The organism is Streptomyces sp. NPDC032126, from assembly GCF_055580085.1.
The window spans coordinates 479,025-647,103 of sequence record NZ_JBVIMA010000001.1 but is presented as its reverse complement, the minus strand read 5'-3'; the positions used below and the strand labels follow the sequence as shown (position 1 = coordinate 647,103).

The 168,079-nt window shown below is 72.7% G+C and carries 151 protein-coding genes and 2 pseudogenes (1 of these 153 running past the window's edge); 58 read left to right on the top strand and 95 right to left on the bottom strand.

Annotation, left to right across the window (positions count from 1 at the left end; genetic code table 11):
- Window positions 1-258 precede the first annotated feature (258 nt).
- Complete coding sequence (locus ACZ5NW_RS02755) at window positions 259-1,962, top strand: cellulose binding domain-containing protein (protein ID WP_468741888.1); 1,704 nt, start codon at window positions 259-261, stop codon at window positions 1,960-1,962.
- A 15-nt stretch (window positions 1,963-1,977) separates the two neighbouring features.
- On the opposite strand, the gene ACZ5NW_RS02750 is transcribed toward ACZ5NW_RS02755, so the two are convergent.
- Window positions 1,978-2,922 (bottom strand): helix-turn-helix transcriptional regulator, encoded by a 945-nt coding sequence (locus ACZ5NW_RS02750; RefSeq protein WP_468741887.1) that lies wholly within the window; start codon window positions 2,920-2,922, stop codon window positions 1,978-1,980.
- A 39-nt stretch (window positions 2,923-2,961) separates the two neighbouring features.
- Here ACZ5NW_RS02750 and ACZ5NW_RS02745 point away from each other — a divergent pair, with 39 nt between their 5' ends.
- Window positions 2,962-3,441, top strand: a complete 480-nt coding sequence (locus tag ACZ5NW_RS02745; protein WP_468741886.1) for a hypothetical protein — start codon at window positions 2,962-2,964, stop codon at window positions 3,439-3,441.
- Window positions 3,438-3,917, top strand: coding sequence for a hypothetical protein (locus ACZ5NW_RS02740; protein ID WP_468741885.1), 480 nt, complete (start codon window positions 3,438-3,440; stop codon window positions 3,915-3,917). Before ACZ5NW_RS02745 ends, ACZ5NW_RS02740 begins: the two co-directional genes overlap by 4 nt.
- On the opposite strand, the gene ACZ5NW_RS02735 is transcribed toward ACZ5NW_RS02740, so the two are convergent.
- From ACZ5NW_RS02735 to ACZ5NW_RS02725, 3 genes are all read right to left on the bottom strand, one after another.
- On the bottom strand, window positions 3,874-4,644 hold the full coding sequence (locus ACZ5NW_RS02735) for a class I SAM-dependent methyltransferase (RefSeq protein ID WP_468741884.1): 771 nt from the start codon (window positions 4,642-4,644) through the stop codon (window positions 3,874-3,876). The two genes, ACZ5NW_RS02740 and ACZ5NW_RS02735, sit on opposite strands and share 44 nt — an antisense overlap.
- A 34-nt stretch (window positions 4,645-4,678) precedes the next feature.
- Entirely contained in the window at window positions 4,679-4,984 is a 306-nt protein-coding gene (locus ACZ5NW_RS02730) for a 4a-hydroxytetrahydrobiopterin dehydratase (RefSeq protein ID WP_468741883.1), read from the bottom strand.
- 158 nt (window positions 4,985-5,142) lie between these two features.
- Window positions 5,143-6,264, bottom strand: a complete 1,122-nt coding sequence (locus ACZ5NW_RS02725) for an ADP-ribosylglycohydrolase family protein (protein WP_468741882.1) — start codon at window positions 6,262-6,264, stop codon at window positions 5,143-5,145.
- A gap of 46 nt (window positions 6,265-6,310) precedes the next feature.
- On the opposite strand from ACZ5NW_RS02725, the gene ACZ5NW_RS02720 reads away from it, so the two are divergent.
- The 3 genes from ACZ5NW_RS02720 to narJ all read left to right on the top strand — a co-directional run bounded on the left by ACZ5NW_RS02720 (window position 6,311) and on the right by narJ (window position 8,706).
- Window positions 6,311-7,141, top strand: coding sequence for a helix-turn-helix domain-containing protein (locus ACZ5NW_RS02720; RefSeq protein WP_468741881.1), 831 nt, complete (start codon window positions 6,311-6,313; stop codon window positions 7,139-7,141).
- A 53-nt stretch (window positions 7,142-7,194) separates the two neighbouring features.
- The gene (locus ACZ5NW_RS02715) at window positions 7,195-8,058 is read left to right on the top strand and encodes a helix-turn-helix domain-containing protein (RefSeq protein WP_468741880.1); all 864 of its coding nucleotides are present in this window, start codon (window positions 7,195-7,197) and stop codon (window positions 8,056-8,058) included.
- A gap of 120 nt (window positions 8,059-8,178) precedes the next feature.
- Complete coding sequence (gene narJ / locus ACZ5NW_RS02710; RefSeq protein WP_468741879.1) at window positions 8,179-8,706, top strand: nitrate reductase molybdenum cofactor assembly chaperone; 528 nt, start codon at window positions 8,179-8,181, stop codon at window positions 8,704-8,706.
- Here the strand turns inward: narJ and dnaK are convergent.
- The 6 genes from dnaK to ACZ5NW_RS02680 all read right to left on the bottom strand — a co-directional run bounded on the left by dnaK (window position 8,703) and on the right by ACZ5NW_RS02680 (window position 16,900).
- Window positions 8,703-10,574 carry a molecular chaperone DnaK gene (gene dnaK / locus ACZ5NW_RS02705; protein ID WP_468741878.1) on the bottom strand — a complete coding sequence of 624 codons (1,872 nt, stop codon included), beginning with the start codon at window positions 10,572-10,574 and terminating at the stop codon, window positions 8,703-8,705. The genes narJ and dnaK overlap by 4 nt on opposite strands.
- A gap of 223 nt (window positions 10,575-10,797) precedes the next feature.
- Entirely contained in the window at window positions 10,798-11,223 is a 426-nt protein-coding gene (locus ACZ5NW_RS02700) for an OsmC family protein (RefSeq protein WP_468741877.1), read from the bottom strand.
- A 52-nt stretch (window positions 11,224-11,275) separates the two neighbouring features.
- Window positions 11,276-13,009 (bottom strand): vWA domain-containing protein, encoded by a 1,734-nt coding sequence (locus ACZ5NW_RS02695; protein WP_468742966.1) that lies wholly within the window; start codon window positions 13,007-13,009, stop codon window positions 11,276-11,278.
- 65 nt (window positions 13,010-13,074) lie between these two features.
- On the bottom strand, window positions 13,075-14,136 hold the full coding sequence (locus ACZ5NW_RS02690; RefSeq protein ID WP_468741876.1) for an ATP-binding protein: 1,062 nt from the start codon (window positions 14,134-14,136) through the stop codon (window positions 13,075-13,077).
- Window positions 14,137-14,237: 101 nt separating this feature from the next.
- A complete protein-coding gene (locus ACZ5NW_RS02685) occupies window positions 14,238-16,313 on the bottom strand; it encodes a phage holin family protein (RefSeq protein WP_468741875.1) in 2,076 nt (691 codons plus the stop codon).
- Window positions 16,314-16,498: 185 nt separating this feature from the next.
- Complete coding sequence (locus ACZ5NW_RS02680) at window positions 16,499-16,900, bottom strand: hypothetical protein (RefSeq protein ID WP_468741874.1); 402 nt, start codon at window positions 16,898-16,900, stop codon at window positions 16,499-16,501.
- A gap of 84 nt (window positions 16,901-16,984) precedes the next feature.
- Here ACZ5NW_RS02680 and ACZ5NW_RS02675 point away from each other — a divergent pair, with 84 nt between their 5' ends.
- Together ACZ5NW_RS02675 and ACZ5NW_RS02670 are read left to right on the top strand one after the other, a co-directional pair.
- A complete protein-coding gene (locus tag ACZ5NW_RS02675; RefSeq protein WP_468741873.1) occupies window positions 16,985-17,758 on the top strand; it encodes an MBL fold metallo-hydrolase in 774 nt (257 codons plus the stop codon).
- On the top strand, window positions 17,755-18,387 hold the full coding sequence (locus ACZ5NW_RS02670) for a DedA family protein (RefSeq protein WP_468741872.1): 633 nt from the start codon (window positions 17,755-17,757) through the stop codon (window positions 18,385-18,387). The genes ACZ5NW_RS02675 and ACZ5NW_RS02670 overlap by 4 nt, the downstream gene beginning before the upstream one ends.
- A gap of 50 nt (window positions 18,388-18,437) precedes the next feature.
- On the opposite strand, the gene ACZ5NW_RS02665 is transcribed toward ACZ5NW_RS02670, so the two are convergent.
- The 4 genes from ACZ5NW_RS02665 to ACZ5NW_RS02650 all read right to left on the bottom strand — a co-directional run bounded on the left by ACZ5NW_RS02665 (window position 18,438) and on the right by ACZ5NW_RS02650 (window position 22,807).
- Complete coding sequence (locus tag ACZ5NW_RS02665) at window positions 18,438-19,679, bottom strand: MBL fold metallo-hydrolase (RefSeq protein ID WP_468741871.1); 1,242 nt, start codon at window positions 19,677-19,679, stop codon at window positions 18,438-18,440.
- The gene (locus ACZ5NW_RS02660; protein WP_468741870.1) at window positions 19,676-20,923 is read right to left on the bottom strand and encodes an aminotransferase class I/II-fold pyridoxal phosphate-dependent enzyme; all 1,248 of its coding nucleotides are present in this window, start codon (window positions 20,921-20,923) and stop codon (window positions 19,676-19,678) included. The genes ACZ5NW_RS02665 and ACZ5NW_RS02660 overlap by 4 nt, the downstream gene beginning before the upstream one ends.
- A 253-nt stretch (window positions 20,924-21,176) precedes the next feature.
- The gene (locus ACZ5NW_RS02655) at window positions 21,177-21,809 is read right to left on the bottom strand and encodes a hypothetical protein (RefSeq protein WP_468741869.1); all 633 of its coding nucleotides are present in this window, start codon (window positions 21,807-21,809) and stop codon (window positions 21,177-21,179) included.
- Between the two features lie 182 nt (window positions 21,810-21,991).
- Window positions 21,992-22,807 carry a SigB/SigF/SigG family RNA polymerase sigma factor gene (locus ACZ5NW_RS02650; protein ID WP_468741868.1) on the bottom strand — a complete coding sequence of 272 codons (816 nt, stop codon included), beginning with the start codon at window positions 22,805-22,807 and terminating at the stop codon, window positions 21,992-21,994.
- 269 nt (window positions 22,808-23,076) lie between these two features.
- Here ACZ5NW_RS02650 and ACZ5NW_RS02645 point away from each other — a divergent pair, with 269 nt between their 5' ends.
- The 3 genes from ACZ5NW_RS02645 to ACZ5NW_RS02635 all read left to right on the top strand — a co-directional run bounded on the left by ACZ5NW_RS02645 (window position 23,077) and on the right by ACZ5NW_RS02635 (window position 26,144).
- Window positions 23,077-24,870: a thiamine pyrophosphate-requiring protein gene (locus ACZ5NW_RS02645; RefSeq protein WP_468741867.1), complete on the top strand. Its 1,794-nt coding sequence runs from the start codon at window positions 23,077-23,079 to the stop codon at window positions 24,868-24,870.
- A 267-nt stretch (window positions 24,871-25,137) separates the two neighbouring features.
- A complete protein-coding gene (locus ACZ5NW_RS02640; RefSeq protein ID WP_468741866.1) occupies window positions 25,138-25,518 on the top strand; it encodes a DUF2795 domain-containing protein in 381 nt (126 codons plus the stop codon).
- Between the two features lie 74 nt (window positions 25,519-25,592).
- Window positions 25,593-26,144 carry a type 1 glutamine amidotransferase domain-containing protein gene (locus ACZ5NW_RS02635; RefSeq protein WP_468741865.1) on the top strand — a complete coding sequence of 184 codons (552 nt, stop codon included), beginning with the start codon at window positions 25,593-25,595 and terminating at the stop codon, window positions 26,142-26,144.
- Window positions 26,145-26,283: 139 nt separating this feature from the next.
- Here ACZ5NW_RS02635 and ACZ5NW_RS02630 read toward each other — a convergent pair.
- A pseudogene (locus ACZ5NW_RS02630) lies at window positions 26,284-26,541 on the bottom strand (DUF6158 family protein); the annotation flags it as partial.
- Between the two features lie 55 nt (window positions 26,542-26,596).
- On the opposite strand from ACZ5NW_RS02630, the gene ACZ5NW_RS02625 reads away from it, so the two are divergent.
- A complete protein-coding gene (locus ACZ5NW_RS02625) occupies window positions 26,597-27,715 on the top strand; it encodes a baeRF2 domain-containing protein (protein ID WP_468742965.1) in 1,119 nt (372 codons plus the stop codon).
- A 221-nt stretch (window positions 27,716-27,936) separates the two neighbouring features.
- Here the strand turns inward: ACZ5NW_RS02625 and ACZ5NW_RS02620 are convergent, their stop codons facing one another.
- Both ACZ5NW_RS02620 and ACZ5NW_RS02615 read right to left on the bottom strand, forming a co-directional pair.
- Entirely contained in the window at window positions 27,937-29,556 is a 1,620-nt protein-coding gene (locus ACZ5NW_RS02620) for an ABC-F family ATP-binding cassette domain-containing protein (protein ID WP_468741864.1), read from the bottom strand.
- A gap of 71 nt (window positions 29,557-29,627) precedes the next feature.
- Entirely contained in the window at window positions 29,628-30,284 is a 657-nt protein-coding gene (locus ACZ5NW_RS02615; RefSeq protein WP_468741863.1) for a histidine phosphatase family protein, read from the bottom strand.
- A 194-nt stretch (window positions 30,285-30,478) separates the two neighbouring features.
- Between ACZ5NW_RS02615 and ACZ5NW_RS02610 the strand changes: the two genes are divergently transcribed.
- Together ACZ5NW_RS02610 and ACZ5NW_RS02605 are read left to right on the top strand one after the other, a co-directional pair.
- Window positions 30,479-31,303 (top strand): class I SAM-dependent methyltransferase, encoded by an 825-nt coding sequence (locus ACZ5NW_RS02610; RefSeq protein WP_468741862.1) that lies wholly within the window; start codon window positions 30,479-30,481, stop codon window positions 31,301-31,303.
- A gap of 51 nt (window positions 31,304-31,354) precedes the next feature.
- Entirely contained in the window at window positions 31,355-31,525 is a 171-nt protein-coding gene (locus tag ACZ5NW_RS02605; protein WP_468741861.1) for a hydrophobic protein, read from the top strand.
- Window positions 31,526-31,541: 16 nt separating this feature from the next.
- On the opposite strand, the gene ACZ5NW_RS02600 is transcribed toward ACZ5NW_RS02605, so the two are convergent.
- The 5 genes from ACZ5NW_RS02600 to ACZ5NW_RS02580 form a co-directional block, all read right to left on the bottom strand.
- Entirely contained in the window at window positions 31,542-32,255 is a 714-nt protein-coding gene (locus ACZ5NW_RS02600) for a GvpL/GvpF family gas vesicle protein (RefSeq protein ID WP_468741860.1), read from the bottom strand.
- A 152-nt stretch (window positions 32,256-32,407) separates the two neighbouring features.
- The gene (locus ACZ5NW_RS02595) at window positions 32,408-33,187 is read right to left on the bottom strand and encodes a GvpL/GvpF family gas vesicle protein (RefSeq protein WP_468741859.1); all 780 of its coding nucleotides are present in this window, start codon (window positions 33,185-33,187) and stop codon (window positions 32,408-32,410) included.
- A gap of 158 nt (window positions 33,188-33,345) precedes the next feature.
- Window positions 33,346-34,281, bottom strand: coding sequence for a non-homologous end-joining DNA ligase (ligD, locus tag ACZ5NW_RS02590; RefSeq protein ID WP_468741858.1), 936 nt, complete (start codon window positions 34,279-34,281; stop codon window positions 33,346-33,348).
- Complete coding sequence (locus tag ACZ5NW_RS02585) at window positions 34,278-36,134, bottom strand: transketolase (protein WP_468741857.1); 1,857 nt, start codon at window positions 36,132-36,134, stop codon at window positions 34,278-34,280. The genes ligD and ACZ5NW_RS02585 overlap by 4 nt, the downstream gene beginning before the upstream one ends.
- Before the next feature lie 3 nt (window positions 36,135-36,137).
- Window positions 36,138-37,829, bottom strand: coding sequence for an NAD(P)/FAD-dependent oxidoreductase (locus ACZ5NW_RS02580; protein ID WP_468741856.1), 1,692 nt, complete (start codon window positions 37,827-37,829; stop codon window positions 36,138-36,140).
- Window positions 37,830-37,997: 168 nt separating this feature from the next.
- Here ACZ5NW_RS02580 and ACZ5NW_RS02575 point away from each other — a divergent pair, with 168 nt between their 5' ends.
- Window positions 37,998-38,951: an LLM class F420-dependent oxidoreductase gene (locus ACZ5NW_RS02575; RefSeq protein ID WP_468741855.1), complete on the top strand. Its 954-nt coding sequence runs from the start codon at window positions 37,998-38,000 to the stop codon at window positions 38,949-38,951.
- Between the two features lie 16 nt (window positions 38,952-38,967).
- Complete coding sequence (locus ACZ5NW_RS02570; protein WP_468741854.1) at window positions 38,968-40,071, top strand: enolase C-terminal domain-like protein; 1,104 nt, start codon at window positions 38,968-38,970, stop codon at window positions 40,069-40,071.
- Between the two features lie 16 nt (window positions 40,072-40,087).
- On the opposite strand, the gene ACZ5NW_RS02565 is transcribed toward ACZ5NW_RS02570, so the two are convergent.
- Complete coding sequence (locus tag ACZ5NW_RS02565; RefSeq protein WP_468741853.1) at window positions 40,088-41,152, bottom strand: SDR family oxidoreductase; 1,065 nt, start codon at window positions 41,150-41,152, stop codon at window positions 40,088-40,090.
- A 6-nt stretch (window positions 41,153-41,158) separates the two neighbouring features.
- A complete protein-coding gene (locus ACZ5NW_RS02560) occupies window positions 41,159-41,674 on the bottom strand; it encodes a phage holin family protein (protein WP_468741852.1) in 516 nt (171 codons plus the stop codon).
- 126 nt (window positions 41,675-41,800) lie between these two features.
- Here ACZ5NW_RS02560 and ACZ5NW_RS02555 point away from each other — a divergent pair, with 126 nt between their 5' ends.
- Both ACZ5NW_RS02555 and ACZ5NW_RS02550 read left to right on the top strand, forming a co-directional pair.
- On the top strand, window positions 41,801-42,151 hold the full coding sequence (locus ACZ5NW_RS02555; protein ID WP_468741851.1) for a VOC family protein: 351 nt from the start codon (window positions 41,801-41,803) through the stop codon (window positions 42,149-42,151).
- A 99-nt stretch (window positions 42,152-42,250) separates the two neighbouring features.
- Window positions 42,251-42,598: a DUF6204 family protein gene (locus tag ACZ5NW_RS02550; RefSeq protein ID WP_468741850.1), complete on the top strand. Its 348-nt coding sequence runs from the start codon at window positions 42,251-42,253 to the stop codon at window positions 42,596-42,598.
- Here the strand turns inward: ACZ5NW_RS02550 and ACZ5NW_RS02545 are convergent.
- The 10 genes from ACZ5NW_RS02545 to ACZ5NW_RS02500 form a co-directional block, all read right to left on the bottom strand.
- Window positions 42,576-43,121 (bottom strand): GNAT family N-acetyltransferase, encoded by a 546-nt coding sequence (locus tag ACZ5NW_RS02545; protein ID WP_468741849.1) that lies wholly within the window; start codon window positions 43,119-43,121, stop codon window positions 42,576-42,578. The genes ACZ5NW_RS02550 and ACZ5NW_RS02545 overlap by 23 nt on opposite strands.
- Before the next feature lie 20 nt (window positions 43,122-43,141).
- Window positions 43,142-43,381, bottom strand: a complete 240-nt coding sequence (locus tag ACZ5NW_RS02540; protein WP_468741848.1) for a LapA family protein — start codon at window positions 43,379-43,381, stop codon at window positions 43,142-43,144.
- A gap of 137 nt (window positions 43,382-43,518) precedes the next feature.
- Entirely contained in the window at window positions 43,519-44,442 is a 924-nt protein-coding gene (locus ACZ5NW_RS02535; protein WP_468741847.1) for a S66 peptidase family protein, read from the bottom strand.
- Window positions 44,439-46,391: a prolyl oligopeptidase family serine peptidase gene (locus ACZ5NW_RS02530; RefSeq protein ID WP_468741846.1), complete on the bottom strand. Its 1,953-nt coding sequence runs from the start codon at window positions 46,389-46,391 to the stop codon at window positions 44,439-44,441. Before ACZ5NW_RS02530 ends, ACZ5NW_RS02535 begins: the two co-directional genes overlap by 4 nt.
- Before the next feature lie 17 nt (window positions 46,392-46,408).
- The gene (locus ACZ5NW_RS02525) at window positions 46,409-47,713 is read right to left on the bottom strand and encodes a M20/M25/M40 family metallo-hydrolase (protein WP_468741845.1); all 1,305 of its coding nucleotides are present in this window, start codon (window positions 47,711-47,713) and stop codon (window positions 46,409-46,411) included.
- Window positions 47,706-48,539, bottom strand: coding sequence for a M55 family metallopeptidase (locus ACZ5NW_RS02520; RefSeq protein WP_468741844.1), 834 nt, complete (start codon window positions 48,537-48,539; stop codon window positions 47,706-47,708). Before ACZ5NW_RS02520 ends, ACZ5NW_RS02525 begins: the two co-directional genes overlap by 8 nt.
- 101 nt (window positions 48,540-48,640) lie before the next feature.
- On the bottom strand, window positions 48,641-49,366 hold the full coding sequence (locus ACZ5NW_RS02515) for a class I SAM-dependent methyltransferase (RefSeq protein WP_468741843.1): 726 nt from the start codon (window positions 49,364-49,366) through the stop codon (window positions 48,641-48,643).
- A gap of 157 nt (window positions 49,367-49,523) precedes the next feature.
- Complete coding sequence (locus ACZ5NW_RS02510) at window positions 49,524-52,004, bottom strand: ATP-binding SpoIIE family protein phosphatase (RefSeq protein ID WP_468741842.1); 2,481 nt, start codon at window positions 52,002-52,004, stop codon at window positions 49,524-49,526.
- Window positions 52,005-52,137: 133 nt separating this feature from the next.
- Window positions 52,138-54,528 carry an MFS transporter gene (locus ACZ5NW_RS02505; protein ID WP_468741841.1) on the bottom strand — a complete coding sequence of 797 codons (2,391 nt, stop codon included), beginning with the start codon at window positions 54,526-54,528 and terminating at the stop codon, window positions 52,138-52,140.
- A 161-nt stretch (window positions 54,529-54,689) separates the two neighbouring features.
- The gene (locus ACZ5NW_RS02500; RefSeq protein ID WP_468741840.1) at window positions 54,690-55,133 is read right to left on the bottom strand and encodes an SRPBCC family protein; all 444 of its coding nucleotides are present in this window, start codon (window positions 55,131-55,133) and stop codon (window positions 54,690-54,692) included.
- A gap of 159 nt (window positions 55,134-55,292) precedes the next feature.
- On the opposite strand from ACZ5NW_RS02500, the gene ACZ5NW_RS02495 reads away from it, so the two are divergent.
- The 3 genes from ACZ5NW_RS02495 to ACZ5NW_RS02485 all read left to right on the top strand — a co-directional run bounded on the left by ACZ5NW_RS02495 (window position 55,293) and on the right by ACZ5NW_RS02485 (window position 58,536).
- Window positions 55,293-56,339, top strand: coding sequence for an Rv2578c family radical SAM protein (locus ACZ5NW_RS02495; RefSeq protein WP_468741839.1), 1,047 nt, complete (start codon window positions 55,293-55,295; stop codon window positions 56,337-56,339).
- Between the two features lie 163 nt (window positions 56,340-56,502).
- Window positions 56,503-58,083 carry an alpha/beta hydrolase gene (locus tag ACZ5NW_RS02490; protein ID WP_468741838.1) on the top strand — a complete coding sequence of 527 codons (1,581 nt, stop codon included), beginning with the start codon at window positions 56,503-56,505 and terminating at the stop codon, window positions 58,081-58,083.
- A 57-nt stretch (window positions 58,084-58,140) separates the two neighbouring features.
- On the top strand, window positions 58,141-58,536 hold the full coding sequence (locus ACZ5NW_RS02485) for a RidA family protein (protein WP_468741837.1): 396 nt from the start codon (window positions 58,141-58,143) through the stop codon (window positions 58,534-58,536).
- Window positions 58,537-58,545: 9 nt separating this feature from the next.
- On the opposite strand, the gene ACZ5NW_RS02480 is transcribed toward ACZ5NW_RS02485, so the two are convergent.
- Window positions 58,546-59,121, bottom strand: coding sequence for an adenylosuccinate lyase (locus ACZ5NW_RS02480; protein ID WP_468741836.1), 576 nt, complete (start codon window positions 59,119-59,121; stop codon window positions 58,546-58,548).
- 401 nt (window positions 59,122-59,522) lie between these two features.
- Here ACZ5NW_RS02480 and ACZ5NW_RS02475 point away from each other — a divergent pair, with 401 nt between their 5' ends.
- The 11 genes from ACZ5NW_RS02475 to ACZ5NW_RS02425 all read left to right on the top strand — a co-directional run bounded on the left by ACZ5NW_RS02475 (window position 59,523) and on the right by ACZ5NW_RS02425 (window position 71,887).
- A complete protein-coding gene (locus ACZ5NW_RS02475; RefSeq protein ID WP_468741835.1) occupies window positions 59,523-61,328 on the top strand; it encodes a 3-hydroxyacyl-CoA dehydrogenase family protein in 1,806 nt (601 codons plus the stop codon).
- Between the two features lie 136 nt (window positions 61,329-61,464).
- Window positions 61,465-62,274 carry a TetR family transcriptional regulator gene (locus ACZ5NW_RS02470; protein WP_468741834.1) on the top strand — a complete coding sequence of 270 codons (810 nt, stop codon included), beginning with the start codon at window positions 61,465-61,467 and terminating at the stop codon, window positions 62,272-62,274.
- 417 nt (window positions 62,275-62,691) lie between these two features.
- Window positions 62,692-64,029, top strand: a complete 1,338-nt coding sequence (ccrA, locus tag ACZ5NW_RS02465) for a crotonyl-CoA carboxylase/reductase (protein WP_468742964.1) — start codon at window positions 62,692-62,694, stop codon at window positions 64,027-64,029.
- Window positions 64,030-64,046: 17 nt separating this feature from the next.
- Complete coding sequence (locus ACZ5NW_RS02460) at window positions 64,047-66,095, top strand: protein meaA (protein WP_468741833.1); 2,049 nt, start codon at window positions 64,047-64,049, stop codon at window positions 66,093-66,095.
- On the top strand, window positions 66,092-67,054 hold the full coding sequence (locus tag ACZ5NW_RS02455; RefSeq protein WP_468741832.1) for an HpcH/HpaI aldolase/citrate lyase family protein: 963 nt from the start codon (window positions 66,092-66,094) through the stop codon (window positions 67,052-67,054). Before ACZ5NW_RS02460 ends, ACZ5NW_RS02455 begins: the two co-directional genes overlap by 4 nt.
- 2 nt (window positions 67,055-67,056) lie before the next feature.
- Window positions 67,057-67,569 carry a MaoC family dehydratase gene (locus ACZ5NW_RS02450; RefSeq protein ID WP_030346774.1) on the top strand — a complete coding sequence of 171 codons (513 nt, stop codon included), beginning with the start codon at window positions 67,057-67,059 and terminating at the stop codon, window positions 67,567-67,569.
- Window positions 67,570-67,571: 2 nt separating this feature from the next.
- Window positions 67,572-68,777: an acyl-CoA dehydrogenase family protein gene (locus ACZ5NW_RS02445; RefSeq protein WP_367319905.1), complete on the top strand. Its 1,206-nt coding sequence runs from the start codon at window positions 67,572-67,574 to the stop codon at window positions 68,775-68,777.
- 171 nt (window positions 68,778-68,948) lie between these two features.
- Complete coding sequence (locus ACZ5NW_RS02440; RefSeq protein WP_468741831.1) at window positions 68,949-69,605, top strand: phosphatidylserine decarboxylase; 657 nt, start codon at window positions 68,949-68,951, stop codon at window positions 69,603-69,605.
- 22 nt (window positions 69,606-69,627) lie between these two features.
- On the top strand, window positions 69,628-70,446 hold the full coding sequence (gene pssA, locus ACZ5NW_RS02435; RefSeq protein WP_468742963.1) for a CDP-diacylglycerol--serine O-phosphatidyltransferase: 819 nt from the start codon (window positions 69,628-69,630) through the stop codon (window positions 70,444-70,446).
- A 200-nt stretch (window positions 70,447-70,646) separates the two neighbouring features.
- Window positions 70,647-71,339 carry an alpha/beta fold hydrolase gene (locus ACZ5NW_RS02430; RefSeq protein ID WP_468741830.1) on the top strand — a complete coding sequence of 231 codons (693 nt, stop codon included), beginning with the start codon at window positions 70,647-70,649 and terminating at the stop codon, window positions 71,337-71,339.
- Window positions 71,336-71,887, top strand: a complete 552-nt coding sequence (locus ACZ5NW_RS02425; RefSeq protein ID WP_468741829.1) for an alpha/beta fold hydrolase — start codon at window positions 71,336-71,338, stop codon at window positions 71,885-71,887. Before ACZ5NW_RS02430 ends, ACZ5NW_RS02425 begins: the two co-directional genes overlap by 4 nt.
- A 36-nt stretch (window positions 71,888-71,923) precedes the next feature.
- Here ACZ5NW_RS02425 and ACZ5NW_RS02420 read toward each other — a convergent pair whose 3' ends face one another.
- Entirely contained in the window at window positions 71,924-73,042 is a 1,119-nt protein-coding gene (locus tag ACZ5NW_RS02420) for a glycerate kinase (protein WP_468742962.1), read from the bottom strand.
- A gap of 163 nt (window positions 73,043-73,205) precedes the next feature.
- Between ACZ5NW_RS02420 and ACZ5NW_RS02415 the strand changes: the two genes are divergently transcribed.
- Together ACZ5NW_RS02415 and ACZ5NW_RS02410 are read left to right on the top strand one after the other, a co-directional pair.
- On the top strand, window positions 73,206-74,279 hold the full coding sequence (locus ACZ5NW_RS02415; protein WP_468741828.1) for an ADP-ribosylglycohydrolase family protein: 1,074 nt from the start codon (window positions 73,206-73,208) through the stop codon (window positions 74,277-74,279).
- An 88-nt stretch (window positions 74,280-74,367) separates the two neighbouring features.
- Entirely contained in the window at window positions 74,368-74,859 is a 492-nt protein-coding gene (locus ACZ5NW_RS02410) for an NUDIX domain-containing protein (RefSeq protein ID WP_468741827.1), read from the top strand.
- Window positions 74,860-74,892: 33 nt separating this feature from the next.
- Here ACZ5NW_RS02410 and ACZ5NW_RS02405 read toward each other — a convergent pair whose 3' ends face one another.
- On the bottom strand, window positions 74,893-75,093 hold the full coding sequence (locus ACZ5NW_RS02405) for a type II toxin-antitoxin system VapB family antitoxin (RefSeq protein WP_468741826.1): 201 nt from the start codon (window positions 75,091-75,093) through the stop codon (window positions 74,893-74,895).
- 77 nt (window positions 75,094-75,170) lie between these two features.
- Here ACZ5NW_RS02405 and ACZ5NW_RS02400 point away from each other — a divergent pair, with 77 nt between their 5' ends.
- The gene (locus ACZ5NW_RS02400; RefSeq protein WP_468741825.1) at window positions 75,171-75,917 is read left to right on the top strand and encodes an SIR2 family NAD-dependent protein deacylase; all 747 of its coding nucleotides are present in this window, start codon (window positions 75,171-75,173) and stop codon (window positions 75,915-75,917) included.
- Here the strand turns inward: ACZ5NW_RS02400 and ACZ5NW_RS02395 are convergent.
- The 18 genes from ACZ5NW_RS02395 to ACZ5NW_RS02310 form a co-directional block, all read right to left on the bottom strand.
- Complete coding sequence (locus ACZ5NW_RS02395; RefSeq protein ID WP_468741824.1) at window positions 75,914-76,219, bottom strand: SHOCT domain-containing protein; 306 nt, start codon at window positions 76,217-76,219, stop codon at window positions 75,914-75,916. The two genes, ACZ5NW_RS02400 and ACZ5NW_RS02395, sit on opposite strands and share 4 nt — an antisense overlap.
- A 21-nt stretch (window positions 76,220-76,240) precedes the next feature.
- A complete protein-coding gene (locus ACZ5NW_RS02390) occupies window positions 76,241-76,678 on the bottom strand; it encodes a DUF6325 family protein (RefSeq protein WP_468741823.1) in 438 nt (145 codons plus the stop codon).
- Between the two features lie 99 nt (window positions 76,679-76,777).
- The gene (locus tag ACZ5NW_RS02385) at window positions 76,778-77,260 is read right to left on the bottom strand and encodes a methylated-DNA--[protein]-cysteine S-methyltransferase (protein ID WP_468741822.1); all 483 of its coding nucleotides are present in this window, start codon (window positions 77,258-77,260) and stop codon (window positions 76,778-76,780) included.
- A 9-nt stretch (window positions 77,261-77,269) separates the two neighbouring features.
- Window positions 77,270-78,742 carry an AlkA N-terminal domain-containing protein gene (locus ACZ5NW_RS02380; protein WP_468742961.1) on the bottom strand — a complete coding sequence of 491 codons (1,473 nt, stop codon included), beginning with the start codon at window positions 78,740-78,742 and terminating at the stop codon, window positions 77,270-77,272.
- A 77-nt stretch (window positions 78,743-78,819) separates the two neighbouring features.
- Window positions 78,820-79,272, bottom strand: coding sequence for a DUF7144 family membrane protein (locus tag ACZ5NW_RS02375; protein WP_468741821.1), 453 nt, complete (start codon window positions 79,270-79,272; stop codon window positions 78,820-78,822).
- Window positions 79,273-79,384: 112 nt separating this feature from the next.
- On the bottom strand, window positions 79,385-80,797 hold the full coding sequence (gene lpdA, locus ACZ5NW_RS02370; protein ID WP_468741820.1) for a dihydrolipoyl dehydrogenase: 1,413 nt from the start codon (window positions 80,795-80,797) through the stop codon (window positions 79,385-79,387).
- A gap of 126 nt (window positions 80,798-80,923) precedes the next feature.
- A complete protein-coding gene (locus ACZ5NW_RS02365) occupies window positions 80,924-84,862 on the bottom strand; it encodes a glycoside hydrolase family 2 TIM barrel-domain containing protein (RefSeq protein WP_468741819.1) in 3,939 nt (1,312 codons plus the stop codon).
- Between the two features lie 148 nt (window positions 84,863-85,010).
- On the bottom strand, window positions 85,011-85,520 hold the full coding sequence (locus ACZ5NW_RS02360; protein ID WP_468741818.1) for an O-acetyl-ADP-ribose deacetylase: 510 nt from the start codon (window positions 85,518-85,520) through the stop codon (window positions 85,011-85,013).
- A 56-nt stretch (window positions 85,521-85,576) separates the two neighbouring features.
- Window positions 85,577-86,758, bottom strand: coding sequence for a cytochrome P450 (locus ACZ5NW_RS02355; protein WP_468741817.1), 1,182 nt, complete (start codon window positions 86,756-86,758; stop codon window positions 85,577-85,579).
- On the bottom strand, window positions 86,755-88,146 hold the full coding sequence (locus ACZ5NW_RS02350; protein WP_468741816.1) for an alkaline phosphatase family protein: 1,392 nt from the start codon (window positions 88,144-88,146) through the stop codon (window positions 86,755-86,757). The genes ACZ5NW_RS02355 and ACZ5NW_RS02350 overlap by 4 nt, the downstream gene beginning before the upstream one ends.
- Window positions 88,143-89,294: a metabolite traffic protein EboE gene (gene eboE, locus ACZ5NW_RS02345; RefSeq protein WP_468741815.1), complete on the bottom strand. Its 1,152-nt coding sequence runs from the start codon at window positions 89,292-89,294 to the stop codon at window positions 88,143-88,145. Before eboE ends, ACZ5NW_RS02350 begins: the two co-directional genes overlap by 4 nt.
- Window positions 89,295-89,300: 6 nt before the next feature.
- On the bottom strand, window positions 89,301-90,155 hold the full coding sequence (locus ACZ5NW_RS02340; RefSeq protein ID WP_468741814.1) for a TatD family hydrolase: 855 nt from the start codon (window positions 90,153-90,155) through the stop codon (window positions 89,301-89,303).
- Window positions 90,156-90,158: 3 nt separating this feature from the next.
- Window positions 90,159-90,980 carry an EboA domain-containing protein gene (locus tag ACZ5NW_RS02335; RefSeq protein ID WP_468741813.1) on the bottom strand — a complete coding sequence of 274 codons (822 nt, stop codon included), beginning with the start codon at window positions 90,978-90,980 and terminating at the stop codon, window positions 90,159-90,161.
- A 95-nt stretch (window positions 90,981-91,075) separates the two neighbouring features.
- The gene (locus ACZ5NW_RS02330) at window positions 91,076-91,921 is read right to left on the bottom strand and encodes a sugar phosphate isomerase/epimerase family protein (protein ID WP_468741812.1); all 846 of its coding nucleotides are present in this window, start codon (window positions 91,919-91,921) and stop codon (window positions 91,076-91,078) included.
- A 24-nt stretch (window positions 91,922-91,945) separates the two neighbouring features.
- The gene (locus ACZ5NW_RS02325; protein WP_468741811.1) at window positions 91,946-93,043 is read right to left on the bottom strand and encodes an SCO3242 family prenyltransferase; all 1,098 of its coding nucleotides are present in this window, start codon (window positions 93,041-93,043) and stop codon (window positions 91,946-91,948) included.
- Between the two features lie 142 nt (window positions 93,044-93,185).
- Entirely contained in the window at window positions 93,186-94,598 is a 1,413-nt protein-coding gene (locus ACZ5NW_RS02320; protein ID WP_468741810.1) for a phytoene desaturase family protein, read from the bottom strand.
- Between the two features lie 203 nt (window positions 94,599-94,801).
- A complete protein-coding gene (locus ACZ5NW_RS02315) occupies window positions 94,802-95,647 on the bottom strand; it encodes an inositol monophosphatase family protein (RefSeq protein ID WP_468741809.1) in 846 nt (281 codons plus the stop codon).
- Between the two features lie 109 nt (window positions 95,648-95,756).
- Window positions 95,757-97,586, bottom strand: a complete 1,830-nt coding sequence (locus tag ACZ5NW_RS02310) for a gamma-glutamyltransferase family protein (protein WP_468741808.1) — start codon at window positions 97,584-97,586, stop codon at window positions 95,757-95,759.
- 241 nt (window positions 97,587-97,827) lie between these two features.
- Here ACZ5NW_RS02310 and ACZ5NW_RS02305 point away from each other — a divergent pair.
- Window positions 97,828-98,481 (top strand): annotated as a pseudogene (locus tag ACZ5NW_RS02305) (hypothetical protein); the annotation flags it as partial.
- A gap of 182 nt (window positions 98,482-98,663) precedes the next feature.
- Here the strand turns inward: ACZ5NW_RS02305 and ACZ5NW_RS02300 are convergent.
- From ACZ5NW_RS02300 to ACZ5NW_RS02260, 9 genes are all read right to left on the bottom strand, one after another.
- Window positions 98,664-100,190, bottom strand: coding sequence for an NCS1 family nucleobase:cation symporter-1 (locus ACZ5NW_RS02300; RefSeq protein WP_468741807.1), 1,527 nt, complete (start codon window positions 100,188-100,190; stop codon window positions 98,664-98,666).
- Window positions 100,191-100,304: 114 nt separating this feature from the next.
- Window positions 100,305-101,327 (bottom strand): TIGR03842 family LLM class F420-dependent oxidoreductase, encoded by a 1,023-nt coding sequence (locus ACZ5NW_RS02295; protein WP_468741806.1) that lies wholly within the window; start codon window positions 101,325-101,327, stop codon window positions 100,305-100,307.
- 11 nt (window positions 101,328-101,338) lie between these two features.
- Window positions 101,339-102,742: a dihydropyrimidinase gene (gene hydA, locus ACZ5NW_RS02290; protein WP_468741805.1), complete on the bottom strand. Its 1,404-nt coding sequence runs from the start codon at window positions 102,740-102,742 to the stop codon at window positions 101,339-101,341.
- A gap of 94 nt (window positions 102,743-102,836) precedes the next feature.
- Window positions 102,837-103,679: a nitrilase-related carbon-nitrogen hydrolase gene (locus tag ACZ5NW_RS02285; RefSeq protein ID WP_468741804.1), complete on the bottom strand. Its 843-nt coding sequence runs from the start codon at window positions 103,677-103,679 to the stop codon at window positions 102,837-102,839.
- A gap of 155 nt (window positions 103,680-103,834) precedes the next feature.
- Entirely contained in the window at window positions 103,835-105,400 is a 1,566-nt protein-coding gene (locus ACZ5NW_RS02280; RefSeq protein WP_468741803.1) for a PucR family transcriptional regulator, read from the bottom strand.
- A 23-nt stretch (window positions 105,401-105,423) separates the two neighbouring features.
- Window positions 105,424-106,710 (bottom strand): aspartate aminotransferase family protein, encoded by a 1,287-nt coding sequence (locus ACZ5NW_RS02275; protein WP_468741802.1) that lies wholly within the window; start codon window positions 106,708-106,710, stop codon window positions 105,424-105,426.
- Window positions 106,707-107,549: a nitrilase-related carbon-nitrogen hydrolase gene (locus tag ACZ5NW_RS02270; RefSeq protein ID WP_468741801.1), complete on the bottom strand. Its 843-nt coding sequence runs from the start codon at window positions 107,547-107,549 to the stop codon at window positions 106,707-106,709. Before ACZ5NW_RS02270 ends, ACZ5NW_RS02275 begins: the two co-directional genes overlap by 4 nt.
- Before the next feature lie 176 nt (window positions 107,550-107,725).
- Window positions 107,726-109,174, bottom strand: a complete 1,449-nt coding sequence (locus tag ACZ5NW_RS02265; RefSeq protein ID WP_468741800.1) for a hypothetical protein — start codon at window positions 109,172-109,174, stop codon at window positions 107,726-107,728.
- Window positions 109,175-109,322: 148 nt separating this feature from the next.
- Window positions 109,323-109,574: a helix-turn-helix domain-containing protein gene (locus ACZ5NW_RS02260; protein WP_468741799.1), complete on the bottom strand. Its 252-nt coding sequence runs from the start codon at window positions 109,572-109,574 to the stop codon at window positions 109,323-109,325.
- A gap of 32 nt (window positions 109,575-109,606) precedes the next feature.
- On the opposite strand from ACZ5NW_RS02260, the gene map reads away from it, so the two are divergent.
- Both map and ACZ5NW_RS02250 read left to right on the top strand, forming a co-directional pair.
- Window positions 109,607-110,374, top strand: a complete 768-nt coding sequence (map, locus tag ACZ5NW_RS02255) for a type I methionyl aminopeptidase (RefSeq protein WP_468741798.1) — start codon at window positions 109,607-109,609, stop codon at window positions 110,372-110,374.
- A gap of 205 nt (window positions 110,375-110,579) precedes the next feature.
- On the top strand, window positions 110,580-113,198 hold the full coding sequence (locus ACZ5NW_RS02250; protein WP_468741797.1) for an ATP-dependent Clp protease ATP-binding subunit: 2,619 nt from the start codon (window positions 110,580-110,582) through the stop codon (window positions 113,196-113,198).
- On the opposite strand, the gene ggt is transcribed toward ACZ5NW_RS02250, so the two are convergent.
- Window positions 113,193-114,992: a gamma-glutamyltransferase gene (gene ggt / locus ACZ5NW_RS02245; protein WP_468741796.1), complete on the bottom strand. Its 1,800-nt coding sequence runs from the start codon at window positions 114,990-114,992 to the stop codon at window positions 113,193-113,195. The genes ACZ5NW_RS02250 and ggt overlap by 6 nt on opposite strands.
- Window positions 114,993-115,135: 143 nt before the next feature.
- Between ggt and ACZ5NW_RS02240 the strand changes: the two genes are divergently transcribed.
- Together ACZ5NW_RS02240 and ACZ5NW_RS02235 are read left to right on the top strand one after the other, a co-directional pair.
- Window positions 115,136-115,888 carry a hypothetical protein gene (locus ACZ5NW_RS02240; RefSeq protein ID WP_468741795.1) on the top strand — a complete coding sequence of 251 codons (753 nt, stop codon included), beginning with the start codon at window positions 115,136-115,138 and terminating at the stop codon, window positions 115,886-115,888.
- Window positions 115,889-116,028: 140 nt separating this feature from the next.
- On the top strand, window positions 116,029-117,594 hold the full coding sequence (locus ACZ5NW_RS02235) for an alpha/beta fold hydrolase (protein ID WP_468741794.1): 1,566 nt from the start codon (window positions 116,029-116,031) through the stop codon (window positions 117,592-117,594).
- Window positions 117,595-117,950: 356 nt separating this feature from the next.
- Here ACZ5NW_RS02235 and ACZ5NW_RS02230 read toward each other — a convergent pair whose 3' ends face one another.
- The 6 genes from ACZ5NW_RS02230 to ACZ5NW_RS02205 form a co-directional block, all read right to left on the bottom strand.
- The gene (locus ACZ5NW_RS02230; protein ID WP_468741793.1) at window positions 117,951-118,694 is read right to left on the bottom strand and encodes an amino acid ABC transporter ATP-binding protein; all 744 of its coding nucleotides are present in this window, start codon (window positions 118,692-118,694) and stop codon (window positions 117,951-117,953) included.
- Window positions 118,695-118,819: 125 nt separating this feature from the next.
- Window positions 118,820-119,254, bottom strand: coding sequence for a DUF6278 family protein (locus tag ACZ5NW_RS02225; protein WP_468741792.1), 435 nt, complete (start codon window positions 119,252-119,254; stop codon window positions 118,820-118,822).
- Between the two features lie 91 nt (window positions 119,255-119,345).
- The gene (locus tag ACZ5NW_RS02220; RefSeq protein ID WP_468741791.1) at window positions 119,346-120,125 is read right to left on the bottom strand and encodes an exodeoxyribonuclease III; all 780 of its coding nucleotides are present in this window, start codon (window positions 120,123-120,125) and stop codon (window positions 119,346-119,348) included.
- A 30-nt stretch (window positions 120,126-120,155) separates the two neighbouring features.
- Window positions 120,156-120,791 (bottom strand): MBL fold metallo-hydrolase, encoded by a 636-nt coding sequence (locus ACZ5NW_RS02215; RefSeq protein ID WP_468741790.1) that lies wholly within the window; start codon window positions 120,789-120,791, stop codon window positions 120,156-120,158.
- Window positions 120,792-120,856: 65 nt separating this feature from the next.
- Entirely contained in the window at window positions 120,857-122,170 is a 1,314-nt protein-coding gene (gene pcaDC / locus ACZ5NW_RS02210; protein ID WP_468741789.1) for a bifunctional 3-oxoadipate enol-lactonase/4-carboxymuconolactone decarboxylase PcaDC, read from the bottom strand.
- Between the two features lie 538 nt (window positions 122,171-122,708).
- Window positions 122,709-123,848 carry a PucR family transcriptional regulator gene (locus tag ACZ5NW_RS02205; protein WP_468741788.1) on the bottom strand — a complete coding sequence of 380 codons (1,140 nt, stop codon included), beginning with the start codon at window positions 123,846-123,848 and terminating at the stop codon, window positions 122,709-122,711.
- A gap of 131 nt (window positions 123,849-123,979) precedes the next feature.
- Between ACZ5NW_RS02205 and ACZ5NW_RS02200 the strand changes: the two genes are divergently transcribed.
- Together ACZ5NW_RS02200 and ACZ5NW_RS02195 are read left to right on the top strand one after the other, a co-directional pair.
- Window positions 123,980-124,990, top strand: coding sequence for a ferredoxin reductase (locus ACZ5NW_RS02200; protein ID WP_468742960.1), 1,011 nt, complete (start codon window positions 123,980-123,982; stop codon window positions 124,988-124,990).
- Between the two features lie 7 nt (window positions 124,991-124,997).
- A complete protein-coding gene (locus tag ACZ5NW_RS02195) occupies window positions 124,998-126,116 on the top strand; it encodes a fatty acid desaturase family protein (protein WP_468741787.1) in 1,119 nt (372 codons plus the stop codon).
- Window positions 126,117-126,822: 706 nt separating this feature from the next.
- Here ACZ5NW_RS02195 and ACZ5NW_RS02190 read toward each other — a convergent pair.
- From ACZ5NW_RS02190 to ACZ5NW_RS02150, 9 genes are all read right to left on the bottom strand, one after another.
- Window positions 126,823-127,311 carry a GNAT family N-acetyltransferase gene (locus ACZ5NW_RS02190; protein WP_468741786.1) on the bottom strand — a complete coding sequence of 163 codons (489 nt, stop codon included), beginning with the start codon at window positions 127,309-127,311 and terminating at the stop codon, window positions 126,823-126,825.
- Window positions 127,312-127,468: 157 nt separating this feature from the next.
- Window positions 127,469-129,352, bottom strand: coding sequence for an SWIM zinc finger family protein (locus tag ACZ5NW_RS02185; RefSeq protein WP_468742959.1), 1,884 nt, complete (start codon window positions 129,350-129,352; stop codon window positions 127,469-127,471).
- A 275-nt stretch (window positions 129,353-129,627) separates the two neighbouring features.
- Complete coding sequence (locus ACZ5NW_RS02180; RefSeq protein ID WP_468741785.1) at window positions 129,628-132,456, bottom strand: DEAD/DEAH box helicase; 2,829 nt, start codon at window positions 132,454-132,456, stop codon at window positions 129,628-129,630.
- A 118-nt stretch (window positions 132,457-132,574) separates the two neighbouring features.
- Entirely contained in the window at window positions 132,575-133,168 is a 594-nt protein-coding gene (locus ACZ5NW_RS02175) for a sugar kinase (protein ID WP_468741784.1), read from the bottom strand.
- Complete coding sequence (locus ACZ5NW_RS02170) at window positions 133,165-134,310, bottom strand: ROK family glucokinase (RefSeq protein ID WP_468741783.1); 1,146 nt, start codon at window positions 134,308-134,310, stop codon at window positions 133,165-133,167. Before ACZ5NW_RS02170 ends, ACZ5NW_RS02175 begins: the two co-directional genes overlap by 4 nt.
- Window positions 134,311-134,379: 69 nt before the next feature.
- A complete protein-coding gene (locus ACZ5NW_RS02165) occupies window positions 134,380-135,150 on the bottom strand; it encodes an ATP-binding cassette domain-containing protein (RefSeq protein ID WP_468741782.1) in 771 nt (256 codons plus the stop codon).
- A complete protein-coding gene (locus tag ACZ5NW_RS02160; protein WP_468741781.1) occupies window positions 135,147-136,175 on the bottom strand; it encodes an ABC transporter permease in 1,029 nt (342 codons plus the stop codon). The genes ACZ5NW_RS02165 and ACZ5NW_RS02160 overlap by 4 nt, the downstream gene beginning before the upstream one ends.
- Entirely contained in the window at window positions 136,172-137,176 is a 1,005-nt protein-coding gene (locus tag ACZ5NW_RS02155) for a sugar ABC transporter substrate-binding protein (RefSeq protein WP_468741780.1), read from the bottom strand. Before ACZ5NW_RS02155 ends, ACZ5NW_RS02160 begins: the two co-directional genes overlap by 4 nt.
- 242 nt (window positions 137,177-137,418) lie before the next feature.
- The gene (locus ACZ5NW_RS02150) at window positions 137,419-138,156 is read right to left on the bottom strand and encodes a GntR family transcriptional regulator (RefSeq protein ID WP_468742958.1); all 738 of its coding nucleotides are present in this window, start codon (window positions 138,154-138,156) and stop codon (window positions 137,419-137,421) included.
- A gap of 130 nt (window positions 138,157-138,286) precedes the next feature.
- Here ACZ5NW_RS02150 and ACZ5NW_RS02145 point away from each other — a divergent pair, with 130 nt between their 5' ends.
- Complete coding sequence (locus ACZ5NW_RS02145) at window positions 138,287-139,309, top strand: Gfo/Idh/MocA family protein (RefSeq protein WP_468741779.1); 1,023 nt, start codon at window positions 138,287-138,289, stop codon at window positions 139,307-139,309.
- A gap of 259 nt (window positions 139,310-139,568) precedes the next feature.
- Here ACZ5NW_RS02145 and ACZ5NW_RS02140 read toward each other — a convergent pair whose 3' ends face one another.
- The 3 genes from ACZ5NW_RS02140 to ACZ5NW_RS02130 all read right to left on the bottom strand — a co-directional run bounded on the left by ACZ5NW_RS02140 (window position 139,569) and on the right by ACZ5NW_RS02130 (window position 142,852).
- Window positions 139,569-140,753 carry a cytochrome P450 family protein gene (locus ACZ5NW_RS02140; protein WP_468741778.1) on the bottom strand — a complete coding sequence of 395 codons (1,185 nt, stop codon included), beginning with the start codon at window positions 140,751-140,753 and terminating at the stop codon, window positions 139,569-139,571.
- 43 nt (window positions 140,754-140,796) lie between these two features.
- Entirely contained in the window at window positions 140,797-141,498 is a 702-nt protein-coding gene (locus ACZ5NW_RS02135; protein ID WP_468741777.1) for a response regulator transcription factor, read from the bottom strand.
- A gap of 103 nt (window positions 141,499-141,601) precedes the next feature.
- Complete coding sequence (locus ACZ5NW_RS02130; RefSeq protein WP_468741776.1) at window positions 141,602-142,852, bottom strand: sensor histidine kinase; 1,251 nt, start codon at window positions 142,850-142,852, stop codon at window positions 141,602-141,604.
- 180 nt (window positions 142,853-143,032) lie between these two features.
- On the opposite strand from ACZ5NW_RS02130, the gene ACZ5NW_RS02125 reads away from it, so the two are divergent.
- Window positions 143,033-143,233: a hypothetical protein gene (locus ACZ5NW_RS02125; protein WP_468741775.1), complete on the top strand. Its 201-nt coding sequence runs from the start codon at window positions 143,033-143,035 to the stop codon at window positions 143,231-143,233.
- Between the two features lie 104 nt (window positions 143,234-143,337).
- Here ACZ5NW_RS02125 and ACZ5NW_RS02120 read toward each other — a convergent pair whose 3' ends face one another.
- The 3 genes from ACZ5NW_RS02120 to ACZ5NW_RS02110 form a co-directional block, all read right to left on the bottom strand.
- A complete protein-coding gene (locus tag ACZ5NW_RS02120; protein ID WP_468741774.1) occupies window positions 143,338-143,724 on the bottom strand; it encodes a guanyl-specific ribonuclease in 387 nt (128 codons plus the stop codon).
- 96 nt (window positions 143,725-143,820) lie between these two features.
- A complete protein-coding gene (locus tag ACZ5NW_RS02115) occupies window positions 143,821-144,447 on the bottom strand; it encodes a dihydrofolate reductase family protein (RefSeq protein ID WP_468741773.1) in 627 nt (208 codons plus the stop codon).
- A 130-nt stretch (window positions 144,448-144,577) separates the two neighbouring features.
- Window positions 144,578-145,402 carry an AIM24 family protein gene (locus ACZ5NW_RS02110; RefSeq protein WP_468741772.1) on the bottom strand — a complete coding sequence of 275 codons (825 nt, stop codon included), beginning with the start codon at window positions 145,400-145,402 and terminating at the stop codon, window positions 144,578-144,580.
- A 129-nt stretch (window positions 145,403-145,531) separates the two neighbouring features.
- Between ACZ5NW_RS02110 and ACZ5NW_RS02105 the strand changes: the two genes are divergently transcribed.
- Window positions 145,532-146,287, top strand: coding sequence for an SDR family oxidoreductase (locus ACZ5NW_RS02105; protein ID WP_468741771.1), 756 nt, complete (start codon window positions 145,532-145,534; stop codon window positions 146,285-146,287).
- 45 nt (window positions 146,288-146,332) lie between these two features.
- On the opposite strand, the gene alc is transcribed toward ACZ5NW_RS02105, so the two are convergent.
- Both alc and allB read right to left on the bottom strand, forming a co-directional pair.
- The gene (alc, locus tag ACZ5NW_RS02100) at window positions 146,333-147,448 is read right to left on the bottom strand and encodes an allantoicase (RefSeq protein ID WP_468741770.1); all 1,116 of its coding nucleotides are present in this window, start codon (window positions 147,446-147,448) and stop codon (window positions 146,333-146,335) included.
- A 40-nt stretch (window positions 147,449-147,488) separates the two neighbouring features.
- Window positions 147,489-148,829 (bottom strand): allantoinase AllB, encoded by a 1,341-nt coding sequence (gene allB, locus ACZ5NW_RS02095; RefSeq protein ID WP_468741769.1) that lies wholly within the window; start codon window positions 148,827-148,829, stop codon window positions 147,489-147,491.
- A 283-nt stretch (window positions 148,830-149,112) separates the two neighbouring features.
- Between allB and ACZ5NW_RS02090 the strand changes: the two genes are divergently transcribed.
- Window positions 149,113-149,910, top strand: coding sequence for an IclR family transcriptional regulator (locus ACZ5NW_RS02090; RefSeq protein ID WP_468741768.1), 798 nt, complete (start codon window positions 149,113-149,115; stop codon window positions 149,908-149,910).
- Window positions 149,911-149,960: 50 nt separating this feature from the next.
- Window positions 149,961-150,269 (top strand): antibiotic biosynthesis monooxygenase family protein, encoded by a 309-nt coding sequence (locus ACZ5NW_RS02085; RefSeq protein ID WP_468741767.1) that lies wholly within the window; start codon window positions 149,961-149,963, stop codon window positions 150,267-150,269.
- 19 nt (window positions 150,270-150,288) lie between these two features.
- Here ACZ5NW_RS02085 and ACZ5NW_RS02080 read toward each other — a convergent pair whose 3' ends face one another.
- Complete coding sequence (locus ACZ5NW_RS02080; protein WP_468741766.1) at window positions 150,289-150,603, bottom strand: DUF5955 family protein; 315 nt, start codon at window positions 150,601-150,603, stop codon at window positions 150,289-150,291.
- A gap of 214 nt (window positions 150,604-150,817) precedes the next feature.
- On the opposite strand from ACZ5NW_RS02080, the gene ACZ5NW_RS02075 reads away from it, so the two are divergent.
- On the top strand, window positions 150,818-151,417 hold the full coding sequence (locus ACZ5NW_RS02075) for a nucleotidyltransferase family protein (protein ID WP_468741765.1): 600 nt from the start codon (window positions 150,818-150,820) through the stop codon (window positions 151,415-151,417).
- A gap of 184 nt (window positions 151,418-151,601) precedes the next feature.
- Window positions 151,602-153,227: a malate synthase A gene (aceB, locus tag ACZ5NW_RS02070; RefSeq protein WP_468741764.1), complete on the top strand. Its 1,626-nt coding sequence runs from the start codon at window positions 151,602-151,604 to the stop codon at window positions 153,225-153,227.
- A 115-nt stretch (window positions 153,228-153,342) separates the two neighbouring features.
- Here aceB and ACZ5NW_RS02065 read toward each other — a convergent pair whose 3' ends face one another.
- Both ACZ5NW_RS02065 and ACZ5NW_RS02060 read right to left on the bottom strand, forming a co-directional pair.
- Entirely contained in the window at window positions 153,343-154,248 is a 906-nt protein-coding gene (locus tag ACZ5NW_RS02065; protein ID WP_468741763.1) for a HipA family kinase, read from the bottom strand.
- A 43-nt stretch (window positions 154,249-154,291) separates the two neighbouring features.
- Entirely contained in the window at window positions 154,292-155,056 is a 765-nt protein-coding gene (locus ACZ5NW_RS02060) for a CGNR zinc finger domain-containing protein (RefSeq protein WP_468741762.1), read from the bottom strand.
- A 96-nt stretch (window positions 155,057-155,152) separates the two neighbouring features.
- On the opposite strand from ACZ5NW_RS02060, the gene ACZ5NW_RS02055 reads away from it, so the two are divergent.
- The gene (locus tag ACZ5NW_RS02055) at window positions 155,153-156,064 is read left to right on the top strand and encodes an arginase family protein (protein WP_468741761.1); all 912 of its coding nucleotides are present in this window, start codon (window positions 155,153-155,155) and stop codon (window positions 156,062-156,064) included.
- Window positions 156,061-156,570 (top strand): hypothetical protein, encoded by a 510-nt coding sequence (locus tag ACZ5NW_RS02050; protein ID WP_468741760.1) that lies wholly within the window; start codon window positions 156,061-156,063, stop codon window positions 156,568-156,570. Before ACZ5NW_RS02055 ends, ACZ5NW_RS02050 begins: the two co-directional genes overlap by 4 nt.
- A gap of 23 nt (window positions 156,571-156,593) precedes the next feature.
- Here ACZ5NW_RS02050 and ACZ5NW_RS02045 read toward each other — a convergent pair whose 3' ends face one another.
- Entirely contained in the window at window positions 156,594-158,192 is a 1,599-nt protein-coding gene (locus tag ACZ5NW_RS02045) for an IucA/IucC family protein (protein ID WP_468741759.1), read from the bottom strand.
- A 92-nt stretch (window positions 158,193-158,284) separates the two neighbouring features.
- Between ACZ5NW_RS02045 and ACZ5NW_RS02040 the strand changes: the two genes are divergently transcribed.
- The 3 genes from ACZ5NW_RS02040 (at window position 158,285) to ACZ5NW_RS02030 (ending at window position 161,950) form a co-directional block, all read left to right on the top strand.
- Window positions 158,285-159,793: an IucA/IucC family protein gene (locus tag ACZ5NW_RS02040; protein WP_468741758.1), complete on the top strand. Its 1,509-nt coding sequence runs from the start codon at window positions 158,285-158,287 to the stop codon at window positions 159,791-159,793.
- 88 nt (window positions 159,794-159,881) lie between these two features.
- Window positions 159,882-161,144, top strand: coding sequence for a VWA domain-containing protein (locus tag ACZ5NW_RS02035; RefSeq protein WP_468741757.1), 1,263 nt, complete (start codon window positions 159,882-159,884; stop codon window positions 161,142-161,144).
- Window positions 161,144-161,950, top strand: coding sequence for a hypothetical protein (locus ACZ5NW_RS02030; protein ID WP_468741756.1), 807 nt, complete (start codon window positions 161,144-161,146; stop codon window positions 161,948-161,950). Before ACZ5NW_RS02035 ends, ACZ5NW_RS02030 begins: the two co-directional genes overlap by 1 nt.
- Window positions 161,951-162,008: 58 nt before the next feature.
- On the opposite strand, the gene ACZ5NW_RS02025 is transcribed toward ACZ5NW_RS02030, so the two are convergent.
- A complete protein-coding gene (locus ACZ5NW_RS02025) occupies window positions 162,009-162,635 on the bottom strand; it encodes a winged helix-turn-helix transcriptional regulator (RefSeq protein WP_468741755.1) in 627 nt (208 codons plus the stop codon).
- Window positions 162,636-162,716: 81 nt separating this feature from the next.
- Between ACZ5NW_RS02025 and ACZ5NW_RS02020 the strand changes: the two genes are divergently transcribed.
- From ACZ5NW_RS02020 to ACZ5NW_RS02010, 3 genes are all read left to right on the top strand, one after another.
- A complete protein-coding gene (locus ACZ5NW_RS02020) occupies window positions 162,717-163,925 on the top strand; it encodes a pyridoxal phosphate-dependent aminotransferase (RefSeq protein ID WP_468741754.1) in 1,209 nt (402 codons plus the stop codon).
- An 86-nt stretch (window positions 163,926-164,011) separates the two neighbouring features.
- A complete protein-coding gene (locus ACZ5NW_RS02015) occupies window positions 164,012-165,169 on the top strand; it encodes a serine hydrolase domain-containing protein (protein WP_468741753.1) in 1,158 nt (385 codons plus the stop codon).
- Between the two features lie 98 nt (window positions 165,170-165,267).
- Window positions 165,268-165,909, top strand: a complete 642-nt coding sequence (locus tag ACZ5NW_RS02010) for a hypothetical protein (protein WP_468741752.1) — start codon at window positions 165,268-165,270, stop codon at window positions 165,907-165,909.
- A 96-nt stretch (window positions 165,910-166,005) separates the two neighbouring features.
- On the opposite strand, the gene ACZ5NW_RS02005 is transcribed toward ACZ5NW_RS02010, so the two are convergent.
- Entirely contained in the window at window positions 166,006-166,857 is an 852-nt protein-coding gene (locus tag ACZ5NW_RS02005; RefSeq protein ID WP_468741751.1) for an SDR family oxidoreductase, read from the bottom strand.
- Window positions 166,858-166,953: 96 nt separating this feature from the next.
- Between ACZ5NW_RS02005 and ACZ5NW_RS02000 the strand changes: the two genes are divergently transcribed.
- On the top strand, window positions 166,954-167,760 hold the full coding sequence (locus tag ACZ5NW_RS02000) for an AraC family transcriptional regulator (RefSeq protein ID WP_468741750.1): 807 nt from the start codon (window positions 166,954-166,956) through the stop codon (window positions 167,758-167,760).
- A 30-nt stretch (window positions 167,761-167,790) separates the two neighbouring features.
- On the opposite strand, the gene ACZ5NW_RS01995 is transcribed toward ACZ5NW_RS02000, so the two are convergent.
- On the bottom strand, window positions 167,791-168,079 hold the 3' end of the coding sequence (locus tag ACZ5NW_RS01995) for a TMEM175 family protein (RefSeq protein WP_468741749.1). 329 nt of this gene lie beyond the right edge of the window; only the last 289 of its 618 coding nucleotides appear in the window; the start codon falls outside the window, past its right edge; it ends in the stop codon at window positions 167,791-167,793.

The window sequence follows — 168,079 nt, the reverse complement described above, 5'->3', positions numbered from 1 at the left end:
TCCGAAAGCACCACAAGGACGCTTTATGTTGGGGTCGGGAAAAGGGAAAGTGGGGTGTGCGGGTAGGGGGAGGGGGGTGCAACGGGGACCGGGCTGGCCGGCCACCCGACGGGCTACCTCGCCCACAAGGGTGTACTGGATACCGTCAACGGCTATCTGTACATCGCATACAGCGACAAGGGCGGCCCGTACGACGGTGGCAAGGGCCAACTGTGGCGCTACGCCACGGCGACCGGGACCTGGACGAACATCAGCCCGGTGGCCGAGGCCGACACCTCCTACGGCTTCAGCGGACTGACGGTCGACCGCAAGCACCCCGGCACGGTCATGGCGACCGGCTACAGCTCCTGGTGGCCGGACACCCAGATCTTCCGCTCCACCGACAGCGGCGGCACCTGGACGAAGGCGTGGGACTACACGTCGTATCCCACCCGCGACAACCGCTACACCATGGACGTCTCGTCCTCGCCCTGGCTCACCTGGGGCGCCAGTCCCCAGCCGCCCGAGCAGACACCCAAACTGGGCTGGATGACCGAGGCGTTGGAGATCGACCCGTTCAACTCCGCCCGCATGATGTACGGAACGGGCGCGACGATCTACGGCACCGAGAATCTCACCAACTGGGACAGCGGCGCCAAGTTCACCGTCAAGCCGATGGTGCAGGGACTGGAGGAGACCGCGGTCAACGACCTCGCCTCGCCCCCGACCGGCGCCCCGCTGCTCAGCGCGCTCGGTGACGTCGGCGGCTTCCGCCACACGGACCTGACGAAGGTCCCGTCGATGATGTACACCTCGCCGAACTTCACCACGACCACCAGTCTGGACTTCGCCGAGACCAACCCCGACACCGTGGTCCGGGTCGGCGATCTGGACTCGGGCCCGCATGTGGCGTTCTCCACCGACAACGGTGCCAACTGGTTCGCCGGCACGGACCCGTCCGGCGTCAGCGGCGGCGGGACGGTGGCCGCGGCCGCGGACGGCAGCCGGTTCGTGTGGAGCCCCAAGGGCGCGGGCGTGCAGTACACGACGGGGTTCGGATCGTCGTGGTCGGCGTCGAGCGGCATCCCGGCGGGCGCGGTCGTGGAGTCGGACCGGGTCGACGCCAAGACCTTCTACGGGTTCAAGTCGGGCAAGTTCTACGTCAGTTCGGACGGGGGCGCCACGTTCACCGCGTCGGCCGCGACCGGGCTGCCCGGCGGCGACAGCGTCCGCTTCAAGGCGCTGCCCGGCACGAAGGGCGACATCTGGCTGGCCGGCGGGGAGAGCGGCGGCGCGTACGGGCTGTGGCACTCCACCGACTCGGGCGCGACCTTCACCAAGCTGGCGAACGTCGATCAGGCCGACACCGTGGGGTTCGGCAAGGCGGCGACCGGCGCGTCGTACCAGACGCTGTACACCAGCGCGAAGATCGGCGGGGTGCGCGGCATCTTCCGGTCGACGGACAAGGGCGCGACCTGGACGCGGATCAACGACGACGCCCACCAGTGGGGCTTCACCGGCGCGGCGATCACCGGTGACCCGCGGGTGTACGGCCGGGTCTATGTGTCGACGAACGGGCGCGGTGTCATCTACGGCGACACGTCCGACACCAGCGGGGGTGGCGGCGGCGGGGGTGGCGGCACCGATCCGACGCCGCCCACCGGTGCCTGCGCCGTGACGTACAAGATCACCAACCAGTGGTCGGGCGGTTTCCAGGCCGATGTGCGGCTCAGCAACACGAGCTCACGTGCCTGGAACGGCTGGTCGCTCGGCTGGTCCTTCGCCAACGGCCAGACGATCTCTCAGCTGTGGAACGCCGACTACACCCAGTCGGGTGCGGCGGTGACCGCGAAGAACGTGAGCTGGAACGGCACGGTGGCGGCCGGTTCGTCCGTGAGCTTCGGCTTCACGGGCAGTTGGTCGGGGACGAACACCAGACCGACGGCGTTCAAGCTCGGCGATCAGAGCTGCACGGTGAGCTGAGCCCGGGTCGGCGCCTCACCTCGGCGATCCACCGTAGCGCGCGGCCAGTTCGGTCACCGTGGCGGCGATCCTCTCGCGCAGTTCGGCCGGTTCGAGCACCTCGACCGCGGTGCCCAGCCGGAGGAACTCCGCGTGGGCGCGGTCCACGGACTCGATGGGGACGGTGACCCGGGTCCAGCCGTCCTCCTCGGGGCGCGCCGCGCCGGTGACCGGGCCGGGGAGCGGGACGCCCGGCGCCAGCCGGACCACCGCCTCGGCCCGGTGCAGCCGCTCGTGGAAGTCGCGCTGGTACGCCGTCCAGTATCCGGCCAGGTCGAAGTCGCCGGGGCGGGTGAACTCCTCGTCGGAGGGGGTGAGTCGGAGGATCTGGTCGACCCGGTAGGTGCGGGGTCCGGGGCCCGCGACGACGTACCAGCGGCCCGCCTTGAGGACGAGGCCGTACGGCTCCAGGCGGCGCTCGACGTCGGTGGGCTCGCGCCAGCGACGGTAGGCGATGTGCAGGACACGGTTGTTCCACACCGCGTCGGCGACCGCCGGCAAATACGGCACCTCGTCGGCGTCCGCGTACCAGCCCGGCGCGTCCAGATGGAAGCGGCCACTGATCCGGTCGGCGTGGGCGCGCAGCTCCGGCGGCAGGGCGGCGCGGACCTTGAGCTGGGCGGCGGCCAGGACGGAGCCGAGGCCGAGCTGGGCGGCCGGGCCGGGGGCGCCGGCGAGGAAGAGGGCCTCGGCCTCGCCCGCGGTGAGGCCGGTCAGCCGGGTGCGATAGCCGTCGAGGAGCCGATAGCCGCCGGCGTGGCCCGCGTCGCCGTACAGCGGGACGCCGGCCGCGCTCAGCGCCTCGACGTCCCGGTAGACCGTGCGGACGGACACCTCCAGCTCCTCGGCGAGCTGGGCCGCGGTCATGCGTCCACGGGTCTGGAGCAGCAGCAGGATCGAGACGAGACGGCTGGACTTCACTGACACAGGATGGCAGTGAAGCGGTCCTAACGTCGCGTCATGGCCTTCACGGAGAAGCTGCTGACCGTTCCGCCGCCGATCGAGGTCGGGGGACGGCGGGTCAAGCGCTACCACGTCACCGCCGACCCGGCGGGCATCGCATCCGAGATCCAGGATGCCGCATACAGAATCCTGCCGACCCTCTTCCCGGATCCCGACGACACCCCACCGGCGACCTTCGTCGTCCTGCACCGCGGCGGCGACGACGGCGCCTACCTCAACGCCTACAGCTGGGTCTGGGACAACGTGCTGCACTTCCGGGGCGCGGCCGCCGGCCAGCCGGTGCTGGGCTGCCCGGACCGTGACCCCACCCACTTCGTCCCCGTCGAGCGGCCGTGGATCGGCTGCGTCTGGGAACTGCCGCCCGTCCTGCACGAGCGCGACGCCTGGGTCCGGCACCTGCTCGCGCCCGACGTGCCCGACCTCGACGCCTATATGACCGACAGCCTGCCCGAGGGAACCACCGGAGACCGCCGATGAGCAGCCCGCACGACTTCGACTTCCTCCACGGCGAGTGGCACGTGCTCAACCGCCGCCGCACCGACTTCCTCGATCCCGGCAGCGACTGGGAGGAGTTCCCGGCCACGACCCAGTGCCGGCCGCTGTTCGACGGGGCCGCCAACATCGACGAGATCGACATGCCGCACCTGGGGGCCAGGGGCGCGACCCTGCGCCTGTTCGCCCCCGACGCCGGACAGTGGTCCCTGCACTGGGCGGCGAGCCGCACCGGCACGCTCTTCCCGCCGGTCGTCGGCCGCTTCCACGACGGCCGGGGCGAGTTCTACGGCGACGACACGCACGACGGCCAGGCCGTGCGGGTGCGGTTCGTGTGGTCGGGGCTCTCCCCGGCCGCCGCCCGCTGGGAGCAGGCGTTCTCGGTGGACGGCGGGGACACCTGGCTCACCAACTGGATCATGGAGTTCGCGCGGCCGGGATCCCGGGCTGCGGCTTCCTGAACGCCCTCAGGGTGAACAACGGGTCCGGGCGCGGCCGGTCCTGATCGGGCAGGGCGGCCAGACGCTCGGCGAATCCGTCGGCCGCCGGATGCCCCGGCGGCAGCGTGACGAACCAGCCGCGGCGCAGGTCTACGACGGTGCGCCGGGGGCTGCGGCCCTGCCCGCGGCCGGTGAACCGGCCCTCGCCCGCCGGGCGCAGCCCGGCCCGGGCGGCGTGGGACTCGACGAGCGCGGCGGCGTCCCGGGCGGGCGTGCGGGGCCGGGCGGCGAGGACGACATCGATGTCGCTGCCCACGTTGTGCGCGGCGGCCTTGTCGACCGTCGTCACATACACGCCGCCGGGCCGCAGCACCCGCGCGCACTCGGCGACGATACGGCGGACCTGCTCGTCGTCGTCGAGGAGGTGCAGCAGCCAGACGCTGGTGACGGCGTCGAACACGGCGTCCGGGAAGGGCAGCCGCCGGCTGTCGGCGACGACGACCGCGCCGGGCAGCCGGGCCGCGGCCATCCGGGCCATGCCGTGGGCCAGGTCCACGCCGGTGACCCGGGTCCCGGGCCGTGCGGCGGCGATCCTGCGGGTCACGATGCCGGTGCCGCAGGCCACGTCGAGCAGGCGGGGCGTGTCGGGCGGCACCAGGCGCAGAACGGCCTCGGCGGCGGCCTCGGCGCGGGCCTCACCGCCGCGCAGGACGTCGTAGGCGGCGGCTTCCTTGTCGTAGTCGAGCATGTGGCTCCCCCCGTCCCTGGGCCATCACCCCTGTTCAGCTTGCCCCATGGGCGGGGGCCAGGGCGGCCACTTTTCGAGCGAGCTCGAAGTCCCGTTCCGTCACGGCGTCCCCGGCGCTGTGCGTGTTCACCGCCAGGGCGACCGTGTTGTAGCCGAGGGTGAGGTCGGAGTGGTGGTTCAGCTCCTCCTGGACCTGGGCGATGTGGACGACCAGGGCGGCGGCGGCCGGGTGGGAGGGGAGGCGGTAGGTGCGGGTGAGGCGGTCGTCGGCGACGGACCAGCCGGGCAGTTCGGCGAGCCGGTCCTCGATCTCCTTCTGGGACAGCGGTTCGTCGGCCATGGCCCGGCTCCCTTCCTCGACGGGGCGTACCCGTCCAGCCTGACACAGGAGGGCCGTCGCGGCCCTGGTCAGGAGGGTTCCCGGTGCTCGGAGCGGTTACGCCTGCCCGGCCCCGCGCGGCGCGTCGCGCGCCGGCGGTCGGGTCGTGCGTACGCCGGTCACCGCCGTACGCACTCCGCCGCGAGGTCGTCGGCGACCGCCGTGATGGTCCCGCGGCCCTCCACCCGCTCCACCCACGGGTGGGGCAGGCCCGGGTCGCCGTGCAGGACGCCGAGCAGGTTGCCGCAGACCGAGCCGGTGGAGTCGCTGTCGCCCGAATGGTTGACGGACAGCAGAAGGGCCTGGTCGACGCGGGGTTCGACGAGGGCGGCGTAGACGCCGATGGCGAGGGCCTCCTCGGCGATCCAGCCGGCGCCCAGCTTCTCCACCTTGCCGGCGTCGGGGCTGCCCTCGGCGGCCAGGTCGAGGGCGGCTTCGAGGGCGGCGGTGGTCTCCTCGTGGCCGGGGTGCCGGGCCAGCAGCCGCAGGGTGCGCAGGACCGCGCCCTCCAGGGAGTCCCCCGCGACGAGGTGGGCGACGATCGCGGCGAAGGCGCCGGCCGCGTAGTAGCCGGTGGGGTGGCCGTGGGTCATCTGGGCGCAGCGGGCGGCGAGGTCGAAGGCGTGCTCGGCGGGGGCGCCGGTGAGACCGAAGGGCGCCGAGCGCATGACCGTGCCGCACCCCTTGGAGTCGGGGTTGACCGGGCCGGGCGGACCGAGCTCGCCCAGCATCGTCGGGACGTGGTCGCGCTGCTCCAGGCCGGAGAGGCAGGCGTTGCCGGGGGCGCGGCGGGAGTACAGCCAGGGCTCGTCGATCAGTCCGCCCCTCGGGCCGTCGTAGGCGGGGCCGCCGGGTCCGGCGACGACGGTGGGGCCGCCGTCGGGGGCGGAGACGCGCTGGGTGTGCAGCCAGCGCTCGTAGGCCCAGCGGACCAGGCGGGGCGCGGCGCCGCCGATGCCCTTGTGGCGCTCCCGCTCGTGCGCCTGGCGCAGCGCCTCCGCGGTGAACAGGGTCATCTGGGTGTCGTCGCTGATCCGGCCCGTCGCGCCACGCGCGTCGGCGACCAGACCGGTGACGCCGCGCGCGCCGTGCGTGGCGCGGATGGAGCCGAGGGAGTCGAACTCCACGGCGTAGCCGAGGGCGTCGCCGAGCGCTCCGCCCAGCAGACAGCCGCGCACTCTGGCCCGGTACACCGCCTCCGCCTCGAAGGACAGTGCGCGGGGGGTCCACGGCTCGGTCATCGGCACACCTCTCGGTCCGGGGGTCGTCTCGACTACGGTCGTCGGTATGACCATTGTCGCGACCGGTGCCACCGCCTCCCCGACCGCCCCCGCCGACCGGGGCGTGGGCCCGCTGCTGCGGGCCTGGCGCGAGCAGCGCAGGGTCAGCCAGCTGGAGCTGGCGCTGCGCGCGGACTCCTCGGCCCGGCACATCAGCTTCATCGAGACGGGCCGCTCCCGGCCCAGCGAGGAGATGGTGCTGCGGCTGGCCGAGCACCTCGACGTGCCCGTACGGGAGCGCAACGCGCTGCTGCTGGCGGCGGGTTACGCCCCGCACTACCCGGAGACGTCGCTGGACGACCCGACGCTGGACGCGCTGCGGGAGGGCCTGCAGCGGCTGATCCTCGGCTACGAGCCGTATCCGGCGCTGGTGGTGGACGGGCTGTACACGGTCGTGGCCGCGAACCGCGGTATCACCATGCTGCTGGACGGGGTCGACCCCGCCCTGCTGGAACCCCCGCTCAACGCGATGCGGCTGACGCTGCACCCCGGCGGGCTGGCGCCGCGCATCCGCAACCTGCCGGAGTGGCGGGGGCATCTGCTGCACCAGATGGAGCGTCAGATCGCGCTGCACCGCTCGCCCGAACTGCGGGAGCTGTACGACGAGGTGGCCGCGTATCCGGTGCCGGAGTCCGGGTCCGGGGGTGAACCGGCCGAGCCGGTGCCGTACTTCGCGCTGCCGATGGTGATCGAGCACGAGGGGCGGACGCTGTCGTTCGTGTCGTCGATCTCCACGTTCAACACGCCGATGGACGTGACCGTCGCCGAGCTGGCCATCGAGACGTTCCTCCCGGCCGACCCGGCGACGGTCAAGTACCTTCACTCGCTCACTTCCTGACGCACGAACATGACACACTGATCACAGGTCTCGACACGTAGGGGAGACGTGGCGTGAGTGAACGGCGGCCCGCCCCCACCGTGGGTCAGGTGGTCCTCGGCAGACGGCTGCAGGAGCTGCGGGAGGCGGCCGGGCTGGGCCGCGAGGAGGCCGCCCGGGCGCTGCGCGTGGCCCCCGCGACGGTACGGCGGATGGAGACCGCCGACGTCGCGCTGAAGATCCCCTACGTGCAGGTCCTGCTGGAGACCTACGGGGTGCCCGAGGAGGAGGCCGCGGCGTTCGTGCAGCTGGCCGAGGAGGCGAACCGGCCGGGCTGGTGGCAGCGCTTCCACGACGTGCTGCCGGAGTGGTTCAGCCTGTACGTGAGCCTGGAGGGCGCCGCGCGCCTGATCCGCTCGTACGAGCCGCACTTCGTCCCCGGCCTGCTGCAGACGGAGGAGTACGCGCGGGCCGTCCTGGAGGCCGGCACGGTCGGCCGGACCACCCCGCAGAACATCGACCGGCATGTGTCGCTGCGCATGGCCCGCCAGCGGCTCCTGGAGGGCGCGCAGCCGCCGCATCTGTGGGTGGTCATGGATGAAACGGTCCTGCGGCGCCCGGTGAGCGAGGACGGCGCGGTGATGCGCGAGCAGCTGGACAAGCTGCTGGAGTTCGCCGAGCGCGACCGGGTCACGCTGCAGATCGCGCGGTTCACGGACGGCCCTCACCCGGGCACGTACGCGCCGTTCTCCCTCTTCCGTTTCGCCGAGCCCGAGCTGCCCGACATGGTCGTCACCGAGTATCTGACGGGCGCCCTGTACCTGGACTCGCGCAAGGAGGTCTCCGCCCATCTGGAGGTCCTCGACCACATGACGACGCACGCCGCGTCGGCGCGGGACACCAAGGAGATGCTGCGCGCCCGCCGCGCCGACTGCTGAGGCCGCCGACCCGTACGGGTGCCGTGAACAGGTGCGTCCCGGCTCTCACCCCTAGCGTCGAGCTACGGGGGTGAACCGCACCGGCTCCTGCCGGTGGAAGGTGGACGCCAAGGAGGTCTGATGCCCTCGGACGCCGTGCTGTACCAGGCCGCCGCGCTCTGTCTGACCTACCCCGGCGACGACTTCCACGCCCGGCTGCCGCTGCTGCGCGAAGCGGCCCCGCAGCTGCGGGCGTTCACCGATCACGCGGCCGTGACCCCGCCGCGGGAGCTGGCCGCGCACTATGTGCGGGTCTTCGACCTCACCCACCGGCACAGCCTCTACCTGAGCCGGTGGGCGGGCGGCGACACCCGGCGGCGCGGCAGGTCGCTGGTCCGCTTCAGGGAGATCTACCGGGCGCACGGGCTGGAGTTCAGTGACGGGGAACTGCCGGACTTCCTGCCGGCGGTGCTGGAGTTCACGGCCCGGACGGGCGACACGGCGCTGCTCGCGGAACACCGGGACGCGCTGCGGCAGCTCCGTACCCGGTTGACCGCATACGGCACACCGTATGCGACGGTCCTGGACGCCGTATGCGCCACACTGCCGACCGCATCCACCACCCAGCGCACGCGCCACCCAGGCCTGCCCTCGCAGAGCCCGTTCTAGGCGGCCCCGCCCCTGGTGTCCCGGTCGTCGTCCACGATCTCCGCGTCGACCACCGACTCGTCGTCCTCGGGCGCGGTGGCCGTCTGCTCGCTGCCCTGGCCGGCGGTGGGCGGCTGCTCGGCCTGCGCGTACATCGCCTGGCCCATGCGCTGACTGACCGCGGCGAGCTTGTCGACGCCCGCCCGCAGCTCGCTCGTCCCGGCGTCGCGCTCCAGCAGGTCCTTCAGCTCGGTCACCGCCGAGCGGACCTCCGCCTTGGTGTCGGCCGGCACCCGGTCCTCGTTGTCGCGCAGGAACTTATCGGTCTGGTAGACGAGCTGCTCGGCCTGGTTGCGGGTCTCGGCGGCCTCCCGGCGCTCCCGGTCCTCCTCGGCGTACTGCTCGGCCTCCCGCATCATGCGGTCGATGTCGTCCTTCGGGAGCGCCGACCCGCCCGTCACCGTCATCTTCTGCTCCCGGCCCGTGGCGAGGTCCTTGGCCGAGACATGCATGATGCCGTTGGCGTCGATGTCGAAGGCGACCTCGATCTGCGGGACGCCGCGCGGCGCGGGCGGCAGACCGGTCAGGTCGAAGACGCCCAGCTTCTTGTTGTACGCGGCGATCTCCCGCTCGCCCTGGTAGACCTGGATGCCGACCGAGGGCTGGTTGTCGGCGGCGGTGGTGAAGATCTCCGAACGGCGGGTCGGGATGGTGGTGTTGCGCTCGATCAGCTTGGTCATGATGCCGCCCTTGGTCTCGATGCCGAGGGACAGCGGGGTGACGTCGAGCAGCAGGACGTCCTTCACGTCGCCGCGGATCACGCCCGCCTGGAGCGCCGCGCCGACGGCCACGACCTCGTCGGGGTTGACGCCCTTGTGCGGGTCCTTGCCGGTCAGCTCCCGGACCAGTTCGGTGACCGCGGGCATCCGGGTGGAGCCGCCGACGAGGATGACGTGGTCGATGGCGGACAGGTTCACCTTCGCGTCCTTGACCGCCTGGTGGAAGGGCTTCTTGCAGCGGTCGAGCAGGTCGGCGGTCAGCTCCTGGAACTGAGCGCGCGTCAGCTTCTCGTCGAGGTGGAGGGGGCCCTCGGCGGAGGCGGTGATGTAGGGCAGGTTGACGGTGGTCTCGGAGGACGAGGACAGCTCGATCTTGGCCTTCTCGGCGGCCTCGCGCAGCCGCTGGGTGGCCATCCGGTCGCCGGTGAGATCGATGCCGTACTGGCCCTTGAACCGCTTGACGAGATGCTCGACGATCCGCTGGTCCCAGTCGTCGCCGCCGAGATGGGTGTCGCCGTTGGTGGCCTTCACCTCGATGACGCCGTCGCCGATCTCCAGGAGGGAGACGTCGAAGGTGCCGCCGCCGAGGTCGAAGACGAGGACGGTCTGTTCCTCGCCGCGGTCGAGGCCGTAGGCGAGGGCGGCGGCGGTGGGCTCGTTGATGATCCTGAGCACCTTCAGGCCGGCGACCTCGCCGGCCTCCTTGGTGGCCTGCCGCTGGGCGTCGTCGAAGTAGGCGGGGACGGTGATCACGGCGTCGGTGACGTCCTCGCCGAGATAGGACTCGGCGTCCCGCTTCAGCTTCTGCAGGACGCGCGCGGACAGCTCCTGGGCGCGGTAGCGGGTGCCGTCGACGGAACCCTGTTCGGGGAAGCGCCAGTCCGCGTCGCCCATGTGGCGTTTGACGGAGCGGGCGGTGCGGTCCACGTTGGTGACGGCCTGCCGCTTGGCGACCTCACCGACGAGCACCTCGCCGTTCTTGGCGAAGGCCACCACCGAGGGGGTCGTCCTGGCGCCCTCCGCGTTGGCGATGACGGTGGGTTCCCCGCCCTCCAGCACGGCCACCACGGAATTGGTGGTCCCGAGATCGATCCCGACCGGACGTCCCATCGCTGTCCCCTTCCACCAGGGCCCGCCAGGGCCCGCCACCGGGCGGCCTCCACCTCCAGCACAAAACTTGAGTGGGCTGTTGTCAATGGGGCGCGGGGCTCACAGGGGCGGGGGAACCCGCGCCCCCGCATCGGGCGAAGCCCGAAAGGGGCGCGGGGAACTGCGCGACAAGCCACGACGAGGCCGCACACGAAAACCGACCCCGTCGCGGCATCCAGCGGAGCTAGGACAGCTTGGCGGACAGCGTGATCGGAACCGCCTTCAGCGCCTGGCTGACCGGGCAATTGGCCTTCGCGCCCTCCGCCGCGGCGACGAACCCGGCCTCGTCGAGGTCCGGCACCGTGCCCTCCACGGTGAGGTGGATGCCCGTGATGCCCTCACCCGGCTGGAAGGTGACGTCCGCCGAGGTGATCAGCTTGGTGGGCGGGGTGCCGGCGCCGGCCAGACCGTGCGACAGGGCCATGGAGAAGCAGCTGGAGTGGGCGGCGGCGATCAGCTCCTCCGGGCTGGTCTTGCCGTTCGCCTGCTCGGCGCGCGAGGGCCACGACACCGGCTGCTCGCCGATGCCGGAGGAGTCGAAGGTGACGACTCCGTTGCCCTGGAGCAGGTCGCCTTCCCAGACGGTGTGAGCGGAGCGTGTGGTAGCCACGTGTCTTCCTTTCGCATGGACGTGCCGTACCCCCATCCGATCACATTCCGGCTCACCGTACGCGGAACACGGGACCACGCGCGGTGAACGGCAGGCGGGCGCCCTGGGGAATCAGGTAGGCGTGCTCGCGCCGCACCCGCAGGACGTCGCACCAGCCGTCGGTGATCACCAGGACGGGCGCCCCGGGCGGGAAGTCGTCCGCGCGCTGCAACAGGTCGATCCCGGGCTGCAGGACCGTGCCGCCGCGCCCGTGCACCCGGACCCGCCCGGCGATCTCGGTGACCGGAAGGTAGCCCGCGTCGTGCGGGGCGGCGTCGCAGAAGACGACCCGCGCGGCCGGTACGTCCCGGGACTCGGCGTAGGAGGCGATGGCGCCGAGCGCCTTGCCGAGCAGGACGCGGTCCATCGAGCCGGAGGTGTCGAGAACCACGCCGAAGGTGCAGCGGGCGATCTCCTGCGGCGGGAAGAAGCGGCCCGCGCGGGGGATGTCGGGGGTGGACGCCTGACGGCGCGCGGGACGGGCGTACGACCGTACGGGCTCGGGGCGGGGCACGAACTCGTCGAACCAGCGGGCCAGTCGGGCGTCCCACGGCAGCGGGGGCTGGCTGAGCGCCCGGATCTCCTCGACCAGGCCGCCCGGGAGGAACCCGCGCTCCTGGCGCTGGTGCAGATCGAGGCCGTGGGCGAGGCCGCGGCGGTAGAACTCGTCGAGGTCGACGTAGTCGGCGGGCGGGCCGAGCGGGCCGCCGAGCAGGTCGCCGACGCCCTTGCCGCGCAGGGTGGCGAGGCGGCGCGCCCGGCGCAGGTCGCCGGCGATGCGGTCGTACACCTCCTCGGCGGAAAGAGAGCTCAGCTCCGGGTCGTACAGCAGCCCCTCGGGCATCGTGCCGACGTCCATCTCGCGCAGCCAGCCGTTGACGACGTAGTCGCAGGCGACGTTGAACAGCTGCGGGTCGCGGGGGCCGCAGCGGTCGCCGTGGCGCAGGGCGGCGTGCAGCATCTCGTGGGCGAGGACGAACCGCCACTCCTCGTCGTCGAAGCGACGTACGGGGTTGACGTAGATCTCCCCGGCCTCCGTGTTCACGGCGGCGATCGCGATGCCGTGCGCGCGGGCCAGTTCGGCGTCGGCGACCAGGGTGATGCCGGAGGCGATGCCGCCGAGCAGCGGGTAGGAGGAGATGAACCAGCTCAACGCCCGTTCCCAGGGCCGCTGTTCGGTCAGCTCCCCGGTCAGGTGGTCGCGTCGGCCGCCCGCCATGTCCATCGCGGCGGACACCGTGCGGGTCAGGGCGGTGGCGAACGCCAGCGGCCAGTCGGGCATCTGCCGGCCGAACCAGCCCCAGGGGACCAGGAGTTGGTCGGGCTCCGGGCCGGCGGTGCCGCAGTGCCCGTAGACGGCCGGGAGGCCGGTGCGGCGCCAGCGGGCGGCGAGCTGTTCCTCGTCGCCGTCCGGGTACGACAGCGGCAGGTGGTCCGGCGCCCTGCCGACGGGGAAGGTGAGCAGAAAACGGTTGACGACCACGCAGCGCGCTGCGAGCTCGTGGCGGTCGGGCTGGGCCCGCTCGTCCTTGTGCGCCGGGACGTGCCCGAAGCCGAGGTGCAGGGCCGCGTGGGCGATCGACCAGGCCCACAGGGCGGGGTCGGCGACGCGGGCCGGGTGGGCGTGCAGGACGCCGTTGGAGTCGACGCGGATCAGGCCGTTCCGGGGCGCCGAGGCGCACTCCTCCTGGCGGCAGGTGTCGAAGTCGAGGGCGGCCAGCGCCGGGTTGGCGCGCACCAGCCGCATGCCCTCGGCGAACGCCTCCCCCGCGACGTCCCGCTGCTTCTTCCCCTTGCCGCCGCTCCCGCGGCTCACCGGCGCGCCTCCACCAGGCGCGGCATGTCCCGGGCCGCCTCGACGAGGAACCAGGCGGGCAGGACGGGATTGCCGTCGGCGTCGGAGGCGATGACGGTCTGGGCGACCTCGACGGAGATCTCGGCGAGCTGCACCAGCAGCGACTTCGCGCGGTACGCCGTCTGGCGGCCGTTCGGCGACATGTGCTCCTTGCTCGCGGGCAGTTCCTTGATCAGCCGGCCCCGGAAGGAGTCCGCGAGGTAGTACAGCAGGTCCCGGTCCTCCAGGCGGTTCGGCCAGCGGGCGTCGCCGGTGAGGATCGCCTCGATGCCGAAGCGGCTGCGCACGATCTTGACGTAGCCGCAGAAGGCGGTGGCGTGCGCGGGCGTCAGCGTGCCGTGCGCGAGGATCTTCAGCGTCTCCTCGTCCAGCCCGGTCCCGAAGGAGTGCAGGGCGTCGGAGAGCATGTGCCAGGAGCGGGGCGTGGAGAAGGGTTCCTCGGTCTTGGGCGGCGTCGACCACAGATGGTCGGGCCGGTCGGTGAGGTGGTCCAGGATCCACGGGTGGATGCCGTTCTGAGCGGCCCACACCAGCCAGTCCTTCGCGGACGCCGAGAGGTGGACGTGGGTGAGGCGGTTGACGAGGGCGGAGGCGATCGGGCGGGCGAGCGCGTTGTCGGTGGCCCGGTTTCCGGCGCCGATCACGATCGATCCCCGGGGCAGTTCGTAGTTTCCGATCCGGCGGTCGAGGATCAGCGAGTAGAACGCCTTCTGCACATCCGGGGAGGCCGCGTTCAGCTCGTCCAGGAACAGGCAGTACGGCTCGTCGCGGGCGATGCTCTCCGGCGGGCAGAACACCGACCGGCCGTCGCGGATCTGCGGTACGCCGATGAGGTCCTCCGGCGCCAGCTGGGTGCCGAGCAGGCTCACGCACTCCAGTCCCAGCGACTCGGCGAACTGCCGTACCAGGGAGGACTTTCCGATGCCGGGGGCGCCCCAGACGAAGACGGGGCGCACGGTGGCGAGGCCGAGGAGGAGTTCGGGCATCCGGGAGGGCGTGACGGTGACGGCGGCCTGCAAAGCCTGCGCTCCTTGAGGGGATTCGGGTGTATGTGCGCCCCTCAGTGTGTGCGGACGACGACCGCGGCGCAGCCGAATTTCCGGCGCCGCGCCGCCCCGGCTCAGGCGGCCCGCTCCTCCCGTTCGGGCTCCAGGGGGACTTGGGGGCCGTCCGACTCGCGCAGCCAGCGGCGCAGGACGCGGTGGAGGTGTTCGGCGCCGGCCAGTTCCTCGCCGTCGGCCACCGGCGTGGACAGCGCGCACGGCGACAGCAGGAACGGCTTGCCCTGGGCGCCGCCGAGGCCCCCGTGGGAGCCGATCTGCTCCTCGAAGGCGAGCACCTCGCCGTCGGCCGGGTCGTGGAAGGAGTTGACCATCACGTCGGCGGTGTGCGGGAAGGAGTGCGTACGGCGCACCGCGTCGGCCGCGCCCGTCCCGAAGGGCGCCAACGGGCCGGTGCCGTCCTTGAGTTCGTCGACGGGGATCTCCGCGCCGTACGCGCCGAGCACGACCCCGTCGTGTTCCTCGCTGCGCACCAGCAGGAAGCCGACGCCGGGGTGGTTGGCGAGCGTGGCCAGCAGGGCGGGGTGACGGGCGTCGATCTCCTCCTTGCTCATGCGGTGCGGCACATCGGGGAAGGAGATCAGGCCCAGGTTGCCGGAGGCCAGCACGATCGGCTCCGAGCGGCGGGAGGGGCGGTGGCGCTCCCCGCCCTCCTCGACGGGCCGGCGCAGCGCCGCGCGCACGGCGGCCCGTGCCTCGGCGCCGCTGCGGGTGCGCTCGGCCCGGCGTGGCACGGGCAGCCCGCAGCCGGCCCGCACCAGGTCGCCGAGGGTGAGGCCGTAGCGGGCGCGGAAGGTCTCGCCGGGGCTCTGGCCGTGGTCGGACAGGACGACGATCCGGTAGGGGCGGGGGGCGTGTTCGGCGACCTTCTCGATCAGGGCGAGCGAGCGGTCGAGGCGGGCGAGGACCCTCTCGGCGTCCCGGCTGTTGGGGCCGGAGTGGTGGGCGACCTCGTCGTAGGCGACCAGGTCGGCGTAGACGGCGGTGCGGCCGGCGAGCATGTCGCCCATGACGGCGGCCACCACGACGTCCCGTTCGACGACGGTCGCGAAGGCGCGGACGAAGGGGTAGAGGCCGCCCCGGGCGACGCGCGGCCGGCGCTTCTTCAGTCGGGCGTGCGTGGACTGGCCGATCTCGCGGCCGACCTCGGCGACGAAGGACAGGGCGGTGCGCACGGCGTTGGCGGGGTCGGAGAAGTAGGCGAAGTAGCCGGCCCGGGAGCGGTTCTCGCGGCTGCGGCGGTTGATCGCTACGGACAGCACCAGGGCCTGCTCGTCGGCGCCCCCGCCGAAGAGATTGCCGCGGCTGGCGCCGTCGACGGTGAGCAGTCCACCGTCGCCTGTACGCACGACGGCGCGGCGCTGGAGTTCGGCGGCGCTCGTCGGCCGGTTGCACACCATCACCTCGCCGCGGTCCTTCTCGTACCAGCGGAAGGCGGGTATGTCGTGGTTGGAGCCGTGCAGGATGCCGAGCTGGCTGGAGCCTGTCTGGCTGGACCAGTCGGTGCGCCACGGGGTCAGGCGGTGCGTGGCGGGCTCTCCGTCCGTCCCGCCCAGCCAGCGGGCGACCGTCGGCATCACGCCCCTGGCCACGGCCGCGCGGAGCACGTCGTGGCCGACGCCGTCGAGCTGGAGGAAGACGGTGCCGTGGGTGGGCGGGCAGGGCGGGCCGCCGCCGCGGCGGCGGTCGGCGAGCCGGTACAGGCGGCGGCGGTAGGCGTCGTCGTCGCGCACGGCGAGCGCGCCGCCCGTCGCGGAGGCCACGGCGGACATGACGGCGGCCACGATCACGGCGGTCTCGGGGGCCGCCTCGCTCTGCCCCGACGGGGTCAGCCGCAGCGCGACCAGCAGCAGGGAGCCGTTGAGGAAGAACACCAGCAGGCCGAGCACGAGGGCGGGGACGAGCAGCAGGAACCGTACGAGGAGCGGCCAGACGACGGCCGAGAGCACACCGAAGACACCGGCGCCGATCGCCGCGGTGACGCCGATCGTCGTCGCGCTGTCGCCGTCGGCAGACTGGAGCCGGAAGTCCGGCAGGATGCCCGCGAGCACGAGCATCGTGACCGTGGACACCCCCCATACGGTGAGGCTCCGCCCGAACTGGGAGACCACCCGCCGCCAACGCCCTGCACCCACGCCGAGCCCACCTCACGTCCCGGCCCCGCCCCCGCCCGCGGGGCCTGTGTCACCACCAGCCTGTCATACCGGCGGCACCACGTCCCGGCGGTGCGGGACCGATCCCGGACCCCATCCCCGGACCCATTCCGGACCTCATCCCCGGACCCGCCCGCGCGACGCCCCCGTGACCGCCCCGGCCGACGTCACCGCCCGTCGTAGCCGGCCGTCGGCATCGACAGCCTCCGGTGCACCCGCGCCTTCATCTGCGCGTCGTACGCCGGTTCCGCGTCCCCCACCGTCTCCACCCGCACCCCGCGCCGCGCGCACTCCGCCGCGAACTCCTCGACGGACGACAGCGCGCTGCGCAGCACCCGCGCGCTCGGCGCGACGAACAGGTCGACCCCGGGCCGCACCCCGTCCCACAGCACGCAGTGATCGGCGCGCAGCCCGCACACCAGCAACTCCCGCGCGACGACGTACCCGTGCTCCCGCGCCCATCGCGCGCACATCGCGTGCTGGGTGCGCGAGTCCACCAGGAAGGGATCGGCGTCCAGTTCCTCCAGCGGCGTCAGACTCGCGATCGCCGTGACGCGGACCGGTCCCATGGCGTCCCCCTCACCTCCGGGTTTCGCCGCCGACCCTACTCCTGCCCGTAGGCTTCGGGGGAGTCGCGCGAAGGAGGCAAAGAGGTGCCGGTGGAGATCACCTGGTGGGGTCACGCCACCTGCACGATCGTGGACTCGGACATACGTGTGCTCACCGATCCCCTGTTCGCCCGCCGCCTCGCGCACCTGCGCCGGCGCCGGGGCGCCCCGCCACCGCCCTCCGCCTGGCGCGCGGACGTGGCGCTGGTCTCCCATCTGCACGCCGACCACCTCCATGTGCCCTCGCTGGCGCGCCTCGCGCCGGGCACGCGCCTGGTGGTGCCCCGGGGCGCGCCGCGCGCCGTCCCCGGCCTCCGGCGCCTCACGCATCTGCGGCTGACCGAGATGGCCCCCGGGGAGGAGACGGTCGTGGGCGGGCTGCGCGTGCGGGCCGTGCCGGCCCGGCACGACGGGCGGCGGCTGCCGGTCGGACCGCACCGCTCCCCCGCCCTCGGATACGTCGTCGAGGGCGAGGCGCGCACCTACTTCGCCGGGGACACCGGCCTGTTCGCGACCATGGCCGAGGAGGTCGGACCGGTCGACGTGGCGCTGCTGCCGGTCGGCGGCTGGGGTCCGTACCTGGGCGAGGGGCATCTGGACGCGGGGCGGGCGGCGCAGGCGCTGGCCCGGCTGGGGCCGCGCAGCGCGGTGCCGGTGCACTACGGCACGTACTGGCCGATCGGCATGGACGCGGTGCGCCCCCATGAGTTCCACGCGCCGGGCGAGGACTTCGTACGGCACGCGGCCCGGCTGGCGCCGGAGGTGACGGTGCACCGGCTGGAGCACGGGCAGAGCGTACGTCCGGAGGTCGCACGGTGATAGGGCTGGCCTCGACCGCCACGACGGTGCCCGCGGAGTCGACACAGCAGGCGATCGGCTATCCGTCGCTGTTCCTGCTGGTGCTGTTCGGGGCGCTGGTGCCGGTCGTGCCGACGGGGGCGCTGGTGAGTTCGGCGGCGGTGGTGGCGTTCCATCAGACGGCTCCCTTCGCGCTGGCGCTGGTGTTCGTGACGGCGTCCCTCGCGGCCTTCCTGGGAGACGCGACGCTGTACTGGCTGGGGCGGCGCGGGATGCGGTCGCGCGGCGGGTCGCGCTGGCTGGAGGCGATCCGCGCGCGGGCCCCGGAGGACCGGCTGACCGGGGCGCAGGAGAAGCTGGCCGAGCACGGGGTGGCGGTGCTGGTGCTGTCGCGGCTGGTGCCGGCGGGCCGCATCCCGGTGATGCTGGCCTGTCTGATGGCGCGCTGGCCGCTGCGGCGCTTCGCGCGCGGCAACCTCCCGGCGTGCCTGGCCTGGGCGGTGACCTACCAGCTGATCGGGATCCTGGGCGGCTCGCTGTTCCCGGAGCCGTGGCAGGGCGTGGTGGCGGCGGTCGCGCTGACCTTGCTGGTCAGCGCGGCACCGAGCCTGTGGCGACGGATCCGCCGGACACCGGCGGCCGGGTCCTAGGTCGCGCGCGGCGGCTTGCCAGGTCTCCTGGCGAGGGTGGTGACGGCTCGCTAGGTCTCCTGCCGCACCAGCACCCGCGACCCGCCGATCGGCAGGTCCCACAGGTCGTCGCGGTCCAGTCCCGCCCTCTCCCAGGCGATCCGCACCCGGGTGAGCGGCTCCAGGACCGGCTCCGCCGACAGCACGAAGGTGCCCCAGTGCATGGGCGCCATCCGGCGTGCGCCGAGGTCCTGGGTGGCGCGGACGGCCTCCTCGGGGTCGCAGTGGACGTCGCTGAGCCACCAGCGCGGGTCGTAGGCGCCGATCGGCAGCAGGGCGAGGTCGATACCGGGATAGCGCCGGCCGATACGGGAGAACCAGTGGCCGTAGCCCGTGTCGCCCGCGAAGTACACGCGCTGTCCGTCGGGGGCGGTGCAAACCCAGCCGCCCCACAGGCTGTGGCAGGTGTCGGTGAGGGTGCGCTTGGACCAGTGATGGGCGGGCACGAAGTCGAAGCGGACCCCGGACACCTCGGCCGCCTCCCACCAGTCGAGCTCGGTGACGCAGGTGAAGCGGCGGCGCCGGAACCAGCGGCCGAGCCCGGCCGGCACCAACACCGGGGTGTCGCGCGGGAGTCGGCGCAGGGTGGGGGCGTCCAGGTGGTCGTAGTGGTTGTGGCTGATGACGACGGCGTCGACGGGCGGCAGGTCGTCCCAGGCGACGCCGACGGGGGTGACGCGCGCGGGCGTGCCGATGATACGGCGGGACCAGACCGGGTCGGTCAGCACGGTCAGGCCGCCGACGCGCACCACCCAACTGGCGTGTCCCGCCCAGGTGACGGCGACGGTGCGGGCGTCGACGCGGGGCAGCGGCCCGGGTTCGTAGGGCAGCAGGGGGATGTCGGCGAGGCCCTCCCGGCCGGGGCGTACGGAACCCTCGCGGGCGAAGCGGGCGAGGGCCTTGAGGCCGGGCAGGGGGGCGGTGAGCCGGTCGTGGAACGTACGGGGCCAGACCCGCCGCTCGCCCAGCGGCCGGGGTTGGGCGAGCGGCGGGAACGACGGCGGGGAGGGCCTGACGGCGATGCCCCCGGGCGCGGCCGCCAGGACGGTGACCGGGCCGGCCGTGGCCGCACCGTCATGGGCGGGTGCCGCGGCACCGACAATTGCGGTGCTGTCTATGCCGGTCGCGGTCCCGGCGGCTGTCGCACTCTCGACAGTGGTCGCACTCTCGGCGGTGTTGGCGCTCTCGGTGGTGTTGGGGCTCTCGGTGGTGGTCGCGGTCTGGGTCGTGGTCGTCTCGGACTGCTGCGTCATCGAGGAGGCTCCCATCGCTGAGCGTCGTCACGGAGATCGTCGAAGACCGACCTCAGATGGATCAACGCACGGTGCACGTGTGGCAGTTCCAAGGGGGTGGGTGACGTGAGGCATTCCGTGCGCTCGGCGTCGGTGGTGCCGAGCAGCGGGCCGGTGGACAGGCGCACGCGCAGCGCCCCGAGGTCGTCCCCGAAGCGGTGACCGCCCGGCGCGGGCATGCCGAGCCGGGCGGTGAGGAAGTCCTCCAGGTCCTGCGCGTCCCCCACGCCGTGCGCGGACAGCGCGGTGCGCAACGGACCGAGGTCGGCGTAGAGATGACGGCCGGCCCGGGGCGGCAGCGCCAGCGCGCCCGCGCCGACGACGACACCGTGCGCGGCGGCGGCCACGCGCGCGTGCAGGCGTACGGCGGCGGCCACGCGCGCGGTGACCGGCTCGGGCTCGCCGAGGACGTACGCGGCGGCCGCGGCGACGGGCGCGGCGACACGGGCGCCGAGCGCGGTGAGGATGTCGAGCACGCGCGCGTGCAGGCCGTCGCCCCCGTCCCCGGCGGGGAATCGGGCGACGGCGGCGGGCCAGCCGGCGGGCAGCAGGGCGCCGGCGAGGTCGGTGACGACGGTGACCCGCTCGGGCAGCATCTCGGCCGGGCTGACCGGCACGGTGTCGTGCGGGGCGTGCAGGGTGTCCCGCCAGGTCTCGTCGCTGACCAGGTGCAGTCCGGCGCCGGCGGCGGCCTCCACGGCCTCGTGCAGCAGTTCGGGCGGGGCGGCGGTGCCGGTCGGGTCGTCGGCGACGGACAGCACGAGGAGCCGGGGGTCGCCGCCCTCGTCGCGCACCCGGCGCACGGTCTCCAGCAGGGCGTACGGGTCCGGGACGCCGCCGCACTCGGCGGGGGTGGCCACATGGAAGACGGGGCGGCCCAGCAGGCGCGCGTACGGTGCCCACCAGGCGGCGCAGGGGCGGGGCACCAGGACGTCACCGCCGAGGGCGGCGGTCAGGGCGAGCAGCAGCGCGGGGGCACCGGGGGCGGCGGCGAGCCGGTCGGCGGCGGCCGGGACGGCCCGCCGCTCCCAGTAGCCGAGGGCCGCGTCCAGCAGGTCCCGTCCGCCGCCGACGGGTTCGGCGTCGGAGCGGGGGGCCGCCCGGGCGAGCACCTCGACGAGCTCGGGCAGTACGGGGAGCCCGTCCGCGGGCAGCGGCGGCCCGTAGCGGACGGGCCCGTGGCCCTCCGGTTGCGTCCGCCGCATGTGGCCCTCCGCGCAGTGGGTCGTTGGTGCGCCGTGCCGTGCCCGGGCCGCCGCCGGCCTCCCCCGGCGCCGGGGGCCGGTGGGGCGAGGCGTCCCGTACGGGGCCGGTCGGGCCCCAGGGCTGTCAGTACCCAGCGTGCCCCGTCCCCATGACGGCCCGCTCGGCCGCGGCCACTCACCCGCCACCGCCCGCTCGGGACGTACGGTCGCCTCCTTGGGTCGTACAGCCGCCCGCCCGGCTCCCTCGGGCGCCTCAGGCGCCGGTGGCCGTGCCGCGGCGGCGCAGCAGCCGGTGCGCTGCGGCGGCCGCCGCGGCCGCGATGAGCACCCCGCCGGCGACCAGCGCGGGCACGGAGTCGTTGAAGGAACCGCCGTCCCCGGCCCGTACCCCGCGCTGCACGGCGGCGGCACCGCCGCAGGGCGTGCCGGACGGGGTCGGCTGGGTGCAGGGCGTGGCCGGCGCGACCGTGCCCTTGGCGACGTCGAAGGTGGCGCTCCAGGCCCGCCCCTGCCCGCCGGGCGGCGCCGGGCAGGTGCCGTCGACGGTCCACGCGGCGTCGGTCCCGGTGCCCTCGATCCCCTGGAACTCGGTGGCGGCGGCGATGCGGGCGGTACCGCGGTAGGCGGGCCCGGACGCCCCCTCGTCGTTGCCGGGGACCTTCTGCAGGGTGACGGTCCCGTCGGCGAAGGCCTGTGAGGTGGCGTCCAGGGTGGCGGGAGCGGTCCCACCGACGGCGTCGCAGGCGACGGAGACGGTGACATTGCTCGCGGGCGCGACGGAACCCGGACTGACCTCGGCCGCGGGATCCGCGTGCGCGACCGGGGCGACGGCCAGTACGGCGCCGTGGAGCGCGGCGACGGACAGGACACGGACGGTGCGACGCATGGGGCGGCTCCTTGGGCCTGCGGCGGAGGTCGTACGCCCCCATCACAGCCCGCGGGAGAGGAGCCCGCCCGTGAGAGCCCCCCATTGGCGGCACCCACGCACCCGACCAGGTGAACCGCGAGCCACGGACGGGGCGGGCGGCCACGACGCGCCCGTGGCCGCCGACGGACCGACCCCATGCCCTACGCGGCGTCCTCGAGCACCTGCTCGCGCAGCTGACGGCAGCACCGGCTGATCAGCCGGGACACATGCATCTGCGAGAGGCCGAGCCGTTCCGCGATCCGGCTCTGGGTCATGTCGCCGAAGAACCGCATGTAGAGGATCGCCCGCTCCCGCTCGGGCAGTGCGGCGAGCCGGAGCCGCACGGCCTCCCGGTCCACGACCGTGTCCAGCGCGGGATCGGCGGACCCCAGCGCGTCCGCGAGCGAGTACCCGTCCTCGCTGCCGGGCAGCTCCGCGTCCAGCGAGAGGGTGGTGAAGCTCTCCAGCGCCTCCAGTCCGACGCGGACGTCCTCCTCGCTCAGCTGCGTGTGCTCGGCGATCGCCGCGACGCTCGGGCGCTGGTCCGAGACGCCGCGGGTGAGGTCCTGGCATGCGAAGCGGACCCGATTGCGCAGGTCCTGGACCCGCCGCGGTACGTGCAGGGTCCACATGTGATCGCGGAAGTGCCGTTTGATCTCGCCGGTGACGGTCGGCACCGCATAGCTCTCGAACGCTTTGCCGAGGTCGGGGTCGTAGCGGTCGACGGCCTTGACGAGCCCGAGGGCCGCGACCTGGCGCAGGTCCTCGAAGTTCTCGCCCCGGCTGCGGAACCGTCCGGCCAGCCGGTCGGCCATCGGCAGCCAGGCCTCGACGATCTCGGCGCGCAGCCGGTCGCGCTCGGGACCCGGCGGCAGCGCGGCGAGCCGCCGGAAGTCGGCCGCGGTGTCGGGCGCGTCGTCGTGGGGGTGCTTCGCGTTCGCTCCTTTGCGGGGGATGCTTCGTGTGGTGCTTCGCATGATGCGTCGCAACTCCCTTGTACGTGCTCTGGGTTGGCCGGTCACCGTGGTGAGCGTGGAGGGGGGCGGCCGGGCGCCGGGTGCGCCGGGGCCGCGCCGGGCGGTCTCCCACGGGCGTGCCTCCGGTCCGAAGCACTGTCACTCCGGCTGCCCGCGGCCCCCGCCCGCAAACACCCCGCAGGTTTTCCCGGGGCCCCGGCGGTGACTCGTCCAGTTGCCCGGTCGTCTTCCTCGACCATGTCTTCTGACCAGCACGCGGAGGTTCTCCCATGAGCACCAAGGTCGCCGACCACATCCTGGAGCGGCTGCGCGAATGGCAGGTGGAGTACGTCTTCGGCTATCCCGGCGACGGCATCAACGGCCTGCTCGCCGCGTGGGGCCGCGCCGAGGACCGGCCGCGTTTCGTGCAGTCCCGGCACGAGGAGATGTCCGCGTTCCAGGCGGTCGGCTACGCGAAGTTCAGCGGCCGGCTCGGCGTGTGCACGGCGACCTCGGGCCCGGGCGCGATCCATCTCCTCAACGGCCTGTACGACGCGAAGCTGGACCATGTGCCGGTGCTGGCCGTGGTCGGGCAGACGGCCCGTACGGCGATGGGCGGCTCCTACCAGCAGGAGGTGGACCTGCACACCCTGTTCAAGGACGTCGCCTCCGACTTCGTGGAGACGGTGACGGTGCCGGAGCAGCTGCCGAACGTGCTGGACCGGGCGATCCGGACCGCGTACGCCCGCCGCTGCCCCACGGCCGTCATCGTCCCCGGTGACGTGCAGGAGCTGGACTACTCGCCGCCCACGCACGAGTTCAAGATGGTGCCCTCCAGCCTGGACCGCAGTTCCTGGACGGCGGTCCCCTCGGACGAGTCGCTGCGCCGGGCCGCGGACATCCTCAACTCCGGTGACAAGGTGGCCGTGTTGGTCGGGCAGGGCGCCGCTGGGGCGCGCGAGGAGGTCGAGCGGATCGCCGAGCTGCTGGGCGCCGGGGTGGCCAAGGCGCTGCTCGGCAAGGACGTGCTGAGCGACGAACTCCCGTACGTCACCGGCTCGATCGGCCTGCTCGGCACCCGGCCGTCGTACGAGCTGATGCGCGACTGCGACACCCTGCTGACCATCGGATCATCCTTCCCCTACACGCAGTTCCTGCCGGACTTCGGGTCGGCGCGGGGCGTGCAGATCGACATCGATCCGCACATGGTGGGGATGCGCTTCCCGTACGAGGTGAACCTGGTCGGCGACGCGCGCGAGACGCTGCGGCGGCTGATCCCGCTGCTGTCGGCGGAACGCGGGCGCGAGTGGTACGAGACGGTGTGCGCCAACGTGGAGCGCTGGCGCGAGGTGATGGAGCGGCGGGCGGGCCTGACGGCCGACCCGATCAACCCGGAGTACGTGGCCCGGGCGCTGGATCCGCTGCTGCCCGCCGACGCGATGGTCTCGTCGGACTCGGGCTCGGTGGCGAACTGGTACGCCCGCCATCTGACCATGCGGCCCGGGATGCGCGCCTCGCTGTCCGGCACGCTGGCGACGATGGGCTGCGGTGTGCCGTACGCGATCGGCGCGAAGTTCGCCCACCCGGACCGGCCGGCGATCGCGCTGGTCGGCGACGGGGCGATGCAGATGAACGGGATGGCGGAGCTGATCACGGCGGCGAAGTACGCGGACCGCTGGCAGGATCCCCGGCTGGTCGTGGCCGTCTGGAACAACCACGATCTCAATCAGGTGACGTGGGAGCTGCGGGCCATGGGTGGCGCCCCGTCGTTCCTGCCCTCGCAGGAGCTGCCGGACGTGCAGTACGCGGCGTTCGCCCGCTCGCTGGGGCTGACCGGTGTACGCGTGGAGAAGCCGGAGGACGTCGAGGCGGGCTGGCGTACGGCCCTGGAGGCGGACGGCCCGGCGGTCGTGGAGTTCCTCACCGACCCGTCCGTGCCGCCGATCCCGCCGCACGCGACCTGGGAGCAGATGGAGGCGACGGCCGCTTCCCTGCTGAAGGGCGACGCGGAGCGCGGGTCGGTGGTGCGACAGGGACTGAAGGCGAAGATCCAGGAGTTCCTGCCGGGCCGGGAGAAGCAGTAGGAGCGGCGGCGGCCGGAGAGGCGGCCGGCAGGGGCAGGGGCTGCTGCTGCTCGGGTGGCAGCAGCAGGTCCTCGTAGCGGCTGAGTGCCATCACGAGCACGAGCATCAGGAGCGGTATGAGCACGGCCAGCAGCGCCATGGGCTGTCCTTCCCCAGGTGGTGCGCGGGGGGCAGGGCCCCGGGTCTCCCGGCGGCGGCCCGGCAAACCTGGTGTCGGCCGCCGCCGACCGGGTACGCGAGGGGTCCGTCAAGTACCTGGAGGGAGTCATGCAGCGAGGCAGTGACCGGCTGAACGTGCACCGGGACGACGAGATGAAGCACGAACTGCGGGGCCTGCTCAGGTCGGGACACCCCACGCGGACCGAGGAGTGGCACGACCCCGAACCCGCCGCCGACGACGACCCGGAGATCTGGGGCGGCCCGGTGGTACCGGCGGGCGCGTCGGTGGAGACGGTACGGCTGGAGCTGGCCCGGATCCTGGGCCGGGGCGCCTTTCCCGCGGCGACGAACGCGCTGGTCGGCGAGTTGCGCCGGCACCACGCGCCGGATCCGCTGGTGGACGCGGTGCGGGACCTGCCGCCGAGGGCCCGCTGGGCCACCGCCCGGGAGGTGGCCGAGGCGGTCATGGGCGAGCGCCGAGGGCGTTGATCCCCAAGAGGAGCCCAGAGACACAGACGAGCCCAGAGACGACCCGAAGACGACCGACAACCCGAGGACTGATCATGCGCATCGCATTTCTGGCCGCGCCCGAGGGCGTGGAGCAGGTCGAGCTGACCGAGCCCTGGCGGGCCGCGCGGGACGCGGGGCACGAACCCGTGCTGGTGTCCACGGAGCCGGGCCGTATCCAGGCCTTCCACCACCTCGACAAGGGGGACCGGTTCCCGGTGGACGAGGTCGTGGGCGAGGTGTCCGCGGAGTCCTTCGGCGGGCTGGTGCTGCCGGGCGGGGTCGCCAATCCGGACTTCCTGCGCACGGACGAGCGGGCCGTCTCCTTCGTGCGGGACTTCTTCGAACGGGGCCGTCCGGTCGCCGCGATCTGCCACGCCCCGTGGACGCTGATCGAGGCGGATGTCGTACGGGACCGGGTGCTCACGTCGTGGCCCAGCCTGCGCACCGACATCCGCAACGCGGGCGGAACCTGGGTGGACGAGCAGGTCAGGGTCTGCGACCGGGCACCGTCCAAGCTGGTCACCAGCCGTAAGCCGGACGATCTGAAGGCGTTCTGCGCGACCTTCCTGGAGGTGTTCGCCGAGTCGGCGGCGGCGGTGCGCTGACGCGTCGCTGCCGACGGGGCCGGGGGGCCTGGAGCGAGAGGGACTTTCAGCGGTCCGTCGCCGGTGCCCCCTGGCCCCACTTGCCGACCGGCGCACCGGCCGGTTCGCCCTTGGGTTCGCGGCGGACCCTGCGGCCGCCGTCGGCCGCCGCCCGCTCGCGGGCGCCGTCGCGGGTCCGGCCCGGGGCGACGAAGCGGCGCGGGTTGCGCCGCAGGTACTCGCCCTCCAGTTGGGCCATGCGCTCGTTGTGGGCCCGCAGCGCGTCGTTCGATCCGTACAGCAGGGTGTCGTGGCGCGTGCGGTGGATCGTCTCCAGCTCCTTCATGAGCTGCTGGTCGTCCAGACGGCCCGGGTCGACTCCGGTCATGGTGGTGCCCCGCTCGTCGTGTTCGTCCATGGCGTTCGGGTACCCGCTGGGGGCACTGCCCATCAGCGGCTTCCGGGAGGGAACCATGGACCTCGCTTTTCTGCATCCACTGTACGAACAATCCGGCCCGTGGGCCTCGGTGTACGTCGACCTCTCCCGGAACACGCAGGACACGGCCCATGAACGCGGCCTCATGGCCGCGGCACTGGCCCGGGAACTGGCCGAGCAGGGCGCGGACGAGGCGACCTGCGCGGCCGTACGGGAGGCGGTGGACGAGCTGCGGCACGCCGGCGACCCGCACGGCCGCGCCCTGTTCGCCCGGGCGGGCGAGGTCGTGCTCGATCCCCCGCTGGCCCGCCGTCCGCCGGGCGGCACCTCCGCCCACTGGGCGCCGCTGCCCCATGTGGCCCCGCTGCTGGAGCTGGCCGGCGAGGACCCCGTGTGCGTGGTGGCGTACATCGACCGCAAGGGGGCCGACTTCGAGCTGCGCGGCGGGCTCGGCGGCCACGATCTCGGCACGGTCAGGGGGCGGTCGTGGCCGCTGCACCGGACGAGTACGGCGGACTGGTCGGAGCGGCACTTCCAGCTGCGGGTGGAGAACACATGGGAGCACAACGCAGCCGAGATCGCCGACGCGCTGGCCGTCTGCCAGGAGGAGACCGGTGCCGACCTGCTGATCCTGGTGGGTGACGACCGGGAGCGACGGGCCGTGCACGAGCGGCTGCCGCGGCGGCTGCACGGGAAGGTGGTGGAGGCCGGGCACGGCGCGGGCAGCCGGCTGCTGGACGAGGAGGTGCGGCGGGCGCGCGAGGATCATGTGCGGCGGCGCGCGCAGGAGGACCTGGACCGGTTCCTGGCCGCCCGCGCTCCCGACGACGAGGGCCGGGCCGCGGCGGTGGAGGGGGTGCCGGCGTTGGTCGAGGCGGCCCGTGAGCACCGTATCGACGAGCTGCTGATCCGGCTGGACGGCCCCGACACGCACCGTGAGGTGTGGATCGGCGAGGAGCCCGACCAGGTGGCGGTGCGGCGCACGGATCTGCGGATGCTCGGCGAGCGGCGGTCCTGGCCCGCGCGCGCGGACGACGCGCTGCTGCGGGCCGCCGTCGCGACGGGCGCCCCGGCGATCTCGGTGGCCCCGGCCCTGCCGGCGCCGGCCGAGGACACCCCGGCGGGCGGCCTCGGCGCCCTCCTGCGCTGGGCCTAGGGCCTTTCTTTCGGATCTGGTCGGCTCCGTGCGACGGTGCCTGCCGGCCAAGCCGAGCGGGGTCTGGTGCGTGCAGCTGCAAGGCGGAGGAGGGCGGCGACGCGGAGCGTCGGCAACCGACGACAACGCCGCAGATGTGCGCACCAGACCCCGCGACCCCGGCAAGATCCGAAAGAGAGGCCCTAGGGTCCGCGACCCCGCCCGGATGCGCGAGGAAGGCCTCAGCGGGCCCGTTCCACCCGTCGTTCGTCCCAGACGGGGTCCGGGGTCTCGCGGACGCGGCCGTCGCTGCCGAAGACCAGATAGCGGTCGAAGGAGCGGGCGAACCAGCGGTCGTGGGTGACGGCGAGCACCGTGCCCTCGAAGGCCTCCAGGCCCTCCTGGAGCGCCTCGGCGGACTCCAGGTCGAGGTTGTCGGTCGGCTCGTCGAGCAACAGCGCGGTGGCGCCCTCCAGTTCGAGCAGCAGGATCTGGAAGCGGGCCTGCTGGCCGCCGGAGAGCCGCTCGAAGTTCTGCTCGGCCTGCTGGGTCAGCTCGTAGCGGCGCAGCCGGGACATCGCGGCGCCGCGGTCCTGGGAGTGCTCCTTCCACAGGATGTCGAGCAGGGTGCGGCCCTGGAGTTCGGGGTGGGCGTGGGTCTGCGCGAAGTGGCCGGGCACGACGCGCGCGCCGAGCTTCCACGTGCCCGAGTGGGACACGTCCTGGCCGGCCAGCAGTCGCAGGAAGTGCGACTTCCCGGAGCCGTTGGAGCCGAGGACGGCGACCCGTTCGCCGTAGAAGACCTCCAGGTCGAAGGGTTTCATCAGGCCGGTGAGCTCAAGTCCCTGGCAGGTGACGGCGCGTACGCCGGTGCGGCCGCCCTTGAGGCGCATGGTGATCTCCTGCTCGCGCGGCGGCTCGGGCGGCGGGCCGGCCTCCTCGAACTTGCGCAGCCGGGTCTGGGCGGCCTGGTAGCGGGAGGACAACTCATGGCTGATGCTGGCCGCCTGACGGAGACTCAGCACGAGCTTCTTCAGCTGGGCGTGCTTCTCGTCCCAGCGGCGCCGCAACTCCTCGAAACGGGCGAAGCGTTCACGGCGGGCCTCGTGGTAGGTGGCGAAGCCGCCGCCGTGCACCCAGGCGTCGGCGCCGGCCGGGCCGGGCTCCACGGAGACGATCTTCTCGGCGGCACGGGAGAGGAGTTCGCGGTCGTGGGAGACGAAGAGCACCGTCTTGCGGGTCTCCTTCAGCCGCTCCTCCAGCCAGCGCTTGCCGGGCACGTCGAGGTAGTTGTCGGGCTCGTCGAGCAGCAGCACCTCGTCGGTGCCGCGCAGCAGGGCCTCCAGGACGAGCCGCTTCTGCTCGCCTCCCGACAGCGTCCGCACCAGCCGGAACTGCGCCTTGTCGTACGGCACGCCGAGCGCGGCCGTGGTGCACATGTCCCACAGCGTCTCGGCCTCGTACCCGCGCACCTCGGCCCAGTCGGCGAGGGCCTGCGCGTACTGGAGCTGGGCGGCCTCGTCGTCGACGGTCATGATGGCGTGCTCGGCCCGGTCGACGGCCTTCGCGGCCTCCTGGATGCGGGGCGTGGACACCGACACGAGCAGGTCGCGTACGGTCGTCTCGTCCCGTACGGAGCCCACGAACTGCCGCATCACGCCGAGGCCGCCGGTGACCGTGACCGTGCCGCCGTGCGGCTTCAGCTCGCCGGAGATCAGCCGCAGCAGCGTCGTCTTGCCGGCGCCGTTGGGTCCGACGAGGGCGACCACGGCCCCTTCGCCCACCCGGAAGGACACGTCGCCGAGCAACGCCCTCCCGTCAGGGAGGTAGTACTCGAGGTGCGCGGCTTCCAGATGTCCCATGGTCAGGCATTCTGCGACCGGGGGCCGGAGGCGGGCAAACCGTTATCCGGGCACCCCTGCGGGGCCGCGGGTCAGCCGGTCTCGTCCACGGGACGTCCCGCCGGGCCGCCCTCGCCGGCCGGGGTGACCGTCGCGCCCGCCCAGGACAGGGCCTTGAAGCCCTCCTCGGGGGCGCCCTCCAGGACGACGACGCCGGTGTTGTCCAGGCGGTGGGCGGCGGCGAAGGGGATGTCGACGTTGTGGGCGCGGGCGGCCGTCCAGGCGCGGATGGCCGCGCCGTGGCTCACCATCGCGACCGTCCCGGCCCCGCTCGCGGCGGCCTCGGCGACCACCGCGTCGTAGCGGGCGAGGAACTCGGCGCCGCTCTCGCCGCCCGGCATCCGCAGCCCGGTGTCGCCCGCGGCCCACGCGAAGACCGTGTGCACGTAGCGCAGGCCCGCCTCGGAGTCGCCGGGCAGCATCTCCAGCTCGCCGGCGGAGACCTCCCGGATGCCCTCCCGTACGCGGACCTCCAGGCCCCGCGCGGCGGCCAGCGGCGCGGCGGTGAGCTGGGTGCGGATCAGCGTGGAGGCGTAGAGGGCCTCGATGTCCTCGTCGGCCAGGACGTCGACGAGCGCGGCGGCCTGCCGCTCGCCCAGCTCGGTCAGGCCGGGGCCGGGGGCGGCGGTGTCCAGCACGGCGCGCACGTTCGTGGGGGTCTGGCCGTGCCGGACGAGGAGCAGTCGCATGCGGTCAGCGTACCCGCGCCGGGTGAGGGGACGGCGGGCGCCCATGGGGCCCGCCTTTTTGTGTAACTGACGAGCCGTCAGTCCACTTTCTGAAACGAATGGTCTCACGATACGAATACGCGCGTACGGTGATCCGTATCGCCCCGGAGGTCGGTGACCCCGGGGGCCGGTTCTACGTGAAGAGGGGTTCGGCCATGCCGAAGGCACAGGAGACGGCCGTCTACACGCACGGGCACCACGAGTCGGTGCTGCGTTCGCACACCTGGCGCACCGCCGCCAACTCCGCGGCCTACCTGCTCGGTTCACTGAAGCCGCACATGAGGATCCTGGACATCGGCTGCGGCCCGGGCACCATCACCGCGGACCTGGCCGCGCTGGTCCCCGACGGCCGGGTCACCGGCGTCGACCACGCCCCGGGGATCCTGGACCAGGCCCGCGCCACGGCGGCGGAACGGGGCCTGACCAACATCGACTTCGCGGTCGCGGACGTGCACGCGCTGGACTACCCCGACGACACGTTCTGCGTGGTCCACGCCCACCAGGTGCTCCAGCACGTCGGCGACCCCGTCCAGGCGCTGCGCGAGATGCGGCGGGTCACCCGGCCGGGCGGCTTCGTCGCCGTACGGGACTCCGACTACGCGGCGATGACCTGGTACCCGGCGTCACCGGGCATGGACGACTGGCTGGACCTGTATCTGCGGGTGGCCCGGGCCAACGGGGGCGAGCCGAACGCCGGGCGACGGCTGAAGGCGTGGGCCCGGGCGGCCGGCTTCACCGACATCACGGCCACGTCCAGCACCTGGACCTACGCCACGGCCGAGGAGCGGGACTGGTGGAGCGGGCTGTGGGCCGACCGCACGCTCGCCTCCGCGTACGCCGCGCGGGCCACGGAGGGCGGTCACGCCACCGAGGAGCAGCTGCGGGCCGTCTCGGAGGCGTGGCGGGAGTGGGGGCGGCAGGAGGACGGCTGGTTCGCCGTCCTGCACGGAGAGATCCTGTGCCGGAAGGAAAATGCCTGAGGAGGAATTGATCGCGGAATTCGGGTGACCCGGAGTGCAGGAGGTTCAATTATGGTTGCCATCCTGCTGGTACTGCTGCTGGCGCTGCTCCTTTTCGGCGTCGGATTCGCGGTGAAGGCTCTCTGGTGGATCGCGCTCGCGGTCCTCGTCGTCTGGCTCCTCGGATTCCTGCTGCGTGGAACCACGGCAGCGGGGGGCAGGGGCCGCTGGTACAGGTGGTGATTCCGCGTCAGACTCCTCACTCCCCCGCTTCATCCCCTTCCACAAAAGAATAGGCCGCCCACGGTCCGGTGAGTTCCACCCGGATTCCGGCCGACGGGTCCGTTTCGGCGCCCTTCGTCCGGTCGACGATTTCCACGAATTCCTCGGAATCCGTGCGCGGCACCAGATAGGCGGCATCGAGGACACGGTCCTCGGTGCCGCCCTCGGTGCGGTCCGGGTGCCGGGGCAGGCGCAGACGGGCGGCCTCGGCGTGCGCGGAGAGCTTCTCGTGCAGCCGTCGGGCGAACCGCTCGGCCTCACCCCGGGCGGCGGCCGCCGCCTCGGCCCCCTCGTCGGCCGGGGCGTACACCGTCACGCCCCACTCCACCCGCCCCTGGAGCCGGTCGAGGGTACGGAGCAGCCGGTCCTCGCTCTCCTCGATCATCACCCGGACCCCGCTGTCGTCCGGGAAGACGGTCGCGGGCGGCAGCGGCAACGGGGTGGTGACGGCGGTGAGCGCGTCGACGACCTGCCCGTGGGCGCGCGCCGTCCGGCTGAGCCATCCGGGGTCCGCCAGATGGGCGCGCAGCGGCTCCGCGCCGAAGTCGCTCTCCGGCACCGAACTGACCACGGCGACCAGGCCGTGGTGGTGCAGCAGCTTGGGCGGGAGCCCGCCGACGCCGGTCAGCTGCGCCTGCAGCGGGGCGTCGAAGGGGCGGCAGACGGCGTAGACGTACCGCAGCCCGGTCATGGCGCCTCCTCACCGGCTCCTGTCGTCCTCGACGCACCGGTCCGCCACGTCGCCCTCCTCTTCCTCTTCTTCCCCCCTCTCCCCCACTCCCAGCATGTCGTCCTTTCATCGTGCTCCAGCCGGTGGTCGTCCGCACCCAGCGGCCACCGCCGTCACGGCCCCGCGTCCTGCGGTCCCGGCTCCCCCGCGGCGGTCCCCGCGGGGGCGGCGGGGCCGGGTTCGACGAAGCTGTACGGCGGCATCGGGCCGTCGGCGCGCAGGTCCAGGTGGGGGTGGCTGCGCCGCACCTCCTCCACGGCGGCCAGGAAGTCCGGGGCGGCGTCCCGGTCGACCAGGAAGGACACGTCGACCAGCAGGCCCGCGGCCCCGGGGCCCGCGCTGACGGCCACGGCGGCCGGTTCCAGGGCGTGCTGCGCCTCGGCCGCGTCCTCGGCCTCCCGCGCCTGGACGGCCGCCTCGACCATCTCGCCGAGTTGCAGCCGCTGCTCGCGGGTGCCGCCGCCCGCCTGCCGGCCGGCCTCGGCCAGGGCGCGCAGTTCGGGGCTCTCGGACAGCACGCGGTGCAGGACGGCCTCCTCGTGGTGGGCGGCCCGGATGTCGTACTCGACCTTGCCCTCCAGCGCCCGCAGGCGTTCCCGGTAGTGCTCGGCGCGCTCGGCGAGGACGCCGGTGACCGTCTCGTCGTCGGGGGCGAGGCTGCCGAACCGCATGGGCAGCACACAGCCCGACTCCTCCGCGCGGGCGAGCACGTTCTGGTGGGCCAGCAGGTCGGCCGGCGTGGGGCGCAGCCCCTCGGGCGCGTCGCTGACGACGGCCGCGAGGTCGCCCTGCGTGAGGACACGCACGGGGCGGGGCGGCTCGCCCACCCCGCTCATACCGGCGAACGCGGCCGCGTGCGAGGGCGCGGTGATGCCGTAGACGTACGTGCGCATGTCTCGGCCTCCTCCCGGATCGCGGATCGCCGCGATCGCTCCGGCGTCGTCACTTCGGCCCCCGAGTGGCCCCGGGTTCCCGGGCCAAACCACCGTCCCCCCGCCGTCCCCGCCGCCGCTCCCGCCGCCCTTGCGCCGTGCTTCCCCACGCGGCGGGGCTACCGCAGCGCGTCGAGCCTGCGGCGGGCCGGGCCGAGGGCGCGGGCGCGGCGGCTCAGGCCGGCCCATGGCTTGGCGCGGGCCTGGTCGGCGGCGTCGGCGACGGTCCAGCGGCGCGGCCCGGTGCCCGGCTCGTCGAGCTGGTCCCAGGAGAGCGGAACGGCGACGGGCGCACCGGGCCGGCCCCGTACGGCGAAGGGGACGACGGCGGTCTGCGCGTAGCCGTTGCGCTGCACGTCGACGTAGAGCCGGTCGCCGCGGTCCTTCCTGCGGGCGGCCGTGGTCAGCTCGCCCGGGTGCTCCGCCACGAGCAACTCGGCCGTGTCGCGGGCGAATTCACGCACCTCGTCGAAGTCGCCCCGCCCGTCGAGCGGGACGACCACATGCAGTCCGCGCGAGCCGGTCGTCATCAGCCCGGAGGGCAGCCGGAGTTGATCGAGCAGTTCCCCGAGCAGCCGGGCCGCCCGGCGCACGGCGGCGAAGTCGTCGCCGGACGGATCGAGATCGAAGACCATGAGGTCGGGCCGGTCCGGGTGGCCGGTGCGGGAGAGCCAGCGGTGCAGGGTGAAACACGCCTGGTCGGCGAGGTAGACGAGGCTCGCGGAGTCGTCGCACACGAGGTGGCGGACGGTGCCGTCCTCCTTGGGCAGCTCGACGCGGGTGATCCAGTCCGGGTAGTGGCCGGGGGTGTTCTTCTGCATGAAGCGGGGGCCGTCGAGGCCGTCGGGGCGGCACTCCAGCATCAGCGGGCGGCCGCGCAGATGCGGCAGCATGTACGCGGCGACGGACCGGTAGTACTCGGCCAGGTCGCCCTTGGTGTACTCCTCGCCGGCCCCGCCGTCGTCCCCGTCGCCGGGGAGGAGCACCTTGTCGGGCCGCCGGATCTCGACGCTGCGGCGGCCCGCGCGGATCGTGCGCGACGGCTCGTCGCTCATGCCACGATCGCCTGTTCGACCAGCAGCTTCACGGCCGCCGCGATCGACTCGGCGTCGATGCCGGCCGCGTGCAGCTGCTCGGCCGGCGACGCGGAGCCCGGCATCGTGCGCACCGCGAGCCGCACCAGGCGCGGCATCGGCCGGCCGTCGAGGAACGGTTCGAGGACGGCGTCGCCGAGGCCGCCCTCCGGGCGGTGGTCCTCGACCGTCAGCAGACAGCCGGTCTCCTCGGCGGCGCGGCGCAGGGTGGACCGGTCGACGGGCTTGACCGAGTACAGGTCGACGACCCGGACGGCGATGTCCTCGTCCGCCAGCGCGTCGGCCGCGGCGAGCGCCTCCGGCACGGTCACGCCGGCGGCCACGATCGTCACCCGGTCCCGCTCGCCGGCGCTGCGCAGCACCTTGCTGCCGCCGACGGGGAACTCCTCGTCCGGACCGTAGATCACCGGGGTCTCGCCGCGCGAGGTGCGCAGATAGCGGATGCCGTCCAGGCCGGCCATGGCGGCGACGAGCCGGGCGGTCTGGTTGGCGTCGCACGGGTACAGCACGGTCGAGCCGTGCACCGCCCGCATCATGGCCAGGTCCTCCAGGCCCATCTGCGAGGGGCCGTCCTGCCCGATGGCGACGCCCGCGTGCGAGCCGACGAGGTTGATCCCGGCGCCGCTGACGGCCGCCATGCGGATGAAGTCGTGGGCGCGGGTGAGGAAGGCGGCGAAGGTCGCGGCGTACGGCACCCAGCCGCGCGAGGCCATTCCGACGGCGGCGGCCACCAGCTGCTGTTCGGCGATGTAGCACTCGAAGTAGCGGTCGGGGTGCTCCTTGGCGAAGTACTCGGAGCGGGTGGAGTCGCCGACCTCGCCGTCGAGGGCCACGATGTCCTCGCGGGCGGTGCCGAGGGCGGCGAGCGCCCGGCCGTAGGCGTTCCTGGTCGCCTCCTCGTCGCCGCGGTCCCAGCGGGGGAGGTCGAGATTCCCTCGACCGCTGACCGTATGCAATATCCGGTCGACGGTCGGCCGGTGGACGGTCACCCGGACATCGTGTGCACCGCCCAGTTCCTCGACCGCCTCCTCCGGGTTCTTCAGCGGCTTGCCGTGCATCCCCTCGCGGTCCTCGACCTCCGCCACGCCCTTGCCCTTGAGGGTGCGGGCGAGGACGACGGTCGGTACGCCGATGGTCGAGGCGGCCTCGCCGAAGGCGCGGTCGATGGCGTCGACGTCATGCCCGTCGATCTCCACCGTGTGCCAGCCGAACGCCGAGAAGCGGCGCGCGTAGGCGTCGAGGTCATGGCCGTGCCGGGTCGGGCCGCGCTGCCCGAGCCGGTTGACGTCGACGATCGCGGTCAGATTGTCCAGATGCTCGTACGCCGCGTGCTCGGCGGCCTCCCACACCGAGCCCTCGGCGAGCTCGCTGTCCCCGCACAGCACCCAGACGCGATAGCCGGCCTGGTGCTCCAGCCGCTTGCCCGCCAGCGCGATGCCGACGCCGACGGGCAGTCCCTGGCCGAGCGAGCCGGTGGCCGTCTCCACCCACGGCAGCCGCTGCGGGGTGGGGTGCCCCTCCAGTCGGCTGCCGAGTTCGCGGAAGGTCAGCAGTTCGTCGTCGTCGAGGGCGCCGGCCGCCTTGTAGGCCGCGTAGAGCAGGGGCGAGGCGTGGCCCTTGGACAGGACGAAACGGTCGTTGGCGGGGTGGTCCGGGCGGTCGAAGTCGTAGTGGAGGTGATGCGCCAGCAGCACGGCCATCAGATCGGCGGCGGACATCGAGGAGGTCGGGTGCCCGGACCCCGCGGCGGCGGAGGCGCGCACGCTGTCGACACGCAACTGCTGTCCCAGAGCGACGAGTTCGGCGGTGTCCATGGGCTACCGGTCTCCTTCGGAAGAGATGTCGTCGCGCTTGACGGGGCCGGGGGCGGGATGGTCACCGAAGACGGGCCGGTCCCTCCCCGGCGCCCCGCTCGGCTGGTTCCTGGCGGGTTCCCCGCCCGGCTGGTTCTTCGCGGCCTCGCCACCGGGCTGATTCTTGGCGGGTTCACCACCGGGCTGGGTCTGGGCGACTTCGGCACCGGGCCGGGTCTTCGCGGCGCCGGCACCAGGTCGCTTCCGAGCGGCTTGGGCGCCCGGCCGGCTCTTCGCGGTGTCGGCGCCCGGCCGGCTCCGGGGCGGTTCTCCGGTCGGCCCGCTCCCGGCCTGCTCGGCGGTGCGCCGGTTTCCGGTCGGCTCCTCGTTCGGGCGGTCCCGCTCCGGGGGGCCGCCGGGTACCCGGGCCAGCTCCGGTGTCGCCGTGTCCAGTGGCACCGACCACGACCGTACGAGCCCCAACTGCACGCCCTGACGCGGGAGTACGGCGTCCAGCAGCCAGTCGGCGGCGACCCGGACCCGATTGCCGGGCATCGCGGCCAGGTGGTACGCGCGGGTGACCGCGGCCGCCGCCGGACCGGACAGCGGAACGCCGAGCGGCTGGGCGGCGGCCTTGACCCCGCCCAGATCGACGACGAACCCCAGGTCCTTGTGCCGGTAGGGCCGCGGCCGGCCGTCGCCGAGCGACGCGGCGACGTTGTACGCGGCGACCCGGCCCTGCCGCCAGGCGTGCTGGGCGGTCATCGGCGCGAACTCTCCCGGCCGTTCCAGGTCGGGCACGGCGGCCGCGTCACCGCAGGCGAACACCTCGGGCCGGCCGGGAACCCGTAGCGTGGGCTCGACGAGGAGCCGCCCGCGTTCCAAGGTCAGCCCGAGCGAGTCGACGAGCGGATCGGGCCGTACGCCCACGCACCACACGAGGGTGCGGGTGTCGACGAACTCGCCGTCGGTCAGCAGGACTCCGTCGTGCGTGGCCTCCTTCACCGAGGTGCCCATCCGCACGTCGACGCGCCGCTCGCGCAGCACCCGGTCGGCGGTGCGCGAGAGCCTCGGGTCGAGTTCGGGCAGCACGCGCTCGGCGACGTCGAGCAGCAGCCAGCGCGGCCGCACCCCCCGCCGCGGCGGCTGCCTGCGCACCAGCGCGTCGGTCAACAGCTGCCCCTGCGCGGCGACTTCGGTGCCGGTGTAGCCGGCGCCGACCACCACGAACGTGCAGCGGGCCGGGCAGTTCTTCGGGTCGTCGTCGCCCGCCGCGAGCTCCACCTGCCGGGTCACATGGTCGCGCAGGTACAGCGCCTCGGGCAGTCCGCGGAAGCCGTGCGCGTGCTCGGCGACCCCGGGGATCGGCAGCAGCTTGTTGACACTGCCGGCGGCCAGCACCAGCCGGTCGTAGGGGAGCGTGCCGGTGTCGCCCTCGGGGTTGGAGTAGTGCACGGTGCGCGCGTCGAGGTCGATGTGGTCCGCCTCGCCGAGCACCAGCCGCACCTCGGGCAGGGTGCCGGACAGGGAGACGGTGACCCGGCGCGGTTCGAGGATGCCGGCGGCCACCTGGGGCAGCAGGGGCAGATACAGGAAGTAGTCGGTCGGGTTCAGAAGGGTGATGTCGGCGCGGCCGCGGGCCGTGCGGGCCAGGGTGCGGGCCGTGCGGTAGCCGGCGAAGCCGGCACCGACGATCACGATGCGGGGTCGACTCACGGATTCGCCTCCGGCGGGGTGGTCGTTACGGGTTCTTCCGCCTCCGAGACCTTCCGCGTCCCCCGGCCCGCCCCGGCCAAACCCGGGCGCCATGCCTTCAGGGCCGGTTTCCCGCGAGGGCCCCGGGTACCCGTACGCCGACCGACCCCCACACCCCGGAGGCACCCCATGCCGGTATACGGTTACTTCCTGTCCTGTGAGGAATTCGGCCCCGCCGAGCTGGTCGAGCAGGCCCGGATGGCCGAACAGGCCGGCTTCCGAGCCCTGTGGATCTCCGACCACTACCACCCGTGGAACGACACCCAGGGCCAGAGCCCCTTCGTGTGGTCGGTGATCGGAGCGCTGTCGGAAGCGGTGTCCCTGCCGATCGAGACAGCGGTGACCTGCCCGACCGTACGGCTGCACCCGGCGGTGGTGGCACAGGCGGCCGCGACGAGCGCCGTGATGACCGAGGGCCGGTTCCGCCTCGGCGTCGGCACGGGCGAGGCCCTCAACGAGCACATCCTCGGCGACCGTTGGCCGCCCGCGGACGTCCGCCTGGACATGCTGGAGGAGGCGATCCTCGTCATGCGCCGGCTGTTCTCCGGCGAGGAGGTCAGCCACTACGGCGAGTACTACACGGTGGAGAACGCCCGCCTCTACACGGTTCCCGAGGAACCGGTTCCCATCGACATCTCCGGCTTCGGTCCCAAGGCGACGGCGCTGGCCGCGCGTGTGGGTGACGGCTACATCACGATGATGCCCGACGAGTCGATGGTGGAGCAGTTCCGCAACGACGGGGGCGGCGCGAAGCCGGTGCTCGGCGGCACGAAGGTCTGTTACGGCCCTGACCGGGACGAGGCCGTCCGTACGGTCCGGTCGCTCTGGTCGAACCAGCTGCTGCCCGGCGAGATGGCCCAGGTGCTGCCCACCCCGAGCCACTTCGAGCAGCTGGAGCCCCTGGTCACCGAGGAGATGGTCGGCGAGAACACGGTGTGCGGGGACGACGTGGACGAGCACATCGCCGGGCTGCGGAAGTACGCGGACGCCGGCTTCGACCGGGTCTACGTCAGCCAGATCGGCCCCGACCAGCGCGGGTTCTTCGACTTCTACCGTACGAAGGTGCTGCCGCAGCTCGACTGAGAGCCGGAGGCCCGACATGTCCGCCGCGCCGACGCTCCAGCGCCCCACCGTGTCCGTGTACACGGTGCCGACCGACGCCCCGGAGGCGGACGGCACGCTGGCCTGGGACTCCACGACCGTGGTCGTGACCCGGGTGTCGGCGGGCGGGGCGACCGGCACGGGCTGGACGTACGGCCCGGCGGCGGTCGGCGCCTTCCTCGACGGGCACCTCGCCGAACTGGTCACGGGCCGCGACGCGTTGGACATCCCCGCCGTGCACGACACACTGTGCCGCGCGGTGCGCAACGCGGGCCGCCCGGGCATCGCCGCCTGCGCGATCTCGGCCCTCGATCTCGCCCTGTGGGATCTGAAGGCCCGCCTGCTGGACCTGCCGCTGGCCCGTCTGCTGGGCGCGGCGCGCGATGAGGTCCCGGTGTACGGCAGCGGCGGCTTCACCACGTACGCCGACAGCCGGCTCTCCGCCCAGCTCGGCGCCTGGGTGCACGAACAGGGCATCCCCCGCGTCAAGATGAAGATCGGGGAGGACTGGGGCCGGGCCGTCGTCCGCGATCTGCACCGGGTGCGCACGGCCCGCGCCGCCGTCGGCCCGGACACCGAGCTGTACGTCGACGCCAACGGCGCCTACACCCGTAAACAGGCGGTCCGGGTCGGCCGGGCGCTCGCCGAGCTGGGCGTCGGCTGGTTCGAGGAACCGGTCTCCTCGGACGATCTGACGGGTCTGCGGCTGGTGCGGGACGCGCTGGTCTGCGATGTGACGGCCGGCGAATACGGTTACGACCTGCCGTACTTCGCCCGCATGATCGGGGCCGGCGCGGTCGACTGCCTCCAGGTGGACGCGACGCGCTGCGGCGGCATCACGGAGTTCGTACGTGCCGCCGCCCTCGCCCAGGCCCATGGCCTGGAGGTCTCCGCCCACTGCGCCCCGCACGCCCACGCGGCGGTGGCCACCGCCGTCCCGAACCTGCGCCACATCGAGTGGTTCCACGACCACGTCCGCATCGAGTCGATGTTCTTCGAGGGAACCCTCGACCCGTACGGCGGGACGGTGCGCCCGCTGGAGGGCGTGGGAAACGGCCTGGAACCGCGCGGAAAGGACATCGAGCGGTACCGGGTCGCATAAGTCGCCCACTAAGGGGTCAGGCCCGCCGCCCCCGCATCCCGCCCCGGCGGCGCAGTCCGACGCTCACCGCCGCTCCGAGCCCGCCGACCAGCAGGCCCGCGCCCACCCGCCCCCGGTTCAGCGAGACCCACTCCTGCGCGCTGCTCTGCGCCGACTCCCCGTCGAACCGGCCGTGCGCCCCGTAGTCCCTCCCGTGCGGCCCGTCCGCCGGGCTCCACAGATTTCCCTGCCCCGGGTGCCGCGGCCGACCGGGCTCCCCTTCCTCCTGCTGGGCCCCGAACCCCGTCCGCGCCAGGTACCGGTCCAGCAGCCCCGGCACCACCGCGTTGGCGATCAGCGTCGCGGCGGTGGAACCCCCGACCCAGTACTCCCGCCGCCGTGCATGGGAGGCGGCGTGCACGATCGCCCGCGCCGCCGCCTCCGGCTGGTACACGGGAGCGACGGGACGCGGCCGCCCCGGCATCCGGTTCACCACCCAGTCGAACTGGGGGGTGTTGAGGGCCGGTAGCTGCACCATCGTCGTCCGCACCCGGCTGCCGGTGTGCAGCAACTCGCAGCGCAGCGACTCGTTGAAGCCCTGGATCGCGTGCTTGGCCCCGCAGTACGCCGTCTGCAACGGCACCCCGCGATAGGCGAGCGCGGAACCGACCTGCACGATCGTGCCCCGGTCGCGCGGCAGCATGTGCCGCAGGGCCGCGCGGGTGCCGAACACGCAGCCCAGATACGTCACTTCGGTCACCCGGCGGAACTCGTCGGCCGTGATCGAGGTGAACGGCGCGAGGATCCCGGCGAAGGCGTTGTTGACCCAGACGTCGATGTGCCCGAAGGCGTCGACGACCTGCTGGGCGGCGTTCTCGACGCCCTGCGCGTCGGCCATGTCGACGCCGATGACGAGGGCTTCACCGCCCGCGCGCTGGACCTCGTCCGCCGCGGCGGCGAGGCCCTCGCGGCCCCGGGCGAGGAGGGCGACCCGGTCGCCGCGCGCGGCGAAGGCGCGGGCCGCCGCCCGGCCCACGCCGCCGCTGGCGCCGGTCACCACGACGACCCGGTGTCCGCCGCCGGCCCGCCAAGGCGCCCGCATCGCGCGTCACGCCCTGTGGTGGGGCGCCTCGGGGTTGATCTCGTCCGGGGGCGGCGCGGCCGGCGTCGCCCCGGGCGTTCCGGGCGCGCCCAGCCCCGATCCGCCCACGCCGGGGGCGCCGGGCGGCATCGGCGGGTATCCCACGCCGAGTCCGGTCGGCGGGCTGCCGCCCATGCCGTGCTCGCGCTCGGCGGCGATCTCCATCTCCCGCTCGGACGTCGGGCGGGAGGCGGACGGCCGGGCGGCGGCGCGCAGCGCGTACGCCACGACGGCGAGGACGGCCGCCGTGATCAGGGCGGCGGCCCAATCGGGCAGGCCGGCGGCGAGCCCCAGGCCGAGAGCGAGGGCGAGGGCCGCGCCCGCGTACAGGCCGACGGCGCCGGACGCGGCGTACAGCAGGGCCGTACGGCGGCGCCGGCGGGTCTGCTCGCGCAGTTCGTCGCGGATGGTCTCCCGCGCCACCTGTGCGAGTTCGTCGACCAGGTGCTTGTCCAGATGCTCCAGGTGATCGATGCGGTCCATGGCCGTCGGGTACCCCCGGTCAAGGGCCCGTAACGCCCCGGGACGGGGCCGGGACGCGGCCCGGGCGCCCCACCTGATCGGGACGATCGATCACCCTCCCCCGGCCGCCCCCACTAGGCTCGCCGCATGGACATTCTGGGAGCCACCCTGCGCGTCTGCGTCGAGGATCTGGAGGCCGCGGTCCCCTTCTACGAGCGTCTCGCCGGCCGTCCGGCCCAGCGCTTCGGCCGCGGCGGCGTCCAGGTGGCCGCCGTCGGCTGCTTCCTGCTGATGAGCGGGCCCGAGGAGGAGCTGGAGCTGCTGCGCAAGGTCGCGGCGACGATCGCGGTGACGGACGTCGACGCGACGCACACGACCCTCACGGAACTCGGCGCGGACATCATCGCCGGCCCGGTGCCGACACCGGCGGGCCGCAATCTGATCGCCCGCCACCCGGACGGCACGATCTACGAGTACGCCGACCGCCGCACCCCGTGAGCGGGCGACGAAATCCGGTGGGCGGGAGATCGTCGCCTGCATACAATCGCCGGTCGGCGCGATGACGCACCGGTCGGCGACGCAGGAGGAGCGCGGGAGATGTCCGAGCAGCACACCTATCGGGTGATCGTCCGAGGCACCTGGGACGCCCTCACCGACGACGCCCGGGCCCGGCTGCTCGCCGAGGCCGACGCTCACGGTATGGCGAGCATGCGGTTCACCGAGGAGGGCACGCTGTCGTACGAGCCGCGCCCGCTGAAGCACTTCTCGATGCGCTATGTGGTCGTGTCGGACGCGGCCGACGGCGACGAGATGGCGGGCGCGATCGCCGAGGACCGGGCCGAGTCGACCCTGCGGGAGCTGGGCTACGGCTTCACGGGGCTGAAGTCGACGGTCACCGACCTCGACACCATGAAGATCAACTTCAAGCCCGCATCTCGACGGTGAGAGCCCAGCGCTCGTGGTCCCGCCAGTCCCCGTCGATATAGATCATCTTCGGGGAGAAGCCCTCCTTGCGGAAGCCGCAGGCGCGGGCCAGGGCGATCGACGCCGCGTTGCCGGGCTGCACATTGATCTCCAGCCGGTGCAGGCGCATCGGCCCGAACGCGTGGGCCACGACCAGGTCGAGGGCCTCGCGCATCAGCCCGCGCCCGGCGGCGTGCGCGAAGGCCCCGTAGCCGAGCGCGCCGCACTGGAAGCCGCCCTCGACGATGTTGTTGATGTTGATGAACCCCGCGATGGCCCCGTCGTCCAGGGTGCAGACCAGGAACCCGGCCTTGGTCCGGTCCTCGATGAGCCGGCCCGCGTACGCGGCGTACGCCTGCGTGGTGACCGGCGGAAACAGCCACGGATGGTGCAGGTCCTTGCTCTGACGGGCCCGGGCGGTGAACTCGGCGGCGTCCTCGTAGGTGAAGTGACGTATTCCCACGCGGGGCCCCTCGGCGAGGTACGGCGATGCGATGTGCGGCATCCGGCCAGCGTACGGCGGCGCTACCGGCGGCGGCGCACGAAGTACGCCCCGCACAGCGCTCCGATGACGGCGGTGCCGAGAAGCGCCGTCCACAGCGGCATCGTCACCACGGGGATCAGCATCCTGATCTCCGTCTCCTGGGTGTTCTCGAAGATGAAGATCAGGGCGAGGACGGCGAGCACCAGCACGGCGATGCGGCCGGGCGTCACCTCGACGTTGCCCCTGCTCCTCGTACGGTGCTCGGTGGTCTTCGGGCTCATGTGACCAGGGTGCGCCTCCGGCCGCCCTCACGCACGGTGAGGACTGCCCTCCGGGTGATGACCCGGCGCGTCGACGCCCCGCACCGCGCGGACCTCCTCCGCCCCGGCGGGCAGGTGTCGAGGGCGCCGTCGGCTGCTCAGCGCAGCGCCGGTTCGTCCATCCTCAACGTGCCGGTGTCCGCGTCGAGTTCGGCGGCGACCCCGAAGGGAATCGTCAACGCCCCCTCGCAGTGCCCGAATCCGAACTCCTCGACCACGGGCACTCCGAGCCCGCCGAGACGGTCGGCCAGCAACTCCCGCACCCGCTCGTACGGTTCGCACCCCATCCAGGAGCCGAGCAGCACCCCGTGCACCCCGTCGAGCCAGTCGGCGCGCAGGAGTTGGGTCAGGTACCGGTCCAGCCGGTACGGCTCCTCGCCCACGTCCTCCAGGCACAGCAGCCCGCCGCGCGCGGAGGGCCGGGCGTGCGCGGCGCCCAGTTCGGCGGCGAGCAGGCACAGACAGCCGCCGAGGAGCACGCCACGGGCCCGGCCGGGGACGAGGGGGCGCCCGCCGGAGGCGATGACCTGGACGCTCTCCGGGGCGAACAGGGTGGCCCTGAGGTGCTCCTGGGCTTGGGCGTTCTTGATGAAGTCGACGCCCGCCGCCATCGGCCCGTGCAGGGTGACCAGGCCGAGCCGGGTGGCGAACGCCTCGTGCAGGGCGGTGATGTCGCTGAAGCCGACGAACACCTTCGGCCCGGCGGCCCGCATCGCCTCCCAGTCGAGCAGGTCGACCATGCGCTGGACGCCGTAGCCGCCCCGCGCGCACAGCACCGCGTCGACGGACGGGTCGCACCAGGCGCGCTGCAGATCGGCCGCCCGGTCGGCGTCGGTGCCCGCGAGATAGTCGAACGCGTCGTGCCGGTCGAGGACATGAGGGGCGACGACCGGGTCGAGGTCCCAGCCGCGCAGCACGTCGAGTCCGGCCTGGAGCCGCTCCTCGGGCACGGGCCCGCTGGGCGCGACGACCGCCACCCGGGCGCCGGGGGCGAGCCGGGACGGCCGCAGGAGTTCCTTCACTTCACCAGCTCCAGCGTCGGAATGCCGGACACATGGAGCCCGAACACCTGGGCGTACAGGGAGAGTTCGGCCTCCAGGGCACGCACCGTGGTGTCCGCCCGGCGGAAGCCGTGTCCCTCTCCCTCGAAGGCGAGGTACGCGTGCGGGACCCGTCGGCCGGCGATCCGGGCCAGCAGGCGTTCGCACTGCGCGGGCGGGCAGATCACGTCGTCGAGGCCCTGGAGCAGGAGGAACGGCACGTCGATCCGGTCGGCCTGCTCGACGGGCGAGCGCTCCGCGTAGCGGCCGGGCACCTCGGCGTACGGACCGACGAGAGTGTCCAGGTAGCGCGACTCGAAGTCGTGGGTACCGCCGTCGGCCCACACCGTCAGGTCGAGGACCGGATAGGCGATCGTCCCGCAGGCGTAGACATCGGTGGTGGCCAGGGAGACGGCCGCCGTCCAGCCGCCCGCGCTGCCGCCGCGGATCGCGAGCCGGTCGCGGTCGGCGGTGCCCTCGCCGGCGAGCGCCCGGGCTACCGCCGCGCAGTCCTCGACGTCGACGACGCCCCACTGCTCGCGCAGCCGGTCGCGGTAGGCCCGCCCGTAGCCGGTGGAGCCCCCGTAATCGACCTCCACGACGCCGATGCCCCGCGAGGTGAAGTAGGCGATCTCCAGATCGAGGACGAGGGGTGAGCGGTCGGTGGGCCCGCCGTGCGCCCGGACGACGTACGGCGGCAGCTCGGCGTCCGGCGCGGCGCAGCCGGGGTGGTGGGGCGGGTAGACGTGGGCGTGGATCTCGCGGCCGTCGGGGCCGGCGAAGACGCGGATCTGCGGCTCCGGATAGTGGGCGGGGTCGATCTCGTCGTGGTGGGCGGCGCCGACCACCCGGGCCCGGCCGGTACGGGTGTCGAGCTCCACGACCTCGTAGCCGCTGCGGGGGCTGGCGCCGACGGCGACGATCCGCTCGCCGTGCACGGAGAGCGTGGAGGCGAACTCGGTCCAGGGGCCGGCCGCGTCGACGACCTCGCCGGTCTCGGGATCCAGTATCCCGAGCGCGGTGGACCCACGGCCGTGGACGACCGCGATCAATCCGCTCTCCAGCGGGGCGAACCAGCGCTGGCCGAGCTTCCACAGGGCCCCGCCGAACTCCTCCTCGCGCGGGCACAGGGGGCGGCCGTCGCGGTACAGGTTCCACCAGCCGCTGCGGTCGCTCGTGTACAGCAGACCGCCGTCCGTCGACCATTCGACCTGGGCGATCGACTCCTCCGGCCCGCCCGCCACCGTCCGCGCCCACATCAGTGTGCCGTCGGCCGCGACATCGGCCACGACCAGTTCCGTGCCGTCCCACGGCATCAGCGGATGGTCCCAGGCCAGCCACGCCGCCTTGCCGCCGTCGGGCGACAGGCGCGGCCCCGTGACGAACCGCCGCCGGTCGTCGGTGAGTTCGCGGACGGCACCGCGGTCGTCGGCGGCCGAACCGTCCAGCGGTACGGCGGCCAGGACCCGGCGCACGTCACGGGGCCCGTCGCCGGTGAACTCCTCCAGCACGCACCAGACCTCGCCGCGTTCCAGCACGATCTGCGGATCCGCCCAGCGCAGCCCGCCGCCGACCGCGGAGACCGGTGTGAGCGGCACGGGCTCGCCGCCGGGCTCGAACCGGTACAGCCGCTGGTCGGCGAAGTGCGCGAAGACCACCAGCGGCCGTCCGCCCCGCACGGCACCGGCCCAGGGCCGGCCGGCGTACTCCATGACGCGGCTGCGCACGTTCCACGGCGCCGGCAGCACGGACTCCTCGCGCCCGTCGGCGAACCGTCGCACCAGGGTGCGCCGGCCGCCCTCGGTGGGCCGGGGCGCCGTCCACCACACCTCGTCGCCGACGTGACCCACATGGTCGGGCCGCCCGTCGTTGCGGGCCGCCAGTTCCGCGTCGACCGGCGACGGCCACGCCCCGTACGGCAGGATGCGCACGTTCTCCCCCCACTCCCCTAAGCGGTCCGCAGGAACCGATCGAGCACCCGGACGCCGAAGTGCAGCGCGTCGACCGGGACGCGCTCGTCGACCCCGTGGAACAGGGCCTGGTAGTCGAAGCCCTCGGGCAGCCTGAGCGGCGCGAAGCCGTAGGCGGTGATGCCGAGCCGCGAGAACTGCTTGGCGTCGGTGCCGCCCGACATGCAGTACGGCACGACGTGTCCCTCGGGCGCGAACTCCCGTACCGCCGCCGCCATTCCGGCGAACGTCGGCGAGTCCACCGGCGCCTGGAGGGCGACCTCGCGGTGCTGGTACTCCCAGTCGACGTCCGGTCCCGTCAGCTCGTCGAGCGTGGCGCGGAACTCGTCCTCGCCGCCCGGGAGATACCGTCCGTCGACGTAGGCGACGGCCTCCCCGGGGATCACATTGACCTTGTAACCGGCGTCCAGCATGGTCGGGTTGGCGCTGTTGCGGACGGTCGCCTCGACCAGGGTCGCGGCCGGGCCCAGCTTGTCCAGCAGTACGTCCACGTCGCGCAGATCGGTGTCGATGCCGTACAGCGCGGCGAGTTCGGTGAGGGCGGCGGCGACGGTCGGGGTGATCCGCAGCGGCCACTGGTGCTCGCCGATGCGGGTGATCGCCGCGGCGAGCCGGGTGACGGCGTTCTCCCGGTTCACCTTGGAGCCGTGTCCGGCGCGGCCGCGCGCGGTGAGCCTCAGCCAGCCGGTGCCGCGCTCGCCCGCCGCGATGGGATAGATCTCCCGCCCGCCGCCGTCGTGGAAGGTGAAGGCGCCCGACTCGCCGATGGCCTCGGTGCAGCCCTCGAAGAGGTCCGCGTGGTGCCCGGCGAGGAAGCCGGAGCCGTCCTCGGCGCTGGCCTCCTCGTCGGCGGTGAAGGCGATGACGACGTCGCGCCGGGGCCGGATCCCCTGCCGCGCCCAGGAGCGCACCACGGCCAGGATCATCGCGTCCATGTTCTTCATGTCGACCGCGCCGCGCCCCCACACCACGCCGTCGCGGATCTCCCCGGAGAAGGGGTGCACGCTCCAGTCGGCGGCCTCGGCCGGGACGACGTCCAGGTGCCCGTGGACGAGCAGCGCCTCGGCCGACGGGTCGGTGCCCGCCAGCCGGGCGACGACATTGGTGCGCCCCGGGGTGCGCTCCAGCAGCACGGGTTCCAGTCCGGCTCCGGCGAGCATCTCGGCCGCGTACTCGGCGGCGGGCCGCTCACGGCAGTCCCCGCCGCCCCGGTTGGTGGTGTCGATCCGGATGAGATCGGAGGTGAACCGGACGACCTCGTCCAGTGCCTGCTGGTCAGCCATACTGCTCCTCCACCGCGGCCGAGGCGAGGGTGGTGACCGCCTTGAAGGTGCGGATCCCCTCGTACATGGTGTCGCTCGTGTAGGCGACCTTGCGCTCCCCGACGCGCTCCACGCCCGGGACGACGGTGACGGCCGCCGCCAGATGCTCGGCATCGAACTCGACGGCGACTGTATACGGTCCACCGACGACCGGATCCCGTCGACCGGCGAGCGACGCCGCCTCCTTCGCGGCGGCCCGGATGTCGGCGGCGGTGCGGGCCGGTGTCCGGCACACGGCGGCGTACCGGGAGACATGGTCCTTGACGGCGACCTTCAGCGCCTCGGGCGCGTATCCGAGGGCGTCCTCGCAGGCGATGTCGTCCCCGGTGACCAGGACGACCGGCACGCCGTACTCGGCAACGACATGCGCGTTGAGGAGCCCCTCGCTGGCGCGCACGTCGTTCAGCCACACACCGGTGATCTGGTTGGCGAGATAGGTGTGGGCGAGGACGCCCTCCATGCCGGCGCCCGCGTGGTAGCCGACGAAGGCGATGCCGTCGATGTCGCCGTGCTGCACGCCCTCCACCATGGACAGCGCCTTGTGCCGGCCGGTGAGCATCCGCGCCCGCTCGTCGAGCCGTTCGAGCAGGAGATTGCGCATGGTCCAGTGGGCCTCGTTGATCAGCACCGAGTCGGCGCCGCCGTCGAAGAACCCCAGCACGGCCGCGTTGACGTCCGAGGTGAACATCGCCCGGCACCGCTCCCACTGCGGTGTCCCCGGCAGCACGTCGGCCGGCCAGGTGACACCGGTCGCGCCCTCCATGTCGGCGCTGATGAGGATGTTCATGGTGCGTCACGTTACGCGGCGGACGGCCGACCCGTCACGAACGGCACCGGGGTGGCGCGGCCGCGCGTCGCCCCGGTGCCACCCCCTCGGTCACGGGCACCTCACACCGCGCGCCCCGCCACCACCCACGTCGACGGAAGCCGGATCAGGGTCCCGTCGGGGGCGAACTCCGTGGTGGTGAGGGGGAGTTCACCCGAGGCGAGGACCGTGAGGCCGGCCGCGCCGAGGTAGGCGGGGACCGCGTCGTCGGCGACCTCGCCGGGCGCGATGCCGTGGCGGAATATCGGCGCGAGCTTCGGGGGCGGCCCGGAGGGACTCTGGGCGAGGCCGCCGAGCAGCGGCCGGGCGGCCTCCGACAGCTCGACGAGGAAGGCCCGCCCGCGCTCGCCGAGGAGCGCGGCGATCGCGTCGATGAGCGCCTGCCGGTCGTCGGGCTCGCACTGGTGCAGGACGCCCCTCATGTAGACGTTGGCGTCGCCCAGCTCGGTGTGCAGCGCCTCCGCCTCGCCCTTCTCGGCCGCGTCCAGTACGCGGTACGCGGCCCGCTCGGCGGGGTCGGCGCGCCGGGCGTGGTCGAGGGCCGCCTCGGCCAGGTCGACGCCGATCACGCGGGGGAAGCGGTCGGCGAGGAAACGCGTCTGCGTGCCGTTGCCGCAGCCGAGATCCACCAACGGCAGCCCGGCGTCCAGCAGATGGGGGGTGAGGAGCGGCAGATGGACGTCTGCGGTCACCGAGGGGTCGGCGTCCCAGAACACCTCCCCCGCCGCGTCGGGCGCCTCGCGCCAGAAGCCCTCCCATGCCTCGCGGTACCGACTCGTCACACTCATGCCCAACTCCCCGGGGTGGTCGGCCGCACCGTCGCAGTCGACGGGCGAGTACGGTCTATCGCCCCCGGCGTCGCGGCCACAAGCGGGGCGTGCCCGCCTTCACGCCTCGTGCGACGAGCGCGATCGACACCGCCGACGGATCACACCGCCCGCCGAATCAGCGGCGCGGCAGCGTCAGTTCGAACCAGACCGCCTTCCCGGCGCTGGTCCGGCTGGTGCCCCACTCGCGGGCCAGGGTGCTCACCACGCGCAGGCCCCGCCCGAACTCGTCGCCGGGTCCGGCGCTGAGCAGGGTCGGCAGCTCGTGATCGTCGTCGTCCACCTCGCACAGCAGCGTGTCGCCCCGCACCAGCCGCACCTGGACGGGACGGTGGTGGGAGTGCCGTACGGCGTTGGTGACCAGCTCGCTCACCATCAGCTCGGCGGTGTCGGCCAGCTTCGCCAGGCCCCAGTCGTGGAGCTGCTCGCGGACGGCGGCCCGGGCCCGGCCGACCTCGGCCGGGTCGGGGCGGAAGAGCCACTCGGCGACATGGTCCGGCTCGATGCCGTTGAGGCGGGCCATGAGCAGGGCCACGTCGTCCTTGCGACCGCCCCGGGTGTTGAGGGCGCGGATGATGGTGTCGCAGGCGTCGTCCATGGAGGCGGCCGGGTGGGCGGCGGACTCGCAGAGGGTGGCGAGCCCGACACCGATGTCCTCGCCGCGCACCTCGACCAGGCCGTCGGTGCACATCACCAGCCGGTCACCGGGCTCCACGCGCACGCGTACCGCCTCGAAGGGCACTCCGCCGACGCCGATCGGGGCTCCGGTGGGCAGCTCCAGCAACTCGCTGCGCCCGTCGTCGGCGCGGACCAGGACGGGCGGTATGTGACCGGCGTTGGCGATGTGCAGTTCGCTCGCGATGGGGTCGTAGACGGCGTAGAGGCAGGTCGCGAGGTAGGTGTCGCCGAGGCGCTGGGCGAGGTCGTCGAGGTTGCGCAGGAGCTGGGCGGGCGGCAGGTCGAGGGCGGCCATGGTCTGCACGGCGGTGCGCAACTGGCCCATCATGGCGGCGGAGTTGAGGCCGTGGCCCATCACGTCGCCGACGACGAGCGCGGTGCGCGCGCCGGGCAGTTTCACGGAGTCGAACCAGTCGCCGCCGACCCGCCCCAGCAGCGTGCCCGGCAGATAGCGGGTGGCGATGTCGCAGCCCGCCATGCGCGGCGGGATGTGCGGCAGCATGCTGTCCTGGAGGGTCTCGGCGACGCTCTCCTGATACGTGTACATGCGCGCGTTGTCGAGCACGAGGCCGGCGCGGGCGGCGAGTTCGGCGCCGGTGACCCGGTCCATGTCGTTGAACTCGACGCGCTCGGGGTGGCGCAGCAGGATCATGAAGCCGAGGACGACGTCGCGTGCCTTGAGCGGGACGACCAGCATGGACCGACCGGTGATGAGGGGCCGGATGTCGCGCTTCTCGAACTGCGAGGCGATGGCGTGGCCCACCTGCTCGCTGATGCGCGGCACGAGGACGGGTTCACCGCTGGTCATGCACTGGAAGAACGGCGTGTGCGCCGGGAAGGCCATGGCCTCGCCGACGGGCACGACGTCGTCCCAGCGGCCGGGTTCGTCGGTGTGCTCCAGGGCGACCCGGTGCCACATGGTCGTGGTGTCCGGCACGCCCTCGGCGAAGCCCTCGCCGGCGACGACCTGTTCGCGCAGATAGGTGCCGGCGACGTCGGTGAAGCGGGGGACGACGGCCCGGCTGATCTCGACGATGGTGCGGGCCAGGTCGAGGGAGGTGCCGATCTTCCCGCTGACCTCGTTGAGGAACTCCAGGCGCTCGCGCACGGCGGCGTACTCCAGGTCCTCCGCCTCGTCGGTGAGGTCCTGCGGTATCGGCCGCCCCTCGGCGGCGGCACGGGCCGCGCGCTCGCGGCGCGCCTTGCGTTCGACGCGCCGGGAGACGCCCCAGTCGGGGGTGACCGGGACGCGTTCGTTCTGGCTGAACTCCAGGATGGGATAGCCGAGTTCGAGGACCTGGGAGACGATCCGGGCGCTCTCGCCGACGCTCATGCTGGGCAGGATCTCGGGGAGTCTGCGGGCGAGGTCCTCGGCGCCGGGGAAGTCGGTGTGCAGGGCGAAGCCGGGCGCGATCCGCTCCACGGCGAGAGGGTCGCCCGAGTCGTCGGCCCGGTGGAGTCCCTCGGCGTCGGCGGCGAGCACGAGAAGCCGCTCCCGCCCGGGTCCCACCAGGGGGTACGCCCACCACAGGACGTCCAGGCGGTCCCTCGGGGCGGTCTCCGTGCCGTCGTCCCGGTGCACGGTGAGGCGGGCCCGGCCGGCGGCCGGGTAGGACAGGCTGCCGTCGAGGGAGGTCCCCAGGCCCGGGCCGAGGCCGTCGTAGGCGGGATACTCCTCCTCGTACGACGGCTGCTCGTGCGCCTCGCGCAGGGCACCGGAGACGGGCAGCAGGTCGACGACGGGCTGTCCGACGGCGTCGTCCCGGGTGGCCCCGAAGAGCCTGCGGGCCCCGCTGCTCCAGTGCGAGACGAGGCCCTCGCGGTCCACCACGACCACGGCCAGCGGGATGCGCCCGGCGTCGGCGGTGTACGCCTCCGCTCCGCGGCTGGGAGGCGCGTCCCTCTCGGTGCCCCGGTCCATGGCCCAGACCCTCTCTCCCCAGAGCTGTGCAAGATCTGTCCCGCTCTCACCACCGTACGGCGCACGCCGGTCGCGATGTGCGGCAATGCTGGAATTCGCGCCGCCCCGGGCCCCGCCGTGATCCGACGGGTCGTCAGTCCTCGTGGCCTACTTGCAGGTCACGCTCGGTGCGGCCGCCTCCGGCGACCTGGAGCACGGTGGCGACCGGCGGGTAACCCGAGGCGATGACGGTGTACTCGCCGGACGACAGATCGACGAACCGGAACGTTCCCTCCGCCCCGGTCGTCAGGGTGTCGACGACGTTGCCGGCGGCGTCCAGCAGGGTCACGCGCGCGTCCTCGACGGGCCGGCCGCCGTTCGCGCGCACGGTGCCGCGCAGCACGGCGCCGCCGGCGAGTTCGATGTCCTGGCGGGTCTCCCGGGCGGCCTGCACGGTGACGGGCAGCGCGGCGGGGCGGAAGGCGGGCGCGCTGGCGGCGAGGGTGTACTCGCCGGCGACGAGTTCGGTGAGGACATAGCCGCCCTCGGGTCCGCTGCGGGCGCCGGCCACGACCTCGCCGTGGACGTTGGTGAGAGTGACGGCGGCTCCCGGCACCGGTGAGCCGTCGGCGGTGACCACGGTGCCGGCGAGGCGTCCGGCGCCGCCGAGGACGATGTCCAGGTCGACGGGGCGCTCTCCGACGGTGACGGCGACGGCCTGCGGCTGGTGGCCTCCGGCGGCGGCGATCAGGACGTACGACCCGGAGCCGGGCGTGGACAGCGCGTACCGGCCGTCCTCGCCGCTGGCGCCCCGCCCGATCTGGGCGCCGCCGACGTCGATCAGCGTGAGCGCCGCGCGGGGCACGACGGTCCCGTCGGGGTGCTGCACCCTGCCGCAGACGGGCACGCCGGCCGTGTGGGGCGTCCGGATCTGCGGGATCGGGACGGTCGCGGGCTCGGTCCGGGTCCCGGTCGCGGGGGTGTGGTGGGTCACCAGCGGTTTCTCCTTGAGGAAGAAGGCGATGAGCAGGCCGAGGACGAGGACCGGCACGAGGTAGAGGAAGATCCTCGGCATGGCGTCGGCGTAGGCGCGGACGCAGGCGTCGCGCAGGGCCGGGGGCAGCGTGTGGACGAGCCGCGGGGTGAGGGACTCGGGGTCGGGCAGGCCGGCACCGGCCCGCGCGGGCAGCCGGTCGGCGAGGGCGTCGGAGAGCCGGCCGGTGAGGAGGGTGCCGCAGATCGCGGCGCCGACGCTGCCGCCGATCTGCCGGAAGTAGGTGTTGGCGCTGGTGGCGGTGCCGAGGTCGGCGGGGCGCACGGAGTTCTGCACGGCGAGGACGAGGACGGGCATCACCATGCCGAGGCCGGCGCCGAGGACGGCCATCCAGAGGCTGTACTGCGCGCGGGGCGTGTCGGCGTCGAGGCGGGACAGCAGCCACATGCCGAGGGCGGCGAGAGCGCAGCCGAGGACCGGGTAGATCTTGTAGCGGCCGGTGTGGGTGATGAGCTGTCCGCAGACCACGGAGGCGCCGACGATGCCGCCCATCATGGGCAGCATGAGCAGCCCGGACTCGGTGGCGGAGGCGCCGTCGACCATCTGCAGGAAGGTCGGCAGATAGCTGGCCGCGCCGAACAGGGCGACGCCGATGACCAGGCCGACCAGGCCGGTGACGGTGAAGACCGGGTCCCGGAACAGCCGCAGCGGGATGAGGGGATCGGCGGCGCGGCGCTCGGCGAGAAGGAACAGGACGGTGGCGAGGGCCGCGCCGGCGCCGAGGCCGAGGACGACGCGCGAGTGCCAGGCGTACTCGGAGCCGCCCCAACTGGTCAGCAGCACCAGGCAGATGGAGGCGGCGGCGAGCAGCAGGGCGCCGAGGACGTCGAAGCGGGGCCGGGCGGCCGGCGCGGGCAGCTTGAGGACGGCGGCGACCACGGCGAGCGTGACCAGCCCCAAGGGCACGTTGACGTAGAAGCACCAGCGCCAGGAGAGGTGGTCGGTGAAGTAGCCGCCGAGCAGGGGCCCGGCGACGGAGGCCAGGCCGAAGACGGCGCCGATCAGGCCCATGTAGCGGCCGCGCCGGCGGGGCGGCACGATGTCCGCGATGATCGCCTGCACGCCGATCATCAGGCCGCCCGCGCCGACGCCCTGGACGGCGCGGAACGCAATGAGCTGGTCCATGCTCCGGGCCCGTCCGGCGAGCGCGGAGCCGATGACGAAGACGACGATCGCGAACTGGAAGACGCCCTTGCGGCCGAGCTGGTCGCCGAGTTTGCCGTAGACGGGCAGTCCGACGGTGGCGGTGAGCAGGTAGGCGGTGATGGCCCAGGACATCCGGTCCAGGCCGTGCAGTTCGCCGACGATCTTCGGCAGGGCGGTGGCGACGATCATCTGCTCCAGCGCCGCGAGGAGCAGCGCGAGCATCAGCCCGACGAAGACCAACCGCACCTGTCGCGGGGTGAGTCCGGCGGTCCCGGCCGCTTCGGACGCCGGGTCCGGCGGGAGCGGGGGTGCCGTCGTGTCCCGCTCCCGGGTGATCCCGCCCACCTGGCGCTCCCCTCGTCGCACCCGTCGCGCGCCGCACGCGCACAAAACCTGCGTGAAGCGACAACTCCGAGCAAGTGCGACGGGTTACGGCACCATCCCGGTCATCGGGGAGATCCACTCGATCCGGTGACGGGGGTCAACGACCCCCGGGCCGGGGGACGTTACTTCTCGACCTCGGTGGCGAGCTTGGCGAGGACGGCGTCGTAGATCCGGCCGAGCCCCTTGGGGGCGAAGGTCCGCTCGAAGAAGCCGCCGATGCCGCCGGCGCCCTTCCAGGTGCTGGTCACGACGACACGGGAGCGCCCCTCGCCGGCGGGGGTGACGCGCCAGGTGGTGACCATGGAGGAGTTGCGGTCCTTCTCGACGAGCTCGCCGTCGGTGGGCTCGGTGACCTCCAGGAGGCAGTCGCGCACGCGCTTGCTGGTGGCCTGGAGCTTCCAGTGGACGAGGGTGCCCTCGCCGTCGCCGCCCTCGCGCACCTCGTACTCGCTGAAGTGCTCGGGCAGCAGCTTCGCGCGCGTGCCGCTGTAGTCGGCGAGCGCGTCGAACACCGTCTCGGGGTCCGCTGCCACGACCCGCTCGGTGGTGGCCTCGACCTGCGCCATGGGGGTTCCTCCAGGTCCGTCGTCTCGGGAATGGGGCAAGCCAACCACCCCGGTCCCCAGGCGCCCAAATCGGGGCGCCGGAAGTGATCGGAAAAGGTGTTCGCACGATCATGGGAACACATGTTCTATTGTGGCGCGTAGTGCTACCGAGGAGGCGTCATGCGCTGGGAGAACCTCACCGTGGAGTCCGGCGGTCACGGCCGGGCGGGCGATGCCGCCCTGTTCGGCGCGGACGCGGTGACCACCCGCACCTTCGACACGCCCGAGTTCGCCGACATCACCTTCCACGAGATCCGGGCCCGCTCGGTGCTCAACCGGGTCCCGGGCGCCTCGCGCATGCCGTTCGAATGGACGGTCAATCCCTACCGGGGCTGCACGCACGCGTGCGTGTACTGCTTCGCCCGCAAGACGCACAGCTATCTCGACCTCGACACCGGGATCGGCTTCGACACCCAGATCGTGGTCAAGGTGAACGCGCCCGAGGTGCTGCGCCGCCAGCTGTCCTCGCCCCGCTGGCAGGGCGACCACGTCGCGATGGGCACCAACGTCGACTGCTACCAGCGCGCCGAGGGCCGCTACCGGCTGATGCCGGGGATCCTGGCCGCCCTGCGCGACCACGCCAACCCCTTCTCGATCCTGACCAAGGGCACGCTCATCCTGCGCGACCTGGAGCTGCTGAAGCAGGCCGCCGAGGTGACCGACATCGGCGTCTCGGTGTCGGTCGGCTTCACCGACCCCGCGCTGTGGCGCACGGTCGAACCGGGCACCCCGGCGCCCGAGCGGCGCCTGGACGTCGTGCGCACCCTCGGCGCGCACGGCATCGGCTGCGGGGTGCTGATGGCCCCGGTGATCCCGTTCCTCAGCGACGACCCGGCTCAACTGCGCGCCACCGTGCGGGCGATCGCGGCCGCCGGGGCGACCTCGGTGACCCCGCTCGCGCTGCACCTGCGGCCCGGCGCCCGCGAGTGGTTCATGGCCTGGCTCGGACAGCACCACCCGCACCTGGTGCGCCGCTACGAGCGGCTGTACGCGGACGGCGCGTACGCCCCGAAGTGGTACCAGCGCCGGATCACCCGTCAGGTCCACGACCTGGCCGAGGAGTACGGGATCGGCCCCACGCGCGCGCGGATGCCCCGCCGGACGCCGGCGCCCGCGCACACCGAGGAGCCGGAGCCGGCCGGACCGACCCAACTCACGCTGATCTGAGCGCGTCCGAGCGCATCCCGCGACCCAATCGGGTCAAGAATCGCCAGAACACGTTCTTCCGGGGCGGCTTTCCGGGACGATGCGGCGGGGACCGTGACTTTCGCGGTCCGCGGGGACCGTGACTTTCGCGGTCCGACGACCCTCCGTCCTGGGAGGACTCCCTATGAAGAAACGCGCAGCCGTGCTGTGCGCGGCCGCCGCCGTCGTGGCGGGGACGTTCACCGCCGTGCCCGCCGACGCCAGCCCGTCGTCCGCCGCTCAGACCGTCAAGGCGGCGAAGGTCAGCTGGAAGAAGTGCGGCACGACCGACTATCCGACGCTGCAGTGCGCGTCGTTGAAGGTACCGCTCGACCACCACAACCCGCGCGGCAAGCAGATCACGCTGGCACTGTCCCGCGTCCCGCACACCGCGCGGAAGTACCAGGGGCCCCTGCTGGTCAACCCGGGCGGGCCGGGCGGCAGCGGGCTGTCCCTCGCCGGGTTCGTCGCGTCCTCGCTCCCCAAGGCGGTCGCCGCCCAGTACGACGTCGTCGGCTTCGACCCGCGCGGCGTCGGCAAGAGCACGCCCGCGCTGAACTGCGAGCCCGGCCACTTCGACCCGGTCCGCCCCGACACGGTGCCGAGCACGCAGGCGATCGAGGAGGCCAACCTCCGGCGCGCCAAGTCGTTCGCCGCGGCCTGCGGCACCAAGTACGCGGGCGTGCTGCCGTACATCGACACGATCAGCGCCGTACGCGACATGGACGCCATCCGCGCCGCGCTCCACGCCCCGAAGATCAACTACTTCGGCTACTCCTACGGCACCTACCTCGGCGCGGTGTACGCCAAGCTGTTCCCGGAGCGGGTGCGGCGCCTGGTGCTGGACTCCATCGTCGACCCCACGGGCGTGTGGTACGACGACAACCTCGCCCAGGACTACGCCTTCAACGACCGCCACCGCGCCCTGATGGCGTGGATCGCGAAGTACGACGGCACATACCACCTCGGCACCGACCCCGAGCGCATCGAGACCAAGTGGTACGCGATGCGCGCGGCGCTGGCCAAGAAGCCGGCCGGCGGCACGGTGGGCGCCTCGGAGCTGGAGGACACCTTCCTGCCGGGCGGGTACTACAACGGTTACTGGCCCTATCTCGCCGAGGCGTTCGCGGCGTACGTGAACGACGGGAACGCCGATCCGCTGGTCGAGGCGTACGAGAACTTCGCGGCGGTCGACGCCTCCGGGGACAACGGCTACAGCGTCTACAGCGCGGTGCAGTGCCGGGACGCCTCCTGGCCGCGCGACTGGTCGGAGTGGCAGTCGGACAACTGGTCGGTGTACGAGAAGGCACCGTTCATGACCTGGAACAACGCCTGGTACAACGCACCGTGCGCGTTCTGGCCGACCCGGACGAAGACGCCGGTGAACATCATGAACGACAAGCTGCCGCCGGTGCTGCTGTTCCAGGCGACGAACGACGCGGCCACGCCCTACGAGGGCGGCGCGACGGTGCACGCGCTGCTGCGCGGCTCCAGCTTCGTCGTCGAGCAGGGCGGCGGCAACCACGGCATCACGCTGAGCGGGAACTCCTGCCTGGACAAGCACCTGGCGGCGTATCTGGCCGACGGGAGGGTGCCGCGCGGCACCGGACAGGTGGACGCGGTGTGCCAGGCGCTGCCCGACCCGAAGCCGCTGAGCGCCGCCCGGGTGGCCACCGGCACGGCCCACGGCTCGACGCTGCACGGGCTGCTGGGCTTCCGGGGCTGACCTGCTGACGGTCCGTCGGGAGCGGGCGGTGTCAGTGGCATGGTCCACCATGGACGCATGACCGACCTGACCCGCATCCCCGCTCCCGACGGCGTCGCCCCCGCCGCGCAGTACACGCATGTCGTCCTCGGCACCGGACGCCTCGTCGCGGTCTCCGGGCAGCTCCCCCTCGACGAGGACGGCACGCTCGTCGGCGAGGGCGATCCCCAGGCCCAGGCCCGCCAGGTCTTCGAGAACCTCCGCCGCTGTCTGGCCGCCGCGGGGGCGACCTTCGACGACGTCGTCAAACTGACCTTCTTCGTCACGGACGTCGCGCATCTGCCGGCGATCCGCGCCGCCCGCGCCGCGCACATACCCGACGACCGTCTTCCCGCCGCCTCGGCCGTGCAGGTCGCCGCGCTGGTGCGCCCCGAGTTCCTGATGGAGATCGAGGCGCTCGCGGTGATCGGCTGAACCGCCCGCTCACGCCTGCTCCGGAATCCTCCCCAGGGCCCGCACCGCCGCCTCCGCGAGGGCCGGGTGGGCCAGGGCGTCGGTGAGGACGGGCCGGGCCCGGCTGTCGCCCAGGACGCCGAGGCCGTCCACGCAGGCGAGGGCGACGCGCCGGTAGGGGTCGTGCGGGGTCAGCCGGCGCCGCAGGGTGGTGATCAGCGCGGGCACGGACTCGGGCGCGCGCAGCTCCACCAGGAGGCGGACGGGGTGCAGGGCGTAGGCGACGCGCAGCTCGTTGGTGGCGAGGGCGGCCGCCGCGCGGGCCGTGCGGGGGTCGTCGAGGCGGGCGAGGGCGTAGGCGGCCGACGCGCAGCGCGCCGGGTCCCGGTGGTTGAGCAGCAGGACGAGCGACTCGAAGGCACGCCGGTCGCCGGCGGCCCCCAGCCGGCAGGCGGCCAGCTCCCGGGCCCACAGCGGCTGCCCCGGCTCGGTGAGCACGCCGGCGAGGTCGTCGGCGTCCGCGACGGCCGCCAGCCGCTCGAAGCGGGGCGTTCCGCCCGACTCCCGCCGTAAGCGCTCCGTGAGCGCTCGCAACTCTTCGTCCATGACGCCGAGGGTAGGCGGGGTGCGCGCGCGACGGGACCCAGATCACAAAGTCGAGGGGCTGGCGCGCTCGTTACCCACCGGTTAAGCTCATACGAGCGAGTTACCCACTCGTTGGAACCCCCTCAGGGCGGCCTGGTGACGCAGCCGCCGTGGGAGCAGTCGGTTCGGTACGTCGTGTACCGCAGTACGACCCGGCCACGGGACAGGGCCGGTCGGATTCCCGCCGTTAGCCGCCCGGGCGTGTGCGCGCCCCCCGGCGACGGCAGGCAGTACCGGGCGTGTGCGCTCGCAGCCCGGCAACACCCGCATCGCATCCCGCTTTTCCTCCGCACCCGGTGTGCGCCCCTTCGGCGCACCCGGGCGCGTTCCCAGTCGTCACCCTCACTTCCTGGAGTCCCGCGATGGCCACTCCCCAGTCCGACCCTTCCCTGTCCCCGCTGCAGACCATTGCCGTCGTCGGCCTCGGCACCATGGGCACCGGTATCACCGAGGTGCTGGCCAAGGCCGGCCGCACGGTGATCGGCATCGACATCAGCGAGGCCCAGGCCGCGCGGTCCGTGTCCGCCCTGGAGTCCTCCACCGCCCGCGCCGTCGAGCGCGGCCGGCTGACCGAGCAGGAGCGCGCGGAGGTCCTCGGCCGCGTCCGCACCTCCACCGATCTGCGCGAGGCGGCCGACGCCGACCTCGTCATCGAGGTCGCGCCGGAGTCGTACGAGATCAAGCAGCAGATCTTCCGCGAGCTGGACGGGATCGTGCGCCCCGACACCGTCCTCGCGACCGGCACCAACGCCCTGTCCGTGACCCGGCTGGCCGCCGACTCCGCCCGCCCGGAGCGGGTGCTGGGCCTGCACTTCTTCAACCCGGCCCCGGCGATGAAGCTGGTCGAGGTCGTCTCCTCGGTGCTGACCGCGCCGACGGCCGTCGCCGCGGTCACCGACCTCGCCCTCGACCTCGGCAAGGAGCCGGTCGCGGTCGGCGACCGCCCCGGCTTCGTCGCGGACGGGCTGCTGTTCGGCTACCTCAACCAGGCGGCCGCGATGTACGAGGCCAAGTACGCCTCCCGCGAGGACATCGACGCGGCGATGCGGCTGGGCTGCGGGCTGCCCATGGGCCCGCTGGCCCTGCTCGACCTGATCGGCGTGGACACCGCGCGGACGGTCCTGGACGCCATGTACGCCGAGTCCCGCGACCGGCTGCACGCCCCGGCCCCGATCCTCAAGCAGCTCAGCGAGGCGGGCCTGACCGGCCGGAAGTCGGGCCGCGGCTTCTACACCTACGACGCCCCCGGCAGCGCCACCGTCGTGCGGGACGCGCTGACGCCGCTGGAGGGCGGCAGCCCCGTGGCCGGCCGGCCGGTCGGCTCGGTGGGCGTCGCCGGCTCCGGGACCATGGCCTCCGGCATCGCCGAGGTGTTCGCCAAGGCCGGCTACGACGTGGTCCTGGCCGCCCGCAGCGAGGAGAAGGCGCAGGCGGCGAAGGCCCGCATCGGCAAGTCGCTCGCCCGGTCGGTCGACAAGGGCCGGATGACGGCCGAGGCCGCCGCGCAGACCCTGGAGCGGATCGTCCCGGCCGGTTCGTACGACGCCTTCGCCGAGGTCGACCTGGCCGTCGAGGCCGTCGCGGAGGACCTGGAGGTCAAGCGGCAGCTGTTCGCGGCGCTGGACAAGGTCTGCCGGCCGGGCGCGGTGCTGGCGACGACGACGTCCTCGCTGTCCGTCGTCGCGCTGGCCCGGGCGACCTCGCGTCCGCAGGACGTGATCGGCATGCACTTCTTCAACCCGGCGCCGGCGATGAAGCTGGTCGAGGTCGTCCGGACGGTGCTGACGGCCGAGGACGTCCACGCGACGGTCCACGAGGTCTGCGGCCGGATCAGGAAGCACGCGGTGGACTGCGGCGACCGGGCCGGATTCATCGTCAACGCCCTGCTGTTCCCGTACCTCAACAACGCGATCAAGATGGTGCAGGAGCACTACGCGTCGCTGGACGACATCGACGCGGCGATGAAGCTGGGCGGCGGTTACCCGATGGGCCCGTTCGAGCTGCTGGACGTCGTCGGGCTCGATGTCTCGCTCGCCATCGAGAAGGTGCTGCACCGCGAGTTCCGCGACCCCGGCCTCGCCCCGGCCCCGCTCCTGGAGCACCTGGTGGCCGCGGGCTGCCTGGGCCGCAAGACCGGCCGCGGCTTCCGCGAGTATGCCCGCCGCTGACGGCGTCGGCGACTGGTTCCGCACGGAGACGGACTGGGGCGGGCTGCTCGACCCGTTGGGCCCGCCCCCGCCCGCCGAGGGCGGGGGAACGCCCCGAGCGGCGCGCCAAGCTGCGCACATGCAGTACGTTCGGGTCATGTCCCAGCCCGCCAAGTCCTCACGTACACCAGCCACGCCCGACGCGCCGGAGAGTGCCGCAGGCAGTCGCGCGGCCGCCCAGCGGCTCAAAATGCGCCGGGAACTGGCGGCCGCGGCGATGGAGCTGTTCGCGACCAAGGGGTACGAGGCGACCACCGTCGACGAGATCGCGGCCGCGGCCGGGGTCGCCCGCCGCACCTTCTTCCGCCACTTCCGCTCCAAGGAGGAGGCGATCTTCCCGGACCACGACGACACCCTGGTCCGCGCCGAGGCGGTGCTCAACGCGGCGCCCGCGCACGAGCACCCGCTCGACACGGTGTGCCGCGGGATCAAGGAGGTCATGAAGATGTACGCGGGCCGGCCGGAGATCTCGGTCGCCCGCTACAAGCTCACGCGCGAGGTGCCCACCCTGCGCGAGGCGGAGATCGCGTCGGTGGCCCGCTACGAGCGCCTCTTCACCCGCTATCTGCTCGGCCACTTCGACGAGCACGCCCACGACGACGACGCCAACGACGACCCGCTGCTGGCCGAGGTCGCCGCGTCCGCCGTGGTCACCGCGCACAACCACGTCCTGCGGCGCTGGCTGCGCGCGGACGGCCAGGGCGATGTGGAGGCGCAGCTCGACCACGCCTTCGCGATCGTCCGCAAGACGTTCGGCACCGGCATCGGCGCGGGCCGCACCACGGCCTCCCAGCCGGCCGCGGCGATCGCCTCCACCCAGGGCGAGGTGCTGGTCACCGTGGCCCGCACCGACGCTCCCCTGGACGAGGTCATGCGGACCATCGAGCAGGCGCTCAAGGAGCGCTGAGAGCCACCTCGCAGCTGTGACGACGGCCACCCCACGGGGTGGCCGTTTTGGCATGTCAGAGGCCCTTTTCGCACAGCTTTCACGGCCCGTTCGATCGATCATCGCTCATTTGTTACGTAAAGATTTCACCTGAGAGCAGGTTCTGGCACTCAGTGCCTTGTCAGGTGACACGCGGTGTCATACGTTGAAGAGGTCCGGGCGGCCGGCGTGCAGAGACCTCACGTACGCCGGCTGTCCCAGCAAGCCTCCCGCTCGCCCGCCCGGACGCCTGCGTCACAGGCAACCTCCCGCGCCACAAAGCGCTGCCGAAGCACCACCCGCCGAACCGACGGCACTTCCCGAAACCCTCAGCAGCACCGACGTAACCCTCAGCGCCCCTCCCTCAGGGCGCTCATCGCCGGAGGCAACACCGTGACCGTGAAGGACATCCTCGACGCGATCCAGTCGCCGGAGACGACGGCGGCCGACTTCGCCGCTCTGCCGCTCCCCGACTCGTACCGCGCGATCACCGTGCACAAGGACGAGACGGAGATGTTCGCGGGCATCGCCACCCGCGACAAGGACCCGCGCAAGTCGCTCCACCTGGACGAGGTCCCGCTGCCGGAACTCGGCCCGGGCGAGGCCCTGGTGGCCGTGATGGCCTCCTCGGTCAACTACAACTCGGTCTGGACCTCGATCTTCGAGCCGCTGTCGACGTTCGGCTTCCTGGAGCGCTACGGACGGCTCTCCGAGCTCACCAAGCGCCACGACCTGCCGTACCACATCATCGGCTCCGACCTCGCGGGCGTCGTCCTGCGCACCGGCCCGGGCGTCAACGCCTGGAAGCCGGGCGACGAGGTCGTCGCGCACTGCCTGTCCGTCGAGCTGGAGTCCAGCGACGGCCACAACGACACCATGCTCGACCCCGAGCAGCGGATCTGGGGCTTCGAGACCAACTTCGGCGGCCTCGCCGAGATCGCCCTGGTCAAGTCCAACCAGCTGATGCCCAAGCCGGACCACCTCAGCTGGGAGGAGGCCGCCGCCCCGGGCCTGGTCAACTCCACCGCGTACCGGCAGCTGGTCTCCCGCAACGGCGCCGGCATGAAGCAGGGCGACAACGTCCTGATCTGGGGCGCGAGCGGCGGACTCGGCTCGTACGCCACCCAGTTCGCGCTCGCGGGCGGCGCCAACCCGATCTGTGTCGTCTCCAGTGAGCAGAAGGCGGACATCTGCCGCTCGATGGGCGCCGAGGCGATCATCGACCGCAGCGCCGAGGGCTACAAGTTCTGGAAGGACGAGCACACCCAGGACCCGAAGGAGTGGAAGCGCTTCGGCAAGCGCATCCGCGAGCTGACCGGCGGCGAGGACATCGACATCGTCTTCGAGCACCCCGGCCGCGAGACCTTCGGTGCCTCCGTCTTCGTCACCCGCAAGGGCGGCACCATCACCACCTGCGCCTCGACCTCGGGCTACATGCACGAGTACGACAACCGCTACCTGTGGATGTCCCTGAAGCGGATCATCGGCTCGCACTTCGCCAACTACCGCGAGGCCTGGGAGGCCAACCGGCTCATCGCGAAGGGCAAGATCCACCCGACGCTGTCGAAGACCTACTCCCTGGAGGAGACCGGTCAGGCCGCGTACGACGTGCACCGCAACCTCCACCAGGGCAAGGTCGGCGTGCTGTGCCTCGCCCCCGAGGAGGGCCTGGGCGTGCGCGACGAGGAGATGCGCGCCAAGCACCTCGACGCCATCAACCGCTTCCGCAACATCTGAGACACCCGAGGTCATAGATGACTGAGCGTCAGCCCGCCGAAGGCAAGCGGGAGAAGGACCGGCCGTGGCTCATGCGCACGTACGCCGGTCACTCCACGGCCGAGGCGTCCAACGAGCTGTACCGGCGCAACCTCGCCAAGGGGCAGACCGGCCTGTCGGTCGCGTTCGACCTTCCGACGCAGACCGGCTACGACTCCGACCACATCCTCGCCCGCGGCGAGGTCGGCCGGGTCGGTGTGCCGATCGCGCACCTCGGTGACATGCGCCGGCTGTTCCAGGACATCCCCCTGGAGCAGATGAACACCTCGATGACGATCAACGCCACCGCCATGTGGCTGCTGGCGCTCTACCAGGTCGTCGCCGAGGAGCAGGGCGCGGACATCACCAAGCTCCAGGGCACGACCCAGAACGACATCGTCAAGGAGTACCTGTCCCGCGGCACGCACGTCTTCCCGCCGGGGCCGAGCCTCCGTCTGACGACCGACATGATCGCGTACACGGTCTCCCACATCCCGAAGTGGAACCCGATCAACATCTGCAGCTACCACCTGCAGGAGGCGGGCGCCACGCCGGTCCAGGAGATCGCGTACGCGATGTCCACGGCGATCGCGGTTCTCGATGCCGTACGCGACTCCGGGCAGGTCCCCGCCGAGAAGTTCGGGGACGTCGTGGCCCGTATCTCCTTCTTCGTGAACGCGGGCGTCCGCTTCATCGAGGAGATGTGCAAGATGCGGGCGTTCGGGCGGATCTGGGACCGGATCACGCGCGAGCGCTACGGCATCGAGAACCCCAAGCAGCGCCGCTTCCGCTACGGCGTCCAGGTCAACTCCCTCGGCCTGACCGAGGCGCAGCCGGAGAACAACGTCCAGCGGATCGTGCTGGAGATGCTGGCGGTGACCCTCTCCAAGGACGCCCGCGCGCGTGCCGTGCAGCTGCCCGCCTGGAACGAGGCCCTGGGCCTGCCCCGCCCCTGGGACCAGCAGTGGTCGCTGCGCATCCAGCAGGTCCTCGCCCACGAGAGCGACCTGCTGGAGTACGAGGACATCTTCGAGGGCTCGCACGTCATCGAGGCGAAGGTCGCCCAGCTCGTCGAGGAGTCGCTCGCGGAGATCGAGCGGATCCAGGAGATGGGCGGTGCGATGGCCGCCGTCGAATCCGGTTACCTCAAGTCGCAGCTGGTCTCCTCGCACGCCGAGCGCCGGGCCCGGATCGAGTCCGGGCAGGAGAAGATCATCGGCGTCAACATCTTCGAGACGACCGAGCCGAACCCGCTGACGGCCGACCTGGACACCGCGATCCAGACGGTGGACCCGGCGGTCGAGGCCCGGGTCATCGCCTCGCTCCAGCACTGGCGCGACACCCGCTACCAGCCGCCGTTCAACCACCCGCGCCCCTGCAAGGCCCTGGAGCGCCTGAAGGAGGCCGCCAAGGGCACCGACAACCTCATGGAGGCCACCCTGGAGTGCGCCCGCGCGGGCGTCACGACGGGCGAGTGGGCGGGGGCCCTGCGGGAGGTCTTCGGGGAGTTCCGGGCGCCGACCGGTGTCTCGTCGGCGCCGCTGGCCGTCCCCGTCGAGGAGGGTTCGCCGCTGGGCGAGGTGCGCCGCAAGGTGGATCTCACGGCGAAGCACCTCAACGTCGGCAAGCTGCGCTTCCTCGTCGGCAAGCCCGGCCTGGACGGGCACTCCAACGGGGCCGAGCAGATCGCCGTCCGCGCGCGCGACGCCGGCTTCGAGGTGGTCTACCAGGGCATCCGGCTCACCCCGGAGCAGATCGTGGACGCCGCCCTCGCCGAGGACGTGCACGCGGTCGGCCTGTCCATCCTGTCCGGCTCGCACGCCCAGCTCGTGCCGGACGTGCTGGAGCGGCTGCGTGTGGCCGGTGCCACAGATATACCGGTGATCGCCGGTGGCATCATCCCGAATGGTGACGCCGAGCAGCTCAGGGCCGCCGGAGTGGCCGCCGTCTTCACCCCGAAGGACTTCGACATCACCGGAATCATCGGCCGCATCGTCGACGAGATCCGGAAAGCGAACAAGCTCGACCCCCTGGAGGTCCCCGCATGACGACCGTCAACCGTCTCCGCCCGCGGCGCTCGTGCCTGGCAGTACCCGGTTCGAACCCGCGCTTCCTGGAGAAGGCGCAGGGTCTCCCGGCGGACCAGGTCTTCCTGGACCTGGAGGACGCGTGCGCGCCGCTCGCCAAGCCCGAGGCGCGGCACACCATCGTCAAGTTCCTCAACGAGGGCGACTGGACCGGCAAGACGCGCGTGGTCCGGGTCAACGACTGGACGACCGAGTGGACGTACCGCGATGTCGTGACCGTCGTCGAGGGGGCCGGCCAGAACCTCGACTGCATCATGCTGCCGAAGGTGCAGACGGCCCAGCAGATCGTCGCCCTCGACCTCCTGCTGACGCAGATCGAGAAGACCATGGGCTTCGAGGTCGGCAAGATCGGCATCGAGGCGCAGATCGAGAACGCCCAGGGCCTGAACAACGTCAACGAGATCGCGACGGCCTCCCAGCGCGTCGAGACGATCATCTTCGGCCCGGCCGACTTCATGGCGTCGATCAACATGAAGTCGCTGGTCGTGGGTGAGCAGCCGCCCGGCTACCCGGCGGACGCCTACCACTACATCCTGATGAAGATCCTGATGGCCGCCCGCGCGAACAACCTCCAGGCGATCGACGGCCCCTACCTGCAGATCCGCAACATCGACGGCTACCGCGAGGTCGCCCAGCGCGCCGCCGCGCTCGGCTTCGACGGCAAGTGGGTGCTGCACCCGGGCCAGGTCGAGGCGTCCAACGAGATCTTCTCGCCCTCGCAGGAGGACTTCGACCACGCCGAGCTGATCCTGGACGCGTACGACTACTACACGTCCGAGGCGGGCGGCAAGAAGGGCTCGGCGATGCTCGGCGACGAGATGATCGACGAGGCCAGCCGCAAGATGGCCCTGGTCATCTCGGGCAAGGGCCGGGCCGCCGGCATGCAGCGCACCAGCAAGTTCGAGATCCCGGAGGCGTGAGCATGCAGTTCGGACGCACCTACGAGGAGTTCGAGGTCGGGGCGACGTACAAGCACTGGCCGGGCAAGACGGTCACGGAGTACGACGACCACCTGTTCTGTCTCCTCACCATGAACCACCACCCCCTCCACATGGACACCAACTATGCGGAGAAGACGACGGACTTCGGCAAGAACGTCGTCGTCGGGAACTACATCTACTCGCTGCTGCTCGGCATGAGCGTGCCGGACATCTCCGGCAAGGCGATCGCCAACCTGGAGATCGAGTCGCTCAAGCACGTGGCGCCGACCTTCCACGGCGACACGATCTACGGCGAGACGACCGTCCTCGACAAGTGGCCGTCGAAGTCGAAGAACGACCGCGGCATCGTCTACGTCGAGACCAAGGGCTACAAGCAGGACGGCACGCTGGTCTGCGTGTTCCGCCGCAAGGTCATGGTCCCCACCGAGACCTACATCAAGGAGCGCGGCGGCGAGCAGCCCGGCCGCCCGGAGCCGAAGCAGCAGGAGAAGTAGCCATGGCCCGTCTCGCCCAGACCGCCGGTCTGACGGACATCCAGCAGGAGATCCTCTCCACCGTCCGCGACTTCGTGGACAAGGAGATCATCCCGGTCGCCACCGAGCTGGAGCACCGCGACGAGTACCCGCAGCAGATCGTCGACGGCCTCAAGGAACTCGGCCTGTTCGGCCTGATGATCCCCGAGGAGTACGGCGGTCTGGGCGAGTCCCTCCTGACGTACGCCCTGTGCGTCGAGGAGATCGCCCGCGGCTGGATGTCGGTGTCCGGCATCATCAACACGCACTTCATCGTGGCGTACATGCTCAAGCAGCACGGCACGCAGGAGCAGAAGGACCACTTCCTGCCGAGGATGGCGGCCGGTGACATCCGCGGCGCCTTCTCGATGTCGGAACCGGGCCTGGGCTCCGATGTGTCGGCCATCACGTCGAAGGCGGTGAAGGACGGCGACGAGTACGTCCTCAACGGCCAGAAGATGTGGCTGACGAACGGCGGCACGTCGTCCCTCGTGGCCGTCCTCGTGCGAAGTGACGAAGGACACCCGGAGGGCACGGCCCCCCACAAGTCGATGACCACCTTCCTGGTCGAGAAGGAGCCCGGCTTCGGTGAGGTCCGCCCCGGCCTGACCATCCCGGGCAAGATCGAGAAGATGGGCTACAAGGGCGTCGACACCACCGAGCTGATCATGGACGGCCTGCGGATTCCCGCCGACCGGGTGCTCGGCGGGGTCACGGGCCGAGGTTTTTACCAAATGATGGACGGCGTGGAAGTGGGCCGCGTCAATGTAGCGGCGCGTGGCTGCGGTGTCGCCCAGCGTGCGTTCGAACTCGGCGTCCAGTACGCCCAGCAGCGTCACACGTTCGGCAAGCCGATCGCCCAGCACCAGGCCATCCAGTTCAAGCTCGCGGAGATGGCTACCAAGGTGGAGGCCGCGCATGCGATGATGGTGAACGCGGCACGCAAAAAGGACTCCGGGGAACGAAACGACCTCGAAGCAGGGATGGCGAAGTACCTCGCCTCCGAATACTGCAAGGAAGTCGTCGAAGACGCTTTCCGGATCCACGGCGGCTACGGCTTCTCCAAGGAGTACGAGATCGAGCGCCTCTACCGTGAGGCACCGATGCTGCTGATCGGTGAAGGCACCGCCGAGATCCAGAAGATGATCATCGGGCGCAGGTTGCTCGAAGAGTATCGATTCCAGGGCTAGATGTCCGGGTTGGGGGTGTTTTCTTCGAGAAGAAGATCACACCCCGTCAACCCTCTTCGGCCGCCGACTCGGCTTCCTGGCTTACCCAGTTACGGCCCTGAACCGCTACGATCGCCGGAAAGCCGCCGTCCCCCTCACCCAGCGCGGCATCATCCGCTACGAAGGTCATCCATGCCCCACAGCCAAACCTCTGCACCTCGCGACAGCCTCGCCGGCGTACGCCTTGCGCGCGGAGCATCGCCGTGGCTTCTCCCGACCGTCGCCACCGCAGCCGTCAGCCTGGTCCGCGCCCGCCGCTCGGGCGTCGCCAAGGCCGTGGCCGTGCCCGCCACCGCCCTCGCGGCGGGCATGCTGTGGTTCTTCCGCGACCCCGAGCGCGAGATCGCGCCGGGCAGGGTCATCTCCCCCGCCGACGGTGTGGTGCAGAGCATCATGCCGTGGAAGGACGGACGGACCCGGGTCGCGATCTTCATGAGCCCGCTCAACGTCCACGTGAACCGCGCCCCGCTCTCCGGCACGGTGACCTCGGTCGAGCACATCCCGGGCGGATTCGTTCCGGCGTTCAACAAGGAGAGCGAGAACAACGAGCGCGTCGTCTGGCACTTCGACACCGAACTCGGTGACATCGAGATGATCCAGATCGCCGGCGCCGTCGCCCGCCGTATCGTCCCCTACATCCCCCAGGGCACGAAGGTCGAGCAGGGCGACCGCATCGGTCTGATCCGCTTCGGCTCCCGCGTCGACATCTACCTGCCCGAGGGCGTGGAGGTCGCGGTCGAGGTCGGCCAGAAGACCGTGGCTGGGGTGACTCGCATTGACCGTGATTGACCCGGAGACGCAGGCCGGCTGGGTGCCGGAGGCCGACGAGGTGGACGAAGAGGAGGAGATGCCGCTCTCTCTCCGCCTCTCAATAGCGGACACCCTCACCCTCGGCAACGCCACGTGCGGCTTCATGGCGGTGTACTTCACCACCACCGGCATCCTGATCCCGCACCTCACCGGCGACCAGGAGGCCGGTATGGCCCGCAACAGCGCGGCCACGGCGGTCATCCTGATGCTGTGCGCGGCGGTCTTCGACCTGTTCGACGGCCTGGTGGCGCGCAAGCTGCGCTCCTCCCCCATGGGCGCGGAGCTGGACAACCTGTCGGACCTGATCAGCTTCGGTCTGGCGCCGGCGTACTTCGTCCTCGTCTACGGCATCGTCGCTGACGGCGCCCACCAGCGGGTGGCCGCGGTCGGCGCGATCGTCGTCCTGCTGGCGGTGGTGCTCAGACTCGCGCGCTTCTCGTGCGTGACCCCGACCAACGGCATGTTCCAGGGCATGCCGAGCCCCTTCGGCGCGCTGACCGTCGTCGCCATCGTGCTGCTGGAGCTGCCCTTCGTGGCGACGCTCCTGGCGATCCTCGGCACCGCGTGGCTGATGGTGAGCCGGGTCGAGTACCCGAAGCCGCGCGGCCGCTCCGCCGCGGCGATGCTCTCCTGGATCGTGCTGTCGATGGGTCTCCTGGCCGCCTGGGCCTTCGGCGCCCCGAGCGGCCAGCTGCTGCTGCAGACCGGCTGCGCGCTGCAGCTGGTCATGGGCGCGGTCATCCCGCTGTTCGCCACGGCCCGCCGGGTGAACAACTTCCGCGACAACCGACGCGAGGCGCGGGCGGCGCAGCTGCCCTGAGCCTGAACGCACCGACGGGTGTGGCCCGAGCCTCGACGGCTCGGCCCACACCCGTTTCGCGTTCAAGGACGTGCGCCGTTGCCCCTTGATCGGTCAACTACCTGTTCCGCAGGCCCAGTTGCAGGACGTGAGCAGGAAGCGGACGGTGGAAACAGGGGGTTTCTGCGGGTTTCTCCCGTACCACGGATCGGAGGAGAGCCATGTCCGCAGTCTCGCCCGTGGACCACTGGGTCAGCTACCCGTCGAAGATCCCGGCGAACGCCGGAGAGAACGTCGACCTGTTCGTCCGCGAGTACGACGGCACCCAGCCGGGCCAGGACCGTCGGCCGGTGCTGATGCTCCACGGCAGGAGCGTGCCGGCGCTCGCCGGGTTCGACCTGGAGCTGCCCTCGCCGTCCGGCCACCCCGACATCAGCTACAGCTGGGCCCAGCAGCTGGCCAAGGACCACTACGACGTGTTCCTGATGGACGTGCAGGGCAGCGGCCGCTCGCACCACCCGTCCGTCATGGACCAGCCCTGCAACGCCAGCCCGGCACAGCAGGGGACGCTCCTCGTCCCCAACCCGCTGCCGGCCCCCTGCTCGGGCCTGCCGCCCTACCCGCACCAGCTGGGCAACTCGGAGAGCGACGAGGCCGAGCTGACCGCCGTCGTCGCGTACATCAAGCAGCTGCCCGACCGGAACAAACCGCTCGACTTCATCGGCTGGTCCGCCGCGGGGCAGGTCATGGGGCCTTACGTCCTCAAGAACCCCACGCAGGTAGCCTCTTCTTCCTCGCCCCGGTCTTCCCGCCGCAGGGCCGCTGGTCGGGGAACCCCGACGACCCGTTCGGCCGTCCGCCGGGCGTCACCTTCCCGGTCTCCGACCCGGCCCTCCAGTACGGCTTCCCGATGACCGTGGGCAGCAAGGCCGGCCTCCGCATCGCGCTGGACCGCGAGACGGGCAGCCCGCTCCAGCGGGAGCCCGGCATCGAGGAGCACGTGTGGGCCACGATGATGGAGGACGACCCGGTGGGCGCCAAGTGGGGGCCCATGCTCTCCACGGGCATGTACGAGGGCGTCAACCGGATCCGGAACACCTACTGGTACGGCTGGAACGACCGGACCGCGCCGCTCAAGGACGCGACGGGCACGTATGTGCTCGGAGAGCGGGTCCCCGTCGCCATCGTCCACGGCGAGTTCGACCGGACGGTCAACACCCCGCCGACCACACCCGTCCCGGCCTTCCAGCGGCTGTCCGTCCCGGCCCTCTACGCGACGATCAAGGGTACGAAGAAGCTGATGTTCCAGCTGGCCGGCGCGGGACACTCCGTGGTCTGGGAGCGTCCCGCGAAGACGGTGCACTTCATCTCGAAGGAGTGGCTCGCCCACGGCAAGGTGTGGGGCCAGGAGAGCGGCAGCTTCTACCGGGACGCGGATGGCGAGCTGACCCCGCTGGGATAGCCCGCCACGGGTCCGGTCGTGGCCGCTCAGGGCGGCTCAGAGCAGGAAGTCCCGCCCGATCCGTTCCGCGACCTGTTCCAGGATCGGGCCGGCGTCCGCGATGCAGCGGGCGACGTCCGGCTCGACCTCCGTCAGCGGGTAGGCGCGGCGGATGCCCGCCCGGCCCAGCGCCTCCGGCGGCAGGGCGAGGCGGCCGCAGACCGCGACGACCTCCTTGTCGGCCGCGCGGGCGGCCGCCGCCACACCGGCAGGGGCCTTGCCGTGCAGCGTCTGCTGGTCGAGGGAGCCCTCACCGGTGATCACCAGCTCGGCCCGCTCCAGGGCGGACGCGAAGCCGAGGACGTCGAGCATGACCTCGATGCCGGGGCGGAAGCGGGCACCCAGCAGCAGGGCGCCGTAGCCGATGCCGCCGGCCGCGCCCGCGCCCGGCGAGGCGGCGTACTCGGCCGCCTTCGCGCCGGCCTCCTCTGCCAGGACCTTCGCGAAGTGGGCGAGCGCCGCGTCGAGGGTCTCCACGTCGTCGGGCGAGGCGCCCTTCTGGGGGCCGTAGACCGCCGGGGCGCCCGTGGGGCCGGTGAGCGGATTGTCGACGTCGCTCGCCAGGACCAGGTCGACCGAGGCCAGCCGCGGGTCCAGGCCCGTCAGGTCGGCCCGGGCCAGCTCCGCGAGACCGCCGCCGCCCGGGGAGACCGGCTCGCCCCGCGCGTCCAGGAAACGGGCGCCCAGCGCGGACAGCATCCCCGCGCCGCCGTCGGTGGTGGCGCTGCCGCCGACCCCGAACACGATCGTCCGTACGCCGGCGTCCAGCGCGGCGCGCAGCAGTTCGCCGGAGCCGTACGTCGACGCCGTCAGCGGCGCGAAGACGCCCGCGGGCAGTCGCTGCAGCCCGCTGGCCTCCGCCATCTCCACCACGGCGGTGTCGCCGCGCAGCGCGAACGCGGCGGTGACCTCCTGGCCGAGCGGTCCCGCGACCCGGAGCTCACGGCGCTCGAACCCGGCCGCGACGGCCGCGTCGACCGTGCCGTCGCCGCCGTCGGCGACCGGCAGTGCCTCGACCTCGACGCCCGGTACGGCCCGCCGCAGCCCGGCCGTCACCCGCTCGGCGACCTGCACGGCCGTCAGCGACCCCTTGAACTTGTCCGCGGCGATGAGCACGCGCTGTGTCACGTGTGGTTCCCCTTGCTCTCCGGGCCTCGCGCATGTCAAGGCCAGTCGCGCCGCAGCGACCTTAACCGGAGGACGCCCCCGCCGTCATGCGCTGCCCGGACCGTGGAACGGCGCGGCGCGCTCGCGCCCGGAAACGGGTAGACCTTCCCTCATGACCCCTGTGGGCACCCGGCCGGAGCTCGCCGACCGCGTCCTCGGCGGCTGGCTCGGCCGGATCGCGGGCAACATGCTCGGCAAACCGGTCGAGCAGGGCGAGGTGTGGACGCGCGAGCGCATCGACCGCTATCTGCGGCAGGCCGGCGCCCTGCCCCTGACGGACTACCTGCCCGAGCCGCCGGACGAGGCCACCGCCGCCGCGCTGCGGCCGGAGTGGCGCCAGTGCGTGCGCGGCCGGATCCACGGCAGCTGCCGCGACGACGACGTCGACTACGCGATCCTCGGCCTGGACCTGCTGGAGACCCATGGATTCGGTTTCAGCACCGAGCAGGTCGGCGATCTGTGGCTGCTGCGGCTGCCGTTTCTGCAGACGTTCACCGCCGAGCGGGCCGCCTACCGCAACCTCGCGAACGGGCGGCGGCCGCCGCTGACGGCGACGTACGACAATCCGTACCAGGAGTGGATCGGCGCGCTGATCCGTGCCGACATCCACGGCTGGGCCTGGCCCGGAGCGCCGCGCCGGGCCGCCGCGTCGGCCCGCCGGGACGCCGTGCTGTCGCACACCGGCAACGGGGTGTACGGCGCGATGTTCGCGGCCGCGCTGATCTCCGCCGCGTTCACCGCGCCGGCCCTGCGCGACGCGATCGAGCAGGCGCTGGCCGTCGTCCCGGCGAGCAGTCGCCTGGCGCGGACCGTGCGCCGGGTGGTCTCGCTGCACGAGGCCCGGATGGCCTGGGAGGACACCCTCGCGGCGGTCGAGCAGGAGACGGCGGGGCTCGGCTGGATCCACACCGTGCCGAACGCCGCCGTCCTCACCGCCGGGCTGCTCTACGGCGACGGCGACTTCACCCGGACCGTCGCCCTCACCGTCCGCGGCGGCCTGGACACCGACTCCAACGGGGCCACGGCCGGCTCGGTGGCCGGGGTGTTCACCGGCGCTGCGGCGATCCCGGCGCGGTGGAAGGAGCCGCTGGAGGACACGGTGCGCAGTGCGGTGTTCGGCTTCGACGGGGTGTCGATCGGCGAACTCGCCGAGCGGACGCTGCGATTGGCGCTGAGGGAGACATAAAAGGCGCTGAGGGAGGCGTAGGAAGCGTCGACGGGGCGCGGGAAGCGTTGGCGGTGGGAGGGCCGTCGGGGCTGGTTACCCTTCGAGGATGACCACTCACGACTTCGCCGCGTACATCGCCTCGCTCCCCCGGGTGCTCGCCGGGGCCGCCGCCCTGTTCCGCGACGCCGAGGGACGGGTGCTGCTGGTCGAACCCAACTACCGCGACGGCTGGGGGCTGCCCGGCGGCACCATCGAGTCCGACTCCGGCGAGAGCCCGCGCGCGGCCGCGCGCCGCGAGACGCTGGAGGAGATCGGCCTCGACCGGGAGCTCGGCCGGCTGCTCGCCGTGGACTGGGTCCCGGGCACGAACCGGCCGCCGCTGGTGGCGTACGTCTACGACGGCGGCGTCCTCGGCGAGGAGGATCTCAAGGCGATCCGGCTCCAGGAGGAGGAGCTGCTGTCCTGGCGGCTGGTCGACCGCGAGGACATCCCGGAGTTCCTGCTGGGCTCCCTGGGCCGCCGCGTCCTGGCGGCCCTGGACGTGCTGGAGAACGGCACGGGCGCGGTGGAGCTGGAGGCCGGGCGGCGGGTGGGCTGAGGGCCTACCGGGGGCAGGACCGGGGCCGGTCTTTCAGCCCTCCGGGTCGCGGGGCCTGCTGTCGATCTCGCGCAGGGCCTCGTCGCGGGCGGCCACGCGCGCCTCGGTGCGGTGGCCGCGCTCGATGTAGTCGCGGACGGCGAGTTCCACGGCGTCCTGGGGGCTGCCCACTCCCGCGAGGACCATGACTTCGACGACGAGATCGGCGTCGAGGGAGACAGTGACCTTGGCCATGGCCGGACGTTAGCAGCCGCCGGGCTCTTCGGATATCCGTTCGCCCCACCCGGATGCCCCGGCCTACGCTCGACCTCATGACCAAGCCCCTCGTCGCCGTCCTGAGCGGCGCCGGTATCTCCACCGACTCCGGCATCCCCGACTACCGCGGGCCCAACGGACTGTGGCGGCGCGACCCGGAGGCGGAGAAGCTCGTCACCTACGAGTACTACATGGGGGATCCGGAGATCCGGCGCCGGTCGTGGCAGATGCGGCGGGCGAACCGGACACTGCGGGCCGAGCCGAACGCGGCGCATCGCGCCCTGGCCGAGCTGGAGCGGTCCGGGGTACCGGTGCGGGTGATCACGCAGAACGTGGACGGGCTGCACCAGCTCGCCGGGATGCCCGCCCGCAAGGTGCTCGAACTGCACGGCAGCGCCCGGAGTTTCGTGTGCACGAAGTGCCATGCGCGCGGGCCGATGGAGGATGCCCTGGCCCGCGTCGAGGCCGGGGAGACCGATCCGCCGTGCCTGGAGTGCGGCGGGATCCTGAAGTCGGCGACCGTGATGTTCGGCGAGCGGCTCGACCCGGTGGTGCTGGGTGAGGCGCTCGCCATCACCAAGGCCTGCCAGGTGTTCCTCGCCGTCGGCACCAGCCTCCAGGTCCAGCCGGCCGCGGGCCTCGCGGGCGTCGCCGCCGACCACGGCGCACGGCTCGTCATCGTCAACGCCGAGCCGACACCGTACGACGAGATCGCCGACGAGGTCGTCCGCGAGCCGATCGGCACCGCCCTGCCGGAACTGCTGCGCCGGCTCGGCCGGGAGGACGGCCAGGAGGGCGGCTAGGACCCGAGGAGGCGGCGCTTCTGTTCCTCGAACTCCGCGTCCGTCAGGATGCCTTGGGTCTTCAGGTCGCCCAGCTGCTTGAGCTGCTCGATCTTCGCGGTCATGTCGTCGGCGGGAGCGGCCGGCGGTGCCTGCGGGGTGGGGGGCGGGGCCGGGGGCGCCTGCTGCTGGTACGCCTGTTCTCTCTCGTAGTCCTGCTGCGCCCAGCGGCCGGCCTGGCGGCGCGAGACGCGGTTCGACACCGCCGTGGCGGTGCCGGCGACGACAGCGGTGCGGGCGACACCGCGAAGCAGTCCGGGCATGTCCCCTCATCTCCTCACCGGTCACGCAGGGGCTTCGGTGGCGTCCAGGGAGGCCAGCAGGGCCTGGACCGGGATACGGCCGCTCGCCACCAGCTGGGCCCCGCTACGCCGGAGCGCCCGCGCCAGAGGCGCCGCCCAGACGTTCTCGTAGACCAGGAGCGCGGCGGAGTTGCCCGGCGCGAGGACCGCGCCCGCCTCGTCGATGTCGTCCTGGCCCATGAGGCCCGAGGAGGCGCCCTCGAAGACGGACAGGTCCATCTCGCCCCCGACGTCGGTCAGCTCCATGGCGGAGACCGAGCCGTCCTCGTCCCGGCGGATGAACAGAAGATCGAGGATGCGGATGATGCCGCGATCGACCAGGTCGACCAGCAGGGGGAATCCCTCGCCCGTCATCCGGTTGCCGGGGAACTCGACGACCAGGTAGTCGACGGGACCCATCTCTTCCACGTCGTCACTCATGGTCACTCCTGAGTAGCGCGGGGGCGGCGCACGGCTCACGCCGTCTCGACGTCCATTGCACCATCGCGGTGAGGGCCGCGCATGTCGTGAGCCGTTCCTCTAGAAGAGAGCCGTTCCCCGTTCGAAGTCCAGCAGGCGCCGCTTGCGGTCCAGGCCGCCGCCGTAGCCGGTGAGGCCGCCGTCGGCGCCCACGACGCGATGGCAGGGGACGACGATGCCGACCGGGTTCCTGCCGTTGGCGAGGCCGACGGCGCGGGACGCCCCGGGATTGCCGAGGGCGTCGGCCAGTTCGCCGTACGTGCGGGTCTCGCCGTAGGGGATCCGCCGGAGCTGGTCCCAGACGGTGTGCTGGAACGGGGTGCCGGACAGCCGGAGTTCGAGGGTGAACTCCTTCAGCTCGCCCGCGAAATAGGCGCCGAGCTGTTCCTCGGCCTCGGGCAGGAGGGTGTCGTCGCGGGGGCCGAAGCTCTCCTCGGGCGGGCGGTGGCGCTGGCCGGTCATGTAGAGGCCGCACAGAACGCCGTCGTCGGCGACCAGGGTGAGGGGGCCGTACGGGCTGTCGACGACATGGTGCCGTTTCACTGAACGTCCTTACATCGGGAGGAAGTTGATCGGATGGTTGTCGGTCGCCCACAGGTACTGGACCGCGTAGGCCCGCCAGGGCCGCCAGGCCGCCGCGCGGGCGGTGAGGGCGGCGGGCGTGGACGGCAGGCCCAGCTCCCCCGCCGCGCGCCGGATGCCGAGATCGGTGGGCAGGAAGGCGTCCGGGTCGCCGAGGGCGCGCATCGCGATGACGTCGACGGTCCAGGGGCCGAAGCCGGGCAGGTCCAGGAGCCGGGCGCGGGCCTCGGCCCAGTCGCTGTCGGCGCCCAGGTGAAGGCTGTCGTCGGCGAGCCGGCCGACGAGGGTGGTGAAGGTGGTGCGGCGGGTGCGGGGCAGGGCGAGGGTCTCCGGGTCCAGTGCGGCCAGCGCCCGGGGGGTCGGGAAGAGGTGGGTGAGGCCGCCCTCGGGGTCGTCGACGGGCTCGCCGTGCGCGGTGACCAGGCGGGCCGCGTGGGTGCGGGCGGCGGCGGTGGAGACCTGCTGGCCGAGGACCGCGCGGACGGCGAACTCGGCCTCGTCGACCGTGCGTGGCACCCGGCGGCCGGGTGCCTTGTCGACGAGGGGCGCGAGCAGCGGGTCCGTGCGCAGCTGGTCGTCGATGGCGACCGGGTCGGCGTCCAGGTCGAGCATGCGGCGGCAGCGGCTGATCGCGACGGTGAGGTCGCGCAGGTCGCTGAGGGTGAGCCGGCAGGCGATGTGGTCGGGGTTCGGGGTGAGCGCGACGATCCCGTGCCCGTACGGCAGCCGCAGCGTTCGCCGGAAGGCGCCGTCCCGCCACTCCTCCACCCCCGGTACGGCGGTCGCCGCGAGGTGGCCGAAGAGGTTGTCGGGGTTGAGGGGGGCACGGAAGGGCAGGCGCAGCTGGAGCGTGCCCGGGGTCGTCGGGGCGGCGCTCTTCTTCGGCACACGGGCGCGCAGTTCGCTCGGGGAGAGCGCGAAGACCTCGCGGACGGTGTCGTTGAAGCTGCGGATGGAGGCGAAGCCGGCGGCGAACGCCACGTCCGCCATGGGCAGGGCGGTGGTCTCGATGAGGAGGCGGGCGGTCTGGGCGCGCTGCGCGCGGGCCAGGGCGAGCGGACCGGCGCCCAGTTCGGCGAGGAGCTGACGCTCGACCTGGCGGGTGCTGTACCCGAGACGGGCGGCGAGGCCGGGCACGCCCTCCCGGTCGACCACCCCGTCGGCGATCAGCCGCATGGCGCGGGCCACGAGGTCGGCGCGCTGGTTCCACTCCGGGGAGCCCGGACTGGTGTCGGGGCGGCAGCGCTTGCACGCCCGGAATCCGGCCTGCTGGCAGGCGGCCGCGCTCGGCAGGAACGTCATGTTCTCCGGCTTGGGCGGAACGGCCGGGCAGCTGGGCCGGCAGTAGATGCGGGTGGTCAGGACGGCGGTGAAGAACCAGCCGTCGAACCGCGCGTCCTTCGACTGCACGGCGCGCACACAGCGCTCGCGGTCGGCGTACATCCCGTTCTGCATGCGTCCAGCATTGGTCATGCGGCGGGGCGGGGCTGGCAGGAATGCGACATCGACCTGAGGGGACCTCAGGCAGTCCGCTCCCCGGGGACGGCCAGCGCCCAGATCACGAACACATCGATCGCCATCACCACGATCGACCAGACCGGCTCGTAGGGCAGGAACAGGAACTGGGCGACCAGGCTGAGGGAGGCCAGGAAGACGCCGGTGAACCGCGCCCAGGCGGCGTCCATGAGGACGCCCACGCCGGTGGCGGCGACCAGGGCGCCGAGAACCAGGTGGATCCAGCCCCAGCCGGTGAGGCTGAGTTCGTAGACGTAGGAGCCGATCCGGGCGTACACGTCGTCCTCGGCGATCGCCGCGACACCCTGGAGGACGGCGAGGACACCGCTGCACAGCATCAGGACGCCGGCGAACTCGACACGGTCGGTGTCCCGGCCGCCGGACCGGTCCGGGCGTCCGGGCGGCGGGGCGGTCCAGGGGGTGCCGATCTCGCTGTCGGGGTCGGATCCGCTGCTCATACGACCAGCACAGCCGGGCCGTACGGCTGCGGCGACCGAGGCGGGGCCGTTCGGGTGAGGACGTGGGTCCTCGTGCCGTACGGCCCCGCCGGTGGGTGGTCCGGCGTCGCCGCTACATGTTGATCATGTGTCCGGCGAGGCCGTGGACGGCCTCCTGGATCGCCTCGCCGAGGGTCGGGTGGCCGTGCACGTTGCGGGCCACCTCGTGGACGGTGAGGTCCCACTTCTGGGCCAGCGTCAGCTCGGGCAGCAGCTCGGTGACCTCGGGGCCGATCATGTGGCCGCCGATGAGCTCGCCGTACTTGGCGTCGCTGATCAGCTTGACGAAACCGGTGGTGTCCCCGAGGCCGTGCGCCTTGCCGTTGGCGGTGAACGGGAACTTCGCCACCTTCACGTCGTAGCCGAGTTCGCGGGCCTGGGCCTCGGTGTAGCCGAAGCTGGCGATCTGCGGCTGGCAGTAGGTGGCGCGCGGGATCATGGCGTAGTCCAGCTCCATGGTCTCCGCGTCGGCGATCGTCTCGGCGGCGATCACTCCCATCGCCTCGGCGCTGTGCGCGAGCATCAGCTTCGCGGTCACGTCACCGATGGCGTAGATGTGCGGGACGGACGTGCGGCAGCGGCCGTCGACGTCGATCGCGCCGCGCTCGGTCACCGTGACGCCGGTGTTCTCCAGGCCGTAGCCGGTGACGTTGGGGGCGAAGCCGATCGCCTGGAGGACCTTGTCGGCCTCCAGGATCTGCTGGGCGCCGTCCTTGCCGGTGACGGTGACCCGCACCTGCGGGCCGGACTCGTCGATGGCGTCGACCCGGGTGGAGGTGAGCACGTCGATGCCCAGCTTGCGGTACTGGCGGGCCAGCTCGGCGGAGACCTCGGCGTCCTCCAGGGGGGCGACGCGGTCCAGGAACTCGACGACGGTGACCTTGACGCCGTAGTTGTGCAGGACGTAGGCGAACTCGATGCCGATCGCGCCGGCGCCCGCGATGACGATCGACTGCGGGAGGTCCTCGGCGAGGATCTGCTCCTCGTAGGTCACGACCCGTGCGCTGCGCTTGGTGCCGGGCAGCAGCTTCGGGGTGGCGCCGGTGGCGATGACGCAGTGGTCGAAACCGATCGTGCGGGTGTCTCCGTCGTAGCCGGTGACCTGGATGGTGTGGGCGTCGAGGAAGGTGCCGCGGCCGTCGAACTCCGTGATCTTGTTCTTCTTCATCAGGTAGTGGACGCCCTTGACGCGGCCGTCGGCGACGCGGCGGCTACGGCGGTAGGCCTCCCCGTAGTCGAACGAGACCTGGCCGTCGACCTTGATGCCGAAGGTCTTCGCCTCGCGGGTGAAGATGTGCGCCAGCTCGGCGTTGCGCAGCAGGGCCTTGGTGGGGATGCAGCCCACGTTGAGGCAGACGCCGCCCCAGTACTTCTCCTCGACGACCGCGACGCGCTTGCCCAGCTGGGCGGCGCGGACGGCGGCGACATAGCCGCCGGGCCCCGCGCCGAGTACGACCACGTCGAATCGCTCGTCCTGCTCGACCATGGGAGGTCCTCTTCCCTCGGTTCTGTTTCCCGTTCCGGTTTCCCGTTCCGTGGGGGATTGTTCCGCTCCACCGCGCTCCCCGCCACAGAGATCATCGGGGTGTGGCGGAGATCGCCCCACGGCGGGCTACTCCTGGTCCGCCGTCGGTCGCCGCGAGGCGGCCGTCGCTCGGGCCACGTCCGTCAGGGGCCGCAGCCGGTAGGTGTAGGCGTAGTCGCGGTCGGCGAACAGCTTGTACTCGTCGTGGGTGTGGGCGCCCCAGCTGGTGTCGCCGCCCACGCCCATCTGGCGGTGGGCGAGCCTGAGGACGATCTCCTCGCGCGGGGTGAGCTGGTAGTCGTGGCGGGCGCCGACGGAGAGGTCCTCGGGGGTGAAGTGGGAGGCGTTGACCTCCAGCAGCGGCTCTCCGGTGGCGAGCAGGCCGACGCCGTCGTCGTCGGTGAGGGCGATCCAGCGCACATCGGTCTTGTTGCCGTTCTCCTGGGGCCGGATGTACGGCGTCCACTGCCCGGAGACGGTCCCGGAGTACAGGCCGACGTCGGTGCCGTCGTTGCGGTCCCAGTGGTTCTCCTCGGGGCCGCGCCCGTAGTAGTGCAGGTGTTCGAGGCGGGCGGGCAGATAGAGGAGGGAGCCGACCTCCGGGATGTACGGCAGGGTGGCCGCGCCCGGATGGAGGCTGTGGTCGATCTTGATCTCGGCGTTGCCGAAGACGGTATACGTCGTGCTGTACGCGGACGGCGTTGTCGTGGGCAGGGTGCCGGTGACCTCGATCCGGACGGCCCGGTCGCGCAGGGCGCGCACGCGCACGCCGGTCACGGTGCGGCGGGGTCCGGCGTCGCGCCAGGTGCGGTTGCGGGTGTGCTGGCCGTTGCCCCGGTCGTTGTCCGTGGGGGCCCGCCAGAAGCTGGGCTCGGGTCCGGAGACGATCAGGGGGACGCCGCCGGCCTCGTAGGAGGTGAGGACGCCGGTCCTCTTGTCGACGGTGACCGAGAAGTCGTCGCCGGACACGGTGACGGCCGTGGCGCCGTCGTCGTAGGTCAGGGCAGGAACGGCGCTCAGCGGTACGGGTGTCACGGCCGGGCTGCCCGCGTCGATCGGGAGCTGGGCGCGGGCCACCTCGAAGCCGGCCTTGGCCCAGGGGGTGGACTCCTTGGTGGTGAAGGACAGTTCCAGGAAGTACTCGGCGCCGGGGGCCGGGTCGGCGGGGAGCTTCACCGGCACGGTGACGCGCTTGTCCGTCAGCGGGGCCACGGCGAGCTGATCGCGCGTCAAACTCCCGCGCTGGACGGTCCTTCCGTCCTCGACGAGGGCCCACCTCCCGTCGAATTCCCTCAGGTCGGTGAAGAGGTACTCGTTGACGAGGGTGACCGCGCCGGGCGCGGTGCCGGCGACGACGTTGATCGCCTGGTAGATCCGCTTGATCTCGGCGGCCTTGCCGGTGTGGCCCCGGTCGGCGGTGATGATGCCGTCGGCGACGAAGTTGCCGTCGTTGGGATTGTCGCCCCAGTCGCCGCCGTAGGCGAGGAACGTCTTCTCGGCCGGCTCCCGCTCGGTGACCCGCGCGGTGGCCGCGTCGAACCAGAAGCGGACGCCGTCGTCGTCCGGCGCGCGGTCGTCGGAGGCGAGTTCGGCGGCGCTCAGGGCGCGGGCGTGGACCCGGGCGCGGCGGATGGTGCCGCTGAACTCCCGGACGGGGTTGTCGGTGTCGTTGCCGAGGGCGAGGGGCGCGGTGTTGACGCTCGGGCGGCGGGTGGTGGTGCGGGTGGCGCGCACGGTGCCGTCGACGTACAGGGTGAGGGTGCCGGCCTCCGCGTCGAAGACCCCTGCGACATGGTGTTCGCGGCCGGTCCAGTCGTCGGGCAGGGCCCAGCCGGCGGAGACCCACTGGCCGTCGCCGTGGATGAAGAACTCCAGTGTCCTGTTGGTCTGTTTGAGCGCGTACTGGGTGTCGCCCTTGGCGAGGACGGGCTGGTGGTAGCCGGTGACGCGGGGGGTGATCCAGGCCTCCAGGGTGAGGGAGCCGGTGAGGTCCAGGCCGGGATCGCGGGCGAAGACCGTGGCGCCGGAGACGCCCCGCTCGCGGTCGAAGCGGGCGGCGGAGGCCATCACCTCGCCGCGGAGCCCCGACGGGCCGGTTTCGGTGAGGAGTTGACGCTTCGGGGTGGGCCAGCTCAGCGACTGGTCGACGAAGTCCCAGATCCAGCCGCCCTGGAGGACGTCGTGGCGGCGGACGAGGTCCCAGTACTTCTTGACGTTGCCGTTGGAGTTCCCCATCGCGTGGCAGTACTCGATCATCACGTACGGCCGGGTGTCGGCGGTGTTCCTGGCCCGGGCCTCGACGGTGGCGGGGCTGTCGTACATCTCCGAGCGGATGTCGCTGACGGCCGGCCGGTCGTCGCCCTCGTACTGGACGACGCGGGTGGTGTCGTAGGACTTGATCCAGTCGTGCATGGCGACGAACGTGCTGCCGCCGCCGGCCTCGTTGCCGAGGGACCAGATGACGACCGAGGCGTGGTTCTTGTCGCGGTGGACCATGTTCTGGGCGCGGGCGACACAGGCGGCGCTCCAGTCGGCGTGGTCGCCGGGGTAGTCGCCACGGATGCCGTGCGTCTCCAGGTTGGTCTCGTCGACGAGATAGAGGCCGTACTCGTCCGCGAGTTCGAGCCAGACGGGGTTGTTGGGGTAGTGCGAGGTGCGGACGGAGTTGATGTTCATCCGCTTGATGATCCCGATGTCCTGGACCATGTCCGCGCGGGTGAGGGCGGTGCCACGGGCGGGGTGCATCTCGTGGCGGTTGGTGCCGCGGAAGGAGACCGGCCGGCCGTTGATGCGCATGAGGCCGTCCTTGAGGGCGAACTCGCGCAGGCCGACGCGGTGGGAGAGGGTCTCGACGACCGCGCCGGAGGGATCGCGCAGCTGGAGGACGGCGGTGTAGAGGTAGGGGCTCTCGGCGGACCAGAGGCGAGGGGCGGGGACGGCCTTCGCCGCGTGGACGGTGACGTCCTGACCGGCCGGGGCGGTGGCGAGGTCGACGGTCTGCCGCAGGGGGCGGGGCCAGACGGGGTGGCCGTCTGCGGTGTACAGCATGGTGTCGACGGTGTACCGAGTGGCGGCGGGGCGGCTCCGGTCGGGTGCATCCGGGCTTCCGGCCCCGCCGTAGTCCCGCACGCTCGCGGTGACCGACAGCTCGGCTGTCGTGTACCCGTCGCCCAGCGGAGTGTCCAGCTTGAAGTCGCGCAGGTGCACGGGCGGTGTGGAGTACAGGTACACCGAGCGGAAGATGCCGCTCAGCCGGAGCATGTCCTGGTCCTCCAGCCAGTCGCCGTCGGAGTACCGGTAGACCTCCACGGCGATCCGGTTGGTGCCCGTCGTGAGGTGCGGGGTGATGTCGTACTCGGCGGGGGTGTAGGAGTCCTCGTGGTAACCGGCCAGCTTGCCGTTGATCCACACGTAGTGCGCCGACTTCACGCCCTCGAAGTGCAGGAAGACCCGCCGTCCGGTCCAGCCGCGCGGCACGGTGAAGGTGCGGCGGTACTGGCCGACGGGGTTGTAGCGGGTGGGGGCGTTCGGGGGCCGGGGGTCCTCGCCGAGGCCGTTGGGGCCCCAGTAGGGGTAGGTGCTGTTGAGGTAGATCGGCACGTCGTGGCCGTGCAGTTGCCAGACGGAGGGGACCGGGATGGTCTCCCAGCCGCTGTCGTCGAGGTCGGTGCGATGGAAGTCGGGGTCCCGGTCGTCGGGGCGGTCGGCGTAGGCGAACTTCCAGGTGCCGTCCAGGCTCAGCCGGTGGGGCGAGCGGGTGCGGTCGGCGGCGAGGGCCTGGCCGAGGTCGCCGTACGGCATGAGCGTGGTGTGCGGGGGTTCGGTGCCGAGCCGGAAGAGGTCCATGTGACCGTTCCACTCCGGGGTGCCGTCCGCCGCGCCGGCGCGGGTGACGGAGTCGGACGCTCCGGAGAGGGCGAGCGCGCCGAGGACGGCGGCCGAACCCTCCAGGAGACGGCGGCGACTGACAACGGCCCGCCGGGGGCGGTCCGTCGGGTCCGGGGGCGACACGTGCGGGTGCGGCATGACCGTGACCTTCCTCGGGGCGTACAGGGCGGCTGCGCGAAGTGAGGGTGCGTCAGATCTTGTCCAATTCGGTTGAGGAACCGAACATCAACGCGCCGCGATGACGTCCCGCACCGCACAGGCGGGGTGGTCCGGTCAGGTGGGCCGGTCAGCCGAGCTGGGTCGCGAACGCCCTGTACGCCTCCTCGTCGAAGAGGACGAACCGCACCTCCTCGACCGCCGTGTCCGTCGCCCGTACGGTCCGTACCGCGATGCGGGCCGCGTCGTCGATGGGCCAGCCGTAGATGCCGGCGGAGACGGCGGGGAAGGCGACCGTGCGGGCACCGAGCTCGTCGGCGACGCGCAGCGACTCGCGGTAGCAGGAGGCGAGGAGGTCCGAGCGGTCGGTGTCGGGGGTGTGGCGCGGGCCGACGGTGTGGATCACCCACCGGGCGTCGAGCTCGCCGGCCGTGGTGGCGACCGCCTGGCCGGTGGGCAGGCCCTTGCCGTAGTGCGAGGCGCGCAGTCTGCGGCAGTCCTCCAGGATGGCGGGGCCGCCGCGTCGGTGGATCGCGCCGTCGACGCCACCGCCGCCGAGCAGCGAGGAGTTCGCCGCGTTGACGATGGCGTCGACGGACTGCCGGGTGATGTCGCCCCGGACGAGAGTGATGGTGGTCATGCCTCCATCCAAACCGCCGGGGTCACCGGACGCCTCCCGATATTCCGGGAGCCCGGTTACCAGGCCACCGGCAGGGACCGCACCCCGTGCACGGGGGACGTCGACAGGGGCAGATCGGCGGGGTGGACCGTGATGCGCAGGTCGGGGAGCCGGTCGAAGAGGGCGGGCAGGCCGATCTGGAGTTCGGCTCGGGCCAGGGACTGTCCGACGCACTGGTGCAGGCCGTGGCCGAAGGCGAGGTGGCCGGTGGCGTCGCGGCGGACGTCGAGGGTGTCGGGGTCGGCGAAGGCGGACGGGTCGCGGTTGGCGGACTGCAGGGCCACGACCACGCCCTCGCCCGCGCGGATGCGGACGCCGGCGATCTCGACGTCCTCGGTGGCGATCCGCCGCAGGCCCATGTGGGTGACGGTCAGATGGCGCAGCAGTTCCTCCACCGCGCCCGGCCACAGGGACGGATCGGCGCGCAGGGCGGCGAGCTGGTCGGGCCGGTCGAGCAGGGCGAGGACGGCCAGCGGGAACATGTTCGCGGTGGTCTCGTGGCCGGCGATCAGCAGCAGGGCGGCGACGCCGACGGCCTCCTCCGCGCTCGCCCCGCCGGTCGCCACATGGTCGGTGGCGAGCCGGGAGAGAAGATCGTCGGCGGGTTCGGCGGCGCGGGCGGCGAGCAGCTCGCCGAGGTGGCCGTGCAGGGCCGTGCGGGCGGCCATCCTCTCCTGCGGGGCGGACGTGGTGCCGATGAGGGTGGCCACCTGGCGGTGGAGGAAGGCGTGATCGTCGTACGGCACGCCGAGCAGCGCGCAGATGACACGGGTGGGCTGCGGCAGCGCGTACGCGGTCACGAGGTCGGCCTCGCGGGCGCCGCCGGCGGTCATGGCGTCGAGGAGTTCGGCGCACACGGTCGCGATGGCGGGGCGCAGGGCCTCGATACGGCGGAAGGTGAAGTCCGGGATCACCAGGCGCCGCAGCCGGGTGTGGTCCGGCGGGTCCATGACGAAGAACTGGCCCGGACCGCGCGGCGGTTGATGTGGTGTCAGGCCGGGGAATCCCTCCCGGGTCGCGTCGGCGCTGAAACGGGGGTCGGCGAGGATCGCGCGGGCGTCCTCGTAGCGGGTGATCAGCCAGGGGCTGTTGTCGCCCCAGAGGGTCACCCGGCGGACGGGTTCCTTCGCGCGCCATGTGGCGTACTCGGGTGCCGGGTCGAACAGGGGGCGGGTGGCGGGCAGCGGGGGGTGGGTCATGTGGACGCCTCCTTCGGCTGCGTCAGTCCGGCGAGGGAGAGCAGCAGCGACTTGATCTCGGTGGCCGGGTACGCCTCGCGGGTCAACTCCGGTGCGGAGCACAGGAGTACGGGGGCGTGGTCGGGGTCGTCGGGGAGGCGGCCGTGGCTGCCGCGCACGCCGGACGGGTCCAGCGGGACGGTGCGGATGCGGTACCGGAAACCGGCCTTCTTGCGCAGCACCGAGCCGACGGCCTTGAGTTTCACGGCCGGGACGGTGTCGTCGTAGAGGAGTTCGGCGGGGTCGTAACCGGGTTTGCGGTGGATCTCGACCTGGCGGGCGAAGTCGGGGGCGCGCTCGTCGTCGAGCCAGTAGTAGTACGTGAACCAGGCGTCGGGGTCGGCGAGGGCGACGAGGTCGCCGGAGCGCTCGTGGTCCAGGCCGTGGGTCTTCCGGCCGGCCTCGTCCAGCACCTGGTCCACTCCGTCGAGTTCGGCGAGCAGACCGGCGACGGTGGCGCGGTCGGCGGGGTCGCGGACGTAGACGTGGGCGATCTGGTGGTCGGCGACGGCGAAGGCGCGGGAGGTCCAGGGGTCGAGGTACTCCATGCCGTCCTGGGTGTGGACGTGGAGGAGTCCGGCGCGGCGCAGGGCGCGGTTGATGTCGACGGGGCGGGAGGCGGGCGCGATGCCGTACTCGCTGAGGGCCACCACGGTGGCGCCCTCACGCACGAAGTGGTCGATCAACGGGCGCAGGGCGTCGTCGAGTTCGCGGGCCGCCCGGGCGGTCTCGGGTGAGTCGGGGCCGGTGCGCTGGGGCTCGTAGTCGAGGTGGGGGACGTAGACGAGGGTGAGGTCGGGCCGTTTCTCGTCGAAGATCTGGCGGGCGGCGGCGAGGATCCACCGGGTGGAGGGCAGGCCGGCGTTGGGGCCCCAGTAGGTGAACAGGGGGAACGGGCCGAGGCGGTCGGTGAGTTCGGTGTGGAGTTCGGGCGGCCAGGTGTAGCAGTCGGGTTCCTTGCGGCCGTCGGAGTAGTAGACGGGGCGGGGGGTGACGGTCCAGTCGACGTCGGCGCCCATCGCGTACCACCAGCAGACGTTGGCGACGGTGTAGCCGGGGTCGGTGCGGCGGGCGGTCTCCCAGATCTTCTCGCCGCCGACGAGGGCGTTGTGCTGGCGCCACAGCAGGACCTCGCCGAGGTCGCGGAAGTACCAGCCGTTGCCCACCGCGCCGTGCACGGCGGGGAGTTCGCCGGTCAGGAGCGTGGACTGGACGGTGCAGGTGACGGCGGGCAGGACGGTGTCGAGCCGGGCGCGGGAGCCGCGCTCGCCGAGGGCGGAGACGGCCGGCATGTGGCGCAGCAGGTTCGGGGTGAGGCCGACGATGTCGAGGACGACGAGCCGGTTCATGAGGCTTCCTCCTTGAGTCCCAGGGCCGTCAACCGGTCGCGGGCCCAGGCGAGTTCGGCGGCGATGCCGCCGGGGAGGTCGGTGGGGGGTGTGGGCAGGACGGACCAGGTGTAGGTCTCGGCCTCGATGTGGTCGCACAGGGCGGTGGGGCCGCCGAGGAGTCCGGTGAGGACGTCGCCGAGGTGGCCGGCGGTCGTGGTGAGCGGTGGCTCGGGGTCGGCGTGCAGGGGTGCGTGGAAGTGGATGCGCCAGGGGGACGGGGGCAGGCCGCCGTCGAGCGCCTCGGGCAGGTCGTCGACGCCGGTCACCCGGCCCTCGTGGAGCGTGCGGGTCTGGTGCAGGAAGCGGGGTTCGGCGAGCCGGCGCAGGGCGGCGCGGGCGGCGGGCGCGGCCGGGTCGGCGGCCTCGACGGCGCAGGACGCCTGGAGCTTGACGACGGGCAGCCCGGCGGCGGCGAGGCGGGCGAGCGCGGCGCCCGGCTCCTCGAACTGGACGGCGAGATGGCAGGCGTCGAGGCAGACGCCGAGCCGGTCGGGGTCGAGGCCGCCGAGCCGGGCGGCGGCCTGTGCGGTGGTCTCGACGACGCATCCGGGTTCGGGTTCGAAGCCGACGCGGATACGGCGGCCGGTGGCGGTCTCGATCGCGGCGAGCCCGTCGGCGAGCCGGTCCAGGGCCCGGCGGGCGGTGTCGGCGCGCTCGGCCGGCCAGGGATCGCGCCAGGCCAGCGGCAGGGTGGAGACGCTGCCCCGTTCGGCGTCGTCGGGCAGGAGCGCGGCGAGCACCCGGGCGCAGTCCAGGGTGTGGCGCAGCCGGGCCTCGTCGGCCCAGTCGGGCAGATAGACGTCCCGCTTCACGACCTCGCGGTGGAACCCGGCGTAGGGGAAGGCGTTGAGGGTGACGGTCTCCAGGCCGCGCAGCCGGAGTTCGGTGCGCAGCCGCTCCAACGCCGCCTCGTCGGCGACGAGTTCGCGGACGACGTCCCGGGCGAGCCACAGCCCGATGCCGAGCCGGCCGACGCCCAGCCGTTCGCGTACGGGTTCGGCGTACGCGGCGAGTTGGGCGACGACTCCGGTGAGGTCTTCCGCCTGGTGGACGTTGCTGCAGTAGCCGAGGTGGACGGCGGTGCCGTCGGGGTGACGCAGACGCACGGGCTGTCACGCTCCCCCGCGCCGGATGGAGTTCCCCTCGAAACTGGAGGTGTCGTCCGGTCGGGGCTCGTCGAGGTCGAGGCGGCCGCTCTGACCGTAGAAGGCGACCGGGTTGCGCCACAGCACCTGGTCCACGGTGTCGTCGTCGAAGCCGGCCGCGAGCATGGCGTCGGCGGTCTTCCGCGTCTTCAGGGGGTCCGAACGGCCCCAGTCGGCCGCCGAGTTGACGAGGACCCGGTCGGTGCCGTGGGCCTGGAGGATCTCGACCATGCGGTCCTCGCTCATCTTCGTCCTCGGGTAGATCGAGAAGCCGGCCCAGCAGCCGCTGTCGAGGACCATGCCGACGGTGAGCTCGTTCAGATGGTCGAGGACGACCATCTCGGGGGCGATGCCGGAGGCGCGGACGACATCGAGGGTGCGGCGGGTGCCGGCGGCCTTGTCGCGGTGCGGGGTGTGCACCAGGGCGGGCAGGCCGTGGTCGATCGCCAGCTGGAGCTGGCGGGCGAGCGCGTCGTCCTCCTCGGGGGTCATCGAGTCGTAACCGATCTCTCCCACGGCGACCACGCGGTCCTTGGCGAGATAGCGGTCGAGTTCGTCGAGCACCGGGAGGCAGCGGGGGTCGTTGGCCTCCTTGGGGTTGAGGGCGATCGTGCAGAAGTGCTGGATGCCGAACTGGGCGGCGCGGTAGGGCTCCCAGCCGAGCAGTGCGTCGAAGTAGTCGTGGAAGCTCTGCGGCGAGGTGCGGGGCTGGCCGAGCCAGAAGGCGGGCTCGACGACCGCTCGGACGCCGGCGGCGTGCATGGCCTCGTAGTCGTCGGTGGTGCGGGAGGTCATATGGATGTGGGGGTCGAAGATGCGCACGGGTCAGTTCTCTTCCGAGGGTGCGAGGGCCGCGAGGGCGTGGGTGGCGGCATCGGGGCGGGTGGGGGCGAGCCGGTGGGCCCGTTCGGTGAGGCCGGCGGCGGTGTCGGGGTGGCGGCGGATCAGCGGCCAGACGTCGGCGGGCACGTCACGTCCGGCGGCGATCCGCTCGTGCGCGAAGTCGGCCAGCATCCGGGCGAGTTCGGCGTCGGCGCGGGTGTCGAGGCCCTGCACGCGGCGGAGCGGGATCTCGCAGAACACGCACTTGAGGACGGCCTGCCGGTACTCGGCGTCGGGCAGCCAGGCCGCCGCGTACGGCCCCAGGGCGGCCTCGACGACGGTGGTGTCATTGGCCCGCAGCGCCTCCCGGACGAGGGCGAGGGCGAGGGAGCGGAAGGGGGCGTCGGTGGGGCCGGTGGCTGGGGCGGCGGTGCGGTCGGTGGTGGGGTCGGTGACCGGGGTGGTGTCCGGGTGGCGGGGCCCTGGCGGGTCCAAGAGGGGCAACGCGCGTAGCACGGCGCGCTGTTCGGCCGGGTCGCCGTGGTGGAAGAGGTCGGCCACGGTGCGGGCGAGGGCCTCGGGGTCGCGGGGCAACGCGGTGAGCAGGACGGCGCGGGCGGCCTCGTCCGCGCTCCAGTGGTCGTCCAGCCGCTGCTGTCCGCAGCGGCGGCGGGCGGCGGGGAAGAGGACGCGGATCGCGGCGGGCGCGACGGCGACGCGTGCGGCGCCCTCGTCGAGCCAGGCGCGGGCCGCCTCGGGCAGCGCGGCGGCGAGCAGGGGGCGCGGGTCGGGGGGCGGCGCGGGCATCGGGCGGGTGCGGGGCATGGGTGGTCGGCCTCCGGTGGGGGGTGGGAGGAGCGGGGTACGCGTCGGAGAGGGCCTGGCGCGGCCCTCGCCGTACGGGTCGGCGGCGGGCTCGGTCAGGCCGTCGCCGCGCGGAGGAACTCCAGTGAGCGGCGGGCGACCTCGGGGGCGTCCAGGGCGGCGCCCTGGATCTCGACGGACACCAGGCCGGTGTGCCCGAGGTCGCGCAGGGCGGCCAGGACGGGCGGGAAGTCGATCTCGCCGGCGCCGAATTCGAGATGCTGGTGGATGCCGCGCCGCATGTCCTCGATCTGCACGTTCCGCAGCAGGGGCGCCGCGAGCCGGACGCAGTCCAGCAGGGGGCGCTCCTCCACGCAGTGGGCGTGGCCGATGTCGAGAGTGATCCCGAACAGCTCGTGTCCGCCGAGGAGTTCGGCGAGCCGCAGACAGCGTTCGACGGTGTCGACGAACATGTACGGCTCGGGTTCGAAGGCGAGCGCGACGCCGTACCGCTCGGCGGTGTCGAGCACGGTCCCGATCCCGGCGGCGAGCCGTTTGAAGGCATCCGCCTCCGATGTTCCCTCCGGAGCGGGTCCGCTGCACAAGTGGACGGTGGGCGAGCCGAGTTCGGCCGCGATGCGCAGGGCGCGGCGCAGCAGGTCGAGCCGGGCCTCGGCGCCGTCGGACATCAGGGTCGGCAGGTGCTTGCCGCGGGCGTCGAGGAGGAAGGGCGCGCCGGTCTCCACGGTGACGCGGAGGCCGTACCGTTCGAGGGATCTGCTCAGCGCGGTGACACGGGCGGGCAGGTCGTCGGCGTAGGGGTCGAGGTGGACGTGGTCGAGGGTGAGGGCCACGCCGTCGTAGCCGAGGTCGGCGAGGAGGGCGAGGACGTCGGCCAGGCGGTGGTGGGTGAAGCCGTTGGTGCCGTAGCCGAAGAGGAGGGGGGTGGGGGGTACATCCATGCTGACGGTTCCTCACACGGGCTGTCAGGTGGGGGATATGCGCCGCGCGAGCCGTCGCGCGAGGGGGTGCGCGGCGCCGAGGAACGCGGCCGCGGTGGGGGATCCGGCGCGCGCCGTGAGCGCGGCCTGGAGGGGCATGAGGGCGAGGATGCCGGCGCCGACGGCCTGTCGGACGTTCTCGGCGGACGGCTCGCGCACGGCCTTGAACTGGGCGGTTCCATAGGTGCCGAGATAGGCGAGGGCGCCCCCGGCGGCGAGGAGGGCGGCGGCCACCACCCGACTCCGCTGAGAGGCCCCAGCGTCACGCGGGCCCGGTGCGGCGCGTACGAGCGGTGCGGCGTCTGCGAGCGGTGCGGCGTCTGCGAGCCGTGCGCTCCGGGCGACCTGTGCAGCCCGTCCGACCGATGCGCTGCGTACGACCGAGGCAGCCCGCACCACCGACGCGGCCCGTGCCACCGGTGCCGCCGCCGTCGCCAGGGCGGTTGCCGTGGCTCCGGCGAGTGTCGTGGCCGGGACGCGGGCGGGGGCGCCGGCGATCTCGTGGCGGCTCAGCGTCATGAGCGTGTAGGTGTGCCCGCCGACCAGTGCGGCGGGAACGGCCCCCTGGCGCAGCGCGGCGCCCGCCGTGGGCGCGGTCGACAGCGCGCCCGTGAGGACGTTGACGGCGCGCGCCCCGGCCATCGCGGGGGCGCCGGCCGGCGTGTTCTTCAGGCCCAGGTCGTAGGCCCAGACCAGGCCCGTGAGGGGCAGGGCGCCGAGCATTCCGCGCCGGCCGCCCGTCACCGCGGCCAGTCCGAGGCCCGCCGCGGTGAGGCCGCCGGCGACGGCGAGCGCGGTGCGCCGCGGTACCCGGCCGGACGGGATGGGACGGTCGGGGCGCTCCACGGCGTCGGTCGTGGCGTCGGCGTAGTCGTTGAGGGCCATGCCCGCCCAGTAGAGGCAGACGGAGGAGGCCGTCGCTCCGAGGGTGCGGGCGTTCCACGGGCGGCCGGTGGCCGCCGCTCCGGCGAGTACGTCTCCCGGGACGCTCAGCGCGGCCGGCGCCCGGACGAGACTGATGAGGTCCCCCAGGCGCACGCCGGACCGGGCGTCGGAGCGGACGTCCGCTCTCCGATCCTTCATACCCGCACTGTAACCACCATGGTTGAACTTTCAACGCTCGTCCGGAAGATCACCGACGTGGCGAAGCCAACACCCGGGGATCTTCCCGAAACCGCACCGTGGGTGTAATACAACTCCCCCACGCACGGCCCCGGTTACCGGCTCACCCCTGCTGACGCAGCCTGCGCCACACGGCCTTCGCCGCGTTGTGCCCGGACATGCCGTGCACGCCGGGGCCGGGCGGGGTCGCCGAGGAGCAGATGAACACGTTCGGGTGCGGAGTGCCGTACGGGAAGAGGGACAGCTTGGGGCGCAGCATCAGCTGGAGGCCGGAGGCCGCGCCGGTGGCGATGTCGCCGCCGACGTAGTTGGCGTTGCGGGCGGCGAGTTCGGCCGGGCCCATCACGGCGCGGGCGAGGACGCGGTCGCGGAACCCCGGGGCGAAGCGCTCCAGTTGGGCCTCCATGGCGTCCGTGAGATCGCCCGTCCAGCCGTTGGGCACATGGCCGTACGCCCAGAAGACCTGCTTGCCCTCCGGGGCCCGCGTCGGGTCGACGACCCCGGGCTGCACGGTGATCAGGAAGGGTCTGTCGGGCGCGCGGCCCTCCCGGGACGCGGCGTGCAACGCGGCCCCGATCTCCGCGCTGTCCGCCCCGATCTGCACCGTGCCGGCGACGCGCGCCTCGGGCGCGGTCCAGGGCACCGGCCCGTCCAGCGCGTAGTCGATCTTGAAGACGCTGGGGCCGTACCGGAAGTTGTCGTAGTAGCGGCCGAAGCCGGCGATACGGGCCAGCGCGGTCGGCGAGGTGTCGAAGACGTAGGCGCGGGCCGGGGGGAGGTCGTCGAGGCGCTTGACCTCGAAGTCGGTGTGGATGACGCCGCCGAGGTCCTTGAGGTAGGCGGCGAGGGCGTCGGAGATGGACTGCGAGCCGCCCCGGGGCACGGGCCAGCCGCGGGCGTGCGCGGCCAGGGCGAAGACCAGGCCGACGGCGCCGGTGGCGAAGCCGCCCAGCGGGGCCATGACATGGGCGACCAGGCCGGCGAAGACGGTCTTGGCGGGCTCGTCGCGGAAGCGGCGGGTCAGCCAGGTGGACGGGGGCAGCCCGGCCAGGCCGAAGCGGGCGAGGGTGACCGGGTCCCGGGGCAGGGCGGTCAGCGGCAGGGACATGAAGTCCCGGGCCAGGGTGTCCCACCTGGCCAGGAAGGGCTCCACCAGACGGCGGTACGTCCCGGCGTCGCGGGGGCCGAAGGAGGCGGCGGTCTCCGCGACCGACTTCGACAGCACGGCGGCGCTGCCGTCGGGGAAGGGGTGCGCCATCGGCAGGTCGGCGTGCAGCCACTCCAGGCCGTACCGCTCCAGGGGCATGGCGCGGAACGCGGGCGAGTTGATGCCGAGGGGGTGTGCGGCGGAGCACGGGTCGTGCCGGAAGCCCGGCAGGGTGAGCTCCTCGGTGCGGGCACCCCCGCCCACCGTGTCGCGCGCTTCGAACAGGGCCACGGAGAAGCCGCGCCGGGCCAGCTCCACGGCAGCGGTCAGCCCGTTCGGCCCCGCTCCCACCACGACCGCATCGAGCATCGACGGCACTTCGGACCCCTTCGTCAGCCGACGGCCTCCCAGGGGCTCAGGATATGCCGGGGGTCCGACGGACCCGGCGCCACGGGTGGGTTCAGGCCGCGCACCCGCGAACCGGCCGGGCCGACCTGATCGGACAGGTCGGACAGGTCGGACAGCTCAGCCAGGTCGGCCGATCCGGGGCCGCCCCCGCTCCGGCCCTCCGCTCACCCCTCCCCCGCCAGCAGTCCCCGCACCCGGTGAGCCGTGGCCGCGTCACGCGCCGCGGTGAAGGGCAGGGCGTTGCCGCCGGTGATGCGGAACGGCTCGCCCGACAGGGTGAGGTGGGCGCCGCCCGCCTCCTCGACCAGGAGCAGGCCGGCCGCGTGGTCCCAGGCGGCCTCCCAGGAGAACGCGGTGGCGTCCAACCGGCCCCGGGCGATGGCGAGATACTCCAGGCCGGCCGATCCGCAGGCGCGCGGCGCGACGCCGTCGCTCCACAGGCCGAGCAGGGCGCGCTTCTGCTCGTCGGTCGTGTAGTCCGGGTGGGACGTGGCCACTTCGAGGTCCCGGCCGGGAGCGGGCGGGCCCGCGTGGAGCCGGACGCCGTCGAGGAAGGCGCCGCCGCCGCGCACGGCGGTGGCGAGCTGGTCGCGGGCGGGCGCGTACGTCCACGAGGCCAGCACGACGCCGCGCCGGGCGAGCGCGACCAAGGTGCAGAAACCGTCGTCGCCGTGCACGAACTGCCGGGTGCCGTCGACGGGGTCGACTATCCACACCGGTGCGTCGCCCCGTATCGCCGCGTATGTCGCCGGGTCGGCGTGGACGGCTTCCTCGCCGACCACCACCGAGCCGGGCAGCAGGCTGCCGAGCACGCCGGTGAGATACAGCTCGGCGTTGCGGTCGGCGTCCGTCACCAGGTCGTGCGGGCCGCTCTTCTCGTCGACCTCGTGCGCGGCGAGCCGGCGGAAGCGGGGCATGATCTCGGCCGCGGCGGCCTTGCGGACCGCCTCCTCCACGTCGGCCGAGTGGCGGGCGAGAAACTCGTCGATGGTTTCCGTGTCTACGATCATGCCTCCATGACACCACGCCCCACTGACAATCCTCCCCCGCCCCGTGCACACCGGGTGGAATCGGGATGAACACCCGACTCCGGCGCCCGGAAGGCTGCCGACGGGGTGCTCAGCGGCCCACGGCGTAGCCCTGCATCCCCCGGGGGTTCGCGGCCGCGGACAGGATCCCGGTGCGCGGGTCGCGGGACACCGCGCACATCCGCCCCTCCGACCAGGGGTCGGCGAGCGTCACCACATGGCCGCGCCGGCGCAGCTCCGCCACGGTGTGCGGGTCCATGCGGGACTCCACGGTGACGCTGCCCGGGCGCATCCCGCGCGGGTAGAAGGAGCCGGGGAAGCTGTCGTTGTGCCAGTTCGGGGCGTCGACGGCGCCCTGGAGGTCGAGGCCGCCGCGCACGGGCGCGCGCAGCGCGACGGACAGGAAGAAGTGCAGCTGCCACTGGTCCTGCTGGTCACCGCCGGGCGTACCGAAGGCCAGCACCGGGACCCCGTCCCGCAGCGCGATCGACGGGGTGAGGGTGGTGCGGGGGCGGCGGCCGGGCGTGAGGGAGTTCGGCAGGCCCTCCTCCAGCCAGGTCATCTGCAGCCGGGAGCCGAGGGGAAAGCCCAGCTCGGGCACGACCGGGTTGGACTGGAGCCAGCCACCGCTGGGCGTGGCCGCGATCATGTTGCCCCACCGGTCGACGATGTCGATGTGGCAGGTGTCGCCGCGGGTGGTGCCGTCGTGGCCGACCTCGGGCCCGCCGGGGACCGGGGCGGCCGGCGCCTTCGCGACCGTGGGTTCGCCGATGCCCATCGGGTTGAAGAAGGTCGGCTCCTCGGTGATCACCACGGCGGAGAGCTCGCTCAGTCTCGGCTCTCGCCCGCCGGGGCTGCCGGGCCGCAGGTCGTGGGAGGCGGTGTCACCGACGAGGGCCCGCCGCGCGGCGTTGTACTCGGGCGACAGCAGGTCGGTGAGCGGCACGTCGGCGGCGTCGCCGTACCAGGCCTCTCGGTCGGCCATGGCGAGCTTGCAGCCCTCTATCAGGAGGTGGACGTAGTCGGCGGAGCCGTAGCGGGGCAGTTCGGGCGGGAGCAGCGCGAGCTGCTGGAGGAACGCGGGACCCTGGCTCCAGGGTCCGACCTTGCACACCGTCCAGCCGTTCCAGTCGTACGTCGCCGGCGTCTCGTAGGTCGCGGACCAGCCGGCGAGATCGGCGGCGGTGAGCGTGCCGGTGTGGTGCTCGCCGCTGGTGTCCAGGGTGGGCCGCTCGGACTGCCGTACCAGGGCCTCGCCGATGAACCCGGAGCGCCACACCTCCCGCGCGGCCTCGATGCGCGCCTCCCGGTCACCGGCGCCGGCGGTCTCGGCGAGCAGCCGCTTCCAGGTGGCGGCGAGCGCGGGGTTGCGCAGGAGCGTGCCGGGCCGGGGCGACCGGCCGTCGGGCAGGTACACCTCGGCGGACGACGTCCACTCCTTCTCGAACAGTTCGCGCACCGACTCGACGGTGTAGCCGACGTACTCCACGGGCGCGTGCCCGTGCTCGGCGTAGCCGATGGCGTACTTCAGGACGTCGTCGAGGGACTTGGTGCCGTGGTCGCGCAGCAGGAGCATCCACGCGTCGAAGGCGCCCGGCACGGCGGCGGCGAGCGGTCCGGTGCCGGGGACGAGGTCGAGTCCGAGCCCCCGGTAGTGGGCGACGCTCGCCCCGGCCGGGGCGACGCCCTGCCCGCACAGCACCCGCACCTCGCCGCCCGCCGGGGCGAGCAGGATGGGCACCTCGCCGGCCGGCCCGTTCAGATGCGGTTCGACGACGTGGAGCACGAAGGCGCCGGCCACGGCGGCGTCGTAGGCGTTGCCCCCGTCCTCCAGGACGGCCATGGCCGACTGGGAGGCCAGCCAGTGGGTGGACGACACCATGCCGAAGGTGCCCTGGAGGGTGGGTCGGGTGGTGAACACGGGCTGCTCCTCACGTCTCGACAACCGCCCGATGATCGCACGGGGCCTCGCGCCGGATCGCGGCATCAAGACGATAAACGGACAGATATCACCGCACGGACACCCCCTCGGAACCGGGGCGCTGTGACCGTGTCACCACGGAGCGAGTTGACACTTCCGCCTCACAGACAGTCGTGTGACACTGGCGTCCCGTGTCCGCAGTGCGGACTGACCCGCACCGTCCCCCACAAAGAAGTGCGTCGTGCGTCCTCTCTCCCTGCCGCTCGCTCTCACCGCGCGCCTGTCGCCCGTGGTCGTGCTCGCCTGCGCGGGCTGGGCACTGACCTCCGGACCGTTCGCCGCCGAGAAGGACACCGCGGCCAAGGACACGCAGCGGACGCAGTCCGAGTCGGCGTCCGGACCGTCCTCCACGGCCGTGTCCAGAACGTACGCGGCGTCACCCGCGCCCTGCACCGGAGTGGCCGCGAAGACGGTCGCCGCGCTCGTGCCGAACGCCAAGCCGGCGGGCAAGGAGATCCCGTCGACCGACTCCCAACTGCGCCGCACCTGCTCGTGGAACGCGCTCAAGGGCTACGACTACCGCTGGCTCGACGTCACCTACGAGATCATGGAGTCGGACGACGCCGCCCGGAGCGCCTACCAGGAGCGGACCGCGGAGAAGAGCGGCGGCGGTGCCGTGCCGGGACTCGGCGACCAGGGGTACTCCGTGGTCAACCTGACCACCGAGGACAAGCAGCAGACCCGTGAGGGCGTGGTGATCGCGCGCGCGGCCAACGCCCTGGTGGTCGTCACCTACAACGGCAGCGACTTCGAGACGAAGAAGGCGCCGAGCACGGACGAGATCAACAAGGGCGCGATCAGGGCCGCGAAGGACGCCGTGGCCGCGCTGGCGGGCAAAAGCGGAACCGGTAGCGGTAGCGGTAACAGCACCGGAAGCGGTGGCGCGGGCGGGAGCGCGTCCGGCAGCCCGAGCCCGAGTCCCAGCCCGAGCGTCGGCGGCGGTGCCGACACGGCGAAGAGCTAGCAAAGCCGAGAGCGGCCGGATGGTTCCGGCCGCCCTCGGTCCGTTCCGTCGCGTCACGCGTCGGCCGTGTCCCGGCCCCGCAGCAGCATCAGGGCCAGATAGAGCACCATCGAGGTGCCGAGGCCCACCGCCCAGCCGTAGTCGGCGAGGGGCTCCAGGGCCGGGATGGGCCGGCCGTCGATCAATGGCTTGAAATTGGCCCCGCCGACCGCCAGCACACCGCCCGCCAGGAAGGCGACGACGGCCCGCCAGTTCCAGCCGCCGTCGTACCAGTAGCGGCCGCCCGTGCGGTACAGGTCGACCAGGTCGAGCCTGCCGCGGCGCAGGATCCAGTAGTCGGCGATGAGGATCCCGGCGACCGTGCCGAGCAGACCGCCGACCAGGCCGAGCCAGGTGAAGATGTAGCCCTGCGGGTCGGAGTACAGCTTCCACGGGAAGATCAGCACACCGAGCACGCAGGTGACGAGCGCGCCGGTGCGGAAACTGATCCTCCGGGGCGCGATGTTGGAGAAGTCGAAGGCCGGCGAGACCAGGTTGGCCGCGATGTTCACGGACAGGGTCGCGACGAGCACGGTGACGAGCGCGTACAGCAGACCGACGACGTTGTCGGTCTTGGCCGCCAGCTGCACCGGGTCCCAGACGGGCTCGCCGTACACGGCCTGCGAGCCGGAGGTCACCATCACGGACAGGAACGCGAACAGCGTCATGGTGGTGGGCAGTCCGAGCGCCTGGCCCCAGGTCTGCGCCTTCTGGCTTCTGCCGTAGCGCGTGAAGTCGGGGATGTTCAGCGACAGCGTCGACCAGAAGCCGATCATGCCCATGAGGGACGGCCAGAACAGCTTCCAGAAGTCACCGCCCCAGCCCAGCTTGGACGGCTGGTCGAGCAGCGGGCCGAGGCCGCCGGCCTTGTCGCTCATCCAGATCAGCATCACGAAGGCGCCGACGAGGACGAAGGGGGCCGCCCAGTTCTCGAAGCGGCGGATGGTCTCCATGCCCCGGTAGATGATGGCCACCTGGAGCGCCCAGAACAGCGCGAAGGACAGCCACATCGTCCAGGCGTAGCCGCCGATCTTCCCGGCGTCGCTCCAGCCGTCGCCGATCAGCTTGCCGGCGAGGAAGAAGATGGCCTCGCCGCCGATCCAGGTCTGGATGCCGAACCAGCCGCACGCCACCAACGCCCGTACGACGGCGGGGAGGTTGGCGCCCCGGATGCCGAAGGAGGCGCGGGCGAAGACGGGGAAGGGGATGCCGTACTTCGGTCCGGCGTGCCCGGTGAGCAGCATCGGCACCAGCACGATGACGTTGGCCAGCGCGATGGTCAGCACGGCCTGCTTCCAGTCCATGCCGACGGCGATCAGGCCCGAGGCGAGCGTCCAGGACGCCGTGTTGTGGGCCATGCCGACCCACAGCGCGGAGAAGTTGTACGTCGTCCAGGTGCGCTTCTCCACGGGGACGGGGAGGAGGTCCTCGTTGGCGTAGGGGCCGCTGGGCTGCGGTGCGCCGGGGGCGATCTCCACCCGGCCGTCGGCGAGCGTGACTTGGGAGGACGGCGGTATGGCCGTGGGAGCGGTGTCGGTCATGGGCAGGCCAATCAAACGAGGGGCGGATCCGGAAAGGCCGTGCGGGTCTCCGGCCCCCTCCCCTGGGGACGGGGAGGGGAGAACAGGAGTGGGGGGAGGGGGAGTCGGGCGGGGTCAGCCGTTGAGGGCGGGGATGACCGTCGTGCCGTACGTGTCGATGACCTTCTCCTGCGCGTCGTGCATGTCGTAGACGGCGAACTGGTCGACGCCCAGCTCGCGCAGGGCGTTCAGCTTCTCGATGTGCCTCTCGGGCGGTCCGATGAGGCAGAACCGGTCGACGATCTCGTCGGGCACGAACTGGGTGTCGGGGTTGTCCGCGCGCCCGTGGTGGGAGTAGTCGTACCCCTCGCGGGCCTTGATGTAGTCGGTGAGTTCCTCGGGGACCTGCGCGGAGTGCTCGCCGTACTTCGCCACCAGGTCGGCGACGTGGTTGCCGACCATGCCGCCGAACCAGCGGCACTGGTCGCGGGCGTGGGCGAGGGCCTCGGGCGAGTCGTCGTCGGTGACGTAGGCGGGGGCGGCGACGCAGATCTTCACCTCGGAGGGGTCGCGCCCGGCCGCGGCGGCCGCGTCCTTCACGGCCTTGACCATGTACTCGGTGAGGTAGAGGTCGGCGAGCTGGAGGATGAACCCGTCGGCCTCCTCGCCGGTCATCTTGAGCGCCTTCGGGCCGTACGCGGCCATCCAGACGGGGAGTTCGGCGCCCGGCTTGATCCACGGGAACCTGACGACGGCGCCGCCGCCCAGGTCGGCCTCCTCGCCCCGGCCGAGCGCGCGGATGACCTTCATGGCGTCACTGATACGGGCCAGGGTGTTGGGCTTGCGGCCCGCGACGCGCATCGCGGAGTCACCGCGGCCGATGCCGCACACCGTGCGGTTGCCGAACATGTCGTTGAGGGTGGCGAAGGTCGAGGCGGTGACCTCCCAGGTGCGGGTGCCCGGGTTGGTGACCATGGTGCCGACGGTCAACTTCTGGGTGTTCGCGAGGATCTGACTGTAGATCACGAACGGCTCCTGCCAGAGCACGGCGGAGTCGAAGGTCCAGCCGTAGGTGAAGCCGTTGCGCTCCGCCCGTTTCATCAGGCTGACGACCTTCGAGGCCGGCGGGTCGGTCTGCAGGACGAGTCCGAAGTCCATGGGCGCCTCTCCTAGTTGAGGTACTGACAGGTCGAGCGCGGGGTGTAGGCGCCGTGCCCGGCGCGTCCGGTGAACTCCCGCTCGGTGATGACGGGTTCGCCACGGGAGAGGACCGTCTCGACGCGGCCCGTGATCCGCTTGCCCTCGTACGCCGAGTAGTCGACGTTCATGTGGTGGGTCTCGGCGGAGACGATCTGCTCGGCGTGCGGGTCGTAGATGACGACGTCGGCGTCGGCGCCCGGGGCGATGGTGCCCTTCTTCGGGTACAGGCCGAACATACGGGCCGGGGTGGCGCAGGCGATCTCGATCCACCGGCGGCGGCTGATGTGTCCGTCGACGACGGCCTGGTGGAGCAGGTCCATACGGTTCTCGACGCCCGGCAGACCGTTGGGGATCTTCGAGAAGTCGCCTCGGCCGAGCTCCTTCTGACCCACGAAGCAGAAGGGGCAGTGGTCGGTGGAGACCACCTGGAGGTCGTTCGTCCTCAGTCCCTGCCACAGCTTCGCCTGGTGCTCCTTGGGCCGCAGAGGCGTGCTGCACACGTACTTGGCGCCCTCGAAGTCCGGTTCGGCGAGGTTGTCCGTCGACAGGAACAGGTACTGCGGGCAGGTCTCGCCGAAGACGTTGAGCCCCTCGTCACGCGCCCGCGCCAGCTCGGCGACCGCCTCCATCGCGGAGACGTGCACCACGTACAGCGGCGCGCCGGCGACCTGCGCGAGCTTGATGGCGCGGTGGGTGGCCTCGGCCTCCAGAAGGGCCTTGCGGACCTCGCCGTGGTAGCGCGGATCGGTCTCCCCGCGGGCCAGCGCCTGCTCGACGAGGACGTCGATGGCGATGCCGTTCTCCGCGTGCATCATGATCAGTCCGCCGTTGTCGGCGGAGCGCTGCATGGCGCGCAGGATCTGGCCGTCGTCGCTGTAGAAGACGCCGGGATAGGCCATGAACTGCTTGAAGGAGGTGACGCCCTCCTCGACCAGCAGGTCCATCTCCTTGAGCGTCTCCTGGTTCACATCGGAGACGATCATGTGGAAGGCGTAGTCGATGGCGCAGTTGCCCTCGGCCTTGCCGTGCCAGGCGTCCAGGCCCTCGCGCAGGGTGTGGCCGACGCTCTGCACGGCGAAGTCGACGATGGTCGTCGTACCGCCCCAGGCGGCGGCGCAGGTGCCGGTCTCGAAGGTGTCGGAGGCGGAGGTGCCGCCGAAGGGCAGTTCCATGTGGGTGTGGGCGTCGACGCCGCCCGGGATCACGTACTTCCCGCTCGCGTCGATGACCCGCTCGGCGGTCCACGCCTCGGCGGCCGGGGTCCCGGAGGCCGCGAGCGCGGCGATGCGGCCGTCCTCGATGAGGACGTCGGCGTGGATCTCGTCGGACGCGGTGACGACGAGGCCGCCGCGGATGACGGTACGGCTGCTCATGCTCCCTCTCCTTTTGACGGACGTTGCTGGAGGCTGCGCGTGCCCCGCGGGCCCGACCCCCGTTCACCGGGCCCGCGGGAGTGCCCGGCGGCGGTCAGGGAGCGGTCAGCGGGCCGTACGCGTCGGGTCGGCGGTCGCGGAAGAACTGCCAGCGGTCGCGGACCTCGCGCAGCTTGGCCAGGTCGAGGTCGCGGACGACCAGTTCGGTCTCCTTGTCGCTCGCCACCTCGCCGACGAACTGGGCCTCGGGGTCCACGAAGTACGACGTGCCGTAGAAGTCGTTGTCGCCGAGGTCCTCGACACCGACCCGGTTGATCGCGCCCACGAAGTACTCGTTGGCGACGGCCGCCGCGGGCTGCTCCAGCTGCCACAGATAGCGGGACAGGCCGCGTGAGGTGGCCGAGGGGTTGAAGACGATCTCCGCGCCTTCCAGGCCCAACGCCCGCCAGCCTTCCGGGAAGTGGCGGTCGTAGCAGATGTAGACGCCGATGCGGCCGACGGCGGTGTCGAAGACGGGCCAGCCGGCGTTGCCGGGGCGGAAGTAGAACTTCTCCCAGAATCCCGGCACTTGGGGGATGTGATGCTTGCGGTACTTGCCCAGGTACCGGCCGTCCGCGTCGATCACGGCGGCCGTGTTGTAGAGGACGCCGGGCTGCTCCTCCTCGTACATCGGCAGGATCAGGACGAGGCCGAGTTCCCTGGCGAGCGCCTGGAAGCGCTGGACGATCGGGCCGTCGGGAACCGCCTCCGCGTACTCGTAGAACGCCTTGTCCTGGACCTGGCAGAAGTAGGGCCCGTAGAACAGCTCCTGGAAGCACAGCACCTGAGCGCCCTGCGCGGCCGCGTCGCGGGCCGCCTGCTCGTGTACCTGGATCATCGATTCCTTGTCGCCCGTCCACGCGGTCTGGAAGAGGGCGGCACGGATCACTCTGCTCATCGGGACCTCCGGTCGCTCGGTGTGCGAGAAGACTAGGAAGTCCGAAAACCGGCTTTGAGGTGCAGCGTGTCACGTCTGCGGGTGTGCGGCGTGCCACGGTGTCACCCTTGCGTGGACCCATGTTTCACCGCCGTTTTCCCAGGTCGTGGCATGTTTCAGCTCTGTTGCGCGTCATGCGCGAGGAGCGCGATGAGCACCGACGCGGCCTGCTCGAAGTCGTCGAGGTCCACACCGAGCCGGCCCTGTATCGCCTCCAGGCGGCGGTACAGCGCCGGCCGGGAGACGTGGTGGAGCTGGGCGGTGCGGGACTTGTTGCGTCCGGTGGCGAGGTAGGTGCGCAGCACGGCCAGCAGGTCGTCGTCGGCCGGGCACAGCAGCCCGTCCAGCTCCCGCTCCGCGAAGGACTGCACCTGGGGGTGGTCCCGCAACAGGCGAATCAGCCCGCGCAGATGAACGTCCCGGAGCCGGACGACGGCCGGCAGGTCGAGGGCGGCCGCGGAGTCGGCCACGGCGTCGGCGACGTGCTGGGCCTCGCGCAGCCCGGCGGGCACGTCGTCCCAGGCGGTGCGCGGGTCGGCGGCGGCGACCACCGTCTGCGTCGACCCGGTCTCCGTCCGCAGCCGGGCCGCGAAGTGCGCGGTGAGGGTGGCCGCGTCCTGGTCGCGGGCGAGGCTGAGCAGCACGGCGATCGCCTCGTCGGCGAGTTCGGCGACCAGTCCGGACAGGCCCAGCATCCGCAGCACCCGGTCGAGCCCGGCCGGCTCGCCGTGGCGTACGACCAGCGGCACGAAGGTGCGCCGGTTGACCGGGAGTCCGGCGGCCCGCGCGCGGGGCAGCAGCTGCCGGGCCGGTACGACGCCGCTCACCAGGTCGGTGAGCAGGCTCTGCGCGGACTGCTCCTCCCAGGTGTGCGCGGAGGCGCCGCCGAGCATGCGGTGCAGCACGAGGGCCTCGGCGGCCCGGTCGGCGAGCAGGCGTCCGGTGGCGGTGTCGCCACGGTAGCCGCACAGCACGATCCGCCCCCAGCGCTCGCCGCGCCCGCCGAGTTCGGCGCGGATCCAGCCGTCTCCCTCGCTGCCGCCGGCCTGCCGGGAGATGCGTTCCCAGTCGCGCAGGACGTCGTCCACGGCGGGCCGCTCCCCCGCCGTGCCGAGGACGCGGTGGGCGAGGTTGGTGACCACGACCGGGCAGGCGCTGTGCTGCGCGATCTCGTCGAGCAGGCGCTGCAGCGGGGCGCCCGCGGTGATGAGCCCGGTGAGGGCGGTCCGCACGGACTCGGAGAGGCTGACGGCGGCGAACTTGCGCCGCACCAGCCGGGACTGGACCTCCTCCGTCAACTCCGCGAAGGGGAAGGGTCGGTGGAGGACGACCAGGGGCAGTCCGCAGCGCTCGGCGGCCCGCCGCATCACGTCCGGCGGCGCGGGGAAGGCCCGGCCCAGGCCCAGGACGACGGCCGCGGCCTCCGCGCGGTGCAGGGACTGGATGTACTCGGCCTGCTTCTCCTCGTCGCCGGCGAGCAGCACCCCGGTGGTGAGGACCATCTCGCCGCCGCTGAGCATCACGCCCACATCGGGCGCCTCCGCCACGTGCACCCAGCGCACCGGCCGGTCGAGCTGGGCCGCGCCGGCCACCACCTCGGGCTCCCCGGCGAGCACCCGTTCCAGGGTCAGCACCTGGCGCACGGACAGCGCCGGTTCGAGGGTCCCGAAGGTGGTGGTCATGGCGGCTTTCCCTTGCTCGGGTCCTACGGTTGCAGGCTCCGCAGAGCGCGTTCGAGGACGGCGGCGCCCTCCTCGGCCTCGGCGACCGTGAGGGACAGGGGCGGGGCGATACGCAGGACGCTGGTGTTGTGGCCGCCGCCCTTGCCGAGGAGCAGACCGCCCGCGCGGGCCGCCTCCAGCACGGCGGACGCGGCGTCCGGATCGGCCTGGTCGGTGCCGGGTCGCACCAGCTCGACGCCGATCATCAGGCCGCGTCCGCGCACCTCGCGCACGTGCGGGATCTGCGCGGCGACGGCCCGCAGCCGCTCGATGAGCAGCCCGCCGACGCGCCGGGCGTTGCCCTGGAGATCGTGTTCCAGCAGGTACGTGAGGTTGGCGAGGCCGGCGGCCATGGTGAGCTGGGTGCCGCCGAACGTCGAGATGCTGTTGGCGTCCAGGCAGTTCATGATCTCGGCGCGGGCGACGACCCCGCCGATGGACATGCCGTTGCCGATGCCCTTGGCGAAGGTGACGATGTCCGGCGGGCCGTTCCTGCCGTGCGCCTGCCAGCCCCAGAAGTTGTCGCCGGTGCGGCCCCAGCCGGTCTGCACCTCGTCGGCGATCCACAGGATCCCGTGTTCGTTCAGCACCTCGCGGAAGGCCGCGTACAGTCCGTCGGGCGGGGAGGTGAAGCCGCCGACGCCCTGGATCGGCTCGGCGATCAGCGCGGCCGGCGGTCGGGTGTGCCCGAGCAGGTCCCTCAGGTCCTCGACACAGGCCGCGATGAAGTCGGCGTCGTCGAGTCCGGCGTACGGTCCGCGTGTACGGACGCCGCCGTGGACGTAGAGCGTCTGGAGCGGGGAGAGCGAGGTGGGGGACCAGCCGCGGTTGCCGGTGATACCGACGGCGCTGAAGGAACGGCCGTGGTAGCTGTTGCGCATGGCCAGGACGGTGTTGCTGCGCCGGTACGTCGTGGCGAGCAGCAGGGCGGTGTCGTTGGCCTCGGTGCCGGAGGTGGTGAAGAAGACGCGGGCGTCGGGGATGGCGCTCGTCTTCGCGATGCGCTCGGCGAGTTCGACCATCGGACGGTTGAGGTACAGGGTCGAGGAGTGGATGATCCGCCCGGCCTGTTCGCTCACCGCCTTCGTCACCTCGGGCAGGGCGTGCGCGGTCATCGTCGTCAGGATGCCGCCGAAGAAGTCGAGATAGCGGTTTCCGTCGGCGTCCCAGACGTGCCGGCCCTCGCCGTGGGTGATCTCCAGCGGGTCCTCGTAGTACAGCGCGAGCCAGTCGGGAAGGACGAGACGGTGTCGGGCGTAGAGGTCGCTCACGGCCGCACCAGCCCGTCGTAGGCGTCGGGCCGGCGGTCGCGGTAGAAGGCCCACTGCTGCCGCACCTCGTCGATGATGTCGAAGTCGAGGTCGCGGACGAGGAGTTCCTCCTTGGTGTCGCTCGCCACGTCCCCGACGAACTGGCCGCGCGGGTCCACGAAGTAGCTCGTGCCGTAGAAGTCGTTGTCGCCGTAGATCTCCTGGCCGACGCGGTTGATCGCGGCGATGTAGTACTCGTTGGCGACGGCGGCCGCGGGCTGCTCCAGCCGCCACAGGTAGGCCGAGAGGCCCCGGTGCGTGGCGGACGGGTTGTAGACCAACTGGGCGCCGTTCAGGCCGAGTTGGCGCCAGCCCTCCGGGAAGTGGCGGTCGTAGCAGATATAGACGCCGACCTTGCCGACGGCGGTGTCGAAGACGGGCCAGCCGAGGTTGCCCGGCTTGAAGTAGTACTTCTCCCAGAAGCCTCTGACCTGCGGGATGTGGTGCTTGCGGTATTTGCCGAGGTAGGTGCCGTCGGCGTCGATCACGGCCGCGGTGTTGAAGTAGAAACCGGACTGCTCGACCTCGAAGACCGGCACGACGATCACCATGCCGGTCTCCCGCGCGAGCGCCTGCATACGACGCACGGTCGGCCCGTCGGGCACCGGCTCCGCCCAGCGGTAGTGCTCCGGTTCCTGGACCTGGCAGAAGTAGGGGGCGTTGAAGACCTCCTGGAAACCGATGACCTTCGCGCCCTGCCGGGCCGCCTCCCGGGCGTGCTCCTCGTGTTTCGCCACCATGGACTCGGTGTCGCCGGTCCAGGTGGCCTGGACCAGGGCGGCACGTACGACGTTGGCCATGAGCTGCTCCTTCGACGGTCCTCAGAGCGTCTACGCGCGTGTACGCCGACGGTAAGTCGCAAAACCCCTGCCGGGAAGGATGCGGGCCCACTCGATCGGGTGAATCGCGTCCGGGGTGCCCGGGGGCGGTGCGGTGAACGGGGTGCCCGGGGGCGGTGCCGTCCGCTCCGAGCCGGTCAGGCGGTGAATCCGGCGACCCTTAACGCGTGCACCAGGTCCCAGCGGCGCTCGTCCGAGACGCCCCCGGCGGCCTCCAGGAGCAGCGGTACGAGGGTGCGCGGGTCCGGGGCGACGCTGCGGGCCGCCTCTTCGGGGGCGCGGACCCGGACGTACGCGTCGAGCAGCGCCCGTACCTCGCGGCGGCGGCCCTGTGCGACCAGCCCGCGTACGGCCTCGCCGATCTCGTCGGCGGGCCGGGCGACGCCCTGCCGCAGGATCTGCTCCCCGTCCGCGCCGCGGCCGTCCGCGACGAGCGCGTCCGCCGCGGCGACGAGCCGGTCGGCGGGCAGCGAGGCGGCCTCCCACAGCAGGGTGGCCCAGTCGGCGCCGAGCCCGGCGTGCTGGAGCTCGGCGGCGAGCAGCGGAATGCGCGGGGCGGGCCAGTACGCCAGCTCGACGAGCAGCGCGTGCGCCTCTCCGCTGCGCCCCTCGTTCCGCAGCCGCACCAGCCGCCGCACGGCCTCGGCGGTCTCCTTCCGCGCGGCCGCGTCCACCTGCTCGGCCGGCGGTCGCTCCGGCACGGTCCCTACGTCGTCGGCGGCGCCGGCGAACCGTGCGCCCCGGGGACCGCGGCCGGCGTCGACGACGGGAGGGGCCAGGTCCGGAACGACGGCCTCGGCGGGCACGGCGACGGCGTCATCGCCGTCCTCGACCATCCCGGCGAAGCGCGCACTGCCTCGCCGACGCTTGCGTTGCTTCGGGACCACGGGGGCCTGGGCGGGAGATACAGGGGTGGGAGACGTGGCGCCGTGGCCCGGCGTCGGTACCGGCTCGCCCTCTCGGGTGTGACCCGGTGTCGTATCAGGAGCAGTCGCCGTCGCCCCCACCCCGGCGCCGCCGGTCACGGGGACGGTGACCCCGGTCGTACCCGTACCGGTCCAGCGCGGGTCCGCCATCGCGCGCCGGTCCGCCTCCGCCATCCGCTGCCGGAGTTCCGCGCAGCGGGCCGTGGCGCGTTCGTGGTCGTCGTGGGCCCAGGCGAGGTCCACGCGCAGGGCGTCGGCCTCCTCGCGGGTGGTGGCGGCGGCGAGCAGTCTGCCGAGCTGGGCCTGGCGCTCGGCGGCGTAGCGCTGTTCGCGGAGCATCACGTCGAGGCGGTCCCCGAGCGCGTCCCGCCCGCCGGGCAGCGCGTCGTACGCGACGAGCGCGGCGGCGTGCAAGGGCCGCGCCTGCTCGGCCTCCTGCTGTGCGGTCGGGGTGCCGTACGCGGCGGCGACATCCTGGAGCAGGGCCTCGACCACGTCCCAGGGCGGCACCTCACGCCCGTCGACGCAGGCCCGCATGCCCTCCGGGTCGCGCTGCCAGAACACGGCGGCCCACCCGGCGTTCTGGTCCAGCCGCGCCAGCAGACCGTCCAGGTAGTGCGCGAACTCCCGTACCTCCCCCGGGAGTTGTTCCACCGTCATCGCTCGACCCCCGCCCCGCCCGGAACACTCGGCTCCGAGCGAACACCAGCTGTGTTACAGCGCGGCTACAGGGAGTTTTCGAAGGGGACGCGACACGCTCTTGGCGCGATCTCGACGCTCGTGCGCGCGGACCGGCCCGCCCGGCCCCTCAGATCGCGGCGAGCGCGCACCGCCCGGCCAGCTCGTCCATGGACAGCCCGAGGGCGGTGGCGAGCGCGGCGACGGTGAAGAAGGCCGGTGTAGGGGCCCGTCCGGTCTCGATCTTGCGGAGCGTCTCGGCGGAGATTCCCGCGACCGACGCCACCTCGGCCATGCTGCGGCCGCCACGGGCCTCGCGCAGCAGCCGGCCGAGCCGTTCGCCGCGTTCACGCTCTTCGGGGGTGAGCGGGGTGCGTACCATGCCACCATTCTAATACCGGTATAGTAATTGGCATGGTGGAGCTGAAGACAGACACATCGATCGAGGCCATGTACGCGGCGGGCCAGGTGGTCGCACGCGCCCTGACGGCGGTGCGCGACGCCGCCGACGTGGGCGTCTCCCTGCTGGAGCTGGACGAGGTGGCCCATGACGCGCTGCGCGCGGCGGGCGCGTCGTCGCCGTTCCTCCACTACCGCCCCTCTTTCGCGCCGACCCCTTTCCCGGCCGTCCTCTGCGTCTCGGTGAACGACGCGATCGTGCACGGCATCCCGACCGGCTACCGCCTGCGCGACGGCGACCTGGTCTCCGCCGACTTCGGCGCCCGCCTCGACGGCTGGGTCGGCGACTCGGCGCTCAGCTTCACCGTCGGCACCCCGCGCGCGGCGGACCTCCGCCTGATCGAGACGGCGGAGCGCGCCCTGGCGGCGGGCATCGAGGCGGCGGTGGTCGGCAACCGCGTCGGCGACATCGCCCACGCGATCGGCACCGTGTGCCGCACGGCGGGCTACGGCATCCCCGACGGCTTCGGCGGCCACGGCATCGGCCGCCGGATGCACGAGGACCCGTCGATCCCGAACGAGGGCCGCCCCGGCCGTGGCCTCCCCCTGCGCCACGGCATGGTCCTGGCGATCGAGCCGATGGTGATCGCGGGCGGAAAGGACGACTACTACGCGGACCGCGACGGCTGGACCCTGCGCACGACCGACGGCTCCAGGGCGGCCCACGCGGAACACACGGTGGCGATCACGGAATCGGGGCCGCGCATCCTGACCGAGCGATGAATCGACCGGCCTGAAAGGGGGGCGCGGGGAACGGCGCGGCCGGCCACCGACAGCGGAGAGCCCGAGAACCGCACAAGCCAGGCAGGACATGCCGCACCACCCCACCCGTGCCATGGTGGAAGACGTGCCCTGGCCGACCCCATGGCTTAGCCCGGCACGGAAGGGGCACCCGCGTCCGAACCGAGCGTCGATCGAACGGAACGCCATGACCAGCGGCTTCAACGGCCCGGAGGGCTACGGCGACCCCTTCGGTGAATTCCTGGCCCGCTTCTTCGGCGGGCCCCGCCCCGGCCCCCGCCAGATCAACATCGGCCAGCTCCTCAGCCAGCCCGCGCGTGAGCTGGTCCGCGGCGCCGCCCAGTACGCCGCCGAGCACGGCAGCCGAGACCTGGACACGGAACACCTTCTGCGCGCGGCCCTCGCGGCGGAGCCGACCCGCAGTCTGCTCAGCCGCGCAGGCGCGGACCCCGACACGCTCGCGTCGGAGATCGACGAGCGTTCGGGCCCGGTCCTGCACCCGCCGGGCGAGGCGCCGCCGCCGACCTCCCTCTCCCTGACCCCGGCCGCCAAGCGCGCCCTGCTCGACGCGCACGACCTGGCGCGTTCCCGGGGCGCGGGCTACATCGGCCCCGAACATGTGCTGAGCGCCCTCGCCGCGAACCCGGACTCCGCGGCCGGCCACATCCTGAACGCGGCCCGCTTCGCGCCGGGCGGCCTGCCCCCGGAGGCCCCGGAGGCGCCGCCCGCCGTCCGGCCCGAGCGGCAGCGCGCCTCGTCGACGCCGACCCTCGACAAGTACGGCCGCGATCTGACCGACATGGCGCGCCAGGGCCGTATCGACCCGGTGATCGGCCGGGAGGAGGAGATCGAGCAGACGATCGAGGTGCTCTCCCGGCGCGGCAAGAACAACCCGGTGCTGATCGGCGACGCGGGCGTCGGCAAGACCGCGATCGTCGAGGGGCTGGCCCAGCGGATCGCGGACGGCGACGTGCCGGACGTGCTCGTGGGCCGCCGGGTGGTGGCCCTGGACCTGACGGCCGTGGTGGCCGGCACCCGCTACCGGGGCGACTTCGAGGAGCGGCTCAACACCATCGTCGACGAGATCCGCGCCCACTCCGACCGGCTGATCGTCTTCATCGACGAGCTGCACACGGTCGTCGGCGCGGGCGGCGGCGGGGAGGGCGGCTCGATGGACGCCGGGAACATCCTCAAACCGGCCCTGGCGCGCGGCGAACTGCACATCGTCGGCGCGACCACGCTGGAGGAGTTCCGGCGCATCGAGAAGGACGCGGCGCTGGCCCGCCGCTTCCAGCCGATCCTGGTGCCGGAGCCGACGATCCCGGACACGGTGGAGATCCTGCGCGGCCTGCGCGACCGCTACGAGGCCCACCACCAGGTCCGTTACACCGACGAGGCGCTCGTCGCGGCCGTCGAGCTGTCCGACCGCTATCTCACCGACCGCCGTCTGCCGGACAAGGCGATCGACCTGATCGACCAGGCCGGGGCCCGGGTGCGGCTCGGGGCGCGCACCAAGGGCACGGACGTACGGGCCATGGAACGCGAGGTCGAGACGCTCCTGCGGGACAAGGACCAGGCGGTCGCGGACGAGCAGTACGAGACGGCGACGCAACTACGAGACCGCATCACGGAGTTGAAGCAGCGCATCGAGGACGCGACCGGCGGCGGCGAGGTCGACGAGGGCCAGCATCTGGAGGTCACCGCGGAGGCGATCGCCGAGGTGGTGTCCCGGCTGACGCACATCCCGGTCAGCAGCCTCACCCAGGAGGAGAAGGACCGTCTGCTGGGCCTGGAGGAGCATCTGCACGAGCGGGTGGTGGGCCAGGACGAGGCCGTACGGGTGGTCGCGGACGCCGTGCTGCGCTCGCGCGCCGGGCTCGCCAGCCCCGACCGGCCCATCGGCAGCTTCCTGTTCCTCGGGCCGACCGGCGTCGGCAAGACGGAACTGGCCCGCGCGCTCGCCGAGGTGCTGTTCGGCAGCGAGGAGCGCATGGTCCGCCTCGACATGAGCGAGTACCAGGAGCGGCACACGGTCAGCCGGCTGGTCGGCGCCCCGCCCGGGTACGTCGGTCACGAGGAGGCCGGTCAGCTCACCGAGGTCGTGCGCCGTCACCCGTACTCGCTGCTGCTCCTCGACGAGGTGGAGAAGGCGCACCCGGATGTCTTCAACATCCTGCTGCAGGTCCTGGACGACGGCCGGCTGACCGACTCCCAGGGCCGCACGGTCGACTTCACCAACACGGTCATCGTGATGACCAGCAATCTCGGCTCGGAGGCGATCACCCGGAGCGGCTCCGGCATCGGCTTCGGCGCGGGCGGCGGCGAAGCGGACGAGGAGGCGCGGCGGGAGCGGATCCTGCGGCCGCTGCGCGAGCACTTCCGGCCGGAGTTCCTCAACCGCATCGACGAGATCGTCGTGTTCCGGCAGCTGACGGGCGATCAACTCACGGAGATCACCGATCTGTTGCTGGAGAAGACCCGCAGGCTGCTGGACGCGCAGGGCATCGCCGCCGAGTTCACCGGCGCGGCCGTGGACTGGCTGGCCGAGCGCGGCTTCCAGCCCGAGTACGGCGCGCGCCCGCTGCGCCGCACCATCCAGCGGGAGGTCGACAACCGCATGTCACGCCTCCTGCTGGACGGCCGGGTCAAGAAGGGCGACCGGGTGCGGGTGGACGTGGCGGACGGGCAGCTCACCTTCCACACGGAGCCGAACGCCACCGGGGCGTCCACCACCGAGCCGTCCGCCACCGGGGCGTCCACGCCCGCGCCGCCCGCCACCGAACCGCCACCCGCGCCGGAGCTATGAGGCCGGTCGCACCACTTGCGCCGACCCTCCCCCACGCCGCATGGTCTCGGCCGCGGCCAGCCACTTGCCGCCCGGCAGCCGTTGTACGCCCGTCGCCGCCCCGATCTCCTGGTTGAGCCGGAAGCCGTGCCCGATGGCCTCCAGCTGGGTCCTCAACGGGCTTGAGTACAGGGCGGGTTCGAGCTCGGTGGTGGTCTGGTTGCGCTGGCTGGCGCGCGGCGCGGCGATCGCGTCGACGAGCGGCAGCCCGCGGTCGAGGAACTCGGTCAGCACCTGGAGCACGGTGGTGATGATGGTCGCGCCACCGGGCGATCCGACCGCGACAACCGGCTTGCCGGTCTTGTCGAGCACGATCGTCGGCGAGATCGACGACCGCGGCCGCTTGCCCGGCCCCGGCAGATTGGGGTCGTGGACGGCCGGGTTGGCCGGGGCGAAGGAGAAGTCGGTCAGCTCGTTGTTGAGCAGGAAGCCCCGGCCGGGGACGGTGATGCCGCTGCCGCCGGTCTGCTCGATGGTGAGGGTGTAGGCGACGACGTTGCCCCACTTGTCGGCCACCGTGAGATGCGTGGTGTTCTCGCCCTCGTAGGTCGTCGGCGCCGCCGTGCCGCCCGTCGCGCAGGCCGCCGGATGACGCGGGTCACCGGGGGCGAGCGGGCTGGTCAGCACCGCGTCGTCCTTGATGAGGCAGGCGCGCGAGTCGGCGTACGACTGCGAGAGCAGTTCCTTCGTCGGTACGTCCTCGGCGGACGGGTCGCCGACCCAGCGCCCGCGGTCGGCGAACGCGATCCGGCTGGCCTCGATGAAGTGGTGCAGGTACTGGGCCTCGCTCGCCCGGGAGAGATCGGTGCGCTCCAGGATGTTGAGGGCCTCGCCGACCGTCGTGCCGCCCGAGGAGGAGGGGGCGATGGAGTAGACGTCCAGGCCGCGGTACGAGGTCCTGGTGGGCGCCTGGAGTTTGGCGCGGTACGCCGTGAGATCGGCGGCGGAGAGCCGGCCGGGGCGCGCCTTCCAGCCGGACGCGGGGTCCACGGGCGGGTGGTTGACCGTGTCGACGATGTCCTCGCCGAGGTCGCCGCGGTAGATCGCGCCGACGCCCGCACGGCCCAGTTCCGCGTAGGTGCGCGCGAGGTCGGGGTTCTTGAACGTCGAGCCGACGACGGGGAGTTGCCCGCCCGGCAGGAACAGTTTCGCCGTGTCGGGGAAGGAGCGGAAGCGGGTCTCGTTGGCCGCCGTCTGCGCGCGGAAGGTGTCGTCGACGGTGAAGCCGTCGCGGGCGAGGCGCTCGGCGGGCTTCAGGAGGGTGCCGAGCCCCTTGCTGCCCCACTGGGACAGGGCCGTCGCCCAGGTGGCGGGCGTGCCCGGGGTGCCGACGCCCAGGCCGCTGGTGACGGCGTCGGCGAAGGCGAGCGGCGCGCCGTTCTCCAGGAACAGGTCCGGGCCGGCGGTCAGCGGGGCCGTCTCGCGACCGTCGATGGTGTGCACCGTACGGGACTTGGCGTCGTAGTAGACGAAGTAGCCGCCTCCGCCGATGCCGGAGGAGTAGGGCTCGGTGACGCCGAGGGCGGCGGCGGTGGCGACGGCCGCGTCGACGGCGTTGCCGCCCTTCTTGAGGACCTCGATGCCGGCCGCCGAGGCGTCCGCGTCGACGCTGGCGACGGCACCGCCGTATCCGGCCGCCACCGGCACCTTCCCGACCGGCGTGGTCCGCGCGGCGGGTGGCGCCGCCGCCCCCACCGAGACCACGGCGGCCGAGACCGCCAGCACCGACAGTTTGCGCGCGGCAGAGCGACGCATCCGCACCTCCAGTCCAGGGCCGTCCGCGCAGCGTAGCCAGATCCCCCGAGCCCCGACAGACCCCAACCGGGCAGTGTCGTACGACTGTCACACGTCGAACACGGGTACGCCTCGGCCCTCCGTGCCCGCTAGCATGCGCGCCCATGAACGACGACGTGCGCAACATCGTCCTGGGCGTGGTGGCGGCGGGCATCAGCGCCGCGCTGGGCTGGCTCGCCCGTACGTATCTCTGGCGGCGCAAACTCCGCCGCAAGCAGGCGTTCTTCGGGCTGCCGGAGAACTCCGAGTCGCTGCTCGTCGTCAATCGCGATCCGGCCACCTCCGAACCGGCGGTGCACCGCTTCGACGTGTTCGCGCTGCTGGAGCTCGCCGCGCTGATCAAGGAGTGCGGGGCGCATGTGCAGATGGTCACCCAGGACACCGTGCAGCAGGGGTTCGGCGAGCGCACCGAGTTCTGTGTCGGCGGGCCCGGTTCGAACCGGCGGATGCTGGCGCACATGTCGGCGATGCTGCCGGGCGTCCGGGTCAACATCGATCCGGAACCGGGCCCGGACCGGGGGGCGTTCCAGATCGGCGGCGACCGCTACCGCATGGAGCCGGGCGTCACCGAGTACGTGCTGCTGGCCCGGCTCACCGTCGGCGGGCGGCGCGAGGCGCGGCCGGTGTTCCTGTTCTGCGGGCAGCGGGCGATCACCAACCAGGCGGCGACGCGCTATCTCGCCCGCCATCACGAGCGGTTGGCGCGCAAGCACGGCCACAACTCCTTCGTACTGCTGCTAAAGGTGGTCAACTCGCAGGCGTACGGCCCCGATGTGGTGGAACTGGTCGCGGACGTGACGCGCGCGGCCCAGGCACCGCTGCCGGCTCCGGCGCCGGCCTCGCATCGCGCGTCCTGAATTCACCCACGCCCCAACAATCGTTACTACGGCGTAACTTACCGGCGGGTTACTTACGGTAAGGCGCTCAGGTTACCGTCGGGTCACTTTGCACTGACACGAGCACCGCCCCCGGGCGGTGACACGAGTGAGGAGTGACCGTGGGACACCGCAGCACCCTGCGTACGACCGCCGTGGGCGCCGTCTCCGCGACCCTGATCGCGGGTGGCGTCCTCGGCGCGGCCCCCGCCGCACAGGCCACGCCGAACAGCGTCCGCTTCGTCGACATCGCCGGCTACGGCGGCACCACCCTGAAGGCGAACGTCGTCACCCCCGCCGGCGCCGACGGCACCCACCGCTACCCGCTCATCGTGTTCCCCACGAGCTGGGGCTTCCCCCAGGTCGAATATCTCGCCCAGGCGCAGAGACTCGCCGACTCGGGGTACGTCGTGCTCACCTACAACGTGCGCGGCTTCTGGCAGTCCGGCGGCACGATAGAAGTGGCGGGCCCGCCCGATGTGGCCGACGCCGCCAAGGTCGTCGACTGGGCGCTCGCCAACACCCCCACGGATCCTGGGCACATCGGCATGGGCGGCGTCTCCTACGGCGCCGGCATCAGCCTGCTCGCCGCCGCGCACGACCGGCGCATCAAGGCCGTCGCGGCGCTCAGCGGCTGGGCGGACCTGATCGGCTCCATCTACTCCGGGCGCACCCAGCACGTCCAGGCCGCCGGCGTGCTGGACTTCGTCGGCGGTGGCACCGGCCGCGAGAGCGACGAGGCCAAGCAGGTCTTCCGGGACTTCTACGCCTCCAACCTGTCCCGGGAACAGGACATGATCGACTGGGGGCGGAAACGATCCGTCGCCACCTACCTGGACCAGCTCAACCAGAACGGCCCGGCGGTCCTGCTCGCCAACGCCTGGGGCGACACGATCTTCCCGCCCGACCAGTACGCCGACTTCTACGAGAAGCTGACGGTCCCCAAGCGCCTCGCATTCCGCCCCGGCGACCACGCGACCGCCGAACTCACCGGGCTCTTCGGCCTCACCAACGACGTGTGGACCGACACCGGACGCTGGTTCGACCGCTACCTCAAGGGCGAACGCAACGGCATCGACCAGGAACCGCCGGTGCAGCTCAAGTCCCGTACAGGAGGAGCCTACGAGGGCTACCCGGACTGGAAGTCGGTGGCCGCGACCTCCCGCAAGATCGCCCTCGGCGGCTCGACCACGATCCGCACCAACGTCGACTCGGGCGCGGACGGCGGGACCGTCTTCCTCTCCAGCATCCTCGACCAGGTCGCCCGCATCCCCCCGGTCGCCTCGATCCCCCTGCTGCCGCGCTGGTGGACGGCCGTGTGGCAGTCGGGGGCGTACGCGAGCGCGCAGCACATCCGCGGGACGGCCAGGCTGCACACCACGCTCACCCCCACCGCGGAGAGCGGCACCTTCGTGGCGTACCTGTACGACGTCGGCCCGCTGGGACTCGGCAAGCTGGTCACCAACGCGCCCTACACCTTCCACGACCGCACGCCGGGCCGGGCGTTCGGGGTGGACCTGGATCTGTTCGCCACGGCGTACGACGTGCCGGCGGGACATCGGCTGGCGGTGGTGGTCGACACGGTCGACCCGCTCTACGTCGAGCACAACCCGTCCGGCGCGCGGCTGACCTTCTCCTCACCGGCGGACGACCCGTCGTATCTGACGGTCCCCCTGCGCGAGCAGTGATCTCCGGCCGCGCGGCCGGGCGGGTAGGGCTCTGGTGAACTGCCGTGGCAGCGTCCCCCGCGGTGCGCCTCCCGCGGCGGGCCGGGCGGCCCGCCTTCACCCCAGGGATGAACGGCCCATCCTAGTCGAGGGCCGCCGCGAGGGACCCGCCCCGGGCGATCTCCGTGACCGGCGGGCCCCGGCGACCCCGGACGCACCGCCGGGGCGGTGGGGCGGTGATCGGTCAACTGTCCATCGGGGGGCGGTACTTGCCGAACTTCCCGGCACCGGGGCCCGGATGACGGGTCGACGGCGGTCGCTGGTCGTCCTGGCGCGGGGCACGCGTAAGGAACGGAGCATGACGCGCGGGTCCCCCGCTAGTGCTTGAGGATCTTGGAGAGGAAGTCCCGGGCACGCTCGCTGCTGGGGTGGGTGAAGAACTCGTCGGGTGAGCGGTCCTCGACGATGCGGCCGTCGGCCATAAAGACCACGCGGTTGGCGGCCGAGCGGGCGAAGCCCATCTCATGGGTGACCACGACCATCGTCATGCCCTCCTGGGCCAGTTGACGCATGACCTCCAGCACCTCATTGATCATCTCCGGGTCGAGGGCGGAGGTCGGCTCGTCGAAGAGCATCGCCTTGGGGCCCATGGCCAGGGCGCGGGCGATGGCCACACGCTGCTGCTGGCCGCCGGAGAGCTGCGCGGGGAACTTGTCGGCCTGGTTGGCCACGCCCACCCGGTCGAGCAGCTCGCGCGAACGCCTGTCGGCCTCTTCCTTCTTGCGGCCGCGGACCTTGATCTGGCCGAGCGAGACGTTCTGCAGGACCGTCTTGTGGGCGAAGAGGTTGAACGACTGGAAGACCATGCCGACCTCGGCGCGCAGCCGGGCCAGCTCCTTGCCCTCCGCGGGCAGCGGCTCGCCCTGGAGCAGGATCGTGCCGGAGTCGATGGGCTCCAGCCGGTTGATCGCCCGGCACAGGGTCGACTTCCCCGACCCCGACGGGCCGATGACGACGACCACCTCCCCCTTGCCGACGGTGAGGTCGATGTCCTGCAGGACATGCAGTTCCCCGAAGTGCTTGTTGACGTCACGCAGCTCGATCAGCGGCTCGACGGCCATACGCAGCCCTACTCACTTTCAGCTGTGTCGTGGTTGCCGCAAACTATCCAGCCCCGCATCGACAGGGGGGACGACACGCACTTTTCGGGCATTAGCCGTATTTAAGCCGCGGGTGGGCCGGGGACTCATGTCTCGGCGATCTCCGCGTACACCTGGTACAGCTCGGGGACGCCGCTGGCGGCCCACGCCTGGCCGTCGGCGAGCACGTCCACGTGCCGGCCCGACGCGAGCCGGACCGCGGGGCGCCCGCCGGACAGGACGCGCCAGCCGGCGCCCGGGACGGTCCGCACGACGACGGTGCCCAGATAGAAGCCCGCGTCGTTGCCGAGCCAGGGCAGCACGTCCTCGTCGTCGCGCCAGCGCGGCTTCAGCTGGTCCAGGGCCTCCAAGGAGGCGGGGGTGTCGTCGAGTCGGACGCCCTCCCGGCCCGCCAGCGAGCGCAGCAGCTCGCACTCGGCGAACAGCTCGGCGTAGCCGCCCTCGTCGCCGTCGGGGAACATCGCGACCGCGGCGCCGGCGTCGTGCCGTTTGCGCCACCTGTCCAGGAAGGGGATGTCCATGGACCCAGCGTGACACTCGCACCACCGCGCACACCACAGGCGCGCGGGCCCGTTCCCGGGGCGCCCCAGGGCCTGTCCGGCGGATCAGGCCCTAGACGTCGAGGTCGACGACCACCGGCGCGTGGTCCGAGGCGCCCTTGCCCTTGCGCTCCTCGCGGTCGACGTAGGCGTCCTTGACGGCCCCGGCGAAGGCCGCGTTGCCGTAGACCAGGTCGATGCGCATGCCGCGGTTCTTGGGGAAGCAGAGCTGGCGGTAGTCCCAGTACGTGAACGGGTGCTCGTACTTCAGCGGGCGCGGCACCACGTCGGACAGACCGGCCTCGCGCAGGGACGCGAGGGCGGCACGCTCGGCGGGGGTGACATGGGTGGCGCCCTCGAAGGCGGCCACGTCGAAGACGTCGTCGTCCGTCGGCGCCACGTTGTAGTCACCGAGGACGGCGAAGGGGCGGCTGCCCCGGGCGTCGCCCGCGACGGCCGCCTTCAGGGCCTCGAACCACTGGAGCTTGTAGGCGTAGTGCGGGTGGTCCACCTCCCGCCCGTTCGGCACGTAGACCGACCAGACGCGGACCGGGCCGCAGGTCGCGGAGATGGCGCGGGGCTCCACGGAGCCGTCGAAGCCCGGGTCGCCCGGCAGGCCCTTGACGACGTCCGCGAGGCCCACGCGGGAGAGCACCGCCACCCCGTTCCACCGGCCGGTCGCGTGCACCGCCGCCTCGTAGCCCAGGTCGCGGAGCTGGTCGACCGGGAACTGGTCCTCGGCGATCTTGGCCTCCTGAAGGCAGAGCACATCGGTGCCGCTGCTCTCCAGCCAGGCCAGCAGCCTCGGCAGGCGTGCGGTGATCGAGTTCACGTTCCAGGTCGCGATGCGCATGCCTCACAACCTACCGGGCACCACTGACACTCACAGGACCGTGGCCTCGCCGGGCGCCAGCCGCAGGTGCTCCGCTCCGCCGAGGGCGCCGATCTGGTTGTCGTAGATCGGGCGGGCGAGGTCGGTGAGCAGGGCGTCGTGGATGTCGTACGCGCGCTGCGGCCGGACCTCGCGGACGTAGTCGATGACCTCGGAGATCTTGTTCCAGGGGGCCATCACCGGGAGCATCAGCGTCTCGACTGCCCGGTCGGGGACGGTGAGCGCGTCACCGGGGTGGAAGACCCGGCCGCCGTCGATCAGGTAGCCGACGTTGGTGATGCGCGGGATGTCCGGGTGGATCACCGCGTGCAGTTCGCCGTGGACCTGGACGTCGAAGCCGGCGGCGGTGAACGTGTCGCCGTGGCCGACGGTGTGCACCCGGCCCGGGAACGCCGCCGCGATCTTCTCCGCGACCGAGCGCAGCGTCCAGATCTCGGCGGCCGGGTTCGCGTCCAGGGCGGCCCGCAGCCGCTCCTCGCTGAAGTGGTCGGGGTGCTCGTGCGTGACCAGGATGGCCTCCGCTCCGAGGGCGGCGTCCTCCTCGCTGAACACGCCCGGGTCGAGAACGAGCGTGCGCCCGTCCTTCTCCAGGCGCACGCACGCGTGCGACATCTTCGTGAGCTTCATGGCTCCATCCTGACGCCCGCGCGCGTGGGGCGCTCGATCCGGGGGTCCCTGGGCTCGGGGGGCGCTCACTCCTGGGGGGTGGTCTCCTCGCGGATGACCTGCTGTGCCACCCGGAACGCGCTGTTCGCGGCCGGTACGCCGCAGTACACCGCCGCCTGCAGCAGCACCTCCTTGATCTCGTCCGGGGTGAGGCCGTTGCGCAGGGCGGCGCGGACGTGGAAGGCGAGCTCCTCCAGGTGGCCGCCGGCGACCAGCGCGGTGAGCGCGACACAGCTGCGCGAGCGGCGGTCGAGGCCGGGGCGGTCCCAGACCTCGCCCCAGGCATACCGGGTGACGAACTCCTGGAAGTCCCCGGAGAAGTCGTCGGCCTGGGAGAGCGCCAGGTCGACATGGGCGTCGCCGAGGACCTCCCGGCGCACCTTCAGCCCCGCGTCGTACGGATCGGGGCGGCCCGGCGCGGACGGCGGCTCGACGGGGATGGGCGCGATCTCCGCGATCGGCGCGACCGGCTGCGGCGGCACCACCGCCGCGACGGGTCGGGCGGGCGGGGCGGCGAGGCCGGGCAGGACCGTCTGCCCGGTGCTGCTGTCGTAGGCGGGCTGCCAGGCCGTGGAGAAGTGCCGCACCAGCAGATCGGTGACGGCGGCGGGCTGTTCCACGGGGACCAGGTGCGAGGCGCCCGGGACGACGGCGAGGCGGGCGTCCGGGATGCCGGCGACCAGGGTGCGGGCCTCGGCGGGGCCGGTGACCTGGTCCTCGGAGCCGACCAGCACCAGCGTCGGCACGCCGACCATGCCCAGCTCGGGCCGCACGTCGAACGCGGCGAGCGCCTCGCACGCGGCGATGTAGCAGCCGGGGTCGGTGGTGCGCACCATCTGCACCGCCCAGTCGGTGATCGCGGGCTGCGCGGCCGCGAACCCGCCGGTGAACCAGCGGTCGGGCGCCGTGCGGGCGATCGGGTCCAGTCCGTTGGTACGGACGATGACGCCGCGCTGGCGGAACTCGTCGGCGGTGCCGAAGCGGGGGGAGGCGGCGATCAGCGCCAGCGAGGCGAGGCGCTCCGGGTGACGCAGGGCCAGCTCGACGCCGACGGCACCGCCGAGCGCGCAGCCGGCGTAGCCGAAACGCTGCACCCCGAGGCCGTCGAGAGTGGCCAGCAGCCGCGCGGTCAACTCGGCGACGGAGCCCGCCGGATACGCGGGGGCACCGCCGTGGCCCGGCAGGTCGAACCGGAAGACCCGCCACTGCTGGGCCAGCTCGGGGACCTGACGGTCCCACATGTGCCATGTGGTACCCAGTGAGGGACCCAGGATCAGAACCGGAGCGTCTTCTGGTCCGTCAAAGCGGTATTGCAGGGTGTTCGGTGGTGTCTCACTCACGCCCCAGACCTTCTCACGTCTCACGGACGCCCTATAACAGGGGACGCTGGATACCGGTCTTGCTCTCCTGCGTGCGGTGTGCGAAGTACGCCTGCGTGCGCGGGTCGTGGCGCAGACGGGTGAACACGATGCGGTGGAGGACCGCGTTCGCCCAGCAAAGGATGCCTCGGTGTTCAGCCGCTCGGGGTTGTCTCCCATGGTGATCAGCAAGGTGACTGCGCTGTCCGGGGCCAGTAGCTGTGGGGCGTGGTGTTCGACGAGCTGGGTCAGGCGGACGAGGCCGAAGCGGCACGCCAGAAGCGCATCCGCTGGGAAGCCGCCATGGGACAAGCCCGCATCCGGTACGCGGAGGCGTACCGCGTCCGGCACCTCGAAGCCCAGGAAGCGGCATGGCGCCACGCCGCCCGACTGACCCAATACGTGAGCACCGTACGCACACGGTCGTGCGAGACGCGGGCCTGGCGGATCGGCAGGTGGGCGACTCGTGGTGGAACGATGCCGGGATCCGCCGGGAGTTCGTGGACGGTCGAAGTAGGCGTCAACCGGCCCGAAGACCGACCGCCAGCGTCAGTTCAAGGACCCGGTGTGGCGATGCGAGATCCGGAAACAGCTCCCGCAGCTGCGACATCCGGTACCGGACTGTCTGGGGATGGACGAACAACGCCGCCGCCACCTCGTCCCGCCTGCCCTGGTGCAGCAGCCACGCCCGCAACGTCTCCTCCAGCCGCCGTGCGGTCGCGACAGGCAAGGTCCGCAAAGGTGCGAGGGCTCGGGCACGCAGGTCCGCGAACGCGTCAACGTCGGCGCTCAGCACCAGCTCGGGCAGGTGGTCCTCGGTGTCGCGGATGTCAGAGGAGAGGGAGCGCGCGCGTAGGGCTCGTGCGTACGAGGCGGACGCACGAGTCCATGGCCGGGCCGGGCCGACCACGGCGGTGCGGTCGGTCAGCTGCCGCAGGAGATGTGACCGGTCGGCATCGGGGACGAGCAGCACACCGGTGGCGTCCGGCAGATCGTCGAGGACGAGGGTGCTCGGGTCGAGCGCGCGGTAGGCAGGCCGGGCCTGGGCGGCGGGCAGCAGGACCGCGGTCAGCGAATCCGGAGGCTGCCACCCGGCCCGTTGAGCAGAGGCCAGCAGCACGTCCGGGCTCGCGCCGGCGAGGACGTCGCGGGCCAGGTGTTCCAGGTGGCGCTCGTGGGCCCTGCCCCGGGCGGCCAGTTCGTCGGCGTGGCCCGCGGCGCTCGCGGCGGAGAGCTCGTCGATGTAGGCGAAGGTCAGCTCGGCGAACTTGGCGACCTCGGCGGCGGGCAGACCCGCGGGTACCGCACCCGCCGCCAGGCAGCGCCAGGCCACGCGGGCGCCGACGCGGTAGGCGCTGAGCAGGGCGTCCATCGAACGGCCGTCGCGGACCTCGCCCCGGCCCAGCTCGTAGGCCGCGTCACCGGCGTCGCCGCCCGTGGCGTTCCCGCTCGCGAGGTCCAGGTAGTGCCCCAGGGCGGTGCGGACGGCTCGGCGGATGGTGGCGCCCATGTGGCCCGAAAGGGCGTTGGTGTAGGGAGGGACCTCGTCGATGATCGCCTGGACGACCTCGTCGGCGGTGGTCTTCAGCGCGGCCCTCAGTACGGTGACCGTCGTCTCATCCAGGTTCAGTTCGCTGGCCCTCCGGATTGCATGACTCATGTTTTTGTTCCCCGCGAACAATTCAGCCGGCCAGATTTACGTCCTGCGGTCAGGACTTTACGCCCTGAGCGCAGCAAGCTGGAGTCATGAAGAGTACGGCCCTGCGCAGCAGGGCGTGGAAACTGCTGGAGATGGTCACGACGCCGCTGCTGCCGTCGGACTACCTCGACTTGGTCAGCCCGCTGCGCGCGGGCGCTGACCTGCGTGGGCGCATCGAGGCCGTGCACCCCGAGACGGGTGACGCCGCGACCATCGTGATCAGGCCGGGACGGGGGTGGCGCGGTCACACGGCCGGCCAGTACGTGCGGATCGGGGTCGACGTCGACGGCGTGCGCCTGTGGCGTGCCTACTCCCTCACCTCGCCGACGAACCGCCAGGACGGCCGCGTCACGATCACCGTGAAGGCGATCCCGGACGGCAAGGTCAGCAACCACCTGGTCCGCAGGGCGAAACCGGGCACGCTGATCCAGCTCGACCAGCCGACCGGAGACTTCGTGCTGCCGCGGGCCAAGCCCGCCAAGGTGCTCTACCTGACGGCGGGCAGCGGCATCACGCCCGTGATGGGCATGCTGCGCGACACCGAGTTCGACGACGTCGTCATGGTCCACTGCGCGCCACAGCCGCAGGACGTGATCTTCCGCTCCGAACTGCACGACCTGGTCGCGAACAAGAAGCTGCGGCTCACCGAGGTGCACACCGACACGGACGGCGTGCTCGACATCGCCCGCCTCGACGAGCTCGTCCCCGACTGGGCCGAACGCGAGACCTGGGCCTGCGGGCCCGCGGGGCTGCTCGACGCCGCCGAGAAGCACTGGAGCGAGCACGGCGTCCCCGAGCGCCTGCACACCGAACGCTTCCGCCCCGGCATCGTCGTCGCCGGTGACGGCGGCGAGGTCACGTTCAGCGCCACCGGCAGGACCGTCGACGCGGACGGCGCCACGCCGTTGCTGGACGTCGGCGAGGAGGCCGGCGTGCTCATGCCCTCCGGGTGCCGTATGGGCATCTGCTTCGGCTGCGTCTCGCCACTCAAGGCGGGCGCCGTCCGCGACCTGCGCACCGGCGAGATCACCGAGGCCGAGCCGGGTGTCCTCATCCAGACCTGCGTGTCCGCCGCGGCGGGCCCCTGCGACATCGAACGGTAGGAACAGTTTGACCGCCATCGACCCCACCGCCCACCTGACCGCGGAGCAGATCGAGGAGCTCGGCCGCGAGCTGGACGCGATCCGCGACGAGGTGATCGCCAGCCGCGGCGAGAAGGACGCCGCCTACATCCGTAAGGTCATCGCCGCGCAGCGCAAGCTCGAACTGGTCAGCAGAGGCGTGCTGCTGTTCTCGATGTTCCCGCCCGCGTGGCTGATCGGCACCGCCGGGCTGTCCGTGGCGAAGATCATGGACAACATGGAGATCGGCCACAACATCCTGCACGGCCAGTGGGACTGGATGCGGGACCCGAAGATCCACTCCACCACCTGGGAATGGGACCACGTCTCGCCGGCCGACCAGTGGAAGCACTCGCACAACGAGCTGCACCACACGTACACCAACGTGATCGGCAAGGACAACGACCTCGGCTACGGCATCATGCGCGTCGACGAGGACCAGAAGTGGCACCCCTTCCACCTCGGCCAGCCGCTGTGGAACTTCATCAACGCCTGCTTCTTCGAGTACGGCATCGCAGCGTACGACCTGGAGCTCGGCAAGAACCTGAACAAGCGCCGCCGCAAGAACCCGGAGTTCCGCGCGCGGGCCAGGGCCGTGGGCCGCAAGATCCGCAAGCAGGTACTCAAGGACTACGTGGTCCACCCGCTGCTCTCGGGCCCGTCCTTCCTCCCCACGCTCGCCGCCACCTTCACCGCGAACCTGGTCCGCAACATCTGGTCCCACTCCGTGATCATGTGCGGGCACTTCCCCGAGGGCGTACAGGTCTTCGAGCGCCGGTCGATCAACGGCGAGACGCGCGGCGAGTGGTACCTGCGCCAGATGATGGGCTCGGCGAACATCAGCGGCAGCAAGGCCATGCATTTCATGACCGGCAACCTCTCGCACCAGATCGAGCACCACCTCTTCCCGGACCTGCCGAGCAACCGGTACGCCGAGGTCGCGGTGAAGGTGCGCGCGCTGTTCGAGAAGTACGAGCTGGAGTACGTCACCGGACCGCTGCCCAAACAGGTGTTCTCAGCGTGGCGCAAGGTCTTCCGACTCTCGCTGCCGAACAAGAAGCCCGAGGTCAAGACGCCGGACCGTGAGCAGGAGCTCGTCGCCGCCTGAGTGTTACAAGCGCCTGGCTCACGAACCCGAGGTCAGGCGCCCTTGTCCGCAGGCTCCAGAAGTGGGCTCTCCTGCCTCCCTTGGCCGGTACACCGGGCTGTCCGCGTTTCTGATGCCCGTGGCCGTCATGTTGCTGCTCGGGCGGCAGGTCAGCTGCTGGAGGCGCTGCGGGATGCCCGGCGCAGCGCTCGCCACTGGCTTGCGACGTCGACCGCCACGAACTCGCAGTCGAAGGGCCCGAAGCCGCGCCGGTCGCCCGAGGTATCCCGGCTGCTCGATGAGCATGTATCGAAGGTCGCGGGAGACGCGGCGGCCGCACGGCAGAAGGCTGCTGTCATCAAGTCCGCGCTCGGGAACGTGCCGCCTGCGTATCGAGGCGAGTCATGAGGCGGTCACCCTGACCGCGACTGACCGATACCGGCTCTCCACCCGAACCCTGGTGCCGACCGAACCACCGGGGCAGACATGGGCGGCACGGTCAACGGCGATGACATGCGGGCCGCGGTCGCCGACCCTATGGTCCGCGGTCGGTGTCACGGGCGACCCGCTTCACCGCTGCTCTCTCGCTCACCACCTGGCAGATCTCTCTGAAGATCCCGCCCAGGCCCTGGCGTGGGACGTCCGGGGCCTTGGGTGGCAGACCGCTGGCTCCTGCAAGCCGGCCACCACGCAGCGAAGCCGGTGCCTCGCCAACCGGCACACCGCGTCATTCCGAAGACACGCGAAACTCGAATTCGGGACGGTCCCACAGCACGGCGGGCGGGTTCGCGAACGCGGTCCCGATCCGCACCGCACCGACGCGGCGGTAGAAGTCCTCGGCGGGAAGATGCGACACGACCTTGACACGGTCGAGCCCGGCGGCACGGGCCTCGGACTGCATGTGCGCCACGAGCAGCCGTCCGATACCCCGCCCTTGCGCATCGTCGGCGACGAACAGCAGGTCGAGCTCCGGTGGCGCCAGGACGAGCGAGTAGAATCCGAGGACCCGGCCTCCGGGCTCATCGGCGCCGACGGCCACGAAGGCGCGGTGGGCCTCGATGTAATCAGGACCGACCCGGTAGCCCGCGACTGCGGATGCGTACTTACCCTCGTAGGCGCTTGAGCCACGCACGAGCCGCGTGAGCCGTTTGGCATCCCGCGCGACGGCCCTCCGAATCGTGATCGGCTGGCTGATCGGGGAAGTGCGTGAACTCATCGGGAGAGTATTGCGCACTGGTGAGTGCCTTCCTGCGGCGGGTCGGCTGCTCGGGCAGGCGTTCCCGCACCGCTCCACCGGGTCGGCCGGACAGGGGCGGCTGCCTGGTTCAGGGCGCGGGCATGAATGCGGTTGCCGATCTTGGTCACATGCGGTGTCACGGGTCGCCGGGGCCGCCCAGGCCGGTGAGGGCGCCCACCGGGTCCGGGTCGGGGGTGCCGCGGGGCCACCAGTCGTCCTGGCCGGGCTCCGACTCGTACGCGTACCACAACCCGTCCCGGCCCAGCCGGAGTTGGACGTGACCGCGGGGGTGGGTGAGTCGGTTGCGCCAGGGGCGGAAGGCGGGCAGGTCGGCGGCGAGGAGCAGCGGCCGGGCCCGGTCGAAGCGGCCGGCGGGCGGGTCCCAGGGCTCTTCGAGCACGGCGAGCCCGTCGGGGCCGCCCTGCCGCCAGGCAGCGACCGCGCGCGCCAGGTCACCGGGGGTGCGGTCGGCGGCGGAGGTGAGCGAGGAGTACAGCGCGCGGGTCGCCGCGGTCAGCCCGGCACCCGGGCGGGCGGCGGCGAGCCGTACCGCGTCCTGCCACAGGGTGAGTTCACCGATCTCGTCCCGGCCGGTGGCCAGGAGGGCGTGGGCGCGGGCCGCCGCGTCCGTGGCGAGCTGGTCGAGCGCGAAGGAGTCCGGGCCGCCCGGCACGGCGGGGTAGGCCGGGGGCTGCTCGGGGTGCGCGGGCGACGGCAAGGGGGCGGGCAGGGGCGGGAGCCCGCGCGCGGCGAGGGCGTCGGCGGCGCGCACGCCGGGCAGGGGCTCCGGCTCCCGCTCCTGCGCGGCGCGGGCCGCACGGGCGGCATTGCGCCGGGAGAGGGCGTCGAGCAGCTCGCGCTCGCCGCGGCCGCGCAGCAGGAGCAGGACGAAGGGGTCGGCGTCGAGCAGCCGCGCGGTCTGGTAGCACAGGGCGGCGGCGTGCTTGCAGGGATGGCCGCGGTCGGGGCAGCTGCAGTGCGGGTCCAGGTCGCCGGGGCCCGGCAGCAGCGGGACACCGCAGTCGGCGAGGGTCTCGGGCATCTCCTTGTCGAGCAGCGCGGCGATGTGCCCCGGCCGCTCGACGGCGGCGTCCAGGAACCGCTCCCAGGCGGCGTCGTCGAGCGTGCGCAGCCGTACCTGCACGCGGTAGGGCCGGGGGCGGCTGCCGCGCACGTAGCCGAGCACCAGCCCCGGCGTCACGGTGATGGCGTCGACCTGCCCACGCTCGGCGTAACTACGGCCCCGGCCCAGCCGCTTGAAGTCGAGCGCGCCCGCTTCGAGCGCGGTGATCCAGGCGTTGCCCCACCAGGTCTCGGCGGTGCCGGCCCCGGCGGGGAGGGCGGGGAAAGCGGGGAACGTACGACGGAGATCTCCGTCCCGGGAGGGCGCCCCCATGGAACCGGGCACGCGCGGGGGCACGGGGACGACGAGTCCGTCCGGGCCGACACCGGCGGCGGCTGCGGCTGTGTCGTCGGCGACGGCGCCCCGCGAACCGCCGTGCGGCGGACCGGCGTCCCCCGGCACCGCCTGCTCGGACAAGTCCGCCACGTCCGTCTCGTCCGACGGCATCGAGAAGGCGTCGCCGATCAACTCCCGCAAGTCACGCGCCCGTCCACGGACATCGTGCCCGCGCTCACCGGCCCGTCCCCGGACGGCACCCGGCCCGGACCGCCCGGCTCGCGAGGCCCCACGCCTCCGCCGCTCGCCCCCGTCCTCCTCCTCGGCCCGCGCCTTCCGCAGATCGGCACGGGCGGCACGCAGCGCCTCCCGGGCGACATCACCGGGACGCGCCCCGGCTGCCGGCCGCGCCTCTACGACGGTGACGTCGCCGTCCGCGACCACGGCACCGTGCCCCGCCCCGTCCGGGACGCCCCCTTCCTCACCGGACCCGACGGCCCGGGCCCGCTCACCGGCTTCGTCTGACCCTGCAACCTCCCCGCACCCGGCATCCTCGGGTCGCCCGCCAGCCTCCCCGCGCTGGGCAAGATCACCCCGCCCAGCAGCCTCCCCGCGCCGCATTTCGCTCGCCCGGCGCAGGGCCGCGCGGGCGGCGTCGCCGGGGCGGGGCTCGCGTTCCCGGGGCCCCTCCGGCGCCGGCTCCGGCCGGTTCCCCCGCGCCCGCGCGACCCGTAGAGCCCGACGCACCGCGTCAGCGGGGCTGTCGGCCACCTCCGAGCCCGGCTCCGCCTCCGCCCGAACGGGCTCGCCCGCCGCCCCGGCCGTCCCGGACGGTGTCCCGGTGTCACCCTCTCCCCTGCCAGGCACCGCCTCCCACTCCCACTCCTGCCGCTCCATCACTCCCCCCTCCTCAGCGACACCAGATCGGACAGCTCGCGGTCCGTCAGTTCGGTCAGGGCCGATTCGCCGGAGCCGAGGATCGCGTCCGCCAGTGCCCGCTTGGTGGCGAGCATCTCGGCGATGCGGTCCTCCACCGTGCCCTCGGTGATGAGGCGGTGGACCTGGACGGGCTGGGTCTGGCCGATGCGGTAGGCGCGGTCCGTGGCCTGCTCCTCCACCGCGGGGTTCCACCAGCGGTCGAAGTGGACGACATGGCCCGCGCGGGTGAGGTTCAGGCCGGTGCCGGCGGCCTTGAGGGAGAGGACGAGGACCGGGGTCGTGCCGTCCTGGAAGCGGTCCACCATGCGCTCCCGCTCGGCCACCGGCGTACCGCCGTGGAGGAGGTCGACCGGGATCGCTCGGGCGGCGAGGTGTGCGGTGATCAGCCGGGCCATGCCGACGTACTGGGTGAAGACGAGCGCGGAGCCGTCCTCCGCGAGGAGGGTGTCCAGCAGTTCGTCCAGGAGCGCCAGCTTGCCCGAGCGGGCGGAGAGCCGGTCGCCGGTGCCGGCCGCGTGCTCCTCCTTCAGATACAGCGCGGGGTGGTCGCAGATCTGCTTCAGCGCGCCCAGCAGCTTCAGCACCAGTCCGCGCCGCGCGATCCCGTCCGCCGTCTCGATCGCCAGCATCGACTCGCGCACCACCGCCTCGTACAGCGCGGCCTGTTCGCGGGTGAGGGGCACCGGGTGGTCGGTCTCGGTCTTGGGCGGCAGCTCGGGCACGATGCCGGGGTCGGACTTCTTGCGGCGCAGCAGGAAGGGGCGGACCAGCCGGGCGAGGCGCTCCACCGCCTCAGGGTCCTCGCCCGTCTCCACCGCGCGCGCGTGGCGGGCGCGGAAGGACTTCAGGGGGCCCAGCAGCCCCGGTGTCGTCCAGTCGAGCAGGGCCCACAGCTCCGAGAGGTTGTTCTCCACGGGCGTGCCCGTCAGGGCGACCCGCGCGGGCGTGGGCAGGGTGCGCAGTGCCTTCGCCGTCGCGGAGTACGGGTTCTTCACGTGCTGGGCCTCATCGGCGACGACCATGCCCCAGGTCCGGTCGGCGAGCGTCGTGGCCGCCGAGCGCAGGGTGCCGTAGGTGGTGAGGACGAAGCCGCCGGTCAGATCGGCGAGGGTGCGGTCGGGGCCGTGGAAGCGGCGGACGGGGACGCCGGGGGCGAACCGGGCGATCTCCCGCTGCCAGTTGCCGAGCAGGGAGGCCGGGCAGACCACCAGGGTCGGCTCGGGGCGGGCCCGCCGGAGATGCAGGGCTATCACGGTGATCGTCTTGCCGAGGCCCATGTCGTCGGCGAGGCAGCCGCCGAGGCCGAGGCCGGTCATCAGCTCCAGCCAGGCCAGGCCCCGCAGTTGGTAGTCGCGCAGGGTCGCGCGCAGGCCGGCGGGCGGCTCGGCGGGGTGCACGCCGGCCGTCAGCCGGTCCCGCAGTGCGGCCAGCACGCCCTCCGGGACGGCCTCGACGGTCTTGCCGTCGACCTCCGCGGCGCCGGTGAGGGCGACGGAGAGGGCGTCGACCGGGTCCAGCAGGCCCAGTTCGCGCTTGCGGGCCTTGCGGACCAGGGCCGGGTCGACGAGCACCCAGCGGTCGCGCAGCCGGACGACCGGGCGGTGGGCCTCGGCGAGGGCGTCCATCTCGCCCTCGGTGAGCGGGTCGCCGCCGAGCGCCAGCTGCCAGCGGAACCGCAGCAGTTCCTCGCTCTCGAAGAAGCCGGTGCCGTCGGTGGCCGAGCCGGGCGCGGGACGGACGACGGCGGTCGCGGTGAGGTCCTGGGCCAGGTCCCTGGGCCAGTGCACGGCGACTCCGGCCGCCGCGAGCCGGGTCGCGGCGACGCCGAGCAGGTCGCCCAGCTCGTCCGCGGACAGGGCCAGCACGTCGGGCGTCTCCTGCTCCGCGAGCCGGGCGAGGGGCGGCCAGACGCGGGCGGCGCGGCGGACGGCGAGGGCCGCGTCCACGCGCGCGCGGGGCCCGAAGACGGCGTCCGCCTCGCCCGCCCACAGGGCCGCCGCGTCGGCCACGAGGGTGGGGTCGGCGAGGCTGTGCACCTGGACGACGGCGGCACCCGCGCTGCGCACCCCGTCGCCGTCGGTGTCGAACAGGTCGTGCGCCGCGAGGTCGAGGCGGAGCGAGATCCGCACGCCCGCGTCCATGCCGGCGGCGACCTCGGCCGCCCAGTCGTGGGCGCCGGGCAGCCGGGTGGGGCGGCGGTCGGCGAAGGGCCTACCGGCGGCGTGCGGGGCGGCGGGGGTGCGGGGCAGGGTGTCCGCGACGGCGTCCAGGAAGGCGCGCATCAGCGCCTCGGGGCGGGGCAGCCGGAGCGGGCCGGCGCCGGGCAGCGGCACGGCGTGGCCCTCGTGCGGCAGGGCGGCGGCGACCGCGCGCAGGTGGGCGATGTCCTCGGGGTCGAGGGGGCCGGCCCGCCAGGCGTCGTGGCCGGTGGGGGTCAGGCCGGGCAGCAGCCGGCCGCGCGCGGTGAGCCGCAGGGCGTGCAGCGCGGCGGCGCCCCAGCAGGCGGTGGCGGGGTGGGCGGCCGGGTCGCGCCGGGCGCGCACGAGCAGCGGGAGCGCCCGGTCGAGGGGCAGGGTCAGCGCGGGGATCCGCTTGCGTCGGACGCCCACCCCGTGGGGCCGTACGACCGTCAGCTCGGTGGGCTCGGTGTCGGGTGCGGCGGGCAGGGGGGCGCCCTCGGGGTCCCAGAAGGCGATACGGCCCTCGCGCGGGAGGGCGGCGGGCAGGAAGACGGCGGCGAGCCGCACGGGGACCTGCGCGTGCTGTGCCGTGGTCGTGTCGCTCATGCCTCTGTTCACCTCCCGCCCGTAGGACCCGATCAGTCGTCTTCGACTCTACGGGCGGGGTCTGACAATCGGTCCCGGTGACCGGCCGGGGCCCGTACGGACGGCTTTGCCGCGCCGGTCAGGGAACGGTGCGCGAGACGACGTAGACCATCGGGTAGACGGGGTTGCCGGTGTTCACCACGACGTCCTGGGTGGGCTGCGGGTTCTTCTGCTCGCGCACGACGCCGAAGTAGTCGCCGGGGCGGGCGCCGGGGCCCGAGAAGGTCCAGCCGGTGATGCTCCGGTCCCGCTCGCTGATGGTGATGTCGTCCTTCTTCAGGTTGGCGCGGGTGAAGCCCAGCCCGGCGAGGAACTCGTCCAGTCCCGCCTGGGTGGTCTGGAACTGCACGTACAGCCGGCTGGTCTTCCAGTTGTTGGTCTCGTAGTACGCGACCTTGTTCGAGGGGTGCGGGATCGGCACCTGGTAGAGGCGGCGCTGCACGTTCGACGGCCAGCCCTCGGTCAGGCCGGTCGCCGAGTACTTCGCCTCCTTGTCCTTGCCGCTGTCACGGCTCTGCGCGGCGGAGATCACCAGGTAGCCGGCGGGTACGCCGATGAGCAGTCCGATGATGAGCAGGGTGAGGGCCCTGCGGCGGATCATGTGCCGGCGGTCCTCCGGAGGCTTGGACGGCTCGTCCGGGGGTGCCGCCTGGTGGGGCAGTGAGGCGGTCATGCGGTGTCCCGGGTGGTGCGGCGCGACTCGGTGAAGCGCTCGTAGCGCTCGTACCGCTCGACGCGGCGCCGCTTGGCGCGGCGGAAGCGGCGGGCGACCAGCCGGGCCAGGTCGGCGGCGCCGACCATGCCGGCCTCGGGGCCGAGCTGGGCCCGCACGATCCGGGCCTCGGGCCGGTAGCCGCGGCCGGTGAGATGGCGCTTGAAGGCGTCCCGCGCGGGGCCGATCAGCAGGTCGTCGGCGGCGGAGACGCCACCGCCGATCACGAAGCAGGAGGGGTCGAGGGCGGCGGCGAGGTTGGCGATGCCGACGCCGAGCCACTGGCCGATGTCCTGGAGCAGCTCCACGCACATGGCGTCGCCCTCGCGCGCCAGCTCGGTGATCATCGGGCCGGTGATGTCACCGATCTGGCCCTTGACGTGCTCGATGATCCCGTACGCCACCGGCGAGTCGGCGGCGGCCAGCTCCTTGGCCTCCCGGACGAGCGCGTTGCCGGAGCTGTACTGCTCCCAGCAGCCGCGGTTGCCGCACGGGCAGCGGTGTCCGCCGGGGACGACCTGCATATGGCCGAACTCGCCCGCGACGCCGTACTTGCCGCGCTTGACCTGGCCGCCCTCCAGGATCGCGCCGCCGATGCCGGTGCCCAGCGTGATCATGACGAGGTGGTCCTCGCCCCGGCCCGCGCCGAAGCGCCACTCCGCCCAGGCGGCGGTGTTGGCGTCGTTGTCGACCAGGACGGGCACCGACAGGCGGCTGGCGAGGCGGTCGCGCAGGGGCTCGTTGCGCCACGACAGGTGCGGCGCGAACAGGACGCGGTTGCGGTCGGCGTCGACCCAGCCGGCCGCGCCGATGCCGACCGCGTGCACGTCGTGGCGGTCGGACAGGTCCAGCACCAGCTCCACGATCGTGTCCTCGACGACCTTGGGGCTCTTGGACTTGTCCGGGGTCTCCGCGCGGAGCTTCTCCAGGATGTTGCCGTCGGCGTCGACCACGCCCGCCATCACCTTGGTGCCGCCGATATCGATGCCGACCGTCGGCACACGGGGTGCGGTCAGGTGGGAGCGGCGCTCCCGCGTGCCGACCGTGCGGACCGGTGCCCGGCGGGAGCCGATGGGGGCGCTGAAGTCGCGGTAGGTGCTCATCAGGGCCGATTCTGCCACCGTCGTCGGCCGCGGGTGCGTTGCGGCCGTCGCGGTGGTTCCCCGCGCCCCTCAGGCGCGCCGCAGCTCATGGCGTAGATCGTCCAGGTCGCTGCCGCCCGCCATCTGCCTGGTCAGCTCGTCGAGCGTGATGTCGTCCCGCTCGTAAGCGCCCACCATCGTGCCCCGCCGAAGCAGTACGAAGCGGTCTCCGACCAGGTACGCGTGGTGCGGATTGTGCGTGATCAACACAACACCCAGGCCGTCGTCCCGCGCCGCCGCCACGTACTTCAGGACCACCCCCGACTGCTTCACGCCCAGCGCGGCCGTCGGCTCGTCGAGGACGAGCACCTTGGCTCCGAAGTACACCGCCCTCGCGATCGCCACGCACTGGCGTTCGCCGCCCGACAGCGTGCCGATGGGCTGGTCGACGTCCCGGAGGTCGATGCCCATGCGCAGGAGCTCGGCGCGGGTGGTCCGGCGCATGAAGTCGACGTCCATGCGCCGGAAGGGGCCCACGCCCTTCCTCGGTTCCGAGCCGAGGAAGAAGTTGCGCCAGACGGGCATCAGGGGGACGACCGCCAGGTCCTGGTAGACCGTGGCGATGCCCCGGTCCAGGGCGTCGCGCGGCGAGGAGAGCCTTGTCTCCTCGCCATCGATGCGCAGCACTCCGGCGTCATGCCGGTGCAGTCCGGCGATCATCTTGATCAATGTTGATTTACCGGCGCCGTTGTCACCCAGCACGCAGGTGATCTCGCCCGCGCGCACCGTGAGGGAGACCCCTTCGAGGGCCCGGACGGTGCCGTAGTACTTGCTGACGTCGGTCAGCTCGACGAGCGTCACTTGGCGGCCTCCGCACGCTTGCGGACCCAGGCGTTGAGCAGGGTCGCGAGGAGCAGCATCGCTCCGAGGAAGAACGTGAACCAGTCGGGGTTCCACTCGGCGAAGACGATGCCCTTGCTGGTCATGCCGAACAGGAGCGCGCCGACGGCGGACCCGACCGCGCTGCCGTGGCCGCCGGTGATCAGACAGCCGCCGATGACGGCCGCGATGATGTAGATCAGCTCGTTGCCGACGCCCTCGCCGGACTGGACGACGTCGTACGAGAACAGCAGGTGCTGGCCGGAGATCCAGGCGCCGAACGCCACGCCCGTGTAGAGGCCGATCTTGGTCCTGGCGACGGGGACGCCGACCGCGCGGGCCGCGTCCTGGTTGCCGCCGACCGCGAAGATCCAGTTGCCCGCGCGCGTGCGCAGCAGGATCCAGGAGGCGAGCGCGACCAGGGCGAGCCACCACAGGATGGTGACCTTGATGTCGACGTCACCGATCGTCAACGTTGACGCGAAGACGTCATGAGCGGTCGGGAACCCCTCCATGTCGGCAATGGTCTTCGTCGACACCGTGCCGTCGATCAACTTGGTGAAGCCGAGGTTCATGCCGGTCAACATGAGAAACGTGCCCAGCGTGATGATGAAGCTGGGCAGCTTGGTGCGGGTCAGCAGGAAGCCGTTGAAGGCGCCGATTCCCAGGGTGGCGAGCAGGGAGACACCCACGCCGACCCAGACGTTCGCCGTCATCTGGTAGCTGAACATCGACGAGATCAGCGCCGACGACGTGACCATGACGCCCGCCGAGAGATCGAACTCGCCGCCGATCATCAGCAGGGCGACGGGCACGGCCATGATGCCGATCGTCGAGGACGCGTAGAGGACCGTGCTGAGACTTGCGGGGCGCAGGAAGCTGTCGGCGGCCACCGCGAACACGGCGAAGACGGCGATCGCGCCCACCACCGAGCCCAGCTCGGGACGGCCGAGGAGCCGGCGCAGGGGCGAGCTCCGCAGAAACCTTTCCTCAGTGGTGGCGCTCATCGGGTGCCCCGCTGCGTGTACGCGGCCAGCACGGCGGCCTGGTCCTTGGTGATGATCTGCGGGCCGGTCAGGACGGGCTTGCCGCCGCCGAGGACGTCGCCGTTGTACTTGTACAGCCACAGCAGGTCGACGGCCTGGTAGCCCTGGAGGTAGGGCTGCTGGTCGACGGCGAAGCCGAGGGTGCCGTCCGTCAGACCGGCGGCGACCTTGGCGTTGAGGTCGAAGGTGTCGATCTCGGCCTTGCTGCCCGCGCCCCGCCGGGCCTTCACGGCGGTGTCGGCGTACGGCGCGCCGAGGGTGACGACGGAGTCGACCGAGGGGTCGGCCTGGAGCTTGGCCTCGATCGCGGACTGCACGTCGGGCATGTTGGTGCCGTTGACGTAGAGGCGCTGGAGCGTGCCGGTGAAGGTCTTCGCGACCCCGTCGCAGCGCTGCTCGTGGCCGATGTTGCCCTGCTCGTGCAGGACGCACAGGGCCTTCTTGCGGCCGCGCTCGTTGAGCTCCTGGCCGACGGCCTCGCCGGCGATCGTCTCGTCCTGGCCGATGTGGGTGAGGGCGCCGAACGCCTGGGACTCCGCGGAGCCGGAGTTGACCGTGATCACGGGGATGCCGGCCTTCTCGGCGCGCGCGACGGCGGCCTTGAGCGCGTCCGGCTTGGCGAGGGTGACGATGATGGCGTCGACCTTCTTGTCGACGGCCGCGTCCACGAGCTGGGCCTGCTGCTGGGCCTCGGCGTCGTGGGAGTAGAGGAAGTTGATGTTGTCCTTGACGGCGGCCTGCTCGGCGCCGCTCTGGACGATGTCCCAGAAGGTGTCGCCGTCACCCGAGTGGGTGATCATGGCGAACGTCCAGCGGGGCGTGGTCACCGCCGCCCGCCCCTGGGCCGCCGCGGCGTTGCGGGCGTCCTCCGCGCGCTTGCCTCCGGTGCTGCTGCACCCGGCCAGGGACACGCACAGTGCCCCCGCCAACGCGATCCCCGCCCAGGTCCGAAACCGTGCCACTACTAGGCCGTGCCCTTCTTGCCGTGCTCCGCCGTGCTGCGTTCCGGCGTGCCGTGATCTGTTCGTGCTGGTCCTGTCGTGCTGGTCTGCGCATCACTGGTCTCACCAGGCGCAAACGCCCCAGTATCAAACACACGGAACATGCGGCACGTAACCGGGGACCGGGACGCGGTCGCATTGTCCGGACATTGCGACGAATCCGGGCCCCGGCACGCCCGCCGGAACGCGAAGAAGGGCTCGCCTCAGGACCGTACGAGCAGCTGGAACTCGAAGGAGTAGCGGCTGGGCCGGTAGATGTGGTCGCCGAACTCGACCGCGCGGCCGGTGTCGTCGAAGGTGGTGCGCTGCATGGTGAGCAGCGGGGCACCCTCGGCCTCGGCGAGCCGCTCGGCCTCGGGGGCGGTGGCGGCGCGGGCGCCGATGGACTGGCGGGCGCTGTGCAGGGTGATCCCGGCGGCCCGCATCAGCCGGTACAGGCCGGTGGCCTCCAGCTGGCCGGTGTCCAGGTCGAGCAGGCCGGCGGGCAGATGGTTGCACAGGTACGCCATCGGCTCCCCGTGGGCGAGCCGCAGGCGTTCGACGCGCTGGACGTCGCTGCCCTCGGCGACCGCGAGGGCGGCGGCCACCTCGGCGGTCGCGGGGACCACGGCGTTGACCAGGACCGTGGTCGCGGGGCGCTGGCCGGCCGCCTCCAGGTCGTCGTAGAGGCTGCTGAGCTCCAGGGGGCGCTTGACCTGGCTGTGCACGACCTGGGTGCCGACGCCTCTGCGGCGCACCAGGAGGCCCTTGTCGACGAGGGACTGGATCGCCTGGCGGACGGTGGGGCGGGACAGGCCGAGGCGGGCGGCGAGCTCGATCTCGTTGCCCAGCAGGCTGCCCGGGGTCAGCGAGCCGTGCTCGATCGCGGCCTCCAGCTGCTGGGACAGCTGGAAGTACAAGGGGACGGGAGAACTCCGGTCCACCCGGAGGTCGAGCTGCACGGTCGGGTCCACAACTGGTTTCGGCACGCGCCCGAGCGTAGCTCCGCGGCCGGTTGACGGGAAGTTGTGTAGTTCGATTGTCCGGACATACGCATTGACAGGGTACCGGCCGCGACCGCACTTTGTTTCCATGCGCATCGGGGTCATCGGGACGGGCCGCCTCGGCACGATCCACGCGAACACGCTCAGCCGCCACCGTGAGGTCGGATCGCTGATCCTGACGGACGCCGATCCCGTTCGGGCGCAGGAGCTGGCGCTGCGGCTGGGCGAGACGGCGGCGCCCGGGGTGGACGAGATCTTCCGGTGGGGCGTGGACGCGGTGGTGATCACCACCGCGACATCGGCCCACGCCGAGCTGATCGGCCGGGCGGCCCGCTCCGGCCTCCCCGTCTTCTGCGAGAAGCCGATCGCCCTCGACCTGGCCGGCACATTAGCGGCGCTGGCGGAGGTCGAGGCCGCCGGAACGGTCCTGCAGATGGGCTTCCAGCGGCGCTTCGACGCGGGCTACGCGGGCGCCCGTGAGGCGGTGCGCTCGGGGCGGCTCGGGCGGCTGCACACCGTGCGGGCGGTCACCTCCGACCAGGCTCCCCCGCCGGCCGAGTGGCTGCCGTTGTCCGGCGGGATCTACCGGGACGCGCTGATCCACGACTTCGACGCGCTGCGCTGGGTGACCGGACGCCAGGTGGCGGAGGTGTACGCGGCCGGGTCGGACGCCGGGCCCGCGATGTTCCGCGCGGCGCGGGACGTCGACACGGCGGCGGTGGTCCTCACCCTCGACGACGGCACGCTCGCCACGGCCACGGCGACCCGGCTCAACGGGGCGGGCTACGACGTGCGCATGGAGCTCGCCGGGGAGCGGGACCAGATCGTGGTGGGCCTGGACGACCGCACCCCGATCGCGTCGACCGAGCCGACCGGACCGCCGGCCGCCGACAAGCCCTGGGCCGGCTTCCTGGAGCGCTTCGCGCCCGCCTACGAGGCCGAACTCGCGGCGTTCGTCGAGGTCGTGAACGGGGAACGGGCCAACCCCTGCGACGGCCGCGAGGCGTTGGAGGCGCTGCGCATCGCCGAGGCGTGCGACGTCTCACGCCGCGAACACAGACCGGTGTCCCTGCGGGAGATAGCGGGGGCGAGACCGGAGCCGCTGAGCTGAGAGCCGGGGTGCGGACGCCGTCTGTACCGGGGGCGCCGCCTGTACCGGGGGGGTGAGCGCCGCCTGTACAGCGCTCCCGTCAGCGCTCCTCCACCGTGAGGACCGTGCCCTGGGCCACCACGCACAGTTTCTCGGTGCCGTCCTCGGTGATGGCGCTCAACTCGCAGCGTCGGTGGGTCGGTCGGATACGTCGGGTGCGCGGGTGCGCCGCGCCGTTCTACCAGCTCAGCACGCCGTACTCCCGGCTCAGCGCGCCGTTCTACCAGCGCACCGGCAGGGCGCGCAGCCCGCGCATCAGCATGCCGGGCAACCACTCGCCGGGCGGGCCGTCGAGGGCGAGGCCCGGGGCGCGGTCGAGCAGGGACCGCAGCGCCGTGCGGGCCTCCAGGCGGGCCAGCGGGGCGCCGAGACAGTAGTGGACGCCGTGGCCGAAGGCGAGGTGGCCGCGCGCGTCGCGGCGGATGTCGTAGCGGTCGGGGTCCGCGAAGCGCGTGGCGTCGCGGCCGGCGGAGGCGAGGCCGACGAGCACCGGATCGCCCCTGCCGATCGTCACGCCCCCCAACTCCAGGGGCTCGGCGGCGAACCGGTACGTGGTGTTCTCCACCGGCCCCTCCCAGCGCAGGGTCTCCTCGATCACCCCGTCCAGCAGGGCCGGGTCGGCGCGCAGGGCGGCGAGCTGGCCGGGGTGGGTGAGCAGGGCGTGGACGGTGTTCGTGATCAGGTTGACCGTGGTCTCGTGGCCGGCGACGAGCAGCAGGAAGGCCATGCCGCGCAGTTCCTCGGGGGAGAGCCGGTCGCCGTCCTCGTCGGTGGTGCGGATCAGCTCGCTCAGCAGGTCGCCGCCGGGGCCGCCGCACCGCTTGTCCTCGATCAGCTCGGTGAGGTACGCGCCGAGACGCGCGAAGGCGGCGTACTCGCGGTCGCCGTCCGTCGGGGCGACCACCTCGGTGGACATCGCGCGGAACGCCGCGCGGTCCAGCTCGGGGACGCCGAGCAGCTCGCAGATGACGGTGAGGGGCAGCGGGTAGGCGAAGGACTCCACGAGGTCGGCGCGGCCGCGCGGCAGCATCGCGTCCAGGAGGTCGTCGGTGATCCGCGCCACGCGCGGGCGCAGTTCCTCCACACGGCGGGCGGTGAACGCGCGCGTGACGAGACCGCGCAGCCGGGTGTGCTGCGGCGGGTCGGTGACCAGCAGGTGCTTGCCGACCAGCTCCTCGTCGAGGAAGGTCGTCCCGAGCCGCTCGGCGTCCTTGACCAGACGGGGGTCGGTGAGGGCGGCGCGCGCCTCCTGGTGCCCCACGACCAGCCATGTCTCGTACGGTCCGTCGGGGCCGGCGAGCCGTACGCGGTGCACGGGGCCCCGCGCGCGCAGCCGCGCGTACACCGGATGCGGGTCGCGGCGGAACTCCTCGCCGCACTCCCTCAGGTCGATCACCTCGGTCATCGCATGCCCCCTCCCTCACCCCGACAACGCGCGGCGCGGCCGATCAGTGCCCGGCCCCCGCGCTGCCGTCGCCGATGCCGTCGGCGTCGTCGAGCAGTCCCGCGTCGTAGGCCAGCAGGGCGATCTGCACCCGGTTGTTGAGGTCGAGCTTGGCGAGGATCCGGGAGACATGGGTCTTGACGGTGGCGACGCTCATGAACAGCCCTGTGGCGATCTCGGCGTTGGACCGTCCCCGGCCGACGGCGACGGCGACCTCGCGCTCGCGCGCGTTGAGTTCGGCGATGCGCGCGCGTGCGCGTACGCGGCGGTCGTCGGCGGCGGTGCCGGCCGCGTGCTCCATCAACTGGCGGGTGACGGCGGGCGACAGGACGGGGTCGCCGGCCGCGACCCGGCGCACCGCGGCGACGATCTCGGCGGGCGGGGTGTCCTTGAGGACGAATCCGGCGGCGCCCGCGCGCAGCGCCTTCAGCACCTGTTCGTCGGCGTGGAAGGTGGTGAGGACGACGACCTGCGGGGCGTCCGCGCGGGCGCGCAGCCGTTCGGTGGCCGTGAGTCCGTCCACCGACGGCATCCTGATGTCCATCAGGACGACGTCCGGGCGCGTGCGGTCGACGAGTTCCTCGACCTCGCCGCCGTCGGCGGCCTCGCCGACGATCCGGATGTCCTCGGCCCCGCCCATCATGAAGGCGAGCCCGGCCCGCACGAGCGGGTCGTCGTCGACGAGGAGCAGTCTGATCGCAGTCATGGTCCTCACGTAATCACGGATGGTCGCCGGCCGTGGCCGCGGCGGGCGGCAACGCCGCGCACCGGCCGCGCAGTTGCCCGCGCGCGGGGGGCGCGGCCGCCGCTCATCCGGCCGGCCACGGCAGCCAGGCGCTGATCTCGAACCCCCCGTCGGCCGTGGGGCCGTGGTCGAGCCGCCCGCCGGTCAGCGTGGCCCGCTCGGTCAGACCGATCAGGCCCTGCCCGGAGCCGGGGACGTGCGGGACGTCGCCCTCGGGCGGGGGGTTGCGCACGGTGAGGGCGAGCCCCTCCCCCGGCGCGCCCGTCACGGTCACCGCGACCTCGGTGCCGGGCGCGTGCTTGCGGGCGTTGGTGAGGCCCTCCTGGGCGATGCGGTACGCGGTGCGGCCGACGGAGGCGGGGACGGCGGCCGGGTCGGTCACGCGCTGGTCGAGGGTGACCTTCATGCCGGCCTCCCGGGACTCGGCGACCAGCGCGTCCAGGGCGGCCAGCGTGGGCTGCGGTCGGCCCGCGTCGTCGGGCTCGCCCGCGCGCAGCACGCCGATGATCTCCCGCAGGTCCTGGAGGGCCTCGTGGGCGCTCTCGCGGATGACACCGGCGGCGCGCGCGACCTCCTCCCGGGGCGCGTCGGGCCGGAACTCCAGGGCGCCCGCGTGCACGCTGAGCAGGGTGAGCCGGTGGGCGAGCACATCGTGCATCTCCCGGGCGATGGCCTCGCGGGCGAGCCGCTGCGCCTGCTCGGCCCGCAGCCGCGCCTCCGTCTCGGCGCGCCGGGCCCGATCGCGCAGGCTCACCATGAGCTGCCGTTTGGACCGTACGAACATGCCCCAGCCGATGATGCCGAGGGTGAGCAGCTCGCTGAAGACGACCGCGCCCGCGTACGGCAGGTCGGGGTCGGGACGCAGCCAGAAGAACAGCGGGAGCAGCGCGAGGGAGGCGCCGCCGATCCAGGCCACGTACCGGAAGGGCCGGTGGACCGTGAGCGTGAAGAGTGCGACCAGGCCGGCGCCGCCCGCCGTGTTCGACAGGAGCCCGACGGGGACCATCGCGACGGCGAGTCCGACCGGCCACCGCCGGCGCAGCCACACCGCGGCGCAGGCGAGCGCGCCGAGCAGCTGGTCGAGGGCGGCGAGGGCGTCCGGGAGGTGCTGTTCGTCGCGGACGGACCGTGCGCCGGCCAGCCCGAGGCCGACGGCCAGCAGGAAGCAGGTGAAGTCGACGATCCAGTCGCGCGCGGTGCGCTTGGGCCGCCCGGACCGGGCGGCGTCGGGATCGACCTCGTGGAGCACGGCGGACGGGAACAGCCACCTGCGCCCTGCTCCCACCACGGCCGGTGTCGCGTCGTCGTTGCTCACGGTCGACAAATCTATGCAGTGCCGGCGCTCGCGACCTCCCTGTGCGGGCGATCGCCGACCAAAGTCGCGGCGAAGAAGACTTTCGGCGCACCGACGCGGCCGGGCGGGCGACTTCCGTCGGACACGCCCTCGCCCCGCGGCCGATGTGGGCGGCGGGTCCGCGGGGCGAGGCTGTCACACATGAGGCAACTGCTGGAACTGCTCGGTTTCTTCGCTCTGGTGCAGGGGGTGCTGGGCCTGGTGCACGAGTTCACCGACTGGCACATCGGTTTCGTGCAGCGGCTCGGCTTCCTCGACGGCCATGAGATCTACGCGAGCGTGGCGCTGGTCGTGCTGGCGTTCGCGTTGTTCGCCGCCGCGGAGAGCCGGGGGTCCGGCTGAGCGCGGGCCGGGCCCCGGCCTTTCGCGCCGTTCCTGGGGCCGGGTCGTGGGGGTGACCCGGCGGTCCTGGTCGGGACGGCTCGGCAGCCGTGGTGGGGGGTGGCTCAGCAGCCGTAGTCGATCAGGTCGAAGGTGGCGTAGTGGTTGCCCGTGTAGTAGTCCTCCTGGGACGCCTGGCCGGTCACGATGCGGCGGGCGCCGCGCGTTGAGCTGCCGGGCGTGATGACGGTGTACTCGTGGTAGTAGCCCGTCGAGTGCCGGGGCAGGACGCCCTCGCGGTTCTGGAAGACGGACCCGTCCTGCGAGTACGGGAAGGGGCCGCCCTGCTCGATGAGCTCCAGGGTGTCGTACGCCTGGGAGGGCAGGTCGCCGTAACAGATGCTGCCGACCGCGGCGGCCGCCGGAGTGGCGGTGACGGCACCGCCGACGAGCAGGGCGGACAGAACGGCGGCCGTGGCGCCGAGGGAAGCGATTCGTGGGGGGAATCTCATGCCCTCATGATGACGCGCGTAGACGCTGACATGTCAATGACAACCCCGAAGAATTTCCCGTGACGTCGGTTGAGTTTTCAGGGAGTTAACCTCCGGCTAGGCGCCCTCCGGCAATTCGTACGAACCGTACTCCGGACGGCCCGCGCGGTCGTACGACTGCAGGGACACGCCCGCCGGGGTGATCCGCCCGCCGGTGTGCCGGAAGGCCGTGGGCAGGGTGCCCTCGGTGAACAGGCGGCGGCCCGAACCGAGCACCACCGGGAAGGTCAGCAGGTGGAGCGTGTCGAGGAGTTCGAGGTCGATCAGGGACCGCAGCAGGGCGCCGCTGCCGTGGACCTGGAGCTCGCCGTCGGTGCGCTCCTTCAGGGCCGTGACCTCCTTGGCGAGGTCGCCGCCGATGACGCTGGTGTGCGCCCAGGACGGGTCGGTCAGGGTGGAGGAGGCGACGTACTTCGGCAGGGCGTTCAGCCGGGAGGCGATCGGGTCGGCGGGGTCGGTCACCTTCGGCCGATAGCCGGAGAAGATGTCGTACGTGCGGCGGCCGAGGAGGAACGCGCCGGCGCGGTCGAAGACCTCGACGACGAACCGGCCGAAGTCGTCGTCGCCGTAGGTGAAGCTCCAGCCGCCGTGCTCGAAGCCGCCGCGGGTGTCCTCCTGGGGGCCGCCGGGCGCCTGGTAGACGCCGTCGAGGGTGACGAAGATGGTGGAGACCAGCTTGCCCATGTCGGGTGCCTTCTTTCGGATGCGGGGTCTGTCGTCATCAGCTCAGACCCCACCGGCGCCCGCAACTCATCGGTGGCCCGCCCCGGCCGCCCGGCGGTCACCCGTGGGCGTGGAGAAGACCGCCCGGCGGTCACCCCGCGTGCGTGGAGAACAGGCCGCCCGTCGGGCCCTGCTTGTCGCCGCCCTGGGCCTTCCTCAGGGCGTTGGCCAGGCTCTCGATGGTGAGGGACTGCAGGATGACCCGGCCGCTGCCCTCCAGGGTGGCCAGGGAGAGGCCCTCGCCGCCGAACACGGCGTTCATCAGACCCTGCCGGTTGAGGCCGCCGACCCGCTGGACGCCGTACTGGATGCCCTCCTCGAAGGCCACCACGCAGCCGGTGTCGACCTCGATGCGGCCGCCGAAGTCGGCCGGGTCGAGGTCGATGAAGTTGCCCGCGCCGGCGATGATCACCGTGCCGTGGCCGGTGAACTTCTCCAGGACGAAGCCCTCGCCGCCGCTTCTGCCGGTGCGGCCGCCCTGGAAGGCGATGCCGAAGTCCACGCTGGACTCGGCGGCGACGAAGGCGTCCTTCTCCGCGAACCACGCGCGGCTGCCGTCCAGCTCCAGGGCGCGCATCTCCCCGGGCAGCACGCCCGCGAAGCCGACGGTGCCCTCGCCGCCCTGCGCGGTGAAGTACTGGAACGCCAGGGACTCGCCGGCGAGCGCGCGCTGGCCGACCTGCATGGCGGTGCCCATGGCCTGACGGAGCATGCCGCCCATGCCGCCCGTGCCGCCGCCGTTGCCCTGCGGCCGGCCTCCGTCGCCGCCTCCCGGGCCGGACAGGCGGGTCTCCATGGTCACGTTCGTCGTCTTGAACAGGAACTTGCCCGCCTCGCAGTACACGGTCTGGCCGGGGCGCAGGCTGACGACCGCCATCTGCATGGCGTTGCCGACGATCTCTTGCTGAAGGGTCACGGGAGGAGAACGCGGGAGGCGGAGGGAAGAGTTCCGGGTTCGGGAAGCCGGGTTTCCGGGTTGCGGGGGTGCGAGTTCGATGTCTGCTCGCCGCCAGCACGCGTGTGTGTGCGCCGCTGAGATGGAGGCATGACAACGACTTACGGAACTCTGCACGGCAAGGTCGCCCTCGTCACCGGTGGCAGCCGGGGCATCGGGGCGGCGACGGTGCTGCGGCTCGCGCGTGAGGGCGCGGATGTGGCGCTGACGTATGCGAACGGCAAGCAGGCGGCCGAGGACGTCGTACGGCGTGTCGAGACGCTGGGGCGGCGCGCGGTCGCCCTGCGGGCGGACTCGGCGGAGCCGGAGGAGGCGGCTGGGGCCGTGGCGGGTGCGGCGGAGGCGCTCGGCGGCCGCCTGGACGTGCTGGTGAACAACGTGGGGGTGGGGGTGCTGGGGCCGCTGGAAGGGATGTCGCTCGCCGCCGTGGACCGGGTGCTGGCCGTGAATGTGCGCGGGGTGTTCCTGGCCTCGCAGGCGGCGGCACCGGTGATGGTGGCCGGTGGGCGGATCATCACGATCGGCACGTGCATGACCCAGCGGGTGCCCGGGCCGGGCGGCACGCTCTACGCGATGAGCAAGTCGGCGCTGGTCGGGCTGACGAAGGCGCTGGCCAGGGAGTTGGGCGGGCGGGGGATCACGGCGAACATCGTGCATCCCGGGCCGACGGACACCGACATGAACCCCGCGGACGGGCCGTACGCCGAGGCGCAGGCCGGGATGACCGCGCTGGGGAGGTTCGGCACGGCCGAGGAGGTCGCGTCGATGGTGAGCTGGCTGGCGGGGCCGGACGCGGGCTACGTCACCGGGGCGGAGTTCTCGGTGGACGGGGGGCACGCGGCGTAGCCCGCCGATTTCCCACCGGCCCCAGGGACGCAGCCCCCTGGGGCCTCAGCCGCCCAGTTCCTGGTATCTGGCCGACAGAGCGCCCGCCCCCTCCTGCGTCAGCGCCCCGTGCAGCCGCAGCCGCGAGATCCCTCCGTCCGGGTAGATGTCCACGCGCGCGTGGGTCCCGACGGCCGGCGTCGGCAGGACGAAGCGGTGGTTGGTGTCCGGCTGGAGGCGGGTGCGCGGCAGGATCTCCCGCCACTCGCCGTCCTCGCCGTCCCGCACCGACACCGCCGCCCAGCCCGCGCTGTTGCCCTTCAGATACGCCGTGTCGATCTCCACCGCCCTGATCTCCGCCTGCGCGGCCAGCCGGTAGCGGATCCAGTCGCTGCCCCGGTCGCGGCGCCGCCGCGTCTCCCAGCCGTCGTCCATCTTGCGGGAGCGCCCCGGCTGGATGGTGTTGGTCGCCGGGGAGTAGAAGAGGTTCGACGCGTCCTCGACCTGTCCGCCGTTCTCCAGCGCGACCACGTCGAAGGTGCCCAGCACCGCCAGCCACTCGGGATCCGGCACCACCTCGCCGTACACCCGCAGCCGCGCGATACCGCCGTCCGGGTGCTGGTTCACCCGCAGATGCGTGAAGCGCTGCTCCACGGACACGGCGAAACCGTTCGCGGCGTGCCCGCCGACCGGCGTGCGCGGAACCAGGGTCGTCCACTTCACGTCGTCGCCGAGCAGGTCCTCCGGCGACGGCGAGCCCGGCACCGAGGTGCCCTCGATCGACACGGCCTGCGGGTAGTTGCCGCGGAAGTGGGCCGTGTCGACGACGATCCCGCGGATCACGCCCGGCGCGCCGAGGCGGACCAGCGCCCAGTCGTGGTCCTCGGCCGTCGGCCACGGGTGCTCGGCCGAGGCACCCCGGCGCCGCCGTGTCTCCCAGCCGTCCATGATCTTGCCCTTGTGCCCGAAGTGCTCGGGGTCGAACTCGGCCCGCTCCGGCACCAGCAGGTTCTCGCGCTGGGCGAAGAACTCGTCGTTGGCGGCGATGACACCGGCGCCGAGCCGCCGGTCGGCGAGGTCGGCGTACTGGGTGAAGGGGAAGTCGGCGGTGCGGTAGTCCGCGTACGGGTCGCCGCCTCCATAGGGGTTCGCGTCGCCGGTGAAGCTGGGTATCGCCGTCACAGTGATCAGTTCTGCCTTTCCAAGCTCGGTGGGGTGGGATTCAGTCGGTCCGGGTGAGGAGGCGTCCCTTCGGTTCGGTGAACTCGCCGTCGGCGACGATGCGTTCGCCGCGCAGCCAGGTCGACTTCACGACGCCGTACAGGGTCCTGCCCGCGTAGGCGGTCACCCGGTTGCGGTGCTGGAGCGCGGCCGGGTCCACGGTGAACGTCTCGTCGGGCGCGAGGACCGCGAAGTCGGCGTCGCGGCCGGCCTCGATGGCGCCCTTGCGGGCCTGGAGGCCCACGAGTTCGGCCGTGCGCGTCGACATCCAGCGGACCACGTCCTCCAGGCCGTGGCCGCGCCCGCGGGCCTCGGTCCACACGGCCGCGAGGCTCAGCTGGAGGCCGGAGATGCCGCCCCAGGCGGTGGCGAAGTCGTCCGTCTTGAGGTCGGCCGTGGACGGCGAGTGGTCGGTGACCACGCAGTCGATGGTGCCGTCCGCGAGCGCCTGCCACAGCAGGTCCTGGTTGGCGGCCTCACGGATGGGCGGACAGCACTTGAACTCGCTGGCGCCGTCGGGGACTTGTTCGGCGGTCAGGGTGAGGTAGTGCGGGCAGGTCTCGACGGTGATCCGGACGCCCTCGGCCTTCGCGGCGGCGATCATCGGCAGCGCGTCACTGGACGACAGATGGAGGACGTGCACGCGCGCGTCCAACCGCCGGGCCTGGGCGATCAGTTGGGAGATGGCCGTGTCCTCCGCGTCGCGGGGGCGGCTGGCCAGGAAGTCGGCGTACTTCGGGCCACCCTGCTGCGGGGCAGCCGCCAGATGGTCCGGGTCCTCCGCGTGCACGATCAGCAGCCCGCCGAAGCCGGCGATCTCGGCCAGGGAGCGGGCGAGCCCCTCCTGGTCGAGGTGCGGGAACTCGTCGACGCCGGACGGCGAGAGGAACGCCTTGAAACCGAAGACGCCGGCGTCGTGCAGCGGGCGCAGGTCCTTGACGTTGTCGGGCAGGGCGCCGCCCCAGAAGCCGACGTCGATGTGCGCCTTGTCGGCGGCGACGGCCCGCTTGGCGCGCAGGTGGTCGACGGTCGTGGTCGGCGGCAGGGAGTTGAGCGGCATGTCGACGAGGGTGGTGATGCCGCCGGCGGCCGCCGCGCGCGTGGCGGTCCAGAAGCCCTCCCACTCGGTGCGGCCGGGGTCGTTGACGTGCACATGGGTGTCGACCAGGCCGGGCAGCAGGACGTCGTCGCCGAAGTCCTCCAGGCGGGCTCCGGCGGGCACGTCGGCGTCGTACGGCAGCACGGCCGTGATCGTGCCGCCGGAGACCGCGACCGACGCGGCCCGCGTCCCCTCGGGGGTGATGACTCGCGTCGACCGCAGCACCAGTTCTACGTCGGACACCCGGGCCCCTCTCTCCGCCGCCGCTCCGCTCCCGGCCAGGTCCGGGGCACGGGATTTACATCCACGTAACGGAATTCAACGTTCTGTTGAAGGAGTCTTCACTCCCGCCCCCTAGCCGTCAAGGGCACACTTCTCCACAGTGCACCCGGCGGCCCACACTCTGGACGTTTCCACAAAGCGGAATTAGAATTCCGTGAGACAGAACGTAGCTACGCACCAACGGGGAGTCAACCGACCGCCGGGTAGGCTGCTGCCCTTCACGCCAGTCCGAAAGGAACGCGCCGTGCCGACGTCCAGCGCCAGCACCACCGACTCCGCCAGGTCCGCCGGCGGAGGCGTCCAGTCCCTAGAGCGCGCCTTCGACCTGCTGGAGCGGATGGCCGACGCGGGCGGCGAGGTCGGCCTGAGCGAGCTGTCCGCCAGCAGCGGGCTGCCGCTGCCCACCATCCACCGGCTGATGCGCACCCTGGTGGCCTGCGGATACGTACGCCAGCAGCCCAACCGGCGGTACGCCCTCGGGCCGCGCCTGATCCGCCTCGGCGAGTCCGCCTCCCGGCTGCTCGGCACCTGGGCCCGCCCCTACCTCGCCCGCCTCGTCGAGGAGACCGGCGAGACGGCCAACATGGCGCTGCTCGACGGCGACGAGATCGTCTACGTCGCCCAGGTGCCGTCCAAGCACTCGATGCGGATGTTCACCGAGGTCGGCCGGCGGGTGCTGCCGCACTCCACGGGCGTGGGCAAGGCCCTGCTGGCGAACGTCCCGGACGACGAGGTCCGCGCGCTGCTCTCCCGCACCGGCATGCCCGCCGCGACGGACAGGACGATCACCACGCCGGAGGATTTCCTGGCCGCCCTTCACGAGGTGCGCCGGGACGGCTACGCGGTCGACGACAACGAGCAGGAGATGGGGGTGCGCTGCCTCGCGGTGTCGGTGCCCAACTCCCCCACCGCCGCCGCCATTTCGATCTCGGGTCCGGCCGGCCGGGTCACGGAGGCGGCGACGGACAAGATCGTGCCGGTGCTGCAGCAGGTGGCGGTGGAGCTGTCGGAGGCACTCGCAAGCTCGGGACCGGCGGCCTAGCCTGGAAACCGGGGGGACCGGCAGTCCGGCAGCGGAGCGAGGTGTCCACCATGCTGCAGGAGAACAAGCACTGGTCCTCGGGGAAGTGGCAGGTCAAGGAGGGAAACGCCGACGAGTTCATCGATCGCTGGCGGGACTTCCTGACCTGGACCAAGGAGGCGAACGAGGGGTTCCTCGGGGCTCGCCTGGTCCGCGACGTCCGCGACCCGAACTCCTTCGTGTCCTTCGCCAGTTGGCAGGACCTCGACGCGATGCGCGCCTGGCAGGGCTCCCCCGGGTTCAAGGAGCGCTTCGACGCGGCCTACGTGCTGTGCGAGGACATGCAGAGCAGCGGCTACGAACTGGTCGTCGAGATCTGAGCGGGCCCCGAAAGGCGATTCAGCGGCGCGGTGGCTCCCCGAACAGATCCACCGCGTCGCGTACCTCCGACAAGCCCCTGGCCAGCGCACTCACGGACCCGATCGCCCCGGCGATCAGCAGTAACGACCGTCGCAGCCGAGGGATTTCGGGTGCGCCGTCCATCGTCATCGCGGCCAGAGCGGCCAGTTCGTCCTCGGCGATGGCCCGGTCGGGGAACTCCCCAGGGAGCGCGGCGAGTTCGCGGCGCAGCCGGGACACCGCGGTCCGCAGTCCCGCCACCCTCGGATCCTCGTCGCTGCCGGTCACTGCCCTCTGCCCCAAGCTCCGCAACACAGCTCTCCCCCCTCGCACCCTCGCGTGCGCGAGTCCGCCCTGCCCCGCCTCGCCGCCCCGTGGCGGCGGTCGGGCGCCAGGGGACGCCGGTCAGTAAACGCCTTCTGCCCGCGCCGCGCCACAGCCGGGACGGAAATTCAGCCGCGCGTGCGCGGCGGGCGGCCCCGCTCTCGGGTATGCAGGGAAGACACCCACGCCTCGGCAAGGACGGCCCATGACACACCTGAAGGACGACGTCGCCGGACTGCTGCTCGCCGCCGGTGGCGGGCGCCGGCTCGGCGGGCGCCCCAAGGCACTGCTCGAACACCGGGGTCGGCCCCTGGTGGAGCACGCGGTCGGCGTTCTGCGCGCCGCCGGGTGCGCCCGCGTCCACGTGGTCCTCGGGGCCCGGGCCTCGGACGTACGCGAGCGGGCGGAGCTGCCCGGCTGCGTCCTGGTGGACAACCCGCACTGGAAGCGGGGCATGGGCTCCTCGCTGCGCGCCGGACTGGACTCGCTGTCCGGGACGGGAGCGGGGGCCGTCCTGGTCACCCTGGTGGACCAGCCCGGCATCGGGCCGGAGGCGGTGGCGCGGGTGCTCGCCGCCCACCACGGCCCGTGGTCGCTGGTCTCGGCCGCCTACGACGGGGTGCGCGGGCATCCCGTGCTGTTCGGCGCCGCCCACTGGGCGCCGATCGCCGCGAGCGCGAGCGGCGACCAGGGCGCCCGCGCCTACCTCAAGGCGCACGAGCAGGAGATCGCGCTCGTCGAGTGCGGGGACGTGGCCCGGCCGTACGACATCGACACCGAAGCGGACCTGGGACACCTTGAGTGAGGGGCGTGGCACCGAGAGCCACCTTGCCTCGACCCGGAGAATCTCGACATCAACAAACCATTGAAGTTCCACAATGAGGAAACTACTATCCACTGATCAGAAGCATCCGTCCGCACAGCGGGTGCGAAACGCCCCATTCGTACGCCTCGGCACCCGGTGCCACCGCTGAAGGAAGTGACAGCTCATGTCCGCACCAGCGCCGTCCCCGCTGGCCATCGTCGACGCCGAGCCCCTGCCCCGGCAGGAAGAGGTCCTCACCGACGCGGCGCTCGCCTTCGTGGCGGAGCTGCACCGGCGGTTCACGCCACGCCGTGACGAGCTCCTCGCCCGCCGGGCGGAGCGGCGCGCCGAGATCGCCCGCACCTCCACGCTCGACTTCCTGCCGGAGACCGCCGCGATCCGCGCGGACGACTCCTGGCGGGTCGCCCCCTCCCCCGCGGCCCTGGAGGACCGGCGTGTCGAGATCACCGGCCCCACCGACCGCAAGATGACCATCAACGCCCTCAACTCGGGCGCCCGGGTGTGGCTCGCGGACTTCGAGGACGCCTCGGCGCCCACCTGGGAGAACGTGGTCACCGGTCAGATCAATCTGATCGACGCGTACACCCGGACCATCGACTTCACCGACCCGGCGAGCGGCAAGTCGTACGCCCTGCGCCCGAACGAGGAGCTCGCCACCGTCGTCATGCGGCCGCGCGGCTGGCATCTGGACGAGCGCCACCTGGTCGACGCCGACGGCACCCCGGTCCCCGGCGCCCTCGTCGACTTCGGCCTGTACTTCTTCCACAACGCCCAGCGCCTGCTCGACCTCGGCAAGGGCCCGTACTTCTACCTCCCGAAGACCGAGTCGCACCTCGAAGCCCGCCTGTGGAACGACGTGTTCGTCTTCGCGCAGGACCACGTCGGCATCCCGCAGGGCACCGTGCGCGCCACCGTCCTGATCGAGACGATCACGGCCGCCTACGAGATGGAGGAGATCCTCTACGAACTGCGCGACCACGCCTCGGGGTTGAACGCGGGCCGCTGGGACTACCTGTTCTCCATCGTCAAGAACTTCCGTGACGGCGGCGCCAAGTTCGTCCTCCCGGATCGCAACGCCGTGACGATGACGGCCCCGTTCATGCGCGCGTACACCGAACTCCTCGTCCGCACCTGCCACAAGCGCGGCGCGCACGCCATCGGCGGCATGGCGGCGTTCATCCCGTCCCGCCGGGACGCCGAGGTCAACAAGGTGGCCTTCGAGAAGGTCCGCGCCGACAAGGACCGTGAGGCGGCCGACGGTTTCGACGGCTCCTGGGTCGCCCACCCCGACCTGGTCCCCATCGCCATGGAGTCCTTCAACAAGGTCCTCGGCGACAGGCCGAACCAGAAGGACCGGCTGCGCGAGGACGTCCACGTCGAGGCCGCCGACCTGATCGCCATCGACTCGCTGGACGCCAAGCCGACGTACAACGGACTGGTCAACGCCGTCCAGGTCGGCATCCGTTACATCGAGGCATGGCTGCGCGGCCTCGGCGCCGTCGCCATCTTCAACCTCATGGAGGACGCGGCCACCGCCGAGATCTCCCGCTCGCAGATCTGGCAGTGGATCAACGCCGGCGTCGAGTTCGAGAACGGCGAGAAGGCCACCCCGGAGCTGGCCCGCAAGGTCGCCGCCGAGGAACTGGCCGCCATCCGCGACGAGATCGGCGAGGAGGGCTTCGCGGCCGGCCACTGGCAGCAGGCCCACGACCTGCTGCTGAAGGTCGCCCTCGACGAGGACTACGCGGACTTCCTCACCCTGCCGGCGTACGAGCAGCTCGAAGGCTGAGACACCGTCACCCGTCCGAGTGGCCCAGGGACTTCCCGGGGCCACTCGGTCGCGTACGGCCCGCCTCACCGTCGCCGACGGCACCGGGAGCGGCGCCCGGTCCGGCCCGGGCCGCTCAGCCGAGGTGCACCGACCAGTCCTGTTCCGCGGCCGGCTTGCCGTGCAGGTCGGGGACCCGCTTGAGCCAGTTCGGCCGTCCCTGCTCGGTGCGCGCCGCGCGCCGCGCCTCCTCGGCGGCCAGTTCCTCGCGGCTGGGGAAGTCCGTGGGCAGCCAGTCCGCGGACGCCCGCACGCGCGCGTGGAGGTACGCCACGTACGCCTCCCGCGCCTCGTCCGGGCCGGGGAAGTCGGCGAGCCAGGCGTCGGGCACCTCGGCGACGATCCGGCGCAGCAGTTCCTCGGTCACCCTGGGTGCCAGTTCCGCGTCGGCGGCGCGCACGTCGGGGCCGTAGTGGCCGAGGGCGTGGTGGCGGAAGTCGTACCGCTTCGCGGGGTCCGCCCCGTCCCAGCGGTGGTGGAAGACGAGGGCGGCGCCGTGGTCGATCAGCCACAGGCGCGGGGGCACGGTCCCGAAGGTGGGCCAGATCATCAGGTTGGAGCTGTGGACCGTGCGGTCGACGTTGACCGTCAGGGCGTCGAGCCAGACGATCCGGCCGGCCTCCAGCGGGTCCACCGGGAAGGTCTTGGCGACCTCCGGGGTGAAGTCCCGCGCGCCGGGCAGCCAGTCCATGCCGAGGTTGAGGCCGTGGCTGGCGGAGTGCAGGTCGCGCACCTCCTGGTGCGGCTCGCTGTCGGCGATCGCGGCGTCGAAATGCACCAGGACCAGCTCGGGGAAGCGCAGCCCGAGGGCGCGCGCCAGCTCCCCGACGATCACCTCGGCGACCAGCGCCTTGCGGCCCTGCGCGGATCCGGTGAACTTGACGACGTACGTCCCCAGGTCGTCGGCCTCCACGATCCCCGGGACGGAACCGCCGGACCGCAGCGGAGCGATGTAGCGCGTCGCGGTGACATCTCTCAGCATCGCCCGGGGCCCCGTGTCGTTCGGCTCACGTTTCCTCGTCAGCCTAACCGCCCGCCTGTTTGCGCCGGTAATGGGTTCTGCCCTTGGCGGAGTTCCCGCAGGTGGCCATGGAGCACCAGCGGCGGCGGCCGCCACGGGAGCTGTCGAGGAACAGCCAGCCGCAGCGCCGGCCGGGGCACACCCGGGTCCGTTCGCGCGGGAGCGACCGCAGCAGGTCGAGCGCCTGGAGGGCGAGTGCGTGGGTGACGTACTCGAGCCCCGAGGTGCCGACGTCGACCCCGATCCGCGGCGTCGCCCCGGAGACGGTGAGCCGCGCGTGGGCGACGGCCCGCTTCCACTCGCTCTCCACCCGCGCCACCGCCTCCGCCGGAACGGACGCTTCCCCCTCGACCGCCCCCGCCGGAGCTGGCGCGTCCCGCACGACCGCTCCAGCCGGAACGGACGCGTCCTGCCCGACCGCCCCCGACCGAACCGGCGCGTCCCGCTCGACCGCCCCCGCCGGAATCCGCGCGTCCTGGTGGATCAGCGCGGTGATCAGGTCGTGCAGCGCCTCGCGCAGCTCGCGCGTGCGGTCCAGGACCTCCTCCGCCCGGTGCGGCTCGGCCTCGGCCAGCCGCCGCGAGGCGGCGAGGTCGGCGGGGGCGAAGTGGCCGGTGAGGGCGGCCCACTCCAGCAGGCGTGGGTAGCCGTCGAGCCAGTCGACCGGCTCCGCGTCCCGCGCCGTGACCGTGTTGACCAGGTCGATGACGACATGCCCGCCGACCAGGTCATCGGGCCTGAAGCTGTGGGGCCGGACGGTTCCTGTCACGCGTGCCCGCCTTCCTTCGTCCTTGCCTCAGTCTATCCAACCGGTGTACTGATGTTATCCGGTTGGATTGGCTGCCCTCGCTGACAGGAGACGCCCATGGCTGAGGCCGTAGAGATCATCGCGGCCCCCTGGAACCTCGGCCTGCGGCCGCCCGCGCCGGGACGTGAACCCGGAACGTGGCGGGCCCCGCGAGCGCTGCTGTCGGCGGGGCTGGAGGCACGTCTGCGGCCGGCCCGGGTCGTCGAGCTCGACCGTCCGCCGTACGAGGCCGAGGCGCAGCCGGCGACCCGCGTCCGCAACGGAGTCACCCTCCGCGAACACACGCTGCGGCTCGGCGAGGCGGTCCGGAGCGCGCTCACCGCCTCCCGGTTCCCGCTCGTGCTGGGCGGCGACTGCAGCATCCTGCTGGGATGTCTGCTGGGCGCCCGGGGCGACGGGCGCAGCGGCCTGGTCCACCTCGACGGGCACAGCGACTTCAGGCACCCCGGCAACCACGACGCCGCGTCGTCCCTGGGCACGGCGGCCGGCATGGACCTGGCGCTGGCCACCGGCCGTGGCGAACTGCTGCTCACCCACTGGCCCGGGGTGGGCCGACCGCTGGTCGCCGACGACGACGTGGTCCAGATCGGCGACCGCGAGGACGAGGCGACGCCCCCGGTCACCCGGTTCACCGCCCAGGAGATCCAGCGGTCCGGCATCGGGGAGATCGGCGAGCGGGTCGTGCGCCGTCTGGAAGGGCGCGGGCTGGACCGCGTCTGGCTCCACGTCGACCTCGACGTGCTCGACGCGCACGTCCTGCCCGCGGTGGACTCCCCGGGCCGTCCCGGCCTGGACTTCGCCCAGCTCGCCGAGCTCGTCTCGACCCTGGTGGGCACCGGCAGGATCGTGGGGCTCGACGTCACCGTCTACGACCCGGACCGCGACCCCGACGGCGCGTACGCCGCCCCGATCGTCGACTGTCTCGCCACCGCCCTGGCCCCCCTCGCGACCGTGGAGGCGTCCGCGTGAAGACCCTGCTCGCCGACGGCCCCTGCGACCGGTACGCGACCGAGATGGAGCAGTTCGGACGGCTCGCCGGACAGTGGGCGACCCGCATCACCCACTACCCCGCCGACGGCTCACCGGCCCGTCACGTCGACGGCGCCTGGGAGTTCGGCTACGCCCTGGAGGGCAGGGCGGTCCTGGACGTCTGGCAGTGGCCCGGGCGCGCCGAACTCCCCGCCGAGGGCCGTGCCCCGGACCAGGAGTGCGGCCTGTGCGTACGCGTCTGGGACCCGCGCCTGCAGCTGTGGCGGTTCACCTTCCACGGCACCGCCCGCGGCGACCAGGTGCACATGTACGCCCGCCAGGTCGACGACGAGATCGTCATGGAACGGGCCACCGGCGGCGACCTCGTGCGCTGGACGTTCGCCGACATCACCGCCGACACCTTCCACTGGCGCAACGAGCGGTCGTCCGACGGCGGCCGCACCTGGCGGCTCGACCAGGAGGTCGCCGCCCGCCGCCTGGAGTGACGCCCGGGCCGGCCGCCGTCGGCTCACGCGCCGGCCAGCGGGTTCGGCAGGGGACGGTAGCGGGCGGCCGCGCCGTCCGCGCCCGTCCAGCGCAGCAGCAGGTTGGTCTTGGCGGGCAGGGTGGGCGCGGTGAGCAGGGCCGCGGCCTCGGGCAGGGCGTGCCGGGACAGCTCGCGGCGGACCGCGGGCCAGGGGTCCAGGCCGGGGTGGTGCTCGGCGAGGGCGCCGGCGACCTCGGTGAGGTGGTTGACGACCAGGCAGTACACCAGCCGCTCCCAGCCGGCCTCGCGGGTCACGTCCGGCAGCAGTTTGACGCCCTCGGCGTCCCGGAACAGGGCCCGCACGGGCGTACCCGAGGCGTCCACGGCGACCAGGGTGTTCTGCAGGTGTGCCTCCAGGACGACGCCGTGGTCGGCGAAGGCGGACAGCGCGGGCGGGACCACCGCGCGCAGGTACGCCTCCCACCAGGCGGCCGGGTCGGTCGCGTCGGGCAGGGGACTGCCCGCGAAGCCCTCCACCAGGCCGGCCGCGAGCAGCGGGGTCGCGCCGGGCGGGGTGGCGTCGCGCAGGCCGTCGCGGACCAGGACGGCGAGTTCCTCGAAGGCGAAACGGGCGGTGCGATAGCCGCGGTCGCTGAGCCAGGCCCCGGGGCCGGTCGCGAACGCCCGGGTGACCGCGGCGTCGGTGCGGCGCAGCTTCAGCAGGTCGTGGCGCCACAGCCGGCGGATGTCGTTGGTGATGCGCACATCGAGGCTGAACTTCAGGAAGAGGTCGCGCTCGGGGTCGTACACCGTGCGGATCGAGGCCGTCGGCCAGGTGTCGGAGCCGGTCGTCCCGAGCCGGATCAGACGGCCGTCGGCGAGGGCGTCGCCGAGGGGGACCAGGTCGAGCTGCCACGGGTGGGCGGGCAGCAGCCGGTAGCCGGGCGGGGCCTCGCCGAGCGCGTCGAGCGCGGAGGTGTCGCCCTCCTCGACGACCTGGTCCTCGCGCACCGCGAGCAGGACGAGGGGGAAACGGGCGTGCGCCTCCGGGGCGTACGGCAGCCAGCCGGCGACCGGGCCGCCGCCGCGCGCCTTGGGGGCGGGGTGGTGGGGGTGGCCGGTGACGAGGGACTGCTCCGAGCGCAGGTAGAGGTCGTCCGGCGGGGCGGTACGCGCGCGTGCGGCGAGGATCGCGGCGAGCGCGGCCCTGCTGTCGAGCATCTCGGCGGGCAGCTCGTGGTTGGACAGTCCGGTGTGGTGGCGCAGGACCTCGGCGGCGAGCTTCACCAGCTCGGCGTGGCCGAGGCGGTGCCAGGCGCCGCCCGCGAACACCTCCGGCGCGGCGGGCCGCCGGGTGCCGCGCACCCGCAGCAGACGCCCCCCGGGCAGCCGGTACACGCACCGCCCGCCGTCCCCCGCCAGGGGCCGCGCCACCTCCCGCAGCAGACAGTTGAGCAACGGCACAGCCGCATAACCATCGGCCCCCTCCCCGACCCTGCCACCCCACAGGGCCACGGGATCGACGGAGGCTCCGACGGCCTCTTCAGCACGGGCGGCGGGGCCGTCGACCGCGTCCTCGGCGCGCGGGGCGGGGGCGTCGGTCGTGTCGTCGGGCGGGGGGATGCGGTCCACGCGGTCCACTCGTTTTCTACGGTTCTGTCGGGCGGGGACGATCAGTATCGCTGGCGACCGCGCCCGCCGTGTCGTCGTACTCGTACCCGAGGAGCCCGCCCGTGCACCGTCACTCCACCGCCGAGGCCGAGGTGGCCGCCGAGCTGGCGGCCCTGCGCCCCACGCTCGGCCCCCGGTACACGGCCGAGCTGCCCGGTGCCCGCGCGGCCGTCCTGAGCCGTCTGTGGCGGGCGCTGGCGTACGAGCCGCTGCCGTGGATCGCCGGCCGCGAGGAGAGCCGCGAGGGACTCGCGCTGCGCCTCACCGACGGCCGCCGGCTGCGGGGCCCGCGCGCCGACCCGTACGCGACCTCCGCGTACGTCACCGCCGTCCACCTGGACGGTCGGTCCTACGACGATCCGGCGCACCTCGTGACGGACCTCGGGGTGCCGCACGGCGAGGGCCTGGCGGTCGAACTCGGGCACAGCGTCGCCTCGTTGGCGCTGTCGCGGGCCGGACAGCCCGAACACCCCACGCCCGGGTGGCCCGCGACCGACTGGGAGTGGGAGCAGCGGGTCGTCGACGGGCACCCCTTCCACCCCGGCTGCCGCTCCCGGCCCGGTTTCTCGGTGGCCGAACAGCTGGCGTACGGGCCGGAGCACCGGCCGGTGGTGCGGCTGGGCCTGCTGCCGGTGCCGGCGGCGGAGTGCCGGGTGTCGGGCACCTGGCCGGAGGAACTGCGGGACGGGGAGCGGCTGCTGATCCCCGTGCATCCGTGGCAGGCCGCCCACGTACTCAAGAGGAGCTGCGCGGAGGGCGTCGACGCGCATCCGCTGATGTCGCTGCGCACGCTGGCGCTGCCGGACGGCCCGCACGTCAAGACGGCGCTGAGCGCCCGGCTGACGTCCTCGGTGCGGGACATCAGCGTCGCGTCGGTCGTGGGCTCGGCGGCGCTGTCGGACTTCGCGGAAACCCTCGCCGCCCGTACGGACGGACTGCTGCACGTCACGCGCACGCTGGGCGCGGCCACCCCGGACTCCCCCGAACTGGCGGCGCTGCTGCGGGAGTCGCCGCGGGTGTACGCGCGGCCGGGCGAGCACGTCGTGCCGGTGGCCGCCCTCGCCACGACCGGACTGCCGCGCGACGCCGCCTGGTCGGCGGAGCTCGCCCGGCTCGCGCTGACCGTCGGTCTGCGGCTGCTGGAGCTGGGCGTGGCGCTGGAGGCGCACGGCCAGAACCTGCTGGTCGTCCTGTCCCCGACGGGGACCCCGCGGCGCCTGGTCTACCGCGACCTCGCCGACATCCGCGTCAGTCCGGCCCGGCTCGCCCGGCACGGTCTGACCGCCGCGGACCTGCCCGCGCGGATCGTCACGGACGACGAGCACGCCCTGCGGCGCAAGCTGTTCGGCTCCCTGGTGGGCGGCGCGCTCGCGGGTACGGCGGGCAGCGGTGCGGCGCTGCGGGCAGCGCTGGAGGGCGCCGTACGGGATCTGCCGCGTACCCCGGATCTGGCGGCGCTGTGCGAGCGTCCGCTGCCGGTGAAGGCGCTGACGCTGATGCGGCTGTCGCCCGGGGTGCCCGGCGACCGGTGGACCGAGCTGCCGAACCCCCTGGCAAGCGCTTCCTCCTGAGGGCGTCTCACGGAGTCCGCCGGGCCGGTTCCATGATCCTTCACGGCCCGTTTTGAAGCGGGGCACGTCTGATCAATAAGATCCGCCGATGATCAGAACACAACGGCTGGCGGCGGGCGTGTGCGCCCTGCTCGCCGCGCTCGCGGCCGGGATCGCGTTCCCGGCCGGGGCGGTCGCCGACGAGATGAGCGCCCGCGCGCCCAAGGTCGACCTGGTGCTCGACGTCAGCGGTTCGATGCGCACCAAGGACATCGACGGCGGTACGCGGATGGCCGCGGCCAAGCAGGCGTTCAACGAGGTGCTGGACGCGACCCCCGAGGAGGTCCAGCTCGGCATCCGCACCCTGGGGGCCAACTACCCGGGCGACGACCGCAAGACCGGCTGCAAGGACACCGCGCAGCTGTACAAGGTCGGCCCGCTGGACCGCACCGACGCCAAGGCGGCGGTGGCGACCCTGTCCCCGACCGGCTGGACGCCGATCGGCCCGGCGCTGCTCCAGGCGGCCGACGACCTCCAGGGCGGCGAGGGCTCCAAGCGCATCGTGCTGATCAGCGACGGCGAGGACACCTGCGCCCCGCTCGACCCGTGCGAGGTGGCCCGCGAGATCGCCGCCAAGGGCATCGGCCTGACCATCGACACCCTCGGCCTGGTGCCGAACACCAAGATGCGGGCGCAGCTCAGCTGCATCGCGGAGGCGACCGGCGGGACGTACACGTCGGTCGAGCACGCCGACGAACTCAGCGACAAGGTCAACCAGTTGGTGGACCGGGCGGCCGATCCGGTGGTGACGCCGGTCGCCACCCAGGGCGCGGCCTCGTGCGAGAAGGCGCCGACGCTGAAGTCGGGCCTGTACACGGACCGCGAGGAGTTCGGCCAGGAGCGCTGGTACCGGGTGGACGTCGAGCCCGGTCAGGAGCTGCGCGCGTCGGTGAGCGTGGCGGCGGACCGCGCGGTGAACCCGGACTACGCCGTCCTGCTGCGGGCCCTCACCACGCACGGCCGGGAGATCGTGCGCGGCGAGTCCGCGGGCAACGGCCGTACGGACGTGGTCTCGACCGGTCTGCGCTACCCGAAGGCGGACAGCGACGACGACGAGGCGCCGGCCGAGACGGTGTGCCTGCTGGTGACGAACTCCTTCTCGGCGGCCGCCGGGGTGAAGGCCACTCCGGGCATGCCGGTGGAGCTGACGGTGGACGTGGTCGACGGGCCGTCGCCGGCCGACGACGTGGCCTCCTTCGGCCTCGGCCGTGGCTGGTGGCTGCTCGGCGTGCTGGTGCTGGCCGGCTTCCTGGCGGGTCTGATCTGGGGCTGGCTGTCGCGCTGGCGTTTCGCGGTGTGGAGGACCAACTGATGCGGATCACACGTGCATTCAGCGCTGCGCTGCTGACGCTCGGGCTCGCGGCGGCACCCGCCGCCGCCGACTCGTCGCCGTCCGCGAGCCCTTCCGGGGACTCCTCCTCCGCGCCCACCTCGGCGGGCACGTCGTTCCGTACGGCGACCGAGATCGAGCAGGGGCAGTCGGCCACGGCGAGCGCCTCCACCGGTGACTACCTGTACTGGTCGTTCCCGGCGGACGCCGGTCAGCGGCCCACCGTGAAGGCGACGGTGAAGCTCCCCCAGGCGCACGCCGGGCAGACCTGGCAGCTCGACGTCTACGACGGCCTGCGGCGCCGTCAGGCCTGCCAGTACGGCGCCCAGACCCGCACGGCGGGGCAGGGCACGGCCTCGGTCGAACTGGCCTGTGTGCTGCGGACGGTGCGCGCCTGGTCGGAGGCGTGGGCGAACGACCCGCTGCCGGGCACGTACTACGTCCGGCTGACGGCCGTGAAGGTGTCGACGGCGGACCTCGGTCAGCCGGTCGACGCCGAGGTGCGGGCGGACTCCAAGGACATGGGCGGCGCGGCGGCGGTGGACGGCTGGCTGGCCGAGCCGCTGGTGCCGGGTGTCGCGATGAAGACGGACGAGAAGGGTGAGGACGACAAGGCCACGGCCGTGCTGTCCGACATCCGGCCCGACGGCGGCTGGTCGTCCGGCTGGTGGTCCGACCGGTGGGTGTGGACGGGCATCGGCGCCGTGCTGGCCGCGCTCGCCGGCATCGGCGGGTACACGCTGACGCGCGGCTCGGGCCGGCCGTCGCGGGTGCCGCCGAGCGCCTGACGTTCGATCAGAAGGGGCTCACCGCAAGGGCGGTGGGCCCCTTCGGCATGACGGGGCGTCACGCCTCCCGGAGGGCCTTGGCGAGCGTGCTCTCGCCGGTCACCTCGATGCGGCCGGCGCGGACCTCGGCGAGGACGGTGGACTCCCCGCGGCCGATCGCCGTACAGGTGTCGGTGTCCAGGACGAGCCGGGCGTCCGGCTCTCGGGGCGCGTCGCCGTCGCCGTAGACGGGCCCCTCCTGCGCGCCCGCGTACACATGGAAGCGACCCTCCTCCAGGCGGACCTCGACGAGTCCCTCGCCGGGCAGTCCGCGCAGCAGGGGCAGGGCGAACCAGTGGGCCCGTACGGCGTCCGTGGGCCGCCGCTCGCCCAGTTCGGCCTGACCCCACGCTCCCAAGGCCTGGAGTACGGGGAGCAACTCGCGTCCGCGCGCGGTGAGTTCGTAGACGTAGGCGGCGCCCGGCGGGGGCAGCCGGCGGCGGGTGGTCAGACCGTCCCGCTCCATGTCCTTCAGTCGCGAGGCGAGCACGTCCGTGCTCACGCCGGGCAGGTCGGCGTGCAGGTCCGTGTAGCGGCGCGGGCCGGCGAGCAGCTCCCGGACGATCAGCAGGGTCCAGCGGTCGCCGACGGCATCGAGGGCGCGTGCGGCGGAACAGTACTGGTCGTAGCTTCGGCGCGGTGACATGCGACGCAGTCTAGACATGTTGTTGGACTTTCCAAGCTGGTACTTGGTAAAACCAAGCAACACGAGTTCCCGGAGGGACGCATGGAGTTCCGGCAGTCGAACAAGCTCAGCGAGGTCTGTTACGAGATCCGCGGCCCGGTGATCGAGCACGCGAACGCGCTGGAGGAGGCGGGCCACAGCGTGCTGCGCCTGAACACCGGCAATCCGGCGCTGTTCGGCTTCGAGGCGCCGGAGGAGATCCTCCAGGACGTGATCCGGATGCTTCCCCAGGCGCACGGCTACACGGACTCGCGCGGCATCCTCTCGGCCCGCCGGGCGGTCGCCCAGCGCTACCAGATCCTGGGCCTGGAGGTCGACGTCGACGACGTCTTCCTCGGCAACGGCGTCTCCGAACTGGTGTCGATGGCCGTCCAGGCGCTGGTCGAGGACGGCGACGAGATCCTGATCCCGGCCCCGGACTTCCCGCTGTGGACGGCCGTGACGACCCTCGCGGGCGGCAAGGCGGTCCACTACCTGTGCGACGAGCAGGCGGAGTGGTACCCGGACCTCGCCGACATGGAGTCGAAGATCACCGACCGCACCAAGGCCGTGGTGATCATCAACCCGAACAACCCCACGGGCGCGGTCTATCCGAAGGAGATCGTCGAGGGCGTCCTCGACCTGGCCCGCCAGCACGGCCTGATGGTCTTCGCCGACGAGATCTACGACCAGATCCTCTACGACGACGCCGTGCACCACTCGGCCGCCGCGCTCGCCCCGGACCTGGTGGTCCTCACCTTCTGCGGCCTGTCCAAGACGTACCGGGTGGCGGGTTTCCGCTCGGGCTGGCTGGTGATCACCGGCCCGAAACAGCACGCCAAGGACTATCTGGAGGGCCTGACGATGCTGGCCTCCATGCGCCTGTGCCCCAACGCGCCCGCCCAGTACGCCATCCAGGCCGCGCTCGGCGGCCGCCAGTCCATCCGTGAACTGACCGCCCCCGGCGGGCGGTTGTACCAGCAGCGCGATGTCGCCTGGGAGAAGCTCAACGAGATCCCCGGGGTGACGTGTGTGAAGCCGAAGGGCTCGCTGTACGCGTTCCCGCGGCTCGACCCCAAGGTGTACCCGATCCACGACGACGAGAAGTTCGTCCTGGACCTGCTGCTGCGCGAGAAGATCCAGGTGGTGCAGGGCACCGGCTTCAACTGGCCGACGCCCGACCACTTCCGCATCCTCACGCTGCCCCACGCCGACGACCTGGAGGCGGCGATCGGGCGGATCGGGCGCTTCCTGAGCGGCTATCGGCAGTAGCGGGCGGCCCCGCGCGCGGGAATGCCCCACGCCGGCTCCTCGTTGGTCATCTGCGGAACTGCCGGACGACCACGGGGGCTTGGGGCATGGCGCACGAGGTGCGGGGGACCGTCGCCGACGGATTCGAGGGCGTACGGGAGGAGTTCGCCGCGTTCCTCGCCGGCGAGACGCACGATCCGGGCGCCCAGCTGACCGTGTTCGCGCGAGGGCACCGGGTGGTGGACCTGTGGGGCGGGCCGGAGCTCGACGGGGACTCACTGACCAGCGTGTTCTCCATCAGCAAGGGCGCGGCCCATCTGGTCGTCGCCCTGCTCGTGCAGGACGGGGTGCTCGATCTCGGTCGCGAAGTGGCGTCCTACTGGCCCGAGTTCGGGGCCGAGGGCAAGGACCGGCTGACCCTGCGCGAGCTGCTGGAGCACAGGTCGGGCGTGGTCGGCGTGGACGGCGGCTTCACGGTGGGGGAACTCGCCGACGACCGGCTCATGGCCGCGCGGCTCGCCGGTCAGAAGCCGTACTGGGAGCCGGGGGCGGAATACGGTTACCACGCCTTCGTCATCGGCGCGCTCACCGGCGAGGTGGTGCGCAGGGCGACGGGCCGGTCGATCCAGGAGCTGTACGAGGAGCGCGTCCGGGTGCCGTACGGCCTCGACCTCTGGCTCGGGTTCCCCGAGGAACTGGAGCCTCGCCGACTGGACGTGCGGCCGCTCGTGCCGACGCGGCAGCAGGCGGCGGCGCTGGCGGTGGGGGCGGTCTCGTACGACACCGTGCGGACCGTCTCGTACAACCTCCACGCGAGCCCGCCGGTCGACCTCGTCGACTTCGCCAACACGCGTCTCGTGCGGGCGCTGGGCCCGGCCTCGTCGGGCGGGGTGGGCAACGCGCGCGGTGTGGCGGGGCTGTACGCCGCCGCGATCGGCACGCCGGCCGGGACGGCGCCGCTGCTGCGGCCGGAGACCGTCGCCGCGTTCAGCGGGCTGCGCACGCCCGGCGTGGACCTGGTCACCCGGCAGCGGGACCACTTCGGGCTGGGCTTCGAGTATCTGGCGGGCCGCTTCCCGGCCCTCGGCGAGGACGCCTTCGGACACAGCGGGGCGACCGGCTCGCTCGGCTTCGCCGACCCGGCGAGCGGGGTGGCCTACGGCTACACGCGGCGCCGGTTCGCCTTCCCGTCGGGGTACGGCTCCTCCCCCGAGAACGGGCCCCTGGTGGACGCGGTGCTGCGGGCGGTCGCGGCCCTTGCCTGATCGCGGGCGGGGGTCTTCGGCGCGGGCCGTTGTCAGACCCTCGTCGTAGCCTTCGAAGCAGGTGGGCGCCGGGGAGGGGCGCCGGGAAGGAGCACGCCGTGACACGACCGCCGACCGCCGCGCAGCGGCGCGTGATCGACGCCGCCGACTCCGTCACCGGGCGGCTGAGCGGGACGCCCGCGCAGCTCGACGCGCTGGTCAGACGGGGGCTCGCCTTCCGGCACCCCCGGCCGCCGCACGACCACTTCCTCACCCCGGCCGGACACCGGATACGGGAGGCGGTACCGGACCCCCCGCCGGCGCGGGCGCCCGCCGACACCGACGGCGCGGCCGGCTCCGGCCTGTTCGCGGCCCGGGTCGGCGGCGAGGAGGAGCCGTACGCCGCGTCCCCGGCCCGCGTCCGAGAGGTGCACAGTGCCTGGCAGGGGTTGCTGGAGCTGCGCCGGATGACCAATCCGGACCGATCCACCGACCGGCCCTGCGCCTGGGAGCGGACGCACCTGGTGCGGGCCGCCGCGCTCGCCCTGGAGGCCGCCGGACACCACCCGGCGGACCCCGACGGCGACGGCTACCGGGTGCGCGCGACCCCGCAGCCGGAGGCCGTGGCGGTCGGCGGCCCGGCCGGGACGTTCCTGCGGGCCTGCGCGACCACCCTGGAGCAGGCGGGCTGGCAGACAAGCGAACACACGGACCCCCGCACCCGAACCCGCTACCTCCTCGCCTCCCCACGCCGCGTCTGAGGCGGGGCAGGGATCGGCGGACGTGGTGACCCCTTGGGCGCGGGGCGGGGCGGGATCAGTGCCCGGCACCCCGGCGCTCCCGCCCCCGATGTCCGCTCAGCCCTCCCCGAACGCCCCCCGATGGTCCTGCGCCCACTCCCGGTACGTCCGTGCGGGGCGGCCGAGGACGCGCTGTACGTCGTCCGTGACGAGGGCGTTGCGGTTCTGGCGGACGTAGGTCATGGCGGCGAGGACGTCCTCGGCCGCCCGCTCGTCCAGGCCCCAGGTGCGCAGGAAGTCACGCGTCTGAGCCGGCGTGAGGTCCCGCGCGGTGACGGGACGGCCCAGCACGGCGGCGAGGGTCGCGGCCTGGTCGGGGACGGCGATGGCCGCCGGCCCGGTCAGCGTGTATGTCCGCCCCGCATGTCCCTCCTCGACCAGGGCGAGCGCGGCCACCTCGGACACGTCCCGCGGGTCGATCACGCCCTGCCGTCCGTCCCCGGACAGGTTGGGCACCGGCTCGCCCGCGCCGATCGGTCCGGCCCAGCTCAGCGTGTTGGACGCGAACGAGGAGGGCCGCAGGATCGTCCAGGCGGCCCCGCTCTCCCGCACGGCCCGCTCGCCGGGTACGTGCCAGCCGCCGAAGGACGCCAGGTCCGCCTCGCCGGTGCCGATCGCGGAGAGCTTCACCAGACGGCGTACGCCCGTCGCCCGGGCCGCCGACACGAGCGTCTCGTCGTGCTGGGCGTCCGGCCCGGTGACGCCCACCAGGAACGCGGCGTCGGCCCCGCTCATGGCCGCCTCCAGGGACGCCGGATCGAGGTAGTCACCGCGCACCGCCTCCACGCCGGAGGGCAGCCGGGCCCCGGCCGGGTCGCGGGTGAGGGCGCGCACCTTCTCACCGCGCGCCGCGAGGAGTCGTACGAGTTCACTGCCGATGGTGCCCGTGGCACCGGTCACGAGGATCATGCCGTCAACGGTGCGCGGCCCGGTCGGCCCGGCTCTAGGAAATTCCGGCACGCTTCCGGCGGCCCGCGCGAGGCCGGCGGCGCATACGGTGGTGACATGAGCCCTGCCGTCGCCGAACGCGCCCGCCCCCTGCCCGACGAACTGCGCGCGTGGTTCACGGACTTCACGGAGTCGACGACGGACGGCGACGCGTCGGAGCCGTTCACGTACGTCCCGGATCCGGCGGTGCGGCTGGTGGTGCGGGTGGCGCCGGGCGGGCGCCCCCGCGCCCTGGTCGTCGGTCCGCGCACCCGGGCCGCGTACCACGCGAGCGAACGCCCGGCGTCCTGTGTGCTGTTCGGCCTGGCGCCGGGCACGGCCCGCCCGCTGCTGGGCGTGCCCGCGGCCGACCTGGTCGGCCGTACGGTGGCCCTCGCCGAGCTGCCCGGCCCGACGGCGCGCCGGCTCGCGGCCGAGGCGGGGGATCTGGCGCCCGAGGAGTGGGCGGAGCATCTGGCGCGGGTGCTGCCGGATCGCCGGCCCGGTACCGGCGCCGACGACGGGCGGGCGCGGCTGCTGCGGGCCGGGGTCGCCGCGCTGTCCGTCCGAGCGGGCCGCACGCCCGCGCAGGTGGGCCAGGTGGCCCGGGAACTGGCGGTCAGCGAGCGGCAGTTGCGCAATCTGTTCACCGAGGGGGTCGGGCTCTCGCCGAAGCACTTCGCCCGTATCGACCGCGTACGCCATGTGCTGACCCATGCGGCCACCGCCCCCTGGGGCGAACTCGCCGCCGAGACCGGCTACTACGACCAGTCCCATATGACGGCCGACTTCCGCACCCTGATGGGCGTGCCGCCCCGCTCGTACTTCACGGGACGGCTTCCCGCGACGACCCCCTGCCGGGCCGGCCGCTCGGGCGGCCGGTGACGTTCGCCAGTTCCTCAGTTCCTCAGTTCCTCATGACGTGGCCGGTTCGCGGGTCGGCACCGGGATCTGGTTGAAGCCGTAGTAGAGGGCGAGCAGGCCGTGCGCGGCCAGGGTGAGCGGGGCCGAGACGAAGGCCAGGCCCACCGTGACCGGGTAGGCGAGGGCGCCCAGCGCGAAGCGCAGGCGGGTGGCGCGGGCCGCGGGAACGTCGACACGGGCGTCGAAGAGGTGGCCCGTGCGGGTGAGATGCCACCACAGGGCCTGGTAGGTGAGGGCCATCGCCACCATCACCAGGCTGTAGACGGCGGCCGCCACGTGC

Coding starts and splice junctions, on each gene's coding strand:
- ACZ5NW_RS02745 (WP_468741886.1), top strand. CDS start 2,962: ATGGCCTTCACGGAGAAGCTGCTGACCGTTCCGCCGCCGATCGAGGTC.
- ACZ5NW_RS02740 (WP_468741885.1), top strand. CDS start 3,438: ATGAGCAGCCCGCACGACTTCGACTTCCTCCACGGCGAGTGGCACGTG.
- ACZ5NW_RS02735 (WP_468741884.1), bottom strand. CDS start 4,644: ATGCTCGACTACGACAAGGAAGCCGCCGCCTACGACGTCCTGCGCGGC.
- ACZ5NW_RS02730 (WP_468741883.1), bottom strand. CDS start 4,984: ATGGCCGACGAACCGCTGTCCCAGAAGGAGATCGAGGACCGGCTCGCC.
- ACZ5NW_RS02725 (WP_468741882.1), bottom strand. CDS start 6,264: ATGACCGAGCCGTGGACCCCCCGCGCACTGTCCTTCGAGGCGGAGGCG.
- ACZ5NW_RS02720 (WP_468741881.1), top strand. CDS start 6,311: ATGACCATTGTCGCGACCGGTGCCACCGCCTCCCCGACCGCCCCCGCC.
- narJ (WP_468741879.1), top strand. CDS start 8,179: ATGCCCTCGGACGCCGTGCTGTACCAGGCCGCCGCGCTCTGTCTGACC.
- dnaK (WP_468741878.1), bottom strand. CDS start 10,574: ATGGGACGTCCGGTCGGGATCGATCTCGGGACCACCAATTCCGTGGTG.
- ACZ5NW_RS02695 (WP_468742966.1), bottom strand. CDS start 13,009: ATGCGGCTGGTGCGCGCCAACCCGGCGCTGGCCGCCCTCGACTTCGAC.
- ACZ5NW_RS02680 (WP_468741874.1), bottom strand. CDS start 16,900: ATGGGACCGGTCCGCGTCACGGCGATCGCGAGTCTGACGCCGCTGGAG.
- ACZ5NW_RS02665 (WP_468741871.1), bottom strand. CDS start 19,679: ATGACGCAGCAGTCCGAGACGACCACGACCCAGACCGCGACCACCACC.
- ACZ5NW_RS02660 (WP_468741870.1), bottom strand. CDS start 20,923: ATGCGGCGGACGCAACCGGAGGGCCACGGGCCCGTCCGCTACGGGCCG.
- ACZ5NW_RS02655 (WP_468741869.1), bottom strand. CDS start 21,809: ATGCGTCGCACCGTCCGTGTCCTGTCCGTCGCCGCGCTCCACGGCGCC.
- ACZ5NW_RS02650 (WP_468741868.1), bottom strand. CDS start 22,807: ATGCGAAGCACCACACGAAGCATCCCCCGCAAAGGAGCGAACGCGAAG.
- ACZ5NW_RS02645 (WP_468741867.1), top strand. CDS start 23,077: ATGAGCACCAAGGTCGCCGACCACATCCTGGAGCGGCTGCGCGAATGG.
- ACZ5NW_RS02640 (WP_468741866.1), top strand. CDS start 25,138: ATGCAGCGAGGCAGTGACCGGCTGAACGTGCACCGGGACGACGAGATG.
- ACZ5NW_RS02635 (WP_468741865.1), top strand. CDS start 25,593: ATGCGCATCGCATTTCTGGCCGCGCCCGAGGGCGTGGAGCAGGTCGAG.
- ACZ5NW_RS02625 (WP_468742965.1), top strand. CDS start 26,597: ATGGACCTCGCTTTTCTGCATCCACTGTACGAACAATCCGGCCCGTGG.
- ACZ5NW_RS02620 (WP_468741864.1), bottom strand. CDS start 29,556: ATGGGACATCTGGAAGCCGCGCACCTCGAGTACTACCTCCCTGACGGG.
- ACZ5NW_RS02615 (WP_468741863.1), bottom strand. CDS start 30,284: ATGCGACTGCTCCTCGTCCGGCACGGCCAGACCCCCACGAACGTGCGC.
- ACZ5NW_RS02610 (WP_468741862.1), top strand. CDS start 30,479: ATGCCGAAGGCACAGGAGACGGCCGTCTACACGCACGGGCACCACGAG.
- ACZ5NW_RS02605 (WP_468741861.1), top strand. CDS start 31,355: ATGGTTGCCATCCTGCTGGTACTGCTGCTGGCGCTGCTCCTTTTCGGC.
- ACZ5NW_RS02600 (WP_468741860.1), bottom strand. CDS start 32,255: ATGACCGGGCTGCGGTACGTCTACGCCGTCTGCCGCCCCTTCGACGCC.
- ACZ5NW_RS02595 (WP_468741859.1), bottom strand. CDS start 33,187: ATGCGCACGTACGTCTACGGCATCACCGCGCCCTCGCACGCGGCCGCG.
- ligD (WP_468741858.1), bottom strand. CDS start 34,281: ATGAGCGACGAGCCGTCGCGCACGATCCGCGCGGGCCGCCGCAGCGTC.
- ACZ5NW_RS02585 (WP_468741857.1), bottom strand. CDS start 36,134: ATGGACACCGCCGAACTCGTCGCTCTGGGACAGCAGTTGCGTGTCGAC.
- ACZ5NW_RS02575 (WP_468741855.1), top strand. CDS start 37,998: ATGCCGGTATACGGTTACTTCCTGTCCTGTGAGGAATTCGGCCCCGCC.
- ACZ5NW_RS02570 (WP_468741854.1), top strand. CDS start 38,968: ATGTCCGCCGCGCCGACGCTCCAGCGCCCCACCGTGTCCGTGTACACG.
- ACZ5NW_RS02565 (WP_468741853.1), bottom strand. CDS start 41,152: ATGCGGGCGCCTTGGCGGGCCGGCGGCGGACACCGGGTCGTCGTGGTG.
- ACZ5NW_RS02560 (WP_468741852.1), bottom strand. CDS start 41,674: ATGGACCGCATCGATCACCTGGAGCATCTGGACAAGCACCTGGTCGAC.
- ACZ5NW_RS02555 (WP_468741851.1), top strand. CDS start 41,801: ATGGACATTCTGGGAGCCACCCTGCGCGTCTGCGTCGAGGATCTGGAG.
- ACZ5NW_RS02550 (WP_468741850.1), top strand. CDS start 42,251: ATGTCCGAGCAGCACACCTATCGGGTGATCGTCCGAGGCACCTGGGAC.
- ACZ5NW_RS02545 (WP_468741849.1), bottom strand. CDS start 43,121: ATGCCGCACATCGCATCGCCGTACCTCGCCGAGGGGCCCCGCGTGGGA.
- ACZ5NW_RS02540 (WP_468741848.1), bottom strand. CDS start 43,381: ATGAGCCCGAAGACCACCGAGCACCGTACGAGGAGCAGGGGCAACGTC.
- ACZ5NW_RS02525 (WP_468741845.1), bottom strand. CDS start 47,713: ATGGCTGACCAGCAGGCACTGGACGAGGTCGTCCGGTTCACCTCCGAT.
- ACZ5NW_RS02520 (WP_468741844.1), bottom strand. CDS start 48,539: ATGAACATCCTCATCAGCGCCGACATGGAGGGCGCGACCGGTGTCACC.
- ACZ5NW_RS02515 (WP_468741843.1), bottom strand. CDS start 49,366: ATGAGTGTGACGAGTCGGTACCGCGAGGCATGGGAGGGCTTCTGGCGC.
- ACZ5NW_RS02510 (WP_468741842.1), bottom strand. CDS start 52,004: ATGGACCGGGGCACCGAGAGGGACGCGCCTCCCAGCCGCGGAGCGGAG.
- ACZ5NW_RS02500 (WP_468741840.1), bottom strand. CDS start 55,133: ATGGCGCAGGTCGAGGCCACCACCGAGCGGGTCGTGGCAGCGGACCCC.
- ACZ5NW_RS02495 (WP_468741839.1), top strand. CDS start 55,293: ATGCGCTGGGAGAACCTCACCGTGGAGTCCGGCGGTCACGGCCGGGCG.
- ACZ5NW_RS02490 (WP_468741838.1), top strand. CDS start 56,503: ATGAAGAAACGCGCAGCCGTGCTGTGCGCGGCCGCCGCCGTCGTGGCG.
- ACZ5NW_RS02485 (WP_468741837.1), top strand. CDS start 58,141: ATGACCGACCTGACCCGCATCCCCGCTCCCGACGGCGTCGCCCCCGCC.
- ACZ5NW_RS02480 (WP_468741836.1), bottom strand. CDS start 59,121: ATGGACGAAGAGTTGCGAGCGCTCACGGAGCGCTTACGGCGGGAGTCG.
- ACZ5NW_RS02475 (WP_468741835.1), top strand. CDS start 59,523: ATGGCCACTCCCCAGTCCGACCCTTCCCTGTCCCCGCTGCAGACCATT.
- ACZ5NW_RS02470 (WP_468741834.1), top strand. CDS start 61,465: ATGTCCCAGCCCGCCAAGTCCTCACGTACACCAGCCACGCCCGACGCG.
- ACZ5NW_RS02460 (WP_468741833.1), top strand. CDS start 64,047: ATGACTGAGCGTCAGCCCGCCGAAGGCAAGCGGGAGAAGGACCGGCCG.
- ACZ5NW_RS02455 (WP_468741832.1), top strand. CDS start 66,092: ATGACGACCGTCAACCGTCTCCGCCCGCGGCGCTCGTGCCTGGCAGTA.
- ACZ5NW_RS02450 (WP_030346774.1), top strand. CDS start 67,057: ATGCAGTTCGGACGCACCTACGAGGAGTTCGAGGTCGGGGCGACGTAC.
- ACZ5NW_RS02445 (WP_367319905.1), top strand. CDS start 67,572: ATGGCCCGTCTCGCCCAGACCGCCGGTCTGACGGACATCCAGCAGGAG.
- ACZ5NW_RS02440 (WP_468741831.1), top strand. CDS start 68,949: ATGCCCCACAGCCAAACCTCTGCACCTCGCGACAGCCTCGCCGGCGTA.
- ACZ5NW_RS02430 (WP_468741830.1), top strand. CDS start 70,647: ATGTCCGCAGTCTCGCCCGTGGACCACTGGGTCAGCTACCCGTCGAAG.
- ACZ5NW_RS02425 (WP_468741829.1), top strand. CDS start 71,336: ATGACCGTGGGCAGCAAGGCCGGCCTCCGCATCGCGCTGGACCGCGAG.
- ACZ5NW_RS02415 (WP_468741828.1), top strand. CDS start 73,206: ATGACCCCTGTGGGCACCCGGCCGGAGCTCGCCGACCGCGTCCTCGGC.
- ACZ5NW_RS02410 (WP_468741827.1), top strand. CDS start 74,368: ATGACCACTCACGACTTCGCCGCGTACATCGCCTCGCTCCCCCGGGTG.
- ACZ5NW_RS02405 (WP_468741826.1), bottom strand. CDS start 75,093: ATGGCCAAGGTCACTGTCTCCCTCGACGCCGATCTCGTCGTCGAAGTC.
- ACZ5NW_RS02400 (WP_468741825.1), top strand. CDS start 75,171: ATGACCAAGCCCCTCGTCGCCGTCCTGAGCGGCGCCGGTATCTCCACC.
- ACZ5NW_RS02395 (WP_468741824.1), bottom strand. CDS start 76,219: ATGCCCGGACTGCTTCGCGGTGTCGCCCGCACCGCTGTCGTCGCCGGC.
- ACZ5NW_RS02390 (WP_468741823.1), bottom strand. CDS start 76,678: ATGAGTGACGACGTGGAAGAGATGGGTCCCGTCGACTACCTGGTCGTC.
- ACZ5NW_RS02380 (WP_468742961.1), bottom strand. CDS start 78,742: ATGTACGCCGACCGCGAGCGCTGTGTGCGCGCCGTGCAGTCGAAGGAC.
- ACZ5NW_RS02375 (WP_468741821.1), bottom strand. CDS start 79,272: ATGAGCAGCGGATCCGACCCCGACAGCGAGATCGGCACCCCCTGGACC.
- lpdA (WP_468741820.1), bottom strand. CDS start 80,797: ATGGTCGAGCAGGACGAGCGATTCGACGTGGTCGTACTCGGCGCGGGG.
- ACZ5NW_RS02365 (WP_468741819.1), bottom strand. CDS start 84,862: ATGCCGCACCCGCACGTGTCGCCCCCGGACCCGACGGACCGCCCCCGG.
- ACZ5NW_RS02360 (WP_468741818.1), bottom strand. CDS start 85,520: ATGACCACCATCACTCTCGTCCGGGGCGACATCACCCGGCAGTCCGTC.
- ACZ5NW_RS02355 (WP_468741817.1), bottom strand. CDS start 86,758: ATGACCCACCCCCCGCTGCCCGCCACCCGCCCCCTGTTCGACCCGGCA.
- ACZ5NW_RS02350 (WP_468741816.1), bottom strand. CDS start 88,146: ATGAACCGGCTCGTCGTCCTCGACATCGTCGGCCTCACCCCGAACCTG.
- ACZ5NW_RS02335 (WP_468741813.1), bottom strand. CDS start 90,980: ATGCCCCGCACCCGCCCGATGCCCGCGCCGCCCCCCGACCCGCGCCCC.
- ACZ5NW_RS02330 (WP_468741812.1), bottom strand. CDS start 91,921: ATGGATGTACCCCCCACCCCCCTCCTCTTCGGCTACGGCACCAACGGC.
- ACZ5NW_RS02325 (WP_468741811.1), bottom strand. CDS start 93,043: ATGAAGGATCGGAGAGCGGACGTCCGCTCCGACGCCCGGTCCGGCGTG.
- ACZ5NW_RS02320 (WP_468741810.1), bottom strand. CDS start 94,598: ATGCTCGATGCGGTCGTGGTGGGAGCGGGGCCGAACGGGCTGACCGCT.
- ACZ5NW_RS02315 (WP_468741809.1), bottom strand. CDS start 95,647: ATGATCGTAGACACGGAAACCATCGACGAGTTTCTCGCCCGCCACTCG.
- ACZ5NW_RS02300 (WP_468741807.1), bottom strand. CDS start 100,190: ATGACCGACACCGCTCCCACGGCCATACCGCCGTCCTCCCAAGTCACG.
- ACZ5NW_RS02295 (WP_468741806.1), bottom strand. CDS start 101,327: ATGGACTTCGGACTCGTCCTGCAGACCGACCCGCCGGCCTCGAAGGTC.
- hydA (WP_468741805.1), bottom strand. CDS start 102,742: ATGAGCAGCCGTACCGTCATCCGCGGCGGCCTCGTCGTCACCGCGTCC.
- ACZ5NW_RS02285 (WP_468741804.1), bottom strand. CDS start 103,679: ATGAGCAGAGTGATCCGTGCCGCCCTCTTCCAGACCGCGTGGACGGGC.
- ACZ5NW_RS02280 (WP_468741803.1), bottom strand. CDS start 105,400: ATGACCACCACCTTCGGGACCCTCGAACCGGCGCTGTCCGTGCGCCAG.
- ACZ5NW_RS02270 (WP_468741801.1), bottom strand. CDS start 107,549: ATGGCCAACGTCGTACGTGCCGCCCTGGTCCAGGCCACCTGGACCGGC.
- ACZ5NW_RS02265 (WP_468741800.1), bottom strand. CDS start 109,174: ATGACGGTGGAACAACTCCCGGGGGAGGTACGGGAGTTCGCGCACTAC.
- ACZ5NW_RS02260 (WP_468741799.1), bottom strand. CDS start 109,574: ATGGTACGCACCCCGCTCACCCCCGAAGAGCGTGAACGCGGCGAACGG.
- map (WP_468741798.1), top strand. CDS start 109,607: ATGGTGGAGCTGAAGACAGACACATCGATCGAGGCCATGTACGCGGCG.
- ACZ5NW_RS02250 (WP_468741797.1), top strand. CDS start 110,580: ATGACCAGCGGCTTCAACGGCCCGGAGGGCTACGGCGACCCCTTCGGT.
- ggt (WP_468741796.1), bottom strand. CDS start 114,992: ATGCGTCGCTCTGCCGCGCGCAAACTGTCGGTGCTGGCGGTCTCGGCC.
- ACZ5NW_RS02240 (WP_468741795.1), top strand. CDS start 115,136: ATGAACGACGACGTGCGCAACATCGTCCTGGGCGTGGTGGCGGCGGGC.
- ACZ5NW_RS02230 (WP_468741793.1), bottom strand. CDS start 118,694: ATGGCCGTCGAGCCGCTGATCGAGCTGCGTGACGTCAACAAGCACTTC.
- ACZ5NW_RS02225 (WP_468741792.1), bottom strand. CDS start 119,254: ATGGACATCCCCTTCCTGGACAGGTGGCGCAAACGGCACGACGCCGGC.
- ACZ5NW_RS02220 (WP_468741791.1), bottom strand. CDS start 120,125: ATGCGCATCGCGACCTGGAACGTGAACTCGATCACCGCACGCCTGCCG.
- ACZ5NW_RS02215 (WP_468741790.1), bottom strand. CDS start 120,791: ATGAAGCTCACGAAGATGTCGCACGCGTGCGTGCGCCTGGAGAAGGAC.
- ACZ5NW_RS02205 (WP_468741788.1), bottom strand. CDS start 123,848: ATGAGTCATGCAATCCGGAGGGCCAGCGAACTGAACCTGGATGAGACG.
- ACZ5NW_RS02200 (WP_468742960.1), top strand. CDS start 123,980: ATGGTCACGACGCCGCTGCTGCCGTCGGACTACCTCGACTTGGTCAGC.
- ACZ5NW_RS02190 (WP_468741786.1), bottom strand. CDS start 127,311: ATGAGTTCACGCACTTCCCCGATCAGCCAGCCGATCACGATTCGGAGG.
- ACZ5NW_RS02185 (WP_468742959.1), bottom strand. CDS start 129,352: ATGCGGCGCGGGGAGGCTGCTGGGCGGGGTGATCTTGCCCAGCGCGGG.
- ACZ5NW_RS02180 (WP_468741785.1), bottom strand. CDS start 132,456: ATGAGCGACACGACCACGGCACAGCACGCGCAGGTCCCCGTGCGGCTC.
- ACZ5NW_RS02175 (WP_468741784.1), bottom strand. CDS start 133,168: ATGACCGCCTCACTGCCCCACCAGGCGGCACCCCCGGACGAGCCGTCC.
- ACZ5NW_RS02170 (WP_468741783.1), bottom strand. CDS start 134,310: ATGAGCACCTACCGCGACTTCAGCGCCCCCATCGGCTCCCGCCGGGCA.
- ACZ5NW_RS02160 (WP_468741781.1), bottom strand. CDS start 136,175: ATGAGCGCCACCACTGAGGAAAGGTTTCTGCGGAGCTCGCCCCTGCGC.
- ACZ5NW_RS02145 (WP_468741779.1), top strand. CDS start 138,287: ATGCGCATCGGGGTCATCGGGACGGGCCGCCTCGGCACGATCCACGCG.
- ACZ5NW_RS02140 (WP_468741778.1), bottom strand. CDS start 140,753: ATGACCGAGGTGATCGACCTGAGGGAGTGCGGCGAGGAGTTCCGCCGC.
- ACZ5NW_RS02135 (WP_468741777.1), bottom strand. CDS start 141,498: ATGACTGCGATCAGACTGCTCCTCGTCGACGACGACCCGCTCGTGCGG.
- ACZ5NW_RS02125 (WP_468741775.1), top strand. CDS start 143,033: ATGAGGCAACTGCTGGAACTGCTCGGTTTCTTCGCTCTGGTGCAGGGG.
- ACZ5NW_RS02120 (WP_468741774.1), bottom strand. CDS start 143,724: ATGAGATTCCCCCCACGAATCGCTTCCCTCGGCGCCACGGCCGCCGTT.
- ACZ5NW_RS02115 (WP_468741773.1), bottom strand. CDS start 144,447: ATGGGCAAGCTGGTCTCCACCATCTTCGTCACCCTCGACGGCGTCTAC.
- ACZ5NW_RS02105 (WP_468741771.1), top strand. CDS start 145,532: ATGACAACGACTTACGGAACTCTGCACGGCAAGGTCGCCCTCGTCACC.
- ACZ5NW_RS02085 (WP_468741767.1), top strand. CDS start 149,961: ATGCTGCAGGAGAACAAGCACTGGTCCTCGGGGAAGTGGCAGGTCAAG.
- ACZ5NW_RS02075 (WP_468741765.1), top strand. CDS start 150,818: ATGACACACCTGAAGGACGACGTCGCCGGACTGCTGCTCGCCGCCGGT.
- aceB (WP_468741764.1), top strand. CDS start 151,602: ATGTCCGCACCAGCGCCGTCCCCGCTGGCCATCGTCGACGCCGAGCCC.
- ACZ5NW_RS02065 (WP_468741763.1), bottom strand. CDS start 154,248: ATGCTGAGAGATGTCACCGCGACGCGCTACATCGCTCCGCTGCGGTCC.
- ACZ5NW_RS02055 (WP_468741761.1), top strand. CDS start 155,153: ATGGCTGAGGCCGTAGAGATCATCGCGGCCCCCTGGAACCTCGGCCTG.
- ACZ5NW_RS02035 (WP_468741757.1), top strand. CDS start 159,882: ATGATCAGAACACAACGGCTGGCGGCGGGCGTGTGCGCCCTGCTCGCC.
- ACZ5NW_RS02030 (WP_468741756.1), top strand. CDS start 161,144: ATGCGGATCACACGTGCATTCAGCGCTGCGCTGCTGACGCTCGGGCTC.
- ACZ5NW_RS02025 (WP_468741755.1), bottom strand. CDS start 162,635: ATGTCACCGCGCCGAAGCTACGACCAGTACTGTTCCGCCGCACGCGCC.
- ACZ5NW_RS02020 (WP_468741754.1), top strand. CDS start 162,717: ATGGAGTTCCGGCAGTCGAACAAGCTCAGCGAGGTCTGTTACGAGATC.
- ACZ5NW_RS02015 (WP_468741753.1), top strand. CDS start 164,012: ATGGCGCACGAGGTGCGGGGGACCGTCGCCGACGGATTCGAGGGCGTA.
- ACZ5NW_RS02005 (WP_468741751.1), bottom strand. CDS start 166,857: ATGATCCTCGTGACCGGTGCCACGGGCACCATCGGCAGTGAACTCGTA.
- ACZ5NW_RS02000 (WP_468741750.1), top strand. CDS start 166,954: ATGAGCCCTGCCGTCGCCGAACGCGCCCGCCCCCTGCCCGACGAACTG.